This window comes from Micromonospora chokoriensis (genome assembly GCF_000718555.1).
GTDB classification, from domain to species: Bacteria; Actinomycetota; Actinomycetes; order Mycobacteriales; family Micromonosporaceae; genus Micromonospora; species Micromonospora chokoriensis_B.
Genome location: NZ_JOAN01000003.1, coordinates 224,039 through 420,826, shown reverse-complemented (window position 1 = coordinate 420,826; position 196,788 = coordinate 224,039). Strand labels below are relative to the sequence as shown.

The following is a 196,788-nucleotide window of genomic DNA, read 5'->3' as shown; positions in this document are numbered from 1 at the left end:
CCGGACGCCTACGCCCAGTGGGAGCAGCAGGCCGCCGACCTCGTCGGCCAGTACTGGAACAGCTGACCCCCACGACAGCACCACCCGCACAGCACCACCGCACGACACCAACCGCTGGCCGGCACCCGCAACACGGGGTGCCGGCCAGCGGCCTTCCCACCACCAAACACACCACCCAGCCCTGACCGCCACCCAACGGACGCGGAGAAACGTCACCCCCACCAGCGACCGCGCCGCAAACACCCCGAGCGCCATACACCCAGCGGTCAGAAGAGAACCGTGGCCAAAGTGCCGACCGGCTGGAAGCCACAGCGTTCGTAGACGCGGCGGGCCGGGAGGTTGAAGTCGTTGACGTACAGGCTGACGGTCGGGGCGACCCGCAGCAGCGCGTCGCGGACGACGGCTGCCATGGCGGCCGTGGCGATTCCGCGGCCTCGCCACTCCGGTGCGACCCAGACGCCCTGGATCTGGGCCGTCCGCTTGGTCACGACGGCCAGCTCGGCCTTGAACACGACCTTGCCGTCGACGATGCGGGCGTACGCGCGACCGGTCCGCACCAGGTCGTTGACCCGCCGGCGGTAGCTGCGTCCGGCGTCCTCGGTCAGCGGGGAGACGCCGACCTCTTCGGTGTACATGGCTACCGCCGCCGGGAAGAGTCGATCGACCTCGCCGGAGCGAACCTGGCGTACCTCCGGGTCGGCCGGTATGGGTGGCAGCGTCTCGGTGACCAGCAACGGCTGGTTGGGGCGGATGTCTCGCGCTGGCCCCCAGGTGTCGGAGAGCCGGTCCCACAGCCCGAGGACGGCATCGGCCCGACCGACGATGGAGGAGCAGAGCCGTTCCTCGCCCGCGAGCAGGTCGGCGAAGGCAGACACCGCCGCGTCGCTCGCCAGCACCGGGGTCAGGTTGCCGCCGAGCCAGCAGAGTGATTCGAGGTTGCGGCGTGCGCCGTACCCCAGGATTCTGCCCTCGGCTCGCCACCAGGAGAGCCCACGCGCAGCGATCCGCTCGGCGACCTGCGCGCCCGCGAACGGGTCATGGTCGAGCAGTCGCTCGACCGCGCGGCGCTCCGATTCCCCCAGTTGGCGTACCGGCACCGTCAGCACGACTATCAGCCTGCCAGATCGACCCCCCGCTCCGCCGGTCGAGTGCCGAGGCCGGCACCGGTTCTGCTGGCCCATTGAGCGGCCGGGTCCGCTCGGCCCACCGGACGACCGGGGACACCAGGGCTCCGAACAGGAGAAACAGGGCACCGAGCAAGAGCCAGCCGGGTACGCCCCAGCCGAGGGCGAGGGTGGTCACCACGACCGGTGCGAGCATCTTGCCCAGCTCGTAGCCCATGCCGTACGCCCCCTGGTACTGCCCCTGGGCGTCGGCTGGCGCGAGCCCGAAGGAGATCCCCCAGCCGGCGGCGGAGTGCCACAGCTCCCCGGTCACGTGTGCCAGCGACCCACAGACGAGCAGGCCGATCGCGCCGGCGGTGGGCAGCGCGCCGCTGGCGGCGAAGAGTACGCAGGCCAGGGCGATGGCCACGCCGGCTCGACGGGCGGCACGGGCGGCTCCGGGCACGGTGGCGGCGCTATCTGCGGCGCGGACCTGGAGGAGCACCACCAGCACGGTGTTGACAAGCGTCAACGCGGAGATCATCCAGGCGGGGGCCCGGGTGTGGCCGGCGATCCACAGCGGCAGGGCGATGGTGAGCAGGCTGAAGTGCATCGACATCAGCCCGTCGAGCAGGGTGAAGGCGAGGAACGGGCGGTCCCGTAGGGCGACCAGCCGAGGGCCGTGCGTCGGGGCGGCGACCGGGGCGATGGTGGGCAGTCGGAGGAAGACCACCGCTGCGGCCAGTGACGTCGCCGCCGAGGCCAGGATCAGCGCGACGTACCCGGTTCGGGTGTCGGCGGCAATGGCGAAACCGCCGAGGACGGCGCCGACGGAGATCCCGACGTTCGTGGTGGCCCGCAGGTAGGCGCGGGTGCGGACCCGCTGGTCGGCCGGGATCGCTCCGGCGATCAACGCGCCGCGGGCACCGCGCTCCACCGCGTCGGCGAGCGCGGTGGCGGCTCCCACCAGCACGAACGTGGGGAACGACCGGACGGCGATCAGGCCGCTGGTCAGGATGCCGGCGGCGAACAGTGCGCCGACCTGTACGCCGCGCGGGCCGACGCGGTCGGCCAGGTAGCCACTGGGTGTGCTGGCCAGTACGCCGACGAGAGCCGAGATGGTCAGCCCGATGCCGACCTGGGTTGCCGACAGGCCGACCGACCGGGTGAGGAAGAGCGCGCTGGCGACGAGCCAGAGGCCCCGCCCGACGGTCTTGACCAGGGTGCCGAGGGTGAGGACCCGGGCCGGGCCCGGTGCGGGAAGCAGGCGCATGACCGACACCTTAGCAAGACGTACGTACGGTTTGGGAAATGAGGAGTTGTCGGCGATGCATTGGCGATATATCGTTGATGCATCAGCGACAGTACGAAGGAAGGACGGACCCAATGAGGTTCCATCGACAGCACCACCCGATGCACGAGGCCCGGATGCGGGGATTTGGCTTCCCGCCGGTCCCGCCCGGCCCGCACGGCCACGGCGGCGAGCACGGACACGGCGGTCCCTGGGGCGGTCGGGGCCGTGGACGGGGTCGGGGCCGACGCCCCAACGTCCGGGCATCCGTGTTGGCGCTGCTCACCGAGCGGCCGATGCACGGCTACGAGATGATCCAGGAGATCGACTCCCGCACCGGCGGTGCGTGGCGGCCGAGCCCGGGCTCGATCTACCCCACCCTCCAGCTACTGGAGGACGAGGGCGTGATCGTCGCCAGCACCGAGGAGTCCGGCGGCGGGCGGAAGCGGTTCACGGTCACCGAGGCCGGTCAGGCGGAGGCCACCGAGGCCGCGCAGACCCCGCCGTGGGCGGACGTCGCCCAGGGCACGGTGAGCAGCTGGCACGACATCCGCGACTCCGGCGCGCAGGCGATGAACGCCCTGCGGCAGGTGATGATGAACGGCACCGACGACCAGCGCGAGCGGGCCGCCCAGGTGCTCGACGAGACCCGGCGCAAGCTGTACGCGATCCTCGCCGAATCCGAGTGAAGCCAGGCCGCACCACAGCACAGGCCGCACCACAGCACAGGCCGCACCACAGCACAGGCCGCACCACAGCACAGGCCGCACCACAGCACAGCGAGCACCACAGCAGCACAAACGCGGAAGCGGCCGTTCCCTCCACGGGGAACGGCCGCTTTTTCCGAATGGAAAATCAGTGCACCGTGACGGTCGGGCCGGGGATCAACCCGCGCAGCTCCTCGGGGAGCTCGGCGCCCATCTCGTCGGCGATCCGCAGCGCCTCTTCGATGAGCGTCTCGACGATCTGCGCCTCGGGCACCGTCTTGACGACCTTGCCCTTGACGAAGATCTGGCCCTTGCCGTTGCCGGAGGCGACGCCGAGGTCGGCCTCGCGGGCCTCGCCGGGGCCGTTGACGACGCAGCCCATGACGGCGACCCGCAGCGGCACCGGCAGCCCTTCCAGGCCGGCGGTGACCTCCTCGGCGAGCTTGTAGACGTCCACCTGGGCCCGCCCGCAGGACGGGCAGGAGACGATCTCCAGACCGCGCTCGCGCAGGCCGAGCGACTCCAGGATCTGGTTGCCGACCTTGATCTCCTCGACCGGCGGGGCGGAGAGCGACACCCGGATCGTGTCGCCGATCCCCTCGGCGAGCAGGGCGCCGAAGGCGACCGCCGACTTGATGGTGCCCTGGAAGGCCGGACCGGCCTCGGTGACGCCCAGGTGCAGCGGGTAGTCGCACTGCTCGGCCAACTGCCGGTACGCGCGGATCATCACGACCGGGTCGTTGTGCTTCACCGAGATCTTGATGTCGCGGAAGCCGTGCTCCTCGAACAGCGAGCACTCCCACAGCGCCGACTCGACGAGCGCCTCGGCGGTGGCCTTGCCGTACTTGGCGAGCAGTCGCTTGTCCAGCGACCCGGCGTTGACGCCGATCCGGATCGGCACCCCCGCCGCCCCGGCGGCACGGGCGATCTCCTTGACCTTGTCGTCGAACTGCCGGATGTTGCCCGGGTTGACCCGGACGGCCGCGCAGCCGGCGTCGATCGCCGCGAAGACGTACTTCGGCTGGAAGTGGATGTCGGCGATCACCGGGATCTGCGACTTCTTGGCGATCGCGGGCAGCGCCTCGACGTCGTCCTGGGACGGCACGGCCACCCGGACGATCTGGCAGCCGGACGCGGTCAGCTCGGCGATCTGCTGGAGCGTGGCGTTGATGTCGGAGGTGAGGGTCGTGGTCATCGACTGCACCGACACCGGCGCACCACCACCGACCGGCACCGAACCGACCATGATCTGGCGGCTGGCCCGGCGGGGTGCGAGCGGCGGGGGCGGCACGGCGGGCATACCGAGACTGATAGCGGTCACTTCAGGCACTCACCTTGAGAAGAGCGTGATGGGGTTGACGACGTCCGCGGCGATGGTCAGGAGGGTGAACGCGCCACCGATCAGGATCACCACGTACGTGAAGGGCATCAGTTTGAGGTAGTCCACCCGGCCGGGGTCGGCGCGGCCGACCTTCGCGTAGATCCAGGAGCGGGCCCGCTCGAACCAGGCGATGGCGATGTGGCCGCCGTCCACCGGGAGCAGCGGCAGCAGGTTGAACACGCCGATGAAGAAGTTCAGCGACACGAAGAGCATGAAGAAGACCAGCCAGGCGTTGTTCTCTACCGCCTCGCCGCCGAGTCGGCTGGCGCCGACCACGCTGATCGGGGTGTCGACGTCCCGCTCGCCGCCGGTGAGGGCGGTCCAGAGGGCGGGGACCTTCTGCGGGAGGCGCTGGAGCGCCTGGGCGGTGCCGACGGCCAGTTGACCGGTGAAGTCGGCGGTGGCACCGAAGGCGCCGATCGGGCCGTACGTCACGCGGGTGGGGGTGGTGGGGACGAGCCCGACGCCGAGGGCGGCGACCGGCCCGGCGGTGCCCTTCGGGTCGTTCAGCGGCGGACGCTGAGTCTGCGCGAGCACCGTGCTGGTGGTGCCCGCCTGCCCGTCGCGGACGTACGCGATCTGCGCGGTGTCGCCCGGCTTGAGCGCGCGCAGCATGGTGAGCAGATCGCCGTAGGAGTTGATCGCGGTGCCGTTGATCGCGGTGATCCGGTCACCGTTGCGCAGTTGCGCCTGGGCGGCCGGGCTGGCGGCGTCGGCGGGGGTGCACGCCCGCACCGCGTTCTCCGGCACCACGCACTGGCTGAGCTGGATGACGGCGGGCTCCTGGCGGGCTTGCGCGTCGGTGGTGGGGAAGTCGGGGTTGGGCAGGCCGGCGGAGACGGCGAGGATCCAGATCGTGACCAGGGCGAGCGCGAAGTGCGTGATCGACCCGGCGGCCATCACGATCGTCCGCTTCCAGACCGGGTAGCGCCACATCACGCGCGATTCGTCGCCCGGCTCGACGTCGTCGTCCTGCGGCGTCATCCCGACGATCTTGCAGAAGCCACCGAGGGGGATGCCCTTGAGGCCGTACTCGGTCTCACCTCGCCGGAACGACCAGATGGTGGGGCCGAAGCCGACGAAGTACTTCGTGACCTTCATCCCGAACGCCTTGGCGGTCAGCAGGTGACCCGCCTCGTGCAGGCTGACCGAGATGAGAATGGCCAGGGCGAAGAGGACCACCCCGAGCAGGTACGACATCAAGCTCCTTCCACCGAACCCGCGATGATCTCCTGCGCGTGCGCGCGTGCCCACGACTCGGCCGCGAGCACGTCCTCGACGGTACCTGGTTCGTCGAAGTCGGGAGCGTCCTCCAACACGCGGTCGAGGGTGTCGACGATGCCGAGGAACGGCAGTCGGCCCGCCACGAACGCCGCCACGCACTCCTCGTTCGCCGCGTTGTAGATCGCCGGCCGGCAGTGCCCGGCGACCCCGGCGGCCTTGGCCAGGGCGACGGCCGGGAACGCCTCGTCGTCGAGCGGCGCGAACTCCCAGGTGTGCGCGGCCGTCCAGTCGACGGCGGTGGCGGCCTCGGGCACCCGGTCCGGCCAGCCGATGCCGAGCGCGATCGGCAGCCGCATGTCCGGTGGGCTGGCCTGGGCGATCGTCGACCCGTCGACGAACTCGACCATCGAGTGGATCACCGACTGTGGGTGCACCATCACGGCGATGTCGGCGTAGGGCACGTCGAACAGCTCGTGCGCCTCGATCACCTCAAGCGCCTTGTTGACCATGGTCGCCGAGTTGATCGTGACGACCGGCCCCATGTTCCAGGTCGGGTGCGCGAGCGCCTGCTCGGGTGTGACCTGCGTCAACTCGTCGCGCCGCCGACCTCGGAACGGGCCGCCGCTGGCCGTGACGATCAGCCGGCGCACCTCACCGCGCGTACCGGAGCGCAGACACTGCGCCAGCGCCGAGTGCTCCGAGTCGACCGGGACGATCTGCCCCGGCCGCGTCACCGCGGCCTTGACCAGCGGGCCGCCGGCCACGAGCGACTCCTTGTTGGCCAACGCGAGGGTACGACCACCGCGCAGCGCGGCCAGCGTAGGAGCGAGGCCCAGCGAGCCGACCACCCCGTTGAGCACGACGTCGCACGGCCACTGCGCCAGCTCGGTCATGGCGTCCGGGCCGGCCACGATCTTGGGAAGCTTGAAGTCACCGGTGGCCCAGCCGCGCCGACTCGCCTCGGCGTAGAACGCGAGTTGCAGGTCCTGCGCGGCGGACGCCTTCGCCACCCCGACCGCCTCGACGCCCAGCTCCAGGGCCTGCGCGGCGAGCAGCTCGACGTTGCCGCCACCGGCACCCACGGCGACCACCCGGAACCGGTCCGGGTTGCGCCGGACGATGTCGATGGCCTGCGTGCCGATCGAGCCAGTGGACCCGAGCAGAACAAGGTCGCGGGGGGAAGTCACCCGGCCATTCTTCCCCACTGCCGCTGTACGCCCGCTGGGAGCCTCAGCCCTCCCCGTCCGTCGCTTCCGGCAGCGCCTCCTCGCCGAGCAGGTCGGCCGGATCGATGGAGAACTCGAACGGCTCCCGCATGACGAAGCGCGTCCCGGCCGCAGCGGCAGCCACCGGCCGGTACTCCCCCTCGGTCAGCTCGTACAACGCGATCGTGGGCACCCGATTGCGCAGGTCGACCCGGAGGAAGAAGGGCACGCCGACGGCCGCGTACTCGCGCGGTCGGTCGATGATGTCCTTGCGCCGGTTTCCGGGAGAGACGATCTCGCCGAGAAGCACGGCGTGCCCGATGTTCATCGTCGTTCGACCGCCGCCCGGAGCGTCGAGGATGACGATGTCCGGGATGAAGAGATCCTGGCCCGAGACGATGTTCGTCTCAAGGTAGAGCCACAGCTTTGCGCGACGGGCCGCCTGCTTGAGGAGGTAGGCGAGATCCAGCTCCGCGTCCTGATGGTCATATCCCGCATGTGGTGTCACGATCACGCTTCCGCTCAGGACCTCAACCTTGGGGCCGTTGGTCTCCGGCAACAGGTCGAGGGCGAGCTGCGCAGTCCACGGTTCGTCGTGCCACCGCAGCACGTCGAACGACGGCTCGGTGTGCTGCGGCTCCGGCTCCGGCTCCGGCTCCGGCTCCGGCGCGAACGCGGCCTGGGCCATCCGGGCTCACCCCCTCAGCGGGACATTTTGCTCAGCTCAGCCTAGTCACCGCCGCCCCAGTTGTGCGTCATCGCACACCCGGTCCGACCCCCAAGTGGCTGACGCTCAGCCGCACTACTCCCAACCAATAACCCGGGGTAACACAACCCGCCCCCGGCACAAAAGCACGAGTGGTTCGTGCAGATCTTGGAGGGAAATGGCCCCTCCCGGGGCCGAATGCTTCCAAGATCTCGGCGAACGAGTTCGCCGAGCGGCTCAGCGGCGGGTGTTCGCCTGCTTTGCGCGGGTTGACGCGATGAAGGCGGTCCAGGCCGAGGGGGTGAAGGTCAGCGTTGGGCCCTGCGGGTCCTTGCTGTCGCGTACGCCGACCGTCTCGGCGAACCCCGCCACCTCGACGCAGTCGCCGTCGCCACCGGACCGGGTCGACTTGCGCCAGACTCCGTCACGCACCATCGGTCATCTCCTTCGCTATGGCCACGATCAACTCACGGGACTCGATCGGGGTCAGCGCCCGCTCCCCAAGTGAACGCCACACATTCTCGTAAACCTCGATCTCGTGGGCCTTGTCAAGGTAGACCGCGCCGCAGGGACCGTCCATGTAGATCGTCGTTGGTTCGGGCTCCCGCACGTCAGTCGGGAAGTCGAGCATGGTGAAGGTGCCAGCCGATGCCCAACGGAACAGCCCGGCGGCTAGCGGTAGCACTCGCAGGCTGATGTTGTGCCGCTCGCTCGTCACCACCAGGGCGTCCAGTTGCCGGACCATCGCCGCTCGGTCGCGCAGCGGCCGACGCAGCACCGATTCGTTCAGGATCACATCGAGATGCGGGGCTCGGGGCACCGCCCGCGCCAGCAGCCGCTGCCGGCGCAGCCGGATGTCCACTCGAGCCTTGCGCTCTGCCTCGCCGAGCTGCGGGTGGTCGGTGGCGATCACCTCGGTCATGTACTCGACCGTCTGCAACAGACCGGGCACGAGGTCGGCCTCATACTTGCGGATCCTTGTTGCGGCGGCTTCCAGGCCGACGTACAGCTTGAACCAGTCCTTGATCGCTTCGCCGTAGCTGTGCCACCAGCCGTGCGCCTTGGTCTCGCGGGCCAGCGCCCGCATCGTCTCGATCGTCTCCGGGGACGCGCCATAGACGCGGCACATGGCCGCCACGTCGTTCGGGTGCATGGAGACCTGGCCGGTCTCGTACCGCCAGATCCGAGGTGCCGACCACTCCAACTCCTTGGCCGCCGCGGTAACTGTCACGTACGCGTTCTCGCGAAGCTCTCTCAGATATCTGCCGAGCTGCCTGCGTGGAACTGTGCTGCCGGAGTCGTCCACGTCATCTCCCTGGCTGTCGTCGCGTAAGGCACCTCAACCCTTGGTCCGCATTCTGCTCCGAAAGATTGCGCTAGACCAGCACCAGAATGACCATCGTGGATGACAGCCGAATGACCGCGTTGGAAGGAGGGCCATGGAGAGCAGTGACGAAACCACCGACGATCTGCCGATGCCGCCCTACGTGACCACAGAGGACGTCGTCTTCGCGCTGCGGGCGGTAAGCGTGCACACTCCCGAGCAGCGACCCGACGGTCAGCGGTGCCGCAAAGACGAGGCTCCTCACCCGTGCCGGCTACACCGTTGGGGCCGTCGCGTCCTGGCCAAGCGCGGCCTGACCGACGGGCAGGTCCAGACGCTGCTCAGCGGAGGCACGGTGGCGCTTCGATGAGCCACCCGACTGAGGATCGCCTACCACCGCAGGTGTCCGGGCCTGCACTACGCGCGAACCCCGCGACGGGTAACCGCCCATCACCACCAGGCCGAGCGGCCGGGCCCGCACTACGAACGAACCATCCTGCGGGGAGCCACCCACCATCACCAGCGGAACGGGCCGCGCCGCGGTGGATCATCCACTTGCCGACCACGCTGACCAGCCTCGACGAGGTCACGGCGCTGGCCGTGGCGCTGCGCGACTCGCTCGGGCACCTCGCCGTCGTCGACTTCGGCGAGACCACGCTCAGCGAGGAGGACGCGCAGTTTCTGCGTACCCGAGTGTTCTGTGACGCCAGGATCGACGGCGCGGGACGCTGCCAGCGCCGCGATGCCCACGACGGACCCTGCGCTGCGACGATCGACTCGGCTTCATGGAAGTCGGGGTGTCCGCAAGAGCAGGACACCCCGACTTCACTGAAACCGTGTTGATCAAGCGGCGAGCGGCGGGTTAGCCGCCGTTGATGACGAACTGCGAGCCCGGCTGGATGACGATGTTGCCGTCGGCCGAGTTGGTGATTGTCACGTTGGTGAGGTTGGCGTTGCCGCGCGCGCCGCTCATCGCGAGGATGCCGGCACCATTGTTGGATTTGTCGATCCGGACGTTGGTGATGGCGACGTTCGGTATGTTGCCGCCACCGTTCTTGAACTGGATGCCGTCGAACGTCGAGTCGACGATGTCGGTGTCCCGGATGGTGACCCCGACGATGTCCCGAGTCGCCGGGAAGATCGTGATGGCACCGAACTCCTGGTCCTCGTTCCAGAATGCGCCGCCGGTGCGGTAGAGCCCGTTGTTGGCGATCAACGTCGTGCCAGAGAACGGCAGCGGGTCGTGATCGGTCGCCAGCATGATGCCCGGGTAGTTGGCGGTGTCGTAGATCAGGTTGTTCTCGATCGAGTTGTCGTAGCCGCCGTAGATGGCGATGCCATTGGCCCGCCAGGGCAACTGGATGGTGTTGTTGACGAAGTGGTTGTCGTGGGCGATGTCGACGTTGCGGTCCTTGACGTACGGGTTGGCCCAGACGGCGAGCGCGTCGTCACCGGTGGTGCGGAAGGACGAGTTGAACACCCGCGAGTTGCGCGTGCCGTTGCTGAAGTTGATGCCGTCGGCGTACGTGTTGCGGATCCGCATCCCGGTGAACTCCAGCCCGTCGGCCGGCCCCCACAGGTCGGGGATGTTGTCGTAGTCGCGGCCCACCCAGGCACCCACGTTGGCGTGCTCGATCCAGACATTGCTGATCTTCGTGCCGGCCCCGAAGCGACCGTTCAGACCGACGCCGCCCTCGGCGTTGCCGTCACCGCCCCGGATCCGGCCGGAGCCGAAGATGGCGATGTCGGAGATCTGGGTGTTCTTGTCGATGTCGAAGCCGAAGTTGCCCTCGTGCGGGTGGTTGATGCCGCCCACCACGTTCTGCGGCTCGGTCAGCGTGTAGAGCTGCGAGTGCCACATGCCGGCGCCCCGGATCGTGACGTTGCTGATGCCGACCTGGTTGTGCGTACCCCGGTTCAGCGGGTCGTCGGTCAGGATCTTCTGCTCCTGCCGCCACTGCCCGGCCGGGATCCAGACGCAGCTGATGACACCGTTCTGGTCGTCGGTCACCGCCCGCTGGATGGCGGCGGTGTCGTCGAGCCCGTCGTTCGGGACCGCACCGTACGACGTGATCGAGGTGCAGCCCGCCGGCTGGCTCGCCGCCGGGGCCACCTGCTCCAGATCGATCATGTCGATGACGTAGAACGAGGCGGTGTCACCCGAGTCGCGCTGCAACTTGAACCGGGTGCCGGCCGGGTACGACTGCGCCAGCAGCGCGTTCGACTCGTCGAAGAGCCGTCGGGCGTCGGCCTGCGGGGTGTTGGTAAGCCCTTCCGGCTGATCGGTGTTGCCGTAGAGCCAGCTGTGCTTCGACGACAACGTCAGCTTCCGGGAGAAGACGTCGTTGACGTAGAGGCTGATGGTCGCCTCGATGCCGCCACCACCCGCCGCGTCCGGGATCGAGTTGCGCACCACGATCGAGTTGGCCTGGTTGGCCGAGGTGAACTCGACGAACTGGCCGGTGCTGTTGAGCCGGACCGACTTGCGCCCCGAGGACTCGCTGGCGAAGTTGGTGTGCCCGAAGGTACGCAGCGCGTCGGCCTCCAGCAGCGTGCCCTGGTAACGCCCGGCCTCCGCCTCGTACGAGACGTACGGAACGGCAGCCCCCCGACCGACCACGATCGACTGGCTGAACGCGTTGTTGGTCTCGTTGGTCTCGGTCACCACGTTCGTGGCGTCGGCGGTGGCGGTGATGGTGGCCCCGCCGCTGGTAGCTGTCCAGCTACCGCTGACCGCCACGGTGACCGTCGCGCCAGCGGCGATCGAGGCGGTGTTGGTGTTGAGCGTGGTGCTGCCCGCCACCAGCCGGGTGACAGTGGTCGCGCCGGTCGCGGCGGTGCCCCGGTTGCGGACCGTCACGGTGAAGGTGACGGACGCCCCGACGGCCGGGTTCGGCGGGTTCGAGGCGATGCTGAGCACCTGCAGGTCAGGCCCGGGTGCCTGCGCCACTACAAGCGGCGACGCCGCCGTGAAGCTGTTGTTGCCGTTGTTCTGCTCGACGATCGTGTTCGCCGGGTCGACCACCGCCGAGACGGCGTAGCTGCCCATCGGCCGCGTACCAGCGTTGAACGACACGGTGGTCGAGGCACCGGCGGCGAGCGCGCCGACCGTGGCGCTGCCGACGACCGCGCCGGCCAGGCTGAAGTTGACAGTCGTCGCACCGGCGGACGCCGAGCCGATGTTCTGCACCACGGCCGAGAGCGTGACCGCGGATACCTCGCTGGGCGACGTGGGCGACCACGTCACCGAGCTGACGACCAGGTCCGGGTTGGGCGCCGGCGTGCCGCACACCTCAAGCTCCGCGACCTGGCCCGACGGTGCGCCGGTGTTGCCGGTGAACCGCAACTGCACGTCCGCGGTGGTCGCGCTGACCGGGATGGTCACCACGTTGCTGCCCTGGACGAACTGGTAGGCCGCCGCCGACACCAGACTGGTGTACGCGGACGACGACTGGTCGCGGCCGAGGACCTGGATGGTCTGGGTACGGGTGCCCCACGCCGAATCCGGGTTGAGCTTCACTGTGACACCGGAGATGGAGTGGTTGGCGCCCAGCGCCACGGTGAGGTTCTGCGGGTAGCTCGCCGCGCCCTCCCAGTAGGTGCCGAGCTGCCCGTCGTTCGCCTTGTCCGGGGTGAAGCTGAAGGTGGAGCCGCTCGCCGTCATGCTCTTGCCCGCCGCCACGTTGGTGCAGGCCGGCGGGTTGCTGCCGGTGCGGGTGACGGTGTTGCTGTTGCCGGAGAGGTTGCCAGCGCCGTCGCGGGCACGGACGTAGTACGACACGGTCGCCGTGGCCGGCTGGGTGTCGTTGAAGGTCGTCACGTTGCCGATCGACTGGAGGAACGCGCCGTTGCGGTAGACGTCGTAGCCGGCGACGCCGCTGCCGCCCGCGTTGTCGGTCGACGCCACCCAGTTGAGGCTGATGGTGGTGCCCGACTGGGTGTACGACAGGTTGCTCGGAGCGCTCGGCGCGGTGGTGTCCGGGGTGGTGCCGCCGCTGCCGTACACCTCCAGCTCGGAGAGCTGCCCGGCCGGCCAGCCGCTGTTGGCGGTGACGGTGATCCGGACGTAGCGGGTGGAGGTCGAGCTGAAGTTGATCGTTGCGGTGCTGCCGCTCGCCGGGTTGAAGGTGTACGTCTGCGAACCGAGCAGGTCGGTGAAGGACGACCCGTTGGTGCTGCCCCGCACGCTCAGCGTCTGCGTCCGGGTCCCCCAACCGGAGGTCGGCAGCTTCAGCACGACCTGGTTGACGCTCTGCGACGAGCCGAGATCGACCTGCACCCACTGCGGGAACGAGTTGTTGACGCTCTCCCAGTAGCTGCCCGCGTTGCCGTCGACGACCTTCGACGAGTCGTAGACGTCGGCGTGGCCGCTCTCCTGGGTGGGACGGCCCTGGGCGAGGTTGGTGGCGGCGGGGGCGAAGGCGCTGCTCGCCGCGGTTGCCGCGCCGAGCGGTGCGCCGGCCGCGTTCGCGACAGTCACCGGGCCTGCCGTGGCGATCATCGTGGCCGCGGCTGTCGCCGCCACCATCCTGAACAGATTCGTTCGTCTCATCGCTGTCCTGTCGTTGGGGGACGGTAACCGCGGGGCGGCGTGACCAGGGATGGGGGTGTGTGGCGGTGGGGGCTGCGAGGCGGGGACGGCCAGCGCGGGGGCGCCGGCCGCCGGGGGCACCGGAGACTCGCTGAATTACGGCTGGATGCAAGAAACCAAGCATGGCTTTGTCGAGATCTTGCATTACTTTGACCAAAGGTTACTGACGTGCTACGTGAGCGTCAACACTTCGACCACCTTGACTATTGATGGCCATGGTGACCCTGGCCCACCGCGCGAGGCGCAGCGAAGGTCAGGTCCGGCCCGCACGTGCCCGAAGCCGCGCGGATCTCCGCGTACGCGGGCACGCAGCGCTGAGCCACACCTTCGGTGGCGACCAGAAGAGGGATGACGGAGGTTTCGCCCCGCCGAGGTCGTTCAGCGGAGAGCAGCCGCCATCGCCTGCACAGCAGCCACGGATGTCTGCTCCGGGCGGGGGGCGAGTGTGAAGAGGTAGCCGCGGTGTGTCGGTTCAGCACTGACGCCCGGCGGTGGGGTGGCGCCGGCGCGCAGGATCCTGTGCGCCACGTACGTGACCCAACCGACCGTAGGGCCGTTCGGATCGACGGCTTGCAGTCGATCGATCTCACGGCTGGAGATCGCGGCCCAGTCGGGATCAACAAGCAGGATCAAGGCGCGGAGCATGGAGATGGCGCCCCCCGTGGAGGACAAGAACCGCTCGCCCGCCTCCCGCAGCGTCCAGGTGACGTGATTGGGGTCGTACGGGTCGACGGAGCCGATCACGATGTCGAGGCTGCTCAACGGCGCCCCGGTGCGCTCGACGTCGCTGGTCTCCATCTCGACGCGCACGGCCGGCGGGTCACCGTCGGCCAACTCCCTGGCCAGACCGATCATCGGGTCGGGGGCGTGGGAGAGCCCGGAGACCGCGTAGCCCCAGCTGTCGGTGTCCGTGGGGAACCAGACCGTGATGCGGGGCTCCGCGTCGGCCGTCAGGGTGAGAACGCTGGCCAGCAGGCCGCCGGTCGCCTCGACACCGCTCGCTCGCGGACCCCACTGCACGTGCACCGAGAAGTCATCCGGTGACAACAGAAGCTCGGGCGTGGTCATGCCCCCGCCTCGGCCGCCAAGGCCGCCCGCAGGCGCTCGTTGGCCTCGGGCAGCGGGCGACCATCGGCCATGATCGTACGGACCGCGAGCTGCCGGATGACGTCCTTGCCCACCTCGCGGCTCTCGTCGCCGAGGACGGCCACCGGGTCGACGCGCAGGACGACGAGCTTTCCGCCGGCGACCTCGGAGGTGTCGACGTCGAGCCCAGCGGTGTCGACAGTGGCCCAGCCCGAGTGCAGCCAGGTGGCCCAGCTGTACACCGGTGAGTCGCCGGTCCAGCAGCTCCACTCCTGGCGGACCCGCGGGGTGTCGAACCAGGCGTTGCGGGCCTGCCACACCTCAGCCAGCCCGGTCAACAGGTCGAGGACGGCAGCGGGGCGCTCGACGAGTGCGGCGGTCAGCGGGGCGTCGACGCGGACGGTCGCGGTGCCGCGGGTCCAACGGCCGGCGGTCGCGACCTGGCCGAACGACATCGACATCGGACCGCCGCCGGCCGGGGCGGGACGGAGCGTCGCGTCGCCGAACAGCTCACTGTCCTTGAAGATGTTGCGATTGCGGGTGGCCTTCACCGCCGGCGCCAGTCGCCGCGCCAGATCGGGGTCGTCGACAGAAATCGCCTGTTTGGCGCTCCGGCTCGTCTTGAACGCCTCGGTGGTCTCCGGCCAGACGTCGTGCACGAGACGCAACGATTTCGCGATTCGCTCGGCACCATCGGCGACCGTCCAGTCGGATCGGGAAGCCCAGCCAACCTGGAGGTGCAGGGTACGAAGAATGTCGTCAGTCATGGTGTCCTAGCAACCGTCGAAGTCGAAGTCGTTGTCCTGGTGCTCCCAGTCGATCCTGGCGAAGGCCGCCGCGTCCATATGCTTTTGCGCGTACCACTTGAGTTTTTCCAGCGCATCCGCCTCAGCCATCACGTACCTTAACCTAGCTCCGGGCGTGTCACTGATCGCGCCAGTCTGCCTGTTGAGCTGGTCGAGCAGCGCGTCGAGTTTCTCCTCGGCAAAGGAGTCTGCCGGGACGACCAGGTTGCCCGCCTTGTCGAAGGTCGCTGCCTTGAATGCGCCGGAATAGAAGCGCGACTTCGCCTCGACGAAGACGTCCGTGCCGTCAGCCGCCTTTTGGAAGCCGTCAAAGTCGACACCGCCGTGGCTGTATTCGTGGCCGACCTTCACGCCGGTGACCTGTTCCTGGTACCTCTTCCACAGCGCCTCGTAGGTGCCGCGGTTGACGTCGCGCCAGAGGCCGGGGCCACCCCAGTCGTCGCCCGGGGTGGGATCGTCGCAGTTGTACGGCGGCTTGGCGGCACCATCGGCCGAGGGTTCCGGTTCCTCGTCTACGTGGGGCAGCTCGATCTCGTTGCCGTCGTCGTCGAAGAGCCTGGTCTTCTGCAACAGGTCGCTGAAGGGCCGGGCCCCGCTCAGCATGTCGTCGAGGTCTCCGTCGGCGAGCGTGTCCGGAAACAACGCCAGGTCAAGAACCACGCCGAAGACGGTGCCGAGTGCACCGCCGGCGAGGCGGAGACCCGCGCGGGCGCCCGCACCAGCCGCACCTCGGCCCAGGCCGGAGTTGAAGTCGGCCAGAACCGAGTCGAAGACGCTCTTCATGCCGTTGCGCGCCATGAGCTGGCGGAACTGCGTGTCGGCCTGCTCCTTGGTCAGACCCGACACCAGCACCGTGCCGAGAGCCTGGGCCAGCAAATTCTGCCGCTGGTCGGCCGGCAGGTTGGGATCCGCCGCGCGCCGCAGCAGGTTCAGGTCGTTGCTGTTCATGATCTTCGCGGCGAGGAAGTTCTTCGCGGCTGAGTCGGCCGCCTGCTGTTCGAGGGCCTCGCCAGCGGCGATCGCGTCGGTGAGGTTGCGTCGGCGCGTCCGCATCGCGTTGATCTCGGCGTGCAGGGCAGGTGTGATCTCACCGGTGCACCTACTCAGCAGCACCGTGAGCGCCTGGTTGTACTCACCCGCCTGCCGGTTGAGCTCTCTCGCACCGGTCTTGAGCGCGGCCAGCCGCTTGGCGTACTGCTCACAGGCGTGCGAGGCCTGGGTGTAGCCGCGGTGGTGCAGGCCAATCTCGCTGATCAGGTTGAGTAGCTTGCGCTCGGCGTACTCGCGGACGCCGTCGAAATCCATCGACACCAGGATCCAGCGCCCGGTCGTGATCAGATCATTGCGCAGGGTCTCGCTCCACCAGGCCATCTGCAGGTACGTCTTGGCGTAGTTGTGCAGAGTGGCCGGATCGCCCTCCGGCTGCGGCACGGCCGGCACCGGCATGGGCAGCAGTGTGCCGCCGTCCTCTCTCGGGATCATCGCGGTCGCTCCGGGTCAGTCGAGGCCGTCGAGGAATGTGGACGGCCTTCCGGGACGCCACCCAGAGCCGGTGATGGTGGACGACTCGTCCGCCCACCGCACGACATGCGCGGAGCGTTCGGCACGATCGGCTGCCATGTGCGTGAAGCGCGCGAGGTCGTCACCGCGGGCGACCTGGCTGGAGACCATGAGGTCGAAGGCGGCCGCCGCCGTGGGATGCATCGCACCCTGGCCCCGCATCCCCTTGATCCGCTGCCCGATGGTGGTGATGTCGTCGCCGACCCGGTCGAGATCACGCCCGGCCTGCAGCACGACACCCGGATACATGGTCAGCGGGCTGCCGGGCGTGGTCGGCCCGGGCGATGGCGATGGTGTCGGTTGTGGCTGCGCACCGGGCGGTGCCACCGTCGTCGGCGGCGGGCCAGGAGTAGGCATTGGCGTTGGCGTGTCACCCATCGTTCCCCCTCGATGTTGACGGTTGCCAGGACCATCGATATCACTGTAAGCGACCGCGCAAGACTGGGAGTGCTACCTTCAGGGCGCGGGCGTCTTCCCGCCCGCTGCCTTTTCGGGGAGGTCAGCGCCATGAGTACGTTCATCACCGTCGAAGGTGGCGACGCCATCGGCCGTGGCGGTCAGGGACTGGACCAACGGGCCCAGCAGATCCGCCAGCATCTACTTAGCCTGGTCCAGGACATGGAGCACTCACGACAGTCGTGGCAGGGCCAGTCCGGATCGTCGTTCGAGACGGCGAAGGCGGAGTTGTTCACGAAGTTCAACCAGATCTTCACGAGCCTGTCGGCCATCGGCGCTGGCCTCGGCAAGTCGCAGGTCCATGTGACGACATCCGACAACACGTCGGCCGGAAACGTGGGGTCGGCTTCCGGACAGATCGAGTCGTCGTTCAGCCGTCCGGTCAACGTGAACATCTAGGGGGTTCCGCCATGACTGATCGCGTGCACTTCGACTTCGGCCGGGTTCAGCAACTGGCCGACACCCAGCAGGATTTCCACGGCCGGTTCGAGGCGGTACTCGGCGAGGTCAAGTCGACGGTCAACCAGCTCATGGGCCAGTGGCTCGGTGAGGGCACCGAAGAATACAAGGCCAAGCAGACCGCGTTCGAGGCCAACTACGTCGAACTGCAGACGGCGTTCGCCAACCTGCAGCGCCAGACGACCGAGGCCCACGGCAACTTCACCAGCGGCGTCACCCAGATCAAGTCCATCTGGTCGTGAGTTCCCCCGGCCAAGACGTGCCGGCCGCCGCCCCGGCCCTGCTCACCGCAGGACCGGGGCCGGCGGACGTCCGCATTTCCCAGCGGGCCGCGGACGCCGCGGTCGTCGAGTCCGAGCGACTGCATCAGCGTCGCCTCCAGGCGGCGTGGCTGCACGGCTCCACCAGGACGGCGGCCGACCGGCTCACCGTCTGGCCCTGGGCCCTCGTCGGGCTTCTCGTGACAATCCTGATCGTCGCAGGCATGGGCATCGCCTCGGCGTTCCGCGCCCAGCAACGCCTCGACGAGGAGCAGCGACGCCGTGTCAGCAGCGACGTGATCCGGGTGGACACCGCCCGTCAGTGCAGCGCGATCTGCAACTGAACCGGGCTGTGTGCTCGGCGCGCCCAGATCGCCCGCCCAGCCGGCAGCCGGGCTGCCGGAACACCGCAGGCGAGTGGTCCCTCGCCGCGCGAACCGGAGTGCAGCAGACCGGTCGTGGCCAGATCTCCCAGGCGCTGGAGCAGCGGATCGAACAGCGCACGGCTCGCCCCACCGGTACGCCGGGCCACGATGACGTGCAGGCCGACGTCGCGTCCGTACGGGATCATCTCCACCAACGGCAGCAGGGGGTTTCCCGCCGACGTGGCGACCATGTCGTAGTCGTCGATCACGACGACCATCTCCGGACCACTCCACCAGGAACGGTCCCGCAACTGCGCGGCGGTCACGTTCGCCGGCGGCAACCGGTCGGCGATCATCCCGCCCAGCTCGGCCGCCATCGACTCGGTCGCCTTGCGGTTGCTGCAGTACGCCATCTGGTACTCCTCCGACGCGACGCCGAGCAGCGTGTGCCGGTAATCGACCACGACAATCCCCAGATCCTCCGGGCTGCGGGCGCGCACCAGTTGCTCGACGATGACCCGCAGGGTGTTGGTCTTCCCCGTCTCGGAGTCACCGAAGACCAGCAGGTGTGGATCGGCGCCGAAAAGCTGCAGGCGGGCCGGGCCGAGGTCCGTCTCGGACAGGCCGATGGCGATGCCCGCCTCCGACGGCTCCGGCAGCGTGGACACCGGGATCTCGGCGGGCAGCGTTCGCACCTTCGGCACCGCGGGACGTCGTCCCCACTTCGTTGCCAGCAGCCGTACCGCCCTCTGCTGCGCATCGGCAAGGTCCTTCGTAGCGGTCCCCTCGTCGAGGCGCGGCAACGCGGTCTGGAAGAGCTGGCCGGAGCCGCTCAAGCCGCGGCCAGGCAGGTTGCTGGGCAGGGTCTCGGCCAGGCCGCGGCCGAACGCGGAGTCGAACGGGTCAGTGAGCCGCAGTTCGAGACGCCCACTGAAGCTGGGCAGTATCTTGTGCCGGATCTGCAGCGGACTCGTCACCGTGACGATGACGTGCACGCCGTACGCGGGACCGTCTGCGGCGATCTCGGCAAGCACCTCCTCAAGGTCGTCGAAGTCGTCGCGCAGGCTTCCCCACCCGTCGATGACCAGGTAGATGTCGCCGAGGTCCGACCCCGGCTCGCCGCCGGTGGCGGTGTCGCCGGGCAACACGTTGCCGGCGGTGCGCCACGCTCGCCACTGCGCCGGTGAGTCCAGAGCGACGCTGTTGAAGGCGCGTTCGCGACGCTCGACGGCCATCAGCACCTCGTTGAACGTGCGTCGGATCAGGTCCGGGTCGCCGCGGGTCGCGACGCTGCCGACATGGGGGAGATCCGCCAGCCCACGCAGCCCTCCACCACCGGCGTCGATGAGGTAGAAGGCGACCTCCTTCGGAGTGTGGACGTAGCTGGCCGACAGGACGAGCGTGCGCAACAGGATCGACTTACCCGACTGCGGTCCGCCCACCACCAACATGTTCGCCGCAGGGCCGGACAGGTCGAGGACATACGGGTCCTGACGTTGGGCGATCGGGCTGTCGACGAGCCCGACAACGGCGATGCGGCTGAGACTGTCGCCGGACGCGTACCGGCCCGACGCGACCGAGTAGGCGACCTGGCGCAGCGACAACGTGGCCGGCAGCGGATCGAGCCACACCTTGTGCGCCTGAACCGGACGATTGCGCTGCTCGGCGATCTGACGAGCGCCGACTCCCAGCCGGGCGACCGTCACCTCCAACAGGCTCAACTGCGGCAGCGTGGTCATCGCCCCGGCGGCGGCGTCCGCGACGGGTGCGCGCGTCGTGGCCGGCACCGCGGGCACGGGCAAGGCGGGCACGGGCAGGGCCGGCACGGTTGAGGCGGCAGGCTCACCGGTGGTGAATAGGCGAACGGTTGATCGCTGTGCCACCGGCGTTCGTGGGGTGCCGGCAGAGTAGGCGGCGGACACGTGCGCGGCGCGAAAGCGCTGGTAGACGGTTGTATCGACCTTGAGATAGCCCAGCCCTGGCTCCGGCGCGAGCCGGTAGGCGTCCGGGGTCCCGATCGCCTCGCGCGACTCGGTGTCGGAGAAGGTGCGCAGTGCGATCCGGTACGACAGGTGGGTCTCCAGGCCGCGGATCTTGCCGAGCTCGAGTCGCTGGGTGGCCAGCAGCAGGTGTACACCGATCGACCGTCCGATCCGGCCGATGGCGACGAACAACTCGGCGAACTCGGGCCGGTCGGAGAGCAGCTCAGAGAACTCGTCGATGATCACCAGGAGGTGCGGTAGCGGCGGCAGGTCGACCAGGCCGAGGTTGACGCCGGCGTCTCCGCGCAGAGCGCTGGCGCGGGCCTTCGCGTACGCGAAGAGGTTGGGCAGTGAGCCGGCGGCTTTGAGCAACTCCTGGCGCCGTTGGATCTCGCCGTATAGAGCGTCGCGCATGCGGTCGACAAGTGTCAGGTCGTCGGCGAGGTTGGTGACGATGCCGGCGCAGTGCGGTAGCCCGGACAGCCCCGCGAAGGTGGCACCGCCCTTGTAGTCGACGAGCACCATCGCCAGTTGGTCCGGGTGATGGGTGACCGCCAGCGAGGTGACCAGGGTGCGCAAAAGTTCTGATTTGCCGGACCCGGTAGCGCCGATCAGCATGCCGTGCGGTCCCATGCCACCGCGGGCCGATTCCTTGAGGTCGAGGTGCACCGCACGGCCGTTGTCGTCCACGCCGATCGGCACGCGCAGCAGGTTGGCGTCGCTGCGCGGCGCCCAGGTGACCGCCGCGTCCAGCGTGGCGAGGTCGTCCAGGGCGAGCAGGCTCTGCCACCTCACGCTCACGTCCGACCGGCTCGCACCGGCCTCCTCGGCAGCGAGCCGCAACGGCGCGAGTTGCCGAGCCAACTGCCGCACCAGCCCGACGTCCACGTGGTCGACCGCGAACGTCGTGGCCCGGTGCTTGTCGGACAGCCGCGCCAGCCCAGCGGTGTCATCGAGCAGCTCGACCCGCGCGTCGACCGTCTCAGGCTCGGTGCGACGCTCCGACAGCAGGTAGACGACGTGCACGTTGATATCGACCAGTTCGACGACCTGGTCGGGGCAGGTGATGCCGGCGTGTGGCGGCAGGTGCTCGCCGTCGACCACCACGAGCAGCGCGTCCGAAAAGCGACGTTTGGCCCGCCGGACGTCGATGACCCGCTGCGCGAGCACCGGCCCGAGCAGATCCTGCGACTCGGCGACGCTGTCGAAGACGAGCCGGTCACTGGAGGGCAGCGTCTCACCAGCGTCGACCTGTGTGCGCCGGAGCGCTCCGGGGACGGTGTGGGGCGACCACTTGACCCAGTCCCAACTGTCGGCCAGGGCTGGGGCACGGACCACGACAAGCGCGAGGTCGCCGGGAGCGTGCCACGCCATCGTCTGCGCGAGCAGAGCCCGACAGAGGGTACGACCCGCCTCAGGGTCGCCCAGGACAGTAAGGGCGCCGTACTCGGCCAGGTCGACCGTGACGGCCAGAGCCGGGATGGTGGCCCGGTCGGCGACCAACCGCCGGGCCTCGACGAGACACGTCTGGTCGTGCGCCGTGAGGGGGTTGTCGCCCAACTCCAGCCGTAGGGCCAGATCCGCGGGGACCTCTCCCGAGCCGGCCCGTAGGCGCAGGAAATCGTCATCCTCGCGGCGACGCTCCCACCGTCGCATCGGATCGGCCACGACGGCGGGCAGGGCGTCCGGCGGCGGATGGTGCCACTGCGCGGCGCGGCGCTGCGCGGCCTCGGCGGTTCGCACACTGCCACGGACCTGGTCCAGGTACTGCACATACCGCTGCCGCTGTAGGCGGATGCGCTTTCGGGGCCCCCGTCGCTGCGACGCGAACATGAGCATTCCCAGTGACACCGAACCGGCGAAGAAGACCAGGCCCAGAGCGGCGAACAGCGGCCGGTTGATGTTGGTGAGCACCACCATCAGCGCGCCCGTGCCGGCCAGAACCGGCATCATCAGAGTGACCATGCTCTGACCGGAGGCCGTCCCATCGTCCATTGTGGGTGGGAGGGCAAGGGCCTGGACCCGCTGCTCGGTGTGTGGCGCGGTCAGCCGGGCCGGCCGATGTACCACTCGTACGGTCATCGCCAACCCCCGTCGCGACCCGTCACCCTCCAGTATGGAGGTATGCCGATACAGTAACCGGCGGATCACGATCGGGGTGAACACAGTGAGTGAGTCCGTCTGCAGGGTCACGCTGGTTCTTGACCAACGGGTGCTGGACCTCGCCGTGCCCAAACACCTGCCGGTCTCCGACCTCCTGCCCGCCCTCCTGCCTCTCCTGACGGCGGGCCGAGCGACGCCGATCAGCGGGAGTTGGGCCTTGAGCCCACTCGGTCACGGACCGCTGAGTCTCGGCGTCACACTCGACGACGCGGGGATCACCGACGGCGCGGTTCTGCTCATGACGCCGGCCGGGCAGACTCCCGCGCCGGCCCGCCAGGATCATCTGCTCGACGTCGTCGCCGACCACGTGGACGGCGCGACGACCCGGTGGTCTTCGCGGGCCACCGGTGAGGTCGTGGCCGCGGCGGCGAGCGTCTGCCTGCTCGCCGGGCTGTTCACGATGCCCGCCCTGCACGTCGCCACGCCTCGGACCGTGGTTGCGCTGGCAGTCGTCACCGTGCTGCTGATCAGCGCGGCTGTGGCCAGCTCTACCCAGGCCCGGGTCGGTTCGGCGCTGCTCCTGACCGCTGCCGCTATCCACGCCTCCTGGGTCTCGCTCATCCTGTTCGGCGGTGGCCTGATCGTGCCGGCGACGGCGGCCCTCGCTGTCGCTGGGGCGGGTGCCGTTGCGGCCCGGCTCAGCACCCGAAGCCTCGACAACGCCGCGGTCTTCATCGCCACTGCCGCCGTCGTTCTCGGCCTCGCCTGGACGCTGGACGACCCACGCGGCACCGGAACTGTCGCGTTCCTCGTCGTGCTCGCCCTCGGGCCACTGCCCCGGCTGGTCGCCGGCGCCGGAGGGCTCTCCGCCCTGGACTATCGGCTGCGCAGCAGCGGGCGGGTGCCCGCCGACGATGTCAGCGCCTCCGTGCAGAGATCCGCGACGCTGCTGACCTGGGCCTTGACCGGTCTCAGCGGTGCGGGTGCAGTGCTCGCCATCGCCTGCGCAATCGATGGAACGGTGTGGCCTCTGACGCTGGCCGCGCTGGTCGGGATCGCCATGATGATCCGGTCCCGGCTCTTCTCCCGCGTCGGCCACGTGTTGCCACCGCTGCTCGCCGGGCTGGCCATCCTGCTGGCCTGTGCGACTGTCGCACTCTCCAGGACCGGCCATGACACGCAACTCCTGGCTGCCGTCGGCGTGGCAGCCGCAGCCGTCATCGCGACCATGCTGAGCGCGCGGACCCTGCGCATGGCGGTCCTGGCCAGACTGCGCCTGATCATCGCCATCCTCGAAGCCGTCGCCGTCATCGCCGCCGTGCCGGTCCTCGCGTCCGTGCTCGGGCTCTTCGACACGATCGGCGACATCCTGTGAGGGCGGCCGTGCACGTGCTCAGACGAGGCTGGCGAGGGCTCTGGCCACCCGCCCAGACACTGGCCACTGATCGGTTCCGTCTGCGACGCGCCGCAGCGTCGAACCCACCTCGTGGTCGCACCCAGGTCGTCGCCGTCATCGGGGCGACGCCGGTGTCGGGCGCCACGACGCTGACCGCCGTACTGGCTGGGATCGCCCACGGCCTGCAAGGCGTCAGTCCAGCGCTGCTCGCCGCCGGAGCGTCGGACCCACTCAGGGAGCGAGCCCCGGCGCATCTCCCCGCGCCGCACGAACGGCAGCCCGACACGGCGTTGATCGATGCCGTCAGCATGGTGAAGGCCAAGGCGCACACCGCGTCGGTGTTCGTGGACGCCGCCCTCGAGACCGCCCGCACCGATCCCAGATTCTTCACCGAGGCCGACGTCGTGGTGGTGACCCGCACCCCGGAACCAGCAAGCGCGATGACCGCCCGGTCGCTGATCGCATGGCTTCGCGGCATCCAGGCCAACCAGATCATCGAGGTCACCACGCACATCACCGGACCAGGGCCGAAGCACCCGAGGCACGACCTGGTCATCCCGCACGATCCGGCGCTCCGCGCTGGCGCCGTCGACCTGGAACGTCTGAACCTGGCGACACTCGACGCGGCCGTCGACCTCATGGCGCTGATCAACACCAGCCACCGCTGATCAGGGCTCAGGCGCGACAGCGCCAGCACGCCACCGGCCGGGCGGATCTCGCGTCAGGCGGCCAGCACGAAGGTCTCCAGATCCTCGCCGCCGTACCAGTCGGTGCGTCGGCCCACGTGGGCCATGCCGAGTCGCCGGCAGACCGCCATCGACGCCTCGTTGCCCGGCGCCACGACCGCGTAGATCTCCTGGGTGCCGGCGGCGAACTCCCGCGCGACCGCAGCGCGAGCCGCCTCGGTGGCGTAGCCGTGACCCCACGCGTCCGGGTGCAGGTGCCAGCCCACCTCGATGTCCTCGGTTCGGCGCGACTCGTCGCGCCCTGGCAGCGGCTTGAGTAACAGAGTGCCCACCACCAGGCTGGTCTCGCGTACCTCGATCGCCCAGGTGCCGTACCGGCCCTGGTCGTCGGCGTGCCGGTCCTGCCAGGCCCGCAGCCGCTCGACGGCCTGGCTCGGGTCGGTCATCGGCAGGCCCGGTGCCATGCCCAGGTACCGGGCGATCTCGGAGCGAGAGTAGATGTCGTAGATCCGGGCCAGGTCGGCCGGATCGTCGGTCCAGTCGCGCAGGATCAGGCGTTCGGTGGTGAGAACAGTCATGATCGGCGATCTTAAGGAGTGACGGCCCCGACGACAGGGAAGGAGAACCCGATGGGCAGCGGATGGCAGCGCGCGAAACGGATCACCAGTGCCGCCTTCCGTCCGGTGCGCGGGCGGGACCTGTCGCTGCACGCCGCCGCGATCACCTTCTACGGAGCGATCGCCGTGGTGCCGGTCGCCCTGCTGGCGATCTGGCTCACCGCCCTGGTGGCCGGGGCCGAACGGGTCCGGCGGCTCACCTCGTACGCCGTGGAGGCCCTGCCCACCGCGATCGGCGCACCCCGGGCGGTGGACGCGCTTGTCGACGCCGGGGTGGAGTTGACCCCGCTGCTCGCGCTGGCCTCCCTGTTGCCCGCGTCGTTGTACGGCGAGGGCCTGCGCCGGGCATTCGTCTCGGTGGCCGCACCCCGCTCCGACGAACACCTGGTCGGCTGGCGCGGCCGGCTCCTGCTGCTGCCACTGCTCGCACCGGCCCCCGCGCTGCTGCTGTCGATCCTGCTGGCGCTCCCCCTCACCACCCGCCTCATCCGCCAGGGCGGTTGGCTCGGAGTGCTCGGTGTGGTGCTGTCGTTCCTGGCGGTCTGGCTGGTGCTCACGCCGGTGCTGGTGTGGGTGTTCCGGGTGGTCGGGCCGGCCTCACCGGACTGGCTCTCCACCCTCGGGATCGGGTCGTTCACCGCGGCGAACCTCTCCGGCTTCCTGCACGGCTTCGTCCTCTTCGCCTCACTCCCCCTGGACCTCGGGGTGCCGTTCGGTGGCTTCGACGACATCGGCGCCGGCGTAGCCGTACTCCTCTGGCTCTACCTCTTCCACGTGATCGTCCTGGCGGGCTACTCCGCCACCCTGGCCCTATCCCGCTGGCGCACCACCCCCACCCCACCGGGTTGAGGCGGGGTGGGGGTGGGAGCTACGGGGTGGAGAGGGCTTCGGTGGGGGTTAGGCGGGCGGCTCGGATGGACGGGTAGACGCCGGCTATTACGCCTACCAGGAGGGCGCCGGCGATTCCGCCTAGCACCGCTGACAGCGGGATCGTGGGCGGCCAGCCCTGGTAGCTGGCGTAGGCGACCGTCGCGAGCACTCCGAGGACCGCCCCGGCGGCACCGCCGAGCACGCTGAGCAGCACCGACTCGGTGAGGAACTGCACCCGGATCTGGCCACGGTTCGCGCCGAGGGCCCGGCGCAGGCCGATCTCCCGGCGGCGCTCCAGCACCGAGATGACCATGGTGTTGGCCACGCCGATCCCACCGACCAGCAGGGCGACCGCCGCCAGCCCGAGGAACAACGCGGAGAAGCTGTTCTCGGTGGCCCGTTTCGCGGCGAGCGCGTCGGAGGGGCGGCTGACCTGGACCAGCCCCGGCAGTTGCGGGTTGAGGGTGGCCGGCAGCACGGCACGGACGTCCTCCAACGCGTCCTCCCTGGCCTTCAGGTAGACGACAGTGGGGTGACCGTCGAAGCCGAGCAGGGCCTTCGCGGCGTCCCACCCGACCAGCACCGAACGGTCCAGATCCGGGGAGAGCGGCAACGGATCCAGGATGCCGATCACGGTGAACCAGCGCTCGCCGATGAACACCTGAGGTGGTCGCTTGGGGTCCACCGTGGCAAAGCCGAGCCGGCTCGCCGCGACGTACCCGAGGACGACGGTCGGAAGCCGGGCCGTGCCGTCGTCGAGGGCCCGGCCGCTACTGATCCGGCCGTTGACCGTCTCCAGCAGGTCCGGCCGGGAGGCGAGCACAGTGAGCCCGGACGTGTCGTACCGGTCCTGCAGGTCGTTGCGGCGTACCACGGTGTGGGTGTTCGCGACCGCGCTCGCCGTCTGGACCGGCCCGATCCGCGCCGCCATGGCGGCGGCCTGTTCGGGCAGGAGGACGGGCGGATTCTGGTCCGGCACGGGCTCGGCCCGCAGCAGGTTGGTGCCGAGGGCGGTGAGCTGGTTCATCAGGTCGCGTTGGCTGGACGCGGGGATCCCCACCACGACGACCAACGTGGCGATGCCGATGGAGATGCCCAGGGCGGAGAGGACCGCCCGCATCCGGCGGGTGGTCAACCCGAGCAGACCAAGCCGGAGTACGTCGGAAGGGGCGAGCCGGGTCGACCGGATGTCCGCCGGGGACGCGCTCATCGCCTGCTCCCGGCGAGGGTGTCGGCGACGATCCGGCCGTCACGGATCTCCACCTGTCGAGGCGTACGGGCGGCGAGATCCCGATCGTGGGTGATTACGGCGATGGTGGTCCCCTCCGCGTTGAGGTCCGTGAGCAGGGCCAGAACCGCCTCCCCGTTCGCCGTGTCGAGGGCGCCGGTCGGCTCGTCGGCCAGCACCAGCGCCGGCTCGTTGACAAGCGCCCGAGCTATCGCCACACGCTGCCGTTCCCCGCCGGAGAGCTGCTGCGGCAGGTGGTCGACCCGGTGCGCCAGACCGACCCGGGCCAACGCCTCGATCGCGGCACGGCGGCGGCGACGGCGGGGCACCCCGGCGTAGAGCAGGCCGGTGGCGACGTTCTCGGCGGCGTCCAGTCCGTCGGAGAGGTGGAACTGCTGGAAGACGAAGCCGAGCCAGCGGCCCCGCAGCGCGGAGAGCCGACGGTCGGAGAGGGCGGTGACCTCGTGACCGGCGATGCGCAGGCGACCGCTGGTCGGCAGGTCGAGGGTGCCCATGATGTTGAGCAGCGTGGACTTGCCGGACCCGGACGGCCCGACGATGGCGAGCATCTCGCCGGCGCGGACGGTCAGCGAGACGTCGTCCAGCGCGGTCACCCCGCCCGGATACGTCCTGCTCACCCCCTCGACGCTGAGCACCGGCTCGGCGATCACGATGCCGTCACCACGTCGAGGCCCTCGGTCACGCCGGGGCCGCTGATCTCGACCAGACCCCGGGCGAACATCCCGGTCTCCACCGCCACCAGAGCGCCGTCGGGCAGTTGGAGCGCGTGCCCGCCCTCGCGGAGCGCCACCAGCGCGCCGACCGGCACCGCGAGCACGTTCTTGTGGATGGTGGTGGTGAACCGGACCTGGACCGTGGCGGCGTCCAGCTTGGCCACGTCCGCCGCCCGGGTCGGCCCGACGAGGACCTCCACCGTCGGTGGGGTGCCCTGCCCGGTGCCCCCGTCCGATCCACCGCCGCGCACCGTCTGGGAGATCGAGGCGACCTTGGCCGGAATCTCGGTGCCGTCGGGCAGTGCGACGACCACGGCGGCACCCACCGTGATGGTGCCGACCTCGGTGGCTCCGACCTGCACGGTGACCAGCTTGGCTTTCTCGGTGACGGCCAGCAGCTCACCGGCGACCGGGTCACCGGGCAGCGCCTTCACCGCGCTGACCCGGACCGGCCCGGTCAGCACCGCGACCTGCCCGACGCCGATCGTGCCGGTGGGGTCCAGGCCGAGGTCCTGCTGCCACTTCTTGATCGCGGCGACGAGGCTCGCGGTGAGCAGGGCCTGGCCCGTGGCGATCTTCGTGCCATCCGTGCCTCGGGACGGCTGCACCCCGGTGCGGTAGCCCAGCGCCTTGAGGTTGTCCCAGAGGATCCGTACGTCGCTGCCTACCAGACCTGGCTTGTCGAGCGTGCGGAAGAGTGGAACCCCGCCGAAGAGCACCGGCACCGGTCGGTCGTTGACCCAGTAGAGCGGCTTGCCCCGGGTCACCGTGTCGCCCACCTTCGGCAGGCGGGTGACGACGCCTTCCCCGGCACCCTTCACCAGCCCCTCCGGGCCGAAACCGAGCGTCCCGTTTAGCGAGCGGGTGTCCGAGAGGTCGGCCCGGGTCACAGTCGTGGTCGTCACCTGCGGTGGAGCGCTCGCGACGTCTTCGCCGGGGTGACGCCGCAGGGCCAGCGCCCCGACGCCGGCGCCGACGGCAACGACCAGGGTCACCGCCGCCACCACGATCGCGGTACGCCGGGTCGTCCGCCGACCAGGCTCGTCGGCCGGGCTACTTCTTGGCACCGAAGATCTCCATCGTGCAATCCCGATCGACCTTCTTGTAAGCGGGACCCCCAACGTCAAGTCCGTTGGTCGGGTCGGCGACCCCGTCATCCCAGGTCCAGCCGGTGCTGTCCGGCAGCGAGTGGATCTTCCACCCGTGCCCGCGCAGGCACTGGACATAGTCGTTCCACTGGCTCGCATAGTTCGGGTTCCTCGCCCGGTCCAGCTCCGGCGGCTGGAGCGGCAGCTTGTTGGCGCACGCCACGTACGCCGCCTTCGGCTCCCCGCTCTGGTCGAGGGACAGACCTGTACCGGTCCCCACCGCTCCGGCCGACCGGCCGTCGTTCTTCTTCACCCCGTGCTCGTGCAGGCAGATCTTGTACGTCTCCCAGAGCTGCGTCTCCTCCTCTTCCGTCGTGTCCAGGCGCAGCTGCGGCCGAGGGTTGGCGGCACCCCCGGCGGGGGTCGCGCTCGTCGGGGCGGACGGGGTGGTGAGCGATGCGATGTCACCCGTACCGCTGGCGGTGTCCTTGTCGGCTCCGCCGCCGCAGCCGGCAAGGGCGACGGCGAGCAGGGTGACCGCGGCGAGCCCAGCCGCGATTCGATGGGTTGAGTTGGTCATGACGTGGAGCCTCACGCCCCCTTGTCAGAGACCTGTCAGGAAGCGGTCGTCATCCGATAGCCCCAGCTCAGCGGCGTCGCCGGAGCCGGCCGGGGCCACGTACAGTCGCTGCCGTGTGTGCGTATGTGCTGGTAGCCGAGGACGACCAGAAGCAGGCCGAGTTGGCGCGCCGGTACCTGGAACACGAGGGGCACGAGGTGCTGGTGGTGGCCGACGGGCGGGCCGCTCTGGAGCAGATCCGACAGCGGCCACCGGCGCTGCTGGTCCTCGACCTGATGATGCCGAAGGTCGATGGCCTGGACGTCTGCCGCATCCTGCGCCGGGAGTCCGACCTGCCGGTGCTCATGCTGACCGCCCGGTCGAGCGAGGACGACCTGCTGCTCGGCCTCGACCTGGGCGCCGACGACTACATGACGAAGCCGTACAGCCCGCGTGAGCTGGTCGCTCGGGCCCGCAGCCTGCTGCGCCGGGGCCAGCGGACGGCGCGGCAGGCGGACCCGGTGCTGCGGGTCGGCGCCGTGCACGTCGACCCGGTACGCCACGAGGTCCGCAGTGACGGACGCCTCGTCGACTGCACACCGGGCGAGTTCCAGCTACTCCAGGCGATGGCCGCCCAGCCCGCCCGAGCGTTCACCAGGGCTCAGCTCCTGGGCTACCTGCACGGGTTCGACAGATACATCACCAACCGGACCGTCGACGTGCACGTCATGAACCTCCGCCGAAAGATCGAGCCGAACCCGCGCAAGCCGGCCCGGCTGGTGACCGTGTACGGCGTCGGCTACAAGCTGGTCGAAGAGTCACCCCATGTCGCGTGAGGTTCCGCTGCGCCGCAGCCTGCTGCTCCGGCTGCTGGCGCTTGCCGTCCTCATCGCCATCGGCTCGATCGCGGCGACCGCGTGGCTGGCCGTCCGGACCACCACCGGCGCGATCCGGCAGGAACAGGGGCAGGCGCTCGCCGACGACGCCCGCATCTACGACACCCTGCTCGCGTACGCCGCCACCCACCCGAGCTGGGACGGGGTCGACGCGGCCCTCCAACCGCTCGCCCGCGACGTCGGCCGGCGGATCGCCCTGACCACCGAGACCGGTACGCCGATCGCCGACTCGACACCCGACGCTGGTCCGCTGCCGACGACGTCATCCGCGACCGTCGACGCGCTCGCCGTGAACACCACCCTGATGTCCGGGATCACCCCGGCGAGCAGCGGCGACGGCGGCACCAGCCGCATCGACCCGCGCACCACCGGCCCGTACCTGCTTCCGCCCGAGGAGCGCACGGCGCTGCGCGACAAGGCAGCCGAGGCGGTCCGGTGTCTGCGGCTCCGCGCGGGGATCGACGCCACCGTCGTGGACGGTCCCACCGGCCGACCACGGATCGAGGCTCCCGGCACCGACCTCGCCGACAGTGCCGCCTGCGTCCAGTCGAGAGCGAACCTCGCGACCCTCACCGCCACCGAAGGCAAAGCGCTCGCCCAGCTCAACGCCCTGGTGAACACCTGCCTGGCGCGGCGGCAACTGTCCGCGGTGCAGGTGGACCTCGACTGGACCTGGACGAGGCAACCGGCGGCCAGCGCACCCGACGACTCACGGTCCGCAGCCGGGGTCGACCAGGAGCACAACCGGGCGATCAGCGCCTGCGTCGGCACCAGCCGACGCGAACAACTCCTCCCGTACGTCGCCCCGGCCGCGACCCTCTTCGTCATCGACCCGGGCGGTCGCCCCTCCACCACCTTCGACCTCTCCCCCGCCAACCAGACCCGCATCGTCGCCGTCGCCGGTCTCGTCCTGCTGGTGACGATCGGCTTCACCGTCCTCGCCGGCATCCGGCTGACCCGCCCGCTGCACGCGCTGACCGGGGCGGCCCAGCGGATGCGCGACGGGGACGGCTCCGCCCGGGTCCGGGTGACCGGCCACGACGAGATCGCCCGGCTGGCCGAGGTCTTCAACGACATGGCCGAACGGCGCGAGCGCCTGGAGCAGTTGCGCCGGGCGATGGTCAGCGACATCGCCCACGAGATGCGTACGCCGGTGAGCAACATCCGGGGCTGGCTCGAAGCGGTCGAGGACGGCATCGCGGCCCCCGACCGCAGGCTGCTCTCCTCACTGCTGGAGGAGGCGACCCTGCTCCAGCATGTGATCAGCGACCTGCAGGACCTGGCCGAGGCCGACGCCGGCGCGCTGCGGCTGCACCGCGAACAGGTCTACCTCACCGATCTGCTGGCCCAGGTCGCGGAGGCGCACCGGGGCCAGGCCGACCGGGCCGGCGTCACCATCGAGGTACGCACCGAGGCCGACCCGCAGCTGGACGCCGACCCGGTGCGGCTGCGCCAGGCCGTCGGCAACCTGGTCGCCAACGCGGTACGACACACCCCGTCGGGCGGGCACGTGACGATCAGCGCCAATGCGACCGACGCCGAGGTCATCGTCTCCGTGACCGACACCGGCAGCGGCATCAGCGCCGAGGACCTGCCCCAGGTCTTCGAGCGCTTCTGGCGGGCCGAGAAGTCCCGCAGCCGACAGACCGGCGGCAGCGGCCTGGGCCTCGCCATCGTCCGCAAGCTCACCGAGGCCCACGGCGGCACGGTCAGTGCCACCAGCACCCCCACCCAAGGCAGCACCTTCACCCTCCACCTCCCCCTCCCCACCCCCTCCTAGCCGGATGATCAAGAGGTTTGCGTCATCTGGGCGCCATTTGCTGACGCAAACCTCTTGATCGCCGAGGGCGGGTGGGGTGGGCTAGGCTGCCGCGGCATGAGTGGTGAACTTCCCGTCCGCGCTGACGTGGTGATCGTCGGTGCTGGGCACAACGGTCTGGTCTCCGCAGTCCTGCTGGCCCGTGCCGGTCTGGACGTCCTCGTGTTGGAGGCCGCCGACGTGATCGGCGGCGCGACCCGCACCGAGAACCCGTTCCCGAAGGTGCCGGGGCTGCGCCACTCCACCGGCTCGTACCTGCTCGGGCTGATGCCACCGGAGCTGCTCGCCACGCTCGACGTACGGATCCCGGTGCTGCGCCGCGACCCGCACTACTTCCTCCCCACCCCGGGCGGCGTCGGCTCGCCGTACCTGCTCTTCGGCAGTGACACCGCCGCCACCCGAGCGCAGCTCGCCGAGTTCTTCTCCCCCGCCGATGTGGCCGCCGACGATGCCATGCAGGCCGAGCTGGCCGAGCTGCGCGAAGATCTCGCCCCGGCCTGGCTGGCGGAGCCGCTGAGCGTCCAGGAGACCGCCGAGCGGCACGTCCGCCCGGCCCTGCGCCAGGTGTTCGTCGACCTCGTGCAGGGCTCGGTCGCCGACTACCTGGCCCGGTTCGAGTTCCGCTCCGAACTGCTGGTCAGCATGTACGCGGTCACCGACGGCCTGTCCGGGCTCAACGCCGGCCCGGACGACCCCGGCACCGGCCACAACTTCCTGGTCCACAACATGTGCCGGCTGCCCGGCTCCGACGGCACCTGGATGATCGCCGAGGGCGGCATGGGCACCGTCTCGCGGACGTTCGCCGAGGCCGCACGCGCCGCCGGGGCGAGGATCCTGACGGGTACGCCGGTCAGCGCGGTGACCCTGGACGGCGGCGCGGCGAGCGGAGTGGTGCTGGCCGACGGTCGGGAGGTCGCCGCCCGGGTGGTGCTCGGCGCGTGTGATCCGTACCGATTGATGGACCTGTTGCCCGACGGCGCGCTCCCGGCGCGGCTCGGCGAACGGATGACGGCGGTCCGCCGGCCCGGCACCACCCTCAAGCTCAACCTGGCGCTCACCGGGCTGCCCCGGTTCTCCTGCCTGCCGGACGGCACGCCGAGCCCGTTCGGCTCGACCATCCACCTGCTGCCCGGGTCCGCGTCGCTTGTCGGCGGGGAGGTGACCTCGCCGATGACCGCGCTGCGCGCGATGTGGGCGGACGTACAGGCCGGGCTACTGCCGGCGGAGCCGACAATCGAGTGGTACCTGCACACCACAGTCGACCCGTCGCTCTCCGACGTCGCCGGGCACCACTCGTCGGCGCTCTTCGTCCAGTCCGTCCCCTACGAGCTGGCCGGTACGACCTGGGGTGCGGAGCTGCCCGGCTACGTCGATCGGCTGATCGGGATCGTCGAGCGGTACGCCCCCGGCACCGCCGACCTGATCGCCGACGCGGTGCCGTTGCCGCCGCCGGGCATCGAGGAGCACTTCGGCATCACCGGCGGGCACATCCACCACGTCGACAACACCGTCTCGTTCACCGACCGGATGCCCTACGCCATCGGCATCGACGGCGTGTACGCCGGCAGCGCCGGCTGCCACCCAGCCGGCAGCGTCATCGGCGCAGCCGGCCACAACGCGGCCCGGAAAATCCTGACCGACCTGGGCCGCTGACGCCGTCCGGCGTCAGCAGACAGCCGACGAGCCGAGCCGGCACGGGACGCGCAGAGCGCCCGCCGGCTGGGTCAACCGGCGGGCGCTTCATCGCCGTACGGGCGTCAGCACCAAGCGAAGTTGGAACCGGACGGGAAGGTGAGGTTGCTGGAGAACATCCAGCCAGATCGGTACTGACCGTTGACGAAGACCTCACCGTGGTACCAGAGGTTTCCGAGGTCGTTGTACATGCGGCAGTCGATGGAGAACTCGGTGCCGGCCGGCACGGAGTACGAGGAGCATCCGGAGTACGGGCCCGCCGCCCGCAGCGGCGACGACTTGCCGCTGACCGTGTAGGCGTAGCCGTAGTCGTAGGGCCCCCATGCCTCCGAGTGGCAGTCCGCCGCGCTGGTGACCGACGCTGCGGCCTGTGCGGGCGCGGGCGTGGCCCCGAAGAGGAGCGCCGCTCCCATGACGGAAGCGGCGGCGAACCTGAGGATCGATCCTGCGGACACGATGGCTCCTTGGCAGTTGACGAACGTTGCTCGATCAGGCTGGCAAGCGCTCGGAGCCCTGCACAAGATGTCGCGCTTGTCCCGAACAGCCGCGCCATGTCCGGGCTGGTCACGACATTGTTCGGACCTGTTCGGTGGTCGCTGCCGGCCTGCGGGTCGGCACCTCACTGCCGCATGGTGACGGACGCAGAACCGGCGCGGCCCGGGGCACGACGCCGGGCGCCCCGGCCGCCGGGGGTCAGATCACTGCCTCGCCGGCGGGGGCTGGGGTTTCCGCATCCACCCGGTGGGCTCGCACCTTGTGGCCGACGCTTGTCAGGCAACGGCCGCTGGGGAGGTCGAACTTCCAGCCGTGCAGCTGGCAGGTGAGCTGGTCACCGTCGACGATGCCGAAGCGGGTCAGGTCCGCCTTCAGGTGCGGGCAGCGGCGCTGCACCACCCAGTCGCCCAACGTGATGTCCTCGGCATCGGTGCTGCGCTCGTGCTCGTCGTACCAGCCCTCGGCGTACTGGAGTCGCTCCTCGGAGAGGCACTTGAAGAACGCGTAGACGAACTCGTTGTACTGGCCGATCCGGGCCGCCGAGAATCGGCAGGACAGGAAGAGCGAGTTGACCCAGTCCACCTCGTCGATGAAGAGCAGGTGCTCGATCAGCGCCCGATCCATCCGGAAGCGGTAGCGCACCTTCTCGTCCGCGTACGGCCGGACCTCCTTGCCCGGGAAGTCCACCACGATCGACTCGACGCTTTCACCGTCGTAGCCCACCAGGTCGAAACGGACCGGGCCGCCGACCCCCTTGGCCAGGTAGATCGACTCGTCGAGCAGCGGCTCGATCCGGCGCTTCATCTCGCCGAGCACGTCCACCTCGGGGTGCCGCCAGGAAGCCTTCTCCGCCTCGATGATCGGGCGCTTGCGCTCCCGCATCTCCTCCAGGTGAGCGACCTTGTTCGCGAAGAACTCCGCCACCGGCACCGGGTGGGTGGTGCTCGCGCCCTCGGTGGTGACCTCGGCGACGCTGCCCGGCAGCAGCACGATGCCGTTGGTGCCGCCGACCTTGGCGTACTCCGACAGGAAGACGGACTGGTCGGGGAAGATGTTGCCCTCGTCGCCGTGGATGTCGTTGAACTGCCACAGGGCGTCGTCGAGGAAGCACGGCGGGCCGGCGATCGGGAAGACGTGCGACGCCTTCAGGTCGTCGATGTAGCGCCAGGTCCGGTCGAACTGCCGGTCACGCTTCTGCTTGCCGAACGCGGTCTTCGCCGCCTGCGGCAGCTCGTAGACCATCGGGTACCAGATCGCGCCGGAAAACTGGAGCAGGTGCGCGTGCACGTGCCCCAACTCGGCGAAGACGCTCAGGTCGGTGGGGCGGGCGTCGTTCTGGTTGAGCAGCCGCACACCGTCGTACTCAACCCAGAGCGAGGAGTCGCCGATCGGCCCGTCGGTCGGGCTGGTCAGCGCCTGAATCATGATCTTCAGGCCGCCGGGCAGCTCCACCACCTGCTCGTTGGGCGCCTTCAGGAACTTGGTGAAGCCCAGCGCCCGGAACTCGTCCTCCATCTCCGAGGTGGGGAACTCGGGGAGCAGGACCGTGGCGTCCTTGGAGACGAAGTCACGCAGGTGCTGCGCGTCGAAGTGGTCCCGGTGCAGGTGGGAGACGTACAGGTAGTCGACCTGCCCCAGGCTCTCCCAGTCGAGCAGGGAATTGTCCGGAAAAGGGAACCACGACGCGAAGTAGGCCGGGTTGACCCACGGGTCGCACAGGATGCTGCCCGCGGCCGTGTCGATCCGCATGCTGGCGTGCCCGGTTCCGGTCACTCGCACCGCACAGTCCCCCTCAAACAGACAATCAGGTGTACGCCAAACGCTACCGGAGCGAGTCTGACCGCCACCCCGCGACGCCGGTAGTGCCATTCAGCCCAGGTGGGCAGGGCCGACGGCCAGGAAACCCCCACCCCACCGCAGCGCGTACGAGGCGTGCCAGACTAACCAAAGATCCGATCGCGAGGGAAGGACCGACAGTGGCAGGAAGCGAGCCGGTAACGTCGCCAGACCAGCACAAGCCCGGGCACCGCAAGGCCGGGCAGATCGGCGCTGTGCTGTCCGCACTGGCGCTGCTGGCGATGATCTGCGGCAACCACGAGGGCAGGGTCGAGGACATCTGGCTGATCGGCCTGGCCGCGCTGCTGCTGATCATCGTGATCGGCGACGTCGTGCTACGGCGCAACGGTCTGCGTTCCTGACCCGACCCACCGCCGGACGAGATACGCCGAGGGCCCGCCCCCACCCGGGGGACGGGCCCTCGTCCGTACGCGTCGGGGTCAGCGCCCGAAGAGGATGTCCTGCACGTCCTTGAGCGCGGCGTCGACCTCGGCCTCGAAGTAGCCGCCGGGCACCAGGCCAAACCGGAGCGTGTCCAGGTCCTTCGGGTCGACCGGCATCGGGTTGCGGCGCTGCATGCCACCGAGCAGGGTGTCGAAGAAGCGGTCCACCTGGTCGGGGTCGTACCCACTGCCGAACCGGCGCACCTGGAAGCTGCGGCGGATCTGGTCGACCCGGTACAGGTCGCTGCCGGGCGGGCCGGCCATCGGCGGGCCGGCCATCGGCGGGCCAGCCACGGCGGGCGGACCGGCCATCGGGGGGCCACCGAGGCCCTGCTGCGGCAGCGGAGGCGGGCCGGCCGGGCCACGGCGCATGTCGCGCAGGTCCCGCTCCGGCATCCGGATCTCGGCCGTCATGTCGGTGCGGCCGTGCCGCCCGGCCTCGAAGCCGTCGAAGCGCGACTCCTCCGGCGGCGGTGGATAGCCGCCGGGCGAGCGCTGGTCGTCGGGGTTGTACCCGCCACGCTGGTCGTCCGGGCCGTACCCGCCACGCTGGTCATCCGGGCCGTACCCACCGGGCGAGCGTTGGTCGTCCGGGCCGTACCCACTGGGGCCGGCGGGCAGGCCGCGCGGCGGCATTCCGTGGCCGCCCATCGGGCCAGGGGCCATCGGGCCTCCGGGACCCATCGGGCCGCCAGGACCACCCATCGGGCCGGGGCCAGCCGGGCCGCGTGGCGCGTCGTAACCACCGCGGGGGGCGGCGTCGTACCCGCCAGCGAAGGCACCGGTCGGCTCGTCGTAGCGGCCGTAGGGTGGGCCGGCCTGCGCGGGCATCGGCCGGGGTGGCATCGGCTGCGGAACCATGCCCCGGTCATCGCGCATCGGCGGACCCATCCGGTCCGGTGGGCCCATCCGGTCACCCATCCGGGGGTCACCGCCGCGTCCGGCGCTGTTGCGCTCCTCCAGCTCGGCCAGCTGCCGCTCGACCCGGTCCAGATGCAGGTCGACCTGCCACTCGTCGTACCCGTTGAAGCGGACCCGGAAGACGACGTCGTGGACCTCCTGGGAGGCCACCGGGGCACCAACCTGTCGGCCGTCGAGCGTCGCCTCGACCCGGTCGAGGAAGGCATCCACCTCGTCGACCTTGTATCCCCGGCGGAGCGCCTTGCGCCGGAAACGCTGACCCTGACTCGCCACTATGTCTCCTGGTCTCGTTCGCCAAGCCCGGTCACGCCGGTGCCTCTCCGGCGCGGTCGGTATTGGTGTCGTTGTCCTCGGCGGCGGCGAGCTGGCCACACGCGCCGTCAATCTCGCGACCTCGGGTGTCCCGAACTGTGGTGGACACCCCGGCATCGCGCAACCGCCGGACGAACTCCCGCTCAACCGGCTTCGGGCTCGCGTCCCAGCGGCTGCCCGGCGTCGGATTGAGCGGAATGAGGTTCACGTGGGCCAATTTGCCGGCCAGTAGCCGCCCGAGCAGGTCGGCTCGCCACGGCTGGTCGTTCACGTCCTTGATCATCGCGTACTCGATCGACACGCGACGGCCCGTCCGGGCGGCGTAGTCCCACGCTGCGTCCAGCACCTCGGAAACCTTCCAGCGCTGGTTCACCGGCACGAGTTCGTCGCGCAGATCATCATCAGGCGCGTGCAACGACAGCGCAAGGGTCACTGAGAGGTCTTCGCTGGCCAGTCGGTGGATGGCCGGAACCAGGCCGACCGTGGAAACGGTGATGTGCCGCTGGGACAGGCCGAGCCCCTCCGGAGCAGGGCTGACCAGCCGACGGATCGCCGCGATCACCCGGTTGTAGTTGGCCAGCGGCTCGCCCATGCCCATGAAGACGACACGCGACAGCCTCGGCGGGGAGCCGGCGACCACGCCGGAAGCCGCCACCCCGGCCATGTACACCGCCTGGTCGACGATCTCCGCCGTCGACAGGTTTCGGGTCAGCCCGGCCTGGCCGGTCGCGCAGAACGGACAGGCCATGCCACAGCCCGCCTGGCTGGAGATGCAGACGGTCACCCGGTCCGGGTAGCCCATCAGCACGCTCTCCACCAGCGCGCCGTCGTGCAGCCGCCAGAGCGCCTTGCGGGTCGCACCGTCGTCGCAGGCCAGCTCCCGAACCGGGTTGAGCAGCGTGGGCAGCAACTTCTCGGCCAGCCGCTCCCGGGTCGCCGCAGGCAGGTCGGTCATCGACTGCGGGTCACGGACCAACCGCCCGAAATAGTGGTTGGAGACCTGCTTCGCACGGAAGGCCGGCTCGCCCAGCCCGGTGATCAGCGCCTGGCGGCCGGCCAGGTCCAGGTCAGCGAGGTGCTGAGGGGGCATGGAGGCCCGTCGCGCGGCAGGGGCGACGGAGATGGCGGGGATCAAGGGCAGGCTCGTCATGGCTGGTCCAGTGTGTCACGCCGTCGGCGGCAGGTGCCGGTCCGGAGGTGTCGAACGGGCTGCGACCCCCGAGGCCGGATGACCAGGACGCCGTGATTCATACCTCAGTTCACCACCGGCACGAGGACCGCCAGCAGCAGGTAGGCCGTCGGCACCGCGAACAGGATCGAGTCCAGTCGGTCCATCAGACCGCCGTGGCCGGGCAGCAGGTTGCTCATGTCCTTCACGCCGAGATCCCGCTTGATCATCGACTCGGCCAGGTCTCCCAGGACCGCCGCGCCGGAGACGGCCACCCCGAACAGCGCACCCCACCAGGGAGCCACGCCCAACATCAGCCACAGCAGCAACGCGCTACCCAGGGCCGCCGCGGTGACCGAGCCGGCGAAGCCCTCCCAGGACTTCTTCGGGCTGATCGACGGGGCCATCGGGTGACGGCCGAAGGAGACACCGGCCGCGTACCCGCCGGTGTCGGAGAGAACCACCGCGACCAGCGTGGCCAGGATGCGCTTCCAGCCGTCGCCCGGGGCCGCCGCGAGCAGCGCCGCGAAACCAGCGAGGAACGGCACGTAGACGGCGATCAGGGTGGCCGCGGTGAGATCCCGCTGGAAACCAGCCGGACCATCACCCAGCCGCCAGATCATGGTGCCCAGCACGGTGACCAGCAGCCCCAGGCTGAGCGCGTCCGGGCCGGCGAACCAGGCCAGGCCCACGGTCAGCACGCCACCGGCGACCAGCGGCACCAACGGCGGGTGGGCACCGCTGCGTCCGACCGCGCGGACCATCTCCCAGATGCCGACGGCGACGGCAGCGGCGATCACCGGCAGGAACGCCGTCGGGTAGACCACCAGCGGCACCACGATCAGCGCGCCGAGGCCGAGCCCGACCCCGATCGCCGCGGGCAGGTTGCGCCCAGCCTTCCCGGTGCCCAACTGCTGGGTGGCCGGTCGGTCGACGCTCGCCCGACGTCGACCCTTCGGCCGCCGGCCGGTGGTCGGAGCCTCGTCCGACGCCACCTCGGCCCGGATCGGCGTGAGCTGCTCGGTCGGGTATCCCGGGTCGTCGAAGCGGGCGGGAGAGCCGTCGAGACGGCTCGGCTCGGCAACGCGCCCACGGTCCGGCTCGTCGTAACGGGTCGGCTCGTCGCCAGCGGCGGGAGGACGATCGAGGTAGCGGTCGCCACGGCCCCGGTCGTCGTACCGGTCGGGCTGGTTGCGGTCGTCCTCGTACCGGTCGCGGTCGTCGAAACGGTCGTACCGGTCGCGCTCGTCGAAACGGTCGTCCGGACGGACCGGGCGGCCACGCTCGTCGTACGGGTCCACCCGGTGCGGGTCGGCGTACGGCCGGGCCTGCGAGTCGGCGTACAACTCAGGGCCGGCGGCGGGGCGGCGGTTCCACTGGCCGGCGTCCAGGTCCTGGTCCGGCCAGGGCAGCGGCACTGGGCGCTCCGGCCGGTCCCAGCTGCGGGGCTCGCTGCCGTAGGGGTCGGGGTGGGACATCACGCACCGCGACGGGGCACGAGAACCACCACATGACGCAAGACCACAAGCATCCCCTACACGTGCGATGTTCCTCCGATTGACCGCCCCGACGGTCGGTCGATCCCCGGTGTTCACCGCCCGGTGGCCGGGAATCCTGCCGAGCCTACTGCACCCGCTGGACGGGCACGGCGGACGAGGCACGCCGACGGGCGTCACCCCTCGCCGCCAGCCCGCTGGGCCGTTTACGACACGAGGCCCGTTCCCAACTCGGGAACGGGCCTCACTCGCCCAACGGGGGGACAATCACACCTCGAGCAGCTCGGTTTCCTTGTGCTTGACGAGGTCGTCGACGCTGGCCACGTAGCGCTGGGTCAGGTCGTCGAGTTCCTTCTCGGCGCGGCGGCCGTCGTCCTCGCCAGCCTCGCCGTCCTTGACGATCCGGTCCAGTTCTTCCTTGCCCCGGCGGCGGACGTTGCGGATGGCCACCTTGGCCTCCTCGCCCTTGTGCCGGGCCACCTTGATCATGTCGCGGCGTCGCTCCTCGGTCATCTGCGGGAGCAGGATGCGCAGCTGGGTGCCCTCGTTGTTCGGGTTGACCCCGAGGTCCGAGTCGCGGATCGCCTTTTCCATGACGTGGATCTGCGAGTTGTCGTACGGCTTGATGATGGCCATCCGCGGCTCGGGGATCGCGATGGACGCCATCTGCGTCAACGGCGTGGGCGTGCCGTAGTAGTCGATGATGACCTTGGAGAACATGGCGGGGTTGGCGCGACCGGTGCGGATGGCGCCGAACTCCTCTTTGGCGTGCTCAACCGCACGCTCCATCTTCTCCTCGGCCTCGAGGAGGGTGTCGTCGATCACCGGTCTCCTCGCCTCCTTCTGTGCTCGTGGTGGGCTCTGCTGAAAGTCGTCAGACCGCCGCTGCCGTCGCCATCGGCGCGACTCAGGCGGTGATCAGGGTGCCGATCTTGTCGCCACCCACAGCGCGGATGATGGTGTCGTCACCCTGCGCGCCGAAGACCAGCATCGGCAGGCCGTTCTCCATGCAGAGGCTGAACGCCGCCGCGTCGGCCACCCGCAGGTTGCGGCGCAGCGCCTCGGAGAAGGTGATCGAGTCGAGCTTGCTGGCGGTGGGGTCGATCCGGGGGTCGGCGGTGTAGACGCCGTCCACGCCGTTCTTGCTCATCAGCACCACGTCGGCCCGGATCTCCAGCGCCCGCTGGGCGGCCACCGTGTCGGTGGAGAAGTACGGCATTCCGGCGCCGGCGCCGAAGATGACCACGCGGCCCTTCTCCAGGTGCCGGATGGCCCGCAGCGGGATGTACGGCTCGGCGACCTGGGCCATCGTGATGGCGCTCTGCACCCGGGTCTCGATGCCCTCCTTCTCCAGGAAGTCCTGGAGCGCGAGGCAGTTCATCACGGTGCCGAGCATGCCCATGTAGTCGGCGCGGGCCCGGTCCATCCCACGCTTCTGCAGCTCCGCGCCGCGGAAGAAGTTGCCGCCGCCAACCACCACGGAGACCTGCACACCGCGGCGGACCACGGTGGCGATCTGCCGGGCGATGGCCTGGACGACGTCCGGGTCGACGCCGATCGCGCCGCCACCGAACACCTCACCGGAGAGCTTCAGCACCACCCGGCGGGCACGCCCCGGCGGCGGTGCCGTCGGATCGTCCAGCTCCAGCGTCCGGTCACTCACAACCTGCGTCATCCGCCCCGCCCTTCCCCACGCGCACGCCCCGTGCGGCGCGTACCGCGAACCTGCCGCTGCCGACCCTATGTGACGAGGAGGCCGCGGTGCCTGTCACGTACACCGGCGGCCTCCTCGTTGATGTCTCCTGCCCACAGGCGCCAGCGGCGCCCGGTGGCGGCTCAGGCCTGGCCGACCTCGAACCGCACGAAGCGGGTGACCTCGATGCCGGCCTCAGCCAGCAGCTGCTTCACCGACTTCTTGTTGTCAGAGACGGAGGACTGCTCGATCAGGACGAAGTCCTTGAAGAAGGAGTTCACCCGGCCCTCGATGATCTTCGGCAGGGCCGCCTCGGGCTTGTTCTCCTCGCGGGCGGTCTGCTCGGCGATGCGCCGCTCGGACTCGACGACCTCGGCCGGAACCTCGTCCCGGGTGAGGTACTTCGGCCGCATCGCGGCGATCTGCATGGCAACACCACGGGCGTCGGCGTCGCCGGCCTCGTCGGTCTTGCCGGTGTACGACACCAGCACGCCGACGGCCGGCGGCAGGTCCTGGGCCTTGCGGTGCAGGTAGACGGCGGTGGTGCCCTCGACCCGGGCGAACCGGTTGAGCACCAGCTTCTCGCCGATCTTGGCGGACTGCTCCTGGATCAGGTCCGCGATGACCTTGCCGTCGAGCTCGGTGGCGAGCAGCTCCTCGGCGGAGTTCACGCCGGCGCGCTCACCGTGCTCGACCAGCTGCTGACCCAGCGCGATGAACGACTCGGTCTTGGCGACGAAGTCGGTCTCGCAGTTGAGCTCGAGCAGCGCCTTGCCGGAGTGGGCGATCAGGCCGTTCGCGGCCGTACGGCCAGCCCGCTTGCCGACATCCTTGGCGCCCTTGACGCGCAGGATCTCGACGGCCTTGTCGAAGTCGCCCTCGGCCTCGGTCAGCGCCTTCTTGCTGTCCATCATGCCGGCGCCGGTGAGGTCGCGGAGCTTCTTGACGTCCGCGGCGGTGATTTGGGACATGGCTCTCTCTTCGGTGTTGAGACGGCGTGTGGATGGTCAGAGGTGCCGGTTACCCGGATCCGGGCGGATCGTGCCCGGCGTACCGCCGCTGCCCGCCGTTCGCGAAAACGGACGGCGGGGCAGCGACGGTGCGATCACTCCGCGGTGGCGGCCGCCGGCTGCTCGGTGGTGGCGGGCTGCTCGGCGGCGACAGCGGCGGGCTGCTCGGCCGGCGCGGCCGACTCGTCGGCCTTCTTCGGCTCCAGCAGCTCGCGCTCCCACTCGGTCAGCGGCTCGTCGGTCGCGACACCCTCGGGCTTCTCGTCGTTGCCCCGACGACGGCCGGAGCGCGCGATCAGGCCATCCGCGACGGCGGCCGCGACGACCTTGGTCAGCAGCTCGGCCGAGCGGATCGCGTCGTCGTTACCCGGGATCGGGAAGTCGACCTCGTCCGGGTCACAGTTGGTGTCCAGCACCGCGATCACCGGGATGCCCAGCTTGCGGGCCTCGTCGACGGCGATGTGCTCCTTCTTGGTGTCGACGATCCAGACCGCGGCGGGGAGCTTCTGCATGTCCCGCAGACCACCGAGGGTGCGGGTCAGCTTGATCTTCTCGCGGGAGAGCTGGAGGGTCTCCTTCTTGGTGTAACCGGCGGCGGTGCCGCTGAGGTCACCCAGGGCCTCCAGCTCCTTCATCCGCTGAAGGCGCTTGTACACGGTCTGGAAGTTGGTCAGCATGCCACCGAGCCAGCGGTGGTTGACGTACGGCTGGCCGACCCGGGTCGCCTGCTCGGCGATAGCCTCCTGGGCCTGCTTCTTGGTGCCGACGAACAGGATGCTGCCACCCTCCGCCACGGTCCCACGCACGAACTCGTACGCCTTCTCGATGTACTCGAGGGTCTGGCGCAGGTCGATGATGTAGATGCCGTTGCGCTCGGTCATGATGAAGCGCTTCATCTTCGGGTTCCAGCGACGGGTCTGGTGCCCGAAGTGGACACCGCTCTCCAGCAGCTGACGCATGGTCACGACGGCCATGGTTGGGGTACTCCTCAAGGTCCCTGGTTTGTCACGCTCGGCCGGTGGCCGGGCGTCCTGGCGCCTGGTCGCCGGCCCATGGTGGGCCCGATCAAGATCGGGACCAGGGAGGCCGTCGCTCCACGACGATTCGTGAAGAGGGCGCGCGAGGTCGACCGCACGAGGCGGTCGCCAGTTGGCCAGTGTACGCCCCTCACCCGTTCAGCCGCCCCGGGGTGCGCCGGAGCGCTCGCGCGCTCGCTGGAGCGGCCAGCAAGATCGCGCTGGTTCATGAAAATAGTGGCCTCCGCGTCGCCGGAGGCCACTATTTCCTGGTTGTTGCGTGAAATCGTCGGCCGCCGCGGGTCAGCGGCGCGCCGCGGCTGGTCAGCCGGCGGCGAGCGCGGCGGCCACGAAGAGCACCAGGCCGACGGTCAGGTAGGCCGTCGGCGGGCGAAGCCAGCCCCGGCCGTTGTCGGCCAGCGCCAAACCGCCGGTTCGTAGCCCGTACAGCCCGGTTGCGAAGATCGGCAGCCCGGCGACCAGGGCGATTCCGACCACCACGTTCCCGGCGTCCAGCGGGTCACCGATCACGCCGGCCAGCAGCACCCGCAGCGCGGGGATCTCAAAGATCAACACCAGCAGAGCGAAGAGTACGGCCAGCACCGGTCGACGGGTCCGATAGACGCCGTCGGCGGCCGGCGGGTACACCGGCGGCTCGCCTGCGGGCAGGTCGGGGCGAGGGCCGATCCCCGGCATCGGGCCGGTCGGCATCTCCAGCGGGTGCGGCGTGTCGCCGCCCCGGGTCGGCTCGACGATCGGGTACCCGCCGAGCGAAACGGGACGAGCCTGGTCAGCGAGCACGCTGGCCGGCGCGCCGGTTGCCGACGTGGTGTCGCGGGCGGCCTCCGGCGTGCTGCTGGTCGGCGTGGATCCCGCTGCGGCCGACTCCCGGGCGGCCCGGCGTCCGGGCAGCTCACCGGAGGTCTCCGAGGGGTCCCGGTCGGCCCGCCAGGACCGAGCGGCCCGGTAGTCGTCCACCTCCGGCCGTGCGGCACCCAACGGGTCGACCGCGCCGAACCGCCCCGAATCGGCCTCGCTCGCGCCGAACCGACCGGTCTGAACGTCCAAGGCGCCGAAGCGGCCCGAGTCCGACTCGGGCGTGCCGAAGGGGCTCGCGTCCAGCGCACCGAGCCGACCCGAATCCGACTCCCGGCGGCGGCCGACGCCGGTGTCCTCGACGGAGCGGCCGTCTTCCCCGCCACGCTGCTCAGGGATCTCGCTGTCCCGGTATCGCGGCGGCTCGCCCGCGCCGCGCCACTCTGACTCGCCGTAGCCGCGACCCCGCTCGTCGGGGTACCAGCGCGGCTCCTGATCTTCCGGGAAACTCCGTCGTCCGTCCACGTCAGGCACCGTATGCGACTGGCCATGCCCGCGCCATTTCAGCCCGGCCGCCGTCGCCGATCGCCCGCGTGACCTCGTCGACGCGGTGTGCCGGAACGCTCCGCCGCCGTGGAGCGTGGCCACCCGCGCCGCCGGCGTTAGCACAGGGCGGGCTTGATCGTCCGGTTGTCCACAGCACGCCTGTTGTCCACAGGTGGGGCCATCGCGGGGTCGCGGCGATCGCGCACCGGCGGGCACCGTGCCGGGCATGACAAAGCGGAACCAGGCGGTTGGCGCGTACGGCGAGCGGTGCGCCGCCCGGCACCTGACCGAGGCGGGGCTGCGCCCGATCGCCCAGAACTGGCGATGCCCGGCCGGGGAGATCGACATCATCGCGTGGGACGGGCCGGTGCTCGCCTTCTGCGAGGTGAAGACCCGCCGGGGCGACGACTACGGCACCCCGGCCGAGGCGGTCGTGCCGGCCAAGGCCCGCCGGCTGCGCGGGCTCGCCGCGCGGTGGCTGACCGAGACCGGCACGACCGCCGAGGAGGTGCGTTTCGACGTGCTGTCGGTACGGCTGCCCGACGCCGGTCCGGCGCAGGTCGACCACCTCAAGGGTGCGTTCTGACATGTGCGCCGGAAGGATCGGTGACGCGCCGTGAGCTACGCGAAGGTGCTCTGCGTGGGGCTGGTCGGGGTGACCGGCCACCTCGTCGAGGTGGAGGCCGACCTGGCTGCCGGCCTGCCCGCGGTGGTGATCTCCGGTCTGCCGGACACCGCCCTGCACGAGGCCCGCGACCGAGTCCGTGCCGCCGTGGTCAACTCCGGCCAGCGCTGGCCCAACCGGCGGATCACCCTCAACCTGCTGCCCGCCACCCTGCCGAAGTTCGGCTCGGCCTTCGACCTGGCCATCGCCGCGGCGTTGCTGGGCGGGTCGGGTGAGCTGCCGCTGCTTCCCCTGGAGGGGGTGGTGGTCCTCGGCGAGCTGGGGCTCGACGGGACGGTCCGGCCGGTGCGCGGCGTGCTCCCGATGGTCGCCGCCGCAGCCAGGGCCGGCGTCGCGCGGGTGATCGTCCCGGTCGGCAACGCCGCCGAGGCCGCCGTCATCCCCGGGGTACGGGTACGAGCGGTGGACACCCTGCACCGGCTCGTCGCCTTCGTCCGCGACGGTACCCCGCTGATCGAGCCGCCGGCAGACATCCCGACACCGGTGGTCGGCGGGCCGGATCTCGCCGAGGTCGCCGGGCAGCAGATGGGCCGGCGCGCGTTGGAGGTCGCCGCTGCGGGCGGGCACCACGTGGCACTGCTCGGTCCGCCGGGCGCCGGCAAGACGATGCTCGCCGAACGGCTGCCGTCGATCCTGCCCGAGCTGGACGACGACTCGGCGCTGGAGGTCACCGCGCTGCACTCGGTCGCCGGGCTGCTACCCCCGGGCGGCCGGTTGCTGCGTCGCCCGCCGTTTCAGGCGCCGCACCACACGGCGACCGTGCCGTCGCTGGTCGGTGGCGGCTCGGGGCTGGCCCGGCCCGGCGCGGTGTCGCTGGCGCATCGTGGGGTGCTCTTCCTGGACGAGGCCCCCGAGTTCAGCAAGGGTGCGCTGGAGGCACTGCGCCAGCCACTGGAGCACGGCCACATCCAGCTGAGCCGCAGCGGGGGCGGCACCGTCTACCCGGCCCGGACCCAATTGGTGCTGGCGGCCAACCCTTGCCCGTGCGCGAAGCCAGCCGGCGACGCGCACTGCGAGTGCACCCCGCTGGCCCGCCGCCGCTACCTGGGCCGGCTCTCCGGGCCGCTGCTCGACCGGATCGACGTGCAGGTGCAGCTGATGCCGGTGCGGGCGGCCGAGCTGATGGCGAACGACGGAGACGTCGAGCCCTCGGCGGTGGTCGCCGCCCGGGTGGCGGCGGCCCGGCAGGCGGCGGCCACCCGCTGGGCCGACCTCGGCCGACGGCTCAACGCCGAGGTGGAAGGCCCGCACCTGCGCCGACCGCCGTGGCGACTGCCGGCCCGGTCCACCGCCGAGCTGCGCGGCCGGCTCGACTCCGGCTCGCTGTCGGCGCGCGGCTTCGACCGAGTGATCCGAATGGCCTGGACCATCGCTGATCTGGACGGCCGGGACCGGCCGGACCGGGACGACGTCCGAGAAGCGCTTCAACTACGCACGGGGGAGGCGGCGTGAGCGCCGAACAAGAGCGCAGGTTGGCCCGGGTTGCCCTGACCTGGCTGGCGGAGCCGGGCACGCGCGCGGTGCACCGACTGGTCGAACGGCACGGCCCGGTAGCGACCCTGGATCTGCTGCTCGACGGCGGCAGCCCGGACGGCTGGCTGCACACCACGGTCGCCGCACGCTCGGCGGCCGGCGACGCAAGGGCGGTGGCGGCGGAGGCCCTGGAGCGGGCGGACCGACTGGGTGCCCGGCTGGTCACGCCGGACGACGAGGAGTGGCCGGCGCAGGTCGCCAGCCTGGCCACGCTGCGTCTGCCGGACGTCAGCCGCCGGGTGGACGCCGAGACCGCGCCGCCGCTCTGCTTCTGGGTACGCGGAGGCTGGCCGCTCGGCGTAGCCCTGGAGCGCTCGGTGGCCGTGGTCGGGTCGCGGGCGGCCACCGGATACGGGCTGCACGTCGCGACCGAGCTGGGGTATGGAATGGCGGAGCGGGACTGGACTGTCGTGTCCGGTGGCGCGTTCGGCATCGACGCCGCCGCCCACCGAGGTGCCCTCAACGCAGGTGGTCTGACCGTCGCGGTGCTCGCCTGCGGGCTCGACCGGCCGTACCCGATGGGCAACGCCGCGCTCTTCGACCGGATCGCCGAGACGGGGCTGCTGGTCAGCGAGTGGCCGCCCGGCGCCGAGCCGCTGCGGCCCCGGTTCCTGATTCGCAACCGGGTGATCGCCGGGGGCACCCGGGGCACCGTGGTGGTGGAGGCGTCGGCGCGCAGTGGGGCGACGCAGACCGCGCGGCGAGCGATCTACACCGGCCGGGTGGCCATGGTGGTGCCGGGACCGGTGACCTCGGCGATGTCCGTCGGCGCGCACGAGCTCCTGCGCGAGTTCCCCGACAAGGCCCGACTGGTCACCGGGGTGGCGCACGTGCTGGAGGAGGTCGGTCGGATCGGCGCGGACCTGGCCCCACTCCTGCGTGGACCACAGCGGCCCACCGACGCGCTGGACGACGACGCGCGCTCGCTGCTGGAGGCGTTGCCTCGCCGAGGCGCGATGGGCGTGGACCGGCTCTCCGCTCGCGCGGGTGTCGATGTACGGACCGCGTTGCGCAAGCTGTCACTGCTGGAGGAGCTGTCCATGGTGGTTCGTCGCGACGGCGGTTACGCCCTCGTCCCACCCGTCAAGACCAAGCGTGTGACGGCAGAGTCGACCTGAGGCGCGCTCACTCGGGGCGGTGGGTTGCCGCAACGGCCGGTACGGTGCGTGGTCATGGGTGCGATCAAGCCGTGGCACATCGCCACGCTGTGCTGTCTCGTCACGTCCGCCGCGCTCATCGCCGGCCTGGTCGTCTTCTTGATCAAGAGGTCCAACCGCCGCTAGGGTCCGACGACTGGCGGCGGCGGACGCCATGCGGGCAACAGGTAGCGCCCCAGGCCGCCTTCACCCAGGGCTCCGCGCTCATCGGAAAAGGTGACGGAGACGCTGGTCCCGCTGGTGCGCTACGCCGGCCAGGAGAGGGCCCGCCCGGAGGCTGCCTGCCCCCGGGGCCGGGCCGCCTTCGTTGTTACCGGCTCGACGCACCCGGCGCGGTGGTGGACATCCCCGCCGGGCTGGCGATGATCGGTAGCTGCTGGGTGGGTGCGTCGAGCGCGGTGTACGGCTGCGTCGCCTCCTCCGGCGGCACTGGCGGCACGGCGCGGGCACGCGGCGGAATCAGGCGATCGCGAAGCTTGAGCGCGGGCCACTCGACGGCGCGGGTAAGCACCCACGCGATGGCAAAGACGCCGGCGTAGAGCACAGCAAGCCGAAATGGGGTCTCGTTGACCCAGGGCGCGACCCTGACCACAGCGCGGTTGACGTAGTCGGCCGCGGAGACATGGGTGAGGTAGATCGCGTACGAGTAGATGCCGAGCGTGCCGATCGGGCGCAGGACGATACGGAAACGGACCACCCACTCGGCACGGTAGAGCAGCAGCAGAAAGGACGCGGAGCCGAGGTACGCGACGGAGTATCCGAAGCTGGCGCCGTGGTCGGAATTCTTGTTGTTGGTCCAGAGCCAGGCGATGCCGAGCACGGTGCCGCCGAACCAGAGCCATTTCCAGGCGACGACGCGGTCGAACAGCTCGGTGTAGTAGACGGACCCGGCGGCCAGGAGCATGCCGGCGAGGAGCGCATCGACGCGGAAGTGGGTGAGCTGCTGGATCAGTACGGGTTTCGTGTCGAGTTGGACCGCGATGACGCGGGCGATGAGCGTGGCCACCATGAGGCCAAAGATGACCTTGACGAGGGTCTGTGGTCGAACACGGCGGCGGAACGCGATCGGCAGCAGCAGCGCGGCCGCGAGGTAGAAGTGTTCCTCGACAGCGAGTGACCAGAGGTGCGGCGGCTTGGTTTGCGTGTAGTTCTGCACGTGGATGGTCTGCGGCAGGAACTGCCACGGGTCCCAGATGTTGGTGACCATGAGGAACGCGATGAACATGTAATAGACCGGCCAGAGCTTGAACGCTCGGCGTAGCAGGAACCGGCCCGCGTCGAACCCGCCGGTGCGCGCCTGCTCGCGGAAGATCAACCGGCCGACCAAGAACCCGGACAGCACGAAGAAGAGGTCGACTCCGGCCCAGCCGAATGTGCGGGTGGGCAGCAGCATGATGTCACTGACGGGGTTACCTGTGGGTTTGCCGGCGAGGTGCCATCCGATCGCGAGGAGGATGGCGACGCCGCGTACGACGTCGAGGTCGAGCTCGCGGGCGCCTAGCGGGGAGGCAAGGCGCGCCCGGGCGGCACCGAGCACGGTCTTCATCACGGCAGCAGCCTGACAGATAAAGGCTGCGGGCCAGACCCCGGCTGGGCAGCCGGCCCGCTTTGCCGTGTTCATACTCGTTCAGGCCGCCAGGCCCAGCACCGTCGAGCCGCTGGGGGCCCGCAACGTGGGTGGCCGGACCATCGAGGTGCTCGCCAGCCGTCGGCCGACGCGCTCGACGACAATGCGCGGTCGCTGGTGCAGGTTGAGGCGCGATGGGCGTGGACATGCTCATGGCCGGTGACGTACGTCGACCGGCCGTAGGCTGGTGCCGTGCCAGCCGTCAGCGAGGGTGTCAGGGCCGATGAACGGGCCAGCGTCCAGGCGCGGCCACGATGAGTCGGGCCGATCGGGGCACCCGGGCGATGCACCAGGCACTGCCGCCAGCGCTGCGCGACGCGGTCGACGACTTCGCCGAGCACCTGTCCCGGGTTTGTAACCGGTCGGCGCACACCGTCCGTGCGTACGTCACCGACCTGGTCTCGCTGCTCGACCACGCTGTCCGGATGGGCTGCGTCGATCTGGCGGAGCTGGACCTGTCGGTGCTGCGCAGTTGGCTGGCGCGGCAGCGCACCACCGGGGCGGCCCGCACGTCGTTGGCCCGGCGGGCCGCGTCGGCGCGGGCGTTCAGCGCCTGGGCGCACCGGGCCGGGCTGCTCCCCGCCGACGTGGGCGCCGCGCTGGCCAGCCCTCGCGCGCACCGGGAGCTGCCCAGCGTGCTGCGCGCCGACCAGGCCGCCGCTCTGGTCGAGGCACCGTCGCGGCAGACACCGCCCATCCACCACCCGCCCCCCGGGGACCAGGCAAACACGGCCCACACGGACCGTGCCCGCACGGACCCAGAGCCCTCGGACCCAGAGCCCTCGGACCCAGCGCGCACGCACGCAGCGGCCGGGCCGACGTCGGGCGCAGCGCACGAGGCCGACGCGGTGCCACTACGGGACCGGGTGTTGTTGGAACTGCTCTACGCCACCGGCGTACGGGTCAGCGAGGCGTGCGGGTTGGACGTTGGGGATGTCGACCACGGCCGGCGGGTGATCCGGGTGTTCGGCAAGGGCGGGCGGGAGCGTTCGGTGCCGTACGGGGTGCCCGCGCAGCGCGCGTTGGACGACTGGCTGCGCCGGGGCCGCCCGGCGATGGTGGGTGCCCGCTCCGGGGAGGCGCTGCTGCTCGGTGCCCGGGGCGGTCGGCTCAACCCGACGACCGCGCGTCAGATCGTCGGGGCGTATGCCGAGGCCGTCGGCCTGCCCCGGACCAGCCCGCACGGTCTACGCCACTCTGCGGCCACCCACCTGTTGGAGGGTGGCGCGGACCTGCGCGCCGTGCAGGAGCTGCTCGGCCACTCGTCGCTGGCGAGCACGCAGATCTACACCCACGTCTCGGTCGAGCGGCTGCGCGCCGCGTACCGGCAGGCCCATCCACGCGCCTGATCAAGGGCCGGAGGGCGCAACAGCGCGGCGGCTACGATCATCGGGTGAGCGTCCCGCAGCCCCCTGAGCCGATCCCGGGCGCCCGCCTGCTCTTCTCTCTCGACCAGGCGGTCAGCCACCTCAACCACGGCTCGTTCGGCGCGGTGCCGATCGGTGTGCAGCGTGCCCAGCAGCGGCTGCGCGACGAGATGGAGGCCAACCCCCTGCGCTTCTTCACCCAGGGGCTGGTCGACCGGATCGCGCACACCCGCCGGCACCTCGCCGGGTTCCTGGGTGCCGACCCGGACGGCAGCGCCCTGGTGGGCAACACGACCACCGGCGTCGCCGTGGTGCTTCAGTCGATGGGCCTGCAAGCCGGCGACGAGGTGCTGAGCACCGACCACGGGTACGGGGCGGTGGGCATGGCCATCCAGCGCGAGTGCCGCCGCACCGGCGCGGTCAGCCGGGTCCTGCCGATCCCCCTGGCCGCCACCGACGAGCAGATCGTGCAGACCATCCGCGCCGGCCTGCGCCCCGGGCGGACCCGGCTGCTCGTCGTCGACCAGCTCACCTCGGCCACCGCCAAGCTCTTCCCGGTCGCCGCCATCGTCGGGGTGGCCCACGAGCACGGCGTGCCCGTCCTGGTGGACGCCGCGCACGCCCCGGGGATGCTGTCTACCCCGGTGGCCAGCATCGGCGCCGACTTCTGGGTGGGCAACCTGCACAAGTGGGCGTACGCCCCGCGCGGGACCGCCCTGCTGGCGGTGGCACCGCAGTGGCGGGACCGGATCGAGCCGCTGGTGGTCTCCTGGGAGCAGGAGTCGGGCTTCCCGGCCCGGGTCGAGTGGCAGGCGACCCTCGACTACACGTCCTGGTTGGCCGCCCCGGCGGGCCTGTTCACGATGCGCAGTCTCGGCGTCGATCGGGTGCGTGCGCACAACGCCACGCTCGCCGCGTACGGCCAGCGGGTGGTGGGGGACGCGCTCGGGGTGACCCCCGCTGACCTGCCTGACCCCGGCGGGCCGGAGGTGTCGCTGCGCATCATGCCGCTGCCGGCCGGCACGGCCACCACGATCGACGCGGCGCGGGCGTTGCAGACGCGGATCGGTGAGCGGCTCGCCGCCGAGGTGGCGGTGATGAGCTGGGACGGTCGGGGGTGGCTGCGGCTCACCGGCCAGGTCTACAACGCCGCCGCCGAGTACGAACGGTTGGCCGCCCGGCTGCCGGCACTGCTCGCCCAGCGCTGACCGGACGGGCCGGGAGCAGGCGCACCGGGCCGAGACCGAGCAGGGCCAACGGGTCCAGATATTCCTCGCCCCGGCGCAGGCCCCAGTGCAGGCACGCCTCGGCCGGGCAACCCGGGTGCCCGTGGAGCAGCTCGCCCAGTGGCGCACCGGCGGTGACCTGCTGGCCGGGGCGTACGGCGGGTTGGACCGGCTCGTAGGTGGTCCGCAGCCCGTCGGCGTGCCCGACGGTGATCACCGGTCGACCGGCCACCAGACCGGCGAAGAGCACGGTGCCCGGCCCGGCGCTGCGGACCACCGCGGCGGCCGGGGCGGCCAGGTCGACGCCGCGATGGCCGGGCAGCCACGGCCGGGGCGGCGGATCGAATCGGCGCACCGGACGAGGCGGCCCGTCGACCGGCCAGCGGAACCGCCCGGTGGGCTCCGGGGCGGACACCAGTGCCGCGACCGGCACGGTCGGCGTCGGTGGTTGGCCGGGCACCGCCGCGACCAGCACCGCCAACCCGCAGAGCTGGACGGTCAGGGCGAGGGGGAACGCGGCGCAGAGCAGCACGGTACGGCCGATCGGGCCAACGGGTGGCGGTCGCATGACGGCAGCCTCCGGCCGACACCGGGTCGTCCGCCAGCCCACCCGACCGAACTGTGGACAACCAGAGGTCCTGTGGACGAGCACCCATCGGCCTCGATGATCTGCTATGGCAGGCGGGCCGTTTTCGGGCCGCCACGCAGGGCCTAGGCTGGGCCGCGTACGGCGGGTGCCGCCGTCTGGACCGGGGAGGCCCGCATGACCGCTGTCGACGACCGGACGCCGCCGACCGGGCCGACGGTGGCCGAGGTGAGCGAACCGTCGCGGCTCGCCGAGCCGGACGAGGCGATCAGCGCCGAGGAGTTGCAGCTCGCGGCCCGCAACCACGGCATCCCGTTGGAGGCGCTGCGCTACGACGTCACGCCGGCCGGGCTGCACTACCTGCTGATCCACTACGACATCCCGGAACTCGACCCGGCGACGCACACGCTGACCATCGGCGGTGCGGTGGACCGGCCGCTGACGGTCACCCTCGCCGAGCTGCGTGAGCGGCCCCGGGTCACCCAGCAGGTGACCCTGGAGTGCGCCGGCAACGGGCGGGCGCTGCTGCACCCCCGGCCGGTCAGCCAACCCTGGCTGGTGGAGGCGGTCGGCAACGCCGAGTGGACCGGCACACCCCTTGCTCCACTGCTGCGGGAGGCGGGCATCGACCCGGACGCGGTGGACGTCGTCTTCACCGGCGCCGATCATGGCGTCGAGCGCGGGGTCGAGCAGGACTACCAGCGGGCGCTTCCGATCGCCGACGCGCTGCGCGAGGAGGTGCTGCTGGCGTACGAGATGAACGGCACTCCCCTGCTGCCGCAGCACGGCGCGCCGCTACGGCTGATCGTGCCGGGCTGGTACGGCATGGCGCACGTGAAGTGGGTCCACTCGATCGAGCTGCGGACCGAGCCGTTCGAGGGGTACCAGAACGCGGTGGCCTACCGGGTGCGCCGCGACGCCGACGACCCGGGCGTGCCGGTCACCCGGATCGAGCCGCGCGCCCTGGTCCGCCCGCCCGGCTTTCCCGACTTCATGTCCCGCCGCCGGGTGCTGCGACCCGGCCCGTGCACCCTGGATGGCCGGGCCTGGTCGGGGCACGCGCCGATGGTAGCCGTGGAGGTGACCACCGACGGCGGGGAGAGCTGGACGCCAGCCGAGCTGGACCCGGCGTACGCGGGGGATTTCGCCTGGCGGCGCTGGCGGCACGAGTGGGTCGCCACGCCCGGCCGGTACGTGCTCGGCGCGCGGGCGACCGACGCGTCCGGGCGGACCCAGCCGGTCGAGCAGCCGTGGAACCGGGGCGGCTTCGCCAACAACCTGGTGCAGCGGGTCGAGGTCGTGGTGCCGGCCGAGTGATCGGTGGCGGGTGTCACGCCACGGGTGGGGGCCCGTGGCAGGGCCGGGGCGGCTCGGCTGCGCTCAGCCGCCGAAGCCGGAGTCGGCGGGCAGCGAGATGTCGGGCTTCTCCAGCTCCTCGACATTCACGTCCTTGAAGGTCATCACCCGGACGTTCTTGACGAAGCGGGCAGGACGGTACATGTCCCACACCCAGGCGTCGTGCATCTCGACCTCGAAGTAAACCTCGCCGTCGGAGTTACGCACGTGCAGGTCGACCTGGTTGGCCAGGTAGAACCGACGCTCCGTCTCCACCACATAGGAGAATTGGCGGACAATGTCGCGGTACTCCCGGTAGAGCTGCAGCTCCATCTCGGTCTCGTACTTCTCGAGATCTTCCGCGCTCATCGCACTCCGCCTTCCATGGCCACATCTTCCCCCACCGGCGTCGGAGGCCGAGGCTGCTCGCCCAACGCCACGCCGACGGTACCCCCTGACGCCCCGGAGCGCTCCATCGGCTCATCCGGCCCGTGGCCGCCGGGCCGTCGGGCACGCGGCGGCCGGCCGTCGCGGCCGGAGACCGCGGCGACATTGACGTACGAGAAGCGGTGCTCCCGGCAGGGCCCGTGCTCCCGCAGCGCCGCGGAGTGCTCCGGGGTGATGTAGCCCTTGTGCTCGGCGAAGCCGTACGCGGGGAACACCCCGTCCAGCTCCACCATGAGCCGGTCCCGGGTGACCTTGGCGAGCACGCTGGCCGCCGCCACGCACGCCGCCACCCGGTCGCCCTTCCACACCGCCAGACCGGGCACGCCCAGGCCGTCCACGCCGAAGCCGTCGGTCAGCACGTACTCCGGGCGGGTGGTGAGCGAGGCGAGCGCCCGACGCATCGCGGCCAGGTTGCACACGTGCAGGCCCCGGGCGTCGACCTCCTCCGCCGGGATGACCACCACGGCGTACGCGAGCGCGCGGTCCACCACCTCCGCGTACACCCGTTCCCGGCTGGCCGGGGTGAGCAGCTTCGAGTCGGCCAGCCCTTCGATCTCGCCGCGCCGCCCCTCGGGCAGCACCGCAGCGGCGGCCACCAGCGGGCCGGCGCATGCCCCCCGGCCCGCCTCGTCGGCGCCGGCGACGTGCCGGAAGCCACGCCGCTGCAACGCCCGCTCCAGGGCGTACAGGCCGGCCTCACGGCGCACCACGGTGCGCGGCGGGGTCAGCACGACGCCTCGTCCTGACGCGCGGCGACCGAGCGCTCCAGCCGGGTCAGCAGAGCGGGCAACTCTGGGGGGTAGAACCGGTCGCCGCTGGCCGCCAACTCGTCGGGGAGCCACCAGCGGTGGTCGGCGATGCTGCGCCGCTCGACGTCGTTGAAGCCGGTGGTGTCCACCTGCCAGGAGCCCACCCGGAGGAGGAAGAAATCCTGCTCCTGGCGGTACCAGACGCCGTCGAAGGAGAACTCGGTCGCGTCGGCCCAGACTGGCTCGCCCAACTCGGCCGGGTCGAGGCGCAGGCCCGTCTCCTCGGCCAACTCCCGGGCCGCGCCCGCCGCCGGGGACTCCAGCGGATCGAGCCCGCCGCCCGGGGTGAACCAGTAGCGGTGCCCGGGTCGGGCCGGGTCGAAGCCCTCGAACAGCAGGACCCGGCCGGCCGCGTCGACGAGCAGCACGCGGGCCGCGCGTCGCGGCGTGTAGGCACGGTCGCCACTGGTCGCGCCTGCGGGGCTCGCAAGCTCACCTCTCGCGCTCACGGTCACCGCACCAGCCTGCCAGACCGACGACGGATCGCCCACGCCCCCGTCGGTCTACGGCTTGGGAATGCCGTCGAACGAGTCGGGCACGGTGAGCCAGGTGGCCCGGTTGACCGGCCAGAAGACGGTGAACGCCCGCCCGACCACGGCGTCCTCGGGGATCGTGGCCTCGGTGATGTTCTGCTGGGACTGCTGCCAGTGCTCGAGGGAGTCACCGGAGGCCGAGCGGTGGTCGCCCATCACCCACAGCCGGCCCTCCGGCACGGTGATGTCGAACTCCTGGTCGGCGGGCTTGTCGCGAATTCCGTTCATGGAGAAGATGTACGGCTCGTCCAGTGACTTGCCGTTGATCATCAACCGTTCCTGCGGGTCGCAGCAGACCACGTGGTCGCCGGGGGTGCCGATCACCCGCTTGATGAAGTCCTCACCGTCGGGGTTGCCGCTCCACTCGGTCGGAGCCTTGAACACGATCACCTCGCCGCGATGCGGTGATCGGAAGTCGTAGACCAGCTTGTTGACCAGCACCCGGTCATCGATCTTGAGGGTATTTTCCATGGACGGGGAGGGGATGAAGAAGGTCTGCAGCACAAAGGCGCGGACCAGCACCGCAACCAGGATCGCCACACCCAGCAGGATCGGCAGTTCCTTCCAGAAGGAACTGCGCGGCTTGTCGGTCTGCTCGTCAATCACGCCAAGGAGCCTACGTTGCCGGGCTGGACGGCATCGTCCGGAACGCGCGGGAACCACGTAGTGCGACTGCCAACGGAAGAATCAGCAGCCCACCGCCCTGCGGAGTCGGTCGCGCCGGAGGCGCACCGGAGGACGCCGCGGCCGGCCCGGACACGTCCTCGAAGGTCGACGGCACCGACAACCCGCTCCACCGCGACGAGGGCCAGACCACCATGAAGGCCCGGCCGACCACGTTGTCGATCGGCACCGGCCCCTGGCAACGCGCGTCCTGGGAGACCTCACGGTGGTCGCCCATCACGAAGATCTGACCGGGCGGCACGACGACCTCGTCGAAGCGCCGGGAGCGGCACTCCGACGGGTTGGGTGGCAGGTCCAGTGGTGAGTCCCGCAGGACGTACGGCTCGTTGAGCGGCGTGCCGTTGACGGTCACCCGCCCCTGACTGTCGCAGCACTTGACCCGGTCGCCGGGGAGACCGATCACCCGTTTGATGAAGTCCTTCTCACCGGGGCGGCTCACCCCGATCAGGTCTCCGACGGTACGGGCGACCCGGCCGGCGACGCCGGGCTTCGGCTCCTCGTCGACCTGCGGCGCCCAGCGGTCGGTGCCCCGGAAGACCACCACCTCGCCGCGCACCGGGTCACGAACGTCGTAGACGACCTTGTTGACCAGCACCCGGTCACCGACGAGGAGCGTGTCCTCCATCGAGCCGGACGGGATGAAGAACGCCTGAAGTAGGAAGGTGCGGATCAGCACCGCCAGGCAGAACGCGACCACCAGCAGTAGCGGCAACTCCTGCCAGAGGGGCATCTGCCGGCGGGTGCGGCGAGCCCGTCGGCGCCACGGATCGACGGTGCCGTCCTCGTCAAGCGTCTGCACCACGCCACTCCCCGGTCCGCAGAAACACCACCGCCCGGGAGCCTCGTCGAGGCTCCACGGGCGGTAGTGGACAACTGCCCGCCACGTGGGCGGGACCGCCGCCTCGCTGCGCCCGTACGACCAGGGTAGTGCGCTCTGGTCGGTACGGCATACGCGCAGCTCGGGCGGCGTGGCGAGCGGGAAGTCAGCTGGGCTGCTTCTCCCGCTTCTCCTTGATCTTGGCCTTCTTGCCGCGCAGCTCGCGCAGGTAGTAGAGCTTGGCGCGACGCACGTCACCGCGGGTCACGACCTCGATCCGGTCGATGCCCGGGCCGTTGATCGGGTAGGTCCGCTCGACGCCGACACCGAAGCTGACCTTGCGGACCGAGAAGGTCTCGCGCAGACCGTCACCCTGGCGGCGGATCACGACGCCCTGGAAGATCTGGACACGGGACCGGTTGCCCTCGACGACGCGGGCGTGCACCTTGACGGTGTCACCGGCCCGGAAGTCGGGAAGGTCGGTCCGCTTCGACTGGGCGTCAAGGGCGTCCAGGATGTTCATCGCTGCGTCCTCGTAAGGCTCACGGCGCACCGTCACTCGGTGCGCGGGTGGGTGATTCTGATTCCCGGGTGGAGATCGGCGAACCGACCCCCGGTCGGGGATCCTCGCAGCCGACCGCGGGCGCGGACGGATGCGGCAACCCCCCTACTTTGCCACATCCCCCGGCGGAGGTTGAAATCCGGCCTGGTCCAGGGCCGCGATGTCGCGTTTGTCGAGCCGATCGGCGGGCAACGCGGCCAGCAGGTCCGGACGGCGGGCCGCGGTGCGCAGCAGACCCTCCTCGCGCCGCCAGCGGGCGATCTTGCCGTGATCCCCGGAGCGGAGCACCTCCGGCACGTCGTGCCCACGCCAGCTCGGCGGCTTGGTGTAGATCGGCGCTTCCAGCAGCCCGTGCGCGTGCGACTCCTCGTCCAGCGAGCCCGCGTTGCCCAGCACCCCCGGCAGCAGCCGGGTGACCGCCTCCAGCATCACCAGAACCGCCACCTCGCCGCCGAAGAGCACGTAGTCACCGAGCGAGACCTCGGTGACCGGCATCCGGGTGGCGGCGTGCGCCAGGACGCGCTGGTCGATCCCCTCGTAGCGGCCACAGGCGAAGAGCAGATGCGACTCGGCCGCCAACTCGTACGCCATGGCCTGGGTGAACGGGGCACCGGCCGGCGACGGCACCAGCAGCCGGGGCGGCGGGGCCTCGGTCGGCGCGAGGGCGTCCAACGCCTCACCCCACGGCTCCGGCCGCATCACCATTCCCGGCCCGCCACCGTAGGGGGTGTCGTCGACCGTGCGGTGCACGTCGTGGGTCCAGGTCCGCAGATCGTGCACGGCGAGCTGGAGTACGCCGTTGGCCCGTGCCCGTCCGATCAGCGACAGGTCCAGCGGGGCGAAGTACTCCGGGAAGATCGACACGACGTCGACGCGCATGCGGGGTGGTCCTAAAGGTCGAGCAGTCCGGCGGGCGGGTCGACGATCACACGTCCGCCGGCCAGGTCGACCTCCGGAACGATCGCCCGGACGAACGGGATCAACGCGGTACGCCCCTCGGGGCGCCGCAGCACCAGCAGGTCGGACGAGGGCGCGTGGTCGATGCGGGCGACCTCGCCCAGGCGTTCGCCGGTCGGGGTCACCACGGCCAGCCCAACCAGCTGGTGATCGTGGAACTCCTCCGGGTCGTCCGGTGGGGTCACGTCGGCGCTGTCCACCACGAGCAGGGTGCCGCGCAGCGCCTCGGCGGTGTTGCGGTCCAGGATTCCACCGAACGCGATCAGCACCCGGCCCTGGTGGAAGCGGGCTTCCTCGATGGTCAGCTCCGCCGGAACCCGGAACGGCACCCCAGGCTCGTCCGCCGTGGCGGGCGAGGGGGGTGTCGCCCCCGGCTCAGTGCGCAGCACTGTGCCGGGGGCGAACCGTGCCTCTGGTTCGTCGGTCCGCACTTCCACGGTGACCTCACCGCGGACACCGTGCGGCTTGCCGATCCTGCCGACGACGAGCTGCATCAGTACGAGTCGACGATGTCGACGCGAACCCCACGCCCGCCGATGGAGCCGATCACCTGGCGCAGCGCCTTGGCGGTCCGACCGGACCGCCCAATCACCGTGCCGAGGTCCTCGGGGTGCACGCGGACTTCGAGCCGCTTGCCCCGACGGGAATCGACCATCCGCACCCGGACGTCGTCCGGGTGGTCGACGATGCCCTTGACCAGGTGCTCCAACGCCGGACGCAGTGGCATGTCAGGCCTGCTCACCGGCGTCGGCAGCGGCCGGGGCCTCGGCCGGAGCCTCGGTCTTCGGCGCCTCGGCCGGAGCCTCAGCAGCCTTGGCGGCCTTCTTGGCCGGCTTGGCCGGGGTCTCCGGGGCGAGCCCGGCGGCGGCCTTCGCCTCAGCCTCGTACGCCGCCTTGCGGTCGGCCCGCTCGGGGGCGACCAGGAGCGGCGGCGGGGCCGGCAGGCCCTTGTACTTCTGCCAGTCACCGGTCAGCTCCAGCAGCCGCTGCACCGCCTCGCTCGGCTGAGCGCCGACGGACAGCCAGTACTGGACCCGCTCCGACTTGACCTCGATGATCGAGGGGTCTTCCTTGGGCTGGTACACCCCGACGAACTCGATCGCCCGGCCGTCACGCTTGGTGCGCGAGTCGGCGATGACGATGCGGTACTGCGGGTTGCGGATCTTGCCCATCCGCAGGAGCCGGATCTTTACGGCCACAGTTGTTTCGCTCCTGTTGCGATCTCACCGGCCCAGGCGGGCGGTGTGCATGGGTGAGCGCCGACCGGACCCGTGGGGTTGGGCCGGAGACTACTCGGTGGACTAGCGACGTGCCCGGGTTAGAGGGCGCCGGACGCGCGCCGGATACCAGCGACCCATTCTGCCAGATCCGCTGCCGATCGCACGCATCGGACCCGTACACCTCGTTGTCGGTGACCTGGAACACCGCTCAACGCACCGGAGGACGGTCCCATCCCGGTGGAAGCTTGTCCGGTACGTCCCATCCTGGCGGGGGCGTGAAGTCGCACCAGGTGCCGTCGAACGGGAACTCACCGGCCTCGGCGAGCGCGATCACCCGCTCCCCCTCGGCGCGTACCGCCTTCTCGTCGGTCACCCAGTAGTCGGCGCCGAAGGCGAGCCGCTCGGCGAACTCGTCCTCGTCCTTCCACTCCCAGCTGAGGTCCGGCCGCACCACCACGTCCAAGTCCTGGTCCACCACGTCGACGCCGGCCACCGGGCCGTCGTCCCAGCGGACACCGGGCTCCTCCAGGTTGACGTACCAGTTGGCGAACCGACCCTCGGCGTCGCGGAACCACCAGACGGAGTGCGCCGCCCCGGTGGGCAGGAACTTCAGCAGCGGCGGGCCGTTCCACCGCCCGTGCGCCATCCGGTACTCCGAAGCGACCCACTGGGCGAACGGCAGCGCGCGCATGTTGAGCCCGGCCTCGGTCACCTCGTGGGCCACCGGCGAGTCCCGGACGATCCAGACCAGCAACCCTCGATCGTCGTCGCTGACCACGCGGGCCGGCCGGACCCACCCGATCCGGCCGTGCCGCACGTTCCGGTGCATGATCAGCCGGCCCGGCGCGAACCGGTCGACAGGGTTGCCCGGCCGCACCTCAGTAGGCGCGGGCGAGGATGGCGATCAGGTCGGGCTCGTCCTCGGAGTCCGGTACCGAGCCGTCGGCGCGCAGCAGGCAGCGCACCGTGACGCCCTGACCGTTCGCCTCGGCCTCGCCGGCCACGCCGACCGCCGACCACGGCACCCGTGCCCAACCGGTCGCGGCAGCCTCGATCGCCTCGGCCAGGGTGGCCACCTCCACCGTGCGCGCCTCGCGATTGGCCAGCGCCTGGTCGTGCAGCACCTGCTGGTCGGTCTCCAGGGCGGCCAGCACCGCGGCGATCACGTCGGCCACCGGCGTCGGAGTCTTCGACCCGTCGGTCCGGCGCACCACCGTCGCGTTGCCGACGGCCAGGTCACGAGGGCCGACCTCGACGCGTACCGGATAGCCGCGCAGCTCGGCGTCGACGGCCCGGCGGCCGAACGGGGTGTCGGTCCGGTCGTCGAGCGCGACCCGGACACCGGCGTCGCGCAGGCCATCGCGCAGCTTGGCCGCCGCCTCCGCGACGCCCTCGCCGTCCTTGACGATCATGACGTACGCCTGGATCGGGGCCAGCCTCGGCGGCACGCGCAGGCCGTTGTCGTCGCCGTGCGCCATGATCAGGCCACCCAGCATCCGGGTGGACGTGCCCCAGGAGGTGGTCCAGGCGTGCTCCCGGCCGCCCTCCTTGGCCGAGTAGCTGATGTCGAACGCCTTGGCGAAGTTCTGACCCAGCTCGTGGCTGGTGCCCAGCTGCAGCGCCTTGCCGTCGCCCATCATGCCTTCGCAGGTGTACGTGGCCGTCGCGCCGGCGAAGCGCTCGCGCGTCGTCTTCAGGCCGACCACCACCGGAATGCCGATCACGTTGACCATCAGGTCCTCGTACGCCTCGTGCAGGATCCGCCGCGCGTACGCCCGGGCGTCCTCGCGGGTGGCGTGCGCGGTGTGCCCCTCCTGCCAGAGGAACTCGCTGGTCCGCAGGAAGATCCGCGGGCGCAGCTCCCACCGGACCACGTTCGCCCACTGGTTGAGCAGCAGCGGCAGGTCCCGGTACGAGTCGATCCACTTGGCCATGAACTCGCCGATGACCGTCTCGCTGGTCGGCCGCACCACCACCGGCTCGGCCAGGGGCTTGCCACCACCGTGGGTGACGACCGCCAGCTCCGGCGAGAAGCCCTCGACGTGCTGCGCCTCGCGCTTGAGGTAGCTCTCCGGGATGAACAGCGGGAAGTACGCGTTCTCCGCACCCGCCGCCTTGATCCGGGCATCCATCTCGAGCTGCATACGCTCCCAGATGGCGTAGCCGGCCGGTCGGATGACCATGGTGCCGCGAACCGGGCCGTTGTCGGCCAGCTTCGCCTTAGCGATCAGGTCCTGGTACCAGCGGGGGAAATCCTCCGCACGGGGAGTGAGCACGCGTGCCATGACCGCACATCCTATGCGCCAGGCGAGCGGAGACCGCTGAGTGGGGTCGTGACGGCGCTGAGTGGGGTCGTGACGGTGCTGAGTGGGTCGACGGAGCGCCGGTAGAATTCGACCACCATGGCTACCTCGACGGACTCACCGCGCCAGCGGCTGCGGGACACGATCGTGGACGCCGCCCGCGCGCGGACCATCGCCGCCGGGTGGGACGCGGTCCGGATGGGCGGAGTGGCCACCACGGCCGGGGTGAGCCGGCAGACCGTCTACAACGAGTTCGGTAGCAAGGCGGGGCTGGCCGAAGCGCTCGCCCGCGCCGAGGTGGACCGGTTCGTCGGCGATGTTCGCGACGCGCTGCTCGCACACGGCTCCGACGTGCGAGCCGGCGCGTACGCCGCCATCGCGCACACCCTCGCCACAGCGGCGGACAACCCGCTGGTCAAGGCGATCCTGACCAGCGCCCGGGGCGGGTCGGACGAGCTGCTGCCGTACCTCACGACCCGCGCCGAGGTGGTGCTCACCGAGGCGTCCGGCACGCTTATCGACTGGGCCGGCGACCACCTGCCCGGAGCCGACCAGGCCGCGCTGGCCTTCGCCGCCGACACCATCGTCCGCCTGGTGGTCAGCCACATCGTGCTCCCCCGGGAACCAATCGGGCAGACCGCGACGGCCCTCGCCAACCTCGCCGTACACCTCTTCAGCGCCGCCGCCCGCCCAGCCCCCTGACCCCGCCACCCGCCGCAGGCTGCCCGCTGGTCAGCGGATCACGCGGCCACGGAGGATCGTGCGGGACGGGGCACGAACGACGCGCAGGTCGTTCCGGGGGTCCTCGGGGTAGACGGTGAGGTCGGCGAGGCCGCCCTCGATCAGGCCGGGGAAGCCGAGCCACTCCCGGGCGCCCCAGGAGGCGGCGGCGAGTACGTCGATGGGTGCCAGGCCGGCCTGTTCGTGCAGCAGCAGCATCTCCTCGGCGGCTAGTCCGTGGTCGATGCCGCCCCCGGCATCGGTGCCCACGTAGATCGGCACGCCCGCCTCGTGCGCGGCGCGCACCACCTCGGGGAAACCGTCGCGTAGCGCGAGCATGTGCTCGGCGTACCCGGGGAACTTGCCCCGCGCCTGCTCGGCGATGCCGCCGAAGGTGGCAATGTTGATCATTGTGGGGATCAGCGCGGTGCCCTGGCGGGCCATCTCGTCGATCAGGTCGAGGCTGAGCCCGGTGCCATGCTCCACCGAGTCGACTCCGGCCCGCACCATGATCTCGACAGCGGACTCGGAGAAGGTGTGCACCGCGGCGCGTACCCCGGCGTCGTGCGCCGCCCGCACGGCGGCGGTGAGGGTGTCCGCGTCCCAGGCCGGCGCCAGGTCACCCACTCCCCGGTCGATCCAGTCGCCGACCAGCTTGACCCAGCCGTTGCCGGCCCGCGCCTGCGCGGCGACCGTCGCGGCCACGTCGGTGGCGCCGACCTCCACGCCGATGTCGCGCAGGTAGCGCTTCGGCGGGGCGACATGCTGGCCCGCGCGGGCCAGTCGCGGCAGGCCCGGCTCGTCGTCCAGTTCGGGGTACGGGTACGGCGAGCCGGCGTCGCGGATCGCCAGCACACCGACGTCGCGGTCGATGTGGGCCAACTCGCGGGCCTGATCGAGCGAGGTGATCGGGGCGCCACCTCGGGCGATGCCGATGTGGCAGTGCGCGTCGACAAGCCCTGGCAGCACGAAGCCGCCGTCCACGACGGTCTGCGCGCCGGGCACCGGGGTGAAGGTCACCCGGTCGCCGACCAGCCAGAGATCCCGGACCTCGTCGTCGGGGAGCAGCACGCCGCGCACATGAAGAGCCATGCGCACAGTCCTACCCGATCACCTCTTTGCCCGTTCGAGGACCTCCTGTCGGCGGCGCGTCCACGCCGGCAGGTCCAATATCACTTTCCACGGGCGGTCGATGGTGACAAGACCATCGGTTTCCACGCTGGGTTCGTAGCCGCCCTTGGGGCTGAGCAGCAGCTCGGTGAAGGTGATCTTCTCCCGCAACGGGTCGATCACCCAGTACGCCGCGACGCCCGCGTTGGCGTAGATGCGAACCTTCTCGTGCCTGTCACGAATAGTGGAGTCAGGCGAGATCACCTCGACCGCGAGCAGGGCATCCTGCACCGGCACGGGTGACCGGTTGGCCTGCTCGACCCGGATGACCACCACGTCCGGTCGTGGCTCGTTACGGCGGTCGATCGACAGCGACTGGTCCATGCTGACGAAGAAGTCGTCAGGGCAGGCGAGTTCCAGGGCGAACATGACGCGACCGCAGATGAACTGATGCAGCGGTGTGGGGGACGGCACGATCAACCTTCCGTTGATCAGTTCGTACGGAAGGTCCTTCGGCAGATCACCGAGGTCGTCGACCGTCCACTCGTGCCGCTCCGGCAGGATCGGGGCTGCGGTCATGACATCTCCTTCCAGGGGGCGACATCACCCTAGGCAAGGATGACATCGCCCGCCGTCACCAACACGCGTCAGCGCGGGCCCTTGTCGCCGCCCTTGCCGAGCTTGTTGAAGTCGATCTTCGGGAGCTTGAAGCCGGGCGGGAGGCCCTGGCCGCCAGCGAGGTCGTTCGGGTCCATTCCCGGCGGGAGCTGCGGCATGCCACCCGGGAAGCCGCCCGGCAACCCGGCGCCGGCCCCGGTACGCGGACGACCGCCGCCCTTGGTGCCCTTGCGCTTGTTCTTGGGGCTCTTGGTCGCCTTGCGCCGGCCACCGCCGGGCAGGCCCATCATGCCGCCCATCTGCTTCATCATCTTCTGCGCGTCGGCGAAGCGGTTGAGCAGCTGGTTGACGTCCATCACGGTGACCCCGGAGCCGTTGGCGATGCGCGCTCGGCGGGAGCCGTTGATGATCTTTGGATTGGTGCGCTCGCCCGGGGTCATCGACCGGATGATCGCGGTGACCCGGTCGAAGTGGCTGTCGTCCAGCTCGGCGAGCTGGTCTTTCATCTGCCCCATGCCCGGCATCATGGCCAGCACGTTGGCGATCGGGCCCATCCGCCGCACCGCGATGAGCTGATCGAGGAAGTCGTCCAGGGTGAACTGCTCGCCGCCCATCAGCTTGGCGGTCATCTTCTCCTTCTGATCGGAGTCGAAGGCCTGCTCGGCCTGCTCGATCAGAGTGAGGACGTCGCCCATGCCGAGGATCCGGCTGGCCATCCGGTCGGGGTGGAAGACGTCGAAGTCCTCCAACTTTTCACCGGTGGAGGCGAACAGGATCGGCTGCCCGGTGACCTCGCGGACCGACAGCGCGGCACCACCGCGGGCGTCGCCGTCGAGCTTGGAGAGCACCACGCCGGTGATGCCGACGCCGTCACGGAACGCCTCGGCGGTGCGGACGGCGTCCTGACCGACCATCGCGTCGATGACGAAGATGACCTCGTCCGGCGAGACGGCGTCGCGGATGTCGGCGGCCTGCTGCATCATCTCGGCGTCGATGCCGAGCCGGCCGGCGGTGTCGACGATGACGATGTCGCGAGCGGCGCGCTTCGCGTGCTCGATCGACGCGCGGGCCACCTGCACCGGGTCACCGGTGCCGTTGCCGGGCTCCGGGGCGTACACCTCGACACCGGCCCGACCACCGAGCACCTGGAGCTGCCCGACGGCGTTGGGGCGCTGGAGGTCGGCGGCGACGAGCAGCGGCTGGTGGCCCTGGGCCTTGAGCCAGCGGGCCAGCTTGCCGGCGAGGGTCGTCTTACCGGAACCCTGGAGGCCGGCCAGCATGATCACCGTCGGCGGCTGCTTGGCGAACTGGAGCCGTCGCCCCTCACCGCCGAGCACGTTGATCAGCTCGTCGTTGACGATCTTGATGATCTGCTGGGCCGGGTTCAGCGCCTGGGAGACCTCGGAGCTGCGCGCGCGCTCCTTGACGTTCGCGATGAAGCCCTTGACCACCGGCAGCGCGACGTCCGCCTCCAGCAGCGCGAGGCGGATCTCGCGCGCGGTGGCGTCGATGTCGGCGTCGGTGAGCCGACCCTTGCCGCGGAGCTTGGTGAAGATCCCGGACAGGCGGTCACTCAAGGTGTCAAACACGCGAACATCCCGTTTGTCAGTGTTCCGGCGGGCACAACGCGACCGGCACTGCGGAGTCCGGCCACCGCTAGGGTAGCCGCCCGGCCCCAGGGCCGCTGTGGCCCCGGCCCGGGCCTCACCCCGAGACCAACCCCGACTGGTACGCGAAGACGACGAGCTGGGCCCGATCCCGGGCTCCCAGCTTGCCCATCGCCCGGCTGACGTGGGTCCGCGCGGTCGCCGGGCTGACCACCAACCGTACGGCGATCTCCTCGTTGTTCAGGCCCTCACCGACCAGGCCGACGACCTGGCGCTCCCGGTCGGTCAGCGCGTCCAGACGGGGGTGCGGACGAAGCACCCGTGACGGCCGGGTGGCGAACTCCCGCACCACCCGACGGGTCACCGACGGCGACAGCAGCGCCTCCCCCTCGGCGACCAGCCGGATCGCGCGCAGCAGCTCGGCCGGTCGGGTGTCCTTGGTGAGGAACCCGCTCGCACCGTGCCGCAGCGCGTCGAAGACGTACTCGTCCAGCTCGAAGGTGGTGAGCACCACCACCCGCGTACCGGTCAGGTCGGGGTCCGCGACGATTCGGCGGGTCGCCTCGATGCCGTCGATGCCGGGCATCCGGATGTCCATCAGCACCACGTCCGGCCGAACCCGGCGCGCCAACTCGACCGCCCGCAGCCCGTCGGACGCCTCACCGGCCAACGCCAGGTCATCCTCGCTCTCCACGAGCGCGCGTAGTCCGAGCCGGACCAGGTCCTGGTCGTCGGCGATCAGCACCCGGATCACGTCGCCCGCTTTACCGGCAGTGCGGCGTACACCCGGAATCCGCCGCCGGGACGCGGCCCGGTGGTCAATCGCCCGCCCAGCGCCGCGACCCGCTCCCGCATCCCGGCCAGACCGTGCCCGCCCTGGTCGTCGGCCAACGCTGCCCCGGCACCCGTCCCCCGGTCGGTGACCTCGACGGTCACCTCGTCGGCGCGGTAATCCACGGTCACCTCCGCGCTCGCCACCCCGGCGTGACGCAACACGTTCGTCAACGCCTCCTGCACCACCCGGTACGCGGCCAGGTCCACCGCGGCCGGCAACTCCCGGTGGGCACCGACCACCCGAACCTCGACGGCGAGCCCGGCCCCGGCGAGCCGGTCGCGCAGCGCGGGGAGCCGGGCCAGGCCGGGCACCGGCTCGCGCTCGGCACCTCGCCGCACCGCGCCCAGGGTGACCCGCAGCTCGTCCAGCGCCTCGCGGCTGGTCCGACTGATCGCGGTCAGCGCCACCTCCGCCTGCTCTGGTCGCTTCGGCAGCAGGTGCAGGGCGATCTCCGCCTGCATGCTGATCGCGGCGAGCCCGTGCCCCACCACGTCATGCACCTCCTGCGCGACGCGTAACCGCTCCTCGTCGGCCTGCCGCCGGGCCTCCTCGGCGCGGCTGCGGGCCTGCTCGACACGGTCACGGGCGGCAGCTTCCCGGTTGACCCGCACCACCATCCCCACCGCGAACGGTACGACCACCCAGGCCGAAGCGGGCAGCACTCCCGTCCATCCAGGGGCCGGGCCGCGGGCGAAGAAGACGTGCGCCAACAACAGGACGAACGCCCCGGCGGCGGCGCGGGCCGCCGGGGCCACCGGCAGCCGCACGGCGACGGTGTACACCGCGATCAGGAACGTGAGCAGGATCGGCCCGTAGGGGTATCCGAGCACCAGGTACGTCGAGGTGGCCACGGTGACCACGGCGAGGGTGACGATCGGAGCGCGCCGCCGGACCAGCAGGGCGAGCGCGGCGAGGACGATCAGCACCCGACTGGCAGCGTCCACCGGCGTCGACCCCGGTTGGTTGTCCCCGGCCAGACCGGTGGCGAGCAGCCCGAACCCGAGCAGCACCAGAGCGAGCGTGGCATCTGCCGCCACCCCCGGCCACCGCCACTGCCCGCCTCGTCGCATGGCCGTCATTCTGCCCGCGGCAACGCCCCCCGACCTGCGCCCACAAGCGACACCGCCCCTACGCCCCCCAACGTACCCACCCCACCCCCATCCCCGCGATCTTGCACTTTGTGTCGACGCAATGCGCCTTCTGCCCGATACGCCGGGACAGAAAGTGCAAGATCGACGCGGGAGTGGGGGGGTTAGGGGGTTAGACGGCGGCGAGGACTGCGGCTTCTAGGCGGGCTCGGGTGGCTTCGTCTGGCCAGCCGCCGACCAGGTAGAAGGCGTCCACCACGTCGGCGCCGAGAGTGGAGATGCGGGCCGCGCGAACCAGGGCGCCCGCCTCGTCGAGCGCGCAGGCGACCCGGTAGAGCAGACCGGCGGCGTCGGCGGCGCGCAGTTCCAGCAGAACGGCGTCGGTGGCTGCCTCGCGGTGCCAGACCACCCGGGGCGCCGCGCCGCCGCCACGGCTGGCGAGCGCACGGCCGCGCAGTCGCTGGGTGACCGACACGTCGCCGGCGACCGCCCGACGCAGGTCGGCGCGGAGCGGGACCGGGTCCGGCGGGAGGCCGTAGCGGGGCTGCACCCGGCACTCGACCAGGGCCCGGCCGTCGACGGCGGAAGCGTCCGCGGAGATCACCTCAAGCCGGTGCAGCGCCAGGCAGCCGGCCACCGTGGCGAGCAGACCACGCCGGTCGGCCGCCGCGACCGACACCCGGTCACCGGTCAGGTGGACGACCGGCAACGGCCCGGCCAGCAGCGCCGGGTCCGGGGCGGGCGGCTCGGGGAGTACGCCGGTGTCAAGTGCCGTGCGGACCCGGCTGACCAGCTCGGCGACGAGTCGGCCCTTCCAGTCGGACCAGGCCGCCGGCCCGGTCGCCGCCGCGTCGGCGCGGACCAACGCGTGCAGCAGGTCGAGGGTGCCGGTGTCGCCGACCGCCTCGGCCACCGAGGCGATGGTTACCGGGTCGGCCAGGTCTCGGCGGGTCGCCACGTCGGGCAGCAGCAGGTGCAGCCGGACGAGCTTGCCGATCAGCTCGACCTCCGGGGCGGGCAGACCGATCCTGGTGGCCGCGGCCTGGGCGACCGGCACACCGACAGTGCTGTGATCGCCGGGGAGGCCCTTACCGATGTCGTGCAGGAGGGCGCCGAGGAGCAGCAGGTCGGGGCGTTCCACCTCGCGGGCGTGCCGGCTGGCCTCGTGCGCGGTCTGCACGAGGTGCCGATCCAGGGTGAAGCGATGCACTGGGTTGTGCTGGGGCAGGCTGCGCAGTCGGGTCCACTCGGGCAGCCAGCCGTCGACCAGCCCGTACCGATCGCAGGTCTCCCAGGCCGGGATCAGGCCGGGACCGGCGCCGAGCAGGGTGGTCAGCGCGGCCCGGGCCTCGGCCGGCCACGGGGCGGGCAGTGGCGGGCAGTACGCCGCCAGCCACTCGCAGGTGGCCCGCGCGATGGGGAGTCGGGTGGTGGCCGACGCGGCGGCTATCCGCAGCGAGAGGCTCGGGTCGGGGCGCGCGCCGATCGCCGTTCGGGCGAGCACCAGCTCCCCGTCGTGTTCGACCACGTCACGGGCTACCGGGCGACGCGCCGGGCGGTCGTTGCCGCCCCGGGAGCGGCCGGACCGCAGCCGGTCGGCGGCCCGGAAGGCGTCGTCGAGGGCGTGGCTGACCGTGCGGGCGTCGCCGGCGACCCGGCGCAGCAGGGCGTCGCCGTCTTCCAGGTCGAGCAGGGTGGCCACCCCGTCGCGCTCCTGGGCGACCAGCCGGTCGACCCGTCGGCCAACCTGCTGGTGCAGGGCGTCGCGAGTGTCCAACAGACGCAGATGGGCGGCGCGTACGGCCGGGCGCAGCGCGTCGGTGACACCGGCGGCGGAGATCGCCCGCAGCAACCCCACGTCGCGCAGACCGCCGGCGGCCTCCTTGAGGTCGCCCTCCAGCAGGAACGCCAGCTCGCCGTGGGCCTGCCAGCGGGCTTCGGTGACCTCCCGCAGGCCGGGCAGGTGCCGGACGGCGGTGCGCCGCCAGTGGTCGGCAGCGGTACGGATCAGCGCGTCGGCCAGCGCCTGGTCGCCCACGACCAGCCGGGCGTCGAGCAGCCCGAGGGCGACCTTGACGTCGTCCTGGGCCACCGAGAGCGCCTCGGCGACGGTGCGTACGGAGTGGTCCAGCCGCAGGCTCGCGTCCCAGATCGGGTACCAGACCGAGGCGGCCAACTCGTCCGTGCCGGGCACGCCCGCGTGCAGCAGAACGAGGTCGAGGTCGCCGTAGGGAGCGCACTGCCGCCGACCCAACCCCCCGACAGCTAGCAGCGCCACGCCCTCCCGCGCTGGCAGCAGCCCGCGCAGAAAGCTGTCATAGGCCGCAGCCCGCGCCTGCCGGGCCGCCTCCCCGATCCCCCCGGGAACGCCGACGACCTCGTTGATCAAGAGGTTCGCGTTGCCATCGTCGGCATTTCCTGACGCGTTCTTCTTGATCAACGAGGTCATGTCAGGCGCGGTCAGAGTGCGTCGAGGCCGCGTTCGCCGGTACGTACCCGGACGACCTCTTCGACACCGGTGACCCAGACCTTGCCGTCACCGATCTTGCCCGTGCGGGCCGCTCCGACGATCGCGTCCACGACCTTGTCGACGTCGATCTCGTCGGTGAGCACCTCGACCCGGATCTTGGGCAGGAACTCGACCGTGTACTCGGCACCCCGGTAGACCTCGGTGTGCCCCTTCTGCCGTCCGTACCCCTGAACCTCGCTGACGGTCAGCCCGGCCACCCCGAGGGCGTGCAGGGCCTCCTTCACCGCGTCCAGTTGGTACGGCTTGATGACTGCGGTCACCAGCTTCATGTCCAACCCCTCCATCCCAGGAACGTTAACCGGCGACCTTTTCGCTTACCGGCTCGGCGGGCTCCGCCTCCGGCTTCGTAACGCCGCCACCGGGGGTGCCGATGCCGGCCATCGCGAACGCGCCGCCCGTGCCGCCACCGGCCGGGGACAGGTCGTAGCTGCTCTCGGCGTGCTCGGCGATGTCGATGCCCTCGACCTCCGCCTCACCCTTGACGCGGAAGCCGATCGTCTTCTCGATGACGAAGGCGAGCACCCAGGCGATGCCGAACGACCAGGCGGTGACGATCAGGCCGGCGAGGGCCTGCCGCCCGAGCTGGGTCGCGCCGCCGCCGTAGAAGAGGCCGTCGGAGGCGCCCACCACGTCGGTGATCGCGGCGTTGACCGAGTTGGTGGCGAAGAGGCCGAGCCAGAGCGAGCCGATCCACCCACCGACGAAGTGCACGCCGACCACGTCGAGCGAGTCGTCGTAGCCGAGCTTGTACTTGAGGCTGACGGCGAGCGCGCAGACGGCACCGGCGACGACACCGAGCAGGACGGACGCCCACGGTGCGATGAACCCACAGGCCGGGGTGATGGCGACCAGGCCGGCGACCGCGCCGGACGAGGCACCGACCATCGTCGGCTTACGGGTCTTGACCCACTCGACCGCGATCCAGCCGAGCACCGCCGCCGCCGTGGCGAGCTGGGTGTTGATGAAGGCGAGGCCGGCGACCGAGTCGACGGTCAGCTCCGAGCCGGCGTTGAACCCGAACCAGCCGAACCACAGCAGACCCGCGCCGAGCGCGACCAACGGGATGTTGTGCGGCTTCATGCCCTCACGCGGCCAACCGAGCCGCTTGCCGAGCACCAGGGCCACGGCCAGGGCCGCCGCACCGGCGTTGATGTGCACGGCGGTGCCGCCGGCGAAGTCCAGTGCGTGGATGTCAGCGCCGATGATGCCGCCGCCCCACACCCAGTGGGCGACCGGGAAGTAGACCAGGGTGGCCCAGCCGAAGGCGAACAGCAGCCAGCCGGCGAACTTGGCCCGGTCGGCGATGGCACCGCTGATCAGCGCGACGGTGATCACCGCGAAGACCATCTGGAAGGCCATGAACACGTAGAGCGGGACCCCGATGCCGCTGGGGTTCTCCGCCGTGGCACCCCACAGGTCGGTCTCGGCGAGGAACGTCTTGGTGCCGAGGTACGCGCCCGGGTCACCCCAGAAGCCGTTCACGTCGGCCCCGAAGGCGACGCTGAATCCGTAGAACCACCACAGAATAGAGATGAGCCCGATAGCGGAGAAGCTCATCATCATCATGTTGAGTACGCCCTTGGCCCGGTTGAGGCCGCCGTAGAACAGCGCCAGTCCGGGGGTCATGAGCAGCACAAGCGCGGTCGACACCAGCAGCCAAGTGGTATTGGCGCCGTCGATCGTCGGTGCTTCAGGCACGCTGGCCTCCTAAAGGGTGAAGTCCTCCTTCGCGGCTTTCCGGGGCAGCGTCGCCCGTTGGCCGGTTGCGCGGAAGCTTCGCGGCCGGCTGTTTCACCCAGGGTCCCGCGCGGGTTTCCGTTCCGTGACGGGTTGTTTCGTACGTGTCACGAACTCTGCACAGTGAGCGGTATGGACAGGGGTAGATCGCCCAGATGGCGATCGTCGATGGCTGACCGGCCAGAGGCATCGACCGGTCCGCTCGACGGGACCGGCCGAGAATCGACCGTCGGCGCTCAGCGGAGCGCGTCCTCCAGGGTGTGCCGCTCGTAGTCGAGCAGCCGCAGATCGCGCATCGGTCGGCGCAGGTGGCCCTTGTGCACGATCCGGACGAACGCCGGCTCACCGGCGGCAGCCATCCGGCGAATCCCCTCGACGTGGTCCACGATCCGTTTGCGGATGGTCCGGATCAGCCGGTGCCGGTCCCGAGGGATCAGCCCGTACGCGTCGGCGAAGAGCCGAAGTCGACGCGGCCGGTCCGGATGCTTCCAGCCCAGCGTGATCGAGTCCCGGTCCGCGAAGATCGGCACCCAGGTCCAGGCCGCGTACGCCACGTCGTAGATCCGCGCTCCGGGCGAGGCGAGGTCGAAGTCGATCAGCCCGAGGGTGCCGTCCGGACGCCAGATCACGTTGTGCGGCGCGGCATCGTGATGGCAGATGACCTCGGTGTCCGGCGGCGGGGGCCCGAACGAGCGCCAGACCGCCGTTGGCGGCGGGGTGAAGCCGTACTGCGCGTCGTGGAACATCCGCAGCATGGTGGCGACGGTGACCAGGGCCTCGTCGGTCACCCAGTGCGGGGCGAGCGGATATTCTCCGCACTCCCCCTCCAGGTACGACAGCACCTCACGGTTGCGCTCGTCCATCCCGAGCGCCCGGGGTGCGCCGGTGAAGCCCACGTACTCCAGGTGGCGCAGCAGCGCGTGCACGGACGGTGTCCAAGGCCCGGCGTTGCGCCGGACCGTGTCACCCACGCGGACAACGGTGCTCACGTTGCCGCCGTGCAGCGGGATCTCCTGCGAAGTCACGTACGGTCTCCCGAGGCGCTGCGAGGGATGGCCGGGGTCACGCCAGCCCGCGTACGCGCGATCGTCAGTGGTCACCCGAGACTACGCGTCCCGGCCGGTGGCCTCGGTCCCCAGCAACGCGTCGACGAACTGCGCCGGGTCGAACGGAGCCAGGTCGTCCTTGCCTTCACCGAGGCCGACCAGCTTCACGGGGATGCCGAGCTTGCGCTGCACGGCGATCACGATGCCGCCCTTGGCGGTGCCGTCGAGCTTGGTCAGCACCACGCCGGTCACGTTGACCACCTCGGTGAAGACCCGGGCCTGCTCCAGGCCGTTCTGCCCGGTGGTGGCGTCCAGGATGAGCAGTGTCTCGTCGATCGGGCCCTGCTTCTCCACCACGCGCTTGACCTTGCCCAGCTCGTCCATCAGGCCGATCTTGTTCTGCAGGCGGCCGGCGGTGTCGATGAGCACGGTGTCCACGCCGGTGTCGATGCCGCGCTTGACGGCGTCGAAGGCGACGCTGGCCGGGTCGGCGGCCTCGGGCCCCCGGACGGTCTCCGCACCGACGCGCGAGCCCCAGGTCTCCAGTTGGTCGGCGGCGGCGGCCCGGAAGGTGTCTGCCGCGCCGAGCAGCACGCTGCGGCCGTCGGCTACCAGCACCCGGGCGATCTTGCCGCAGGTGGTGGTCTTGCCAGCGCCGTTGACGCCGACGACCAGGACCACCGCCGGCACGCCGTCCTTGGGTGCGGTCCGCAACGAGCGGTCCAGGCTCGGGTCGAGCGCGTTGACCAGCTCGGCGGCGAGCAGCGCCCGCAGCTCGGAGGCGGAACGGGTGCCGAGGACCCGGGTGCGCTCGCGCAGCCGGTCGACGATGTCGCGGGTGGCGTCGACGCCGACGTCGGCGGTGATCAGGCTGTCCTCGATCTCCTCCCACACGTCCTCGTCGAGGTGGTCGCGGGCGAGCAGGCCGAGCAGTCCCTTGCCGAAGACGTTCTGCGAGCGGGACAGCCGCGACCGGAGCCGGACCAGCCGCCCGGCGGTCGGCTCGGGCACCTCCACGGCCGGCGCCTCGATCACCGGCGGCGGCTCGACCAGGACGCCGGTGGACAGATCGGACTCCGGTGCCTCAACCGGCGGGCCGGCGAGATCCTCCTCAGCCCTGGTGTCGACCTCGGTGCGCGGCAGCGGGGGCTCGGGCCGCCGCCGCAGTCGCGGCACGACGAGCCCGACTGTGCCGGCGATCAACACACCGAGCAGGACCAGAGCGAGGACGAGATATTCGGCCATGCCGGAATCCTGTCAGATGCAGGCGGCGGCGTCCCAGCCACCGCACCCCGAGCGGCGCCCGGAGTCTCAGCCACCGCGCCTTAAGCGGTGCCCGGAGTCTCAGCCACCGCACCCCGGGCGGTGCCCGGAACCGGCGGTAGGCTCGGCCGCATGCCCGCCGCACACCTCCTCATCGGCCCACTCCTGCGCCGAGTCGTGGACACCCGGGCCACCATCTGGGTGGAGACGGCGGCGCCCGCGGTGGTCACCGTCCGCACCGCCAGCGGCGCCACCGGCACCGCGCCCACCTTCTCGGCGTACGACCACCACTACGCCCTCGTGGTGGTGCAGGGGCTCACTCCGGACAGCGAGACCACCTACGAGGTGCTCGTCGACGACGAGATCGTCTGGCCGGTGCCGAGCACGGGGTTCCCGCCGAGCGTGATCCGCACCCGGGCCGCCGACGACCGGGACCAACCGGTCAACCTGATCTTCGGCTCGTGCCGGGAGACCACCCAGCACGCCACCACCCGCAAACTGCCCCCGGACGCGCTTGACGCGTACGCCCGGCGGTTGATGGCCGATCCCGAGTCGAACCCGGCGCCCGACCTGCTGGTGCTGCTCGGTGACCAGGTCTACGCCGACGTCACCTCGCCCACGGTGCGCCGGCTGCTGCGCCGGCGGCGGCGGCGACCGAAGGGCGCCCCGGCCGACCAGGTGGTGAGCTTCGACGAGTACACCAAGCTCTACCTGGAGTCCTGGCGGGATCCGGAGATCCGCTGGCTGCTCTCCACCGTGCCGAGCGTGATGATCTTCGACGACCACGAGATCATCGACGACTGGAACACCTCGGCGGCGTGGCGCTCCGAGGTGCGCGAGCAGCAGTGGTGGCAGGAGCGGATCGGCAGCGGGCTCGCCTCCTACTGGGTCTACCAGCACCTGGGCAACCTCTCCCCCGACGAGATCGCCGCCGACCCGGTCTTCGCGAAGGTCGCCGCCGCCGAGGACGCCACAAGCGTGCTGCGTGAGTTCGGCCACCGGGTCGACCAGGAGTCCGACCTGGCGCACGACACCGAGCGCTGGCGTGCGGTGCAATATCAGTGGAGCTACGCACTGGATCTGGGCCGGACCCGGCTGGTCATGCTGGACAACCGGTGCAGCCGGGTCCTTGAGTCGGGTCAGCGGGCGATGTTGCCGCCCGGCGAGTGGTCCTGGTTCCTCGACCAGGCGCACGGGGTCTACGACCACCTGGTGGTAGGCGCCTCGCTGCCCTGGCTGCTGCCGCAGGGCATCCACCACATCGAGGCGTGGAACGAGAAGCTGGCGGACTCGCGCCGGCCGTGGGTGGCGCGCGGGGCGGAGAAGCTGCGCCGCGCTCTGGACCTGGAGCACTGGGCGGCATTCCGGCGCTCCTTCGAGGCGCTCGCGGAGACCTTCGCCCGCATCGGCACCGGCACCCCGCGGCAGTCCGGCGCGCGGGTCGGGGCCGGTCCGGCGTACGCCCCACCGGCGTCGATAAGTGTGCTCTCCGGTGACGTGCACCACTCGTACGTGGCTCGGGCCCGGTTCGCCGACCCGGCGGTGGTCACTCCGGTGCACCAGCTCACCTGCTCGCCGATCCACAACCAGGTGCCGGCCGGCATCCGTCCGCTGATGCGGTTGGGCTGGTCGGCCGGTCCGGCCGGGGCCACCCGGGCGCTGGCCCGTTCGGCGGGCGTACGGCGGCCGGGGGTGCGCTGGCGCAAGCTGGCCGGCCCCTACTTCGGTAACGCGGTCGCCACCCTGACCCATCGGGGTCGCGGGGCGGACGTGGTGATCGAGGGCACCACGAAGGACGGGCACCTACGCCCTGTGATGCGGCGTCGACTCTCCGGCGGCGATGGGCCGGCCGCGCCGTAGTCTCTACGTCGTGGACGAGCACCTGCCGGAGCCGATCCGGGCGGTCGAGCACGAGTTGACCGCTCTGCTGCGCCGTGGGCGGGCGGTTTCCTGGGAGATCGCCCGGGAGGTGCACCCGAATCTGGAGCCGAACACCTACGGGTTGCTGCTCTGGTTGCGGCGTAGTGGGTCGATCCGGTTGACCGAGTTGGCGGGGCGGCTTGGCGTGGGTAAGGGGACGCTGAGCCGCCAGATCAACGCCTTGGAGGTCCTCGGCCTGGTCCACCGTGACCCCGATCCGAGTGATCGGCGGGCCGCGCAGATCAGCCTCACCGAGGAGGGGCAGCGCCGGTTCGACGTGGCCCGCGCGGCCCGGCTGGGCGAGTTCCTGCGCGCCCTGGACGCCTGGCCGGATCGGGACGTCGAGGAGTTCGCCCGGCTGCTCGGCCGGTTCAACGACTCCTGGCAGTAGCGCCCTCTTGGACGGGGAATAGGGCGCCGGTCCGACAAGTTGTTGCTTCAGGCAACTAAGGCATACGGTTGCCCCAGGCAACTCTCAGGCGGCAGGTACGCGCCAGTGCGCCGCCGTTCCACTCGACTCCGCTCGGAGGCAACACACGATGAGCCAGGCGACAGTGCCCAGCCCGGCGACCGCCGTCACCATGACCCACCGGCAGATCCTGGAAGCACTCTCCGGGCTGCTGTTGGGCCTCTTCGTCGCGATCCTCTCGTCCACGGTCATCTCGAACGCGCTACCGCGGATCATCACCGAACTGCACGGCGGCCAGTCCGCGTACACCTGGGTGGTGACCTCGGCCCTGCTCGCGACCACCGCGACCACCCCCATCTGGGGCAAGCTGGCCGACCTGACCAGCAAGAAGACCCTGGTGCAGCTCGCCCTGGGGATCTACGTGCTGGGCTCGGTGCTGGCCGGCCTCGCCCAGGGCACCGGTGAGCTGATCGCCTGCCGGGTCGTCCAGGGCATCGGCGCCGGCGGCCTCACCGCCCTGGCCCAGGTGATCATGGCTACGATGATCGCGCCACGCGAACGAGGCCGCTACAGCGGTTACCTCGGCGCCGTGATGGCCGTCGGCACCATCGGCGGCCCACTGATCGGCGGCGTGATCGTGGACACCTCCTGGCTCGGCTGGCGCTGGTGCTTCTACGTCGGCGTGCCGTTCGCCATCCTCGCGCTGATCGTGCTCCAGAAGACCCTGCACCTGCCGGTGGTCAAGCGAAAGGCCGAGATCGACTGGTGGGGCGCCACCCTGATCACCGCGGCCGTCTCGGTCCTGCTGATCTGGGTCTCGCTCGCCGGCGACCAGTTCGCCTGGGCCTCCTGGCAGACCGCCGTCATGGTCGTCGGCGCCGTGGTCCTCGGCGCGCTGGCGATCCGGGTCGAGACCCGGGCCGCCGAGCCGATGATCCCGCCTCGCCTGTTCCGCAACCGCACCATCACCCTCGCCGTCGTCGCCAGCATCGCGGTCGGTGTGGGCATGTTCGGCGCGTCGATCTTCCTGGGCCAGTACTTCCAGATCAGCCGTGGTCAGACCCCGACGATGTCCGGTCTGATGACCCTGCCGATGATCCTCGGTCTGCTGGTCGCCTCGACCGTCGGTGGGCGGATCATCACCAAGACCGGTCGCTGGAAGCGGTTCCTGGTGCTCGGCTCGGTACTGCTCACCATCGGCTTCGCGTTGATGGGCACACTGCGCGCGGACACCAGCTTCACCCTGCTCAGCGTCTACATGGTGCTGATCGGCGTCGGCCTGGGCCTGACCATGCAGAACCTGGTCCTCGCCGTGCAGAACACCGTCGGCCCGCACGAGCTCGGCGCGGCCAGCTCGGTGGTCGCGTTCTTCCGCAGCCTCGGCGGCGCGATCGGTGTCTCGGCCCTCGGCGCGGTGCTCGCCCACAAGGTGAAGGACTACACCGCCGACGGGCTGGCCCAGCTCGGCATCCCCGCCTCCAGCTCGGGCAGCGGCGGCACCCTGCCCGACGTGCACACCCTGCCCGCCCCGCTGCGGTTGGTGGTGGAGAGCGCGTACGGCCACGGCGCCGGCGACATCTTCCTGGCCGCCGCCCCGTTCGCGCTGATCGCGCTGATCGCGGTGATCTTCATCAAGGAGGTGCCGCTGCGCAGCCACAACGGCAGCCCGGTTTCCGACGAGGTCGAGCGGGAATCGACAGTCGCCGCCGGCGCGGGCGCAGCCGTGATCCGTACCGGCGAGCAGAGGTGAGGTAGGAACCATGGGCGTGGGAGCACCGGACCGCGAGGAGTACGGCCCCCGAACCCGACCGCTGCCCTTCGAGCGCGGCACGGACGGGCCCCGAGTGATCATGGTGGGCGTCGACGGCACCCGCACCTCCGAGCGGGCCGGCTCCTACGCCGCGGGCCTGGCCCGTCGGCAGAGCGCCGCACTGGTGGTGGTCTTCGTCAGCTCGCCGAGCGGGTTGACCGCCCTGGTGCCCGGCATGGATGCCGGCGCGGTCCAACGCACCCACGACGAGTTGGCCGACGAGCTGCGCCGGGAGTGCCGGCGCGGGGCCGAGCAGTGGGGCATCCCGGTGACCCTGCTGGTTCGGCGCGGCGACGCGTACGGCGAGCTGTGCGCGGTGGCCGACGAGTTCCAGGCCGACATGGTGGTGGTGGGCGCATCCGAGCAGGCCGGCCACCGGCTGGTCGGCTCGGTCGCCACCCGGCTGGTCCGCGCCGGCCGCTGGCCCGTCGTCGTGGTGCCCTGATAACCCGTCGCGGCGTGTCCGGGGTGCCGGGCAGGATGCGCGGCATGACCTGGATCGCACCGGAGATCACCCGGACCCCCGAACCGTACGTCGGCGACGAGCGCACCATGCTCGACGGCTGGCTCGACTACCACCGACAGACGCTGTTGCTCAAGTGCGCCGGCCTGACCGAGGAGCAGTTGCGCACGCCGAGCGTGGAGCCGTCCGGGCTGACCCTGCTCGGGCTGGTCCGGCACCTGGCCGAGGTCGAGGCCTGGTGGTTCCGGGAGAACTTCGCCGGCCAGCCGGTCGACTACCCGTACTTCACCCCCCAGACGCCGGACGCCGACCACGACGTCAGCACCGCCGACGCCGAGGCCGACTTCGCCACCTACCACCGGGAGGTGGCGCTGGCCCGCGAGGCCGCCGCCGGCCACTCCCTCGACGAGACGTTCACCGAGGTCGGCGGAAAGAAGCGCACCTTCAACCTGCGCTGGGTGTACGTGCACATGATCGAGGAGTACGCCCGGCACAACGGTCACGCCGACCTCATCCGGGAACGCATCGACGGCGTCACCGGCGAGTGACAGGCGCTCAGTAGTCCAGCGCCGCCCGCAGGTAACGCAGGTCGCCGTGACCGCCCCAGCGGTGCGCCGACAGCCCGCCGGACCGAGCACCCCGCACGGCCCAGTCCTCGTCGTCGACGAAGAGAACCCGGGCCGGCGGGGTGGCCAGGGCCACGCAGGCGGCCTGGAAGTATTCCGGAGCGGGCTTGTGCACCCCGAGCGTCGACGAGTTGACCACCACGTCCACCTCGCCGACCAGGCCGAGCGCGGCCAGGTCGGCGTCGAGCAGGTCGGTGGCGTTGGTGGCCAGGCCGACCCTGATCCCGGCGGCGCGCACCTCACGGACGAAGTCGAGCACCTCGGTGTCCACCTCGCCCCGGTAGCGCTGCCACTGCTCCACCGCCGCGCGGGCCCGGTCCGGGCCACCGGCCGGCTCGGCGAGCGCGTCCGCCACGCTGCTCACCCACTCGGCGTGGCTGACCTGGCCGGTGAGCACCGGCTGCAGCCGGCCCCACTGCATGGCGATCTCAAGCAGAACCCCGTCGGCGAGGCCGTACTCCTGCTCCACCCCGGCGGCGACCGCCGGGTCGAACCGGCGCAGCACGCCGTCCAGATCCAGCAGGAGCGCCGTCGCGCGTTCCCGAGCCACTACTCGTTCTCCTCGCCGCGGCCGTGCCGCTGGTCGTCCTCGTCGGCCCGGTTGAGCCGTTGGCTGATCACCTGGGTGACCCCGCTGCGCATGGTCACGCCGTAGAGCGCGTCCGCGATCTCCATCGTCCGCTTCTGGTGCGTGATGACGATCAGCTGACTCTTCTCCCGCAACTGTGCCATCAACGTGATCAACCGGCCCAGGTTGACGTCGTCCAAGGCCGCCTCGACCTCGTCCATGATGTAGAACGGGCTGGGCCGGGCACGGAAGATCGCCACCAGCATGGCCACCGCGGTCAGCGACCGCTCGCCACCGGAGAGCAGCGACAGCCGCTTGATCTTCTTGCCCGGCGGGCGGGCCTCCACCTCGACGCCGGTGGTGAGCAGATCCTCGGGGTCGGTGAGGATCAGCCGGCCCTCACCGCCGGGGAAGAGCACTGTGAACACCTGCTCGAACTCCCGCGCGGTGTCCTCGAAGGCGCTGGCGAAGACCTCCAGGATCCGCTCGTCCACGTCCTTGACCACGGTGAGCAGGTCCCGACGGGTGGCCTTGAGGTCCTCCAGCTGCTCGGAGAGGAACTTGTAACGCTCCTCCAGCGCGGCGAACTCCTCCAGCGCGAGCGGGTTGACCTTGCCGAGTAGGGCGAGTTCGCGTTCCGCCTTCGCGGCCCGCTTCTCCTGCACCGGCCGCTCGTAGCGCACCGGCTCGGGCACCGGCAGAGCGTCCCGTTCGGCAGCCGCGACGTCGACAGGGGTCGGCGGAACGGGCTGAGCCGGGCCGTACTCGGCGACAAGCGTCTCCACGTCCAGCCCGAAGTCCTCGGCGGCCTTCGCCTCCAACTGCTCGATGCGCAGCCGTTGCTCCGCGCGGGCCACCTCGTCGCGGTGCACCTGGCTGGTCAGCCGCTCCAGCTCCGCGCCGAGCCGCTTGGCTGCCCCGCGTACCTCCTGCAGCTCCGCCTCACGCGCGGCGCGGGCCAGAGCGACGGCGTCGCGGTGCTCCGCGGCCGTCGCGATCGAGGTGGTCAGCCGGGTCAGCGCCTCCCGGGCGCCACCGGCGACGGACCGGGCGATGCCCGCGCCTCGGGCACGGGCGGCCCGCCGGGCGGCTGCCCGCTCCCGGGCGGCCCGCTCCGCGGTGGCCTGCCGGGCCAGCGAGTCGGCCCGGCCGGCGATCGAGGAGACCCGCTCCTCGGCGGTACGCACGGCGAGCCGGACCTCCATCTCGTTCTGCCGGGCCTGCGGCACCATGGCCGCGAGTTGATCCCGTTCCTCGGTGGAGGGCTCGGCGTCGACCGGGGTCTCCTCGGCCAGCCGCAGTCGCTCCTCCAGCTCGGCGAGCGCGGTCAGGTCCCGCTGCCGGGCGGCCTCGGCGCGGGAGCGGGACTCGCCGAGCCGGTCGGTCTCCGCCTTCGCCGACCGGGCCGCCGCGCCCAGCTCGGCGAGGCGGCGAGCGGCGGCGTTGCGGTGGCTCTCCGCCTCGCGCTTCTCGGCGGCGGCGTGCTGCACGGCTTCCTTGGCGACTGCCACCTCGGCGCGCGCCTCGACCAACTGCTCGCGCAGCTCCGCGCCAGCGCGCTCGGCGGTGAGCCGGTTGGCGCGGGCCTCCTCGACGGCGGCCTGCACCTCGATGTAGCTGGGGGCCTTGGCCGACCCGCCCGCCGCCGCGTACGCCCCGACCACGTCACCGTCCGGGGTGACCGCCCGCAGCTCGGGGTTGCTGGCGACCAGCTCCGCAGCGGCGGCGAGATCGTCGACGAGCGCCACGTCCCGCAGGGCCCGGTGCACCGCCGGACGCAGCTCGGCGCTGCACTCGACCAGGTCGGGGGCCCACCGGGCGTCGTCGGGCAGCTTCGGGCGCAGCGCCTCGGCGGAGCCGGTCATGCCAGGCCCTGCCGGGCTGCCGACCAGCAGGCCGGCTCGGCCGGCGTCGGAGATCTTCAGCAACCGCATCGCCTCGACGGCCTCGTCCACCCCGCTGACGGCGACCGCGTCGGCGAGCCCGTCGAGCGCGGCGGCCAGCGCGGCCTCGTGGCCCGGCGCGACGGTGAGCAACCCGGCGAGGCTGCCGAGCAGGCCCGGCACGTCCCCGGCGCGGGCGAGCAGCGCACCGGCGCCGTCCTTGCGCCGCAGCCCCAGGGCAAGCGCGTCCTCCCGGGCCTTCCAGGTGGCGGCGTCCTTCTCCGCGGCCCGCTCGGCATCGACCAGCGATCGGACGCTGACCTGTGCCCGCTCCTGCACGGCGACCGCCTCGGCGTGCCGAGTGTCCAGGTCCGCGTTGTCCCGGTCGGCCTCGGTGGACTGGGCGGCGACCGCGTCCAGGTCGGCCTGCGCCAGCTCGGCGCGGCCCAGCGCGTCGGTGTGCGCGATCGCGAGGCGTTCGATCTCCTCGCCGGCGCTGGTGGTCCGTGCCCGGGCGGAGTTGACCTGGCCGGTGAGCCGGGCCATCCCCTCCCGCCGGTCGGCGATGGCCTTGGCCGCGGCGACCAACTCCCGCTCGGCGGCGGCGAGCTGCCGCTCCAACTCCTGACGGTGCTCGACGGCCTCGGCCAGCCGGATCTGGTCGTCGGTGAGCGCGCCGCGCAGCTCCTCCTCCTGCTCGCGGACGCGTTCCGCCTCGGCCTCCAGCTGGTCCGGGTCGCGGCCGGGTCGCTCGTCGTCGCCGGTGGCGCTGAGGTGCCGCAGCCGTTCGGAGGCCAACTGCTCGATCGAGCGGAAACGTTCCTGGAGGGCGGAGAGCTTGTACCAGGTGTCCTGGGCGGCGGCGAGCAGCGGAGCGTCCTCGGCCAGCGCGGCCTCCAACTCGCCGAGCCGGCCCTGCACCTCGGCGTGCTCGCCCTCGATCTGCTCGCGCCGCTCGCGCAGCGCGGTCTCGTCGGCGATCTCCCGGTCCAGGGTGCTTCGCAGGGTGGCCAGGTCGTCGGCGAGCAGGCGCAACCGGGCGTCACGCAGGTTGGCCTGGATGGCGGCGGCGCGGCGGGCCACCTCCGCCTGCCGGCCCAGTGGCTTGAGCTGACGGCGCAGCTCGGCGGTGAGGTCGGTCAACCGATTGAGGTTGAGCTGCATCGCGTCGAGCTTGCGCAGCGCCTTTTCCTTGCGCTTGCGGTGCTTGAGGACGCCGGCCGCCTCCTCGATGAACGCCCGACGGTCCTCCGGCTTGGCGTGCAGCATGCCGTCGAGTCGGCCCTGCCCCACGATGATGTGCATCTCCCGGCCGATGCCGGAGTCGGAGAGCAGCTCCTGGATGTCGAGCAACCGGCAGGAGTTGCCGTTGATCTCGTACTCGCTCTCGCCGGAGCGGAACATCCGGCGGGTGATGGAGACCTCGGTGTACTCGATCGGCAGCGCGCCGTCGGTGTTGTCGATGGTGAGGGTGACCTCGGCGCGACCCAGCGGTGCCCGGCCGGCGGTGCCGGCGAAGATGACGTCCTCCATCTTGCCGCCACGAAGGGCCTTGGCGCCCTGCTCGCCGAGCACCCAGGCGATGGCGTCGACGACGTTGGACTTGCCCGAGCCGTTCGGACCCACCACACAGGTGATCCCAGGCTCCAGCTTCAACGTCGTGGCGGAGGCGAAGGATTTGAACCCTCTCACCGTCAGGCTCTTGAGATACACCTACTCGATCCTCGTCCGGTGGCCGCCGTACCGTCGCCGGCTGCGGGGACCTGGGTGAACTCGCAGACTAACCCGGCGCTCGAAGCGGGCGGGCACGCGACCCGCCCCGGGCCGAGTGCGCGCCGTTGTCCCCTCGGTCATGAGAAAGACAAGCGCCTTTCATGATCGGCTTATCCGCCGGCGCGCTTTTCCGAAACTACGCGGCGCGTCCGAAACTGCACGGCGTGCTTCCCGCACCCGGCTCACCGCAAGATCATGAATCGTCGTCGTTCGAAAGGTTCCGGACAGTGTTACGCGCCGGCACAGAGGTGTCGGCGCGCATTTTTGCGATCGTGCGATTCAGTTTTTACGACCTAGAGATCAGGTCAGCGCCGGCTCGGCCAGACGAAGCAGATCATCTGCCTCCGCCGCAGCCGCTGCGAGCCGATCATTGTCGGCACGCAGACGCGTGATCTCGAACTCCAGTGCCTGAACCCTGGAACGCAGTCGGGTGACCTCGTCGAGCAGACGCCGGTCGGGCGCTGCACCTACGTGGCCGTAGAGGGCCTTCGCCATGCTGACTCCTTGATATGCGCTGCCGGAAAGGCCGGCCAACGCGCGCCCATTTGTACGCGGCTGTCATTCCAGGCTGTATCTGGGCATGACCGGGCGCGACTGGCGACACCTATATATTGAGCCGCAAACCCCTCCTTCGTCAAGTTCTCGCAGGCCGTAGATCATCTCCACGTCGACCTGTCCACTTGCCGGGGGGCTGCCGCAAGGCACGGACACTCTCTGTCCGGACACCTTTACTGTACGCCCGGATCCGCGGAAGTCCGCACCCTGGCGTCCGACTTCCCCTTAACTCTTTCTTAGCCACGTTGCCGCAGCTCGCAGGCGCGCCGTAGCGTCACTGCGGCCCGCAACCGACCCGTGGAGGCATAGGCGTGTACGGCTGGACCGATCCGATGGACCCGAACGGCGCACCCCGGCGCGTCGAACGGCCGACCGACGAGCCGGCCTGGCTGCACGACCGCCCGGAGCCCCGCTCGGCCTACCTCTTCGGCGACGAGCCCGGTCAGCCGGGCGACGAGTGGCACCAGGAACAGGCCGTCGGCGGCCGGCAGCCGGACCCGGCGACCGATGCATCCACCACCGCCGCCTGGCCGACCCGCCCGCCCTACAGCGAGACCGGTGACCGGGGCGACAACCACCCGATTCGGGACACCACGGGCAGCTGGCACACCGACACCGAGGCACCCGGCGGCTGGCACACCGACACCGACCCGGAGACGACCGACGGCTGGCGCGGCGCCGCCGCGACCGGGCGGCCCAGTGAGGGGCGGCACCGCTCGCCACGGCGCTGGCGTCGACCGCTGATGATCGGGGGTGCCGCTGCGGCCGCCACCCTGGTGGTGAGCTTCGGCGTCGGCGCGCTCACGCTGCCCGGCGGTGGCGACGGCGCCCCGCAGTCGACGGCCGTCGACGACACCTTCTCCGCGTCGGCGCCGCCGACCGAGGAGCCGGCGCTGGACGCCCTCGCCCCACCGTCCCCGTCCGCCACACCCACCCTGGCGTCTCCGAGCCCGTCGCCGAGCAAGGTCGTCAAGCCCACGCCGGCGACGTCCCGGACCACCGCCGCGTCGCGCCGCAGCGTGCAGCGCAGCAACGCGCCGAGCACGACCAACGGTTCCGGTGGTTCCAGCGGCTCCGTCAGCGCCCAGGCCCGCGAGGTGGTAGACCTGGTCAACGCCGAGCGGGCCAAGGCCGGTTGCAAGGCGCTGAGCATCAACGACAAGCTGATGACGGCCGCCCAGCGGCACAGCCAGGATCAGGCCGACCACCAGAACATGTCGCACACCGGCAGCGACGGCAGCAACGCCGGCCTCCGGCTGGACCGCGTCGGTTACGCCTGGCGCACGTACGGCGAGAACGTGGCCTGGAACCAGAAGACCCCGGCCGCGGTGATGGACGCCTGGATGAACAGCTCCGGCCACCGGGCCAACATCCTGAACTGCGCGTTCACCGAGATCGGCGTCGGCATCGCCGACAGCAACGGGCCGTACTGGACGCAGGTCTTCGCGGCGCCGCGCTGACCGCGCGTCGTTCCCGCCCCCGCGCTCGTTTGACCCGGTGAGGTACGTCGGGCCGGAGCGTAGGGGCCGGCGTACCGGTGCGGGCGGCGACAGGCCGTCCAGGACCCGGGAGCTGCCGATGCGGATCCGGCTGCGGAGACACGCCGCCGTACGCCCACTGCGCCGCGTCCTGTCGGCCAGCGTCGTTCTCGTCCTGGTGGTGCCGGTGTACGGGTGTCGGCCCGCGCTGACCCCGCCCGGCGCGCCCACCGCGTGGCCGGCCGCACAGGCCCGGCACTGGCAGTGGCAGTGGCAGCTCAGCGGCCCGCTCGACCCGGCGGTGGACGCGGAGGTCTTCCTGCTCGACCCGGTGGCCACCACCGCCGCGCAGACCGCCGAGCTGCGCTCCCGGGACCGTCGGCTGATCTGCCAGGTGCACGTCGGGTCGGTAGACGCCGCCGCGCCGGACGCCAGCCGTTTTCCGGAGGTCGTCCGAGGCACGGCCGGGCGTCGGCCCGACAGCCGGTGGCTGGACGTGCGGAGTTGGGACGCGCTCCGGCCGGTGCTGGCCGACCGGTTCCGGCTCTGCCGGGGCAAGGGCTTCGGCGCGGTGGCGCTCTTCGACGTCGACGGGTACGCGGCGCGCACCGGCTTTCCGCTCGACTTCGACGACCAACTGCTGTTCAACCGCCGGCTGGCCGAGCTGGCCCGCTCGTTGAGCCTCTCCCCCGGGCTGGTCAACGACGTGCCGCAGCTTGCCGCGCTGGCCCCGGATTTCGACTTCGCGGTCAACGAGGAGTGCGTCCGGCTGGCCCAGTGCGCCAAGCTGCTGCCGTTCAGTGACGCCGGCAAGCCGGTCTTCCACGTCGAGTACACCGGCTCGACCGACGAATTCTGTGTCACCACCGTCGGCTACGGCTTCGCGTCGATCCGAAAGGACCGCACGTTGGACGCGTCAAGAGAAGCCTGCCCCCTCCCCTAACCCACCCCACCCCCGCGAGGCGGGGGTGGGGCGAGGGTAGGGCAAGGGGTGGGGAGTTAGGGCACCGGCACTAGGTCTGGGGCCGGGGCCGGCGGGTCGGCTGGCGCGGACGCCGGGCGCGGGCGTAGGAAGCGCGGGGCCCACCAGTTGGCGTCGCCCAGCATGGTCATCAACGCCGGCAACACCACCCCCCGGATGATCGTGGCATCCAGCAGGATCGCCGCCGCCAGGCCGATGCCGAGCTGCTTCATGTCGATGGTGCTCAGCGTGGCAAAGATCGAGAAGACCCCGACCATCACGATCGCCGCGCTGGTCACCACCCCGGCCGACGAGGTGATTCCGTACGACACGGCGTCGCGGTTGGGCATGCCGGACCGGATCCCCTCACGGATCCGACTGACCACGAAGACGTGGTAGTCCATCGAGAGGCCGAAGAGCACCACGAACAGGAACAGCGGCAGCCAGGACACGATCGCGCCCATCGACGTGAAGCCCAGCAGCCCTTCGGCCCACTCGCCCTGGAAGACCAGCACCAGCAGGCCGTACGCGGCACCGGCGGAGAGCAGGTTCAGCGCGATCGAGCTCGCCGCGATCACCAGCGACCGGAAGGTGAACGCCATGACCAGGAAGGTCAGCACCAGCACGAAGCCCATGACCAGCGGCAACTTCTGCCGGACGTGCGACGCGTAGTCCTCGCTGTCGGCCACGCTCCCGCCGACCGCGTACTCGATGCCCGGGATGCCTCGCAGCTGCGCCGGGACCAGGTCTCCGCGCAGCTTCTCCAACGACTGCACCGACCGACTGTCTCGACTGGCGTACGGGGTGGCGACGTCCAGCACCGAGACCCGCCGGTCGGCCGACACCTCGATCTTCGGGCCGTCCGCCTCGACCGGGGCGAACAGCGGATCGCCGGCGGCCCGGGTGGACAGGTCGGTGAGGGCGGCGCGCACCCGGTCGGCCTGGTCGGCGGGTGCCCGCACGGCCACCACGTGGTTTGTGCCGGCGCTCGGGAAGGCGGCGGTGAGCCGGTCGTACGCCTGCATGGCCGGGGTCGTGCGGGGCAGGTCCTCCATGCCGGGGAACTTCAGCTTCATGCCGAGCGCCGGCGCGGCCAACGCGAGCAGCAGCCCGACCGAGATGACGAGCGTCGCCACCGGCGCGCGCAACGCGGGCCGGAGCACCGCCGGCCAGAGCCGGGGCGCGCGGGGCTGGCCGTGCCGGCCGGTACGCGGCGCGGTCAGTCGCCAGAGCAGCGGCACCCGGGGCCGGTCCACCCAGCGGCCGAGCCGGGCCAGCAGGGCGGGCAGGACGGTCAGCGAGCCGGTCACCGCGACGGCGACCACGAGGATCGAGCCGATGGCGAGGGACGAGAAGACCACGTCGCCGGCGAGCAACAGCCCGGCCATCGAGATGATCACCGCAAAGCCGGAGACCACCACGGCGTGCCCGGAGGTCTCCGCGGCGATCTCCACCGCGTCCAGACCGGATCGGCCCTTGGCGCGTTCCTCCCGCTCCCGACGGATGTAGAACAGCGAGTAGTCGACCCCGACCGCCATACCGATCAGCAGGATCACCGGCGCCGTCGTGTCGGTCGCCGGCACCAGGTGCGAGGCGAGGGTGGACAGACCCATCGCCGCGGCGACCGAGGAGAGCGCCAACAGCACCGGCACGCTCGCCGCGATCAGCGCGCCGAACGCGATGATCAGGATCGCCAGGGTGACCGGCAGACTGAGCAGCTCGGCGCGCTTGAAGTCCTTACCCAGGGTGTCGTCGAGGGCCTGACTGATCGACGGCCCGCCGACCTGCTCGACCCGCAGCTCGGGGTGCGCGGCCTGCACGCCGGCCGTGGCGTCACGCAACGGCTGCACCCGCTCCGAGGCCGTCCCCGGGTCACCCGACATGGTGATCGGCAGCAGCAGCGCCGAGCCGTCGCGCGCGGTGACCGGCTGGCCCACCCCGGCCACCCCGGCGACCGCACGCAGCCGGGCCGCCGCGTCGTCGGCCGCCGCTCTCGCTGCCGCCTGGTCCAGCGCGCCGTCCCGGGAGGTGATGAGGACGTTGTCCACTGCCGGGTCGTCGAAGTCGCCGGCGTCGATGATCAGGCTGGCCCGCCCCGCCTCGCCGATCGCCTGGTCGGCACTCGTGGCCTCGTTGAGCCCGGCGGCGTTGCCGCCGACGAAGCACACTGCCACGAACACGACCCACAGTGCGATCGCCCGCCACGGGTGCTCGGCGCTCCACCGCGCCAGCCGCACCGTCACCGGTCTTTTCCCCATCTCGCGTCCCCCTGTCACGTCAGCCCCCTGTCAACTGTGCTGACGCTAGGTGCGTGACGAGGCGGTCACATCGGGGATCGACCCGGGCCCACCCTGGGATCACCCCACCGGGAGCGAGGGTCCGTTCGGCGGGCAGCAGCCGGCGATCGGGACGTACGCCGGGGTCCAGCCCTCAGCGCCCCGCCGCGACCCGCCGGTGCCGCCCCGAGCCGACTCCGGGTCATCCCCGAAGGGAACCCCGGGGCCGTGGCTGACAGCGCGGGCAGCTGTACGAGGATCGGTTCATGAACGCCTCGCGACGGATCGGCGTGCCGCACCGGCGGCACGGCTCGCCCTCGCGGCCGTAGGCGTTGAGCGCCCGGTCGAAGTAGCCGCTCTCGCCGTTGACGTTCACATAGAGGGCGTCGAAGCTGGTGCCGCCCTCGCTGATCGCCTCGGCCAGCACGTCGCGGACGTGGCCCAGCAGGCGCTGCGCGGCCGGGCCGGTCAGCGCGTCGGTGGGTCGGCCACCGTGCAGCCCGGCGCGCCAGAGCGCCTCGTCGGCGTAGATGTTGCCCACCCCGGAAATCAGGGTCTGGTCGAGCAGGGCCCGCTTCACCTCGGTGTGCCGGCGGCGCAGCGCCGCGACGAACGCCTCGTCGGAGAAGTCCGGGTCCATCGGGTCGCGGGCGATGTGCGCGATCTCGTCGGGCAACTCGGCGCCGCCCTCGCTCACCGAGAGCCCGCCGAACGTGCGCTGGTCGACGAAGCGCAGCTCCGGGCCGTCGTCGGCGAACCGGAACCGGACCCGCAGGTGGGTCTCGTCCGCCGTGCCGGGTGGCTGGAGCAGCAGCTGACCCGACATACCGAGGTGCCCGATGATCGCGTCGCCGCTGTCCAGTGGCAGCCACAGATACTTGCCGCGGCGGCGGACGTCCAGCACGGTCCGGCCCGCGAGCACGTCGGCGAAGTGCACGTCACCCGGAACGTGCCGGCGGACCGCACGCGGGTGACGTACCTCGACCGAGGCGATCGTCCGGCCGACGACCCACTGGGCCAACCCCTGCCGGACGGTCTCCACCTCGGGCAGCTCAGGCACGCCGCGACCCCGTCTCGTGGCCGTCGGCACCCCCGGCCGGCAGCGCCTGCGCCAGGTGGTCGGCCTGCTCGGCCTGAGCAGCCCGCTCGGCGCGCTCCAACGGCCCGAACGGCTCGTCCCGGTCGGTCGCGTCGTCCGGGTCGAGCTGCTGGCTTTGGCCGTCGTCGCCGGCCCGAGCGTCCTGGCCGTCGTCGCCGTCCTGGCCGTCCTGCTCGGCGAGCGTCCGCCAGGCGGCCTCGGCGGCCCGCTGCTCGGCTTCCTTCTTGCTACGCCCCTCGGCGCCGCCGTACCGATTGCCGGCCACCACCACCCAGGCCGTGAAGGTCTTGAGGTGATCCGGGCCGGTGCCCTCGATCCGGTACTCCGGGACGCCGAGCCCGAGCGCCGCCGTCAACTCCTGGAGGCTGGTCTTCCAGTCCAGGGCGGCACCCCGACCCGCCGACTCGGCCATCAGCGGGTCGAAAAGCCGGTGGATGACGATCCCCGTGGTGTCCAGGCCGTACTGGAGGTAGATCGCGCCGAGCAGCGCCTCCAGCGTGTCGGCGAGGATGCTCGCCTTGTCCCGACCGCCGGTCGTCTCCTCGCCCTTGCCGAGCAGCAGGTACGCGCCGAGCCCATCCGGGCCCAGACCGCGGGCCACCTCGGCGAGCGCCCGCATGTTGACCACACTGGCGCGCAGCTTGGCCAGCTGCCCCTCGGGCAGATCCGGGTGGTTGTGGAAGAGCGCCGTGGTGATCACCACGCCGAGCACCGAGTCGCCGAGGAACTCCAGCCGCTCGTTGGTGGGCAGCCCGCCGTTCTCGTACGCGTACGAGCGGTGGGTCAGCGCGCGCTGGAGCAGCTCGGGTTCCAGGCTCACTCCGAAGGCGGCTTCCAGGTGGCCGACGGACGCCCGCCGCCGCTTGTCGTTGCTCATGTGCGTACCTCGGTGTCGGTGGAGCGGTCGGTGCGATCCGTCGCGGCGTCGCCCACGAGCAACGCGGAGACCAGATCGGTGGCGCGCCGCCGCCATAGGTGGGCGGCTAGAGCTATGCCGGAGGCGACGTCGTCGGCGCGGGCGGACCCGTGGCAGACGACCACCGTCCCCGCGACGCCCAGCAGGGCCGCCGCGCGGGGCGCACCCCCCTCGGCAGGTGGGCCGCCGGCCATCGCGTACGCGCCCTCGATGGCCTTGAGCAGCACGTTACCGGTGAAACCGTCGGTGACGACCACATCGGCGCGCGCACCGAGGGCCACGTCGTACCCCTCGACCAGGCCGACGTAGCGTGCCCCACCGGGCAGCGGTTCGACGGCGAGCAAAGGGTCGGTGGCCCGGCGGACCCGGTCGCCCTTGCCGGCCTCGGTGCCGACCGAGAGCAGCCCGACCCGCGGCGCGGCGATCGAGTGGGCCACCGCCGCGTACGCGGCGCCGAGCACGGCGTGGCGGGCGAGGGTGGCTGGGCGAGGTTCCAGGGAGCCGCCGACGTCGAGCAACACGACCGGCCCCGCCACGGCGGGCAGGGTGGCGGCCAGGGCAGGTTGGCGGATCTCCGGTGAGCGGCCGAGGCCGAGCACGGCTGCGGTGACGGTGGCACCGGTGGCGCCGGCGGAGACCAGGGCATCGGCGGTCCCGTCCCGGACGGCGGTGACCGCGGCCCGGACGGTGCTCTCGGCGCGGGCGGCGCTGGGATGGTCGGCCATGCCGACGACATCACGAACTGGCCGCACCGTGATCCGGGCGCGTTGCTCCGGATCGAGGGCGGCAATCAACTCGTCGGCGACCTCGGTCGGGCCGACGAGGAGCAGATGCAGGTCAGGGTCGGCGCGCATGGCCCGCAGAGCGCCGTCAACCACGACGGCGGGAGCGTCGTCCCCGCCGAGGAGGTCAACGGCGATCCGCGCGGTGCCCGGCTCCACCGGAACGCCGGCCGGAGTGGGCCGGCCGACGTCGGAGGAAGCCGGGGCACCGGGCGAATGCCAGGATGCGCGTGCCGCCCGACCTGAGGTCGGGGGTGTCACTCGGCGTCCAGGTCAGACCTCGAGAACCTGGCGGCCGTTGTAGGTGCCGCAGACGGAGCAGGCGGCGTGCGGCAGCTTCGGGGACTTGCACTGCGGGCACGCAACGGTCGCGACCACGGTCGCCTTCCAGTTCGCCCGGCGGGACCGGGTGTTGCTGCGCGACATCTTGCGCTTCGGGACGGCCACGGTTCTTACTCCTCTGTAACGGTCAGTTGCGACAGGCCCGCCCAACGCGGGTCGATCTGCTGGTGACTGTGGTCGGCCGGCAGATCGTCCCAGTGCGCCCCGCATTCGGGGCACAGTCCTGGGCAGTCCTCCCGGCAGAGCGGGTTGGTCGGCAGCGTGAGCACCAACGCGTCCCGCAGCGCCGGCTCCAGGTCGATCAGATCGCCCTGCATCCGGCCCACCTCGTCCTCGTCGGTCGTGGCGTCCGTGGTGCTGTCCTCGTACGCGTACAGCTCCTGGATCGTCACGCCCATCGAGTCGTTGATCTCGCGCAGGCAACGGCCGCACTCGCCCCGGACGGGACCGGTGATGGTCCCGGAGACGAGCACGCCCTCGGACACCGACTGCAACCTCAGATCGAGGTCGAGGTCCGCGCCCTCCGGCACACTAATCAACTCCACACCGAGGTCCGCCGGTGCCGGCACGACCCGCTGGACCTCACGCAACGCGCCAGGGCGACGCGGCAGTTCCCTCGTGTCGAGGACCAGCGGCGACCTGGGGTTGAGTGTCGATGGCGAGTGCTTGGGCATAGTTAGACTCCGGCCGGTGAGAGGCCGACAAAAAAGGTTACCTGGGCGACCGCCGGACCGTCGAACCGGGGGCGACGCCCGCCTTAGAAGTCGGCTGGTGAGGTGCCGCTCAGAAGGGTAGCGGGCGTTCCGCCTCATCCCCAGCGAAGGTGCCGATCTCCCGCAGCGCGTGCATCTTGTCCCGACCGCGCTCGATCGAGGCCAGCGCCCGGGTGAGGAACTGCTCGAAGTTGGCCAGCGCGGTGTCGACGTAGTCGTCGACCTCCTCACGCAGGCGCTGCGCCTCGGCGCGGGCCTCGCCGATGATCCGGGCACCCTCGTGCTCGGCCGACACGGTGATCTCGTTCACCGAGACCAGGCGGGCGTGTTCTGCCTCACCCTCGCTGATGATCCGGTCCGCCTCGCGCTTGCCGGCTTCCATGATCTTGTCGCGCTCCTCCAGGAGCGCGGAGGCGCGACGCAGGTCGGCGGGGAGATCGGCGCGCATCTCATCGAGGGCAGCGATCATCTCACCCCGGTCGACCATGCAGTTGTTGCGCGACATCGGGACGGAGCGCGCCTGCTCCAGGATGGCGATCAGTTCATCGATGCGATCGAGCGGGTCCACCGGCTACCTCACTCCTGTCGTTGCTCGGCCGACCTCAATGATGCGGGCTACGGCCGTTCCCCGCGCCACCAATCATGTCGTGCCCGCCCCACCACCGCCCCACTCACCCCAACCCGGCGAGTCGCGACATTGTCACCCCACTCACCCCCGCGCCGATCTTGCATTTCCTGCTGCGCCAAACCGCCGCATAAATGGGCAATCTGGGAACCAGAAGTGCAAGATCTCGGGGGCTGGGGTGGGGGTTGGGGTTAGTGGCGGGGGCCGAGGCGGGTTTGGAGTGCTTCGCGGACTGGGTCGGGGACGTGGGCGGAAATGTCGCCACCCCACTTGGCCACGTCCTTGACCAGGCTCGACGAGAGGAACGAGTAGAGCGGGTTGGTCGGCATGAAGAGCGTCTCGACCCCGGCCAACCCGATGTTCATCTGCGCCATCTGCAACTCGTAGTCGAAGTCGCTGACCGCCCGCAGACCCTTGATCAGCACACTCGCCTGCTGGGCCCGGCAGAAGTCCACCAGCAGCCCTCGGAACGACTCGACCCGCACGTTCCCGTACGACGAGGTCACCTCGCGGAGCATCTCGATGCGCTCCTCGACGGTGAACAGGCCACTCTTCGACTGATTTACCAGCACACCGACGATCACCTCGTCGAAGAGCCGACTGGCCCTTCCGATGATGTCGAGGTGTCCGTTGGTGACCGGGTCGAACGAACCGGGGCACACCGCACGTCTCATGATCGGCGACCGTACCAAAGGGTGGTCTCGCCATAACGGCGACTGCGCTCGGCGGTGATCCCGTCCACCCAGTCGAACTCCCTGGTACGGCTCGACCGCTCCACCACCACCAACGCGTCGGGTGTCAGCCAGTCGCCGTCGACAAGCGCGGCCAACAACGCGGTGATCTCCGCGTCCGGCACCGCGTACGGCGGGTCGGCGAAGACCACGTCGTACGGCTCGCCGCCCGGCCCGGCGGCCAGCACCGTCGCCACCTTGCCGGTGACCAGCCGAGCCGCCGGGCCGGCGCGCAGGGCCGCCACGTTCTCCCGGATCACCCGGGCCGCCCTCGGGTCGGACTCGACAAGCAGCACGTGCCGGGCCCCCCGGGAGAGCGCCTCCAGCCCGACCGCGCCGGAGCCGGCGTACAGGTCGACGAAGCGGGCGCCGTCGAGATCGACCTCGGCCTGGACGGCGCTGAACAGCGCCTCCCGGACCCGGTCCGAGGTCGGGCGGGTGCCGGCGCCGGGAGGCGCGGCGATCCGCCGGCCGCCGAGCGTCCCGGCCACGATCCGGGTCACCGTTTCCTCCTGCTCATGCCCGCGACGCTACGCGAGGCGGCGGAGAACACCACCGACAACCTCCGCGTCACCGGCGGCGGGTCCTGGCTCGTGTCGCGTCGACATCCATCCCCAAAGTGATCTTGTCCATTGCCGTACGCGGGCATTGTCATTAGGTTGTCCGCGGTGCTGGCGGCGAACTGCCGGCACCCGGCTCGGGAGCGTGGCAAACCCGGACGCGCGGCGCTCTCCGCAGCGACGGTCCACTCCCGCTCCCACACCGACTCCAACGCCTCAGCACCCCCGGGAGCACGCGTGATCCGTCCGAAGCTGTCGCTACGGCGACCGCTGACCATGGCTGTCATCGCACTGGCTGGCCTCACCGCCACAGTCGCGCTCCAAGCCCCGGCGCTCGCCGCCGGCCCGTCACCCTCGGTGTCCCCCAGCACCACGCCGACGGTGAGCCCGAGCGCCACGCCGAGCCAGACGGGTACGGCCTGCGTCAGCGCGGCCGACGCCCGTTACACGCACACCTTCAACGGCCAGGCCGGCGAGGCTTCGATCACGCTGACCAACGGGCCGCTCTGCGCGGGCCAGGAGCAGCAGTTCGCGCTGGTGTCGTACGTTGCTCCGTCGGCGACCTACAGCTTCCCGCAGCACATGCTCGCCAAGTCGGTCAACAAGTTCACCGGGACCAAGCCGGGGGCGACCACCCTGAACTTCTCGGTCGAGGTCCCGAAGTGCTTCACCCAGGTCGACTTCGTCTTCGGCAGTGAGATCATCACCCCGCTCAAGGACGAGAGCGACAAGTACGGCGACCGCAAGGTCGGCAGCCCGCACGGCATCGGCTCCCACTCGAAGGGCCCGAAGGCCTGGTACAACGGCGGCGCGGGCACCTGCGAGGCGGCCCCCGAGGTCATCGCGAAGTCGGACTGCGATGGCAACGTGGAGCTGACCCTGGTCAACCGCAGCGGCAACGCGGCGGCGACCTTCGAGATCACCGGCAGCGGCGGCTTCACCGAGCACGTCAAGGTGCCGATGCGTGAGCTGGAGACCCGCAAGCTCACCGCCGAGCAGGCCAAGCAGATCAGCGTCTCCGCCAAGGGGATGACGACCTGGCAGGGCGGCTGGACGAAGCCGGCGGACTGCGAGCAGCCCGTGGTTGGCAAGCCGCAGGCCGACTACGACTCGACCTGCGACAAGATGGCGTACCGGATCGTCAACCCGGCGAACGGCGTCGCGGTGACCTCCACCATCACCCCGAGCGCCGGCGCGGCCAAGACCGTCACCGTCGCCCCGGGCAAGTCCGAGACTGTCACCTTCGCGGCGAGCGCGGGCTTCAGCCTCACGGTCACCGGTGACGTGACCTCCAACGGCGCGCTCAAGTGGACGCAGCCGGCGGACTGCGACAAGGGCGGCGAGGGTGGCGGCCTTCCGGTGACCGGCGCGGCAACCACCGGCTTCATCGCTGGCGCGATTGCCCTGCTGGCGCTGGGCGCGGCACTGTTCATCATGACCCGCCGTCGTCGGGTGCGCTTCACCGCCTGATCCGGCCGGGTGCCTGGGCACCCGACATCAACAGCGCGAAGGGCGCGTCGACGAGCTGTCGACGCGCCCTTCGCCGTGTCGGTCTGGTCCACTGGGGAGCACCGGTCGCCGTGAGCGGACGAGCACCTTGCGTCGACCAAAGATCACGAATCGAATACATTGCCGGATGGCAATGATATGAACTCCCCTCATTAACCACCCATCAGTACAGTCTCCCCCTGTCCCCGCTTTCGCCGCGGGAACACCACCGCGTCGCACGACGCCTGGTGAGCAGGTGACCTCTAGTCACCATTGCTCCCGGCCTCCCGCCACGCGATCCGTACCCCCCTCACCAGGAGCAGGCGTGAACCCTCCCAAGTCTCCGTTCCGGCGCCTCGCGGCCATCGCCGCGGGCGCGCTGATCGGCCTCGCCGGCGTCGGCATCGCGGCGTCCCCCGCGAGTGCCCACTACACCGACACGGTCGGCAAGGCCGTCTGTGACACGACCACCGGTGAATGGGTCGTGAGCTGGACGGTCAAGAGCGTCTACCACTACTCCTCGACCAGCTACAAGCTGCACAGCGTCGAACTGACGCCCGCCGACACGACGGTGACCAACATCCAGGTCACCAAGGGCGACGAGTACCCGCACGACGTGAACATGCCGCTTACCGGCGTGCAGCGCGTGCCCGGGTCAGCGACCGAGGCCACCCTCGGTGTGAAGGCCAAGTGGAACGACAACTACTCCGAGGACAAGGCCCGCACGGCGAAGGTGACTTTCGAGGGCACCTGCGCCAAGGAGGAGCCGCCGACGACCCCGTCGCCGGAGCCGACGCCGAGCACCCCGCCGACCACCCCACCGACCACCCCGCCTGCGGTCAGCATCCCCACCGCCAGCTTCACCTCTGACTGCGAGGGTGCCGTCACGGTGACGCTCGCCAACGGTGCGGACGCCACGACCGACGCCAAGCTCACCGTCACGGCCAAGGGATTCTCGAAGACCTACACCGTCAAGCCGGGTGGCAGCAAGAACGACATCGTCGTTCCGGCCAAGGCCGGCGAGATCACCGTCAGCGAAGGTGACAAGGCGGTCGGCCAGCCCTACACCTGGGCGACTCCCAAGGACTGCGTCAAGCCGGGCGAGCCCCAGGCGGGCGTCGAGTCCACCTGCGACAAGCTGATCTTCGGCTTCGCCAACCCGAAGGACGGCAAGGCGTTCGAGGTGACCCTCACCCCGAACAAGGGTGACGTGCAGAAGCGGACCATCGAGCCGGGCAAGACCATCTTCGTCGAGTTCGAGGCGTTCGAGGGTCTGACCGTGACGCCGGCCGCCGAGGGCCTCGACGACACCACCCCGGTCGCCTGGGAGAAGCCGGCCGAGTGCACCCCGGGTCAGGGTGGCGGCAAGGACGAGCCGGCCCTGCCGCTGACCGGTGCTGCCACCGGCGGCATCATCGCCGGTGCCGTGGCGCTGCTCGCCGCCGGTGCTGTCCTGTTCGTGATGGCCCGTCGTCGTCGGGTGCGCTTCACCGCCTGAGACAACCAGCTCTGAACACCTGAGGGCGCGTCGACCAACCCGGTCGACGCGCCCTCAGCGCTTTCTCACGATCACTTGATGGACAGAGGCCGCCAAGCGGAGCCTCAGCCCTTCTCCAGGTACTCCGCACGGTCCTCGTCGACCAGGGCGGCCACCGAGGCGGCCAGCGCCGGGTTGCGGGCCAGCTCCGGGTCGTCCTCGATCAGGGTGATCGCCTCGGCGCGGGCGTCGCGGATCAGGTCAGCGTCGCGGCGCAGGGACAGTAGCCGCAGGTGCGAACGGTGCCCGGACTGGGTGGCGCCCAGCACATCGCCCTCGCGGCGCTGCTCCAGATCCAGTTCGGCGAGCTTGAAACCGTCGCTCGTGGACGCCACCGCGTCCAGCCGCTCCCGCGCCGACGAACCCTCGGCCGCCTCGCTGACCAGCAGGCAGAGCCCGGCGGCGGCGCCCCGACCGACCCGGCCCCGTAACTGGTGCAGCTGGGAGACACCGAAGCGGTCGGCGTCCAGCACGATCATCACGGTGGCGTTCGGCACGTCCACGCCGACCTCGATCACTGTCGTCGCCACCAGCACGTCCAGGTCGCCGGCGGCGAAGGAACGCATCACCGCGTCCTTCTCGTCGGCCGGCAGGCGACCGTGCAGCACCCCGATCCGCAGCCCGTGCAGCGGACCCTCGGCCAGCAGCGGAGCCACCTCGGTCACCGCCAGCGGCGGACGCCGACCGTTGTCGTCCTCGGGCGGCGGCTCGTCGTCGCTGACGGGACCTTCCCCGATCCGCGGGCAGACCACGTACGCCTGGTGGCCGGCGGTCACCTCCTCGCGCAGCCGACGCCAGGCCCGGTCCAGGTAGGCCGGCTTCTCGGCGGCCGGCACCACGTGCGAGGCGATCGGCGACCGCCCCCGGGGCAGCTGGGAGAGGGTGGAGACTTCCAGGTCGCCGTAGACGGTCATCGCCACCGTGCGCGGGATCGGGGTGGCCGTCATCACCAGCGTGTGCGGCGGCTGGTCGGCCTTGGCCCGCAGGGCGTCGCGCTGCTCCACGCCGAAGCGGTGCTGCTCGTCGACGACCACCAGGCCGAGGTCGGCGAAGTCGACCCCCTCGTAGAGCAGGGCGTGGGTGCCGAGCACGATGCCGGCGGCGCCACTGGCCACCTCGCCGAGCGCCCGGCGGCGGGCCGCCGCGCCGAGCGAGCCGGTGACCAACTCGACCCGGGTGGCGTGCTCGGCGGAGCCCAGCTCACCGGCGCGCCCGAGCGGCCCGAGCAGGTCGAGCATGCCGCGGTGGTGCTGGGCGGCCAGCACCTCGGTGGGCGCAAGCAGCGCCGCCTGCCCGCCCGCGTCGACCACCTGGAGCATGGCCCGCAGCGCCACCACCGTCTTGCCCGAACCCACCTCACCCTGCAGCAACCGGTGCATGGGGTGCGGGGTGGCCAGGTCCTCGGCGATCTCCGCGCCCACCTCACGCTGACCAGCCGTCAGCTCGTACGGGAGTCGGGCGTCGAAGGCTTCCAGCAGCCCACCTGGGCGTGCCGGGCGGGGCCGGGCCGGCCAGTCGGCCGCCCGATGCTTGCGCTGCACCAGGGTCAACTGGACGGCGAAGGCCTCGTCCCACTTGAGTCGCCGGCGCGCCCGGTGCAGCGCCTCCTTGGTGGACGGCCGATGGATCTCGGTCAACGCGGGGCCCAGCCCGACCAGCTTGCGGCTGGCCCGCACCTCGCTCGGCAGCGGATCGTCCGGCGGGGTGAACGTGTCCAACACGACGCGTACGCAGCGCGCGATCACCCAGGTCGGCACGGCCGCGGCGGCCGGGTAGACGGGGATCAGCGCCCCGGCGAACTCCTCGATGTCGTCGCTGACCGCTGCCTCACCGTCGCTGCCCTCGCCGAGCAGGACGTACTCCGGGCCGTTGAGCTGCCGCTTGCTCCGGAACTCGGTGACCTTCCCGGCGAACAGGCCCCACCGGCCAGGGCGCAGCTCTCGCTCGCGCCACGCCTGGTTGCCGAAGAAGGTCAACGTCAGCACCCCGCCGGAGCCGTCGCCGACGGTCACCTCCAGCAGGTTGCCCCGGCGTTGCCGCATCGGGCGCACCGTGGTGCGCTGCACCTGGGCCAGCACGGTGACCTGCTCGCCGACGTCCAGCGAGCGGATGTCGGTGTGCTCACCACGTTCGTCGTAGCGACGCGGGAAGTGGTAGACCAGGTCACCCGCGGTGTGCAGGTCGAGGTGCGAGGCCAGCGCCTTGGCTGTCTTGTCCCCGACCAGCTTCTTCAGTGGGGTGTCCACCGTGGCTGGTTCGCTCATTCGATCCCTACCAGGAGCGGATAAAACGGCTGGCCGCCCGGGTACGCGTGCACCTCGACGAACGGCCAGCGCCGCGCGACGTGCGCGCGGACGGCATCGGTGAGCCCGGCCGGAGCGTCCACCCCGGCCAGCAGGGTGACCATCTCGCCGCCACCGCCGAGCATCCGGTCGACCACGGCGGCGCAGGTGTCGGTGAGGTCCGTGCCGATCAGGTGCACCTCCCCCTCGACAAGCGCCAGCACGTCACCGGGCCGGCACGGGCCGGCCACGGTCAGCGCCTCCCGGCTGGCATGGCAGACCTCGGCGTAACGGCAGGCGCCAGCCGCCTCGGCCATCGCGATGACGTCGTCCTCGAAACGGCGGGCACCGTCGCGCACCGCGAGAGCTGCGAGGGCCTGCACGGGCGAGCGGGTCGGCACCACGCTCACCTTGATGCCGTAGCGGTGGGCCTCGCGGGCCGCCGCGCTCGCCACCGCCTCCGTGTTGGCGTCGTTGGGCAGCACCACCACCCGGGCCGCGCCGGTGCTGCGGACGGCGTCCAGCAGCTCACCCGTGGACGGGTTGCCGGGCACCACTGTGGCGCCCTCGGCGGCGAACAGGTCGGCGATGCCGCCGCCGGTGGCCACCACCACCGCGGCCCGGCCGGCCGTCACCGGGCCGCCAGGCGGCTCCGACTGGTCGGCGAAGCGGGTCACCGAGATCCGGTACGGGCGGCCGGCGGCGACACCGGCCTCGACCGCCGCGCCCACGTCGTTGACGTGCACGTGCACGTTCCAGGTGCCCTCCGGCTCACGCCCGTCGCCGACGACGACGAGCGAATCCCCCAGGGCGTCCAGGGCCCGCCGCAACCCGGCGACCGCCTCGGCCCGGGCGTCGAGCAGGAACTGCACCTCGTACGCGTACTCGTCGGAGCCGGTCTCGCGCGCGACGGTGGCCGCCGGGCGGGCGGAGCGCGGCGCCGGCGCGGGCCGGGCCGTGCTCTCCCCGGTCAGCACCTCGACCAGGGCGTCGAGCAACACGCAGAGCCCTCGGCCACCGGCGTCGACCACGCCTGCGCGGGCCAGCGCCGGCAACTGCTCCGGGGTCCGGGCGAGCGCCTCGGCCGCCGCCCGGGCCGCGACCGCGACCACCTTCGGCAGGTCGTCGCTGGCCGCGCGCTCGGCCGCGGCGGCGGCCGCCGCGACCACGGTGAGCAGGGTGCCCTCGACCGGCCGGGAAACCGCGGTGTACGCGGCGGCGGCGCCGCAGCGCAGGGCGGCGGCGAACTCCCGGCCGCGCACCGCCGGCACCCCGGCGACATCGTCGGCGAAACCCCGCAGGATCTGCGAGAGGATCACCCCGGAGTTGCCCCGCGCGCCGAGCAGCGCGCCCTGGGCCATCAGCCGCAGCGCGTGCCCGTGCGCGGTCGGCCCACTGTCGGGGAGAGTGTCCAGGTCCATCGCGAGGGCCTGCTGGGCCGAGGTGAGGGTGAGCACCAGGTTGGTCCCGGTGTCGCCGTCGGGGACCGGATAGACGTTGAGCTGGTCGATCTCGCCCTGGTGGCGCTTCAGTGCGGCCAACCCGCTCGCGCACCAGCGGCGCACCGCTGCGGCGTCGAGGGTGTCCAGCACGGCAGAAGCCTACTGGCGCGCACCGACACCCGTCGGACTCGTCCGGCGTGTCCTGCCCGCTCCGGGCGGGCGGTGCGCACGGCGCGGACGGACGTCCCCGGGTCGGCGGTGCCCGCGTCGAGGGCGAACATCTCCGGTAGCCTTGCCGCCGGGCCGGCCCACTCATCGGGCGGGCAGGCCCACGACCAGGCGCGAGCCGGGGCACGGGCAAGCGCCGGCCCTGGGCCGGTTGGCCGGGCCGGCGAGTCATCGGGTAACCTGACCAGGTTGCCCGGGCAGCACCTGCCGGCGACCCCATGAACGTATCAATCCCAGGAGTATCCCGTGGCTAGCGTGTGCGACGTCTGTGGCAAGGGACCGGGCTTCGGCCACAACGTGTCCCACTCGCACCGGCGGACCAACCGCCGCTGGAACCCGAACATCCAGTCGGTGCGTACCCCGGCCGGTGGCGGCAACACCAAGAAGTTGAAGGTCTGCACCTCGTGCATCAAGGCCGGCAAGGTCACCCGCGCCTGACGCGGTAGCACCCACCTTTTCGTTCGGCTCAGCCGGCGGACCCCGAGGGTCCGCCGGCTCTGTCGTGTCCGCGGCGTGCGCCTGCGTGCCGGCCCGCCGAGGCCCGGCACGCAGGCGCACGCCGGGCCTGGCAGGCAGGTCAGAGGGTACGGCCGAAGGAGAGACAGCCCTCCGCGTCCTTGTAGAAGCCGAAGTTCGGAATCCGCTCGTACCCGGCGGAGCCGTACATGGCGATCGCCTCGGGCTGCTTGTCGCCGCACTCCAGGACCACCCGCTTGCGGCCCTGCTCGCGGGCCGAGCGCTCGACGGCCGCCAGCACCGTGCGGGCCACCCCTCGCCCCCGCGCCGCCGGGGCCGTGTACATCCGCTTCAGCTCCGCGCTGTCCGCGCCGTGGCTGCGCCAGCCACCGCAACCGACCGGCTCACCGGCCAGGTAGGCGACGAGGAAGGCGCCGTTGGGGGGCTCGAACTCGGCCGCGTCCACCGGGGTGTCGTCGCCGGAGCCGCCGTAGCGGACCCCGAGGTCGGCCAGTGCGGCTTGGATCAGGTGCTGTGCCACCGGGGCGTCGAACCGCACCGCCCGGATCTCGATCTCACTCACGGTATCCAGAGTACGGCCGCACCCGGACCTCACCGGAAGTGGTCCCAGCCGGTCGGGCCGTCGTAGGCGACGCCGTCGACCGTCACGCCGACACCGTCCGTAACCAGGCCGATCGGCCGCCAGCCCGGCGGCAGCGCCACCGTCGGGGGGAAGGTCGCGGCCAGCGCGTGGTCGTCGCCACCGGCGAGGATCCAGGTGTACGGGTCGACGCCGAGCGCCTGCGCCGCGTCGGCCATCTGCCGGGGCACCTCGAACCCGTTGCGGCGTACGTCGATCGCCACCCCGCTGGCCGTCGAGACGTGCCCGAGGTCGGCGAGCAGCCCGTCCGACACGTCGATCATGGAGGTGGAGCCGAGTTGGGCGGCCTGCGGACCGGCCTGGTAGGGCACCTGCGGCCGCCGGTACGCCTCGACCAGCAGCCGAGGGGTTCGGAAGCCCCGGGTCAGCACAGTCAGCCCGGCTGCCGCGTACCCGGTGCGCCCGGCCAGGGCGAGCACGTCCCCGGGGCGGGCACCCGACCGCAACACCGGCGGGCGGCCCTCCAGATCGCCCAGCGCGGTGACCGCGACGGTCAGGGTGGGGCTGGCCGACATGTCCCCGCCGACGACACTCGCGCCGACCGTCGCCGCCTCGGCGGAGAGCCCGTCGGCCAACTCCTCCGCCCAGCCGGTGTCCAGGTCCGCCGGCATGCAGAGAGCGACAAGCAGAGCGGTCGGCGTGGCGCCCATCGCCGCGATGTCCGCCAGGTTGGCCGCCGCCGCCCGGTGTCCGACGTCACGGGCAGAGGACCAGTCCCGCCGGAAGTGCCGCCCGTCGACAAGCACGTCGGTGGAGGCTGCCACCCGGCCGTCCGGGGCGGCCACCACCGCCGCGTCGTCGCCCGGGCCGAGCAGTGTCGTCGGCCCGTACGACAGTCGGGCGGTGATCTTCCCGATCAGCCCGAACTCCCCGATCCCGGACACACCGCTGCCACCGCGGGCGTTCCGCCCGTGTTGCCCGGCTCCGACGTGCTCGCTCACCGCTGCTCCTTGACCACCGATAGGGATCAGACCTGGTCCGTAAGGTACTTTCACCCTTCGGGCCGCTCCCGGGCGGCGACGGACGGAGGTCGAGTCGTGGTACAGGCGTACATCCTCATCCAGACCGAGGTCGGCCGCGCACGTGACGTGGCGGGTCTCATCGCGGACATCCCTGGCGTGGTACGCGTCGACGCCGTCACCGGGCCGTACGACGTGGTCGTCCTCACCGAGGCGAACACCGTCGACGAGCTCGGCAAACTCATCGTCAGCAAGGTGCAGATGGTGCCCGGCATCACCCGCACCCTCACGTGTTCGGTGGTGCGGCTGTAAGTGGACGAGATGACTTCATCCTCCGCTGCTCTGGACGACGACGACGCGCGCGACGCGGCCGACGGGACGCCCGAGCCGGCTGACGGTACCCGCGAGTCGGACGATCCAGCCCCCGCCGCGCCGGCCGGCCGCGATCGAACCATCCGCGGCGCCGCACTGCTGGCCACGTTGATCGCGCTGCCGATCACGTTGCTGGTGGCCGTGCTGGCGTTCAGCAAGCTCAGCCCGAACGCGCCAGCCGCCGCGCCGACACCCTCCGCGACCAGCGCCCGGGTGCAGTCCACCGCCCCGGTGGAGATGGCCGCCCCGGCCCTGGCCGAACGCCCGGCCACGGTCTGTCGGGCCCTGCTCTCCCAGCTGCCGGCGAGCATCCGCGACCTGGCCCAGCGGCCGGTCACCGCCGGCCCGGAGCAGAACGCCGCGTACGGCGACCCCGCGCTCACCGTGGCCTGCGGCGGCGCCGAGCCGACCTTCCCCAGCACCGACGAGGTCTGGACGGTCAACGGGGTCTGCTGGCACCTGGCCGAGCAGGCCGACCAGGCGGTTCTCACCACGGTCGACCGGGAGACGCTGATCACCGTGGGCGTCCCGCGCTCGTACGAGCAGCCGTTGCAGTGGCTGCCGACGATCTCCAGCACGATCGTGGCGAGCGTCCCCTCCGGCGGCGCGATCCCGTCCGGCTGCCAGCGCTGAGCGCAGACCGGCCCCGCCCGCGCCGGCTGACCTGCGCGGGCCGGGTCGGAAGACTCAGTGCAGGCCGATGCCGCGCCGCTGGGCGGTACGGATCAGTCGGTTGACCAGCTTCGGGTACTCCAGGCCGGAGGCCGCCCACATCCGCGGGAACATCGACGTCGGGGTGAACCCGGGCATCGTGTTGATCTCGTTGAGGTAGACGTCCAGCTCGTCGGTGACGAAGAAGTCGGCCCGGGCGAGGCCGGCGCAGTCCAGCGCGGTGAACGCGCGGACCGCGTACTCCTGCACCTGGCGGGTCACCTTCTCCGGCAGGTTGGCCGGAATGTCGTACTCGCAGGAGTCGTCGAGGTACTTCGCCTCGAAGTCGTAGAAGTCGTGGTCGGCGACGACCCGCACCTCGGCCAGCACGGACGCCTCGGGCGCGCCGCCGGCCTCGCCCTCCAACACGCCGCACTCGACCTCGCGGCCGACGATCGCGGCCTCGATGATGACCTTCGGGTCGAACTGCCGGGCGGCGGCGACCGCCGCGTCCAACTGCGCCCAGTCGGTGACCTTGCTGACGCCGAACGACGACCCGGCGCGGGACGGCTTGACGAAGACCGGCAGGCCGAGCCGCTCCTTGTCCTGCTCGCTGAGCGTCATTCCGTTGCGCAGCACGGCGTAGGTGCCGACCGGGATGCCCTCGACGGCACAGAGCTTCTTGGTGAACTCCTTGTCCATGGCGGCGGCGGACGCGAACACGTTCGCCCCGACGTAGGGGATGCCGGCCATCTCCAGCATTCCCTGGATCGTGCCGTCCTCGCCGTACGTGCCGTGCAGCACCGGGAAGACCACGTCCACATCGGCCAGCACCCGGGGGCCCTCGGTCGGGTCGAGCACCATCAGCCCGTTGCCGGTGGGGTCGGCACGCAGCACGATGTCGTCGCCGGAGTCGGCGGTGATCTCCGGCAACTGACGGGCGTTGATCGCGAGCTGGGCCGGATCTCCGTTGGTCAGCACCCACTGGCCGGCCCGGGTGATGCCCACCGGCACCACCTCGAACTCGTCCGGGTCGAGTGCGCCGAACACGCTGCCGGCGCTGACGCAGGAGATGCCGTGCTCCGGGCTGCGTCCGCCGAAGACGATCGCCACGCGGGTCTTGCCTGGGGTGGTCACTCCGGTCACCTCTTCGTACGCGACTGCGGCTGGTCGTGCTCGCCGGTGGCGCTCACCCGGTTGACCTTACTTTGCGTGGCGGTAGGGCGAGGCGATACCCGGCGAGCCACGGCGCGACACGGCAATCGGTCATCAGAGGTTATACGGTGCGTGATCGTGCGATAGCGGTGCCGCAGACCGGCGGCCCTGGCCTGCTCAGTCCCGGGAGTGCCGACGACCGACCGCGATCACCTTCACCCGCTGCCGGCCGGCCCGCACCATGCCCAGCGCCATGAACGCTCCGGCGATGCGGTCGGCGGCCTCCCGGCTGCTGGCGCCGACGACCTGCCGGCGGCGCTCTGGCGCGGTCCGCTCGTTGCGGTTGACGCTCTCGACGGGACGCACGTCGGTGAGCACCACGAGGAAGCGGGTCATCGCACGCCGCCCGAGGGTACGGCGGGGGGCTCAGGGCCGGTTCGCACGTCGTCTCCTTCCGGCAGGCCGGGATGGCGGGGCGGCACGCGACGATCGGGTACGGGGGAGAAACCCGATCGCCGCGCGCCCCATCCCCTCCGGTCGCTCACCACCACCGTCGCCACGACAACCGGCGGTGAGGACGCCATAACAGATTGACACGTGTACAGCCGTGAATGCAACTCTCATCGACGTTCTCTCATGCAGACGTTCCCGCAAATGTGTGCGACCATCGATGCATGGCCCCGAAGACCGCCCGTGCCCGCCGGCTCGGCATCGCCCTGCGCCACCACCGGGAAGCCGCCGGGCTGACGCTGGAGACAGCGGCGGATGAGATCAACAGCACCCGCAGCACCCTCTCCCGGTACGAGAACGCCCAGACCCTGATCACCCCGGCCACCGTGCGCGCCCTGCTCACGTCGTACGGGGTGAGCGCCGAGGAGGTGGCTGCCGCGGTGCAGCTCGCCAAGGACGCCCGCAAGCCGGGTTGGTGGGTGTCGTACTCCTACCTGCTGGACCCACGCACCATCGACTTCATCGCACTGGAGGCCGAGGCGACCGCCATCGCCAACTTCGAGCCCTCGGTGGTGCCCGGCCTGCTGCAAACCGCCGACTACGTCCGTGGCGTGATGCGCGGCGGGCCGCACACCCTCGGCGACGACCTGGTGGAACAGCGAGTCAAGATCCGGCTCGACCGCCAACAGCGGCTCACCGGCGACCGACCGCCCATCCTCGACGCGATCATCGACGAAGGCGCGCTGCTGCGCCCGGTCGGTGAGCCGTCGGTGATGAACGGGCAACTGCGGCACCTGGTCAAGATGGCCGAGTTGCCGAACATCAGCGTCCAGGTGATCCCGCTCTCCGCCGGCTACCACCGGGGCACCCGGGGTTCGCTACACATCCTCGAGTTCGCCGACCCGGAAGACCCGATCATCGCCTCGGTGGAGACCGTCGCCGGTCAGATGATCCTCGACCGGGCCGGCGAGACACGTACCTGCACCAAGATCATGGAGCATCTCCGAAGCGTGGCGCTCAGCCCGGCGGACAGCCGCGAGATGCTCCTGTCAGTCCTGAAGGGACGGTAGGACCGATGACACCGATGATCACAGCGGCCTTGGCCGCGGCGCCGTGGCGTAAGAGCAGCCACAGCGGCGACGAGGGCGCCTGCGTGGAGGTGGCCGCGATCCCGCGGCTGGTGGCCGTCCGCGATTCCAAGGATCCGGGCGGGCCGGCTCTGCTCTTCCCCACCGCCGCCTGGGCCGCCTTCGCCCAGGCACCACCAACGGCGCTGACCAGCCCGTCGCACGGCTGAACTCACCAGACGCACCACCTTCGCTGACCCGGCTCGCCGCACCGCTGACCATGGCGCGCGGCGAGCCGGGCTCGCTGAGCAGGGCACGAGCCGGGTCGCGGCCGGGCCGACCAGGCTCAGGCAACCAGTGGGCGGGGCTCCGCAACGGTGCGCAGCGCCTCCAGCGCGGCGATCGCGACGCCCCGGGCGCCGGCCATGTCCCGGTCCGGTACCAACGCGAAGGTCGCCACCGCCGCCTGCTCCTCCCGGAGCACGGTGTGCTCGCGGACCGTCGCCAGGAACCAGTCACGGAACTCCGGCGCCGCCTCCACCACCCCGCCGCCGACGAAGTACGCGTGCGGGTCGGTGAAGTTCGCGGCGACGGTGAACAACCGCCCCAACGCCATTGCCTGCTGGGCGAAGAGGTCCCGGGCCAGGGCGTCCGCGCGCTCGCCGTACCCCCGGACCAGCTTGGCCGCCCGAGCCACCGGCTCGGCGGTGAGCGGGTGGTCGGGATACCGGGTCAGCCAGTACGGCAGCAGGTTGCGTTCGATGCCGGTCAGCGAGGCGACGCTCTCGACGTCCCCGGTGAAGCCGCAGGCACAGGTGGGCTCCGGCTGGCCCGGGCCGAGCAGCCCGCTCAGCGGGATGTGCACGTGGCCCAACTCCCCCGCCATCCCGGCCGAACCGGCGATCACCCGGCCGCTCTCGACCACACCGCCACCGAGGCCGGTGCCGACGATCGCGGACACCGACGAGCGGTTCATCGCCTCGGAGCCGAAGTGGACGTGGTGGGCGTAGAGCGCGGCGGCGTTGCCGTCGTTGTGGTAGATCACCGGCAGGCCGAGCCGACGCTCCAGCGCCCCTCGCACGTCGAAGCCGCGCCAGGCCGGCTGGGAGAAGTTGGTGGAGCCCCGTGACGAGATGACACCGTCGGCGCTGGCCGGGCCGGGAGTGTCCAACCCGACCGCCCGGACCAGCTCACGCGGCACGCCGGTGTGCGCCAGGGCGCCGTCCAACGCCCGAGCCAGCGCCTCGATCGCCGCCTCCGGCCCGGACCGCACCTCGCTGGGGATCTCCAACAGCCCGTCCACCAGGAAGTGGCCGTCCACCGTCAGCACGGTGGCGTTGTTGCTGGTGCCGCCGTTGTCCAGCCCGACGACCACCGGCACCCCTGCGCTGCCCACCGAAACCGCCTCCCGCCGTCATGAAGTGTGAGCCGAGGTTAGTGCCAACTCCGCGCACCCGCCATGCCCGGCCAACCCTGGCGGGTCGGGTATCAGCCGGGCCGCCGAGCGCGGCGGTGCGCGTTGCCTCAACGCGGACGCGGCCGACCTACGCCCTGGGGTGGATCCCAGTGGAGTAGGCCGGCCGCGCCGTCCTCACGCTCGGGCTGCTACTGGTTCCACGAGGACTGGCTCGTGTAGACGAGCTGGCCGGGAACCACCTGCCCACCGGTGGTCAGTTCGGTGTAGGCCCAGTACTCGCCGGCACCCTCCAGCCGAGCGTCCGGGCTGAGCCGGAAGAGCGAGGTGCTTCCCCGTTGCGCCGTGGCCGGCAGGGTGAGCGTCGCGCTCTGATAACTCCCGGTACGGCTGATCACGGCGTGTCCGATCCGGTAGTTCACGATCGGCTTACCGGACTTGTAGGCGAAGACGTACGCCGTGTACTTGCCGCGCGCGGGCAGGAACACTTCCGCCTGCTCGCTGCTGTGCAGGTTGGTGCTCTTGTAGACTAGTTTGTCGTCCTTGTAGAGGTACAGATCGAGATCGGCCTGCGGGTCGTCGCTACCGGTCTGCACCACCAGACCCGCGGAGTCGGCCGGCACGGTGAAGGTGTGCGCCCCCACCCCGAAGCCCTGCGGGTCGAACAGCCCGCCCTGCAGGCCGGCCGGCATGGCGAACGACTTCCAGATGATCGGGGTGTACCCGGTCGACCGACCCGTCACCGGCCCGGTGAAGCCCGGCTGCATCAGCCCGAACTTGCCGTTGGTGAGCCGCCCGAACTCCAACCCGTCGTCCCCGTAGGAGCGGGCGGTGATGCCCCACGGTCGGGCCGCGACCGGCACCCGGACGCTGTGCGCGTTGCTCTTCCAGGTGATCGCGCCGGTGGTGAAGCGGTCCCACGGCGCGCTCCCGCGAGCCAGGGTGATCGTGACCGTGGCGGTCTCACCCGGACGCACCACCACCGACTTCGGGGTGACGGTCACCTCCATGCCCTTCAAACCGCTGACCACCGCGCGGTAGGTCTCCCGCTCGGCGCCGACGTTTGTGAGCTTGCGGGTCAGGGTGATCGTCTTGGTCCCGTCGTACTCGCGCAGTGAGATCGACGGCAGGTTGAGATCCCGACCATCCGGCTCGGTCGCGGTGCTGAACGAGACCAGGTCCGCCGCGTCCGGCTCGATCGTCAGGCCCGGGTCGGTGGCCTGCTCCAGATTGGCCAGGCCGCTGCCCTGATCGAGCGGGCTGGTGGTCCCCTCGGTGTCGGTGGCGGTGGTACGCAGCGCCGAACCGACCATGCCGGGCGACCAGTCCGGGTGCTGGGCGCGCAGGATCGCCGCCGTGCCGGCCACGTACGGAGAAGCCATCGACGTCCCCGAGTAGGCGTCGTAGTTGCGCCCGCCGTTGCCCGACGGGGCGACCGCCGCGATGACGTCGACACCCGGGGCGATCAGGTCAGGCTTCAGTACGCCGTAGTGCATCTGGTCCGGGCCCCGCGACGAGAAGTCCGCGACGCTGGGCTCTCCGGCGACGCTGCCGCCGTTCCCCCCGGCCCTCAGCACGCCGGTGCCGTCGGTCGGGTGGTTCATGAGGTAGGTGAAGAGCTTGCCCGACTGCGCCTCGGTGTTGAGGTAGAGCACCGGGAAGTCGTAGACGGAGTTGACCAGTTCGGTGTTCTCGGTGGCGAAGAGCACCATGCCCGCGGCACCCTTCGCCTTCAACTCGGCGACCGACTCGTACGGGGTCAGCAGGGCGCAGGCCACCAGCCGGTCCTTGACCTTCGCGGGGTCGATGCTGCCCGGGTAGCAGTACGCCGAGCCGGCGGAGACGCTGCCGGCCTGCTCGCCGTAGACCAGCGGCAGTTGCTGGCGGGGCGGGAGCAGGTCCAGCGAGCCGCCGACCAACTGGGTGCCGTCGCCCAGCCGCAGCGTTCCCTCGTTCGCCTTGATCACCGCCGCACCGACAGTGGTCACCCACGGCTGCGCGTTGCTGATCATCCCGCTCATACCGACGTTGCCGGCGGACGCCGAGACGAAGACCCCGGCCTGTACCGCGCGCAGGAAGGCGGTGCCGATCGCCGTGTTCGTCTCCCGGTCACCGAACTCCTTCCCGATCGAGTAGTTGATGACGTCCACGCCGTCGGCGACCGCCGCGTCGATCGCGGCGATGATGTCACCGTCGTAGCCCGCGCCACCCCAGAGCGCCTTGTAGACGGCGATCTGGGCGTCCGGCGCCACGCCGGAGACCGTGCCGAAGTTCCGGCCGTCGATGGTCACGTCCGGCACCCGGAGACCGGCCGCCGTCGACGCGGTGTGCGTGCCGTGGCCAAGCATGTCCAGCGGCGAGAGCGACTCGCCCTGGGGCAACTGGCCCCGCGCACCGAGGTAGGTGTTGGCCAGGTAGCGAGCACCGACGATCTTGCCGTTGCAGTGCGCCGCCTCGAAGCCCGGTCCCGTCTGGCAGGTACCGCGCCAACCCGCCGGTGCCGGCATCGTCTTGGCGAACGACGGGCTCGCCGGCCAGATGCCGGTGTCGATCACACCGATGACCATGCCGGCGCCCGTGTCGGGCCCCGGCTTCTTGCCCGCCGTCGCCTGCTCCGTGGCACTGCCCGCAGTCGTTGTGGTGCTGGTCGCCGCCGTCGCGCCGGTGGGCGCCATCGCCGGCCCGCCCACGCCGGCCACCGCAGCGGCACCGGGTCGTACTTCATTTGTGGTGACCAGCTGCGACTCGGTGACACGGCGAACCCGCTTGTCCTGCTTCAGCGCGCTCAACTGGGCCTCAGTCAGCTTCGCCGAGAACCCGTTGAAGGCGACGCTGTACGTCTGGTCGGCCTTGATGCCGATCTCATCGACCACCGAGGACCGCTGGGCGTCGAGGTGCTTGCGGTACGCCTGCGTCGCCGCTGACGTCGACTCCAGACGCTCGCCAGACGGAGGCCGGGTCCGCGCCAACCCGGAAACCCCGCCGCCGTACGTGGCGGCCGGCTCCTCGACCAACTCCACGATGTAGCGGCCCTCCGCGGCGGGAGTGGTGCTGCGCTGTTGCTGGTCGCCCCGATCGGGGCGGGTCCGGTTGGCCTCGGAGGGGTGACGAGCGGCCCCGCCGGTCAGGGTGAGCCGATCGGCATTCTTCTTCAGCTGGAGGTCGTACCCGCCCGGATCTGCCGCGCTCGGCGCTGCGGATGCCGCAGCGGCCGTACCGGGCAGGACGGCTGTGCTGCCAGCCAGGGCGAGGACCAGGAGCGGTACCGCCAGCCTTCGACGCCGCGTCGTACTCGTGATCACGGGACTCCTTCCGCCATTCATCCTCGGTGATGCCACGACAGGTCAACCCGCCGTGCGGGTGTCGCTACATGGGATAGGCGTACATCGAATTACGTGATCGCACCGTTGTCCAGATGGTGGACGGTCGGTTTGCTGAGGAGAACCTGCCACCTGGCAGGTACCAGCCATCAGGCGCCGTTGGTCGGCGAGCCGATGGCAGGCAGGCTCAGTCGGGGCGGCGGGCGGTCACTGCGGTGCCGTCCAGGTCCTCGTCGTGCCGCACGTTCGGCATCAGCCCGGCCGCGCTGAGCGCCGCGCACAGCGCCCCCGTCTGCCCGACGCCGGCCTCCACCACCAGGTGCCCGCCCGGTGCCAGCCAGTCGGCCGAGGCCGCGGCCACCCGACGCAGCACGCTGAGCCCGTCCGGGCCACCGTCGAGCGCCACCGGGGCCTCGTACAGTCGCGCCTCCGGCGGCATCAGCGCCACCGCGTCGGTCGGCACGTACGGGGCGTTGGCGACCACCAGGTCCAGCCGACCCCGCCAGTGCGTGGGCAACGGGGTGAACAGGTCACCCTCGTACACCTCGACGTTGAGCCCGACGACATTGCGGCGCGCGCACGCCACCGCCGCCGGGTCGATGTCGGCGGCGGCCAACCAGCGCGGCGCGAGCCGGTGCGCCAGCGCGACAGTGGTGGCCCCGGAGCCGCAGCAGAGGTCGACCACGGCCGGCGCCGGGCCGGTCACCTCGGCCGCCGCCTGCACCAGCAGAGCGGTGCGGGCACGCGGCACGAAGACGCCCTCGTCGACGGCGATCCGCAGGCCGCAGAACTCCGCCCAGCCGAGCAGGTACTCCAACGGTTCGCCGGCCACCCGGCGGTCGGTCAGGTCGGCCAACGCCGCCGGACTCTGCGCGGCGGCCAGCAGCAGCTCGGCCTCGTCCTCGGCGTAGACGCAACCAGCGGCCCGCAACCGGCCCACGAGAGCGGACCGGTCGGTGGGGGAAGGAAGCGCCATCGCAGACGTCAGACCGATCCGGCCGCGTCCAACGCGGCGGCGATGTCGGCGACCAGGTCCGCGGTGTCCTCCGCGCCGCAGGAGAGACGGACGAAGCCGGGGGCGGTGTCGTCGCCCCACTGTGCCCGCCGGTCCGCCGTGGTGTGCAGGCCACCAAAGGAGGTCGCCGCCGCCACCAGCCGGGCGGCCGCGACGAATCGACCCACCCGGTCCGCGTCACCCAGGTCGAACGAGAGCACCCCCGGTATCCGGCGCATCTGCGCCGAGGCCACCGGGTACGCGGGGTCGTCCGGCCGCCCCGGCCAGCGCAGGCCGGTGACGTCCGACCGGCCCGCGAGCAGGTCGACGACCGCGGCGGCGTTCGCGCTCTGCCGGGCCAGCCGCAGGTCGAGAGTGGCCAGTGACCGGTGGGCCAGCCAGGCGTCGAACGCGCCGGGGACCGCCCCGGTGGTGGTACGCCAGGTCGTCACCGCGTCGATCAGCTCGGTGGACCGGCTGGCCAGGTAGCCCAGCAGCAGGTCGGAGTGGCCGGTGAGCGCCTTCGTGCCGGAGGCCACCACCAGGTCGGCGCCGAGGTCCAGGGGACGCTGACCGAGCGGGGTGGCCGTGGTGTTGTCCACCGCGAGCAGCGCGCCGGCCGCGTGCGCCTGCTCGGCCAGGGCCGCCACGTCGACCACGTCGAGGCCCGGGTTGGCCGGCGTCTCCACCAGCACCAGCCGGACACCCTCGAACGACGGGTACGGCCCGACGGTCGGCACGAAGAGCACCCGGACGCCGATGGCCTCCAGCACGTCGGTGGCGAACGCCCGGACCGGGAAGTATCCGTCGGTGGGCAGCACCACGGTGTCCCCCGGGCGCAGCAGGGTGAGCAGCAGGCCGGTGATGGCCGCCTGACCGGTCGCGAAGACCCGGCAGTCACCGCCTTCCAACTCGCCCACCGCCGCCTCCAGCAGCCGCCGGGTCGGATTGTCCGGGCGACCGTAGCCGTTCGGCGACGTGCTCGGGCCCGAGAACGGGTCGAGGTGGTACGGCGCGGCGAAGACCGGGCCGGGCAGGAACGGATCCCCCGGTGCCGGCTCGGGCAGGCCCGCGCGTACGCAGCGGGTGCCGTCTCCCCACTCGCTCATCGGTTCCTCACTCGTACGACTCGGGCTTGGCGGTGCGGCTCATCAGGGCCCGGACGGCGAGGCGGGGGTCCATCCCCTCGTGGCAGATCCGCTCGACGTGCTCGGTGATCGGCATCTCCACGCCGTGCGCCCGGGCCAGGTCGCGGATCGCCAGGCAGCTCTTGACGCCCTCGGCGGTCTGCCGGGTGGCGGCCTGGGCCTGCTCCAGCGTCTCCCCCCGCCCCAGGTGCTCCCCGAAGGTGCGGTTGCGGGCCAGCGGGGACGAGCAGGAGGCGACCAGGTCGCCCATGCCCGCGAGGCCGGCGAAGGTGATCGGGTCCGCGCCGAGGGCCACGCCCAACCGAGCCGTCTCGGCCAGCCCACGGGTCATCAGCATGGCCCGGGTGTTGTCGCCGAAACCCATCGCGGTCGCGATGCCGTACGACAGGGCGATGACGTTCTTGACCGCCCCGCCCAGCTCACAGCCGATCACGTCGTCGTTGGTGTAGGGGCGCAGGTACGGCGTCCGGATCGAGGCCTGGACGAGCGCGGTGCGGTGGCTGTTCGTCCCGGCGACCACTGTCGCGGCGGGCTGCTCGGCGGCGATCTCCGGGGCCAGGTTCGGGCCGGAGACGACGACCACCCGGTCCGCCGCGACCCCGGCGGTCTCCACGATGACTTCGCTCATCCGCTTGGTGGTGCCGAGCTCGATGCCCTTCATCAATGACACCAGGGTCGAATCCGGGTGCAGGTGTGCGGCCCATTCGGCGAGGTTGCCGCGCAGGGTCTGCGACGGCACGGCCAGCACCACCACCTCCGCGCCGGTGATCGCCTCGACGGCGTCGGCGGTGGCGGTGACGCGGCTGGGCAGCAGCAGGTCGGGCAGGTACTCCGGATTGCGGCGCTCGGTCCGGATGCTCTCGGCGACCGGCGCGCGGCGGGCCCACACCGTCACGTCCCGCCCCGCGTCAGCGAGGATCTTGGCGAACGCGGTGCCCCACGAACCCGCGCCGAGCACCGCGACGTGACCGCTCATGCCACCGCTCCGCTTCGCTTCGCGGCGGCCTGAGCCGCACCGTTGCTGAGCCCGATGATTCGCTCGCTTCGCTCGCTCATGCCGCGTCACCCTGCTGCTCACGGCCGACGGAGGACCGGGCCGGTCGCTCCCACAGCGGCGGCGGGGTACCGCCACGGATCTCGGCGAGCATGTCCCGCAGCCGCAACATGATGGTGTCCGTCATCTCCTCGAGGGTGGCCCGGGTCGGCTGGGCGTCCGCCCACCGGCTCAGGTCGATCGGCTCCCCAGCGGCAACGGTCACCGGAATCCGGGGGCGCAGGCTGACGCGCGTGGTCCGCGGGTCGAAGATCCGCTCCGGCCCCCACATCACCACCGGTACGACGGGGGCGCCGGTGGCCAGGGCCAACCGGGCGGCACCGGTCTTGGCCTTCATCGGCCACAGCTCCGGCTCTCGCGTGGTGGTGCCCTCAGGGTAGATCACGACGGCGCCGCCCTCGTCGAGCGCGGCGACCAGAGCGTCAAGCGAGCGGACCGCCTCGACGCTGCCCCGGTCGACCGGGATCTGCCGGCACCGGTGCAGGATCCAGCCGACCACCGGCACCCGGAACACGCTGGCCTTGCCCAGGTACTGCGGCCAGACCCCGGCGTCGTAGATGAAGTGCGCGGACACCAGCGGGTCGGCGTGTGAGATGTGGTTCGCCACGATGATCATGCCGCCGTCGCGGCGGAGGTGCTCCTGACCGCGCCAGGTACGCCGGGTCCAGACGGTCATCACCGGCTTCACCAGCCCCACGGCGAACCGTTGCCAGAACCCCAGCCTCCGCCGTGCCACTGTGCCTCCTCGTCGCGCCCCAGCCCCGCCGCGAACCCCGCTCGCGACACCCGCAGCGGAAATCATGCCTGCTCGCCCCCGGTACGGCCAGTGAGGGTCCCGCCGTCCGGCTGGCAGGATTGCGGACGTGAGTCAGCCGAGGTGGGCCGTCGTGGTGCCGGTGAAGCAGCTGGCCGCGGCCAAGAGCCGGCTGCGGGGCGCGCTGCCCGGCGTACCGCACGAGGAGTTGGCGCTGGCCCTGGCGACCGACACGCTCCGCGCGGTGCTGGCCTGCCCGGCGGTCGCCGAGGCCCTGGTGGTCACCGACGACGCCCGGGTGGCGGCGGCAGCGCGGGCCGCCGGCGCGCGGGTGCTGCCGGACGAGCCGAACGCCGGCCTGAACGCCGCGTTCCGGCACGGGGCGGCCGGGGCCACCACCGGGTGGGTGGCCGGGATCACCGGGGATGTGCCGGCGCTGCGTCCGGCCGAGCTGGCCGGTGCGCTGCTCGCGGCGCAGAACGGCCGACCCGCGGTACGCCGGTTCCTGCCGGACGCGCCCGGCGGGGGCACCGTGCTGCTCACCGCCCCGCCCGGTGTACCGCTGGATCCGCGCTTCGGGGTGGGCTCGGCGGTCGCCCACGCGGCGAGCGGTGCGCTGCCACTGCGCGGCGACTGGCCCAGCCTGCGCCGGGACGTGGACACCGCCGCGGACCTGGCCGCCGCCGCCCGGCTCGGGCTGGGGCCGCGCACGGCCGCGCTCGTCGCCGCCGTTCGCCCGGCCCGCTCCGCGGGTTGAGGCCCCGGGTGTACGGTGCCAGCATGCAGGGCACGGTGGCCAGCTACGACGCGGCGACGCGCAGCGGGGTCCTGCTGCTCGACGACGGAACCGAGATGCGCTTTCCCGCCCGGGCCTTCGATGCCTCCGGGCTCCGGCTGCTCCGGCTCGGCCAGCGGGTGCGCATCGACACCGATCCCGACGGCGAGGTCGTCCGAGTGACATTGCCGACGATGATCTGAGCCAGCGAGCCCAAGTTCATTTTGCGTTTACCGTAATCGGGTGATTATGAACGGGTGAGCACCCCTCGCGAGCACCCGGCCCGCCCGCCTGCCATCGACCCCCGCAACGGCTCCCGCGTGCGCGGCACCGACGGCCGCTTCCGGCCGTCCCGCGCCGAGCGGGCCGGCGCCGCCCGCGCCGACACCCTCGCCGACGACCCGGGTGCCGCCTCCTCCGGGCTCGACGAGGTCCTCGACGCCGAGCCGACCATCGATCCGGACAGCCCGGACGCCGGTGACGTGCATCCGGTCCTGCCGAGCGACCTGCCGACCGGCGCCCCGGACGAGGACGAGGAACCCCCGACGCCCCCTCCGCTGCGGGAGGACCGGTTCCTCAACCGGGAGCTCTCCTGGCTCGACTTCAACGCCCGGGTGCTCACCCTGGCCGAGGACCAGCGCACCCCCCTGCTGGAACGGGCCAAGTTCCTGGCGATCTTCGCCAGCAACCTCGACGAGTTCTACATGGTGCGGATCGCCGGGCTGAAGCGGCGGCTCTCCGCCGGGCTGCCGGTACGCGGTGGGGACCGGCTGCCGCTGCGTACCCAACTGGCGCTGATCGCCGAGCGCACCGCCGAACTGGGTGCCCGGCACGCCGCCTGCTTCGTCGACGACGTGCTGCCCAAGCTGGCCGACGAGAGCATCCGGATACTCCGCTGGGGCGATCTTGGCGACCCCGAGCGGGAGCGGTTGCGCACCTACTTCCGGGAGCACATCTTCCCGGTGCTGACCCCGCTCGCGGTGGACCCGGCGCACCCGTTCCCGTACATCTCGGGGCGTTCGCTGAACCTGGCGGTGGCGGTTCGCGATCCCGACGGCGGTTCTGAGCTGTTCGCCCGGGTGAAGGTGCCCAACAACGTCCCCCGCTTCGTCCGGGTGGACCGGGACCAGCCGGGCGTCCGGATGCTGCCGGTGGAGGACCTGATCTCGGTGCACCTGGGGCAGTTGTTCAGTGGCATGCAGGTGGTCGAGTGCCACCTGTTCCGGGTCACCCGCAACGCCGAGGTGGAGGTCGACGAGGACCGCGACGAGGATCTGCTCCAGGCCCTGGAGCGGGAGTTGGCCCGGCGACGGTTCGGTCCGCCGGTCCGCCTGGAGGTCGCCGCGTCGATCTCCGACCACATGCTGGAGCTGCTCGTCCGCGAGCTGGACATGAACGACCAGGACGTGCAGCGGGTGCCCGGGCTGCTGGACCTCTCCGCGTTGTGGCAGGTCTACGGTGAGGCCGACCGACCGGACCTCAAGGACCCTCCGTTCGTGCCGGCCACCCATCCGCGACTTGCCGAGGGCGAGGTGCCGCGCAGCGTCTTCGCCACCCTGCGCGACGGGGACATCCTGGTGCACCACCCGTACCACTCGTTCGCCACCAGCGTGCAGCGCTTCATCGAGCAGGCCGCCGCCGACCCGAACGTGCTGGCCATCAAGCAGACCCTCTACCGGACCAGCGGCGACTCGCCGATCGTCGACGCGCTCGTCGACGCGGCCGCCGCCGGCAAGCAGGTGGTGGTGCTGGTGGAGGTGAAGGCCCGTTTCGACGAGGTGGCCAACATCGGCTGGGCCCGCACGCTGGAGCGCGCCGGCTGCCATGTGGTGTACGGCCTGGTCGGCCTGAAGACGCACTGCAAGACCGCGCTGGTGGTCCGCCAGGAGGGCAACCAGATCCGGCGGTACTGCCACATCGGCACCGGCAACTACCACCCGAAGACGGCCCGGATGTACGAGGACTTCGGCATGCTCACCGCCGACCCGGAAATCGGCGCCGACCTCACCGACCTGTTCAACGTGCTCACCGGCTACAGCCGGCAGACCGCGTTCCGGCGGTTGCTGGTCGCCCCGCAGGGCATCCGCAGCGGCCTCATCGAGCGGATCGACCGGGAGATCTCGCACGTCCGGCTGGGCATGCCCGGCCTGGTCCAGTTCAAGGTCAACTCACTGGTCGACGAGGGGGTGACCGACGCGCTCTACCGCGCCTCGCAGGCCGGCGTGCACGTCGACCTGCTCATCCGGGGCATGTGCACGCTGCGCCCCGGCGTGCCGGGGTTGTCGGAGAACATCCGGGTCCGCTCGATCCTGGGCCGGTTCCTGGAACACTCCCGGGTCTTCCGGTTCGGCAACAACGGCGAAGCCGAGTTCTGGATGGGCTCGGCCGACCTGATGCACCGCAACCTGGACCGGCGGGTGGAGGCGCTGGTGCGGGTGAGCGATCCGATCGCCCGCGCCGAGCTGGACCACATGCTGACCGCCGCGATGAGCCCCGACGTGGACGCGTTCGAACTGGCCGCCGACGGCAGTTGGACCCGGCGTACCGGCGACGAATCGGCCCGGACCCATCTACAGGAACTGCTGCTGCGCCGCGTCGGTGGCACGGCCAGCTGACCGCTCAGCGCATAGGGTGAGCTGATGGTCGAGGAGGAGCAGAAGTACGAGGTGGACGACGCCTACGTGCTGCCGGACCTGGCCGGCACGGCCCCGGCCGGGGGTCGGGTCCGGGCGCTGCCACCGGTGACGCTTGTCGCCCGCTACCTCGACACGGTCGATCTGCGGCTGGCCCGGGCCGGTGCCTCGCTGCGCCACCGCCGGGGAGACCAGCTGCCCTGGACGGTGAAACTGCCGACCGGGACGCCGGGCGTCCGGCATGAGATCTCCCGCTCCGGGCCAAAGGGGCAGCCGCCACCGGAGCTGGTGGAGTTGGTCACCGTCCTGCACCGGGGTGCGCCGCTGGCCCCGGTGACTGTGGTCCGGACGCTGCGGCACGCGTACGAGGTGTGCGACCGGGCCGGCACGGTGCTCGCCGAGGTGGTGGACGACCGGGTGACAGTGCTCGACGACGCCGGCGCCACCACCGACACGTTCCGTGAGCTGGAGGTCGAGCTGAAGGCCGGCGACCGGCAGTTGCTCGACCGGGTCGGCGCGGTGCTGCGCGAGGCGGGCGCCCGAGGCGGGTCGTTCACGCCGAAGCACGTACGGGCGCTGGGCGTGACGGCGCAGGCCGAGCCGGACCTGGTCGCGCCGGCCGGGTTACCCGCCGAGCCGACCGCTGGCGACGTGGTGACCGAGGTGGTCCGCAAGGAGATCGGCCGGCTGCTGGCGCACGACCCGCTGGTCCGGCTGCGCACCCCGGCCGCCGGCGGCGACACCGCCGTGCACCAGATGCGGGTGGCCTGTCGACGCCTGCGCAGTGACCTGCGCACCTTCAAACCGTTGCTCCGCAGGACCTGGTCCCGTCCGCTGCGCGCCGAGCTGCGCTGGTTGGCCGGTGTTCTCGGCGCGGCCCGCGACGCCGAGGTGCTGCGCGCGCGGCTGCGCCGCACCGCCGACGCCGATCCGCTCAGCCCACTCGACCAGGGCACGGTGGACCGGCTGGACGAGGTGCTCGCGCAACGGCAGCGGCGGGCGCTCACCGCCATCGACGAGTTGCTGCGCTCCGCGCGCTACCTGGCCCTGGTGGATTCCCTGGTGCTTGCCGCCCGCGCGCCCCGGCTCACCCGCCGGGCCGCCGCCCCCGCGGCGGAGGCGCTGCCCGCGCTGGTGGCGCATCCCTGGGAACGGCTGACCGGGCCGGACGGCGTGGACGGGCTCGACGCGCAGTCACCGGACGACCTCTGGCACGCCGTTCGCAAGGAGGCCAAGCAGGCCCGGTACGCGGTCAACGCGGTGGCCCCGACGGTCGGCAAGGGCGCCCGCCGGCTGTCCCGTGCCCTCGCCCGCGTGCAGGACGTGCTCGGCGAGCACCAGGATGCGGCGGTGGCGGCGGACACCTGGCTGGAGATCGCCGCCGAGCGGCCGGACGACCACGAGTTGGCGGTCACCGCCGGACGACTGGCCGAGCGGGAACGCCTGTCGGTGCGCCGGATGCGGGATCTCTTCCCGGCCGCCTGGCACCGGGCCACCCGGCGACGGCGGACCAGTTGGCTGCCGTGACCGGCATTCGGGCCGCGGGCGGGGTGGCCTGGCGGCCGACCGCCGACGGCGTACGCGTCTGCGTGGTGCACCGCCCCCGCTACGGCGACTGGACGCTGCCGAAGGGCAAGCTGGAGCCGGGCGAACACGCGCTGGCCGCGGCGGTCCGCGAGGTGGCCGAGGAGTCCGACGTGCGGGGCGTACCGCAGGTGCGGTTGCCGTCGGTGCGCTACCGCAGCGAGGGGCAGCCCAAGCTTGTCGACTACTGGTCGATGCTCGCGGTGGCCAGCGGCGGTTTCCAGCCCGGCACCGAGGTGGATGCCGTGCGCTGGCTCGCAGTGGACGACGCGATCCGGTTGGTCAGCTACCCCCACGACGCCGAGGTGTTGGCGGCGTTCGCCGCGCTGCCGCCGGTGACGGCGACGGTAGCGCTGGTCCGGCACGCGCACGCCGGTAAGCGGGCCACCTGGTCCGGCCCGGACGTCGGACGGCCCTTGGACGCCGAGGGGTGGGCCCAGGCCAACAGACTGGCCGGGCTGATCGCCCTGATCCGGCCGGCCCTGCTGGTGTCGGCGTCGCCGCGCCGCTGCGTGCAGACACTGGACCCGGCGGCCGTCTTGCTCGACCTGCCGATCGAGGTCTGCGGCGACCTGGACGAGCCGCAGCCCGGCCAGCAGAGCGACGAGCAGATCCTGGCCTGCGCCGCCCGCGTGCTGGAGCTGGCCGGCGCCGGTGGGCAGGCGGCGGTGTGCAGCCAGGGCAAGGTCCTGCCGGGCGCCCTGGAGCGGCTGACCGGCCGCACCGACGAGGACTTCACCACCCCGAAGGGTGGCGGCTGGCTGCTCGCCTTCACCGCCGACCGGCTGCTGGCCGCCGACCGTCTGTAGGCCCCGGAACGGCTTTCCGTCAGCGGGGCGGCAGGGTCAGGGTCACCGCTACCGGCAGGTGGTCGCTGGCCGTGCTGCGCGGCGCGACCGGGTCACTCGGGGTCAGGCCGGACGAGACGAAGACGTGGTCGATCTGCTGGCGCGGGTCGTCCGCCGGGCTGGTCACCAGCGGTCTAGCGGCGGCCAACGCGTCGACCAGGCCCACGTCGATGAACTGCGCGTACGCCTCGTCGCCCGGCTCGGTGTTCAGGTCACCCGCCACCACCAGCGGCCGCCCGGCCGCGTACCGGGTGGCGAAGTCGGCGACCGCGCGGGCCTGGACCACCGGGCCCTTGTCGGGCGGCGGTTGCAGGTGGGTGCTGACCACTGCGGTACGGACGCCGTCGCCGAGGTCCAGCGTGACGGCGAGGGCCTGTGCGCCGGTGGGCGCACCGACGGCGGCCAGCGGCAGGGTCCGCGGATCGTCCATCGGCCAACGGCTGAGCACCGCGTCACCCCAGACGGGGTCGGCGGCCGGCCCGAAGACGTAGGGCATACCGAGCCGGTCGGCCAACAGGTCCAGGGTGTCGTGCCCGCCGTTGAGCAGCCAGGCCCGGTCCACCTCGCTGAGCAGCACCACGTCGGGCCGTTGCCGGTCGACCACCTCGGCGAGGCCGGTCAGGTCGAACCGGCCGTCCAGCCCGAAGCCCATCCGGATGTTGTAGGCCACCACGGTCAACCGCTGCGGCGGGCCGTCCCGGTTGCTGGCCACCGGCACCTCGTCGGCGAGCACCGGCGCCAGCAGGGCCAGCGCGGTGACCACGGCGGCGGCCCGCAGCGGCGGAAACGGCCCGGGGAGCCGGTGCACGACCCGACCGGCGGTGAACGCCACGGCGGCGATCAGCACGGCCACCAGCACGGGCACCGCGGCGTTGGGGTAGCCGAGGTCGTAGGCCGAGTAGTACCCAACGGCCCCCAGCGCGAAGACGAGCATGCCGGCGGCGACCGCGTACCCCCGGCGGGCCGCCCCGCTCGCGGTGTCCACGTTCGCGGTGTCGCCCTCTGGCTGGCTGGCGTCGTCGGTCAGGGCGAGGCAGGCGCCGAGGCCCACCGCCGCGAGGAGGATGGCCACAAGGAGCAGGTCGCCCCGGTCGAGGGCGAACAGCACCGCGCCGGCCAGCAGCGCCACCGGGCCGTAGCCGCGGCCCCACCGTCGGGGCGGGCGGGTCAACGCGGCGCACAGGAACCCGGCGACCGCCACCGACACCGGGGCCAGGCCGAACAGTGGCGAACGAGCCACACCATCCCCGGCGACCAGGTACGACATGCCGGTCTGGACCAGCGCCGGGGAGAGCGCCACCATTCCGGCCAGCAGCAGCGCAGGCCCGGCCAGCAGCCACGCTCGGGCCCCACCAGGGCCGGCAGGGGTGTCAACGGGGCCAGCGAGGGCGGCACCGGCTCCGGCGCGCTGACCGGGTTGCGCCGTGCCGACCAGGAACACCGCCACCGCGACGGCGCTGAGCAGCCAGGCCACCCAGTCGCCCCGCCAGACGAGGTCGACGGTGTCCAGCACCGCGTGCAGGGCCGCGTTGACCGCGAACCCCAACGCCAGCCCCGGGACCGGTCGGTCGGTGTCGGCAGCGACGCCGACCAGCCAGACCAACCCGGCGAGCAGACCGGCGGTGGCCAACCAGAGCTGCGTACGCCCGCCGGGTGCGGCGGTGAGCGTGAGCCGGGCGGCGGCGAGCACGACGGCGGCGACGACCGTGACCGGGCGTGCGCCGACTCGGCGGACCACGGCGGGTGCGCCCAAGGCGAGCACGAACCAGCCGAGGGCGAATGCGCCCATCAGCTCGGCCGGGGTGGACGCCGCCTGGCCGAAGATGGTGATGATGCCGGGCAGCCAGACCCGCAGCACGTCGATGAGGAGGAGCACGCCCAGCGCGAGCGTTCCGGTGGTCAGCTGGCGGTAGCGCACCGGCGCCCCATTTCGGTGTCGACGGGCCGGCGGAGGGGGGCCGGCACGGCGATTCTGCGTGAGCGAGCCAACCGGGTCAACGGTCCCGGTACGCCGCAAGGGCGTCCACCCATGGGTGGACGCCCTTGCGGAGCCGGTCGGTCAGCGCTTGCTGGCCGCCTTCTTGGCCGGAGCCTTCTTCGCCGGCGCCTTCTTGGCCGCCGTGCTCTTGCTCGCCGCCGCAGTGGTCTTCTTCGCCGCGGTCGACCGGGTCGCAGCGGTGGTCTTCTTCGCCGCCGCGGTCTTCTTGCTGGCGGCCGTCTTGGTCGCCGTGGTGCTCTTGCTCGCCTTGGCCGGGGCGGTCTTCTTGCTGGCGGCCGTCTTGGTCGCCGTGGCGGTCTTGCTCGCCTTGGCCGGGGCGGTCTTCTTGCTGGCGGCCGTCTTGGTCGCCGTGGCCGTCTTGGTCGCCGTGGCGGTCTTGCTCGCCTTGGCCGGGGCGGTCTTCTTACTGGCCGCCTTGGCCGTGGTCGCCTTGGTGCCCGCCGCCTTGGCCGTGGCGGTGCTGGTGGTGGCCTTCTTCGTCGCCACCGTGGCCTTCGGCACCTTGCCGCTGGCCACCATCTCCTTGAACCCGGCGCCGGGGCGGAAGGTCGGGACTGACGTCTTCTTGACCTTCACCGCCTCGCCGGTACGCGGGTTGCGCGCTGTTCGCGCACCACGCACACGCTTTTCGAATGCTCCGAATCCGGTGATCGCCACCTTCTCGCCCTTGGTGACCGCCGCCTGGACCTCGGTGAGGACCGCGTCGAGCGCGGCCGTCGCCATCTTCCGGTCCCCCAGGCGAACGGCGAGCGCCTCGATGAGCTCGGCCTTGTTCACGACTTCCTCCCGATTGTGCAACTGACTCGTCGCGAGCCATTCTGCGCGCACGGTATGCCCTGTGCTGCCGGGACACAAACATTCGGCAGAAAAAAGCCCTTGTGTCGTAACGGATTCACCCCCACCGGTTGGACCGATGGGGGTGAAATCCGCTGTGCGGGCGGCCTAACGGCTATGCCACGGAGGGCAGGAACGGCAGTCGGCGCGCCTCGTATGAGTCGATCTCGGCGGCGTGCCGGAGGGTGAGTCCAATGTCGTCGAGGCCCTCCAGGAGCCGCCAACGGCTGAAGTCGTCCAGCGGGAACGACCAGCTCGCGTCCCCCGCCCGGAGCTGCCGGGCGGTCAGGTCGACGGTCACCGGAGTGGTCGGATCCGACTCGACCAGATCCCACAGCTCTTCGACGGCTTTCAATTCCAACTCGACCGGCAACAGACCTTCCTTGAGAGCGTTGCCGCGGAAGATGTCACCGAAGCGCGGCGCCACCACCGCGCGGAAACCCCAGTCCCGCAGCGCCCAGACGGCGTGCTCCCGAGAGGAGCCGGTGCCGAACTCCGGGCCGGCGATGAGGATCGACGCCCCGGAATAGTTTTCATCGTTGAGCACGAATGCCGGGTCTTCCCGCCAAGCGCTGAACAGCCCGTCGGCGAAGCCCGTCCGGGTCACCCGCTTGAGGTACACGGCCGGGATGATCTGATCGGTGTCCACGTTGGACCGGCGCAGCGGCACCGCAGTGCCGGTGTGGGTGGTGAACTTGTCCATCTCGTCGGTCCCTTCTACAGATCGGCGGGGGCGGCCAGCCGGCCGACCACGGCGGTGGCGGCGGCCACCGGCGGGGAGACCAGGTGGGTACGCCCACCCCGGCCCTGGCGGCCCTCGAAGTTGCGGTTCGAGGTGGAGGCGGAGCGCTCGCCCGGCTTCAGCGTGTCGGGGTTCATCCCCAGACACATGGAGCAGCCGGCGAACCGCCACTCGGCCCCGGCGTCGGCGAAGACCTTGTCCAGCCCCTCGGCCTCGGCGGCCTCGCGCACGGCGGCGGAACCGGGCACCACGAGCATCCGGACGCTGTCGGCGACCCGGTGGCCACGCAGCACGTCGGCGGCGGCGCGCAGATCCTCCAGTCGCCCGTTCGTGCAGGACCCCACGAAGACCACGTCGATGGGCAGCTCCCGCAGCGGCGTGCCGGGACGCAGGTCCATGTATTCCAGGGCCCGGCGGGCGGCGGTGCGCTCCGAGTCGGTGGTGAACTCCTCCGGGTCCGGCACCGGCGCGCTCAGCGGCGCACCCTGCCCGGGGTTGGTGCCCCAGGTGACGAACGGCGTGACCAGGCTGGCGTCCAGGGTCACCTCGGCGTCGAAGCGCGCGCCCTCGTCGGTGGGCAGCGTCCGCCACCACGCCACCGCCGCGTCCCAGTCCGCGCCCTGCGGCGCGTTCGGTCGACCCTTGAGGTACGCGAAGGTGGTCTCGTCCGGCGCGATCATGCCGGCCTTGGCACCCCACTCGATGGACATGTTGGCGATGGTCATCCGCCCCTCCATGGAGAGGGCCTGAATCGCCTCGCCGCGGTACTCGACGATGTGCCCGCGACCCCCGCCCGTGCCGACCTGGGTGATCAGCGCGAGCACCAGGTCCTTGGCGGTCACGCCGGGCGCGAGGCGGCCGGTGACGTTCACGGCCATCGTCTTCGGCCGGCTCTGCGGCAGCGTCTGGGTGGCCAGCACGTGCTCCACCTCGCTGGTGCCGATGCCGAAGGCGAGCGCGCCGAAGGCGCCGTGGGTGGCGGTGTGCGAGTCGCCGCAGACGATCGTCAGGCCCGGCTGGGTGAGACCGAGCTGCGGGCCGATCACGTGCACGATGCCCTGGTTGTCGTCGCCCAGCGGGTGCAGCCGCACCCCGAACTCGGCGCAGTTACGGCGCAGCGTCTCGATCTGCGTACGCGACGTGGGGTCCGCGATGGTGAGCAGGTCACCACGGCGGAGGCGGAACGCCGGGTCGGCGTACCCGGTCGGGGTGTTGTGGTCCTCGGTCGCGAGGGTCAGGTCGGTACGACGCACCCGGCGCCCGGCGAGCCGCAGCCCGTCGAACGCCTGCGGGCTGGTCACCTCGTGCAGCAAGTGCAGGTCGATGAAGAGCAGGTCCGGCTCACCAGCGGCGGACCGTACGACGTGCGCGTCCCAGACCTTCTCGGCCAGGGTCCTCGGCTCAGGAGTGACTCCCACCATCTGGACATCCTAAATTCTGGGAGGTAAGTTTCGGCTTGTGGGACACAGTATGAGCGGTGTCGGCGTTCTCGACAAGGCGGTGGTCATCCTGGCCGCCTGCGTTGACGGCGCCAGCCTGGCCGAACTCGTTGAACGCACCAAGCTGCCCCGGGCCACCGCACATCGCCTGGCCCAGGCCCTGGAGATCCACCGGATGCTGGTCCGCGACACCCAGGGCAGATGGCGACCCGGCCCCCGCTTGGGCGAGCTGGCCAACGCCGCACCAGACGTCCTGCTGACCGCCGCCGAGCCACTGCTGGCCGCGCTGCGCGACGCCACCGGCGAGAGCGCACAGCTCTACCTGCGCCGCGCCGACGAGCGGATCTGCGTGGCGGCGGCGGAGCGCGCCAGCGGTCTACGGGACACCGTTCCGGTCGGCTCGGTGCTGCCGATGACGGCCGGCTCCGCGGCCCAGATCCTGCTCGCCTGGGAGCCACCGGAGGCGGTGATGCCGCTGCTGCCGCGCAGCAAGTTCACCGGCCGCACGCTCGCCGAGGTACGCCGTCGTGGCTGGGCGCAGAGCGTCGCCGAGCGGGAGGCCGGTGTGGCGAGCGTCTCCGCCCCGATCCGCGACCGCACCGGGAGAGTGATCGCCTCGGTGAGCATCTCCGGCCCGATAGAGCGCCTCGGCCGCCGCCCCGGCGAACGCCACGCCATGGCCGTAGTAAGAGCCGGCCAACGCCTATCCGGCCTCTAACCCCACCACCCCCTCCCGCCGCCGGTCCCACCCTTCACCGCGTTGATCATGAAGTTATTGCCATCTACGTCGGCGCGTCTTGACGATAACTTCATGATCAACCGGGGCCGGCCGGGGAGGAGGGAAGGGGTTGGAGTTGGGGGTAACGAGAAAGGCTCACCTCGCGGATGCGAGGTGAGCCTTTGATTTGTAGCCCCGACCGGATTCGAACCGGCGCTACCGCCTTGAGAGGGCGGCGTCCTGGGCCGCTAGACGACGGGGCCAGAACTTTTTCATTCACCACCCTCGCGGGCGGTGCGACTGTAGTCTAGCGGCACCGTCTCCCGGCACGAGCGCGGGGTGCGGGGTCGCCAGCGGGCTCGGCAGCAGAGCCGGAACGGGCCTGGCTGCGGACACGAAACAGCCCGCCTCACCAGGTGAGACGGGCTGTACACGATGTAGCCCCGACCGGATTCGAACCGGCGCTACCGCCTTGAGAGGGCGGCGTCCTGGGCCGCTAGACGACGGGGCCAGAACAACTTTCGCTCCCCCGCCTTCACCGGCGGAGGAGCTGCACTCTACCAGAGATCACCCTCCGCCCCCGGAGGGGCGGAGTCGAACTCCGTCAGAATCCAGCGTCTGGAATTCTCGCGAATTCCAGCAGCGCTGGGGTACCAGGACTCGAACCTAGACTAACTGAACCAGAATCAGTCGGGCTGCCAATTACCCCATACCCCATTGGCACCTTGCGGCGCCGGGAGTGAACTTTACCCTCCCGGTGCCGGCAGGCCAAATCCGATCCCCCCGAACCACCATGAGCTGCGGAAACAGGGGCATCAGACGGATCAGGCGACGGGCACCACCGGGTTGGTGAGCTCGCCGATACCGTCGATCCGCACGGTGACCGTATCCCCCTCAAGAAGCGGGCTAACCCCGGCTGGAGTGCCGGTGAGAACGACGTCGCCGGGCAGCAGAGTCATCACGTGCGAGATGTACGACACCAGGCCCGGCACGTCGAAGACCATGTCCTTCGTCCGGCCGAGTTGGCGTACCTCCATCTCCTCCGGGTTGCGACCCACCTCACACCGGATCTCCAAGTCGGAGACGTCCAGGCCGGTGGTGATCCACGGACCGATCGGGCAGAACGAGTCGAAGCCCTTGGCCCGGGTCCACTGCCCGTCCGAACGCTGAAGGTCCCGAGCGGTGACATCGTTGGCGCAGGTGTAGCCGAAGATGGCACGTTCGGCGGCGGCCCGGTCGGCGCGGCGCGCGCCCGGCGCCCCGATCACGACCGCCAGCTCCGCCTCGTGCTCGACCTGCTTGGAGAAGATCGGCAGTCGGATGGCGTCCCGTGGGCCGATCACCGAGGTGGACGGCTTGAGGAAGAGCAGCGGCTCCTTGGGCACGTCGTTGCCGAGCTCGGCGGCGTGGTCGGCGTAGTTGCGACCAACGCAGACGACCTTGCTGGGCAGGATCGGCGAGAGCAGCCGGACGTCGGAGAGGGCCCACCGGGCCCCACTGAATGAGAGTTGGCCGAACGGGTGGCCCTCGATCTCGGCGATGGTCAGGCCCTGCGGCCCGGCCTCCGGTTCGCCTTCGACGGCACCGAACGACATTCCCTTGGCATGGGCAAAACGAGCGATACGCACCTGGCCAATCTAGCCCCGCCGGCCCCTCGACCGGCCAGGACCGGCCCTCGGGTGTGCGCAACCCATCAGCGCGCGGCACCCTACCGGAGCTGGAGGTGACCGGGGCGGGCTTCCCGACTTCGTACCCGCACGGTGGCGGCCCGCCCCTAGCGTCGGCTCCGGAGGTTCGTTCGTATGCCTGCATCGACACGACACCACAGAGCCCTCGCAGTGTTCGTGCACTGCCTCGGCATCCTCGCCGCAGTGCCGGCCCTGCCGGCGGCGGCCCCGGAGGCGACGGCCGCGCCACGGCCACCGGCCGCCACGCCACAACCAGCAGCGGCCGCGCCACGACCAACCGCGTCGGCGTCACGGCCAGCGGCGGCCACGCCACGACCGACGGCGTCGGCCGGCCCAGTGGCCACCCGGCCACCGGTGGCGATGGTCGCGCGAGTGACCGAGCCCACCCCGCCCTCGGCGCCACCGGCGCTGGCACCGCCCTCCCGGGCACCGGCGTCGGCGTCCCCGCAACAGGTCACGGTGGCGGTCGCGACGGAGAACAGCCCGGCGCCGAGGTACCGGATCCAGGTGCGCAACGTGAGCAACGGGCCGCTGGACACCACCGTGCGGCAGGAGCTGCCACCCGGGTCGTCGACTACCGCGATCAGCGGCGGTGGCCGGTCCACCCCGGCTGGCGGGTCGGCCACCGAGGTGACCTGGCGGTTGCGGCTGCCCGCGCACAGCACCACCACGCTGGGCACCGCGCTCGCCGCGACCGCGCCGGGCCGTCCGCTGACCGCGCCGACCTGCGCGTTCACAAGTGACGGCAGCCGACCGTACGACTGCGCCACGGCCACCTGGCAGGCGGCAGGGGCACCGGCGGCCGAGGTCACCGAGGCGCCGCCCTGGCGTCGCTACCCGGTGCTGCTCGCCGGACTGGCGGTCCTACTGCTGATCAGCGCCGCCTTGGTCTGGGTGTGGCGACGTCGGCGCACCCGTCGGGTGACGGCCGCCGCACTGTCCACCAGCGGCGGGGCCGAGGTTGGCCGCGGGACGATCTATCCGCGTCCAGCGGTTCCGAGCCCGGTGCGCCGTCGGCGTACCCCGCCGGTCTGGATGTTGGTGGGCGCCGCCGTCGCGGTGCTGGCCGGCCTCGTCGGCACCGCGGGGTGGACGGCCACTCGGCAGGTCGCGGCGATCGACACGCAGAAGCAGCCCACCAGCGGCGCGTGGACCGGCACCGGGGTCACCGGGTCGATGGGCGTGCCGCTACGCGAGTCGGCGTTCGAGTTCACCGTGTACCGGATGGCCTGCGGCACGCCCGGCACCGCCGGGAAGACCGATGGCGGCAGCGCCGCTCCGGCCAACAGTCGACGCTGCCAGGCCACCGTGGGTGTGCGCAACGTCACCGGCGACCATCAGCCCTGGCACAGCGAGCTGCAACGGGCGTACCTGCCCGGCGGGCGTTGGGTGAGCACCGACGAGTCGGCCACCCGGGCCGCCAACCTGGGTCGGGACGTCTTCGCCGACCCGATGGCGGCAGGCACCCGGATGGTGCTCCCGCTGGTCTTCACAGTCGACGGGCGGGACCCGCCCCAGCAGTTGGAGCTGCGCAGCGGGGTGTTCTCCGCCGGCGTCCGGGTGCACATGCCCTGACCGGTGTGCGGGCGGCGGTCGTACCCTGGGTGGGTGACCGCCGCCCTCGCCCCCGCCGTGCTCGACGTGGCCCAGTGGCAGGCCCGCCGGCAGGCCCACGAGGAGCGGGTGGACGTCTGGCTGACCCCGCACCTGGCCCGCCGACGACGCGGTGAGCGGCATCCGGTGGCCGACTTCCTGTTCACCTACTACTCGCACCGCCCGGCCCAGCTGCGTCGCTGGCATCCGGGGCCCGGGGTCGAGCTGCGCGACGCCGACCCGGCCGAGTTCGGCCGCGACTACCGCGCCGGCGCCGCCGGGGTCACCCTCGACACCGATGGGGTACGCGAACGGCGCGGCGAGTCGATCGCCTGGATCCGCTCGCTGTTGGCGGCCACCGCCGGGCGGGCGCCGCACTTCGGCTGCTTCGGGATGCACGAGTGGGCGATGGTCTACCGGCAGACCCGGGAGGAGCTGCGGCACAACGCCTGGCCGCTGCGGCTGACCCCGGAGCGGACCGCCGAGGTCGTCGAGGAGCGGGGCGTGCGGTGCAGCCACTTCGACGCGTACCGGTTCTTCACCCCGCCGGCCCGCCCGTTGAATCTGCTCAGCCCGACCCGGGAGACGCAGCACGCGCACGAGCAGCCGGGCTGCCTGCACGCCAACATGGATCTGTACAAGTGGGCGTACAAGTTGTCGCCGTTGGTCTCCTCGGAGCTGGTGGCCGACGCGTTCGACCTGGCCCGGGACATCCGCACGCTGGACATGCGGGCCAGCCCGTACGACCTGGCGGCACTCGGCTATCCACCGGTGCGGGTGGAGACTGCGGACGGCCGGGCGGAGTACGCAGTGGCGCAGCGCGGATTCGCCGAGCGGGCCGCGGTGCTGCGCGAAAGGCTGCTCGCCGCCGTCCCGGCCTGAGTCACCCCGCCCTAGTCGCCGTCGGCGCGGCGGTCGCGCTTGCGCTGGGACTGGCGCTTCTTCTCGGCCAGCCGACGCTCCTTGGCCCCACGGGACGGGCGGGTCGCTCGGCGGGTCGGAGGTGGGGGCGCCGCGGCCTCCCGCAGCAGTGCGGTCATCCGCGCCCGGGCCGCCTCCCGGTTGGCCAGCTGGGCCCGGTGCTCACTGGCGGCGATCGTCAGCACCCCGTCGACCAGACGGTTGGCCAGCCGGTCCAGCGCCCGCGACCGCAGCCACTCGGGTACGGCCGGCGAGTTGGCCAGGTCGTAGCTCAGCTCGACCCGGGAGTCCGCAGTGTTCACACCCTGCCCACCCGGCCCCGACGAGCGGGAAAAACGCTCCCGCAGCTCCCCGGCGGGAACGACCCACCTGTCGGTCACCCGCAATCCGTCGTCCACGCCCCGAGGCTAGCCCCACCCGCCGTGCAGTCGGGATGGAGTACCGAGACCAGCCCACCCGAACCGCCGCCGCTATCGGTGTGGGGGCTCCCGCTGTGTCGGGGACTGGCTGGGCGCCGGTCCGGCGGTCTCCTCGTCGGCGCCGGCCGCCGCGTACGCCACCGCGCCGAAGAGCAGTAGCGCGATCACCCCGGCCTTCACGGTGACCCCACGGATCAGCGTCCAGGCGCCGCGACGGGCACCCGGCAACGATTTCTTTGCGGTCTGGTAATCGTTCCACCCGCGTCGTGCCCGGGCGTACGCCGACCCCACTGCACATCCGATGATCAGGCCCACCAGCAGGAGGACCGTGAGAAGAGGACGCTCCACCTCCGCCAGTATCCATACCGACCGTAATATTTCCATTGCCCGATGCCGTCCGGCCGGATATCTGACACTGACGGCCGCCGCGAGGGCGTTCGAGCAGCTCAGCCGCCCTTGCCGATGATCGTGTCGGCGGTCTGCTGGACCTGGTCGATCGGGATGGCGAAACCGATGCCGATCGATCCGCTTCCGTCGATGGTGGCGATGGCGGTGTTCACCCCGACCACCTCCCCGCGCGCGTTGACGAGTGGCCCACCGGAGTTGCCGGGGTTGATGGACGCGTCGGTCTGCACCGCGGTGTGCCGGTTGTTGCCGAGCCGTACCTGCCGGTCCAGCGCGCTGACGATGCCCGCGGTGACCGTCCCGGCCAGACCGAGCGGCGAGCCCACCGCGAGCACCGGCTCACCGACCCTGGTCGCGCCCGGCTTGGCCAGGGGCAACGGGGTGAGACCGGCCGATGCGGGCACCTTCAGCACCGCCAGGTCACTGCGCGGCTCCCGTCCGACCACCTCGGCGGCGAACCGGCGGCCGTCGGGCAGCTCCACGGTCACCGGTCCGCCACCGCCCTTGGCCAGGATGTGGTCGTTGGTGATCAGATGCTGCTGGTCGTCCACGGCGAAGCCGGAGCCGGTCGCGGACCCACCGGTCGCTCCGCCCGCCAGCACCGACACCACCCCGGGTACGGTCCGCTCGGCGGCGGTCACCAGCTCGGCCGGCACCGGGGCGGCGGATGCCGCAGCCGGGCCCCCAGCCCCGTCCCGGCCAGCGACCACGCCACCGGCGACGGCTCCGGAGACGGCGGAGAGCGCCACCACGGCCAGCGCGGCGAGCAGCCGTCGAGGCCGCCGCCCGCCAGGATCACGCTCGGGCGCGTCCCACCACCCGCGTCCGTCCGGGTCGAGTTCCGGTGAGATGAACCAGGGACCGCGCGGTTCGCCCAGTCCGGTCTGCACTGCCATCCGTACTCCTCACGGTCGACGTCGTTTGTGCGCGGCGGTCAGGGCAGCCGGGAGAACCAGCGCATCGAGCCGGCGGCGGCGCCCATCGCGAACACCAGTCCGAGGCCGATGAACCGGGCCGAGACGTCCTGCCGCTCGGTGCGGTAGCCGACCGAGCTGCCGATGTCGTCGTAGACGGCGCGCAGCTCGTCGGTGGTGCTGGCCTCGTGGAACATCCCGCCGGTCTCCTCGGCGACCGCCTTGAGGGTCTGCCCGTCGACCGGCACCTGGATGGGCCGTCCACCACGGTCGACGAACCCGGACGGCGTTCCGAAGGAGATGGAGTGCACCGGCACCTCCGCCGTCACCGCCTCCGCCGCCGCTTCCATCGGGTCCATTCCGGAGGTGTTGGCACCGTCGGAGAGCAGGATGATCCGGGCCGGCGGCGGCTCCTTCGCGGCTTCGCTGTCCAGGCTCTTGACCGCGCCGAGAGAGGTGTTGATGGCCTCGCCGATCGCGGTGCCCTGCACGCCGGTGATCCCCTCGGCGAGCCGGTCGATCCCCTCGTCGAGGGCGTCCCGGTCGGTGCCCGGGGGCACCAGCACGGCCGCGCTGCCGGCGAACGCGACGAGACCCACGTTGAACTCGTCGGGTAGGCCCTCGACGAAGCGCCGGGCGGCCTGCTTCGCCGCGGCCAACCGGTCCGGTTCGACGTCGGTGGCGAGCATCGACGTGGACACGTCCACCGCCACCATCACCGTGGCCCGTTCCCGGGGCACCCGGACCTCGGCGCTGGGGCGGGCGAAGCCGACCACGAGCAGTGCCAGCATCGCCAGGAAGAGCCCGGCCGGTACGTGCCGACGCCAGGCAGGCCGCTCCGGCGCCACCCGGTCCAGCAGCCGCAGGTTGGTGAAGCGGACCGCGTACCGGCTGCGCCGCCGCTGCATCACCAGGTACGCGGCGACCAGGGCGAGCACGCCGAGCAGCAGCCAGAGTCGCAGCGGCGACTGCCAGTTCACGCGACACCTCCCCGGAACTGGCCGACCGGCGCGGCGGCCAACCGACGCTGGGCGTGTACGTGCCGGACGATGTCCGCGCTCCAGTCCCCGTCGGTGCGCAGCGGCAGGTGGGTGGCCCCGCTGCGACGCAACGCCTGGTGGACCTGTTCGCGCTGGGCGGCGGCGGCCTCGGCGTACCGCTCGCGCAGCCGACGGTCCGATGTGCACACCTCGCGGTGACGACCGGTCTCCGGATCGACGAGCGTGATCAGGCCGACGTCCGGTAGTTCCAGCTCGCGCGGGTCGGTCACCTCGATCGCCAGCACCTGGTGCCGAACGGCCAGCCGGCGCAGGGTCCGCTCCCAGGGTGCTGTCTGGCCGGGGTCGTCGGGCAGGCCGTCGATGAAGTCGGAGATCACCACGACCAGCCCACGCCGGTTGGCGATCCGGTGCAACGCGTCGAGCCCGTCCGCCAGGTCCGGCGCTGCGGCGATCGGCCCGTGCCCCGGCCGGTCGGTGGGTGCGGTGGCACGCGGGGCGGCGAGCAGCGCACGCAGCAGAGCGAGCAGATGGGTACGCCCGCTGCGGGCCGGGAACCGGCGGACCCCGTCGGCGCGCAGCACCTGGGCGCCGAGGCAGTTGCCGACGCCCGCGGTCAGGAAGCCGACCGCCGCGACGGCGGCCACCGCCAGTTCTCGTTTGTCCAGTTCGGCGGTGCCGAACTCCATGCTGGCGCTGGCGTCGACGAGCAGCCAGGTGGTCAGTTCCCGGTCGGCGTCGACCTGCCGGACATGCGGCACGGCGGTTCGGGCCGTCACCGCCCAGTCCATCCGACGAACCTCGTCCTCGCCCGGCCGGTACTCGCGGCTGCCGGACGGTTCACTGCCGGGACCGGGCAGCAGGCCCCGGTACTGGCCGTGCAGCAGGCCGTTCAGTCGGCGGGTGACGGTCAGCTCCAGGCGGCGCAGCCGCTGGTCCGGGGCCAGTTCGGCCAGGCCGGGGTCGGCGGGCGTGGCGGTCGCGCGTCTCATGCCGCCGCCAGATCCGGTGCCTGCTGTGGGTGCCCGGTGGCCAGCCGAGGTGGCGGTACCGCCTCGACGAGCCGGCGGACCACGCTCTCGGCCGATACCCCGTCGGCCACCGCGTCGAAGGAGAGCACCAGCCGGTGGGCGAGGACATCGACGGCCAACTCGCGGACGTCCTCGGGGAGCACGTACTCCCGCCCCCGCAGGAGGGCCTGTGCCCGGGCGGCCGCGACCAGGCCCAGGGTGGCCCGAGGGCTGGCCCCGTACGCCAGCAGCGGGGCGATCTCCGGCAGCCCGAACCGGCCCGGGTCGCGGGTGGCGAGAATCAGCCGCACCACGTACTCGGCCAACGCGTGGTGGACGAAGACCCGCTCGGCGTGGATCTGGAGGTCCCGCAGCCGTTGCGCGTCGAGCACCTGGCGCGGGCTCGGCCGGTCGGTGCTCATCCGGTAGAGGATGGCCAGCTCGTCGGCGTCGCTGGGGTAGTCGACCACCACCTTCATCAGGAACCGGTCGCGCTGCGCCTCCGGGAGCTGGTAGACCCCCTCGGATTCGATCGGGTTCTGGGTGGCCAGCACCAGGAACGGCTCCGGGACCGGCCAGCTCCGCCCGCCGATCGAGACCTGCCGTTCGGCCATCGCCTCCAGCAGCGCCGACTGGACCTTGGCCGGGGCACGGTTGATCTCGTCGGCCAGCACCAGGTTGGCCATGATCGGGCCCAGCTCGATGTCGAAGGTTTCCTTGGACGCCCGGTAGATCCGGGTGCCCACGATGTCGGAGGGCACCAGGTCCGGGGTGAACTGGATCCGGGAGAAGGTGCCGCCGACCACTGTCGCGAGGGTCTGCGCGGCAAGCGTCTTGGCCACGCCAGGCACCCCCTCCAGGAGGCAGTGTCCGTTGGCGACCAGGGCGGTGAGCAGGCGTTCGACGAGGCGATCCTGCCCGACGATCACGCGTTTGACCTCGAAGAGGGTCTGTTCCAGCTCGATGCCGGTCGGCTCCGGATCGACCGGGCTGGGCATGCTGGCCAGGGTGTCCGAGATGTCCGTCACGGTGCTTGCTTCCCTGGCACAGGCTCGGCAAACGTCGGATTGTGCGGCCCGGACCGGCCCGGAGTGGCCCGAATGGGGATGAGTAGCGCGCAAGGGTGACGACCGACGCGAGCCCGTCGAGGAGCGCACAACCGTCCCGCGATGGCTCAGGGGGACCACGATGGCACAACGTGACCGAGGACGGTCGAAGCTGGGTGGATCGAGATCGGACAGGGTGCGACCCCCGCGCACGAAGCGCGGGGGCCGGCATCGGTTCGGTCAGGGTGTGTGGGTGAGCAGGGTGAAGCCCAGGTTGGCCGGCGTCCCGGCCGAGTTGCGGGTCTGCACGAAGACCGCGTTGGGTGTCAGCAGCCGCGGGGCGACCGAAACCTCGCCACCGGGCGGGATGCAGCAGGAGCCGGAGAGGGAGAGGGTGGCCAGGAAGGCGCCAGCGGTGACGTTGTGGCCGAAGATCACCTCGTACTCCCCGACGCCGTACTTGACCACGGTGCCGCCGCCGCGCGCCTTGGTGCCGTTGGAGTTGACGACCGTGTAGACGTTGGTAGCCACCAGCGTGGTGGCGGTGCCCGCCTTCAGCGCGGCCTTCGCCAGCCGCGCCGATTCGGCGCTGACCGGCGGCTGGCTGTTCGTGCTCCGTGCCGCCGGCTGGACGGCGTCCGGCGCCTTCGCCGACGGCTGGGCGATTGCGATGCCCCCACCGGCGAGACTGAGCGCCAGGACGGCGAACGTGACCGCCGCCACCTTACGTCGGAAGAATGTGCTCATGACAGGTCCCCCTTGTGTGACCGTGCGAATTCGGCCGACCCGCGGGGCGGGACGGATGACTGCCCATAAATAGGCGTACGACGACAGTTGGGCGGGGAAAGCTGCCTCGCTCACACCCGACGAGATTGATTTCTCAGCAATCTGCATCCCCCCTGAGCTGGGGTTACTACTCAGAGTTGTGTCGCTTAAGCCAGATGGAACGTAGCACCGCAAAAAGCTGGACGTCAATAGTTGATCTCACTTTTCCGGGCTGTCAACCAGCCGTCAGATAATTGTGAAATGTGAGCGCATCACCATTCGTGAAATGGCTTCACCGGGTTCGATTAAGATCCTCGTCGTGATTGTCGACGCTCCACCCCGCGCCCGAAGCGCTCGGCTCGCCACGGTGCTCTGCTGGCTGGCCGTCGCACCCATCGCCCTCTGGGCCGCCGTCCGGGTGCTCGGCCTGGACCGGGGGCCATTGGTGCAGGCGCTCGCCTTCACGCCGTACGTCGCGGGCGTCAGCGTGCTGGTCCTGGCCCTCGCGCTCGCCCTGCGGCGCTGGTGGCCGGCGGCGCTCGCGGCCCTGGCGGCGGTGGCGTTGCTCGGCGCCGTCGCACCCCGGGCGCTGGCCGCCCCGCAGCCGGCGGCGGCCGGGCCGACCGTGCGACTGCTCACCGCCAACCTGCTCGCCGGCGCCGGCGACGCGCGGACACTTGTCGAGCTGGTCCGGCGGCACGAGGTGGACGTGCTGACCGTGCAGGAGTTCACGCCGGACGCGCAGGCCGCCCTGGATCAGCTCGGCCTCGACACGCTGCTACCCCATCGGCAGCTCAACCCGGAGGTCGGCACCCCCGGCTCCGGGCTCTACTCACGGTGGCCGGTCACCGACGTCGGCGTCCGGCGCAACCTTGAGGGCTGGGGCTTCACCCAGGCGTACGCGACGGTGGCGGTCCCCGGCGGGCCCCCGGTCCGCGTCGAGTCGGTCCACCCCTCGGCACCGTACGCGGTGGACCAGGTCGGCGCCTGGCGTGCCGACCTGACCGCCCAACCACCGGCCACCCCAGACGGTGGCCTGCGGATCCTTGCCGGGGACTTCAACGCGACCCTCGACCACAGCCCACTGCGGGCCCTGCTGCGCACCGGTTACGTCGACGCCGCCGATGCCACCGGGGAGGGCCTGACCGGCACCTGGGGTCCGTACGACGGCGACCTCATCCCACCGGTCACCATCGACCACGTCCTGGTCGACCACCGCATAGCGGTCCGTTCGGTAAAGGTGCTGACCCTCCCCAAAACCGACCACCGCCCCGTCCTAGCCACCCTCACCCTCCCCACCCTCTAACCCCCACCCCGCCGATCTTGCACTTTCTGTCCCGGCATCAGCGACATAAGCCGCAGAACGCCGACACAAAGTGCAAGATCGCCGAAGGTGGGGGTGGTTAGACAGAGGTGGGGGCTAGGCCGTAGGTGAGGGCGTCGATCAGGGCGTGCCAGCTGGCCTCGACGACGTTGGGGTGGACGCCTACCGTGGTCCAGTCCCGGCCGCTGCCGTCGGAAGTCTCCAGCAGGACCCGGGTGACCGCGCCGGTGCCGTGGCTGCCCTCCAGGATCCGGACCTTGTAGTCGGCCAACTCGAAGTCGCGCAGCTGCGGGTAGTGCCGCGCCAGCCCTACCCGCAGCGCCTCGTCGAGCGCGTTGACCGGGCCGTTGCCCTCGGCGGTGGCGATCACCCGCTCACCGCGTACCCGGATCTTGACGGTCGCCTCGGAGACCACCGCGCCGTCCTCGCGGTGCTCGACAAGCACCCGGTACGACTCCAGGGTGAACGGTCGAGCCGGGCTGCCCTCCGGCAACTCGGAGCGGACCAGCAGCTCGAAGGAGGCATCGGCCGCCTCGAAGGACCAGCCACCCGCCTCCAACTCCTTGACCCGCTTGGTGACCCGGGTCAGGGCGTCCGGGGTGCCGGCCAGGTCCAGGCCCAGCTCGCGACTCTTGAGCTCGACGCTGGCCCGGCCGGCCATCTCGGTGATCAGGATCCGCATGTCGTTGCCTACCACCGACGGGTCCACGTGGTTGTAGAGCAACGGGTCGACCTTGATCGCGCTCGCGTGCAGCCCCGCCTTGTGGGCGAAGGCGGCGGCCCCGGCATACGCCTGGTGGGTGTCGGGGGCGATGTTGGCGATCTCGGCGATGGCGTGCGAGACCCGCACCATCTGCGCCAGGCAGCCCTCCGGTAGGACGGGCATGCCCAGCTTGAGTTGAAGGTTGGCGACGACCGCGAAGATGTCGGCGTTGCCCGGGCGTTCGCCGTACCCGTTGGCGGTGCCCTGCACGTGGCGGACGCCCGCCTCCACGGCGGCGATCGTGTTGGCCACCGCGCAGGAGGTGTCGTTCTGCGCGTGCATGCCGAGCAGCCCGGCGTCGACCCCGAGCCGCTCGGTCAGGTCGACGATCGCCGCAGTGATCTGGGACGGCAGCATGCCGCCGTTGGTGTCGCAGAGCACCATCCGCTCGGCGCCGGCGGCGAGCGCGGTCTGCACCACCGCCGCGCCGTACGCGGGGTCGTGCCGGTAGCCGTCGAAGAAGTGTTCCCCGTCGACGAAGACCCGTCGGCCCTCGCGGACTAGATGGCTGACGGTGTCGTGGATCATCGCCAGGTTCTCCGCGCCGGTGGTGCGCAGCGCGCGCTCGACGTGCCGGGAGTCGGCCTTGGCGACCAGGGCCACCGCCGGGGTCTGCGCGTCAAGCAGGGCGCGCACCTGGGGGTCGTCCGCGACCGCGACACCGGCCTTGCGGGTGGCGCCGAACGCGACGAGTACGGCGTGCCGCAGGTCCAGTTCGGTGCTGGCACGGCGGAAGAACTCGGTGTCCTTGGGCACCGCACCCGGCCAGCCGCCCTCGATGAAGCCGACGCCGAACTCGTCGAGCAGCCGGGCCACGGCCAGCTTGTCGACCACCGAGTAGGTGAGCCCCTCGCGCTGGGCGCCGTCGCGCAACGTGGTGTCGTAGACCTGGAACGTCATCAGGATCCTTTCTCGGAGCAACAAAAAGACCTCCCGCGGATGCGGGAGGTCTGCGCGCTCGGCGGAGGGGGGCCGGCGCGCTAGGTCGCAATAATCAGGTAGGTGCTGGTCACGGTCGTCACTCTTCCACCCTTCTCCGGGATTTGGGAGGCACAATCCACATAGCGGGACAGTGACGGAGGGTGATGTAAGCCCGGCATTGGCAGGCCCCGCCGCTGGTGATCGGGTTCACAGGCCACCAGGCCGCCTACCGGCGGAAATGGCCGTGCGGCAGTATCTGGAACGGATCCAGTTACGGCCACCGTGCCGCCTAGAAGGAGGACCTGTGCTCACTGTCGGTGACCGCTTCCCCGAGTACGAACTCACCGCCTGCGTATCGCTGGACGCCAACAAGGCGTTCGAGACGATCAACCACAAGTCCCACGAGGGCAAGTGGCGGGTGGTCTTCTTCTGGCCGAAGGACTTCACCTTCATCTGCCCGACGGAGATCGCCGAGTTCGGTCGACTCAACGGCGAGTTCGCCGACCGGGATGCACAGGTCCTCGGGGCGTCCGTGGACAACGAGTTCGTCCACTACGCGTGGCGCAAGGACCACCCGGACCTTCGGGAGCTGCCGTTCCCGATGCTCAGCGACATCAAGCGCGAGCTCTCCGCCGCCTGCGGCGTGCTGGGCGGGGACGGCGTGGCGCAGCGCGCCACGTTCATCATCGACCCGAACAACGAGATCCAGTTCGCCATGGTGACCGCCGGCTCGGTCGGCCGCAACGTCTCCGAGGTGCTGCGGGTGCTCGACGCGCTGCAGACCGACGAGCTGTGCCCGTGCAACTGGAACAAGGGCGGCGAGACCCTCGACGCCAACGCGCTCCTCGCCTCCGCCGGCGTCTGACCATGGGTCTGGACGCGATCAAGGCGGCCCTGCCCGAGTACGCCAAGGACATCAAGCTCAACCTGGGCTCGACGATCGGCGCCTCGACGCTGACCCCGGTGCAGACCTGGGGCACCGCGCTGGCCTGCGCGGTCGCCGCCCGCAACCCGGTGGTGCTGCGGGAAATCGCGGCCGACGCGCTCGAGCACCTCGGGCCGGAGGGTGTCGAGGCCGCCAAGGGCGCTGCGGCGATCATGGCGATGAACAACGTCTACTACCGGGCCAAGCACCTCATCGGCGACGAGCAGTACGCCTCGATGCCGGCCCGACTGCGGATGCAGATCATCGCGAAGCCCGGCGTGGACAAGGGCGACTTCGAGCTGTGGTGCCTCGCCGTGTCGGCGATCACCGGCTGCGGCGTGTGCCTGGAGTCGCACGAGAAGGCGCTGCGCGGCAGCGGCTTCACCCGGGAGCAGATGCACGAGGCCCTGCGGATCTCCGCCGTGGTGCACGCTGCGGCGGTCACCCTGGACGCCGAGGCCGCACTGGCCTGAGCCACGTACGCCCCGACGGGCCGACGCCGCACCACGCGGCGTCGGCCCGTCGCCGTTTCACGGCCCCGGGCTGTCGCCGTTCACGGCCCCTGGGCTGTCGCCGTTTCCGGCCCCCGACAGCCGGGTAGCTCCTGCGGGGACATGAGTTGCTCGGTGACAGGCAGGAGTGAACGGCATGGACAGGATCGATCCGCACGCCACCCACGCCGGGCCGGACCCGCTGCACGGCGGCGACCAGGGCAGGGTGCCCGGCGGCGCGCCAGCCGGCATGTTCGACCCCTGGCGCTACCGGGACCAGGCCGGGGTGGCCGACGCTGACCTGGTCGGCTACAAGGTCGAGGCCACCGACGGTGGAGTCGGCAAGATCGACAGCGCCAGCCACGAGGTGGGCGGTAGCTACCTGGTCGTGGACACCGGGCCATGGATCTTCGGCAAGAAGGTGATGCTGCCGGCCGGCACCGTCAACCAGGTCGACCACGACCAGCGCACCGTCTCCGTCGACCGCACCCGGGACCAGATCAAGGCTGCCCCGGAGTACGACGAGACCAGCCACAGCGACCCGAGCTACCGGGACCAGTTGGGGGGCTACTACGACGAGACGTACGGCGCGCTCCCGCCCGGCACGGCACGGTGACTGTTCGACCCGACGGCCGGTGGGGCAGTGCCCCACCGGCCGTTACCGTGTGAACGTGGACGCCTCCGAGGACAGCCGCCAGATCTCGCTCCCCGCCACCTTCAACTTCCGCGACGTCGGTGGCTACCTCGGCCACGACGACCGATCCGTACGCCGAGGTCGGCTCTACCGCTCCGACTCGTTGCACCGCCTCACCGAGCAGGACCGGGACGCGTTCGCCGCGATCGGCGTCCGCACCGTCATCGACCTGCGCCGCCCCACCGAGGTACAGCGGGACGGCCGGGTGCCGGCGTACCAGGGACTGACCTACCGGCACATCCACCCGGAGCACGCCGACTGGACGAGTACGCCGCACGAGGAGGGCGCGAGCCTGGCCCGATACCTCGCGGACCGGTACGCCGACCTGGCCCAGACCGGCACCGCCGGGTTGGCCGAGGCGGTCGGGCTGATCGCCGACTCCGCGAACGCCCCGGTGGTGGTGCACTGCGTCGCCGGCAAGGACCGCACCGGCATCGTCTGCGCGCTGACCCTCGCCGTGCTCGGCGTCGACGACGCGGACATCACCGCGGACTACGCGTTGAGCAGCGCGGCGTCTGCCCGGTACAGCGCCTGGCTGGCCTCCGTCACCCCGGGCGGCGTGGACGTGCCGGCGCCGTTCATGAGCTCACCCGCCGAGGCGATGCAGATCTTCCTGGACGAGTTGCGCGAGGGGCACGGTTCGGTCGAGGCGTACCTGCGCCATGCCGGGGTGACCGACGAGCAGCTCGCCGCGCTCCGCGACCACCTGCTCGACGAGCCCACCACGGCGTAGGGCCGACTGTGCCGGCCCGTCCGGGTGGGCGGGCCAGCACAGCGACAAAGGTCAGAGGACCCGCTGCACCCAGCCGTGCGGGTCGGCGGCCTTGCCCCGCTGGATGTCGACCAACTGCTGGCGAAGGGCCATGGTGACCTGGCCGGGCTCGCCACCACCGATCAGGAACTCGCCGTCGGGGAAGCGGACCCCACCGATCGGGGTGACCACCGCGGCGGTGCCGCAGGCGAACACCTCCTTCAGGCGCCCGCTGGCGGCATCGGCCTGCCAGTCGGCGAAGGTGACCGGCCGCTCCTCGACCTGGTGCCCGGCCGCCCCGGCCAGCGCGAGGACGGCGTCGCGGGTGATGCCCGGCAGGATCGTGCCGGTCAGCGGTGGGGTGACCACCGTGCCGTCGTCGTAGACGAAGAAGACGTTCATGCCGCCCAGTTCGTCGACGAACCGGCGCTCCACCGCGTCCAGGAAGACGACCTGGTCGCAGCCGGCCTCGATGGCCTCGGCCTGGGCCGCCAGCGACGCGGCGTAGTTGCCGCCGCACTTGGCCGCGCCGGTGCCGCCGGGTGCGGCCCGGGTGTAGTCCGGAGAGACCCAGACGGTGACCGGCTTGACGCCACCGGTGAAGTACGCCCCGACCGGTGAGGCGATCACCATGTAGAGGTATTCGTTGGCCGGACGGACGCCGAGGAAGACCTCGCTGGCAAACATGAACGGTCGCAGGTAGAGGCTGCCGTCCTCGCCGGTGGGGATCCACTCCCGGTCGATCTCGATGAGCTTGTGCAGCGAGTCGACGAACACCTCCGGCGGCAGCACCGGCATCGCCATCCGCTGCGCGGAGGTGGCGAAGCGGGCCGCGTTGGCGTCCGGGCGGAACATCGTCACACCACCGTCGGCCGTGCGGTATGCCTTGAGCCCCTCGAAGATCTCCTGCGCGTAGTGCAGCACCGCGCTGGCCGGGTCCATCGGGATCGGTGCGCGCGCCTCCACCCGGGCGTCGTACCAGCCCTTGCCGTCGGCGTAGCGGACGGTGACCATGTGGTCGGTGAAGACGCGGCCGAAACCGGGGTTGGCCAGCAGGGCGGCCCGATCGGCGACGGATACCGGCGCGGCATTCGGACGGATCTCGAAGTCGAGCTTGTCACCACCGCTCATCGCGCTGACCTCCCTGCGGGACAACGGCATGCGGGACCGCACACCGACATGGCTGTGGCAGAAACTTACCCCGAACGGTCGTTCAGCGGGTAGCGCCGGTCCGGCAAGACGGACTGCCCGGACCGGCCGACAGCGGGCCCGTCGCCACTCGGGCCGGGGCGGGGCGGTCAGGCTACGGCGTGGGCGGCGAGCCGGTCGCCGACCTCTTCGGTACGCAGCGTCACGCCCGGAACCCGGCTGGCCAACTCGGTGGCGACCGCTGCGTTGACCCGGGCCGCGGACTCACCGTGCCCGAGCTGCTCCAGCAGCAGCGCGGCGGAGAGCACCGCGGCGACCGGGTCGGCGATGCCCTGCCCGGCGATGTCCGGCGCCGAGCCGTGCACCGGCTCGAACATCGAGGGGTACGCCCCCTCCGGGTTGATGCAGCCGCTGGCGGCCAACCCGATGCCGCCGGTGACGGCAGCGGCGATGTCGGTGAGGATGTCGCCGAAGAGGTTGTCGGTGACCACCACGTCGTAGCGCTGCGGCTGGGTGACCAGGAACATGGCCGCCGCGTCGACGTGCTGGTATTCGGTGGCGATGTCCGGGTGCTCGGCGGCGACCGCGTCGAAGGTGCGCGCCCACAGCGACCCGGCGTGGGTGAGCACGTTGGTCTTGTGCACGAGGGTGACCTTGCGTCGCTCCCGGCGACCGGCGCGGGCGAACGCGTCGCGGATCACCCGCTCCACGCCGTGCCGGGTGTTCAGGCTCTCCTCGGTAGCGACCTCGGCCGGGGTGTCCCGGTGCAGGGAACCACCGGCACCGGCGTAGAGCCCCTCGGTGCCCTCGCGCACCACCACGAGGTCGACCTCGCCCGGCTTCACGTTGCCCAGCGGGCCGGCAACGCCGGGCCAGAGCCGCGACGGGCGCAGGTTGACGTACTGGTCGAAGGCGAATCGGAGCTTGAGCAGCAGCCCTCGCTCAAGCACGCCCGGCGGCACCGTCGGGTCACCGACCGCGCCGAGCAGGATCGCGTCGTGCCCAGCCAGCTCGGCCAGCACCGAGTCGGGCAGCACCTCTCCGGTACGGTGCCAGCGGGCGGCACCGAGGTCGTACTCGGTGGCCTGCACGCCGGGCAGCACCGCGTCGAGGACCTTGCGGGCCTGCGCGACCACCTCGGGCCCGATGCCATCCCCGGCCACCACCGCGATCCGCGCCACGACCGCACTCCTCTGCTCAACGGTTCCGTCCGGGCAACGGTACGTCGCCGTCCCGCCTCCCGGTACGCTGCGTCCACAATTTGGGATGGGCGAATACACAGGCCCTTCTCAGCTGGGATTCATGAGGCGATCATCTCGGCTGCATACCGTAGTGGTCAGTGGGTCGCGGAGCCTGCTGACGAACGCCGGTCGCGACGACGCGGCGCCACGCGCGAGGGGGCAGATGCGATGCGCATCGACGAGCAGCCACGGACCCGCTGGCCGGAGCCGTCCGCGTTCCGCAACCGCCGGCCGGACCTTCGACTCGGCGGCCGGCGGCACCGGATCGACCCAGCCGCCGCCACCGAGGGCCGGATCGCGGTACAGCACACCGTCCGCACCGCGACCGCCGAATACACCCTGCTGCTCAACGCACCCGAGTGGCTCGGCCACCGGGGCGTGGGCGAGGCGCTGCGGGACAGCGTCGCCGAGTTGCGTGCCATCGACCTCACCTACGGCCCCAACCGACCGGAGAGCCTGGTCTCGCGGTTGCGTCGGGGCGAGATCAGCCCGGACTCGTACCCGCCGCTCGCCGACCTGGTAGACCGCTGCGCGGCGATGCGCGCGGCCACCGACGGGTGGTTCGACGCCTGGGCGGTGCCCGGCGGCTTCGACCCCGGTGGCCTGCTCGGCGGCTGGGCGGTGGAACGCGCCGCCGAGCGCCTGCGTGCCGCCGGCATCCACGACTACGCGGTACTCGCCGGCGCTGACCTCGTCGTCCGCGGCCGGGCACCGCACGGCGGGCCCTGGCGGGTCGCGGTGCACCACCCGACCGCACCCGAGCGCGCGCCGCTGGTGCTGGAGATGACCGCCGGCGCGGTCGGCACCTCCGGGGTGACCGGTCGGCAGGGGCACGTGGTGGACCCGCACACCGGCGAGCCGGCGGATCAACTCGTGGCCGCCACCGTCGTGGGCCCCGACCTGACGATCGCCGACGCCTACGCCACCGCGCTCTACGCCGCCGGGCCCACCGGCCTGGCCTGGTTCCGGGGCAACTCCGACTATCGCGCGCTCTTCGCCCACCGTCGCTGAGCGAAACGACGCCGTCTCGGGCCAGCGGGCTGCGATCGGCCCCCACGGTCTCGGCAACGACCGTGGGGGCCGGTCAGCGACGAGTGCGCGTGGCTCGCACAATCGAGGGGTGCGGACCGGTCGGGCCGGACGTCGACCGCGCCACCCGAAGACGGGCCGGCGCCTCGAACTCGGCCAGTGACCGCAGAGCGTACGCTAGCGAATCGACGCAACTCGACGCAAGAGTCTCCACACCGGACCGTCCCGACCGGAGACTCGGAAATCGATGATTGACCGGCGGCGAGGCAGTTTCGACATGGTGAACGGCGGATGGCACGCTATCCGCCGTGAGTTTCGATCTGAGCGTGTGGGCCCTGGAGGACGGGGCGACGCCCGAGGACGTACGGACAGCGGTCGACGGTTGCCGACAGGGGCGACACGTGGACCGTTATCCCGACGCTCGGGTGGTCAGCTTCTACCGGGCGATCACCGCCTCCTATCCGGACCGTCACCCCGGCCCGAACAGCCCGTGGGCGGTGGCGCCGCTGCACGCGGCCCACGACCACGTCGAGCTGAACCTGCACCCGACCTGCCCGGACCAGGTGCTGCTGGACATCGAGCGGCTGGCCGGCGAGCACGGGCTGATGCTCTTCGACCCGCAGGACGGCTCGGTCTACCCGCCCCCGGCGCGGCTGCCCGGCTGACGCCGACCGGCGGCACGGACGGAAATGACGAGGGGCCCGGCGAATAGCCAGGCCCCCCACTGTGCTTGCCGTCTACTACTCGTCGCGCAGGTCCGCGGCGCTGGCCGCCGTAGCGCCGATCGACTCGGCAGCCGAGGTGAGCAGGTCGGCGCCGAGCGCCTGGTCGACGGTGAGCGTCATCAGCGTCTCGCCGCCCGCCTCACGACGAGCCACCTGCATGGCGGCGATGTTGATGCCCGACTCGCCGAGCAGGGTACCGACCGTTCCGACCACACCGGGTCGGTCGGCGTAGCGCAGGAAGAGCAGGATGCCCTCCGCGCCGATCTCCACATCGAAGCCGTCCACCTCGGTCAGCTTCAGGACGTCCCGAGCACCGGAGTGGGTGACCGTGCCGGAGACGCTTACCGTCCGGCCGTCAGGCAGCGCGCCGCGCACCGTGACCAGGGTCGGCTGCTCGGCCGTCTCGGCCAGGCTGGCGAGGGTGACCTCGACGCCACGCTCGGCGGCCAGGTGCGGGGCGTTGACGTAGGTGACCTGCTCCTCGACCACCGAGCTGAACAGCCCCTTGGTGGCGGCGAGCTTGAGCACCGACACGTCGTGGCTGACGATCTCGCCGCGTACCTCGACCGTGACGCTGGCGGCGACCCCGCCGGCTACCGCGGTGAACGCCCGGCCGAGCTTCTCCGCCAGCGGCAGCAGCGGCCGGACATCCTCGGCGACCACACCGCCGGCCTGCACGTTCACCGCGTCCGGAACGAACTCGCCCTGCAACGCCAGCTTGACGCTCTTGGCCACCGCGAGACCGGCCTTGTCCTGCGCCTCGTGGGTGGAGGCGCCCAGGTGCGGGGTGGCCACCACGTTGTCGAAGGCGAACAGCGGCGACGAGGTGCACGGCTCCTTGCTGTACACGTCGACACCGGCGCCGGCGACCCGGCCCTCGGCGATCGCGTCCGCGAGCGCCTGCTCGTCGACGAGCCCACCGCGGGCGGCGTTGATGATGCGCACGCCGGGCTTGACGATCGCCAGTTCCTTCTCACCGATCAGGCCCACCGTCTCCGGCGTCTTGGGCAGGTGGATGGAGATGAAGTCGCTCTCGCGCAGCAGCTCCTCCAACCCCACCAGGCGTACGCCGAGCTGCGCCGCACGGGCCGGCTGGATGTACGGGTCGTACGCGATCAGCCGGGTGCCGAACGCCGCGATACGAGACGCGAAGAGCACCCCGATGCGACCGAGCCCGACCACGCCGACGGTCTTGCCCTGCACCTCGACGCCGGTGTACTTCGACCGCTTCCACTCCCCCGCCTTGAGCGCGGAACTGGCGCTCGCGGTGTTGCGGGCAACGGCGAGCAGCAGCGCGACGGCCTGCTCGGCGGCGGAGACGATGTTGGAGGTGGGCGCGTTGACGACCATGACGCCCCGCGCGGTGGCGGCCGGCACCTCGACGTTGTCCAGCCCGACGCCCGCCCGGGCGACCACCTTGAGTCGCGGCGCGGCGGCAACCGCCTCGGCATCGATCTGGGTCGCGCTGCGGACGATGACGGCGTCGGCCTCGGAGAGCGCCGAGAGCAGGGCCGGACGGTCGGTGCCGTCGACGTGACGGACGTCGAAGTCGTGAGCGAGCACCTCGATGGCGGCGGGGGCGAGTTCTTCGGCGATCAGTACGACAGGATTCATCGGTCCTCGTAGACGTCGTGTTTGCGATCGGCCCGGGCGGCGGGGCGCTGCACTGCGCCCTGCGCTGATCCGTGCCGTGGCCGTCAGGTGCCGGCTGCTGCACCTACAGGCGATCGTAGGGGCCCTGCTGGTCGGCGTGTTCCGGTCTGCGGGGTGAGTGCCCTCACACGCCCGGTCGGGCGGCGGACATCGGCCGTTCACCTGACCGACATGGTTGTTCCGAGCGCGCCAGATCGATGCCGGGGGCGTGGTGGCACACGAACACTGCCGCCCGACGCATCGACGGGCGGCAGCATGCCGGGCAGCCCCGGGGCGGCGCTGGGGAGAGCGCCGACCCAGGGGCTGTCGGTGAATCGTCGTCCGGCCGAGCCGGACGGTCAGGCGGTCTCGGTGATCGGGCGGTCGACCCAGCTCATCATGCCGCGCAGCTTCTTGCCGGTCTCCTCGATCGGGTGCGCCGCACCCTCGGCCTGCCACTTGGTGAAGTTGGGCCGGCCGGCCTCGTCCTCGGCGACCCACTCGCGGGCGAACTCGCCGGACTGGATCTCACCCAGGATCTTGCGCATCTCATCCTTGACCCGGGAGTCGATGATGCGCGAGCCACGGGAGAGGTCGCCGTACTCGGCGGTGTCGGAGATGCTGTAGCGCATCTTCGCGATGCCGCCCTCGTACATGAGGTCGACGATCAGCTTCAGCTCGTGCAGGCACTCGAAGTAGGCGACCTCCGGGGCGTAGCCCGCCTCGGTGAGCACCTCGAAACCGGTCTGCACCAGCGCCGAGGCGCCGCCACAGAGCACCGCCTGCTCGCCGAAGAGGTCGGTTTCGGTCTCCTCGGTGAAGGTGGTCTTGATCGCGCCAGCCCGGGTGCCGCCGATGCCCTTGGCGTACGCGAGGGCGAGGGCGAGCGCGTTGCCGCTGGCGTCCTGCTCGACGGCGACGAGGCAGGGCACGCCCTTGCCGTCGCTGTACTGGCGGCGGACCAGGTGGCCGGGGCCCTTCGGCGCGACCATCGCCACGTCCACCTCGGCCGGGGGCTTGATCAGGCCGTACCGGATGTTGAAGCCGTGGCCGAAGAAGAGCGCCTTGCCGGGGGCGAGGTGCGGCTCGATCGACTCCGTGTAGAGCTTGCGCTGCGCGGTGTCCGGCGCGAGCACCATGATCACATCGGCCTCGGCTGCGGCCTGCGCTGGCGTGACCACCCGCAGGCCCTGATCCTCGGCCTTCGGGCGGCTCTTCGAGCCCTCCGGCAGACCGATCACCACGTCGACGCCGGAGTCACGCAGCGACAGCGCGTGGGCGTGGCCCTGGCTGCCGTAACCGATCACCGCGACCTTCTTGGCCTGGATCAGGCCGAGGTCGGCATCGTCGTCGTAGTACACCTCAACGCTCATGAGAACTTCCCTTTCGTACGACGGTCGGGACGCCCGTCGTGGTCTGTGCGGATGGATTCGCCCGGCCGGCCCGTCGGGGCCGGCCGGCGGTGGGTCAGGCGGCCCGTAGCGCGGGACCGGCGGTGATCGAACGCGAGCCGCGCCCGATCGCCACCAGCCCGGACTGGACCATTTCCTTGATGCCGAAGGACTCGAGGTCGCGCAGGAGCGCGTCGAGCTTGTCCGGGGTGCCGGTGGCCTCGATGGTCAGCGTGTCGGGTGCGACGTCGACCACCCGGGCGCGGAACAGGTTGACGGTCTCCAGCACCTGCGACCGCGCGGAACGGTCGGCGCGAACCTTCACCAGCAACAACTCACGGGCCACCGAGACCTGCGGGTCCAGCTCCACGATCTTGAGTACGTTGACCAGCTTGTTCAGCTGCTTGGTGACCTGCTCCAACGGGGACGAGTCGGCGTTGACCACGATGGTGATCCGGGAGACGTCCGGATTCTCGGTCTCGCCCACGGCGAGGCTGTCGATGTTGAACCCACGTCGGGAGAAGAGGCCGGAGACCCGGGCGAGCACGCCGGGCTTGTTCTCCACGAGCACGGACAAAGTGTGCATGGTCATTAAATGTCATCCTCGTCGAAGACCGGGCGGACGCCACGGGCAAACATGATCTCGTCATTGCTGGTGCCGGCGGCGACCATCGGCCAGACCATCGCGTCCTTGCCGACCACGAAGTCGATCACCACGGGCGCGTCGTTGATCTCCATGGCGGCGGCGATGGTCTTGTCCACGTCAGCCGCGTTCTCGCACCGCAGCCCGACGCAGCCCAGTGCCTCGGCGAGCTTGACGAAATCCGGGATGCGGTGCTTGTGGGTGCCGAGCTCGGTGTTGGAGTAACGCTCGTTGTAGAACAGCGTCTGCCACTGCCGGACCATGCCGAGATTGCCGTTGTTGATGACGGCGATCTTGACCGGGATGCCCTCCAGGGCACAGGTGGCCAACTCCTGGTTGGTCATCTGGAAGCAGCCGTCCCCGTCCACCGCCCAGACCACCGTGTCCGGCTTGCCGACCTTGGCGCCCATCGCCGCCGGCACCGCGTAGCCCATCGTGCCGAGGCCGCCGGAATTCAACCAGGTGTTCGGCTTCTCGTAGGAGATGAACTGCGACGCCCACATCTGGTGCTGGCCCACCCCGGCCACGAAGATCGCGTCGGAGCCGACGATCTCGCCCAGCCGCTTGATCACGTACTGCGGGGACAGGGTCCCGTCGGCCGGCTCGTCGTAGCCCAGCGGGTAGCGGTTGCGCAGGTCGTCGAGCTGCGTCCACCAGTCACCGAGGTCGGCGGTGTGCCCCGCCGACCGCTCGACGGTCACCGCGGCGATCAGCTCGTCGATGACGTGCTTGGCGTCCCCGACGATCGGCACGTCCACGTGCCGGTTCTTGCCGATCTCGGCGGGGTCGATGTCCGCGTGGACCACTGCCGCGTCCGGGGCGAACGAGTCCAGTTTGCCGGTGACCCGGTCGTCGAAGCGCGCGCCCAGCGCGACGATCAGATCCGCCTTCTGCAGGCCGTAGACCGCGGCGACCGTGCCGTGCATGCCGGGCATCCCCAGGTGCTGCTGGTGCGAGTCGGGGAACGCCCCGAGCGCCATCAGCGTGGTGACGACCGGGATGCCGGTCTGCTCGGCCAGCCGGAGCAGCCCTTCGGTGGCGCCAGCCTTGAGCACCCCGCCGCCGACGTAGAGCACCGGCCGGCGGGCGATGGCCATCAGCCGCGCCGCCTCCCGGATCTGCTTGCCGTGCGGGTGCAGGGTGGGCCGGTAGCCGGGCAGGTCCAGGGTGGGCGGCCAGGTGAACGTGGTCTGGGCCTGGAGCACGTCCTTCGGGATGTCGACGAGCACCGGGCCGGGTCGGCCGCTGCTGGCCAGGTGGAACGCCTCGGCCAGCACCCGGGGGATCTCCTCGGCGTTCTGGACCAGGAAGTTGTGCTTGGTGATCGGCAGGGTGATGCCCTGGATGTCCGCCTCCTGGAAGGCGTCGGTGCCGATCGACGGGCGGGCCACCTGCCCGGTGATCGCCACCATCGCCACCGAGTCCATGTACGCGTCGGCGATCGGGGTGACCAGGTTCGTCGCACCCGGGCCAGAGGTGGCGATGCAGACGCCGACCTTGCCGGTGGCCTGTGCGTAGCCGGTCGCCGCATGCCCCGCACCCTGCTCGTGCCGCACCAGGATGTGCCGGACCGTCGAGTCGTAGAGCGGGTCGTACGCCGGCAGGATCGCGCCGCCCGGGATGCCGAAGACGACGTCGACGTCGAGCGCCTCAAGGGACCGCACGAGCGAGCTGGCCCCGGAGACCTGGGCCGCGGTGGTGGGTCGTACCGCTGGGGTGGCCGTGCGTGCCGCGGCCTGGTCGACGTCGAGGGTCGGATCGGCGGCCGCGCGGGCCCGGCGGGCGGTGTGGGCGAGGGTCTCGGGCGTGGGTCTCGTCATGGCGGATCTGGCCTTCGGCTGGAGTGGCTGGTGGCTAGTCAAGCGATGCGATGCGGGCGGGGCCCGCCTCGCCAGGTTCCGATGGCAATAAAAACGGCCCTCGTGCAGATGCACGGGGCCAGCGCACTCTCGGTGAGGGAGAGTGCGCTCAGGTAAGTACTCGCAGCGACCGGTACGACGACATGCGGCTAAGCCTGACGCATCTCACGCGATGAGTCAACTGATCCCACATGTTGGTTAACGGAGCTCGGCGCGTCGGCCGTCGACGCGCCATCGACAGCGGGGTTGAGCTGCCCGGACCCGCCCGGAGCCCGCCGTTGCGCGGGCATCGGAGCGGGACGCACGCCAGGTGATGTTGCCGCATCCAGCATCGCCTCCAGGTGCTCGGCCGGCACCCCCCAGCCGAAGAGCGCGCCCTGGCCGAAGCGGCAACCGGCGGCCACCACCGCGGCCAGCTCGGTCGGGGTGGTCACCCCCTCGGCGATCACCTCAAGCCCCAGCTGATGGCCCAGTCGCATGACGATGTCGACCATCGGAGCGAACGCCGGGCCGTCCTGGCCGACCGGGTGGACCGGCTCGTGCTCGGCGACCAGACTGTGGTCGATCTTGAGGATGTCGATCGGCAACCGCCGCAACTGACCCAGCGACGAGTAGCCGGCCCCGAAGTCGTCGAGCGCGATCCGGACACCTGTCAACCGCAGCGCGGTGAGCCGGCGGATCAGCTCGTCCAGGTCGGTGGCGACCGCGTGCTCGGTGACCTCCAGCACCAGCCGCTGCGGCGGCACGTGGTGCGCGCGCAGCGCCTCGGCGACCTGGACCACGTACTCCGGGGCGTGCAGCTCACGCGGCGAGACGTTTACCGACACCCAGACGTCGTGCCCGTCCGCCAGCCACCGGGAGAGCTGGTAGCAGGCCTGATGCAACACCCAGGCCCCGAGCGGGGCGATCATCCCGCACTCCTCGGCGAGCGGGATGAACTCGTCCGGGCGGACGTTGCCCAGCTCGGGGTGGCGCCAACGGAGCAGCGCCTCGGCGCCGACCGGCCGCACCGACGGCAGCGACGCCACTGGCTGGAACACCAACCGCAGCTCATCGCGGTCGACGGCACCGCGCAGCTCGTGCTCCACCGTCGTGCGCCGACGCAGCAACTGGTCGTACGTGGCGTCGTACCGCTCGATCCGGTTCTTGCCCCGCTGCTTGGCATAGCGCAGCGCCAGGTCGGCGTGGCGCAGCAGCAGCTCCACGTCCGGCTCGTCGGCCCAGCCGGCCACCCCGATGCTCACCGACAGAAAGACCGGGCCCTCCGGCTGGTCGTACGGCCGGTTGAGCACCCCGAGGAGCCGTTCGGCGACCCGGTCCGCCTCGACCGGCCGGCCCTGCATGAGGACGGCGAACTCGTCACCGCCCAACCGGGCGGCCACGTCGCCGGGGCGCAGGTTGCCGCGCAGCCGCCGACCCACCTCGGCCAGCACGGCGTCGCCCACGTCGTGGCCGCGCATGTCGTTGACGTTCTTGAAGCCGTCCAGGTCGAGGCCGAGCAGCACGCAGGGGTTGTGGTCCGCGGCGTTGCGGTGCAGCGCTCGGAGCAGCCCGCGCCGGTTGGCCAACGACGTCAACGGATCGGTGTGCGCCAGCTCGCGGAAGTGCGCCTCCCGCTCGGCGAGGCGGCCCGCGTACCCCCGGACGTCGCGAAGGGTGAGGTATTGCCGTGCCACCAGGGCGAAGCCCTCCACGCTGCCGGCCACGATGCCCGCCGCGGTGAACCGGCCGTCCTGGGCGAGGTGGTACATCGCCGAGGCGGCCATCGCCAGCATCGGGGCGATCGCGTACTCGCTGTCGCCACCGACCAGGTCCAGGTCGACCTGCCCCGGCCGGTCGGCCCGGTGCACCGCGAGCGCGACGGTCAGCAGGCCGGCGGCGAGCACCGCCGCACCGGTCAGTGCCATGGTCGGCCCGGCCTGGCAGAGCCCGGTGCCCAGACCCAGCCCGCCGCAGGTCACCGCGCTGATGCCGGCGCCCAGCGCGGCGAGCCGTCGACGTGGGGTGGCGGCCCGGAAGACGACGATCACGGCCACGCCGGCGCCGAGCGCGGCGCTCACCGTGGCCACCAGAATCGCCGGGCAGGCCCTCGGGGTGGCGGCACCGAGCAACCGGGTGGGCTCGGAGAAGAGCACCCAGCCGACGAACCACAGCGCCGCCGCCATGACCAGCCCATCCAGGGCGAGCCGGGCCGTTCCCGCCGCGGTGGCGGCCACCCCGGGCAGCCGGAGCAGGCCAGCGGCGAAGGCCAGCCCGCTCACCGCCGTGCCGATCGCCACCACGGTCGCCCAACCGGTGCGCTGCCCCTGCTCGTGGGCCCAGTGGTCGCTCGCGTTGAGCGCGGCGGCCACCCCGATCAGGAGGCTGAGCAGGGCACCGCCGGCAGCCGCCGCGAGCAGCACGTACGCCGGCCGGCGCGGCCCCGTCCGGCGCCGGGCGACGACGGTCAGCAGTATGGCGGCCACCGCGGCGACGAGCCCGCTGAGCGCCGCGACAGCGGCCATGCCCGGTGGAAGATGCACGCTCCAAGAGTGCCGGATGCGCGCACGCCGTGGGGGGATGGGTGTGCATCTGTTGGGACACGGCAGGTACTGGGGTGGGCCGGCGTGGCGACGGTGTCATGCTGGTATGCATGCCTGAGCTGCGGTCGAGGACTTCCACACACGGTCGGACGATGGCCGGCGCCCGGGCCCTCTGGCGGGCCACCGGGATGACCGACGACGATTTCGGCAAGCCGATCGTCGCCATCGCCAACAGTTTCACCCAGTTCGTGCCTGGTCACGTACACCTCAAGGACATGGGTGGCCTGGTCGCCGACGCGGTCGCCGAGGCCGGTGGGGTGGGCCGGGAATTCAACACCATCGCCGTCGACGACGGCATCGCGATGGGCCACGGCGGCATGCTCTACTCGCTGCCCAGCCGGGAGCTGATCGCCGACGCGGTCGAATACATGGTCAACGCGCACTGCGCGGACGCCCTGGTCTGCATCTCCAACTGCGACAAGATCACCCCCGGGATGCTGCTGGCCGCGCTGCGGCTCAACATCCCCACCGTCTTCGTCTCTGGCGGCCCGATGGAGGCCGGCAAGACGATGGCGATCGAGGGCGTCGTGCACAGCAAGATCGACCTGATCGACGCGATGATCGCGTCCTCGAACGAATCGGTCACCGACGAGCAGCTCGGCGAGATCGAACGCTCCGCCTGCCCGACCTGCGGCTCGTGCTCCGGCATGTTCACCGCCAACTCGATGAACTGCCTCACCGAGGCGATCGGCCTCGCGCTGCCCGGCAACGGTTCGACGCTGGCCACCCACGCCGCGCGCCGGTCGCTCTTCGTCGAGGCCGGCCGGACCGTCGTGGAGATCTCCAAGCGGTGGTACGACGGCGACGACGACTCGGTGCTGCCGCGTACGGTCGCCTCCAAGGCCGCCTTCGAGAACGCGGTCGCCCTGGACGTGGCGATGGGCGGCTCCACCAACACGGTGCTGCACCTGCTCGCCGCCGCTCGCGAGGCGGAGATGGACTTCGGCGTCGCCGACATCGACGCGATCTCCCGGCGGGTGCCGTGCCTGGCCAAGGTCGCGCCGAACTCGCCGAACTACCACATGGAGGACGTGCACCGGGCCGGCGGCATCCCGGCGATCCTCGGCGAACTGGACCGGGCCGGGCAGCTCAACCGGGACGTGCACGCCGTGCACTCCCCCTCGCTGGCGCAGTGGCTGACCGACTGGGACGTGCGCGGCGGCTCCCCGAAGCCGGAGGCGGTCGAGCTGTTCCACGCCGCGCCGGGCGGCGTGCGTACGGTCGAGCCGTTCTCCACCACCAACCGCTGGTCGTCGCTGGACACCGACGCGGCCGGCGGCTGCATCCGGGACCACGAGCACGCCTACTCCGCCGACGGCGGGCTGGCCATCCTGCACGGCAACCTGGCGCCGGACGGCAGCGTGGTGAAGACCGCGGGCGTGCCGGACGACTGCCTGACCTTCCGTGGCCCGGCGAAGGTCTACGAGTCGCAGGACGACGCGGTGAGCGCGATCCTCGCCAAGCAGGTGGTCGCCGGGGACGTGGTGGTGATCCGGTACGAAGGGCCCAAGGGTGGCCCCGGCATGCAGGAGATGCTCTACCCCACCTCGTTCCTGAAGGGGCGTGGGCTGGGCCGCTCCTGTGCGCTGCTCACCGACGGCCGCTTCTCCGGTGGCACCTCCGGGCTCTCCATCGGGCACGTCTCCCCCGAGGCGGCCTCCGGTGGGCTGATCGCCCTGGTCCGCGACGGCGACGAGGTCGTCATCGACATCCCGAGCCGGTCGATCGAGCTGAACGTGCCCGCCGAGGAGCTGGAGGCGCGACGGGTGGCCGAGGAGAAGCGCGACAAGCCGTACACCCCGACCGACCGGCAGCGCCCGGTGTCGGCGGCGCTGCGCGCGTACGCCTCGATGGCCACCTCGGCCAGCGACGGCGCCTACCGTCGCGTCCCGGAGTAAGCACCGCTAGCGATCGACACTGGATCGGCAATGTTGGGGTATCCGCGCTAGTCGGATACCCCAACATTGCTGATGTCGTCGGCAAAAACACGGTCCGCGAATGTCGGTCGTGTGGGCTAGCGTGTCGTCGATCAATTCGGGGAGAGCCCGGATTCCTGCGGGAAGAGGCGTGTACGTGTCATTTGGCAAGAAGTCCGTGGCTGTGGCGGTCTCGGCGCTCACCGCGCTCGCTGTCTCCGCGTGCGGCACGACGTCCGGCGGGTCCGGCGGGTCCGACGCGCCCAAGCAGCCCAGCGTCCTGGAGCTGCTGGCCAGTGACCTGAAGGGGTCGCTGCAGAAGACGGCCGAGGCCACCGACAAGAGCGATTCGGTGACCGTGACGATGACGGGCACGGCGGGCGGCGAGAAGGTCTCGATGCAGGGCGTCCTGGACCTCGGCGACCCGGTCAAGGCCGAGATGACGACGACGGACGCGAAGGGCGCCGCGACGGTCGTCCGGATGGTCGGCGCGGTCGTCTACGTCGAGATTCCTGCGGAGGACCGCGCGGAGATGGACGGCAAGCGCTGGATGAAGATGGACCTGGGCGCCGCCGGCAAGCAGGCCGGGATGGACTTCGGCAAGCAGTTCGAGGACATCGACCCGACCAAGCAGGTCAAGACGCTGCTCGCCACCGAGGGCACGAAGGTGATCGGGCAGGAGACGGTGAACGGAGCGGCCACCGTCCACTACACCGTCACCACGCCGATGGCGACCTACCTTGCGCAGCTCGACGCGAAGCTGCGGGCGGGCGTCGAGCAGCAGATGACCAAGATGGGCGTCAAGGAAATCACCACCGACCTGTGGGTCGACGAGCAGTACCGGCCCCGCCGAGCGGCCCTGAAGATGGGCCCGTTGGGTGACCTGGTGATGGACTACACCGACTACGGCAAGGCGGTGGCCATCGAGACGCCGCCGACGGCGGAGACCCTCGACTTCGCCGAGATGCTCAAGGGACTGCAGGGCATGACCACCAGCTGATCGGTGCCGTGTTCGGGCGGGCTCGGCGTCACGCCGGGCCCGCCCTTCCTGTTTCGTGCTGCCCGGTCCACGGGGGCGGGGGTCACCAGGTCAGGACGCTTCCCACGGTCCGCTGATGAACTGGCCGTTCTTGGTGAACGGACTGACGTTGGGCAGGCATCCGCCCAGGTCGATCGTCTGGGTCATCATGACCGGGCCAGGCTTGCCGGGGCCAGGACATTTCATGTGGTCGAAGCCGAGGAAGTGACCGAACTCGTGATTGATCACGCCGGCGTAGTACTCCTCCATGCTGACCGGATAACCGGGAGCGCCCTGGAGCCAACGCCGCAGGTTGATCATGATCGTCTTGCCGTACCGGCAGGAGTAGACCCCCTCGGTGTCGACCCCGCTCGCGCCGCAGAGTCGGTCCACGGTGTTCGGCGTGGCGAGCCGGACGTCGACGTCGGCGCTCGAGCTGCTGATCCGCTGGAACGACCAGGACGCCCTGGTCAGGTTCACATCGGCGTTGGTGACCGGGTGCTGCGCGGCGGTGGTCCACCCGTTCGGCGCCGCCAGCACCTGCTCGATGCTCGCGGCGAACTCGCTCGGTTTCCAGGCGGGGATGTCACCCCACTCGATCCCCTTCTCCACCGAGACGCGGTAGCGCACCCGCCTCTTGCCCGAGCCGATGACGCGACCCTGACCGCCAGCGGCGACGAAGGTGCCGTCAGCCTCGACGGGAATCTCCTCGTCGCTCGGCCGCCGCGGACCCATGTCCTGGGCTGACCTCGGGACTTGCCCGTTGGGGAGTGTCGTCGCCACGACGCCGCCGCCCTGCCCGGCGGGCGGTACCTCCGTGCCGCAGGCAGCAGACGCCAGGACCACCGCCAACGCGAGCGGCACGAGCAGCCGTCCGTTGATCCGCACGTCGAGACCTCCAAGAGCATTCACGTACGCAGTGAGGGAACACGGCGAAGTTACGTGACTGCGGGTATGGGACACGTAAAGAAGAGGCGCGGACCAGGCACAACACCGCCCCCAACCCGTCACCCTCTGTAACAGCAGCTTGCCGAGACGGCCGGTGCGGACAGCGGGTCGCTAGTCTGCTCCCGCCACTTCTCGAAGGGAACGCACCCGGTGACCCTCTCTCGTTACGCCGAACTAGCCCGGGTCGTGCGCAACGGCTTCGTCGAGAGCCGGCACTACGGCAGCGTCGTGGTGCTCGCCCCGGACGGGAAGGTCGCCCTCGCCGCCGGCGTACCCGACGAGCCGGTGCTCCCCCGCTCCACCCTCAAGCCGGTGCAGGCACTGGCCTGTCGGATCGCGGCGGGCGACAAGCTGACCGGCCCGGCGCTGGCCCTCGCCGCCGGCAGCCACACCGGTGACGACCGGCACGTCGAGGTGGTCCGGGCGATGCTGGCCGGGGCCGGCCTGACCGAGGACGCGCTCGGCTGCCCGGAGGACTGGCCGGAGGACGAACCGACCCGAGACCGGCTGATCCGCGCCGGTGAGCAGCGCGACCGGATCCGGATGAACTGCTCCGGCAAGCACGCCGCGATGCTCGTCGCCTGCGTCGCTCAGTCCTGGAGCACGCACGACTACCTCAACCCCAACCACCCGCTCCAGCGGGAAACCGCCGCCACCATCGCCCGGCTGGCCGGCACGCCGATCGCGCACCACGCGGTCGACGGCTGCGGCGCACCGCTGTTCGGCCTGCCGCTGACCGGCCTGGCCCGCGCGTTCCAGGCGTTGGTCACCGCGCCCGCCGGGAGCGACGCGGCGCTTGTCGCGCAGGCCATGCGCCAACACCCGGAGTACGTCGGCGGCTGGCACGGGCACCCCAACACCGACCTGATGCGGGCGCTGCCGGGCGTCCTCGCCAAGGGCGGGGCCGAGGGCGTGCTCGCGGTGGCCGCGCCGGACGGTCACGCGGTGGCCGTGAAGGTGATCGACGGCTCGCCCCGAGCCACCACCGCCATCGCCCTCGCCGCCCTCGACGCCGTCGGCGTACCGGTGGGCGGAGCCGACGCGCTGCGCCAGGTGCCGGTGCTCGGCGGCGGCGAACCGGTCGGCGCCGTCACGGCCGTCATCGGCTGGAGCGCAGCATCGTCTCGGACCGAAGCGGCATCGTCTCGCACGGAGGCGGCACCGCCCCGCGGGGAGAAGGAACAGTCATGAGCACATTCGAGATCTGCATCGACAGCGTCGAGGGGGCGGTCGCCGCCGAGGAGGCCGGCGCCGACCGGGTGGAGTTGTGCTCGGCGCTCTTCGACGGCGGGTTGACCCCCAGCCTGGGCACCATCGAGACGACCCTGCGCGCGGTCAGCCGGATCCGGGTCCACGTGATCGTCCGGCCCCGGGCCGGTGACTTCATCTACTCGCCGTTCGAGATCGAGGCGATGGAACGGGACGTCCGCGCCGCCGTGGCGGCCGGCGCGCACGGCATCGTGATCGGCGCGTTGACCGCCGAGGGTGACGTCGACGTGCCCACCACCCGCCGGCTGATCGCCGCCGCCGGCGACGCCAGCATCACCTTCCACCGCGCGTTCGACATGACCCGCGATCCGTACGCGGCGCTGGAGCAGCTCATCGCGATGGGCGTAGACCGGGTGCTCACCTCCGGCCAGGAGGTAAGCGTGCTGGAGGGCGCTCCGCTCATCGCCGACCTGGTGCGCCGGGCCGCCGGCCGGATCGTCATCATGCCGGGCGGTGGCATCACGCCCCGCAACATCGCCCGGATCGTCGAGGCGACCGGCGCCGACGAGTACCACTTCGCGGCCCTGGCCCGCTCGGACAGCCCGGCCGTACACCGCAACCCGGCACCACGGATGGGCGGCAGCCTGACCCGGCCCGAGTACGAGCGCTCCGGCACCTCGCGCGCCCTGGTCGGCCAGGTGCTCGCCGCCGCCCGCGCCTGAACCCCGTCCCGCTCTCCACCAACCGCGGCGGCCCAGGACATCGTCCCGGGCCGCCGCAGTCGGTCGGTCGGACTAGCGCAGCCCGAAGGCCCGTTCGACGGTCTGCTGCACGGTGTTACCCGACACGTCCGTGGCGGTGACCCGGGTCGAGACGTACTGTGCCGACTTCGGGGCGTTCAGGTCGAGCTGCCAGCTCGCCTTCTCCCCCCGCTGCGTCGCCGCCCGCTGCCAGGTGCGGCCGTCGTCGTACGACAGCTCCACAGTGGCGGACCGGAATGCGCCGCCGTGCCACGCGCCGGCCAGGTGGCTCGCCGAGACGGTCACCTCGCCCTTGCGCTTCGCCCGGCCCGTCAGGTCGAGGTCGACCGCGTAGTCGAGCTGGATGAGTGGCAGCTGACGGACCGATTCCGGGTCGGCGTCGGGGAAGCCGACGGTCCACTCGGTCTGGGTCCGGGTCGCGTACGCCGAGACCTCGCTCTGCGTCGTCTCGTTGACCAGCCGCAGCGGCTGACCCGGCTCGACAAATGTGGACATCGTTCCGTTGACCGACTCACTGATCAGGTCGGCACCCTGGTAGACGCGGAAGCTCTGGGCGACTTCAACGCCGAAGGTCTTCGCTTCGTGTTGTGGGTTGGAGTCCCCCCAGGTCGGCAGCGTGTAGCTGCTCAGCTCGTTACCGACGACCGCCGGCACACCGGAGACGAACGACGGGTTCAGGAGCCGCGGCCGGGTCACCGGAGCGAACCAGTCGGCGTTGGTCGTGGACCCCTTCGGGTAGGAGAGCAGCGGCCTGGAGTACATGTAGATCGGCCCCAGTTTGGCGCTCTCCACCCAGCGGATGCCGGGCTCGGCCGAGAGCCAGTCGGTCCGCTCACCCTGGGCGGCGAAGGGCACCGGATCCCGCAAGCTGTTGAAGACCCCCTTCTCGGTCGACAGGTCGTAGCGGTTCCAGTTGCCGATGTCCTGGGTTGGGTTGCGGAACGACACCTTGACCTTGGCCAGGTCCTTGGCGCGCGGTTGGTAGGTCAGGTCCGTCGGCACGGCACCGTTGTGCCGTTGGATGAGGTCGTAGAGGTACGCGGGGGTGGGGATGCCCACGACGGTGAGGCGGGCCTCGCCGGCACGAATCCGCTCGATCAGCTCCTCGCCCTGCTGGTGACCGAGCGAGACGACAGGCAGCGGAAGCTTCGGCTCGAGGGCCTCATTCCAGGCGTCCAGCCGGCCCAGGCCGGTGTTGACGATCACCATCAGCCGGGCCCCGGCTGCCGCCGCCGCATCAACCTGGGCTTGTGCGGTGGCGTTGTCGGTGTACCGGACCACGGCGACCTTGCCCCGCACCTTCGCCGTGGTGATGTCGCTTGGCGTGCTGCCCGGGACGAATGCCGCATCGAGGACGTGCCGCCCCTCGGGCCCGTTCGGCGAACCGGCCTGGAACCGCAGATCGTCATAGTTGCCGTGCGCGCCGCTCAACGTCAGTGGCGGTTCGATGGCCGACCACCGGAAGCCCAGGTGGAAAGCGCCCTGGGAGACCCGCTTCCCGGTCGGGGTAGCCCAGACGCTGTCGAAGATGGCGTCGGGGTGGTAGTTGTCGGACAGCGGGTATTCGTTCGGGTAGGAGCGGAAGTAGTCGATCCGGATCCCGTTGAGGCTGGTCGGCTTCGGGGTGATGGCCTGGACCTGGCGGAGGGTGCGGCCGTCCAGGGTCACGGTGGCACCGTTGTCACCCACGATGACCTCGGGGGCGACTAGTGCCGCCAAGCCGAGCGAGCTCGGCCCGTTCGCGCCGGTCACCGGGGCGTACATGAGGATGCTGTACGTGCCCGGACGGACCCGGAGATCGAGCCGGCCGGTGTCGTCGACGGTGTAGAGCTGCGGGTCCAGGGTGTCGGTGATGTCCTTGAGCAGGATCTGGCCGGCGAGCCCGGTGCCGTCGCGATCCTTGGTGTTGATGGTCAGGCCGACCCGCTGCCCCTCCTTGTTGACAGCGACCACTGTGTGCGCCAACGGCACACCCTGGGCGTCGGCGCCGATCACCGTGCCGCCGCTGAGGAAGGCCTCGTCCTTGAGGAGGTCCAGGTTGGCGTAGACGACGAGGCTGCTCGTGCCGTGCGCAGGCACGACTACCTGGTCGGCGGCGAGGCTGAAGAGCCCAGCCGGGGCGGTCGGCGCGTGCACGGACAGGTTGAGGGTGACCGGGGCGTCACCGGTGTTGGTGTAGGTGATCTTCTGCTCCGAGCGCTGGCCCGGGGCGTACGGCCAGTGCTCCGCGGTGAACTTCACGCCGTCGGAGAAGAGGGTGGCCGAGACGGCCGCCGCGACGTCGACCCGCCCGCTGCCACCCCGGTAGATCTCCAACCGTGGGGTCCGCTTGCTGGTGCTCATCAGGACGTCTTTGAGCTGCTGGCCGGTCCAGTCCGAGTGCGCGGCCGCCAGCAGGGCGGCAGCTCCGGCGACGTGCGGGGTCGCCATCGAGGTGCCGTTCATGGCGACGTAGGAGCCCTCCCCGCTCGCGTACTGCGAACGGGCCGCCAACACCCCCACGCCCGGGGCGGTGATGTCGGGCTTGGGCGCGTTGTCACCGAGGCGAGGCCCCCAGTTCGAGAACGGGGCGAGTTGGTCGCGGCTGTCGACAGCGCCGACTGTGAGGGCCGCGTCGGCGGCACCCGGCGAGCTGAGGCTCAGGTAACCGGGGTCCTGGGAGTTGCCGGCGGCGATGACGAAGAGGGCGCCGGTCTCGGCGCTAAGCCGGTTGACCGAGGCGCTCAACAGGTCGGTGCCGTCGCTGGGGCCGCCACCGAGGCTCATGTTGACGACCTTGGCCTTCGCCTCCCGTACGGCCCACTCCATGCCGCCGAGAATCCAGGAGTCCTGCCCCTCGCCCTCGTCGTTCAGGACCTTGCCGATGTGCAGCTTGACTCCCGGGGCCACGCCCCGCTCCACGCCGCCGGAGGCGGCGCCGGTGCCGGCGATCGTCGACGCGACGTGGGTGCCGTGCCCGACCCGATCGATCACCGTCTCACCCGGAACGAAGCTGCGGGTCTCGGCGATCTGATCGGCCAGGTCCGGGTGCTCGGGGTCGACACCGGTGTCGAGGACAGCGACCGGTACGCCAGCACCGGTGTTGCCACCGGACCAGACCTGCGGTGCGCCGATCTGCGTGGTGGTGTCGGTCAGCGCGGCGCGCACCTTGCCGTCCAGCCACACCTTCGTCACCCCGCCGAGGAAGCTCGCCGGCTGGCCTGCAACCTGCTTCGCCGCCGGCGCGGCGGGGTTCGTGCCGGTGAGCGCGTTCCAGAACGTGCTCGCCGTACTCCGCGGCTCCTCGACCGCCGCACCCTGCACGCTTGGTAGATCCCGCACCCGCTGGGCGCCCGTCAGGGCCGACTTGGCCCGCGCGGTCGCGTTGGAGTAGCTGAGAATCAGCGGCAGCCGGTCGCGGCTCGCGTCGTCGTACCCGTCGGCCAGCAGCTTGGTGATGTTGAAGAGCCGCTTGTCGAGTAGCCCGGACGAGACGTAGCGGGCCACCGAGTCGGGGTAGACGTAGGTATCGGGCCCGTACCTCATGACCCGGGCGCCGACCGGTTGACCTGACGGTCCGCGTACGTCGGTGGTGCTGAGCCCGCCAGCGATGGTGCTGACGGTGACCTTGTCCCCGGTGATCAGGGTGATGGTGTGCTGCTTGCCGGTGGGGGTAGGGGCCGCATTGGTGACATCCGGGGGCACGACGACGCCGCCGCTCGGCGCGGCGAGGCCGGGGTCTCCGACACCTACCGCGAGCGAGAGGACGGCACCGACCACAAGTGCACGTCGTCGGATGGGGTGGGCTGACGTCAAGGATGATCTCCGTTCGGGAGTGAATTGCGGTCGATGATCGCAATCCGCCGTCGGACCGACAACGCGTTGACGGAGATCAAGTTCTGTGCATCAGGCTGATGAACGACGAGTTGCCTGACGACTCGTTCATCGACTGTCCTCCTGTGCGTCCACGGCCGTTGACGCAGCACAGCAGCGGCCGACAACCCAGCACCGAGAGCCCGTCAGCCCAACGTCGTCCACTGTGGAATATGTCACCAGACCCGGCAATAGAGTGATTAATGCCACCCCGTTGAACTCGGACATGTGGGGTGTCAGGACAGGTCGTTGACGCAGCGCAGCACCGGCCGGCGGGTCAACGCCGTGGCGTCCAGCGGCCCACGAGCCCGCACGGTGAACGTGGCCGACTCACCGGGCAGCAGGGTGACCATCGCGATGTCCACGGTGGCCGAGGCGTCCAGGCGGTCCGGGAAGAGCGTCAGGTCGCGCAGCACCGTTCGGGCGGTGGCCCGGACCCGCTGCCCCCCGTCGAACGACTCGACCGTCGCGTCCCAGGCCGCCGAGGGCCACTGCACCTCCCGGTCCTCGGCGAAGAACCACAGGGCACGCTCCGCGCTGCTCCCGGCCTCCGCGACCAGCAGCTCCCGCCGGGCCTCCTCCGGCTGGGCCAGCGTCGCTGGCAGCGCCAGCGTCACCGAGGAGTACGCCGGGACGTCGAGGTCGACCGAGGTCGTCGCCCTCGGCGCCCCGGTGAGAGTCACCCGGGTCACCGAGGCCGAGGCTCGCCAGGGCGTGCCACCGTCGTTGACCGCGACCAGGGCCAGGCCGCCGTCGCGGGGCTGCACGGTCAGGAGCCGATCGGCGTACGCGTGGCGCAGCGCGTACCACAGGGGTTTGCGGCGACCGTCGCCGTCGATGGCCGACCAGGAGGTCACCGGCCAGCAGTCGTTGAGCTGCCAGACGATGGTGCCGGCGCAGACGTTGCGGTGGGAGCGGAAGTGCTCGACGCCGAGCTGGATCGCGCGGGCCTGGTTGAGCTGCGTCAGGTAGTGCCAGTCGTCGAAGTCTGCCGGGGCGGGCAGGTGCGCGTCGAGGCCGCGTTGGAGCTTGGCGTCACCGCCGGCTGCCTTCTGGTGGTGTGCCATGCCCGGTGAGTCGTGCGCCAGGGGTTCGTCGCTGAGCGCGCGGCGCAGTGTGGCGTACGCCGGTGGGGCCTGGTAGCCGAACTCGGCGACGAAGCGCGGAACGTACTCCCGGTACTTGGTGTAGTCGTCGGTGTTCCACACGTCCCAGATGTGGGTGGTGCCGTGCGCCGGGTCGTTGGGGTGGATCGCCTCGCTGCCCGACCAGGGGCTACCCGGCCAGTACGGGCGGGTCGGATCCAACTCGCCGACGATCCGGGGCAGCACGTCGAGGTAGTAGCCCCGCCCCCAGGTGCGCCCGGCGAGCGGCGCCTGCCAGTCCCAGTCGTGCCAGCCCCAGATGTTCTCGTTGTTGCCGGTCCAGAGCACCAGCGACGGGTACGGCGCGAGCCGGGTCACCTGCTCGGTTGCCTCGGCGGCGACCTCGGTGCCGAACGGCTCCTCCTCCGGGTACGCGGCGCAGGCGAAGAGGAAGTCCTGTTGGACGAGGAGCCCGCGTTCGTCGGCGAGGTCGTAGAAGTCCGCCGACTCGTACCGGCCGCCGCCCCAGACCCGCAGCAGGTTGACGTTCGCCGCGACTGCCTGGTCGAACCGCTCGGCCAGCCGGGCCCGGGTGATCCGGGTGGGGAACGCGTCGTCCGGGATCCAGTTGACCCCGCGCACGAAGACCGGGACGTCGTTCACGGAGAGCGAGAACGGGGTGCCGTGCTCGTCGGGTGTGGTGTCCAGCCGTACCGAGCGGAAGCCGATCCGGTGCGACCAGCTGTCGAGGGTGTCGCCGTCCGGCGCGTGCAGGGTCACCTCGATCGGGTGGCGCGTCTGGTCGCCGTACCCCCGGGGCCACCAGAGCGCAGGCTCGCGGACGGTGAGGGTCAGCGCGGCCGTGCGCTGCCCGGCCGGGACGACCACGTCGGCGCAGACGCCGGCGACGGCCGCGCGGACGGTCAGCGGGACGTCCGCGACCCGCTCGACCTCGACGTGCAGCTCGACCCGGCCGTCGCGACCGTCCATGGTGACGAGTGGACGGACGGTGGCCAGTCGAGCGGTCGACCAGGCGTGCAGGCTGATCTCCTGCCAGATGCCGGCGGTGACCACTGTCGGCCCCCAGTCCCAGCCGAAGTTGCAGGCCATCTTGCGGATGAAGTGGAACGGCTCCGGGTAGGCGTTGGGCCGGTCGCCGAGCCGCTCCTGTTGCTCCTCGGCGTAGCGGTACGCGGAGTCGAACGTGACCACCAGGTCGTTGGCACCGTCGCGCAGCAGCGGTCGGACGTTGAACCGGTAGCTGCGGTGCATGTTCGCGGTGCGGCCGACCTCGACGCCGTTGAGGGTGAGCGTGGCGACGGTGTCCAGGCCGGCGCAGACCAGGTCGACGCGGTCGTCGTCGCCGGCTCGGTGGGCGACTGTGGTCTGGTAGACCCAGTCGGTGCGCCCGATCCAGGCCAACGCTCGCTCGTTGTCGTCGAGGTAGGGATCTCCGATCAGCCCAGCGTCGAGCAGATCGGTGTGCACGCAACCGGGCACGGTCGCCGGCACGGACCGACCGGCGATCTCCTCGGGCACCTGTGCTCCGGGGGCCGCTCGCAGGGTCCAATCGTCGTAGAGTGCCTGTCGGCTCACGATCTCACCGCACCTTCTTGCATCGAAAGACGCTGACTGAACCGGATAAGCTGGGCCACCGTACGGTCCGGAATTCGGGCTGTCAACGGCCAGAGAGCGAAGGAGCGCGCCGGTGAAGCGGCCGACAATTGCCGACGTCGCCCAGCGCGCCGGGGTGTCCAAGGGCGCCGTGTCGTACGCGCTGAACGGGCAGCCTGGCGTCTCCGAGGCCACCCGGCAGCGGATCCTGGCCATCGCCACCGAGATCGGGTTCAGCCCGAGCAGCGCCGCCCGTGCCCTCTCCGCCGCCACCGCCGGGGCGATCGGCCTGGCCCTGTGCCGACCGGCCCGGACACTCGGCGTCGAGCCGTTCTTCATGGCGCTGATCAGTGGTGTCGAGGCCGAACTGTCCGCCCGCTCGTACGCGCTGACCCTCCAGGTGGTGGCCGACCACGATGCCGAGATCGCGGTCTACCGGCGCTGGTGGGGCGAGCGACGGGTGGACGGGGTGCTCGTCTGCGACCTGCGCACCGCCGACCGCCGCATCCCCGCACTCGAACAACTGCAACTGCCGGCGGTGGTGATCGGCGGCCCCGGCGGCACCGGCGAGCTGGCGAGCCTCTGGTCCGACGACGCCGCCGCGCTGACCGAGACGGTGGAGTACCTGGTAGCGCTCCGGCACCGCCGGATCGCCCGGGTCGCCGGCCTGCCCGACCTGCGGCACACCGAGATCCGCACCGACGCCTTCGCGGCGGTCTGCCAGCGGCTCGGCCTGGTCGACGCGGTCACCGTCTGGTCCGACTACACCGGCGAGGAGGGCGGCCGGGCCACCCGTCGGCTGCTCAGCTCGGCCCACCGGCCCACCGCGGTCATCTACGACAACGACGTGATGGCGATCGCCGGGCTCTCCGTCGCCCAGGAGATGGGCCTCACCGTGCCCGCCGATCTGTCCATCGTGGCCTGGGACGACTCGCCGCTGTGCCGCCTGGTGCACCCGCCGCTGACCGCGCTGGGCCGCGACATCCCGGCCTACGGCGCGCACGCCGCCCGGCAACTGCTCGCCGTCGTCGCCGGGCAGCCGGCCGGCCGGGTGCAGGACGAGACGGCACACCTCACGCCGCGCGGCAGCACCGCACCACCCCGGGAGAGATGAACCGGTTCAGCGAGATGCTGAGGGAAACTCCTCGAAGTACGCCTCGACCCGCTCGGCCGTCGCCGGACGGGCCAGCGCGAACCCCTGCCCGTAGCGGCAGCCACCCCGACGCGCGCCCTCGACCTGGGTCGACGACTCCAACTCCTCGGCGACGATCTCCACGCCCAGCCGCTCGCCCACGTTGACCACCACGTCGATCAGCGGCGGCTGCCCGTCCGGCCGTGCGCCCACCAACTCCGGGCCCACCTTGAGCAGGTCGATCGGCAGTCGGCGAAGCTGGGCCAGGGACGCGTGCTCGGCCCGGAAGTCGTCCAACGCGGTGCGTACGCCAAGCGACCGGAGCCCGGCCAGCCGAGCCACCACGGTCGGCAGGTCACCGGCGACCCTCGGCTCGCTCACCTCCACCACCAGCCGCTCCGGCGGCACCCCGTACGCGGCCAGCACGGCCGCCGCCCGCTGGACGAAGTCGGGGGTGGTCAGCTCCCGGGTCGTGACGTTTACCGCCATCCACAGCTCGCGGACGCCCACCGACCAGTTGGACAACTGCCGGCAGGCCCGGTCCAGTACCCACCACTCCAACTCGCCGACCAGGTCCAGGTCCTCGGCGACCGGCAGCAGCTCGGCCGGCAGCACCGTGCCGAGCACCGGGCTGCGCCAGCGCAGCAGCGCCTCCGCACCCACCGGCTGCCCGTCGGCCAGGTCGACCACCGGCTGGTAGACGAGATCCAGCTCGCCACGCGCCACCGCACCCGGCAGCTCGCGTTCCAGGTCGAGTCGGCGCACCAACTGCTCCTCCAGGAACGCGTCGTACCACTCCACCCGGTCCCGGCCCAGCTGCACGGCCCGCCGTCGGGCCAGCTCGGCCTGCCGGAGCACGTCCGCCGGCCCGGCGCCGCTCACCTCGGCCAACCCGATGCTCGTCTGCACGCGCAGCATCGCGCCGGCCAGCCGGTAGGGCGGGCTGAGCGCGCTCAGCAGCCGGGTGCCCAGCGCGTACGCCAGCACCGGGCCGGCGGCGGTGACCACCGCGAAGCCGGTGCCCGTGCACCCGGTGACCAGATCGTCGGGGGCGATGACCGCGCGGGCCCGGTGCACCGCCTCGGCCAGCACGTCCTCCCGGGCCGTCGGGCCGATCCCGTCGGTGCCGTGCAGGTCCACCAGCAGCAGCGCGCCGGCCGGCGCCGGAACGTCGCCGATCGCGGCCAGGGCGTCCAGCAGGGCAGCCCGGTCGCCGGGGGTGCCACTGCCCGCGCCGGGCCGCCGGTTGAGCCCCGACCACGCGCGACTGTCATCGGGCGCCCAGGTCGAGCGGACCCCCGACGGGTCACCGGAGCCCCGCTCGGGCGAGGGCTCCGCCGTGCCCAGCCAGCCTGCTGGCGCCGCCCGGCGGTGCCGCAGCGCCCTGCCGGCCGGTCGGCGATGAGCGGCCCGCCGACCGGAGGTGGGCACGTCAGCCGCGCGCAGCAGCTCACGCAGCACCAGGGGTGGCACCGCCGCCAGGGCCAGTAGCACGCTCGTCTGGTCTGGCGCCCGGCCCGCGCCCAGGTGCAGACCCGATGCCAACAGCAGCATCGCTGCGGGGAGCACCGACCGGGGCCAGGCCGCGGCGACCGGCTCCGCTGGCTCCGCGTCGTCCGCCGCATCCGCCGCGCCGACCGCGACCAGCAGCATTCCCCACACCAACGGGGGTACGGCCAGCAGGACCAGCCGCCCGGCCGGCGCGGACGGCAGCGTGGCCAGCAACACCAGCCCGCCCAGGGTGAGCAGGACACCGCCCCGGCAGACCGCCGCGCCCGAGCGCCGCCACGGCCCCGCGAACGCGTTCAGCGCGGCCATGCCCAACCCAGCGAGCGTCAACGCGGCGATCAGCCGAACCGGGACCGGCAGGTCGCCCCGGGGCAGCAGCAGCCAGCCGGCGAGCGCCAGACCGAGCGCCGGGCCGGTCGACTCGACCAGCCAGCGCAGCCGAACCCCGGCCGCCACCCGCGAACGGCCGGGGAGCCGGTGCAGACCGGTCAGCGAGAGGGCCGCCACGACCAGTGACCCGACCAGCACGGCGAGAGGTTGCCCGAGGTCGAGCAGGGGCAGCACGACTGCGGTGAGACCGGCCGCCACCACCGCCGCGTCGAGCAGCACACCCGCCGCACGCGGGGTCGGGTCGGTGCCGCGCCGGGTGGCCAGTCGGGAGAGTCGCAGCCCGGCGAGCGTGGCACCGGCACCGGCGGCCAGGGCGATCACCACCGAGGTCGGGACCAGGTCGGCGGCGCCGGCGAGGAGGAGCAGCGCCACCGCCACGGACGTGGCGGCCTCCGGTGCCGCACAGCGGGGGACGAGAACGCGGAACGGGTACGCGAGGAGCACGGCGGTCGCCTTCGTGAGGGGGCACGGGGGCGGTGCGACGGTGCGGGACATCGGACGTTGCGAGTCCGCTGCCCACGATTGGCAACGATGGACGGCCGGATTGGTTACTTGTCGGTCACTCAGAGAAGACAACGACCCGTGTCACTGTACGGCGTACCGCGCGCCGCCGGCACCGCCCGCCGGGAGCCGACACCACCGGGAGTGGGATCATCGGAGGGTGAGTAAGCCCGACACGGTCCGTTTCCGGTACAACCAAGCCATCCTGGTGGCCGCGATCATCGCCTTCGTCGGCGCCCTGCCGCTGGCCAACTCCCGGGTCTACCTGCTGCCGGTGCTGCTCGTCCCGCTCGCCGTCGCCGTCTGGGCCTGGCGGGCCGGCACCGACGCCGACCCGCGGGAGCTGCGCGTACGGGCGCTGGCCGGGCAACGCCGGATCGACTGGGACCGGGTCCTCGAACTGACCAGTGACCAGCGCGGACGGGCCGTCGCCCGGCTCGACGACGGCCACCAGGTCATTCTGCCGGCCGTCCGTGGGGCAGATCTGCCTCGCCTGGTCGCGGCCACCGGTCAGACGCTGCCGCACGCGCCGACGGACGCACCCGGTCAGTAGCCGTCGACCACCGTGTTGATCAGCGGCTGCCCAGCGGCGAACCGGCGTACCTGATCGCCGACCAGTCGATAGGCCCGCGGCAGCAGACCGCGCACCGACCCACCCACGTGCGGGGTGAGCAGCACGTTCGGCATGGCCCAGAGCGGCGAGTCGGCGGGCAGCGGCTCCGGGTCGGTGACGTCCAACGCCGCCATGATCCGGCCGGTGCCCAGTTCGGCGACGAGCGCCTCGGTCTGCGCCACCGGGCCCCGGGCGGCGTTGACCAGCAGCGCCCCATCTCGCATCGAGGCCAGGAACGCCTTGTCGATCAGGCCACGGGTCTGGTCGGTGAGCGGCACCAACACCACCACCACATCCGCCTCGGGCAGCAGCCCGGGCAGCTCCTCGACGGCGTGCACTCCCTGCGCCGGGCGGGCGGTTCTCGCCACCAGGGTGAAGCTCACGTCGAAGGGGGCGAGCCGGTCACGCACCGCGGCACCGATCGAACCGGCGCCGATGATGAGCACCCGCTTGCCGGTCAGCTCGTCGGTCGGGGTGTGCTCCGCGTACGCCCAGCGCCGCTCGGCCTGCGCGCGGACGAACGCCGGGAACGCCCGCAGCTGGGCGAGGATCGCGGTGACGACCCACTCGGCGGTGGAGGGGTCGTGCACGCCCCGGGCATCGCAGAGCGTGACGGCCGGCGGTGTGCGGCCAGCCCAGGCGTCCGCCCCGGCGGAGAGCAACTGCACCACTGCCAGGTCGGGCAGCTCACGCAGCAGCACGGTCCCGTCGACGCCGCCCAGGAACGGTGGCACCCAGAAGCGGACGCCGGCCGCCTCGGAGGGCATCCGGTCGGCGTGCTCGAAGACCTCCACGGTCACGTCCGGGGGCAGCTCGCCCATCAGGTTCAGGCCGACCTGGTTCGGGATCCATACCTTCACGTCCGCCGACGATAGTCCCCGTCGCCAGGGCCGGCGCGGGGGCACGGCGACGAACCAGCGTCCCGGGGGATGGCGCGGGGGACCGGGGCGGGCGAGACTCGGCACACAAATGTTCGACCCCGACCTGGACGAGGTATAACGAGGGTCGGAGGGCCGGTCGGCCTCCGCCCCGGCAGACAGGTGCTCGATGACCGACGGCTCCCCCGCCACCGCCCGCCGTTCGATCGCGCCACCTTCGGCGCTCGGCGACCCGGCGCGGTTGCGCGCGCTCGCCGACACCGGGCTCGACGCCGCGCCGGACGAGGCGTTCGACCGGTTCGCTCGGCTGGTCAGCGACCTGTTGGACGTGCCGGTCGCGCTGGTCTCCCTGGTCTCCGCCGACCGGCAGTTCTTCCCGGGCGCGGTCGGTCTGCCGGAGCCCTGGTCGGAGCGCCGGCAGACGCCGTTGAGCCACTCGTTCTGTCAGCACGTGGTGGACATCGAGGCACCGATGGTGCTGCCGGACGCCCGGCTCTACCCCCGCGTGCGGGACAACCTGGCCATCGACGACCTCGGCGTGGTCGCGTACGCCGGGATGCCGCTGACCGACCTCTCCGGCCGGGTGCTCGGCTCGCTCTGCGCCATCGACAGCAAGCCCCGCGCCTGGACGGCCGCGCAGCTGCGGACCCTGTCCGACCTGGCCGCCGCCTGCTCGTCGGAGCTGCGACTTCGGATCGCGCTCGACGGCGCGCAGGAGGCCCGGCGGCGGGTGGTGCAGGCGCACGAACGGCTGGAGTTGCTGGCCGGGGTGAGCGAGACCCTGGCCGGCACCCTGGATGTGGGCACCGCGTTGCGCCGGCTCGCCGCCACGATGGTGCCGCTGCTGGCCGACTGGTGCCTGCTCACCCTGATCGGGCCGACCGGCCTGCCCCGCGAGGTGGTCTCGGTGCACCGGGATCCGGCCCGCTCGGCGGACGTCGACCGCTTCGGTGAGCTGCTGCGCACCGGGCTGAGCCCCGAGTCGATCATCCGAACGGTGTTCCGGACCGGCCAACCCCGGCTCGGCAGCGTGGCGTCGCTGGCCGACGTGACGAGGGGCACCACCCACCCGGAGATGGCATCCATCGCCAGTCGGCTGGGCATCGCGTCCTACCTGAGCGTGCCGGTGCGGGGCGTCGGCGGCACGGTGCTGGGGGCGATCACCCTGGTCAACGGCGGCCAACGACAGCAGTTCGACGACCGGGACCTGCTCACCGCCGTCGACATCGGCCGCCGGGCCGGGCAGGCCGTCGGCAACAGCTCGATGTATGGCGAGCAGCGGCACGTCGCCGAGGTCCTGCAGCACAGCATGCTGCCCCGACTGCCGGTGGTGGCGGAGCTGGAGCTGGCGGCCCGTTACCAGCCGGCAGCCGACCGGGTCGAGGTGGGCGGTGACTGGTACGACGCCTTCGTGCAGCCCGACGGCGACGTGATCGCGGCGATCGGGGACGTGGCCGGGCACGACATCGAGGCGGCGGCGGCCATGGGCCAGCTGCGCAACCTGGTGCGGGGCAACGCCTTCGGCCGGCCGGACGCGGTCGGGGCGTTGATGAGCAACCTGGATGGCGCCATCCGTGGCCTGCGGCTACCGACCGCCGCCACCGCGACACTGATCCGGATCTGTCCGCAGCGCGCCGGTGTGCACGAGATGACCTGGTCCAACGCCGGGCATCCGCCGGCCCTGGTGGTCCGCGCCGGCGGGGCGGTCGAGGCCCTGGAGGCGACGCCGGAGCCGCTGCTCGGCCTGGCTCGCCCGTCACCGCGGAGCAGCCAGTCGACAAGCCTGGCCACCGGCGACACCCTGCTGCTCTACACCGACGGGCTGATCGAACGACGGGACCGCTCCATCGACGAGGGGTTGGCCGAGCTGGTGGGCCGACTGACCGGCACCGACACGCTGCCCCTCGACGACCTGTGCGACCTGCTGCTCGCCTCGATCCGCCACCGTGAGGACGACACCGCGCTGCTGGCCGTACGGGCCCGGTGAGCGGTCCACCGGGGACCATCGAACGGGGTCACCGGCACCCGTTGGATCTCGACGGGCCCAGCCGGGCCGCGCGGCGGGCTACCCTGGGCCGGGTGAGCGCCCGTCCCCCGTACCCTCGCATCCGCCGCCTCCGGGTGGCCCTCGCGGCGTCCTGCGCGGCGCTGCTGTTCACCGCCGGTTGCAGCTTCGGTGAGCCGGAGCCCGACCCGGCCGGTGAGCCGCCCAACCTGCCCACTCCGTCCGCGTCGGCGGGCCCCGGCGGCTCCGGTCCGCAGGCGGTGGCGACAGTGCTCGCCAAGGGCCTGCGGGTGCCCTGGGGCATCGCCTTCCTGCCGGACGGCGGCGCGCTGGTCACCGAACGGGACAACGGCCGGATCCTGCAGGTCGGGCCCGAGTCCGGGCCGGACGGGCTGCGGGTGCGACCGGTGCAGACGATCCTCGACGTGGCCGCGGCGGGCGAGGGTGGCCTGCTCGGCATCGCCGTCTCCCCCGACTACGCCCGCGACCGGACGGTGTTCGTCTACTACACCGCCGAGCAGGACAACCGGGTCGCCCGGCTGCAACTCGGCGGGCAGCCCACCCCGATCCTCACCGGCATCCCCAAGGCCAATGTGCACAACGGCGGTGGGCTCGGCTTCGGCCCGGACAAGCAGCTCTACGTCAGCACCGGCGACGCCGGTCAGCGCCCCCTCTCCCAGGACGTGAAGAGCCTCGGCGGCAAGATCCTCCGGATCACCCCGGACGGTAAGCCCGCCGCCGGCAATCCGTACCCCAACTCCCCGGTCTGGTCGCTGGGGCACCGCAACGTCCAGGGTTTCGCCTGGGACGCCGCGAAGCGGATGTACGCCGTCGAGTTCGGCCAGAACACCTGGGACGAGATCAACCAGATCACCAAGGGCGGCAACTACGGCTGGCCGGAGGTCGAGGGTAAGGCCGGCGACAAGCGGTTCACCGACCCGATCGCGCAGTGGGCGACCGCGGACGCGTCCTGCTCCGGTCTGGCCGCCACGGACCGGCTGCTGGTCACCGGCTGCCTGCGCGGCAAGCGCCTCTGGGTGATGGAGCTGACCGACACCGGCACGCTGCTCGGCCAGCCCAGTGAGCTGCTCACCAACCGCTACGGTCGGCTACGCGCGGTGGCTGCGGCACCGGACGGGTCGCTCTGGGTGAGCACCTCCAACCACGACGGGCGGGGCAACCCGGCGGGCGACGACGACCGGCTCCTGCGGGTGGTCTTCGCGGGTGGTGACGGCGGGCGCAGCTGATTTCGTCACCATCCGTTCAGGTTTGCCAAGATCTTCCGACGGGCAGGTCAGACTTTCAGCATGGACGGGCAACGCGACGAGCGGCAGGACGACGCCGATGACCGGGACGACCCGGTGACCGGCGACGATCGGCCGCGCCCGGCGGGTTGGTGGGTCGGTGCCGCCGGCCCGCTACGCCGCCTCGGGCTGATCGTCGCCGTCCTCGCCGTGGCCCTGGCCGGAGCGGTGCTCGGGGTGCTGGCCGGTGGCGAGGTGAGCACCGACATCGGCCCGTTCCGGGCCAACCTCAGCATCTCCCCCGCCCGGGACGGCGGCACCACCGTCGACATCCCGCCGCTCGGCGCGCTGCTGCTCGACAGCCACGACGGGCCGACCCACCTCACCGTCCGGCTGGGCGCACTCGACCAGGGGCGCACCGAGGCGCTGATCGACGACCCGGCCAGCATCAGCCGGGCCAGCCAGAGCGCCGTGGAGGACGTCCGCTCCGGGGTGATGCGCCTCGGCCTGCGTACCCTCGGCGCGTCGGTGCTCGTCACGTTGATCCTGGCCGGGCTGATCTTCCGCGATGTCCGGCGGACCGCCTGGGCGGGCGGGCTGGCGCTGCTTGTCACCGCCGGCAGCCTCGGCACGGCGGCGGCGACCCTCCGTCCGCAGGCCATCGAGGAACCACGTTACGAGGGGCTGCTGGTCAACGCGCCGGCCATCGTCGGTGACGCCCGTCGGATCGCCAACGACTACACCAAGTACGCGGAGCAGTTGCAGCGCCTGGTCGGCAACGTCAGCCAGCTCTACACCACCGTCTCGGCGCTTCCGCTGCTGGAGCCGACCCCGGGCACCACGCGGGTGCTGCACGTCTCCGACATGCACCTCAACCCGACCGGCTGGCAGTTGATCCGGACGGTCGTGGAGCAGTTCGGCATCGACGTGGTGATCGACACCGGGGACATCACCGACTGGGGCAGTGAGCCGGAGGCCTCCTTCGTCGCCTCGATCGGCCTGCTGAAGAAGCCGTACGTCTTCATCCGGGGCAACCACGACTCCGGCAAGACCGCCGCCGCGGTGGCCCGCCAACCGAACGCGATCGTGTTGAACAACACGACCACGACGGTCGCCGGGCTGACCATCGCCGGCATCGGCGACCCGCGCTTCACCCCGGACAAGAACACCTCCCCCGCCGGCAGCGGGTTGACCCAGCAGGTGGCCGACCAGGTGATCGGGGCCGGCAACCAGCTCGCCGCGACGATCCGCAGCTCACCGCGACCGGTAAACATCGCTCTCGTGCACGACCCGGCGTCGGCCGGGCCGCTCGCCGGCACCTGCCCGCTGGTGCTGGCCGGGCACACCCACTCCCGGCAGGTCTCCAAGCTGCCACAGGCACCCGGGCAGCAGCCCACCACGCTGATGGTGGAGGGCTCCACCGGCGGTGCCGGGCTGCGCGGCCTGGAGGGCGAGAAGCCGACCCCGCTGTCGATGAGCGTGCTCTACTTCGACCAGCAGAAGATGCTCCAGGCGTACGACACCATCACCGTCGGCGGGACGGGTCAGGCCCAGGTCAACCTGGAACGACGTGTGGTGGAGAACCCGACCGGCACAGCGCCCCCGTCGGGCACACCGACACCGACACCGACCCGCTGAGACGCCGGACGGGTCAGCGCAGGGCGATGGCGGCCAGGGCGGCGTTGACGATGCTGCCGGGCAGCAGGTCGTGCAATTCGTACAGCTCGGCGACGCTGCCGGACTGGCCGAACTCGTCCACCCCGAGTGGCACCGCCGGAGCGCCAACCGCCGATCCGAGCCAAGCCATCGCGTGCGACGCGGCGTCGTGCACGGTCACCACCGGCACCCGATCGGCGAACGCGGCCCGCAGCGCACCCGGCACACTGGGCACCGTGGCCGTCCGCACGCCCTGACGCAGCGTGCGCTGCCAGGCCCGGTAGAGCCGGTCCAGCGAGGTCACGTCCACCACGTGCGCGGCGATGCCCTCGTCGGCCAGCTCCGCCGCGGCGGCCAGCACCTCGGGCAGCACCGCGCCGGACGCGGCCAGCTGCACCACCGGGGCATCGACCAGGTGCGGGTACTCCTGGTGCGCGTCGACCAGCCGGTACGCCCCGGCGACCACCTGCCGGCGCAGCACCGCGTCACCGAGCCGAGCCCGAGCCGCCTCGAACGGCGCCTGGTCCAGCGGTCGGGTGCTCAACCGGAAGTAGTACGCGCCGTCCTCGGCGGGTGCGGCGGTGGTGGCCGGGGCCGACCCGCCGGCGATCTGCCCGAGCGCGTCGCAGAGCAGCCAGTCGAGGCTGGCCGCGTACGCCGGCTCGACGAAGGTCACCCCGGGCAGCTCCAGGCCGACCGACGCGGTGATCGTGGACTGGTGGGCGCCGCCCTCCGGGGCGAGGGTGATGCCGGACGGGGTGCCAGCCACCACGAACCGGGAGCCGGAGTACGTGCCGTAGAGGAACGCGTCGAGGCCCCGCAGCACGAACGGGTCGTAGACCGTGCCCACCGGCAGCAGCGGCTGCCCGGACAGGTCCCAGGAGAGCCCGAGCTGACCGAGCAGCAGGAACAGGTTCATCTCCGAGATGCCCAGCTCGATGTGCTGCCCAGCGGGGCTCTCGGTCCAGCGCAGCATCCGGTCCTCGGTCCAGGATCGCTGCGCGGTGGGGGCGAACACCCCGGTCTTGTTGATGAACCCGGCGAGGTTGGTGGAGGTGGCCACGTCCGGGGCGGTGGTGACCAGGTAGCGGCCCACCTCCCGGTCCCGCGCCAGATCCACAAGCACCCGACCGAAGACCTCCTGTGAGGAGATCGGCTTGGCTGCGCGTACTCCTGTGCTTTCCGGAACGGCGACCCCGAGCGCGCGCTGGCGCGGCGCGCGGGACAGCGCCTCCCGGCGGGCGCCGGCGTGGATCCCGGCGGGTGACGCCGGGTCGAGGCGGTCCCACTCGGTCTCGGCGGTCAACCCCTGCGCGGCGCGCAGCGTGTCGACCTGCTCCGAGCTGAGCAACGCGGAATGGTTGCGCGGATTGCCGGCGATGGGCAACCCCCAACCCTTCACGGTGTACGCGAAGACGACGCTGGGCCGGTCGGTGACCGCGTCGCACTGGGCGTACGCGTCAAGCATCGCCTGAAGGTCGTGCCCGCCCAGGTCGGTGACGAGCGGGCCCAGTTCCTCGTCGTCGACGTGGGCGATCAGCTCGTCGATGCCGTCCGGCGCGCCGTCCAGGAACTGCTTGCGCAGCACCTGGCCGGTCAGCCCGAACAGCGACTGGTACTGCTCGTTCGGCATCGCGTCGATCCAGTCGCGCAGCGCCTCGCCACCCGGCCGGGCGTACGCCTCGGCGAGCCGACGACCGTACTTGACCTCCACGACGTGCCAGCCGGCCGCCTCGAACTGACCCCGCCACTGGTTGATCCGGATGCCGGGCACCACCCGGTCCAGCGACTGCCGGTTGAAGTCGACAAGCCACATGACGTTGCCCAGCCCGGTGGTCGCCGGGTCGGCCACCGCCTCCCAGATGTTGCCCTCGTCCAGCTCGGCGTCACCGATCAGCGCCACGAAACGGGAATGCGGCCGGGCCCCGAAGTGCGCGTCGACGTACCGCCGGGTGGCGGCGGCGAAGAGCGGCGCTGCCGCACCCAGGCCGACCGACCCGGTGGAGAAGTCCACCTCGTCCGGGTCCTTGGTGCGCGACGGGTACGACTGGAGGCCGCCCCGGGCCCGCAGCCGAGGCAGGTAGGAGCGGTCCAGGTTGCCGAGCAGGTACTGGATGGCGTGGAACACCGGGGACGCGTGCGGCTTCACCGCGACCCGGTCCTCGGCGTCCAGGTGCGCGAACCAGAGCGCGGTCATCGCCGTGACCAGGGAAGCGCTGGACGCCTGGTGGCCGCCGACCTTCACACCGTCGCCGGTGGCCCGGTCGTGGTTGGCGGCGTCCACGATCCGGGTGGCGAGCCAGAGCACCCGCCGTTGGATCTCGCCGAGGACGTCGATGTCGTGCTTGGTCACGGTGGCTCCATCCAGGCGTCGCCGTTGACGCCCTCGCGAGGGGTGCGGGGTGGCCGCGTAGTCGGCAGGGGGTGGAAGGAGGCCGCCGCCGGGGCCCGGCGGCGGCCTGCTCCGGGTGGGTCTCAGCCCTCGACGCCGAGGCGCTCCAGGATCAGCTCCCGCAGGGTCTTCGCGTCGGCCTGACCCCGGGTGGTCTTCATGACCGCGCCGACCAGCGCGCCGACCGCCGCGACCTTGCCGCTGCGGATCTTGTCAGCGATGCCGGGGTTCGCGGCGATCGCCTCGTCCACGGCCGCGGTGAGCGCGCCGGTGTCCGACACGACCTCCAGGCCCCGGCTGGTCATGATCTCGGTGGGCGAGCCCTCACCGTCGACCACGCCCTCCAGCACCGTGCGGGCCATCTTGTCGTTGAGCTTGCCGGCGTCGACAAGCCCCTGCAGCTCGGCGACCTGGGCCGGGGTGGCACCGATCTCGGCCAGCTCCACACCGCTCTCGTTGGCTCGGCGGGACAGCTCACCCAGCCACCACTTGCGGGCCGCGGCCGGGGTGGTTCCGGCGGCCACGGTGGCCTCGATCAGTTCGACCGCGCCGGCGTTCAGCACCGACTGCATGTCCAGGTCGGTCAGGCCCCACTGCTCCTGCAACCGACGCCGGTGCACCCGGGGCAGCTCCGGCAGGGCGGCCTTCAGCTCGGCGACCCAGGCCGGGTCCGGGGCGATCGGCACCAGGTCCGGCTCCGGGAAGTACCGGTAGTCGGTCGCCGTCTCCTTCGAGCGGCCCGAGGTGGTGTCGCCGGTGTCCTCGTGGAAGTGCCGGGTCTCCTGGGTGATCCGGCCGCCCGCGTCGAGCACCGACGCCTGGCGCAGCATCTCCGAACGGACCGCCCGCTCCACCGAGCGCAGCGAGTTGACGTTCTTGGTCTCGGTGCGGGTGCCCCACTCGGCACCCGGCAGGTTGAGCGAGGTGTTCACGTCACAGCGCAGCGAACCCTCCTCCATCCGCACGTCGGAGACGCCGAGAGTGCGGATCACGTCGCGCAGCTCGGCAACGTACGCCTTGGCCACCTCGGGGGCGAGCGCACCGGTGCCGGTGATCGGCTTGGTGACGATCTCCACAAGCGGGATGCCGGCCCGGTTGTAGTCGACAAGCGACTCCGTCGCGCCGTGGATGCGACCCGTGGCGCCACCGACGTGCAGCGTCTTGCCGGTGTCCTCCTCCAGGTGCACCCGCTCGATCTCGATCCGCACCGTCTCGCCACCCACCTCGACGTCCAGGTAACCGTCGACGCAGATCGGCTCGTCGTACTGGCTGATCTGGAAGTTCTTCGGCATGTCCGGGTAGAAGTAGTTCTTCCTGGCGAACCGGCACCACTGCGCGATCGAGCAGTTCAACGCCAGGCCGATCCGGATGATCGCCTCGATGGCCGCCTTGTTGGCCACCGGCAGCGAGCCGGGCAGGCCCAGGCACACCGGGCAGACCCGGGTGTTCGGCTCGCCGCCGAAGTCGGTCGGGCAACCACAGAACATCTTGGTGTTCGTGCCCAGCTCGACGTGGGTCTCCAGGCCGATCACCGGTTCGAAGCGCGCAACGACCTCGTCGTACGCGGGCAGTGTCGTGGTCATGAGACGCTCCAGGCGCGATCCGGGACAGAACCTGTCCAGCCTAATGGGGTTGCCCGATCAATCCTCGGCCGGGTTTCCCGACTCACCGGCAACCCCGAGAGTCAGGTGTGTTCGCGCCGTCACTCGGGTACCTGTCGACCATGACGAATACGGGGAACAACCGATCCGTCAACCACGTCGGCCGAGGTGCGTGGCGTCGCGCGGCGGTGGTCGCCGCGAGTCTGGTGGTGGGGCTCCCGGCGTTGACGGTGGCGCTGCTCGCCCTGGACGGGCGGGAGATCACGTCGCGTGGCGTACTCACGATCTTCCTGTTCGCGTTCCTCCTCGCGGCGTTCGGCGCGGCGGCGACTCTCCTGGCCGGCCACCGGCCAGGAGATCCACAGGCAGCCCCGACCTCCGACCGGACGGTCCGCCAAGCGCTGCGTGCCGGACATGCCGACGACCCGCGCATCGATTCCCTCGCGCGCAGGGAGGCCGAACACCGGATCGGTGGGCGCTGGGTGCTCTGGCTCCTCGGTGTCGGAGTGCTGCTCGAGGCGCTGCTGGTCGTCAGCGCGTCCCGCCCGTCGACCCGGGTGATCGCCGTGGCGCTCGGTGTCTTCTGGGCCGCGCAGGGCTACCTGCGCTGGCGTGACCTGCGGGATGCCCGCCGCTATCTCGCCGGCGACCGCGTCGCCCGAGGGTAGGTCGACGCGCCTGCCCCGCGGTACGCCTGGCGTGCGTAGCGTCGTCGACGACGGGGTACCGAGCGACCATGACGAATACGGGGAGAGAGCGAGGGATGCAGGTCCGGCCGGTGCTCGTCGGGGTGGTCGCGGTATGGGCGGTGGCGGTCGTGGTGACCCTGATCAGCTGGTTCGCCTCCGGGGAGGACCGGAACCCGGACAGCGCAGCCGAGTTGGTGCTCGCCATGGCGCTGCCCGGAGTGGTGGCGGTGGCGATCGCGTACGTCCTGGTGCGCCTGCACCAACGGCGTCGGGGTCGGGGGCGGCCGTGACCGCCGAGGAACGTGTCGTCGCGGACGAGCAGGTGACGCAGGGGCGGCACCACCGCAGCACGTACATTGTCGCCGCGGTCGTCGTGGTCGGCGCCGCCGCAATGGGCACCGCCGCGATTGTCGACGGCGAGACCGGGACCTCTGACCTCCTCGTGGCGTTCGCGCTGATGCTGTTTCCGCCGCTGGTCGGCGCGGTCGTGGCCCTCATTCTCGGCCGCCGGCTGATCAGGCGGACGCCCCCGACAGCCGGTGCCGACCCGGCGACGAGGCGGCGGATCGGGCGGGCGCTGCGCGACGGGTCCACCGACGACCCTCGTCTCGACGCGCTGGCTCGCAGGGAGGCCCGACTCCGGGTCGGTCAGCGCTGGCTGCTGTGGGTGTTCGCGGCGGGTGTCCTCACCCAGCTGCCGGCCCTGGTGAGCGGGGCCCACCCGTTCACCCGCGTGCTGGCCATGCTGCTGATCCTGCTCCTGGTGGCTGCGGCCTGGTATCGCTGGCGTGGCCTGCGGGAGGCCCGCCGTTACCTCACCGGGCCGCCGAGCCAGCCCTGATCGACGCCCAACCCGTCCAGACGCGCGATCGGCGCCGAGGGACATGTCCCTCGGCGCCGATGCGGTGACATCCGGTCTAGAGCGCCGGCGGGGTGAACGTGCCGACGGCGGACTCCAACGCGGCGGCGACCCGGTACATCCGGTCGTCGGCCATGGTCGGGGCCATCACCTGCAGACCCACGGGCAGCCCCTCGGAGAGCCCGCAGGGCACCGAGATGCCCGGCCCGCCGTACAGGTTGGTCGGGATCGTGTACAGGTCGGCCAGGTACATCTGGTACGGATCGGCGGTCCGCGCGCCCATCGGGAACGCCACCGACGGCGTGGTCGGCGAGATCAACGCGTCGACCTGCTCGAACGCGGCGGTGAAGTCCCGGGTGATCAGCGTCCGGACCTTCTGCGCCTGCCCGTAGTACGCGTCGTAGTACCCCGACGACAGGGCGTACGTGCCGATCATGATCCGCCGCTTGACCTCGGGACCGAAGCCGGACTCCCGGGTCAGCGACATGACCTCCTCCAGCGACCGGTTGCCGTCGTCGCCGACCCGCAGGCCGAACCGGACACCATCGAACCGGGCCAGGTTGGAGGAGCACTCGCTCGGGGCGATCAGGTAGTACGCCGGCAGCGCGTACGCGAACGTCGGGCAGGAGATCTCCACGACCTCGGCGCCCATCTTGGTCAGCGCGTCCACCGACTCACGGAACGCGGCCATCACGCCCGGCTCAGCGCCCTCACCGACGAACTCGCTCACGATGCCGAGCCGCACACCGGTCAGGTCACCGGTCGCGCCCAGCTTCGCCGCCGCCACCACGTCCGGCACCGGCTGCGGGATCGAGGTGGAGTCACGCGGGTCGTGCCCACCCATCACCTGGTGCAGCAGGGCCGCGTCGAGCACCGTACGGGCACACGGGCCGGGGGTGTCCAGCGACGAGGAGAAGGCCACCAGCCCATAGCGGGAGGTGCCGCCGTAGGTGGGCTTCGCACCCACGGTGCCGGTGACCGCGCCGGGCTGGCGGATCGAGCCGCCGGTGTCCGAGCCGATCGCCAGCGGCGCCTCGTACGCGGCCAGCGCGGCAGCGCTGCCACCACCCGAACCACCCGGGATCCGGGTCAGGTCCCACGGGTTGAACGTCGGGCCGTAGGCCGAGTATTCGGTGGAGGAGCCCATCGCGAACTCGTCCATGTTGGTCTTGCCGAGCATCACCGTGCCGGCCTCCCGCAGCCGCTGCACGATCGTCGCGTCGTACGGCGGACGCCAGCCCTCAAGGATCTTGGAGCCCACGGTGGTGGGCACGCCCCGGGTGGCGAGCACGTCCTTGACCGCGACCGGCACGCCGGCCAACGGGCCCAGCTCCTCGCCGGCGGCCCGACGCTCGTCCACCGCGCGGGCCGCGGCGAGAGCGCCCTCGGTGTCGACGTGCAGGAAGGCGTGCACCCGGTCGTCGACCGCGGCGATCCGGTCCAGGTGCGCCTGGGTCACCTCGACGGCGGAGGTCTCGCCCCCCGCGACCAGGGCCGCGATCTCCGTCGCAGTCATCTTGATCAGATCGCTCATGCCGTCACTCCGCTTCGCTCCATGACGCCATGAGGCACCACGGCGCTGCAATCCTGATTCGCTCGCTGGCGCTCGCTCATGCCGTCACTCCGCTTCGCTCCATGACGCCATGAGGCACCACGGCGCTGCAATCCTGATTCGCTCGCTGGCGCTCGCTCATGAGGCCACATCCTCGGTCAGGATCCGCGGTACGCGGAACCGCTGGTCCTCGGCGTCGGGCGCGCCCGACAGCGCTTCCTGCGGGGTCAGACACGGAGTGACGACGTCCTCGCGGAAGATGTTGGTCAGCGGCACCGAGTGCGACGTCGGCGGGATGTCCGCGGCGGCGACCTCGCCGACCTGGGCGACCGCCTGGAGGATCACGTCGAGCTGGCCGGCGAACGTGTCCAGCTCCTCCTCGGTGACGGCGAGCCGCGACAGGCGCGCCAGGTGCGCGACCTCCTCGCGGGAGATGGCGGCCATCCGTGCCCCCTTCTGAATTCCTGCTGGTCGGGCGGTGTGCCGGCCGCGCGGCGGGTGGAGCGTGACGCGCGGTGACCGCAGCGAGTCTATTGTTCCGCTCCGGTGCCGCGTCCTCGACTCCCCCTCCGCCGGCCCTCGTGCCGTGTCGGGCGGGTGGGTCAGCGGGTGGGGCGGCGAGCGACATCCGGCTGTGGGGGCCCGCCGGTCGGGCGGACCGGCCGGTACCGGGCCAGCCAGGTAACCAACTCCTCGGCCGGCATGGGCCGAGCGTAGAACCAGCCCTGAGCGGCATCGCAGCCGGCGGCGTGCAGCATCCGCCAGGTCCGCTCGTCCTCGACACCCTCGGCGACCACCCGCAGCCCCAGGGCACCGGCCAGCTCGATCATCGACCGGACGATCGCCGCGTCGTCGGCGTCGTCTGCCATGCCGAGCACGAACGACCGGTCCACCTTCACCTCGGACAGCGGCAGCCGGCGCAGGTGCTGGAGAGAGGAGTAACCGGTGCCGAAGTCGTCCAACGCGATGGCCACCCCGATCCGGTGCAGCCGGGAGATGGTGGCCAGCACCCGGCGCGGGTCAGCCATCAGCGCGCCTTCGGTGATCTCGACCTGCAGCCGCTCGGCCGGCACCCCGTACCGGGCCAGCCGGTCGGCGATCTGGTCGGCGATCTCGCCGGTGTGCAGGTCGCGCACGCTCACGTTCAGCGCCGCGCGCAGGCCGATGCCGGCCGCCGACCACTTGGCGAGCTGCTCCACCACGTCGTCGACGACCCGACGGGTGAGCAGTCGCATCACTGCGCTCTGCTCGGCGACCCGGATGAGCTCCTCCGGGTCGACCATGCCCCGCCGGGGATGCCGCCACCGCAGCAGGGCCTCGACGCCGACCACCTCGCCGGTCGCGATGGCGATCTGCGGCTGGTAGTACATGGTGATTTCCCCGGCGTCGTCGGCCAGCTCAGCGTCCGGGTGCGCCCACCCGGTCGGTTCGAGTGAGTGCCTCGGCGTACCCGGGCCGACGTCCCGCCGTGCCCCGGCGCCGCCGTTGCCCACCGCGCTCCCGTTCGAGGAACGTCGGCCGGTTCCGCTCCCGGCACGCCGCTCCCGGGCCGGGCCGGGCCGAGCGCCGGCGACCGTGGCACGGGCGCTACGGCCCCGGATCGGGTCGGCTCCGGTGGCGATCCGGTTGATCAGCTCGTCGGCGTGCACCCGCTCGGCGTCGGCGCGTCGACGGCGTGCCCACCACCGGCCACCGCCCGGCGACGTCAGTGCCGGGTCAGCGAGTGGCACCGCCTCGGCCGGCGAGGCGCTGGGCAGAGCGGGCTCGGCCGGGGCAACAGCGGCCAGCGCCGCCCCGTCACCGCCGCGCACCTCCGCCGACGCGGCAAGGGGTACGTCGAGCGCCCCGCCGGCCTGGCCCGACTCGTTCTCGATGGGCACCTCGGCCGATGGGCTGGCTTCCAGCACGCGGCGCAGGTCGGCGAGGAGGCCGAGTCGCTCGGCGGAGTTGTGGTCGGACTCGGGGGCGTACACGGCGACGGTGTCGTTGCGGTGCTTGGCGTCGTACATCGCCACGTCGGCGTGGCGCATGAGGGTGGCGAAGTCCTCGCCGTGCTCGGGGAAGAGGGCGATCCCGATCGACCCGCCCACGTCCAGCGGCAGTCCGTCGAGCGGCACCGGCTCGGCCAGCGCCTCCACCACCTGGTCGGCCAGCTCCCGGGCCTGACCGACGTCGGTCAGCCCGGTCATCACGATGGCGAACTCGTCGCCGCCGAGCCGGGCGATCATCTGCGGTCGGGGCTGCACGTCGGTGAGCCGAGCGCTGACCTCGACCAGCAGCCGGTCGCCCACGGCGTGCCCAAGGGCGTCGTTGACGTTCTTGAAGCGGTCCAGGTCGATCAGCAGCAGCGCCAACTGCCCGTCGGGTTCGCCCCGGGCAGTCCGGTCGGCATGCAGGTGCACCTGCTCGGCAACCTCGGCCAGCAGGGCCTTGCGGTTGGGCAACCCGGTCAGCGGGTCGGCGGCGGCGAGGTGCTCCTGTTCGTTTGTCAACCGCGCCATCCGGTAGACGGCGAAGAGCGGCACCAGCACCAGCGGGATCAGCGCGGCGCTGACCCGCGCCGCGGCGACCAGCACCGGGGCGAGCAGCAGCAGTGAGCCGGTGGAGAGCAACTCGAAGCCGAGCCCTTGGCGGAGGGTGGGCCACCACCGGTCGCCGAAACGCAGCCGCACCGCCCAGCTGACCAACCCGTAGTTGACGACGAACCAGGCCAGCGCGGCACCGCCGACGGCGGCCACGTCGGTCCAGTGCAACCGCCCGCCGGAGAAGATGGTGCCCGACCCGAGCTGAATCACCCCGTACGCGGCCGCGAGGGCGCACGCGTACTGGCCGACGTTGAACGCCGTGCGCCACGGGGCGTGCCGCATCCGCCAGCCTGAGACGACCACCCCCACCGCCTGCACCACCACCGCCGGGCCGAGCCCCCAGCCGAGCAGGATCGCGAAGGTGAAGCAGGTGGACGGGAACACCGCGGACGTCTGCCGCCGCCCCGGTGGCACGAACGGGCGCGCGTCGCAGATCACGGCGAGCGCGGCCATCGTCCAGAACGCCACCGGCAGCTGGGACAGCTCGTCGGGGAGCCTCGCGAGTGGAACGGCGGCGGTCAGCGCGGCGACCACCAGGATGCCGGCGACGAAGGCGGCGAACGGTGCGACCCGTCCCGCAGGAAGCGAGTTGCGTGGGTCGGCGACCTCCACCACACCTCCCGACCGGCTATCGGCGTGCCGGTGCGCACGCCGTGACCCAATGAAACGCCCTCGGCCCCCAGTTTCCCGGTATGACAGTCACGAATCGGTCGTAGTCGTAATTAAGTTGGTATACGCGGCCAGTCGCCGCGCCGCCTCCGCGGTCAGCCGGCCGCTTGGGCGACCTCGCGTGCGGCGTCCGGACCGGCGTCGAGCAGGACCCGGAACCCGGCCTCGTCGAGCACCGGCACCTTGAGGCTGATCGCCTTGTCGGCCTTGGACCCGGGGTTGTCCCCCACGACCACGAAGCTCGTCTTCTTGGAGACCGACCCGCTGACCTTGCCACCCCGGCTCTGCACGGCCTCGGCGGCCTGGTCGCGCGAGAAACCGGCGAGCGTGCCGGTCACCACCACTGTCAGCCCCTCCAGCGGGCGCGGCCCCTCGTCGACCGCCTCCTCGGCCATCCGTACGCCGGCCTCGGCCCACTTGCGGACCACCTCGCGGTGCCAGTCCACCGCGAACCACTCCCGGATGCTGGCGGCGATTGTCGGCCCGACCCCGTCGACGGAGGACAGCTCCTCCTCGGTGGCCGCGTCGATGGCGTCCATCGAGCGGAAGTGCCGGGCGAGGGCCTGGGCTGCGGTCGGGCCGACGTGCCGGATGGAGAGCGCCACCAGCACCCGCCACAGCTCGCGCTCCCGGGCGACCGCGAGATTGTCCAGCAACTTGGCCGCGTTGCTGCCGAGGGTGCCGTCCTTGTTGACGAAGAACGGTGAGGCGGCGAGTTGCCCTGCGTCGAGCTGGAACAGGTCGCCCTCATTGGTGATGATCTGCCCATCCAGCAGCGCGGCGGCACTCTTCATACCGAGCGCCTCAATGTCGAGCACCCTGCGGCTCGCCAGGTAGAAGACCCGCTCGCGGATCTGTCCCGGGCAGGTCCGCGCGTTGGGGCAGCGGATGTCGACGTCGCTCTCCTTGGCCGGGGCCAGTGGCGTGCCGCAGGACGGGCAGGTGGTGGGCATCACGAACGGACGCGCGTCGGCGGGACGCAGGTCGACCACCGGGCCGAGCACCTCGGGGATCACGTCACCGGCCTTGCGCAGCACCACCGTGTCGCCGATCAACACGCCCTTGCGTTCCACCTCGCGGGCGTTGTGCAGAGTGGCCTGGGCGACCGTCGAGCCCGCCACGTGCACCGGCTCCAGCACCGCGAACGGGGTGACTCGCCCCGTGCGCCCCACCCCGACCTCGATGTCGAGCAGCTTGGTGGTGACCTCCTCCGGCGGGTACTTGAAGGCGATCGCCCAGCGCGGGGCACGACTTGTCGACCCGAGCCGACCCTGGATGGAGACCGGATCGACCTTGACCACCACGCCGTCGATCTCGTGCTCGACGTCGTGTCGGTGCTTGGCGTAGTAGGCGATGTATTCCGCCACGCCGGCCAGGTCCGGAACGACCCGCCACCGGTCGCTGGTCGGCAACCCCCAGGACCTGATCGCCGCGTACGACTCGGACTGCGCGGTGGGCTGGAACCCACGCCGGGCGCCGATGCCGTGCACCACCAGGCGCAGGGGCCGGGAGGCGGTGACCCGCGGATCCTTCTGCCGAAGGCTGCCCGCTGCGGCATTGCGGGGGTTGGCGAAGGGCGCCTTGCCCTGCTCCACCAGACCCGCGTTGAGATCGGCGAACGCGGCGACCGGGAAGTAGATCTCGCCCCGGACCTCCACCAACTCGGGAATGTCCGGGAAGTCGGCGGACGGGGTGAGCTGGCTGGGCACGTCCCGGATGCTGCGCACGTTGGCGGTGACGTCCTCACCGGTGCGCCCGTCGCCCCGGGTGGCGGCCCGGACCAGTCGGCCGTTCTCGTAGGTCAGGTTGATCGCCAGACCGTCGACCTTCAGCTCGCACAGGTAGGGCACCGGGCCGCCGGCGTCCCGTTCGACCCGCTCGGCCCAGGCCGCCAACTCCTCGTCGGCGAAGGCGTTGTCGAGCGAGAGCATTCGTTCGGCATGGGCGACCGGGGTGAAGTCGGTGGAGAACGAGCCACCCACCCGCTGGGTCGGCGAATCGGGCGTCCGTAGCGCCGGGAACTCCGCCTCCAACGCCTCCAGCTCGCGCAACTGCCGGTCGAAGTCGGCGTCGGGGATGGTCGGCGTGTCCAACACGTAGTAGCGGTATTGGTGCTCGGTCAACTCCTGGCTGAGCGTGGCATGCCGCTCCCGGGCCTGCGGCGTCGGCTCAGCCCCGGCCGCCGCCTCCTGCGCCGGGCTGACCTGCTGACCGATCTGTTCCTCGGACACACCGCTACCTTCGGACACGCCTGCGACCTCCCTGATCACGCTACTCCGGCACCGTATCGGGCCGGTGAGACAATCCGCCGCCCGCCCGCGCCAGGAGCGACGTCCCCCTCACCCGCCCACCTTGACCGTGGGGTGGCTCGGGGCGGCGGGGCAGCCCCGGTGTGGTTGGCGGGCGGCACGGGCGGCGGCGTGCGAGGATCGCCGCGACGGTGCGACCGGCGGGTCGCCGGGAGGCGGAGGTACGGATGCCCGAGGCGCTGCTCTGGGCGGTGGCGATCCTGCTGACGGTGGCCGCTGGCTGGGCGTGGAACAGCTGGCGACACCGGGTCGCCAACCGGCGTGCAGGCCGGCCGGGCACTCGGCCGGGTCGGGGTGGCACCGGCGGCCGCCGTCCCACGGCGCCGAAGCCACGCGGCACCGATCGGCCATCTGCCAAACCCCGCTCGCGCGCCACCCCGCAGCCCGGCGAGATCTGGTGGGCCGACGTGCCGTACGCCGACGGCAGCGGGTCGAAGGTGCGCCCTTGTCTGGTGCTGCGCGCCGACTCCCGAGGCGCCGACGTCCTGAAGATCACCAGTCAGGACAAGAGCAACCGGGACGACCACGTACGGATTCCCACCCGGGACTGGGACCCCGGCGCGGAGCACGACAGCTACCTCAGCCTGACCGAGCCGATCCGCCTCACCTCGGCCGCCTTCGCCGACCACGCCGGCCGCTGCGACGCCGACCTGTGGCGCAAGATCCGCAGCCTGCGCCACCTCCCCACCTCCTGACCACCAACCGGTCATGATCCACTCGGGTTCCTGAAAGCTGCGGTGTCCTGGGCTTCCGGATGCCCCGGTTTCAAGACGCCGAGTCGATCAGTCCCAGGCCGCGCCGAGCGTGGCGAGCTGGTCTGCGTACTCGATGCGGTTGGCCCACTCGCGGGGCCAGGCGGTCATGCCGACGGCCGCGCCGACGAACGCGCCGGCCAGGGCGGCGATCGAGTCGGAGTCACCGGCGGTGGTCGCGCCTCGGGCCAGGGCCGCGACCGGGTCGTCGGCGTGCCGTACGGCGCAGAGCAGCGCGGTGGCCAGCGCCTCCTCGGCCACCCAGCCCTCCCCGGTGACTCGGCACGGGTCACCGCCGTCGTCCGGCTGACCGAGGGCGCTCGTCAGTCGGCCGAGCACCGCCAGGCACTCGTCCCAGCCTTGGGCGATGAACGCCTCCGGAGAACGCGAGCCGGCGCGCTGCCAGAGGTCACCCAGCCACCGCTCCCGGTAGATCAGGCGCTGGGCCAGCGCCCGCTCGGTGAGCACCGCAGGAAGCTCCGGCAGGGTGGCACCCGCGCGCAGCGCGAACACCGCGTACGCGGTGAGTTCGCTGGCGGCCAGCCCGGTCGGGTGGCCGTGGGTCAGCCCGGCCTGGAGCTGGGCCAACCCGGCGAGCGTGTCCAGGTCGACGTCGAGCAACCCGACCGGGGTGACCCGCATGTTGGCCCCGCAGCCCTTCGAGTCGACGACGCTCGCCTCCTGCCAGCGCACTCCACGACTCAGCTCGGCGCAGGCGCGCAGGCAGGTCATCCCCGGGGCACGGTTGTTGTCCGGGCTGATCGCCCAGGCCAGGAAGCGCTGCCGCAGCAGTGGCTGGACCGCCTCCGGCGTGAACGACGGCGCCTCGTGCAGCGCCCAACCCACCGCCAGTGCCATCTGGGTGTCGTCGGTGACCAGCACCGGCTCGCCGGACAGCTCACGCGGACCGGTCGGGCCGTACCGGCGCTCGATCTCGGCGACGGTCAGGAACTCGGTGGGCTTGCCCAGCGCGTCACCGTAGGCGAGGCCGAAGAGCGAGCCGGAGGCGCGGAGCGCGGGAGTGTGGATCATGGCGGCCATGATGCCTGGCCGCCGCAACCCATGCCCTGGGTCAGTCCCAGCAGAGGCAGAACGGGTGGCCGGCCGGATCGGCGTAGACCCGGAAGCCCTCGCCCTCACCCGGCAGCCGCCGAGCGCCGAGCGCGAGCACTGCCTTCTCGGCGGCCTCGATGTCGTCCACCGTCACATCCAGGTGGAACTGCTGTGGACGCTCCGGGTCCGGCCAGGCCGGTGGCCGCAGGTCGGGCGCCTGCTGGAAGGCCAGACGCGGCTGGTGGCCGGGCGGACCGCCCAGCACCACCCAGTCGGACTCCGTCTCGCCCTCGGCGATAGGCACGCCGAGCAGCTCGGCGTAGAACCCCGCCAATGCCCGGGGATCCGGGCAATCGATCACCACTGAACGCAGCTGTCCAATCATGACCGTCATCCTGCCCAGCGGGTACGACAGGAAACCTCAGTCCTCGGCGAATCGCCGTCCCGCGTCCCGGCACGCGGCGAGCACCGCCCGGGCGTACTGCGGGGTCGCGCCGGCGAGGCCGCAGGCCGGAGTGACCACCACCTGCTCGGCGAGCTGCCGACGGGGAAAGCCGAGGCGGTCCCAGAGCTGGCGTACCCGATCAGCGATCTGCGCGGAGGTCGGCGCGTTACCGGCCGACGGCGGCTGGGTCGGCGCGGCCCCGGCCAGCAACCCGAGGCCGGCGTCGATCGCCTCGCCCAGCGGGTCCAGCTTGGTCACCAGGTCCAGGTCGAGGGCGACCGCGACGGCGCCGGTGGAGCGGATCAGCTCCAGCGGCACGTCCGGAGCGCAGCAGTGCACCACCGTCGGCACGCCTACCGCCTCGACGACAGTGCGCAGCAGGGCGGCCGCATCCACCGAATCGACCGCCCGGTACGCGCCCAGGCCACTCTCGGTCGGCACCCGCCCGGCCAGCACGGTCGGCAGGGACGGTTCGTCCAGTTGCAGCAGCACCGACGCCTGGGGCAGCCGCCGGGCCACCGCCGCGACGTGCGCGCGCAGCCCCTCGGCGAGGGAGCCGGTCAGGTCGCGGACCGCGCCGGGATCGCGCAGCAGACGGCCACCGATCGGCAGCTCCAGGGAGGCGGCGAGCGTGAGTGGGCCGGCGGCCTGCACCTTGATCGGCCCGGCGTACCCCTCGGCCTGCTCGGCGAGCTGGTCCAGGTCTCGTTCCATCAGGTCCCGGGCCCGGCGAAGGTCGCGGCCCGGGCGTGGGGCGACTTGCCACCGCCCCGCGTACACCTCGACGGGCAGCTCGACGAGCAGCCCGGCGGAGCGGCCGATCATGTCCGCGCCAGGACCGCGCGCCGGCAACTCGGGTAGGTGGGGCAGCTCGGGAAGCTCACCGAGGACCACCCGCTGAGCCTCGCCGATGTCGGTGCCGGGCAGCGAACCAATTCCGGTTGCCGCGCCGGCCGGCCAGGGCCACGCCTGATCTGTCACGGCCGAAGGCTATCCCGCGTACACCCGGGCCGTGCGGTCAGCCGGTGATGGTCGCCGAGCCGAGGACCACGTCGCCGGCCGGGTCCGGTCGGTACGCCACCAGGGCCTGGCCGGCGGCGACACCGCGTACCGGTCGGCGCAGCTCGGCGTGCAGCTGGTCACCGTCGAGGGCGACGGTCGCCGGCACCACGTCGCCGTGCGCGCGCAGCTGCACCTCGCACTCGACCGGCGCGTCCGGACGTGCGCCGCCGGTCCAGACGGGGCGTACGGCACGCACGTCGGACACGTCGAGCGCCTCGGCCGGGCCGACCGTCACCGTGTTGGTCTTCGGCGTGATGGAGAGCACGTAGCGTGGCCGCCCGTCCGGGGCGGGCCGGTCCAGGTGCAGCCCGCGACGCTGCCCCACGGTGTACGCGTACGCGCCGCTGTGACTGCCGACCACCGCGCCGGTGCTCGCGTCGACCACGTCGCCGGGCGCCTCGCCGAGCCGGCCGGCCAGGAAGCCACGGGTGTCACCGTCGGCGATGAAGCAGATGTCGTGCGAGTCCGGTTTGTCGGCCACCGCCAGGCCACGCTCGGCGGCCTCGGCGCGGACCTGCGCCTTGGTCAAGTCACCGAGCGGGAAGATCGACCGGTCCAGTTGCTCGCGGGTGAGCACGGCCAGCACGTACGACTGGTCCTTTGCCAGGTCGACACTGCGCCGCAGCAGCCCGTCCGCGCCGAGCCGGGCATGGTGCCCGGTCACCACCGCGTCGAAGCCCAGGGCCACCGCCCGGTCCAGCACCGCCGCGAACTTGATCTTCTCGTTGCAGCGCAGGCAGGGGTTCGGCGTACGGCCGGCGGCGTATT

At 71.5% G+C, this 196,788-nt stretch carries 173 protein-coding genes, 3 tRNA genes and 1 pseudogene (1 of these 177 running past the window's edge); 62 read left to right on the top strand and 115 right to left on the bottom strand.

Annotated elements, in window-relative coordinates:
* Positions 1-266: 266 nt before the first annotated feature.
* Both IF46_RS0107435 and IF46_RS0107430 read right to left on the bottom strand, forming a co-directional pair.
* Positions 267-1,106 (bottom strand): DUF4081 domain-containing GNAT family N-acetyltransferase, encoded by an 840-nt coding sequence (locus IF46_RS0107435; protein ID WP_030487538.1) that lies wholly within the window; start codon positions 1,104-1,106, stop codon positions 267-269.
* Positions 1,036-2,376 carry an MFS transporter gene (locus tag IF46_RS0107430; RefSeq protein ID WP_084597805.1) on the bottom strand — a complete coding sequence of 447 codons (1,341 nt, stop codon included), beginning with the start codon at positions 2,374-2,376 and terminating at the stop codon, positions 1,036-1,038. Before IF46_RS0107430 ends, IF46_RS0107435 begins: the two co-directional genes overlap by 71 nt.
* A gap of 113 nt (positions 2,377-2,489) precedes the next feature.
* Here IF46_RS0107430 and IF46_RS0107425 point away from each other — a divergent pair, with 113 nt between their 5' ends.
* Positions 2,490-3,083, top strand: coding sequence for a PadR family transcriptional regulator (locus IF46_RS0107425; RefSeq protein ID WP_030487536.1), 594 nt, complete (start codon positions 2,490-2,492; stop codon positions 3,081-3,083).
* Positions 3,084-3,249: 166 nt separating this feature from the next.
* On the opposite strand, the gene ispG is transcribed toward IF46_RS0107425, so the two are convergent.
* From ispG to IF46_RS0107395, 6 genes are all read right to left on the bottom strand, one after another.
* Positions 3,250-4,422, bottom strand: coding sequence for a flavodoxin-dependent (E)-4-hydroxy-3-methylbut-2-enyl-diphosphate synthase (ispG, locus tag IF46_RS0107420; protein ID WP_030487535.1), 1,173 nt, complete (start codon positions 4,420-4,422; stop codon positions 3,250-3,252).
* A 9-nt stretch (positions 4,423-4,431) separates the two neighbouring features.
* Positions 4,432-5,682, bottom strand: coding sequence for a M50 family metallopeptidase (locus tag IF46_RS0107415; protein ID WP_030487534.1), 1,251 nt, complete (start codon positions 5,680-5,682; stop codon positions 4,432-4,434).
* Positions 5,682-6,893: a 1-deoxy-D-xylulose-5-phosphate reductoisomerase gene (gene dxr, locus IF46_RS0107410; protein ID WP_030487533.1), complete on the bottom strand. Its 1,212-nt coding sequence runs from the start codon at positions 6,891-6,893 to the stop codon at positions 5,682-5,684. Before dxr ends, IF46_RS0107415 begins: the two co-directional genes overlap by 1 nt.
* A 43-nt stretch (positions 6,894-6,936) precedes the next feature.
* Positions 6,937-7,599 (bottom strand): Uma2 family endonuclease, encoded by a 663-nt coding sequence (locus IF46_RS0107405; RefSeq protein ID WP_051723742.1) that lies wholly within the window; start codon positions 7,597-7,599, stop codon positions 6,937-6,939.
* 255 nt (positions 7,600-7,854) lie between these two features.
* Complete coding sequence (locus IF46_RS0107400) at positions 7,855-8,052, bottom strand: DUF397 domain-containing protein (RefSeq protein WP_030487531.1); 198 nt, start codon at positions 8,050-8,052, stop codon at positions 7,855-7,857.
* Entirely contained in the window at positions 8,042-8,923 is an 882-nt protein-coding gene (locus IF46_RS0107395) for a helix-turn-helix domain-containing protein (protein WP_030487530.1), read from the bottom strand. Before IF46_RS0107395 ends, IF46_RS0107400 begins: the two co-directional genes overlap by 11 nt.
* Before the next feature lie 133 nt (positions 8,924-9,056).
* Here IF46_RS0107395 and IF46_RS0107390 point away from each other — a divergent pair, with 133 nt between their 5' ends.
* Both IF46_RS0107390 and IF46_RS0107385 read left to right on the top strand, forming a co-directional pair.
* Positions 9,057-9,311: a hypothetical protein gene (locus IF46_RS0107390; RefSeq protein ID WP_030487529.1), complete on the top strand. Its 255-nt coding sequence runs from the start codon at positions 9,057-9,059 to the stop codon at positions 9,309-9,311.
* A 185-nt stretch (positions 9,312-9,496) separates the two neighbouring features.
* Positions 9,497-9,784, top strand: a complete 288-nt coding sequence (locus IF46_RS0107385; RefSeq protein WP_232233959.1) for a hypothetical protein — start codon at positions 9,497-9,499, stop codon at positions 9,782-9,784.
* Between the two features lie 19 nt (positions 9,785-9,803).
* Here IF46_RS0107385 and IF46_RS0107380 read toward each other — a convergent pair whose 3' ends face one another.
* The 5 genes from IF46_RS0107380 to IF46_RS0107360 form a co-directional block, all read right to left on the bottom strand.
* A complete protein-coding gene (locus IF46_RS0107380) occupies positions 9,804-13,493 on the bottom strand; it encodes a CARDB domain-containing protein (RefSeq protein ID WP_030487527.1) in 3,690 nt (1,229 codons plus the stop codon).
* Positions 13,494-13,910: 417 nt separating this feature from the next.
* The gene (locus IF46_RS0107375; RefSeq protein WP_030487526.1) at positions 13,911-14,600 is read right to left on the bottom strand and encodes an Imm52 family immunity protein; all 690 of its coding nucleotides are present in this window, start codon (positions 14,598-14,600) and stop codon (positions 13,911-13,913) included.
* Positions 14,597-15,385 carry a hypothetical protein gene (locus IF46_RS0107370; RefSeq protein ID WP_030487525.1) on the bottom strand — a complete coding sequence of 263 codons (789 nt, stop codon included), beginning with the start codon at positions 15,383-15,385 and terminating at the stop codon, positions 14,597-14,599. Before IF46_RS0107370 ends, IF46_RS0107375 begins: the two co-directional genes overlap by 4 nt.
* A 6-nt stretch (positions 15,386-15,391) precedes the next feature.
* On the bottom strand, positions 15,392-16,870 hold the full coding sequence (locus tag IF46_RS0107365; RefSeq protein ID WP_198041383.1) for a Tox-REase-5 domain-containing protein: 1,479 nt from the start codon (positions 16,868-16,870) through the stop codon (positions 15,392-15,394).
* Between the two features lie 51 nt (positions 16,871-16,921).
* Entirely contained in the window at positions 16,922-17,362 is a 441-nt protein-coding gene (locus IF46_RS0107360; RefSeq protein ID WP_157562715.1) for a hypothetical protein, read from the bottom strand.
* A 129-nt stretch (positions 17,363-17,491) separates the two neighbouring features.
* Between IF46_RS0107360 and IF46_RS0107355 the strand changes: the two genes are divergently transcribed.
* From IF46_RS0107355 to IF46_RS0107345, 3 genes are read left to right on the top strand one after another with little or no spacing between them, the layout of a single operon-like run.
* On the top strand, positions 17,492-17,839 hold the full coding sequence (locus IF46_RS0107355; RefSeq protein ID WP_030487522.1) for a WXG100 family type VII secretion target: 348 nt from the start codon (positions 17,492-17,494) through the stop codon (positions 17,837-17,839).
* Positions 17,840-17,850: 11 nt separating this feature from the next.
* Positions 17,851-18,141: a WXG100 family type VII secretion target gene (locus IF46_RS0107350; protein WP_084597804.1), complete on the top strand. Its 291-nt coding sequence runs from the start codon at positions 17,851-17,853 to the stop codon at positions 18,139-18,141.
* Positions 18,138-18,503 carry a hypothetical protein gene (locus IF46_RS0107345; protein WP_157562713.1) on the top strand — a complete coding sequence of 122 codons (366 nt, stop codon included), beginning with the start codon at positions 18,138-18,140 and terminating at the stop codon, positions 18,501-18,503. The genes IF46_RS0107350 and IF46_RS0107345 overlap by 4 nt, the downstream gene beginning before the upstream one ends.
* On the opposite strand, the gene eccCa is transcribed toward IF46_RS0107345, so the two are convergent.
* Positions 18,479-22,588, bottom strand: a complete 4,110-nt coding sequence (gene eccCa / locus IF46_RS0107340; RefSeq protein WP_198041382.1) for a type VII secretion protein EccCa — start codon at positions 22,586-22,588, stop codon at positions 18,479-18,481. The two genes, IF46_RS0107345 and eccCa, sit on opposite strands and share 25 nt — an antisense overlap.
* Positions 22,589-22,673: 85 nt before the next feature.
* Here eccCa and eccD point away from each other — a divergent pair, with 85 nt between their 5' ends.
* Entirely contained in the window at positions 22,674-23,984 is a 1,311-nt protein-coding gene (gene eccD, locus IF46_RS0107335) for a type VII secretion integral membrane protein EccD (protein ID WP_030487518.1), read from the top strand.
* Positions 23,985-24,136: 152 nt separating this feature from the next.
* The gene (locus tag IF46_RS0107330) at positions 24,137-24,673 is read left to right on the top strand and encodes a hypothetical protein (RefSeq protein WP_157562711.1); all 537 of its coding nucleotides are present in this window, start codon (positions 24,137-24,139) and stop codon (positions 24,671-24,673) included.
* Positions 24,674-24,726: 53 nt separating this feature from the next.
* On the opposite strand, the gene IF46_RS0107325 is transcribed toward IF46_RS0107330, so the two are convergent.
* Complete coding sequence (locus IF46_RS0107325; RefSeq protein WP_030487516.1) at positions 24,727-25,269, bottom strand: GNAT family N-acetyltransferase; 543 nt, start codon at positions 25,267-25,269, stop codon at positions 24,727-24,729.
* 51 nt (positions 25,270-25,320) lie between these two features.
* Here IF46_RS0107325 and IF46_RS0107320 point away from each other — a divergent pair, with 51 nt between their 5' ends.
* Positions 25,321-26,157: a YhjD/YihY/BrkB family envelope integrity protein gene (locus IF46_RS0107320; protein WP_030487515.1), complete on the top strand. Its 837-nt coding sequence runs from the start codon at positions 25,321-25,323 to the stop codon at positions 26,155-26,157.
* Positions 26,158-26,176: 19 nt separating this feature from the next.
* On the opposite strand, the gene IF46_RS0107315 is transcribed toward IF46_RS0107320, so the two are convergent.
* The 4 genes from IF46_RS0107315 to IF46_RS0107300 are packed head-to-tail and all read right to left on the bottom strand — an operon-like array spanning position 26,177 to position 29,808.
* Positions 26,177-27,388 carry an ABC transporter permease gene (locus IF46_RS0107315; RefSeq protein WP_030487514.1) on the bottom strand — a complete coding sequence of 404 codons (1,212 nt, stop codon included), beginning with the start codon at positions 27,386-27,388 and terminating at the stop codon, positions 26,177-26,179.
* The gene (locus IF46_RS0107310) at positions 27,385-28,074 is read right to left on the bottom strand and encodes an ABC transporter ATP-binding protein (protein ID WP_198041387.1); all 690 of its coding nucleotides are present in this window, start codon (positions 28,072-28,074) and stop codon (positions 27,385-27,387) included. Before IF46_RS0107310 ends, IF46_RS0107315 begins: the two co-directional genes overlap by 4 nt.
* Positions 28,074-29,207 carry a peptidoglycan-binding domain-containing protein gene (locus tag IF46_RS0107305; RefSeq protein WP_198041381.1) on the bottom strand — a complete coding sequence of 378 codons (1,134 nt, stop codon included), beginning with the start codon at positions 29,205-29,207 and terminating at the stop codon, positions 28,074-28,076. Before IF46_RS0107305 ends, IF46_RS0107310 begins: the two co-directional genes overlap by 1 nt.
* The gene (locus tag IF46_RS0107300) at positions 29,194-29,808 is read right to left on the bottom strand and encodes a hypothetical protein (protein ID WP_051723740.1); all 615 of its coding nucleotides are present in this window, start codon (positions 29,806-29,808) and stop codon (positions 29,194-29,196) included. The genes IF46_RS0107305 and IF46_RS0107300 overlap by 14 nt, the downstream gene beginning before the upstream one ends.
* Before the next feature lie 113 nt (positions 29,809-29,921).
* On the opposite strand from IF46_RS0107300, the gene IF46_RS0107295 reads away from it, so the two are divergent.
* The 3 genes from IF46_RS0107295 (at position 29,922) to IF46_RS0107285 (ending at position 34,155) form a co-directional block, all read left to right on the top strand.
* The gene (locus tag IF46_RS0107295) at positions 29,922-30,623 is read left to right on the top strand and encodes a response regulator transcription factor (protein ID WP_198041380.1); all 702 of its coding nucleotides are present in this window, start codon (positions 29,922-29,924) and stop codon (positions 30,621-30,623) included.
* Complete coding sequence (locus IF46_RS0107290) at positions 30,613-32,463, top strand: HAMP domain-containing sensor histidine kinase (protein ID WP_030487509.1); 1,851 nt, start codon at positions 30,613-30,615, stop codon at positions 32,461-32,463. Before IF46_RS0107295 ends, IF46_RS0107290 begins: the two co-directional genes overlap by 11 nt.
* 96 nt (positions 32,464-32,559) lie before the next feature.
* The gene (locus tag IF46_RS0107285; RefSeq protein ID WP_030487508.1) at positions 32,560-34,155 is read left to right on the top strand and encodes a phytoene desaturase family protein; all 1,596 of its coding nucleotides are present in this window, start codon (positions 32,560-32,562) and stop codon (positions 34,153-34,155) included.
* Positions 34,156-34,259: 104 nt separating this feature from the next.
* Here the strand turns inward: IF46_RS0107285 and IF46_RS0107280 are convergent, their stop codons facing one another.
* Entirely contained in the window at positions 34,260-34,649 is a 390-nt protein-coding gene (locus tag IF46_RS0107280; RefSeq protein ID WP_157562709.1) for a hypothetical protein, read from the bottom strand.
* Positions 34,650-34,887: 238 nt separating this feature from the next.
* The gene (locus tag IF46_RS0107275; protein ID WP_030487506.1) at positions 34,888-36,468 is read right to left on the bottom strand and encodes a Rieske 2Fe-2S domain-containing protein; all 1,581 of its coding nucleotides are present in this window, start codon (positions 36,466-36,468) and stop codon (positions 34,888-34,890) included.
* A 197-nt stretch (positions 36,469-36,665) separates the two neighbouring features.
* On the opposite strand from IF46_RS0107275, the gene IF46_RS32325 reads away from it, so the two are divergent.
* Positions 36,666-36,887, top strand: a complete 222-nt coding sequence (locus IF46_RS32325) for a DUF2631 domain-containing protein (RefSeq protein WP_036391268.1) — start codon at positions 36,666-36,668, stop codon at positions 36,885-36,887.
* A gap of 78 nt (positions 36,888-36,965) precedes the next feature.
* Here the strand turns inward: IF46_RS32325 and IF46_RS0107265 are convergent, their stop codons facing one another.
* The 8 genes from IF46_RS0107265 to IF46_RS32320 all read right to left on the bottom strand — a co-directional run bounded on the left by IF46_RS0107265 (position 36,966) and on the right by IF46_RS32320 (position 45,925).
* The gene (locus IF46_RS0107265; protein ID WP_030487505.1) at positions 36,966-38,162 is read right to left on the bottom strand and encodes a DivIVA domain-containing protein; all 1,197 of its coding nucleotides are present in this window, start codon (positions 38,160-38,162) and stop codon (positions 36,966-36,968) included.
* Positions 38,163-38,193: 31 nt separating this feature from the next.
* Entirely contained in the window at positions 38,194-39,351 is a 1,158-nt protein-coding gene (rlmN, locus tag IF46_RS0107260) for a 23S rRNA (adenine(2503)-C(2))-methyltransferase RlmN (RefSeq protein ID WP_030487504.1), read from the bottom strand.
* Between the two features lie 104 nt (positions 39,352-39,455).
* Positions 39,456-40,847 carry a phosphatidate cytidylyltransferase gene (locus IF46_RS0107255; protein ID WP_030487503.1) on the bottom strand — a complete coding sequence of 464 codons (1,392 nt, stop codon included), beginning with the start codon at positions 40,845-40,847 and terminating at the stop codon, positions 39,456-39,458.
* 285 nt (positions 40,848-41,132) lie between these two features.
* Positions 41,133-41,690, bottom strand: a complete 558-nt coding sequence (gene frr, locus IF46_RS0107250) for a ribosome recycling factor (RefSeq protein ID WP_030487502.1) — start codon at positions 41,688-41,690, stop codon at positions 41,133-41,135.
* A gap of 82 nt (positions 41,691-41,772) precedes the next feature.
* Complete coding sequence (gene pyrH / locus IF46_RS0107245; RefSeq protein ID WP_030487501.1) at positions 41,773-42,540, bottom strand: UMP kinase; 768 nt, start codon at positions 42,538-42,540, stop codon at positions 41,773-41,775.
* Positions 42,541-42,701: 161 nt separating this feature from the next.
* A complete protein-coding gene (gene tsf, locus IF46_RS0107240; protein WP_030487500.1) occupies positions 42,702-43,529 on the bottom strand; it encodes a translation elongation factor Ts in 828 nt (275 codons plus the stop codon).
* A gap of 134 nt (positions 43,530-43,663) precedes the next feature.
* The gene (rpsB, locus tag IF46_RS0107235; protein WP_030487499.1) at positions 43,664-44,542 is read right to left on the bottom strand and encodes a 30S ribosomal protein S2; all 879 of its coding nucleotides are present in this window, start codon (positions 44,540-44,542) and stop codon (positions 43,664-43,666) included.
* A 366-nt stretch (positions 44,543-44,908) separates the two neighbouring features.
* On the bottom strand, positions 44,909-45,925 hold the full coding sequence (locus IF46_RS32320) for a hypothetical protein (protein WP_232233958.1): 1,017 nt from the start codon (positions 45,923-45,925) through the stop codon (positions 44,909-44,911).
* Between the two features lie 247 nt (positions 45,926-46,172).
* On the opposite strand from IF46_RS32320, the gene IF46_RS0107225 reads away from it, so the two are divergent.
* Genes IF46_RS0107225 through dprA form a run of 3 tightly spaced genes read left to right on the top strand, consistent with a single transcriptional unit; the run spans position 46,173 to position 49,282 of the window.
* On the top strand, positions 46,173-46,532 hold the full coding sequence (locus tag IF46_RS0107225; protein ID WP_030487498.1) for a YraN family protein: 360 nt from the start codon (positions 46,173-46,175) through the stop codon (positions 46,530-46,532).
* Between the two features lie 30 nt (positions 46,533-46,562).
* Positions 46,563-48,083, top strand: a complete 1,521-nt coding sequence (locus tag IF46_RS0107220; RefSeq protein WP_030487497.1) for a YifB family Mg chelatase-like AAA ATPase — start codon at positions 46,563-46,565, stop codon at positions 48,081-48,083.
* Positions 48,080-49,282 carry a DNA-processing protein DprA gene (gene dprA / locus IF46_RS0107215; RefSeq protein ID WP_036391264.1) on the top strand — a complete coding sequence of 401 codons (1,203 nt, stop codon included), beginning with the start codon at positions 48,080-48,082 and terminating at the stop codon, positions 49,280-49,282. Before IF46_RS0107220 ends, dprA begins: the two co-directional genes overlap by 4 nt.
* A 349-nt stretch (positions 49,283-49,631) precedes the next feature.
* Here the strand turns inward: dprA and IF46_RS0107205 are convergent, their stop codons facing one another.
* Positions 49,632-50,867 carry an acyltransferase family protein gene (locus IF46_RS0107205; RefSeq protein ID WP_030487495.1) on the bottom strand — a complete coding sequence of 412 codons (1,236 nt, stop codon included), beginning with the start codon at positions 50,865-50,867 and terminating at the stop codon, positions 49,632-49,634.
* A gap of 335 nt (positions 50,868-51,202) precedes the next feature.
* On the opposite strand from IF46_RS0107205, the gene IF46_RS0107200 reads away from it, so the two are divergent.
* Both IF46_RS0107200 and IF46_RS0107195 read left to right on the top strand, forming a co-directional pair.
* Positions 51,203-52,297 (top strand): tyrosine recombinase XerC, encoded by a 1,095-nt coding sequence (locus tag IF46_RS0107200; protein ID WP_030487494.1) that lies wholly within the window; start codon positions 51,203-51,205, stop codon positions 52,295-52,297.
* A gap of 44 nt (positions 52,298-52,341) precedes the next feature.
* Positions 52,342-53,523 (top strand): aminotransferase class V-fold PLP-dependent enzyme, encoded by a 1,182-nt coding sequence (locus IF46_RS0107195; RefSeq protein ID WP_030487493.1) that lies wholly within the window; start codon positions 52,342-52,344, stop codon positions 53,521-53,523.
* Here the strand turns inward: IF46_RS0107195 and IF46_RS32315 are convergent.
* Positions 53,444-54,109, bottom strand: a complete 666-nt coding sequence (locus IF46_RS32315) for a murein hydrolase activator EnvC family protein (RefSeq protein WP_036391262.1) — start codon at positions 54,107-54,109, stop codon at positions 53,444-53,446. The two genes, IF46_RS0107195 and IF46_RS32315, sit on opposite strands and share 80 nt — an antisense overlap.
* Positions 54,110-54,304: 195 nt before the next feature.
* Here IF46_RS32315 and IF46_RS0107185 point away from each other — a divergent pair, with 195 nt between their 5' ends.
* Entirely contained in the window at positions 54,305-55,444 is a 1,140-nt protein-coding gene (locus IF46_RS0107185; RefSeq protein WP_051723738.1) for a sulfite oxidase, read from the top strand.
* A gap of 63 nt (positions 55,445-55,507) precedes the next feature.
* Here IF46_RS0107185 and IF46_RS0107180 read toward each other — a convergent pair whose 3' ends face one another.
* The 12 genes from IF46_RS0107180 to proS form a co-directional block, all read right to left on the bottom strand.
* Complete coding sequence (locus IF46_RS0107180) at positions 55,508-55,831, bottom strand: DUF2469 domain-containing protein (RefSeq protein ID WP_007075222.1); 324 nt, start codon at positions 55,829-55,831, stop codon at positions 55,508-55,510.
* Entirely contained in the window at positions 55,828-56,640 is an 813-nt protein-coding gene (locus tag IF46_RS0107175; protein ID WP_030487490.1) for a ribonuclease HII, read from the bottom strand. Before IF46_RS0107175 ends, IF46_RS0107180 begins: the two co-directional genes overlap by 4 nt.
* On the bottom strand, positions 56,634-57,167 hold the full coding sequence (locus IF46_RS32310; protein WP_084597813.1) for an NUDIX hydrolase: 534 nt from the start codon (positions 57,165-57,167) through the stop codon (positions 56,634-56,636). The genes IF46_RS0107175 and IF46_RS32310 overlap by 7 nt, the downstream gene beginning before the upstream one ends.
* Before the next feature lie 54 nt (positions 57,168-57,221).
* Positions 57,222-57,857: a signal peptidase I gene (lepB, locus tag IF46_RS0107165; RefSeq protein WP_030487488.1), complete on the bottom strand. Its 636-nt coding sequence runs from the start codon at positions 57,855-57,857 to the stop codon at positions 57,222-57,224.
* A 10-nt stretch (positions 57,858-57,867) separates the two neighbouring features.
* Positions 57,868-58,737: a signal peptidase I gene (gene lepB, locus IF46_RS0107160; RefSeq protein ID WP_030487487.1), complete on the bottom strand. Its 870-nt coding sequence runs from the start codon at positions 58,735-58,737 to the stop codon at positions 57,868-57,870.
* A gap of 181 nt (positions 58,738-58,918) precedes the next feature.
* The gene (rplS, locus tag IF46_RS0107155; protein WP_030487486.1) at positions 58,919-59,275 is read right to left on the bottom strand and encodes a 50S ribosomal protein L19; all 357 of its coding nucleotides are present in this window, start codon (positions 59,273-59,275) and stop codon (positions 58,919-58,921) included.
* A gap of 144 nt (positions 59,276-59,419) precedes the next feature.
* Entirely contained in the window at positions 59,420-60,193 is a 774-nt protein-coding gene (gene trmD, locus IF46_RS0107150) for a tRNA (guanosine(37)-N1)-methyltransferase TrmD (RefSeq protein ID WP_030487485.1), read from the bottom strand.
* Positions 60,194-60,204: 11 nt separating this feature from the next.
* Positions 60,205-60,765, bottom strand: a complete 561-nt coding sequence (gene rimM, locus IF46_RS0107145; RefSeq protein WP_030487484.1) for a ribosome maturation factor RimM — start codon at positions 60,763-60,765, stop codon at positions 60,205-60,207.
* A complete protein-coding gene (locus IF46_RS0107140; protein WP_172862164.1) occupies positions 60,765-61,025 on the bottom strand; it encodes an RNA-binding protein in 261 nt (86 codons plus the stop codon). The genes rimM and IF46_RS0107140 overlap by 1 nt, the downstream gene beginning before the upstream one ends.
* Positions 61,000-61,470, bottom strand: coding sequence for a 30S ribosomal protein S16 (rpsP, locus tag IF46_RS0107135; protein WP_030487483.1), 471 nt, complete (start codon positions 61,468-61,470; stop codon positions 61,000-61,002). Before rpsP ends, IF46_RS0107140 begins: the two co-directional genes overlap by 26 nt.
* A gap of 229 nt (positions 61,471-61,699) precedes the next feature.
* On the bottom strand, positions 61,700-62,320 hold the full coding sequence (locus IF46_RS0107130) for a DUF402 domain-containing protein (RefSeq protein ID WP_030487482.1): 621 nt from the start codon (positions 62,318-62,320) through the stop codon (positions 61,700-61,702).
* Between the two features lie 49 nt (positions 62,321-62,369).
* Positions 62,370-63,776 carry a proline--tRNA ligase gene (gene proS, locus IF46_RS0107125; protein WP_030487481.1) on the bottom strand — a complete coding sequence of 469 codons (1,407 nt, stop codon included), beginning with the start codon at positions 63,774-63,776 and terminating at the stop codon, positions 62,370-62,372.
* 117 nt (positions 63,777-63,893) lie between these two features.
* On the opposite strand from proS, the gene IF46_RS0107120 reads away from it, so the two are divergent.
* Positions 63,894-64,496 carry a TetR/AcrR family transcriptional regulator gene (locus IF46_RS0107120; RefSeq protein ID WP_030487480.1) on the top strand — a complete coding sequence of 201 codons (603 nt, stop codon included), beginning with the start codon at positions 63,894-63,896 and terminating at the stop codon, positions 64,494-64,496.
* Between the two features lie 30 nt (positions 64,497-64,526).
* On the opposite strand, the gene IF46_RS0107115 is transcribed toward IF46_RS0107120, so the two are convergent.
* The 10 genes from IF46_RS0107115 to ftsY form a co-directional block, all read right to left on the bottom strand.
* Positions 64,527-65,606, bottom strand: a complete 1,080-nt coding sequence (locus IF46_RS0107115; RefSeq protein WP_030487479.1) for an amidohydrolase family protein — start codon at positions 65,604-65,606, stop codon at positions 64,527-64,529.
* 18 nt (positions 65,607-65,624) lie between these two features.
* Positions 65,625-66,203, bottom strand: coding sequence for a Uma2 family endonuclease (locus tag IF46_RS0107110; RefSeq protein WP_030487478.1), 579 nt, complete (start codon positions 66,201-66,203; stop codon positions 65,625-65,627).
* A 68-nt stretch (positions 66,204-66,271) separates the two neighbouring features.
* Entirely contained in the window at positions 66,272-67,831 is a 1,560-nt protein-coding gene (gene ffh / locus IF46_RS0107105) for a signal recognition particle protein (RefSeq protein WP_030487477.1), read from the bottom strand.
* A gap of 115 nt (positions 67,832-67,946) precedes the next feature.
* Positions 67,947-68,603: a response regulator transcription factor gene (locus tag IF46_RS0107100; protein WP_030487476.1), complete on the bottom strand. Its 657-nt coding sequence runs from the start codon at positions 68,601-68,603 to the stop codon at positions 67,947-67,949.
* Positions 68,600-69,754: a sensor histidine kinase gene (locus IF46_RS0107095; protein ID WP_232233957.1), complete on the bottom strand. Its 1,155-nt coding sequence runs from the start codon at positions 69,752-69,754 to the stop codon at positions 68,600-68,602. The genes IF46_RS0107100 and IF46_RS0107095 overlap by 4 nt, the downstream gene beginning before the upstream one ends.
* Before the next feature lie 190 nt (positions 69,755-69,944).
* Positions 69,945-72,221 carry a [protein-PII] uridylyltransferase gene (locus IF46_RS0107090; RefSeq protein ID WP_030487474.1) on the bottom strand — a complete coding sequence of 759 codons (2,277 nt, stop codon included), beginning with the start codon at positions 72,219-72,221 and terminating at the stop codon, positions 69,945-69,947.
* Between the two features lie 11 nt (positions 72,222-72,232).
* Positions 72,233-72,571, bottom strand: coding sequence for a P-II family nitrogen regulator (locus IF46_RS0107085; RefSeq protein ID WP_172862163.1), 339 nt, complete (start codon positions 72,569-72,571; stop codon positions 72,233-72,235).
* Between the two features lie 25 nt (positions 72,572-72,596).
* Complete coding sequence (locus IF46_RS0107080; protein WP_030487473.1) at positions 72,597-74,000, bottom strand: ammonium transporter; 1,404 nt, start codon at positions 73,998-74,000, stop codon at positions 72,597-72,599.
* Between the two features lie 275 nt (positions 74,001-74,275).
* Positions 74,276-75,139 (bottom strand): aminoglycoside phosphotransferase family protein, encoded by an 864-nt coding sequence (locus IF46_RS0107075; protein ID WP_198041377.1) that lies wholly within the window; start codon positions 75,137-75,139, stop codon positions 74,276-74,278.
* 6 nt (positions 75,140-75,145) lie between these two features.
* Entirely contained in the window at positions 75,146-76,330 is a 1,185-nt protein-coding gene (ftsY, locus tag IF46_RS0107070) for a signal recognition particle-docking protein FtsY (RefSeq protein WP_030487471.1), read from the bottom strand.
* Between the two features lie 150 nt (positions 76,331-76,480).
* On the opposite strand from ftsY, the gene IF46_RS0107065 reads away from it, so the two are divergent.
* The 5 genes from IF46_RS0107065 (at position 76,481) to IF46_RS0107045 (ending at position 81,498) form a co-directional block, all read left to right on the top strand.
* Positions 76,481-78,208: an alkaline phosphatase D family protein gene (locus IF46_RS0107065; protein ID WP_030487470.1), complete on the top strand. Its 1,728-nt coding sequence runs from the start codon at positions 76,481-76,483 to the stop codon at positions 78,206-78,208.
* A gap of 10 nt (positions 78,209-78,218) precedes the next feature.
* Positions 78,219-78,659, top strand: a complete 441-nt coding sequence (locus tag IF46_RS0107060; protein ID WP_030487469.1) for a MarR family winged helix-turn-helix transcriptional regulator — start codon at positions 78,219-78,221, stop codon at positions 78,657-78,659.
* A gap of 148 nt (positions 78,660-78,807) precedes the next feature.
* Positions 78,808-80,427, top strand: coding sequence for an MDR family MFS transporter (locus tag IF46_RS0107055; RefSeq protein ID WP_030487468.1), 1,620 nt, complete (start codon positions 78,808-78,810; stop codon positions 80,425-80,427).
* A 10-nt stretch (positions 80,428-80,437) separates the two neighbouring features.
* The gene (locus IF46_RS0107050) at positions 80,438-80,932 is read left to right on the top strand and encodes a universal stress protein (protein WP_030487467.1); all 495 of its coding nucleotides are present in this window, start codon (positions 80,438-80,440) and stop codon (positions 80,930-80,932) included.
* Between the two features lie 44 nt (positions 80,933-80,976).
* Positions 80,977-81,498 carry a DinB family protein gene (locus IF46_RS0107045; RefSeq protein WP_030487466.1) on the top strand — a complete coding sequence of 174 codons (522 nt, stop codon included), beginning with the start codon at positions 80,977-80,979 and terminating at the stop codon, positions 81,496-81,498.
* A 7-nt stretch (positions 81,499-81,505) separates the two neighbouring features.
* Here IF46_RS0107045 and IF46_RS0107040 read toward each other — a convergent pair whose 3' ends face one another.
* From IF46_RS0107040 to IF46_RS0107030, 3 genes are all read right to left on the bottom strand, one after another.
* Positions 81,506-82,126, bottom strand: coding sequence for an HAD family hydrolase (locus IF46_RS0107040; protein WP_030487465.1), 621 nt, complete (start codon positions 82,124-82,126; stop codon positions 81,506-81,508).
* Complete coding sequence (smc, locus tag IF46_RS0107035) at positions 82,126-85,740, bottom strand: chromosome segregation protein SMC (RefSeq protein ID WP_030487464.1); 3,615 nt, start codon at positions 85,738-85,740, stop codon at positions 82,126-82,128. The genes IF46_RS0107040 and smc overlap by 1 nt, the downstream gene beginning before the upstream one ends.
* Positions 85,741-86,100: 360 nt before the next feature.
* Complete coding sequence (locus tag IF46_RS0107030) at positions 86,101-86,295, bottom strand: hypothetical protein (RefSeq protein ID WP_030487463.1); 195 nt, start codon at positions 86,293-86,295, stop codon at positions 86,101-86,103.
* Between the two features lie 371 nt (positions 86,296-86,666).
* Between IF46_RS0107030 and IF46_RS0107025 the strand changes: the two genes are divergently transcribed.
* Both IF46_RS0107025 and IF46_RS0107020 read left to right on the top strand, forming a co-directional pair.
* Positions 86,667-87,815, top strand: a complete 1,149-nt coding sequence (locus IF46_RS0107025) for a CAP domain-containing protein (protein ID WP_030487462.1) — start codon at positions 86,667-86,669, stop codon at positions 87,813-87,815.
* A 118-nt stretch (positions 87,816-87,933) separates the two neighbouring features.
* A complete protein-coding gene (locus tag IF46_RS0107020) occupies positions 87,934-88,776 on the top strand; it encodes an endo alpha-1,4 polygalactosaminidase (protein WP_030487461.1) in 843 nt (280 codons plus the stop codon).
* A gap of 56 nt (positions 88,777-88,832) precedes the next feature.
* Here the strand turns inward: IF46_RS0107020 and IF46_RS0107015 are convergent, their stop codons facing one another.
* The 9 genes and pseudogenes from IF46_RS0107015 to rsmD form a co-directional block, all read right to left on the bottom strand.
* Complete coding sequence (locus tag IF46_RS0107015) at positions 88,833-91,052, bottom strand: MMPL family transporter (protein WP_030487460.1); 2,220 nt, start codon at positions 91,050-91,052, stop codon at positions 88,833-88,835.
* Between the two features lie 220 nt (positions 91,053-91,272).
* Entirely contained in the window at positions 91,273-92,130 is an 858-nt protein-coding gene (gene mutM, locus IF46_RS0107010; RefSeq protein ID WP_030487459.1) for a bifunctional DNA-formamidopyrimidine glycosylase/DNA-(apurinic or apyrimidinic site) lyase, read from the bottom strand.
* Between the two features lie 166 nt (positions 92,131-92,296).
* Positions 92,297-93,046 (bottom strand): annotated as a pseudogene (rnc, locus tag IF46_RS0107005) (ribonuclease III); the annotation flags it as partial.
* Positions 93,043-94,026 carry a phosphate acyltransferase gene (locus tag IF46_RS0107000; protein WP_030487457.1) on the bottom strand — a complete coding sequence of 328 codons (984 nt, stop codon included), beginning with the start codon at positions 94,024-94,026 and terminating at the stop codon, positions 93,043-93,045. The gene IF46_RS0107000 and the pseudogene rnc, both read right to left, overlap by 4 nt.
* Before the next feature lie 114 nt (positions 94,027-94,140).
* Positions 94,141-94,314: a 50S ribosomal protein L32 gene (gene rpmF, locus IF46_RS0106995; RefSeq protein WP_030335284.1), complete on the bottom strand. Its 174-nt coding sequence runs from the start codon at positions 94,312-94,314 to the stop codon at positions 94,141-94,143.
* Between the two features lie 5 nt (positions 94,315-94,319).
* Complete coding sequence (locus IF46_RS0106990) at positions 94,320-94,883, bottom strand: YceD family protein (RefSeq protein WP_030487456.1); 564 nt, start codon at positions 94,881-94,883, stop codon at positions 94,320-94,322.
* A gap of 109 nt (positions 94,884-94,992) precedes the next feature.
* Entirely contained in the window at positions 94,993-95,490 is a 498-nt protein-coding gene (locus IF46_RS0106985; RefSeq protein ID WP_030487455.1) for a hypothetical protein, read from the bottom strand.
* Between the two features lie 248 nt (positions 95,491-95,738).
* Entirely contained in the window at positions 95,739-96,221 is a 483-nt protein-coding gene (gene coaD, locus IF46_RS0106980; RefSeq protein ID WP_030487454.1) for a pantetheine-phosphate adenylyltransferase, read from the bottom strand.
* Positions 96,218-96,781: a 16S rRNA (guanine(966)-N(2))-methyltransferase RsmD gene (rsmD, locus tag IF46_RS0106975; RefSeq protein WP_030487453.1), complete on the bottom strand. Its 564-nt coding sequence runs from the start codon at positions 96,779-96,781 to the stop codon at positions 96,218-96,220. The genes coaD and rsmD overlap by 4 nt, the downstream gene beginning before the upstream one ends.
* 294 nt (positions 96,782-97,075) lie before the next feature.
* Between rsmD and IF46_RS33155 the strand changes: the two genes are divergently transcribed.
* Both IF46_RS33155 and IF46_RS0106955 read left to right on the top strand, forming a co-directional pair.
* Complete coding sequence (locus IF46_RS33155; RefSeq protein ID WP_051723737.1) at positions 97,076-98,308, top strand: LPXTG cell wall anchor domain-containing protein; 1,233 nt, start codon at positions 97,076-97,078, stop codon at positions 98,306-98,308.
* A 343-nt stretch (positions 98,309-98,651) separates the two neighbouring features.
* A complete protein-coding gene (locus IF46_RS0106955) occupies positions 98,652-99,824 on the top strand; it encodes a hypothetical protein (RefSeq protein WP_030487451.1) in 1,173 nt (390 codons plus the stop codon).
* 104 nt (positions 99,825-99,928) lie between these two features.
* Here IF46_RS0106955 and recG read toward each other — a convergent pair whose 3' ends face one another.
* Positions 99,929-102,127 carry an ATP-dependent DNA helicase RecG gene (gene recG / locus IF46_RS0106950; RefSeq protein WP_030487450.1) on the bottom strand — a complete coding sequence of 733 codons (2,199 nt, stop codon included), beginning with the start codon at positions 102,125-102,127 and terminating at the stop codon, positions 99,929-99,931.
* A complete protein-coding gene (locus IF46_RS0106945) occupies positions 102,124-103,737 on the bottom strand; it encodes a DAK2 domain-containing protein (protein ID WP_030487449.1) in 1,614 nt (537 codons plus the stop codon). Before IF46_RS0106945 ends, recG begins: the two co-directional genes overlap by 4 nt.
* Positions 103,738-104,061: 324 nt before the next feature.
* On the opposite strand from IF46_RS0106945, the gene rpmB reads away from it, so the two are divergent.
* Positions 104,062-104,253, top strand: a complete 192-nt coding sequence (gene rpmB, locus IF46_RS0106940) for a 50S ribosomal protein L28 (protein WP_011905179.1) — start codon at positions 104,062-104,064, stop codon at positions 104,251-104,253.
* Positions 104,254-104,392: 139 nt separating this feature from the next.
* Here rpmB and IF46_RS0106935 read toward each other — a convergent pair whose 3' ends face one another.
* Together IF46_RS0106935 and IF46_RS0106930 are read right to left on the bottom strand one after the other, a co-directional pair.
* Positions 104,393-104,854, bottom strand: coding sequence for a GNAT family N-acetyltransferase (locus IF46_RS0106935; RefSeq protein WP_030487448.1), 462 nt, complete (start codon positions 104,852-104,854; stop codon positions 104,393-104,395).
* Between the two features lie 29 nt (positions 104,855-104,883).
* Positions 104,884-105,873: a thiamine-phosphate kinase gene (locus IF46_RS0106930; RefSeq protein ID WP_051723736.1), complete on the bottom strand. Its 990-nt coding sequence runs from the start codon at positions 105,871-105,873 to the stop codon at positions 104,884-104,886.
* A 96-nt stretch (positions 105,874-105,969) separates the two neighbouring features.
* Here IF46_RS0106930 and IF46_RS0106925 point away from each other — a divergent pair, with 96 nt between their 5' ends.
* Positions 105,970-106,203: an Lrp/AsnC ligand binding domain-containing protein gene (locus IF46_RS0106925; RefSeq protein ID WP_030487446.1), complete on the top strand. Its 234-nt coding sequence runs from the start codon at positions 105,970-105,972 to the stop codon at positions 106,201-106,203.
* A gap of 9 nt (positions 106,204-106,212) precedes the next feature.
* Positions 106,213-106,896 (top strand): DUF3515 family protein, encoded by a 684-nt coding sequence (locus tag IF46_RS0106920; RefSeq protein WP_051723750.1) that lies wholly within the window; start codon positions 106,213-106,215, stop codon positions 106,894-106,896.
* A 54-nt stretch (positions 106,897-106,950) separates the two neighbouring features.
* Here IF46_RS0106920 and IF46_RS0106915 read toward each other — a convergent pair whose 3' ends face one another.
* Both IF46_RS0106915 and IF46_RS0106910 read right to left on the bottom strand, forming a co-directional pair.
* Complete coding sequence (locus IF46_RS0106915; RefSeq protein ID WP_030487444.1) at positions 106,951-108,051, bottom strand: D-alanine--D-alanine ligase family protein; 1,101 nt, start codon at positions 108,049-108,051, stop codon at positions 106,951-106,953.
* 195 nt (positions 108,052-108,246) lie between these two features.
* On the bottom strand, positions 108,247-108,465 hold the full coding sequence (locus tag IF46_RS0106910) for a hypothetical protein (protein ID WP_030487443.1): 219 nt from the start codon (positions 108,463-108,465) through the stop codon (positions 108,247-108,249).
* Positions 108,466-108,743: 278 nt separating this feature from the next.
* Between IF46_RS0106910 and IF46_RS0106905 the strand changes: the two genes are divergently transcribed.
* Together IF46_RS0106905 and IF46_RS0106900 are read left to right on the top strand one after the other, a co-directional pair.
* The gene (locus IF46_RS0106905) at positions 108,744-109,589 is read left to right on the top strand and encodes a helix-turn-helix domain-containing protein (RefSeq protein ID WP_030487442.1); all 846 of its coding nucleotides are present in this window, start codon (positions 108,744-108,746) and stop codon (positions 109,587-109,589) included.
* Between the two features lie 5 nt (positions 109,590-109,594).
* Complete coding sequence (locus IF46_RS0106900; protein ID WP_030487441.1) at positions 109,595-109,816, top strand: DUF397 domain-containing protein; 222 nt, start codon at positions 109,595-109,597, stop codon at positions 109,814-109,816.
* Positions 109,817-109,932: 116 nt separating this feature from the next.
* Here the strand turns inward: IF46_RS0106900 and IF46_RS0106895 are convergent, their stop codons facing one another.
* From IF46_RS0106895 to IF46_RS0106870, 6 genes are all read right to left on the bottom strand, one after another.
* Entirely contained in the window at positions 109,933-110,982 is a 1,050-nt protein-coding gene (locus IF46_RS0106895; protein WP_030487440.1) for an ROK family protein, read from the bottom strand.
* 209 nt (positions 110,983-111,191) lie between these two features.
* Entirely contained in the window at positions 111,192-114,302 is a 3,111-nt protein-coding gene (locus IF46_RS0106890; protein WP_030487439.1) for a S8 family serine peptidase, read from the bottom strand.
* A gap of 205 nt (positions 114,303-114,507) precedes the next feature.
* Positions 114,508-115,296, bottom strand: coding sequence for a putative protein N(5)-glutamine methyltransferase (locus IF46_RS0106885; protein ID WP_030487438.1), 789 nt, complete (start codon positions 115,294-115,296; stop codon positions 114,508-114,510).
* An 8-nt stretch (positions 115,297-115,304) separates the two neighbouring features.
* Complete coding sequence (locus IF46_RS0106880; RefSeq protein ID WP_030487437.1) at positions 115,305-116,423, bottom strand: cystathionine gamma-lyase; 1,119 nt, start codon at positions 116,421-116,423, stop codon at positions 115,305-115,307.
* A gap of 7 nt (positions 116,424-116,430) precedes the next feature.
* The gene (locus tag IF46_RS0106875; protein ID WP_030487436.1) at positions 116,431-117,438 is read right to left on the bottom strand and encodes an NAD(P)H-dependent glycerol-3-phosphate dehydrogenase; all 1,008 of its coding nucleotides are present in this window, start codon (positions 117,436-117,438) and stop codon (positions 116,431-116,433) included.
* 76 nt (positions 117,439-117,514) lie between these two features.
* Positions 117,515-118,252, bottom strand: coding sequence for a lysophospholipid acyltransferase family protein (locus IF46_RS0106870; protein ID WP_030487435.1), 738 nt, complete (start codon positions 118,250-118,252; stop codon positions 117,515-117,517).
* A 127-nt stretch (positions 118,253-118,379) separates the two neighbouring features.
* Between IF46_RS0106870 and cofC the strand changes: the two genes are divergently transcribed.
* The 5 genes from cofC to IF46_RS0106845 are packed head-to-tail and all read left to right on the top strand — an operon-like array spanning position 118,380 to position 124,071.
* Positions 118,380-119,027, top strand: a complete 648-nt coding sequence (gene cofC, locus IF46_RS0106865) for a 2-phospho-L-lactate guanylyltransferase (protein WP_030487434.1) — start codon at positions 118,380-118,382, stop codon at positions 119,025-119,027.
* A gap of 23 nt (positions 119,028-119,050) precedes the next feature.
* A complete protein-coding gene (locus IF46_RS0106860; RefSeq protein WP_030335323.1) occupies positions 119,051-119,248 on the top strand; it encodes a cold-shock protein in 198 nt (65 codons plus the stop codon).
* 54 nt (positions 119,249-119,302) lie between these two features.
* Positions 119,303-121,660, top strand: a complete 2,358-nt coding sequence (locus IF46_RS0106855) for an RNA degradosome polyphosphate kinase (RefSeq protein ID WP_030487433.1) — start codon at positions 119,303-119,305, stop codon at positions 121,658-121,660.
* 24 nt (positions 121,661-121,684) lie between these two features.
* Complete coding sequence (locus IF46_RS0106850) at positions 121,685-123,205, top strand: CYTH and CHAD domain-containing protein (RefSeq protein ID WP_030487432.1); 1,521 nt, start codon at positions 121,685-121,687, stop codon at positions 123,203-123,205.
* Entirely contained in the window at positions 123,193-124,071 is an 879-nt protein-coding gene (locus IF46_RS0106845) for an NUDIX hydrolase (RefSeq protein ID WP_030487431.1), read from the top strand. Before IF46_RS0106850 ends, IF46_RS0106845 begins: the two co-directional genes overlap by 13 nt.
* A gap of 19 nt (positions 124,072-124,090) precedes the next feature.
* Here IF46_RS0106845 and IF46_RS0106840 read toward each other — a convergent pair whose 3' ends face one another.
* From IF46_RS0106840 to leuC, 4 genes are all read right to left on the bottom strand, one after another.
* Positions 124,091-126,028, bottom strand: coding sequence for an endonuclease/exonuclease/phosphatase family protein (locus IF46_RS0106840; RefSeq protein ID WP_030487430.1), 1,938 nt, complete (start codon positions 126,026-126,028; stop codon positions 124,091-124,093).
* A 141-nt stretch (positions 126,029-126,169) separates the two neighbouring features.
* Positions 126,170-126,886, bottom strand: a complete 717-nt coding sequence (locus tag IF46_RS0106835) for an HU family DNA-binding protein (RefSeq protein ID WP_030487429.1) — start codon at positions 126,884-126,886, stop codon at positions 126,170-126,172.
* Between the two features lie 172 nt (positions 126,887-127,058).
* Positions 127,059-127,646: a 3-isopropylmalate dehydratase small subunit gene (leuD, locus tag IF46_RS0106830; RefSeq protein WP_030487428.1), complete on the bottom strand. Its 588-nt coding sequence runs from the start codon at positions 127,644-127,646 to the stop codon at positions 127,059-127,061.
* 14 nt (positions 127,647-127,660) lie between these two features.
* Positions 127,661-129,106 carry a 3-isopropylmalate dehydratase large subunit gene (gene leuC / locus IF46_RS0106825; protein ID WP_030487427.1) on the bottom strand — a complete coding sequence of 482 codons (1,446 nt, stop codon included), beginning with the start codon at positions 129,104-129,106 and terminating at the stop codon, positions 127,661-127,663.
* Positions 129,107-129,155: 49 nt separating this feature from the next.
* On the opposite strand from leuC, the gene IF46_RS0106820 reads away from it, so the two are divergent.
* Positions 129,156-129,842: an IclR family transcriptional regulator gene (locus IF46_RS0106820; protein WP_007456408.1), complete on the top strand. Its 687-nt coding sequence runs from the start codon at positions 129,156-129,158 to the stop codon at positions 129,840-129,842.
* Positions 129,843-130,032: 190 nt separating this feature from the next.
* On the opposite strand, the gene IF46_RS0106815 is transcribed toward IF46_RS0106820, so the two are convergent.
* The 4 genes from IF46_RS0106815 to IF46_RS0106800 all read right to left on the bottom strand — a co-directional run bounded on the left by IF46_RS0106815 (position 130,033) and on the right by IF46_RS0106800 (position 131,470).
* Positions 130,033-130,105: transfer RNA gene (locus IF46_RS0106815), tRNA-Glu, on the bottom strand.
* Between the two features lie 175 nt (positions 130,106-130,280).
* A tRNA-Glu gene (locus IF46_RS0106810) sits at positions 130,281-130,353 on the bottom strand.
* 134 nt (positions 130,354-130,487) lie between these two features.
* Positions 130,488-130,559: transfer RNA gene (locus tag IF46_RS0106805), tRNA-Gln, on the bottom strand.
* A gap of 107 nt (positions 130,560-130,666) precedes the next feature.
* On the bottom strand, positions 130,667-131,470 hold the full coding sequence (locus tag IF46_RS0106800) for a fumarylacetoacetate hydrolase family protein (RefSeq protein ID WP_084597798.1): 804 nt from the start codon (positions 131,468-131,470) through the stop codon (positions 130,667-130,669).
* 174 nt (positions 131,471-131,644) lie between these two features.
* On the opposite strand from IF46_RS0106800, the gene IF46_RS0106795 reads away from it, so the two are divergent.
* The gene (locus tag IF46_RS0106795) at positions 131,645-133,105 is read left to right on the top strand and encodes a hypothetical protein (protein ID WP_030487425.1); all 1,461 of its coding nucleotides are present in this window, start codon (positions 131,645-131,647) and stop codon (positions 133,103-133,105) included.
* 33 nt (positions 133,106-133,138) lie between these two features.
* Complete coding sequence (locus IF46_RS0106790) at positions 133,139-134,005, top strand: hypothetical protein (protein ID WP_030487424.1); 867 nt, start codon at positions 133,139-133,141, stop codon at positions 134,003-134,005.
* A gap of 11 nt (positions 134,006-134,016) precedes the next feature.
* On the opposite strand, the gene arfB is transcribed toward IF46_RS0106790, so the two are convergent.
* From arfB to IF46_RS0106755, 7 genes are all read right to left on the bottom strand, one after another.
* Positions 134,017-134,442, bottom strand: coding sequence for an alternative ribosome rescue aminoacyl-tRNA hydrolase ArfB (gene arfB, locus IF46_RS0106785; protein WP_030487423.1), 426 nt, complete (start codon positions 134,440-134,442; stop codon positions 134,017-134,019).
* A gap of 72 nt (positions 134,443-134,514) precedes the next feature.
* On the bottom strand, positions 134,515-134,811 hold the full coding sequence (locus IF46_RS0106780; protein WP_030487422.1) for a hypothetical protein: 297 nt from the start codon (positions 134,809-134,811) through the stop codon (positions 134,515-134,517).
* Between the two features lie 98 nt (positions 134,812-134,909).
* The gene (locus IF46_RS0106775) at positions 134,910-135,764 is read right to left on the bottom strand and encodes a S1C family serine protease (RefSeq protein ID WP_030487421.1); all 855 of its coding nucleotides are present in this window, start codon (positions 135,762-135,764) and stop codon (positions 134,910-134,912) included.
* 38 nt (positions 135,765-135,802) lie between these two features.
* On the bottom strand, positions 135,803-136,762 hold the full coding sequence (locus tag IF46_RS0106770; RefSeq protein ID WP_030487420.1) for a VWA domain-containing protein: 960 nt from the start codon (positions 136,760-136,762) through the stop codon (positions 135,803-135,805).
* Entirely contained in the window at positions 136,759-137,772 is a 1,014-nt protein-coding gene (locus IF46_RS0106765; protein ID WP_030487419.1) for a DUF58 domain-containing protein, read from the bottom strand. The genes IF46_RS0106770 and IF46_RS0106765 overlap by 4 nt, the downstream gene beginning before the upstream one ends.
* Complete coding sequence (locus IF46_RS0106760; RefSeq protein ID WP_030487418.1) at positions 137,769-138,818, bottom strand: AAA family ATPase; 1,050 nt, start codon at positions 138,816-138,818, stop codon at positions 137,769-137,771. Before IF46_RS0106760 ends, IF46_RS0106765 begins: the two co-directional genes overlap by 4 nt.
* Positions 138,819-139,076: 258 nt before the next feature.
* The gene (locus IF46_RS0106755; RefSeq protein WP_030487417.1) at positions 139,077-139,583 is read right to left on the bottom strand and encodes a hypothetical protein; all 507 of its coding nucleotides are present in this window, start codon (positions 139,581-139,583) and stop codon (positions 139,077-139,079) included.
* Positions 139,584-139,923: 340 nt separating this feature from the next.
* On the opposite strand from IF46_RS0106755, the gene IF46_RS0106750 reads away from it, so the two are divergent.
* The gene (locus IF46_RS0106750; protein WP_051723749.1) at positions 139,924-140,907 is read left to right on the top strand and encodes an endonuclease/exonuclease/phosphatase family protein; all 984 of its coding nucleotides are present in this window, start codon (positions 139,924-139,926) and stop codon (positions 140,905-140,907) included.
* 97 nt (positions 140,908-141,004) lie between these two features.
* Here the strand turns inward: IF46_RS0106750 and cimA are convergent, their stop codons facing one another.
* On the bottom strand, positions 141,005-142,588 hold the full coding sequence (cimA, locus tag IF46_RS0106745) for a citramalate synthase (RefSeq protein WP_030487415.1): 1,584 nt from the start codon (positions 142,586-142,588) through the stop codon (positions 141,005-141,007).
* Between the two features lie 325 nt (positions 142,589-142,913).
* Here cimA and IF46_RS0106740 point away from each other — a divergent pair, with 325 nt between their 5' ends.
* The 4 genes from IF46_RS0106740 (at position 142,914) to IF46_RS0106725 (ending at position 145,452) form a co-directional block, all read left to right on the top strand.
* On the top strand, positions 142,914-143,474 hold the full coding sequence (locus IF46_RS0106740; RefSeq protein ID WP_030487414.1) for a peroxiredoxin: 561 nt from the start codon (positions 142,914-142,916) through the stop codon (positions 143,472-143,474).
* Positions 143,475-143,476: 2 nt separating this feature from the next.
* Positions 143,477-144,007, top strand: a complete 531-nt coding sequence (locus tag IF46_RS0106735) for a carboxymuconolactone decarboxylase family protein (protein WP_030487413.1) — start codon at positions 143,477-143,479, stop codon at positions 144,005-144,007.
* A 175-nt stretch (positions 144,008-144,182) separates the two neighbouring features.
* Positions 144,183-144,641: a hypothetical protein gene (locus IF46_RS0106730; RefSeq protein WP_030487412.1), complete on the top strand. Its 459-nt coding sequence runs from the start codon at positions 144,183-144,185 to the stop codon at positions 144,639-144,641.
* Between the two features lie 55 nt (positions 144,642-144,696).
* The gene (locus IF46_RS0106725; protein ID WP_036391328.1) at positions 144,697-145,452 is read left to right on the top strand and encodes a tyrosine-protein phosphatase; all 756 of its coding nucleotides are present in this window, start codon (positions 144,697-144,699) and stop codon (positions 145,450-145,452) included.
* Positions 145,453-145,503: 51 nt separating this feature from the next.
* On the opposite strand, the gene IF46_RS0106720 is transcribed toward IF46_RS0106725, so the two are convergent.
* Entirely contained in the window at positions 145,504-146,601 is a 1,098-nt protein-coding gene (locus IF46_RS0106720; RefSeq protein ID WP_030487410.1) for a branched-chain amino acid aminotransferase, read from the bottom strand.
* A 167-nt stretch (positions 146,602-146,768) separates the two neighbouring features.
* Positions 146,769-147,800: a 3-isopropylmalate dehydrogenase gene (locus IF46_RS0106715; RefSeq protein ID WP_030487409.1), complete on the bottom strand. Its 1,032-nt coding sequence runs from the start codon at positions 147,798-147,800 to the stop codon at positions 146,769-146,771.
* A 228-nt stretch (positions 147,801-148,028) separates the two neighbouring features.
* On the opposite strand from IF46_RS0106715, the gene IF46_RS0106710 reads away from it, so the two are divergent.
* Complete coding sequence (locus tag IF46_RS0106710; protein ID WP_030487408.1) at positions 148,029-148,871, top strand: FAD:protein FMN transferase; 843 nt, start codon at positions 148,029-148,031, stop codon at positions 148,869-148,871.
* Positions 148,872-149,197: 326 nt separating this feature from the next.
* Complete coding sequence (locus IF46_RS0106705) at positions 149,198-149,554, top strand: hypothetical protein (protein ID WP_030487407.1); 357 nt, start codon at positions 149,198-149,200, stop codon at positions 149,552-149,554.
* Between the two features lie 75 nt (positions 149,555-149,629).
* Here the strand turns inward: IF46_RS0106705 and serA are convergent, their stop codons facing one another.
* The 5 genes from serA to IF46_RS0106680 all read right to left on the bottom strand — a co-directional run bounded on the left by serA (position 149,630) and on the right by IF46_RS0106680 (position 157,643).
* Entirely contained in the window at positions 149,630-151,228 is a 1,599-nt protein-coding gene (gene serA, locus IF46_RS0106700) for a phosphoglycerate dehydrogenase (RefSeq protein ID WP_030487406.1), read from the bottom strand.
* Between the two features lie 377 nt (positions 151,229-151,605).
* A complete protein-coding gene (gene ilvC, locus IF46_RS0106695; protein ID WP_030487405.1) occupies positions 151,606-152,619 on the bottom strand; it encodes a ketol-acid reductoisomerase in 1,014 nt (337 codons plus the stop codon).
* A 94-nt stretch (positions 152,620-152,713) separates the two neighbouring features.
* A complete protein-coding gene (gene ilvN / locus IF46_RS0106690; RefSeq protein WP_030487404.1) occupies positions 152,714-153,229 on the bottom strand; it encodes an acetolactate synthase small subunit in 516 nt (171 codons plus the stop codon).
* Positions 153,229-155,100, bottom strand: coding sequence for an acetolactate synthase large subunit (locus IF46_RS0106685; protein ID WP_030487403.1), 1,872 nt, complete (start codon positions 155,098-155,100; stop codon positions 153,229-153,231). Before IF46_RS0106685 ends, ilvN begins: the two co-directional genes overlap by 1 nt.
* 188 nt (positions 155,101-155,288) lie before the next feature.
* Positions 155,289-157,643, bottom strand: coding sequence for a putative bifunctional diguanylate cyclase/phosphodiesterase (locus IF46_RS0106680; protein WP_030487402.1), 2,355 nt, complete (start codon positions 157,641-157,643; stop codon positions 155,289-155,291).
* 128 nt (positions 157,644-157,771) lie between these two features.
* Here IF46_RS0106680 and ilvD point away from each other — a divergent pair, with 128 nt between their 5' ends.
* Both ilvD and IF46_RS0106670 read left to right on the top strand, forming a co-directional pair.
* Positions 157,772-159,619 (top strand): dihydroxy-acid dehydratase, encoded by a 1,848-nt coding sequence (ilvD, locus tag IF46_RS0106675; RefSeq protein ID WP_030487401.1) that lies wholly within the window; start codon positions 157,772-157,774, stop codon positions 159,617-159,619.
* A gap of 175 nt (positions 159,620-159,794) precedes the next feature.
* On the top strand, positions 159,795-160,637 hold the full coding sequence (locus IF46_RS0106670) for a hypothetical protein (protein ID WP_030487400.1): 843 nt from the start codon (positions 159,795-159,797) through the stop codon (positions 160,635-160,637).
* A gap of 90 nt (positions 160,638-160,727) precedes the next feature.
* Here IF46_RS0106670 and IF46_RS0106665 read toward each other — a convergent pair whose 3' ends face one another.
* Positions 160,728-161,543: a DUF3152 domain-containing protein gene (locus IF46_RS0106665; RefSeq protein ID WP_051723733.1), complete on the bottom strand. Its 816-nt coding sequence runs from the start codon at positions 161,541-161,543 to the stop codon at positions 160,728-160,730.
* A 210-nt stretch (positions 161,544-161,753) separates the two neighbouring features.
* Between IF46_RS0106665 and IF46_RS0106660 the strand changes: the two genes are divergently transcribed.
* On the top strand, positions 161,754-162,794 hold the full coding sequence (locus IF46_RS0106660; RefSeq protein ID WP_051723732.1) for an asparaginase: 1,041 nt from the start codon (positions 161,754-161,756) through the stop codon (positions 162,792-162,794).
* A complete protein-coding gene (locus IF46_RS0106655; protein WP_030487397.1) occupies positions 162,791-163,534 on the top strand; it encodes a copper homeostasis protein CutC in 744 nt (247 codons plus the stop codon). The genes IF46_RS0106660 and IF46_RS0106655 overlap by 4 nt, the downstream gene beginning before the upstream one ends.
* A gap of 72 nt (positions 163,535-163,606) precedes the next feature.
* Here the strand turns inward: IF46_RS0106655 and IF46_RS0106650 are convergent, their stop codons facing one another.
* Positions 163,607-167,368 carry a S8 family serine peptidase gene (locus IF46_RS0106650; protein WP_030487396.1) on the bottom strand — a complete coding sequence of 1,254 codons (3,762 nt, stop codon included), beginning with the start codon at positions 167,366-167,368 and terminating at the stop codon, positions 163,607-163,609.
* A 293-nt stretch (positions 167,369-167,661) separates the two neighbouring features.
* A complete protein-coding gene (locus IF46_RS0106645) occupies positions 167,662-170,106 on the bottom strand; it encodes a glycoside hydrolase family 2 protein (protein WP_084597794.1) in 2,445 nt (814 codons plus the stop codon).
* A 112-nt stretch (positions 170,107-170,218) separates the two neighbouring features.
* Between IF46_RS0106645 and IF46_RS0106640 the strand changes: the two genes are divergently transcribed.
* Positions 170,219-171,238, top strand: a complete 1,020-nt coding sequence (locus tag IF46_RS0106640) for a LacI family DNA-binding transcriptional regulator (RefSeq protein ID WP_030487539.1) — start codon at positions 170,219-170,221, stop codon at positions 171,236-171,238.
* 6 nt (positions 171,239-171,244) lie between these two features.
* Here IF46_RS0106640 and IF46_RS0106635 read toward each other — a convergent pair whose 3' ends face one another.
* A complete protein-coding gene (locus IF46_RS0106635) occupies positions 171,245-173,599 on the bottom strand; it encodes a GGDEF domain-containing phosphodiesterase (RefSeq protein ID WP_030487394.1) in 2,355 nt (784 codons plus the stop codon).
* A gap of 217 nt (positions 173,600-173,816) precedes the next feature.
* On the opposite strand from IF46_RS0106635, the gene IF46_RS0106630 reads away from it, so the two are divergent.
* The gene (locus IF46_RS0106630; RefSeq protein WP_030487393.1) at positions 173,817-174,209 is read left to right on the top strand and encodes a PH domain-containing protein; all 393 of its coding nucleotides are present in this window, start codon (positions 173,817-173,819) and stop codon (positions 174,207-174,209) included.
* Here the strand turns inward: IF46_RS0106630 and IF46_RS0106625 are convergent.
* Entirely contained in the window at positions 174,203-175,129 is a 927-nt protein-coding gene (locus IF46_RS0106625; protein ID WP_030487392.1) for a 2-hydroxyacid dehydrogenase, read from the bottom strand. The two genes, IF46_RS0106630 and IF46_RS0106625, sit on opposite strands and share 7 nt — an antisense overlap.
* A 187-nt stretch (positions 175,130-175,316) precedes the next feature.
* Between IF46_RS0106625 and IF46_RS0106620 the strand changes: the two genes are divergently transcribed.
* From IF46_RS0106620 to IF46_RS0106610, 3 genes are all read left to right on the top strand, one after another.
* Positions 175,317-177,134: a SpoIIE family protein phosphatase gene (locus tag IF46_RS0106620; protein WP_051723730.1), complete on the top strand. Its 1,818-nt coding sequence runs from the start codon at positions 175,317-175,319 to the stop codon at positions 177,132-177,134.
* 92 nt (positions 177,135-177,226) lie between these two features.
* Entirely contained in the window at positions 177,227-178,399 is a 1,173-nt protein-coding gene (locus IF46_RS0106615; RefSeq protein WP_030487390.1) for a PQQ-dependent sugar dehydrogenase, read from the top strand.
* Positions 178,400-178,459: 60 nt separating this feature from the next.
* Positions 178,460-180,034, top strand: coding sequence for a metallophosphoesterase (locus IF46_RS0106610; protein ID WP_030487389.1), 1,575 nt, complete (start codon positions 178,460-178,462; stop codon positions 180,032-180,034).
* A gap of 13 nt (positions 180,035-180,047) precedes the next feature.
* Here the strand turns inward: IF46_RS0106610 and IF46_RS0106605 are convergent, their stop codons facing one another.
* Positions 180,048-182,405, bottom strand: a complete 2,358-nt coding sequence (locus IF46_RS0106605) for a transketolase-like TK C-terminal-containing protein (RefSeq protein WP_030487388.1) — start codon at positions 182,403-182,405, stop codon at positions 180,048-180,050.
* Positions 182,406-182,527: 122 nt separating this feature from the next.
* On the bottom strand, positions 182,528-184,027 hold the full coding sequence (gene gatB / locus IF46_RS0106600) for an Asp-tRNA(Asn)/Glu-tRNA(Gln) amidotransferase subunit GatB (RefSeq protein ID WP_030487387.1): 1,500 nt from the start codon (positions 184,025-184,027) through the stop codon (positions 182,528-182,530).
* Between the two features lie 140 nt (positions 184,028-184,167).
* Here gatB and IF46_RS0106595 point away from each other — a divergent pair, with 140 nt between their 5' ends.
* From IF46_RS0106595 to IF46_RS0106585, 3 genes are all read left to right on the top strand, one after another.
* The gene (locus IF46_RS0106595) at positions 184,168-184,713 is read left to right on the top strand and encodes a hypothetical protein (protein WP_157562702.1); all 546 of its coding nucleotides are present in this window, start codon (positions 184,168-184,170) and stop codon (positions 184,711-184,713) included.
* A gap of 95 nt (positions 184,714-184,808) precedes the next feature.
* Positions 184,809-185,024, top strand: a complete 216-nt coding sequence (locus IF46_RS0106590) for a hypothetical protein (RefSeq protein WP_030487385.1) — start codon at positions 184,809-184,811, stop codon at positions 185,022-185,024.
* Positions 185,021-185,575 (top strand): hypothetical protein, encoded by a 555-nt coding sequence (locus IF46_RS0106585; protein ID WP_030487384.1) that lies wholly within the window; start codon positions 185,021-185,023, stop codon positions 185,573-185,575. Before IF46_RS0106590 ends, IF46_RS0106585 begins: the two co-directional genes overlap by 4 nt.
* 76 nt (positions 185,576-185,651) lie before the next feature.
* Here IF46_RS0106585 and gatA read toward each other — a convergent pair whose 3' ends face one another.
* From gatA to ligA, 4 genes are all read right to left on the bottom strand, one after another.
* Positions 185,652-187,127, bottom strand: coding sequence for an Asp-tRNA(Asn)/Glu-tRNA(Gln) amidotransferase subunit GatA (gene gatA / locus IF46_RS0106580; protein WP_030487383.1), 1,476 nt, complete (start codon positions 187,125-187,127; stop codon positions 185,652-185,654).
* Between the two features lie 156 nt (positions 187,128-187,283).
* Positions 187,284-187,589, bottom strand: a complete 306-nt coding sequence (gene gatC / locus IF46_RS0106575) for an Asp-tRNA(Asn)/Glu-tRNA(Gln) amidotransferase subunit GatC (RefSeq protein WP_007456314.1) — start codon at positions 187,587-187,589, stop codon at positions 187,284-187,286.
* Between the two features lie 158 nt (positions 187,590-187,747).
* Positions 187,748-190,342: a putative bifunctional diguanylate cyclase/phosphodiesterase gene (locus IF46_RS0106570; protein WP_051723748.1), complete on the bottom strand. Its 2,595-nt coding sequence runs from the start codon at positions 190,340-190,342 to the stop codon at positions 187,748-187,750.
* Between the two features lie 152 nt (positions 190,343-190,494).
* Complete coding sequence (ligA, locus tag IF46_RS0106565) at positions 190,495-192,630, bottom strand: NAD-dependent DNA ligase LigA (protein ID WP_030487381.1); 2,136 nt, start codon at positions 192,628-192,630, stop codon at positions 190,495-190,497.
* Positions 192,631-192,839: 209 nt separating this feature from the next.
* On the opposite strand from ligA, the gene IF46_RS0106560 reads away from it, so the two are divergent.
* Entirely contained in the window at positions 192,840-193,403 is a 564-nt protein-coding gene (locus IF46_RS0106560; protein WP_269638314.1) for a type II toxin-antitoxin system PemK/MazF family toxin, read from the top strand.
* 87 nt (positions 193,404-193,490) lie between these two features.
* Here the strand turns inward: IF46_RS0106560 and IF46_RS0106555 are convergent, their stop codons facing one another.
* The 4 genes in view from IF46_RS0106555 to mnmA are tightly spaced (at most 37 nt apart) and all read right to left on the bottom strand, a layout consistent with a single transcriptional unit that may run on beyond the window.
* Positions 193,491-194,501: an ADP-ribosylglycohydrolase family protein gene (locus IF46_RS0106555; protein WP_030487379.1), complete on the bottom strand. Its 1,011-nt coding sequence runs from the start codon at positions 194,499-194,501 to the stop codon at positions 193,491-193,493.
* Positions 194,502-194,532: 31 nt separating this feature from the next.
* Entirely contained in the window at positions 194,533-194,898 is a 366-nt protein-coding gene (locus IF46_RS0106550) for a VOC family protein (RefSeq protein ID WP_030487378.1), read from the bottom strand.
* Between the two features lie 36 nt (positions 194,899-194,934).
* Positions 194,935-195,939, bottom strand: coding sequence for a methionine synthase (locus IF46_RS0106545; protein ID WP_030487377.1), 1,005 nt, complete (start codon positions 195,937-195,939; stop codon positions 194,935-194,937).
* Positions 195,940-195,976: 37 nt separating this feature from the next.
* Positions 195,977-196,788, bottom strand: partial view of a tRNA 2-thiouridine(34) synthase MnmA gene (gene mnmA, locus IF46_RS0106540; RefSeq protein ID WP_036391250.1) — the 3' portion only. 262 nt of this gene lie beyond the right edge of the window; 812 of the gene's 1,074 nt are visible here — the last part of the coding sequence; its start codon lies beyond the right edge, outside the window; it ends in the stop codon at positions 195,977-195,979.

What these genes read in the sequence shown, in the direction of transcription:
- IF46_RS0107430 (WP_084597805.1), bottom strand. Translation starts at nt 2,376, where the DNA reads ATGCGCCTGCTTCCCGCACCGGGCCCGGCCCGGGTCCTCACCCTCGGC.
- IF46_RS0107425 (WP_030487536.1), top strand. Translation starts at nt 2,490, where the DNA reads ATGAGGTTCCATCGACAGCACCACCCGATGCACGAGGCCCGGATGCGG.
- IF46_RS0107415 (WP_030487534.1), bottom strand. Translation starts at nt 5,682, where the DNA reads ATGTCGTACCTGCTCGGGGTGGTCCTCTTCGCCCTGGCCATTCTCATC.
- IF46_RS0107405 (WP_051723742.1), bottom strand. Translation starts at nt 7,599, where the DNA reads ATGGCCCAGGCCGCGTTCGCGCCGGAGCCGGAGCCGGAGCCGGAGCCG.
- IF46_RS0107400 (WP_030487531.1), bottom strand. Translation starts at nt 8,052, where the DNA reads ATGGTGCGTGACGGAGTCTGGCGCAAGTCGACCCGGTCCGGTGGCGAC.
- IF46_RS0107390 (WP_030487529.1), top strand. Translation starts at nt 9,057, where the DNA reads ATGGAGAGCAGTGACGAAACCACCGACGATCTGCCGATGCCGCCCTAC.
- IF46_RS0107380 (WP_030487527.1), bottom strand. Translation starts at nt 13,493, where the DNA reads ATGAGACGAACGAATCTGTTCAGGATGGTGGCGGCGACAGCCGCGGCC.
- IF46_RS0107375 (WP_030487526.1), bottom strand. Translation starts at nt 14,600, where the DNA reads ATGACCACGCCCGAGCTTCTGTTGTCACCGGATGACTTCTCGGTGCAC.
- IF46_RS0107370 (WP_030487525.1), bottom strand. Translation starts at nt 15,385, where the DNA reads ATGACTGACGACATTCTTCGTACCCTGCACCTCCAGGTTGGCTGGGCT.
- IF46_RS0107365 (WP_198041383.1), bottom strand. Translation starts at nt 16,870, where the DNA reads ATGCCGGTGCCGGCCGTGCCGCAGCCGGAGGGCGATCCGGCCACTCTG.
- IF46_RS0107360 (WP_157562715.1), bottom strand. Translation starts at nt 17,362, where the DNA reads ATGGGTGACACGCCAACGCCAATGCCTACTCCTGGCCCGCCGCCGACG.
- IF46_RS0107355 (WP_030487522.1), top strand. Translation starts at nt 17,492, where the DNA reads ATGAGTACGTTCATCACCGTCGAAGGTGGCGACGCCATCGGCCGTGGC.
- IF46_RS0107350 (WP_084597804.1), top strand. Translation starts at nt 17,851, where the DNA reads ATGACTGATCGCGTGCACTTCGACTTCGGCCGGGTTCAGCAACTGGCC.
- eccCa (WP_198041382.1), bottom strand. Translation starts at nt 22,588, where the DNA reads ATGACCGTACGAGTGGTACATCGGCCGGCCCGGCTGACCGCGCCACAC.
- IF46_RS0107325 (WP_030487516.1), bottom strand. Translation starts at nt 25,269, where the DNA reads ATGACTGTTCTCACCACCGAACGCCTGATCCTGCGCGACTGGACCGAC.
- IF46_RS0107320 (WP_030487515.1), top strand. Translation starts at nt 25,321, where the DNA reads ATGGGCAGCGGATGGCAGCGCGCGAAACGGATCACCAGTGCCGCCTTC.
- IF46_RS0107315 (WP_030487514.1), bottom strand. Translation starts at nt 27,388, where the DNA reads ATGAGCGCGTCCCCGGCGGACATCCGGTCGACCCGGCTCGCCCCTTCC.
- IF46_RS0107300 (WP_051723740.1), bottom strand. Translation starts at nt 29,808, where the DNA reads ATGACCAACTCAACCCATCGAATCGCGGCTGGGCTCGCCGCGGTCACC.
- IF46_RS0107290 (WP_030487509.1), top strand. Translation starts at nt 30,613, where the DNA reads ATGTCGCGTGAGGTTCCGCTGCGCCGCAGCCTGCTGCTCCGGCTGCTG.
- IF46_RS0107285 (WP_030487508.1), top strand. Translation starts at nt 32,560, where the DNA reads ATGAGTGGTGAACTTCCCGTCCGCGCTGACGTGGTGATCGTCGGTGCT.
- rlmN (WP_030487504.1), bottom strand. Translation starts at nt 39,351, where the DNA reads ATGACGAGCCTGCCCTTGATCCCCGCCATCTCCGTCGCCCCTGCCGCG.
- IF46_RS0107255 (WP_030487503.1), bottom strand. Translation starts at nt 40,847, where the DNA reads ATGTCCCACCCCGACCCCTACGGCAGCGAGCCCCGCAGCTGGGACCGG.
- pyrH (WP_030487501.1), bottom strand. Translation starts at nt 42,540, where the DNA reads ATGACGCAGGTTGTGAGTGACCGGACGCTGGAGCTGGACGATCCGACG.
- tsf (WP_030487500.1), bottom strand. Translation starts at nt 43,529, where the DNA reads ATGTCCCAAATCACCGCCGCGGACGTCAAGAAGCTCCGCGACCTCACC.
- rpsB (WP_030487499.1), bottom strand. Translation starts at nt 44,542, where the DNA reads ATGGCCGTCGTGACCATGCGTCAGCTGCTGGAGAGCGGTGTCCACTTC.
- IF46_RS0107225 (WP_030487498.1), top strand. Translation starts at nt 46,173, where the DNA reads ATGACAAAGCGGAACCAGGCGGTTGGCGCGTACGGCGAGCGGTGCGCC.
- IF46_RS0107205 (WP_030487495.1), bottom strand. Translation starts at nt 50,867, where the DNA reads ATGAAGACCGTGCTCGGTGCCGCCCGGGCGCGCCTTGCCTCCCCGCTA.
- IF46_RS0107200 (WP_030487494.1), top strand. Translation starts at nt 51,203, where the DNA reads ATGAGTCGGGCCGATCGGGGCACCCGGGCGATGCACCAGGCACTGCCG.
- IF46_RS32315 (WP_036391262.1), bottom strand. Translation starts at nt 54,109, where the DNA reads ATGCGACCGCCACCCGTTGGCCCGATCGGCCGTACCGTGCTGCTCTGC.
- IF46_RS0107185 (WP_051723738.1), top strand. Translation starts at nt 54,305, where the DNA reads ATGACCGCTGTCGACGACCGGACGCCGCCGACCGGGCCGACGGTGGCC.
- IF46_RS0107180 (WP_007075222.1), bottom strand. Translation starts at nt 55,831, where the DNA reads ATGAGCGCGGAAGATCTCGAGAAGTACGAGACCGAGATGGAGCTGCAG.
- rplS (WP_030487486.1), bottom strand. Translation starts at nt 59,275, where the DNA reads ATGAACATCCTGGACGCCCTTGACGCCCAGTCGAAGCGGACCGACCTT.
- trmD (WP_030487485.1), bottom strand. Translation starts at nt 60,193, where the DNA reads ATGCGCGTCGACGTCGTGTCGATCTTCCCGGAGTACTTCGCCCCGCTG.
- rimM (WP_030487484.1), bottom strand. Translation starts at nt 60,765, where the DNA reads ATGCAGCTCGTCGTCGGCAGGATCGGCAAGCCGCACGGTGTCCGCGGT.
- IF46_RS0107130 (WP_030487482.1), bottom strand. Translation starts at nt 62,320, where the DNA reads ATGCACCGGAACGTGCGGCACGGCCGGATCGGGTGGGTCCGGCCGGCC.
- proS (WP_030487481.1), bottom strand. Translation starts at nt 63,776, where the DNA reads ATGGCACGCGTGCTCACTCCCCGTGCGGAGGATTTCCCCCGCTGGTAC.
- IF46_RS0107120 (WP_030487480.1), top strand. Translation starts at nt 63,894, where the DNA reads ATGGCTACCTCGACGGACTCACCGCGCCAGCGGCTGCGGGACACGATC.
- IF46_RS0107115 (WP_030487479.1), bottom strand. Translation starts at nt 65,606, where the DNA reads ATGGCTCTTCATGTGCGCGGCGTGCTGCTCCCCGACGACGAGGTCCGG.
- IF46_RS0107110 (WP_030487478.1), bottom strand. Translation starts at nt 66,203, where the DNA reads ATGACCGCAGCCCCGATCCTGCCGGAGCGGCACGAGTGGACGGTCGAC.
- IF46_RS0107095 (WP_232233957.1), bottom strand. Translation starts at nt 69,754, where the DNA reads ATGCGACGAGGCGGGCAGTGGCGGTGGCCGGGGGTGGCGGCAGATGCC.
- IF46_RS0107090 (WP_030487474.1), bottom strand. Translation starts at nt 72,221, where the DNA reads ATGACCTCGTTGATCAAGAAGAACGCGTCAGGAAATGCCGACGATGGC.
- IF46_RS0107085 (WP_172862163.1), bottom strand. Translation starts at nt 72,571, where the DNA reads ATGAAGCTGGTGACCGCAGTCATCAAGCCGTACCAACTGGACGCGGTG.
- ftsY (WP_030487471.1), bottom strand. Translation starts at nt 76,330, where the DNA reads ATGGCCGAATATCTCGTCCTCGCTCTGGTCCTGCTCGGTGTGTTGATC.
- IF46_RS0107065 (WP_030487470.1), top strand. Translation starts at nt 76,481, where the DNA reads ATGCCCGCCGCACACCTCCTCATCGGCCCACTCCTGCGCCGAGTCGTG.
- IF46_RS0107055 (WP_030487468.1), top strand. Translation starts at nt 78,808, where the DNA reads ATGAGCCAGGCGACAGTGCCCAGCCCGGCGACCGCCGTCACCATGACC.
- IF46_RS0107050 (WP_030487467.1), top strand. Translation starts at nt 80,438, where the DNA reads ATGGGCGTGGGAGCACCGGACCGCGAGGAGTACGGCCCCCGAACCCGA.
- IF46_RS0107045 (WP_030487466.1), top strand. Translation starts at nt 80,977, where the DNA reads ATGACCTGGATCGCACCGGAGATCACCCGGACCCCCGAACCGTACGTC.
- IF46_RS0107030 (WP_030487463.1), bottom strand. Translation starts at nt 86,295, where the DNA reads ATGGCGAAGGCCCTCTACGGCCACGTAGGTGCAGCGCCCGACCGGCGT.
- IF46_RS0107020 (WP_030487461.1), top strand. Translation starts at nt 87,934, where the DNA reads ATGCGGATCCGGCTGCGGAGACACGCCGCCGTACGCCCACTGCGCCGC.
- IF46_RS0107015 (WP_030487460.1), bottom strand. Translation starts at nt 91,052, where the DNA reads ATGGGGAAAAGACCGGTGACGGTGCGGCTGGCGCGGTGGAGCGCCGAG.
- IF46_RS0106990 (WP_030487456.1), bottom strand. Translation starts at nt 94,883, where the DNA reads ATGCCCAAGCACTCGCCATCGACACTCAACCCCAGGTCGCCGCTGGTC.
- coaD (WP_030487454.1), bottom strand. Translation starts at nt 96,221, where the DNA reads ATGAGACGTGCGGTGTGCCCCGGTTCGTTCGACCCGGTCACCAACGGA.
- recG (WP_030487450.1), bottom strand. Translation starts at nt 102,127, where the DNA reads ATGAGCGAACCAGCCACGGTGGACACCCCACTGAAGAAGCTGGTCGGG.
- IF46_RS0106920 (WP_051723750.1), top strand. Translation starts at nt 106,213, where the DNA reads ATGACTTCATCCTCCGCTGCTCTGGACGACGACGACGCGCGCGACGCG.
- IF46_RS0106910 (WP_030487443.1), bottom strand. Translation starts at nt 108,465, where the DNA reads ATGACCCGCTTCCTCGTGGTGCTCACCGACGTGCGTCCCGTCGAGAGC.
- IF46_RS0106905 (WP_030487442.1), top strand. Translation starts at nt 108,744, where the DNA reads ATGGCCCCGAAGACCGCCCGTGCCCGCCGGCTCGGCATCGCCCTGCGC.
- IF46_RS0106900 (WP_030487441.1), top strand. Translation starts at nt 109,595, where the DNA reads ATGACACCGATGATCACAGCGGCCTTGGCCGCGGCGCCGTGGCGTAAG.
- IF46_RS0106885 (WP_030487438.1), bottom strand. Translation starts at nt 115,296, where the DNA reads ATGGCGCTTCCTTCCCCCACCGACCGGTCCGCTCTCGTGGGCCGGTTG.
- IF46_RS0106880 (WP_030487437.1), bottom strand. Translation starts at nt 116,423, where the DNA reads ATGAGCGAGTGGGGAGACGGCACCCGCTGCGTACGCGCGGGCCTGCCC.
- IF46_RS0106875 (WP_030487436.1), bottom strand. Translation starts at nt 117,438, where the DNA reads ATGAGCGGTCACGTCGCGGTGCTCGGCGCGGGTTCGTGGGGCACCGCG.
- IF46_RS0106860 (WP_030335323.1), top strand. Translation starts at nt 119,051, where the DNA reads ATGCAGGGCACGGTGGCCAGCTACGACGCGGCGACGCGCAGCGGGGTC.
- IF46_RS0106850 (WP_030487432.1), top strand. Translation starts at nt 121,685, where the DNA reads ATGGTCGAGGAGGAGCAGAAGTACGAGGTGGACGACGCCTACGTGCTG.
- leuD (WP_030487428.1), bottom strand. Translation starts at nt 127,646, where the DNA reads ATGGACAAGTTCACCACCCACACCGGCACTGCGGTGCCGCTGCGCCGG.
- leuC (WP_030487427.1), bottom strand. Translation starts at nt 129,106, where the DNA reads ATGGTGGGAGTCACTCCTGAGCCGAGGACCCTGGCCGAGAAGGTCTGG.
- IF46_RS0106820 (WP_007456408.1), top strand. Translation starts at nt 129,156, where the DNA reads ATGAGCGGTGTCGGCGTTCTCGACAAGGCGGTGGTCATCCTGGCCGCC.
- IF46_RS0106795 (WP_030487425.1), top strand. Translation starts at nt 131,645, where the DNA reads ATGCCTGCATCGACACGACACCACAGAGCCCTCGCAGTGTTCGTGCAC.
- IF46_RS0106775 (WP_030487421.1), bottom strand. Translation starts at nt 135,764, where the DNA reads ATGGCAGTGCAGACCGGACTGGGCGAACCGCGCGGTCCCTGGTTCATC.
- IF46_RS0106765 (WP_030487419.1), bottom strand. Translation starts at nt 137,772, where the DNA reads ATGAGACGCGCGACCGCCACGCCCGCCGACCCCGGCCTGGCCGAACTG.
- IF46_RS0106755 (WP_030487417.1), bottom strand. Translation starts at nt 139,583, where the DNA reads ATGAGCACATTCTTCCGACGTAAGGTGGCGGCGGTCACGTTCGCCGTC.
- cimA (WP_030487415.1), bottom strand. Translation starts at nt 142,588, where the DNA reads ATGACGTTCCAGGTCTACGACACCACGTTGCGCGACGGCGCCCAGCGC.
- IF46_RS0106735 (WP_030487413.1), top strand. Translation starts at nt 143,477, where the DNA reads ATGGGTCTGGACGCGATCAAGGCGGCCCTGCCCGAGTACGCCAAGGAC.
- IF46_RS0106730 (WP_030487412.1), top strand. Translation starts at nt 144,183, where the DNA reads ATGGACAGGATCGATCCGCACGCCACCCACGCCGGGCCGGACCCGCTG.
- IF46_RS0106720 (WP_030487410.1), bottom strand. Translation starts at nt 146,601, where the DNA reads ATGAGCGGTGGTGACAAGCTCGACTTCGAGATCCGTCCGAATGCCGCG.
- IF46_RS0106710 (WP_030487408.1), top strand. Translation starts at nt 148,029, where the DNA reads ATGCGCATCGACGAGCAGCCACGGACCCGCTGGCCGGAGCCGTCCGCG.
- serA (WP_030487406.1), bottom strand. Translation starts at nt 151,228, where the DNA reads ATGAATCCTGTCGTACTGATCGCCGAAGAACTCGCCCCCGCCGCCATC.
- ilvC (WP_030487405.1), bottom strand. Translation starts at nt 152,619, where the DNA reads ATGAGCGTTGAGGTGTACTACGACGACGATGCCGACCTCGGCCTGATC.
- ilvN (WP_030487404.1), bottom strand. Translation starts at nt 153,229, where the DNA reads ATGACCATGCACACTTTGTCCGTGCTCGTGGAGAACAAGCCCGGCGTG.
- IF46_RS0106685 (WP_030487403.1), bottom strand. Translation starts at nt 155,100, where the DNA reads ATGACGAGACCCACGCCCGAGACCCTCGCCCACACCGCCCGCCGGGCC.
- IF46_RS0106680 (WP_030487402.1), bottom strand. Translation starts at nt 157,643, where the DNA reads ATGGCCGCTGTCGCGGCGCTCAGCGGGCTCGTCGCCGCGGTGGCCGCC.
- ilvD (WP_030487401.1), top strand. Translation starts at nt 157,772, where the DNA reads ATGCCTGAGCTGCGGTCGAGGACTTCCACACACGGTCGGACGATGGCC.
- IF46_RS0106655 (WP_030487397.1), top strand. Translation starts at nt 162,791, where the DNA reads ATGAGCACATTCGAGATCTGCATCGACAGCGTCGAGGGGGCGGTCGCC.
- IF46_RS0106620 (WP_051723730.1), top strand. Translation starts at nt 175,317, where the DNA reads ATGACCGACGGCTCCCCCGCCACCGCCCGCCGTTCGATCGCGCCACCT.
- IF46_RS0106610 (WP_030487389.1), top strand. Translation starts at nt 178,460, where the DNA reads ATGGACGGGCAACGCGACGAGCGGCAGGACGACGCCGATGACCGGGAC.
- gatB (WP_030487387.1), bottom strand. Translation starts at nt 184,027, where the DNA reads ATGACCACGACACTGCCCGCGTACGACGAGGTCGTTGCGCGCTTCGAA.
- IF46_RS0106595 (WP_157562702.1), top strand. Translation starts at nt 184,168, where the DNA reads ATGACGAATACGGGGAACAACCGATCCGTCAACCACGTCGGCCGAGGT.
- IF46_RS0106590 (WP_030487385.1), top strand. Translation starts at nt 184,809, where the DNA reads ATGCAGGTCCGGCCGGTGCTCGTCGGGGTGGTCGCGGTATGGGCGGTG.
- gatA (WP_030487383.1), bottom strand. Translation starts at nt 187,127, where the DNA reads ATGAGCGATCTGATCAAGATGACTGCGACGGAGATCGCGGCCCTGGTC.
- gatC (WP_007456314.1), bottom strand. Translation starts at nt 187,589, where the DNA reads ATGGCCGCCATCTCCCGCGAGGAGGTCGCGCACCTGGCGCGCCTGTCG.
- IF46_RS0106555 (WP_030487379.1), bottom strand. Translation starts at nt 194,501, where the DNA reads ATGGCCGCCATGATCCACACTCCCGCGCTCCGCGCCTCCGGCTCGCTC.
- IF46_RS0106550 (WP_030487378.1), bottom strand. Translation starts at nt 194,898, where the DNA reads ATGATTGGACAGCTGCGTTCAGTGGTGATCGATTGCCCGGATCCCCGG.